At 66.8% G+C, this 226,606-nt stretch carries 203 protein-coding genes and 1 pseudogene (2 of these 204 running past the window's edge); 125 read left to right on the plus strand and 79 right to left on the minus strand.

The features are described from left to right. Both G4D77_RS24190 and G4D77_RS24195 read left to right on the plus strand, forming a co-directional pair. Positions 1-843: the 3' portion of a branched-chain amino acid ABC transporter permease gene (locus G4D77_RS24190; RefSeq protein ID WP_012206960.1), read on the plus strand. 42 nt of this gene lie to the left of the window's left edge; the window shows 843 of its 885 coding nt (coding positions 43-885); its start codon lies off the left edge, out of view; its stop codon occupies positions 841-843. A gap of 27 nt (positions 844-870) precedes the next feature. Beyond that, a complete protein-coding gene (locus tag G4D77_RS24195; RefSeq protein ID WP_016447695.1) occupies positions 871-1,869 on the plus strand; it encodes a branched-chain amino acid ABC transporter permease in 999 nt (332 codons plus the stop codon). 61 nt (positions 1,870-1,930) lie between these two features. Here G4D77_RS24195 and G4D77_RS24200 read toward each other — a convergent pair whose 3' ends face one another. From G4D77_RS24200 to G4D77_RS24245, 9 genes are all read right to left on the minus strand, one after another. Further along, positions 1,931-3,043 carry a lipocalin-like domain-containing protein gene (locus G4D77_RS24200; protein WP_154833710.1) on the minus strand — a complete coding sequence of 371 codons (1,113 nt, stop codon included), beginning with the start codon at positions 3,041-3,043 and terminating at the stop codon, positions 1,931-1,933. Between the two features lie 3 nt (positions 3,044-3,046). Continuing rightward, the gene (locus G4D77_RS24205) at positions 3,047-4,114 is read right to left on the minus strand and encodes a PLP-dependent cysteine synthase family protein (protein WP_154833711.1); all 1,068 of its coding nucleotides are present in this window, start codon (positions 4,112-4,114) and stop codon (positions 3,047-3,049) included. A gap of 26 nt (positions 4,115-4,140) precedes the next feature. Continuing rightward, positions 4,141-5,229, minus strand: a complete 1,089-nt coding sequence (locus tag G4D77_RS24210) for a glycosyltransferase (protein ID WP_154833712.1) — start codon at positions 5,227-5,229, stop codon at positions 4,141-4,143. A 7-nt stretch (positions 5,230-5,236) separates the two neighbouring features. Next, a complete protein-coding gene (locus tag G4D77_RS24215) occupies positions 5,237-5,560 on the minus strand; it encodes a hypothetical protein (RefSeq protein WP_227741054.1) in 324 nt (107 codons plus the stop codon). A gap of 880 nt (positions 5,561-6,440) precedes the next feature. Next, entirely contained in the window at positions 6,441-7,139 is a 699-nt protein-coding gene (locus G4D77_RS24225) for an IPTL-CTERM sorting domain-containing protein (protein WP_154833714.1), read from the minus strand. Between the two features lie 198 nt (positions 7,140-7,337). After that, a complete protein-coding gene (locus G4D77_RS24230) occupies positions 7,338-9,905 on the minus strand; it encodes an FtsX-like permease family protein (RefSeq protein ID WP_154833715.1) in 2,568 nt (855 codons plus the stop codon). A 19-nt stretch (positions 9,906-9,924) separates the two neighbouring features. After that, positions 9,925-10,641: an ABC transporter ATP-binding protein gene (locus G4D77_RS24235; protein ID WP_154833716.1), complete on the minus strand. Its 717-nt coding sequence runs from the start codon at positions 10,639-10,641 to the stop codon at positions 9,925-9,927. A gap of 16 nt (positions 10,642-10,657) precedes the next feature. After that, positions 10,658-11,647 carry a tRNA (adenosine(37)-N6)-dimethylallyltransferase MiaA gene (gene miaA / locus G4D77_RS24240; RefSeq protein ID WP_154833717.1) on the minus strand — a complete coding sequence of 330 codons (990 nt, stop codon included), beginning with the start codon at positions 11,645-11,647 and terminating at the stop codon, positions 10,658-10,660. 29 nt (positions 11,648-11,676) lie between these two features. Further along, entirely contained in the window at positions 11,677-12,873 is a 1,197-nt protein-coding gene (locus G4D77_RS24245; RefSeq protein ID WP_047217356.1) for a multidrug effflux MFS transporter, read from the minus strand. 214 nt (positions 12,874-13,087) lie between these two features. Between G4D77_RS24245 and G4D77_RS24250 the strand changes: the two genes are divergently transcribed. Further along, a complete protein-coding gene (locus tag G4D77_RS24250; protein ID WP_017407485.1) occupies positions 13,088-14,053 on the plus strand; it encodes a sulfurtransferase in 966 nt (321 codons plus the stop codon). A gap of 173 nt (positions 14,054-14,226) precedes the next feature. Beyond that, positions 14,227-15,477, plus strand: a complete 1,251-nt coding sequence (locus G4D77_RS24255; RefSeq protein ID WP_154833718.1) for a YeeE/YedE family protein — start codon at positions 14,227-14,229, stop codon at positions 15,475-15,477. Between the two features lie 6 nt (positions 15,478-15,483). On the opposite strand, the gene G4D77_RS24260 is transcribed toward G4D77_RS24255, so the two are convergent. Further along, positions 15,484-17,145, minus strand: a complete 1,662-nt coding sequence (locus G4D77_RS24260; RefSeq protein WP_154833719.1) for an ankyrin repeat domain-containing protein — start codon at positions 17,143-17,145, stop codon at positions 15,484-15,486. A 311-nt stretch (positions 17,146-17,456) separates the two neighbouring features. On the opposite strand from G4D77_RS24260, the gene G4D77_RS24265 reads away from it, so the two are divergent. Next, a complete protein-coding gene (locus tag G4D77_RS24265) occupies positions 17,457-18,896 on the plus strand; it encodes an alpha/beta hydrolase family protein (RefSeq protein ID WP_154833720.1) in 1,440 nt (479 codons plus the stop codon). 27 nt (positions 18,897-18,923) lie between these two features. Here G4D77_RS24265 and G4D77_RS24270 read toward each other — a convergent pair whose 3' ends face one another. Then, complete coding sequence (locus G4D77_RS24270) at positions 18,924-19,826, minus strand: alpha/beta hydrolase (protein WP_154833721.1); 903 nt, start codon at positions 19,824-19,826, stop codon at positions 18,924-18,926. A gap of 149 nt (positions 19,827-19,975) precedes the next feature. Between G4D77_RS24270 and G4D77_RS24275 the strand changes: the two genes are divergently transcribed. Continuing rightward, positions 19,976-20,848, plus strand: a complete 873-nt coding sequence (locus tag G4D77_RS24275) for a methylglyoxal synthase (protein ID WP_016447679.1) — start codon at positions 19,976-19,978, stop codon at positions 20,846-20,848. Between the two features lie 109 nt (positions 20,849-20,957). Next, positions 20,958-22,283 carry a serine hydrolase domain-containing protein gene (locus G4D77_RS24280; RefSeq protein ID WP_154833722.1) on the plus strand — a complete coding sequence of 442 codons (1,326 nt, stop codon included), beginning with the start codon at positions 20,958-20,960 and terminating at the stop codon, positions 22,281-22,283. Between the two features lie 84 nt (positions 22,284-22,367). Here G4D77_RS24280 and gdhA read toward each other — a convergent pair whose 3' ends face one another. Next, positions 22,368-23,711: an NADP-specific glutamate dehydrogenase gene (gene gdhA / locus G4D77_RS24285; protein WP_016447677.1), complete on the minus strand. Its 1,344-nt coding sequence runs from the start codon at positions 23,709-23,711 to the stop codon at positions 22,368-22,370. Positions 23,712-24,062: 351 nt separating this feature from the next. Beyond that, positions 24,063-24,977 carry a LysR family transcriptional regulator gene (locus G4D77_RS24290; RefSeq protein ID WP_012206938.1) on the minus strand — a complete coding sequence of 305 codons (915 nt, stop codon included), beginning with the start codon at positions 24,975-24,977 and terminating at the stop codon, positions 24,063-24,065. A gap of 175 nt (positions 24,978-25,152) precedes the next feature. Between G4D77_RS24290 and G4D77_RS24295 the strand changes: the two genes are divergently transcribed. The 4 genes from G4D77_RS24295 (at position 25,153) to G4D77_RS24310 (ending at position 32,250) form a co-directional block, all read left to right on the plus strand. Then, positions 25,153-26,013 carry an alpha/beta hydrolase gene (locus G4D77_RS24295; protein WP_043819199.1) on the plus strand — a complete coding sequence of 287 codons (861 nt, stop codon included), beginning with the start codon at positions 25,153-25,155 and terminating at the stop codon, positions 26,011-26,013. A gap of 114 nt (positions 26,014-26,127) precedes the next feature. Continuing rightward, positions 26,128-27,402: an efflux RND transporter periplasmic adaptor subunit gene (locus G4D77_RS24300; RefSeq protein ID WP_083393568.1), complete on the plus strand. Its 1,275-nt coding sequence runs from the start codon at positions 26,128-26,130 to the stop codon at positions 27,400-27,402. An 86-nt stretch (positions 27,403-27,488) separates the two neighbouring features. Then, on the plus strand, positions 27,489-30,740 hold the full coding sequence (locus tag G4D77_RS24305; protein ID WP_213757748.1) for an efflux RND transporter permease subunit: 3,252 nt from the start codon (positions 27,489-27,491) through the stop codon (positions 30,738-30,740). A 28-nt stretch (positions 30,741-30,768) separates the two neighbouring features. Then, a complete protein-coding gene (locus G4D77_RS24310; protein ID WP_154833724.1) occupies positions 30,769-32,250 on the plus strand; it encodes an efflux transporter outer membrane subunit in 1,482 nt (493 codons plus the stop codon). A gap of 7 nt (positions 32,251-32,257) precedes the next feature. On the opposite strand, the gene G4D77_RS24315 is transcribed toward G4D77_RS24310, so the two are convergent. Next, a complete protein-coding gene (locus G4D77_RS24315; RefSeq protein WP_154833725.1) occupies positions 32,258-33,286 on the minus strand; it encodes a LysR family transcriptional regulator in 1,029 nt (342 codons plus the stop codon). A gap of 114 nt (positions 33,287-33,400) precedes the next feature. Here G4D77_RS24315 and G4D77_RS24320 point away from each other — a divergent pair, with 114 nt between their 5' ends. Together G4D77_RS24320 and G4D77_RS24325 are read left to right on the plus strand one after the other, a co-directional pair. Continuing rightward, positions 33,401-34,624, plus strand: a complete 1,224-nt coding sequence (locus tag G4D77_RS24320) for a M20 aminoacylase family protein (RefSeq protein ID WP_154833726.1) — start codon at positions 33,401-33,403, stop codon at positions 34,622-34,624. Positions 34,625-34,676: 52 nt separating this feature from the next. After that, entirely contained in the window at positions 34,677-35,681 is a 1,005-nt protein-coding gene (locus tag G4D77_RS24325) for a Bug family tripartite tricarboxylate transporter substrate binding protein (protein ID WP_154833727.1), read from the plus strand. A gap of 34 nt (positions 35,682-35,715) precedes the next feature. On the opposite strand, the gene mutL is transcribed toward G4D77_RS24325, so the two are convergent. Then, positions 35,716-37,752, minus strand: coding sequence for a DNA mismatch repair endonuclease MutL (gene mutL, locus G4D77_RS24330; protein WP_154833728.1), 2,037 nt, complete (start codon positions 37,750-37,752; stop codon positions 35,716-35,718). A gap of 172 nt (positions 37,753-37,924) precedes the next feature. Continuing rightward, positions 37,925-38,215 carry a YMGG-like glycine zipper-containing protein gene (locus G4D77_RS24335; RefSeq protein WP_016451238.1) on the minus strand — a complete coding sequence of 97 codons (291 nt, stop codon included), beginning with the start codon at positions 38,213-38,215 and terminating at the stop codon, positions 37,925-37,927. Positions 38,216-38,488: 273 nt separating this feature from the next. Between G4D77_RS24335 and G4D77_RS24340 the strand changes: the two genes are divergently transcribed. Continuing rightward, on the plus strand, positions 38,489-39,139 hold the full coding sequence (locus tag G4D77_RS24340) for a DedA family protein (RefSeq protein WP_016447666.1): 651 nt from the start codon (positions 38,489-38,491) through the stop codon (positions 39,137-39,139). An 85-nt stretch (positions 39,140-39,224) separates the two neighbouring features. Here G4D77_RS24340 and G4D77_RS24345 read toward each other — a convergent pair whose 3' ends face one another. The 3 genes from G4D77_RS24345 to tsaE all read right to left on the minus strand — a co-directional run bounded on the left by G4D77_RS24345 (position 39,225) and on the right by tsaE (position 41,681). Next, on the minus strand, positions 39,225-39,449 hold the full coding sequence (locus G4D77_RS24345) for a YMGG-like glycine zipper-containing protein (RefSeq protein ID WP_016447665.1): 225 nt from the start codon (positions 39,447-39,449) through the stop codon (positions 39,225-39,227). Between the two features lie 211 nt (positions 39,450-39,660). Further along, positions 39,661-41,157 (minus strand): N-acetylmuramoyl-L-alanine amidase, encoded by a 1,497-nt coding sequence (locus G4D77_RS24350; RefSeq protein ID WP_061287429.1) that lies wholly within the window; start codon positions 41,155-41,157, stop codon positions 39,661-39,663. Further along, positions 41,154-41,681, minus strand: coding sequence for a tRNA (adenosine(37)-N6)-threonylcarbamoyltransferase complex ATPase subunit type 1 TsaE (gene tsaE, locus G4D77_RS24355; protein WP_016447663.1), 528 nt, complete (start codon positions 41,679-41,681; stop codon positions 41,154-41,156). The genes G4D77_RS24350 and tsaE overlap by 4 nt, the downstream gene beginning before the upstream one ends. A gap of 12 nt (positions 41,682-41,693) precedes the next feature. Between tsaE and queG the strand changes: the two genes are divergently transcribed. From queG to G4D77_RS24370, 3 genes are all read left to right on the plus strand, one after another. After that, positions 41,694-42,749 carry a tRNA epoxyqueuosine(34) reductase QueG gene (gene queG, locus G4D77_RS24360; protein ID WP_154833729.1) on the plus strand — a complete coding sequence of 352 codons (1,056 nt, stop codon included), beginning with the start codon at positions 41,694-41,696 and terminating at the stop codon, positions 42,747-42,749. Between the two features lie 115 nt (positions 42,750-42,864). After that, on the plus strand, positions 42,865-45,912 hold the full coding sequence (locus tag G4D77_RS24365) for a diguanylate cyclase (protein WP_154833730.1): 3,048 nt from the start codon (positions 42,865-42,867) through the stop codon (positions 45,910-45,912). Between the two features lie 224 nt (positions 45,913-46,136). Further along, on the plus strand, positions 46,137-47,162 hold the full coding sequence (locus tag G4D77_RS24370) for a helix-turn-helix transcriptional regulator (protein ID WP_193726196.1): 1,026 nt from the start codon (positions 46,137-46,139) through the stop codon (positions 47,160-47,162). Here G4D77_RS24370 and speB read toward each other — a convergent pair. Together speB and G4D77_RS24380 are read right to left on the minus strand one after the other, a co-directional pair. After that, positions 47,159-48,229, minus strand: a complete 1,071-nt coding sequence (gene speB / locus G4D77_RS24375; protein WP_016451242.1) for an agmatinase — start codon at positions 48,227-48,229, stop codon at positions 47,159-47,161. The genes G4D77_RS24370 and speB overlap by 4 nt on opposite strands. A 14-nt stretch (positions 48,230-48,243) precedes the next feature. Next, positions 48,244-49,632, minus strand: coding sequence for a sodium:solute symporter family protein (locus tag G4D77_RS24380; protein ID WP_016447657.1), 1,389 nt, complete (start codon positions 49,630-49,632; stop codon positions 48,244-48,246). Positions 49,633-49,863: 231 nt separating this feature from the next. On the opposite strand from G4D77_RS24380, the gene G4D77_RS24385 reads away from it, so the two are divergent. Next, positions 49,864-50,757 carry a LysR family transcriptional regulator gene (locus tag G4D77_RS24385; RefSeq protein WP_016447656.1) on the plus strand — a complete coding sequence of 298 codons (894 nt, stop codon included), beginning with the start codon at positions 49,864-49,866 and terminating at the stop codon, positions 50,755-50,757. 21 nt (positions 50,758-50,778) lie between these two features. Here the strand turns inward: G4D77_RS24385 and G4D77_RS24390 are convergent, their stop codons facing one another. Beyond that, entirely contained in the window at positions 50,779-51,687 is a 909-nt protein-coding gene (locus G4D77_RS24390) for an AEC family transporter (RefSeq protein WP_193726197.1), read from the minus strand. 327 nt (positions 51,688-52,014) lie between these two features. Here G4D77_RS24390 and G4D77_RS24395 point away from each other — a divergent pair, with 327 nt between their 5' ends. The 3 genes from G4D77_RS24395 to G4D77_RS24405 all read left to right on the plus strand — a co-directional run bounded on the left by G4D77_RS24395 (position 52,015) and on the right by G4D77_RS24405 (position 55,167). Beyond that, positions 52,015-52,977 (plus strand): tripartite tricarboxylate transporter substrate binding protein BugE, encoded by a 963-nt coding sequence (locus tag G4D77_RS24395; protein WP_016447654.1) that lies wholly within the window; start codon positions 52,015-52,017, stop codon positions 52,975-52,977. Between the two features lie 103 nt (positions 52,978-53,080). Next, positions 53,081-54,037: a site-specific tyrosine recombinase XerD gene (xerD, locus tag G4D77_RS24400; protein WP_193726233.1), complete on the plus strand. Its 957-nt coding sequence runs from the start codon at positions 53,081-53,083 to the stop codon at positions 54,035-54,037. 131 nt (positions 54,038-54,168) lie between these two features. After that, a complete protein-coding gene (locus G4D77_RS24405; protein WP_016447652.1) occupies positions 54,169-55,167 on the plus strand; it encodes a Bug family tripartite tricarboxylate transporter substrate binding protein in 999 nt (332 codons plus the stop codon). A 96-nt stretch (positions 55,168-55,263) separates the two neighbouring features. Here the strand turns inward: G4D77_RS24405 and G4D77_RS24410 are convergent, their stop codons facing one another. The 3 genes from G4D77_RS24410 to G4D77_RS24420 form a co-directional block, all read right to left on the minus strand. Beyond that, positions 55,264-56,553, minus strand: a complete 1,290-nt coding sequence (locus G4D77_RS24410) for an EAL and HDOD domain-containing protein (RefSeq protein ID WP_016447651.1) — start codon at positions 56,551-56,553, stop codon at positions 55,264-55,266. 58 nt (positions 56,554-56,611) lie between these two features. Beyond that, positions 56,612-57,889: an EAL and HDOD domain-containing protein gene (locus G4D77_RS24415; protein ID WP_016451246.1), complete on the minus strand. Its 1,278-nt coding sequence runs from the start codon at positions 57,887-57,889 to the stop codon at positions 56,612-56,614. Between the two features lie 188 nt (positions 57,890-58,077). Beyond that, positions 58,078-58,884, minus strand: a complete 807-nt coding sequence (locus G4D77_RS24420; RefSeq protein WP_046240924.1) for a ferritin-like domain-containing protein — start codon at positions 58,882-58,884, stop codon at positions 58,078-58,080. Between the two features lie 54 nt (positions 58,885-58,938). Between G4D77_RS24420 and G4D77_RS24425 the strand changes: the two genes are divergently transcribed. Both G4D77_RS24425 and hslO read left to right on the plus strand, forming a co-directional pair. Further along, complete coding sequence (locus G4D77_RS24425; protein WP_016451248.1) at positions 58,939-59,463, plus strand: gamma carbonic anhydrase family protein; 525 nt, start codon at positions 58,939-58,941, stop codon at positions 59,461-59,463. 35 nt (positions 59,464-59,498) lie between these two features. Further along, positions 59,499-60,491, plus strand: coding sequence for an Hsp33 family molecular chaperone HslO (gene hslO / locus G4D77_RS24430; RefSeq protein ID WP_017404370.1), 993 nt, complete (start codon positions 59,499-59,501; stop codon positions 60,489-60,491). A gap of 12 nt (positions 60,492-60,503) precedes the next feature. Here the strand turns inward: hslO and G4D77_RS24435 are convergent, their stop codons facing one another. From G4D77_RS24435 to pyrG, 6 genes are all read right to left on the minus strand, one after another. Next, a complete protein-coding gene (locus G4D77_RS24435; RefSeq protein ID WP_046987553.1) occupies positions 60,504-60,932 on the minus strand; it encodes a hypothetical protein in 429 nt (142 codons plus the stop codon). Between the two features lie 175 nt (positions 60,933-61,107). Next, positions 61,108-61,386, minus strand: a complete 279-nt coding sequence (ftsB, locus tag G4D77_RS24440; RefSeq protein WP_017404372.1) for a cell division protein FtsB — start codon at positions 61,384-61,386, stop codon at positions 61,108-61,110. Between the two features lie 64 nt (positions 61,387-61,450). Beyond that, positions 61,451-62,737: a phosphopyruvate hydratase gene (eno, locus tag G4D77_RS24445; RefSeq protein WP_012206907.1), complete on the minus strand. Its 1,287-nt coding sequence runs from the start codon at positions 62,735-62,737 to the stop codon at positions 61,451-61,453. Positions 62,738-62,975: 238 nt separating this feature from the next. Continuing rightward, the gene (locus G4D77_RS24450; RefSeq protein WP_016447644.1) at positions 62,976-63,266 is read right to left on the minus strand and encodes a DUF1330 domain-containing protein; all 291 of its coding nucleotides are present in this window, start codon (positions 63,264-63,266) and stop codon (positions 62,976-62,978) included. 3 nt (positions 63,267-63,269) lie between these two features. Next, positions 63,270-64,127: a 3-deoxy-8-phosphooctulonate synthase gene (gene kdsA / locus G4D77_RS24455; protein WP_017404374.1), complete on the minus strand. Its 858-nt coding sequence runs from the start codon at positions 64,125-64,127 to the stop codon at positions 63,270-63,272. Between the two features lie 41 nt (positions 64,128-64,168). Then, the gene (pyrG, locus tag G4D77_RS24460) at positions 64,169-65,827 is read right to left on the minus strand and encodes a CTP synthase (protein ID WP_154833732.1); all 1,659 of its coding nucleotides are present in this window, start codon (positions 65,825-65,827) and stop codon (positions 64,169-64,171) included. Between the two features lie 102 nt (positions 65,828-65,929). Here pyrG and coaBC point away from each other — a divergent pair, with 102 nt between their 5' ends. The 4 genes from coaBC (at position 65,930) to G4D77_RS24480 (ending at position 69,100) form a co-directional block, all read left to right on the plus strand. Continuing rightward, positions 65,930-67,153 carry a bifunctional phosphopantothenoylcysteine decarboxylase/phosphopantothenate--cysteine ligase CoaBC gene (coaBC, locus tag G4D77_RS24465; protein ID WP_154833733.1) on the plus strand — a complete coding sequence of 408 codons (1,224 nt, stop codon included), beginning with the start codon at positions 65,930-65,932 and terminating at the stop codon, positions 67,151-67,153. A 17-nt stretch (positions 67,154-67,170) separates the two neighbouring features. Further along, the gene (locus tag G4D77_RS24470; protein WP_154833734.1) at positions 67,171-67,692 is read left to right on the plus strand and encodes a hypothetical protein; all 522 of its coding nucleotides are present in this window, start codon (positions 67,171-67,173) and stop codon (positions 67,690-67,692) included. A gap of 70 nt (positions 67,693-67,762) precedes the next feature. Next, the gene (dut, locus tag G4D77_RS24475) at positions 67,763-68,212 is read left to right on the plus strand and encodes a dUTP diphosphatase (protein ID WP_154833735.1); all 450 of its coding nucleotides are present in this window, start codon (positions 67,763-67,765) and stop codon (positions 68,210-68,212) included. A gap of 63 nt (positions 68,213-68,275) precedes the next feature. Beyond that, positions 68,276-69,100: a hypothetical protein gene (locus G4D77_RS24480; protein ID WP_154833736.1), complete on the plus strand. Its 825-nt coding sequence runs from the start codon at positions 68,276-68,278 to the stop codon at positions 69,098-69,100. Positions 69,101-69,146: 46 nt separating this feature from the next. Here the strand turns inward: G4D77_RS24480 and G4D77_RS24485 are convergent, their stop codons facing one another. From G4D77_RS24485 to G4D77_RS24495, 3 genes are read right to left on the minus strand one after another with little or no spacing between them, the layout of a single operon-like run. Continuing rightward, a complete protein-coding gene (locus tag G4D77_RS24485; protein ID WP_154833737.1) occupies positions 69,147-70,595 on the minus strand; it encodes a sensor histidine kinase in 1,449 nt (482 codons plus the stop codon). Beyond that, positions 70,592-71,263, minus strand: a complete 672-nt coding sequence (locus tag G4D77_RS24490; protein ID WP_154833738.1) for a response regulator transcription factor — start codon at positions 71,261-71,263, stop codon at positions 70,592-70,594. Before G4D77_RS24490 ends, G4D77_RS24485 begins: the two co-directional genes overlap by 4 nt. Before the next feature lie 7 nt (positions 71,264-71,270). Beyond that, positions 71,271-71,576, minus strand: coding sequence for a PepSY domain-containing protein (locus tag G4D77_RS24495; protein ID WP_016447635.1), 306 nt, complete (start codon positions 71,574-71,576; stop codon positions 71,271-71,273). Between the two features lie 280 nt (positions 71,577-71,856). Here G4D77_RS24495 and G4D77_RS24500 point away from each other — a divergent pair, with 280 nt between their 5' ends. Together G4D77_RS24500 and G4D77_RS24505 are read left to right on the plus strand one after the other, a co-directional pair. Continuing rightward, a complete protein-coding gene (locus G4D77_RS24500; RefSeq protein ID WP_043789865.1) occupies positions 71,857-72,237 on the plus strand; it encodes a PepSY domain-containing protein in 381 nt (126 codons plus the stop codon). Positions 72,238-72,382: 145 nt separating this feature from the next. Continuing rightward, complete coding sequence (locus G4D77_RS24505; RefSeq protein ID WP_043789866.1) at positions 72,383-72,958, plus strand: glycine zipper 2TM domain-containing protein; 576 nt, start codon at positions 72,383-72,385, stop codon at positions 72,956-72,958. A gap of 67 nt (positions 72,959-73,025) precedes the next feature. Here G4D77_RS24505 and G4D77_RS24510 read toward each other — a convergent pair whose 3' ends face one another. Both G4D77_RS24510 and G4D77_RS24515 read right to left on the minus strand, forming a co-directional pair. Next, entirely contained in the window at positions 73,026-73,547 is a 522-nt protein-coding gene (locus G4D77_RS24510) for an FKBP-type peptidyl-prolyl cis-trans isomerase (RefSeq protein ID WP_043789867.1), read from the minus strand. A 152-nt stretch (positions 73,548-73,699) separates the two neighbouring features. Continuing rightward, positions 73,700-75,151: an aldehyde dehydrogenase gene (locus G4D77_RS24515; protein ID WP_154833739.1), complete on the minus strand. Its 1,452-nt coding sequence runs from the start codon at positions 75,149-75,151 to the stop codon at positions 73,700-73,702. Between the two features lie 260 nt (positions 75,152-75,411). Here G4D77_RS24515 and G4D77_RS24520 point away from each other — a divergent pair, with 260 nt between their 5' ends. The 3 genes from G4D77_RS24520 to G4D77_RS24530 all read left to right on the plus strand — a co-directional run bounded on the left by G4D77_RS24520 (position 75,412) and on the right by G4D77_RS24530 (position 78,281). Further along, a complete protein-coding gene (locus tag G4D77_RS24520) occupies positions 75,412-76,371 on the plus strand; it encodes an AraC-like ligand-binding domain-containing protein (protein WP_154833740.1) in 960 nt (319 codons plus the stop codon). A 103-nt stretch (positions 76,372-76,474) separates the two neighbouring features. After that, complete coding sequence (locus tag G4D77_RS24525) at positions 76,475-77,605, plus strand: cupin domain-containing protein (protein ID WP_074920995.1); 1,131 nt, start codon at positions 76,475-76,477, stop codon at positions 77,603-77,605. A gap of 385 nt (positions 77,606-77,990) precedes the next feature. Continuing rightward, entirely contained in the window at positions 77,991-78,281 is a 291-nt protein-coding gene (locus G4D77_RS24530; protein ID WP_074920994.1) for a hypothetical protein, read from the plus strand. 212 nt (positions 78,282-78,493) lie between these two features. Here the strand turns inward: G4D77_RS24530 and bamC are convergent, their stop codons facing one another. From bamC to G4D77_RS24555, 5 genes are all read right to left on the minus strand, one after another. Further along, complete coding sequence (bamC, locus tag G4D77_RS24535) at positions 78,494-79,606, minus strand: NlpB/DapX family lipoprotein (protein ID WP_016447628.1); 1,113 nt, start codon at positions 79,604-79,606, stop codon at positions 78,494-78,496. A gap of 41 nt (positions 79,607-79,647) precedes the next feature. After that, on the minus strand, positions 79,648-80,544 hold the full coding sequence (gene dapA, locus G4D77_RS24540) for a 4-hydroxy-tetrahydrodipicolinate synthase (protein ID WP_016447627.1): 897 nt from the start codon (positions 80,542-80,544) through the stop codon (positions 79,648-79,650). Between the two features lie 75 nt (positions 80,545-80,619). Further along, entirely contained in the window at positions 80,620-81,189 is a 570-nt protein-coding gene (locus G4D77_RS24545) for a class I SAM-dependent methyltransferase (protein WP_154833741.1), read from the minus strand. Between the two features lie 67 nt (positions 81,190-81,256). After that, a complete protein-coding gene (locus G4D77_RS24550) occupies positions 81,257-81,406 on the minus strand; it encodes a hypothetical protein (protein ID WP_016447625.1) in 150 nt (49 codons plus the stop codon). Between the two features lies 1 nt (position 81,407). Beyond that, positions 81,408-82,634, minus strand: a complete 1,227-nt coding sequence (locus G4D77_RS24555) for an MFS transporter (RefSeq protein WP_154833742.1) — start codon at positions 82,632-82,634, stop codon at positions 81,408-81,410. 170 nt (positions 82,635-82,804) lie between these two features. Between G4D77_RS24555 and G4D77_RS24560 the strand changes: the two genes are divergently transcribed. The 4 genes from G4D77_RS24560 (at position 82,805) to G4D77_RS24575 (ending at position 89,996) form a co-directional block, all read left to right on the plus strand. Next, entirely contained in the window at positions 82,805-84,787 is a 1,983-nt protein-coding gene (locus G4D77_RS24560; protein WP_016447623.1) for a DNA topoisomerase IV subunit B, read from the plus strand. A gap of 5 nt (positions 84,788-84,792) precedes the next feature. Further along, on the plus strand, positions 84,793-85,671 hold the full coding sequence (locus tag G4D77_RS24565; RefSeq protein ID WP_070080934.1) for a lytic transglycosylase domain-containing protein: 879 nt from the start codon (positions 84,793-84,795) through the stop codon (positions 85,669-85,671). 39 nt (positions 85,672-85,710) lie between these two features. Beyond that, entirely contained in the window at positions 85,711-88,098 is a 2,388-nt protein-coding gene (gene parC, locus G4D77_RS24570; protein ID WP_016447621.1) for a DNA topoisomerase IV subunit A, read from the plus strand. Between the two features lie 128 nt (positions 88,099-88,226). Further along, positions 88,227-89,996 (plus strand): methyl-accepting chemotaxis protein, encoded by a 1,770-nt coding sequence (locus tag G4D77_RS24575; protein WP_154833743.1) that lies wholly within the window; start codon positions 88,227-88,229, stop codon positions 89,994-89,996. Between the two features lie 40 nt (positions 89,997-90,036). On the opposite strand, the gene G4D77_RS24580 is transcribed toward G4D77_RS24575, so the two are convergent. After that, the gene (locus G4D77_RS24580) at positions 90,037-90,495 is read right to left on the minus strand and encodes a RidA family protein (RefSeq protein WP_012206880.1); all 459 of its coding nucleotides are present in this window, start codon (positions 90,493-90,495) and stop codon (positions 90,037-90,039) included. Positions 90,496-90,669: 174 nt separating this feature from the next. Here G4D77_RS24580 and G4D77_RS24585 point away from each other — a divergent pair, with 174 nt between their 5' ends. Beyond that, positions 90,670-92,877 carry a DNA internalization-related competence protein ComEC/Rec2 gene (locus tag G4D77_RS24585; protein WP_227740937.1) on the plus strand — a complete coding sequence of 736 codons (2,208 nt, stop codon included), beginning with the start codon at positions 90,670-90,672 and terminating at the stop codon, positions 92,875-92,877. A gap of 513 nt (positions 92,878-93,390) precedes the next feature. Beyond that, entirely contained in the window at positions 93,391-94,998 is a 1,608-nt protein-coding gene (locus G4D77_RS24590) for an SIR2 family protein (RefSeq protein WP_154833744.1), read from the plus strand. 79 nt (positions 94,999-95,077) lie between these two features. Here G4D77_RS24590 and G4D77_RS24595 read toward each other — a convergent pair whose 3' ends face one another. The 13 genes from G4D77_RS24595 to G4D77_RS24655 are packed head-to-tail and all read right to left on the minus strand — an operon-like array spanning position 95,078 to position 102,108. Further along, positions 95,078-95,494 carry a Mor transcription activator family protein gene (locus G4D77_RS24595; protein ID WP_317840753.1) on the minus strand — a complete coding sequence of 139 codons (417 nt, stop codon included), beginning with the start codon at positions 95,492-95,494 and terminating at the stop codon, positions 95,078-95,080. 36 nt (positions 95,495-95,530) lie between these two features. Further along, positions 95,531-96,013 carry a regulatory protein GemA gene (locus tag G4D77_RS24600; RefSeq protein ID WP_154833746.1) on the minus strand — a complete coding sequence of 161 codons (483 nt, stop codon included), beginning with the start codon at positions 96,011-96,013 and terminating at the stop codon, positions 95,531-95,533. Next, positions 96,010-96,363, minus strand: a complete 354-nt coding sequence (locus tag G4D77_RS24605; protein ID WP_154833747.1) for a hypothetical protein — start codon at positions 96,361-96,363, stop codon at positions 96,010-96,012. Before G4D77_RS24605 ends, G4D77_RS24600 begins: the two co-directional genes overlap by 4 nt. Continuing rightward, entirely contained in the window at positions 96,360-96,629 is a 270-nt protein-coding gene (locus G4D77_RS24610) for a hypothetical protein (protein WP_154833748.1), read from the minus strand. The genes G4D77_RS24605 and G4D77_RS24610 overlap by 4 nt, the downstream gene beginning before the upstream one ends. Positions 96,630-96,631: 2 nt before the next feature. Further along, positions 96,632-97,153 carry a host-nuclease inhibitor Gam family protein gene (locus G4D77_RS24615; RefSeq protein WP_154833749.1) on the minus strand — a complete coding sequence of 174 codons (522 nt, stop codon included), beginning with the start codon at positions 97,151-97,153 and terminating at the stop codon, positions 96,632-96,634. Between the two features lie 5 nt (positions 97,154-97,158). Then, positions 97,159-97,419: a hypothetical protein gene (locus tag G4D77_RS24620; RefSeq protein WP_154833750.1), complete on the minus strand. Its 261-nt coding sequence runs from the start codon at positions 97,417-97,419 to the stop codon at positions 97,159-97,161. Between the two features lie 2 nt (positions 97,420-97,421). Further along, positions 97,422-97,619, minus strand: coding sequence for a hypothetical protein (locus G4D77_RS24625; RefSeq protein ID WP_154833751.1), 198 nt, complete (start codon positions 97,617-97,619; stop codon positions 97,422-97,424). Continuing rightward, positions 97,612-97,833: a hypothetical protein gene (locus G4D77_RS24630; protein WP_154833752.1), complete on the minus strand. Its 222-nt coding sequence runs from the start codon at positions 97,831-97,833 to the stop codon at positions 97,612-97,614. The genes G4D77_RS24625 and G4D77_RS24630 overlap by 8 nt, the downstream gene beginning before the upstream one ends. Next, the gene (locus G4D77_RS24635; RefSeq protein ID WP_154833753.1) at positions 97,823-98,269 is read right to left on the minus strand and encodes a hypothetical protein; all 447 of its coding nucleotides are present in this window, start codon (positions 98,267-98,269) and stop codon (positions 97,823-97,825) included. The genes G4D77_RS24630 and G4D77_RS24635 overlap by 11 nt, the downstream gene beginning before the upstream one ends. Next, on the minus strand, positions 98,266-98,850 hold the full coding sequence (locus G4D77_RS24640) for a hypothetical protein (RefSeq protein WP_154833754.1): 585 nt from the start codon (positions 98,848-98,850) through the stop codon (positions 98,266-98,268). The genes G4D77_RS24635 and G4D77_RS24640 overlap by 4 nt, the downstream gene beginning before the upstream one ends. Next, positions 98,847-99,584, minus strand: coding sequence for an AAA family ATPase (locus tag G4D77_RS24645; protein WP_154833755.1), 738 nt, complete (start codon positions 99,582-99,584; stop codon positions 98,847-98,849). The genes G4D77_RS24640 and G4D77_RS24645 overlap by 4 nt, the downstream gene beginning before the upstream one ends. A 59-nt stretch (positions 99,585-99,643) precedes the next feature. Then, the gene (locus G4D77_RS24650; RefSeq protein WP_250134232.1) at positions 99,644-101,767 is read right to left on the minus strand and encodes a Mu transposase C-terminal domain-containing protein; all 2,124 of its coding nucleotides are present in this window, start codon (positions 101,765-101,767) and stop codon (positions 99,644-99,646) included. Between the two features lie 41 nt (positions 101,768-101,808). Then, positions 101,809-102,108 carry a helix-turn-helix domain-containing protein gene (locus G4D77_RS24655; RefSeq protein WP_154833757.1) on the minus strand — a complete coding sequence of 100 codons (300 nt, stop codon included), beginning with the start codon at positions 102,106-102,108 and terminating at the stop codon, positions 101,809-101,811. Between the two features lie 34 nt (positions 102,109-102,142). Here G4D77_RS24655 and G4D77_RS24660 point away from each other — a divergent pair, with 34 nt between their 5' ends. The 29 genes and pseudogenes from G4D77_RS24660 to G4D77_RS24800 all read left to right on the plus strand — a co-directional run bounded on the left by G4D77_RS24660 (position 102,143) and on the right by G4D77_RS24800 (position 130,118). Beyond that, positions 102,143-102,550, plus strand: coding sequence for a helix-turn-helix domain-containing protein (locus G4D77_RS24660; RefSeq protein ID WP_154833758.1), 408 nt, complete (start codon positions 102,143-102,145; stop codon positions 102,548-102,550). Between the two features lie 155 nt (positions 102,551-102,705). Next, positions 102,706-103,350, plus strand: a complete 645-nt coding sequence (locus G4D77_RS24665) for a lysozyme (protein WP_154833759.1) — start codon at positions 102,706-102,708, stop codon at positions 103,348-103,350. After that, positions 103,347-103,598: a hypothetical protein gene (locus tag G4D77_RS24670; protein WP_154833760.1), complete on the plus strand. Its 252-nt coding sequence runs from the start codon at positions 103,347-103,349 to the stop codon at positions 103,596-103,598. Before G4D77_RS24665 ends, G4D77_RS24670 begins: the two co-directional genes overlap by 4 nt. 40 nt (positions 103,599-103,638) lie before the next feature. Further along, entirely contained in the window at positions 103,639-104,139 is a 501-nt protein-coding gene (locus G4D77_RS24675; RefSeq protein WP_154833761.1) for a hypothetical protein, read from the plus strand. A 5-nt stretch (positions 104,140-104,144) separates the two neighbouring features. Continuing rightward, positions 104,145-104,435 carry a hypothetical protein gene (locus G4D77_RS24680; RefSeq protein WP_046986407.1) on the plus strand — a complete coding sequence of 97 codons (291 nt, stop codon included), beginning with the start codon at positions 104,145-104,147 and terminating at the stop codon, positions 104,433-104,435. After that, complete coding sequence (locus tag G4D77_RS24685) at positions 104,436-104,933, plus strand: DUF1804 family protein (protein WP_154833762.1); 498 nt, start codon at positions 104,436-104,438, stop codon at positions 104,931-104,933. It abuts the gene before it with no gap. Positions 104,934-104,936: 3 nt separating this feature from the next. After that, positions 104,937-106,607 carry a phage terminase large subunit gene (gene terL, locus G4D77_RS24690; RefSeq protein ID WP_213757750.1) on the plus strand — a complete coding sequence of 557 codons (1,671 nt, stop codon included), beginning with the start codon at positions 104,937-104,939 and terminating at the stop codon, positions 106,605-106,607. Continuing rightward, positions 106,604-106,783 (plus strand): hypothetical protein, encoded by a 180-nt coding sequence (locus G4D77_RS24695; protein WP_154833764.1) that lies wholly within the window; start codon positions 106,604-106,606, stop codon positions 106,781-106,783. Before terL ends, G4D77_RS24695 begins: the two co-directional genes overlap by 4 nt. A gap of 3 nt (positions 106,784-106,786) precedes the next feature. After that, the gene (locus tag G4D77_RS24700) at positions 106,787-108,289 is read left to right on the plus strand and encodes a phage portal protein (protein WP_154833765.1); all 1,503 of its coding nucleotides are present in this window, start codon (positions 106,787-106,789) and stop codon (positions 108,287-108,289) included. Beyond that, on the plus strand, positions 108,273-109,217 hold the full coding sequence (locus G4D77_RS24705; protein ID WP_154833766.1) for a putative phage head morphogenesis protein: 945 nt from the start codon (positions 108,273-108,275) through the stop codon (positions 109,215-109,217). Before G4D77_RS24700 ends, G4D77_RS24705 begins: the two co-directional genes overlap by 17 nt. A gap of 273 nt (positions 109,218-109,490) precedes the next feature. Next, positions 109,491-109,739 (plus strand): hypothetical protein, encoded by a 249-nt coding sequence (locus G4D77_RS24710; protein ID WP_154833767.1) that lies wholly within the window; start codon positions 109,491-109,493, stop codon positions 109,737-109,739. Between the two features lie 8 nt (positions 109,740-109,747). Next, entirely contained in the window at positions 109,748-112,102 is a 2,355-nt protein-coding gene (locus tag G4D77_RS24715; RefSeq protein ID WP_154833768.1) for a phage major capsid protein, read from the plus strand. 178 nt (positions 112,103-112,280) lie between these two features. Beyond that, positions 112,281-112,955 carry a hypothetical protein gene (locus G4D77_RS24720; protein WP_154833769.1) on the plus strand — a complete coding sequence of 225 codons (675 nt, stop codon included), beginning with the start codon at positions 112,281-112,283 and terminating at the stop codon, positions 112,953-112,955. Continuing rightward, a complete protein-coding gene (locus tag G4D77_RS24725) occupies positions 112,952-113,452 on the plus strand; it encodes a hypothetical protein (RefSeq protein ID WP_227740939.1) in 501 nt (166 codons plus the stop codon). Before G4D77_RS24720 ends, G4D77_RS24725 begins: the two co-directional genes overlap by 4 nt. Beyond that, a complete protein-coding gene (locus tag G4D77_RS24730) occupies positions 113,449-113,922 on the plus strand; it encodes a hypothetical protein (RefSeq protein WP_154833770.1) in 474 nt (157 codons plus the stop codon). Before G4D77_RS24725 ends, G4D77_RS24730 begins: the two co-directional genes overlap by 4 nt. A 331-nt stretch (positions 113,923-114,253) precedes the next feature. Continuing rightward, positions 114,254-115,180, plus strand: a complete 927-nt coding sequence (locus G4D77_RS24735; RefSeq protein WP_154833771.1) for a hypothetical protein — start codon at positions 114,254-114,256, stop codon at positions 115,178-115,180. Positions 115,181-115,214: 34 nt separating this feature from the next. After that, complete coding sequence (locus G4D77_RS24740; protein WP_154833772.1) at positions 115,215-115,670, plus strand: hypothetical protein; 456 nt, start codon at positions 115,215-115,217, stop codon at positions 115,668-115,670. 65 nt (positions 115,671-115,735) lie between these two features. Continuing rightward, positions 115,736-115,987 carry a DUF1799 domain-containing protein gene (locus G4D77_RS24745; protein WP_227740941.1) on the plus strand — a complete coding sequence of 84 codons (252 nt, stop codon included), beginning with the start codon at positions 115,736-115,738 and terminating at the stop codon, positions 115,985-115,987. 182 nt (positions 115,988-116,169) lie between these two features. Next, on the plus strand, positions 116,170-122,403 hold the full coding sequence (locus tag G4D77_RS24750; protein ID WP_213757751.1) for a coiled-coil domain-containing protein: 6,234 nt from the start codon (positions 116,170-116,172) through the stop codon (positions 122,401-122,403). Then, the gene (locus tag G4D77_RS24755) at positions 122,400-123,341 is read left to right on the plus strand and encodes a hypothetical protein (protein WP_154833774.1); all 942 of its coding nucleotides are present in this window, start codon (positions 122,400-122,402) and stop codon (positions 123,339-123,341) included. Before G4D77_RS24750 ends, G4D77_RS24755 begins: the two co-directional genes overlap by 4 nt. Next, a complete protein-coding gene (locus G4D77_RS24760; protein ID WP_154833775.1) occupies positions 123,341-124,360 on the plus strand; it encodes a hypothetical protein in 1,020 nt (339 codons plus the stop codon). The genes G4D77_RS24755 and G4D77_RS24760 overlap by 1 nt, the downstream gene beginning before the upstream one ends. 44 nt (positions 124,361-124,404) lie before the next feature. Beyond that, positions 124,405-124,992, plus strand: a complete 588-nt coding sequence (locus G4D77_RS24765) for a hypothetical protein (RefSeq protein WP_154833776.1) — start codon at positions 124,405-124,407, stop codon at positions 124,990-124,992. Continuing rightward, positions 124,989-125,423 (plus strand): hypothetical protein, encoded by a 435-nt coding sequence (locus G4D77_RS24770; RefSeq protein ID WP_154833777.1) that lies wholly within the window; start codon positions 124,989-124,991, stop codon positions 125,421-125,423. Before G4D77_RS24765 ends, G4D77_RS24770 begins: the two co-directional genes overlap by 4 nt. A gap of 136 nt (positions 125,424-125,559) precedes the next feature. Beyond that, positions 125,560-125,793: a Com family DNA-binding transcriptional regulator gene (locus tag G4D77_RS24775; RefSeq protein WP_154833778.1), complete on the plus strand. Its 234-nt coding sequence runs from the start codon at positions 125,560-125,562 to the stop codon at positions 125,791-125,793. Further along, on the plus strand, positions 125,714-126,505 hold the full coding sequence (locus G4D77_RS24780; protein WP_154833779.1) for a DNA adenine methylase: 792 nt from the start codon (positions 125,714-125,716) through the stop codon (positions 126,503-126,505). Before G4D77_RS24775 ends, G4D77_RS24780 begins: the two co-directional genes overlap by 80 nt. 20 nt (positions 126,506-126,525) lie before the next feature. Further along, the gene (locus G4D77_RS24785) at positions 126,526-126,999 is read left to right on the plus strand and encodes a hypothetical protein (protein WP_154833780.1); all 474 of its coding nucleotides are present in this window, start codon (positions 126,526-126,528) and stop codon (positions 126,997-126,999) included. A 195-nt stretch (positions 127,000-127,194) separates the two neighbouring features. Beyond that, positions 127,195-127,536: pseudogene (locus G4D77_RS24790) on the plus strand (ComEC/Rec2 family competence protein); the annotation flags it as partial. A 143-nt stretch (positions 127,537-127,679) separates the two neighbouring features. Next, complete coding sequence (locus G4D77_RS24795) at positions 127,680-129,149, plus strand: circularly permuted type 2 ATP-grasp protein (RefSeq protein WP_016447617.1); 1,470 nt, start codon at positions 127,680-127,682, stop codon at positions 129,147-129,149. Next, complete coding sequence (locus tag G4D77_RS24800) at positions 129,150-130,118, plus strand: alpha-E domain-containing protein (protein ID WP_016447616.1); 969 nt, start codon at positions 129,150-129,152, stop codon at positions 130,116-130,118. A 62-nt stretch (positions 130,119-130,180) separates the two neighbouring features. Here G4D77_RS24800 and G4D77_RS24805 read toward each other — a convergent pair whose 3' ends face one another. Then, on the minus strand, positions 130,181-130,723 hold the full coding sequence (locus G4D77_RS24805) for an ureidoglycolate lyase (protein ID WP_046238231.1): 543 nt from the start codon (positions 130,721-130,723) through the stop codon (positions 130,181-130,183). 216 nt (positions 130,724-130,939) lie between these two features. Here G4D77_RS24805 and G4D77_RS24810 point away from each other — a divergent pair, with 216 nt between their 5' ends. The 3 genes from G4D77_RS24810 to G4D77_RS24820 all read left to right on the plus strand — a co-directional run bounded on the left by G4D77_RS24810 (position 130,940) and on the right by G4D77_RS24820 (position 134,482). After that, positions 130,940-132,274: an MFS transporter gene (locus G4D77_RS24810; RefSeq protein WP_154833781.1), complete on the plus strand. Its 1,335-nt coding sequence runs from the start codon at positions 130,940-130,942 to the stop codon at positions 132,272-132,274. Between the two features lie 86 nt (positions 132,275-132,360). Beyond that, positions 132,361-133,086 (plus strand): FadR/GntR family transcriptional regulator, encoded by a 726-nt coding sequence (locus tag G4D77_RS24815; RefSeq protein WP_016447613.1) that lies wholly within the window; start codon positions 132,361-132,363, stop codon positions 133,084-133,086. A 163-nt stretch (positions 133,087-133,249) separates the two neighbouring features. Then, positions 133,250-134,482 (plus strand): sensor histidine kinase, encoded by a 1,233-nt coding sequence (locus G4D77_RS24820; protein WP_250134233.1) that lies wholly within the window; start codon positions 133,250-133,252, stop codon positions 134,480-134,482. 94 nt (positions 134,483-134,576) lie between these two features. On the opposite strand, the gene bfr is transcribed toward G4D77_RS24820, so the two are convergent. Continuing rightward, positions 134,577-135,053, minus strand: a complete 477-nt coding sequence (gene bfr, locus G4D77_RS24825) for a bacterioferritin (RefSeq protein ID WP_016447611.1) — start codon at positions 135,051-135,053, stop codon at positions 134,577-134,579. 367 nt (positions 135,054-135,420) lie between these two features. Between bfr and ahpC the strand changes: the two genes are divergently transcribed. The 5 genes from ahpC (at position 135,421) to G4D77_RS24850 (ending at position 141,784) form a co-directional block, all read left to right on the plus strand. Further along, positions 135,421-135,984 (plus strand): alkyl hydroperoxide reductase subunit C, encoded by a 564-nt coding sequence (gene ahpC, locus G4D77_RS24830; protein WP_016447610.1) that lies wholly within the window; start codon positions 135,421-135,423, stop codon positions 135,982-135,984. Positions 135,985-136,087: 103 nt separating this feature from the next. Beyond that, complete coding sequence (gene ahpF / locus G4D77_RS24835) at positions 136,088-137,644, plus strand: alkyl hydroperoxide reductase subunit F (protein ID WP_133073128.1); 1,557 nt, start codon at positions 136,088-136,090, stop codon at positions 137,642-137,644. Between the two features lie 309 nt (positions 137,645-137,953). After that, entirely contained in the window at positions 137,954-140,242 is a 2,289-nt protein-coding gene (locus tag G4D77_RS24840) for a TonB-dependent hemoglobin/transferrin/lactoferrin family receptor (protein WP_154833783.1), read from the plus strand. 70 nt (positions 140,243-140,312) lie between these two features. Then, entirely contained in the window at positions 140,313-140,666 is a 354-nt protein-coding gene (locus tag G4D77_RS24845) for a hypothetical protein (RefSeq protein ID WP_154833784.1), read from the plus strand. Next, positions 140,663-141,784 (plus strand): hemin-degrading factor, encoded by a 1,122-nt coding sequence (locus G4D77_RS24850; protein WP_154833785.1) that lies wholly within the window; start codon positions 140,663-140,665, stop codon positions 141,782-141,784. Before G4D77_RS24845 ends, G4D77_RS24850 begins: the two co-directional genes overlap by 4 nt. A 36-nt stretch (positions 141,785-141,820) precedes the next feature. Here G4D77_RS24850 and G4D77_RS24855 read toward each other — a convergent pair whose 3' ends face one another. After that, the gene (locus tag G4D77_RS24855) at positions 141,821-142,102 is read right to left on the minus strand and encodes a DUF2798 domain-containing protein (RefSeq protein ID WP_016447604.1); all 282 of its coding nucleotides are present in this window, start codon (positions 142,100-142,102) and stop codon (positions 141,821-141,823) included. A 144-nt stretch (positions 142,103-142,246) separates the two neighbouring features. On the opposite strand from G4D77_RS24855, the gene G4D77_RS24860 reads away from it, so the two are divergent. After that, positions 142,247-143,191: a LysR family transcriptional regulator gene (locus tag G4D77_RS24860; protein ID WP_034364175.1), complete on the plus strand. Its 945-nt coding sequence runs from the start codon at positions 142,247-142,249 to the stop codon at positions 143,189-143,191. Positions 143,192-143,199: 8 nt separating this feature from the next. On the opposite strand, the gene ppsR is transcribed toward G4D77_RS24860, so the two are convergent. Then, positions 143,200-144,021, minus strand: coding sequence for a posphoenolpyruvate synthetase regulatory kinase/phosphorylase PpsR (gene ppsR / locus G4D77_RS24865; RefSeq protein ID WP_016447602.1), 822 nt, complete (start codon positions 144,019-144,021; stop codon positions 143,200-143,202). Between the two features lie 208 nt (positions 144,022-144,229). Between ppsR and ppsA the strand changes: the two genes are divergently transcribed. The 4 genes from ppsA to G4D77_RS24885 all read left to right on the plus strand — a co-directional run bounded on the left by ppsA (position 144,230) and on the right by G4D77_RS24885 (position 149,790). Then, positions 144,230-146,620, plus strand: coding sequence for a phosphoenolpyruvate synthase (gene ppsA / locus G4D77_RS24870; RefSeq protein WP_016447601.1), 2,391 nt, complete (start codon positions 144,230-144,232; stop codon positions 146,618-146,620). A gap of 17 nt (positions 146,621-146,637) precedes the next feature. Continuing rightward, entirely contained in the window at positions 146,638-147,000 is a 363-nt protein-coding gene (locus G4D77_RS24875; RefSeq protein ID WP_016447600.1) for a DUF4212 domain-containing protein, read from the plus strand. Beyond that, positions 146,993-149,083 (plus strand): VC_2705 family sodium/solute symporter, encoded by a 2,091-nt coding sequence (locus tag G4D77_RS24880; protein WP_016447599.1) that lies wholly within the window; start codon positions 146,993-146,995, stop codon positions 149,081-149,083. The genes G4D77_RS24875 and G4D77_RS24880 overlap by 8 nt, the downstream gene beginning before the upstream one ends. A 191-nt stretch (positions 149,084-149,274) precedes the next feature. Further along, positions 149,275-149,790 (plus strand): hypothetical protein, encoded by a 516-nt coding sequence (locus G4D77_RS24885; protein WP_047218186.1) that lies wholly within the window; start codon positions 149,275-149,277, stop codon positions 149,788-149,790. A 132-nt stretch (positions 149,791-149,922) separates the two neighbouring features. Here G4D77_RS24885 and G4D77_RS24890 read toward each other — a convergent pair whose 3' ends face one another. The 3 genes from G4D77_RS24890 to G4D77_RS24900 all read right to left on the minus strand — a co-directional run bounded on the left by G4D77_RS24890 (position 149,923) and on the right by G4D77_RS24900 (position 151,958). Then, the gene (locus G4D77_RS24890) at positions 149,923-150,276 is read right to left on the minus strand and encodes an FKBP-type peptidyl-prolyl cis-trans isomerase (protein WP_012206859.1); all 354 of its coding nucleotides are present in this window, start codon (positions 150,274-150,276) and stop codon (positions 149,923-149,925) included. 79 nt (positions 150,277-150,355) lie between these two features. Next, a complete protein-coding gene (locus G4D77_RS24895) occupies positions 150,356-150,661 on the minus strand; it encodes a winged helix-turn-helix transcriptional regulator (protein WP_012206858.1) in 306 nt (101 codons plus the stop codon). 220 nt (positions 150,662-150,881) lie between these two features. Next, entirely contained in the window at positions 150,882-151,958 is a 1,077-nt protein-coding gene (locus G4D77_RS24900) for a Bug family tripartite tricarboxylate transporter substrate binding protein (RefSeq protein ID WP_016451269.1), read from the minus strand. Positions 151,959-152,330: 372 nt separating this feature from the next. Here G4D77_RS24900 and G4D77_RS24905 point away from each other — a divergent pair, with 372 nt between their 5' ends. The 6 genes from G4D77_RS24905 (at position 152,331) to G4D77_RS24930 (ending at position 159,481) form a co-directional block, all read left to right on the plus strand. After that, complete coding sequence (locus G4D77_RS24905) at positions 152,331-152,969, plus strand: PepSY-associated TM helix domain-containing protein (protein WP_016447596.1); 639 nt, start codon at positions 152,331-152,333, stop codon at positions 152,967-152,969. A 20-nt stretch (positions 152,970-152,989) separates the two neighbouring features. After that, positions 152,990-153,517 (plus strand): DUF2271 domain-containing protein, encoded by a 528-nt coding sequence (locus G4D77_RS24910; RefSeq protein ID WP_016447595.1) that lies wholly within the window; start codon positions 152,990-152,992, stop codon positions 153,515-153,517. Between the two features lie 186 nt (positions 153,518-153,703). Continuing rightward, positions 153,704-154,522, plus strand: coding sequence for a DUF4198 domain-containing protein (locus tag G4D77_RS24915; protein WP_126310707.1), 819 nt, complete (start codon positions 153,704-153,706; stop codon positions 154,520-154,522). A 41-nt stretch (positions 154,523-154,563) separates the two neighbouring features. Further along, positions 154,564-155,640 carry an FAD:protein FMN transferase gene (locus G4D77_RS24920; RefSeq protein ID WP_154836335.1) on the plus strand — a complete coding sequence of 359 codons (1,077 nt, stop codon included), beginning with the start codon at positions 154,564-154,566 and terminating at the stop codon, positions 155,638-155,640. A gap of 45 nt (positions 155,641-155,685) precedes the next feature. Then, positions 155,686-157,071 (plus strand): sulfite reductase subunit alpha, encoded by a 1,386-nt coding sequence (locus tag G4D77_RS24925; protein WP_154833786.1) that lies wholly within the window; start codon positions 155,686-155,688, stop codon positions 157,069-157,071. A 229-nt stretch (positions 157,072-157,300) separates the two neighbouring features. Continuing rightward, positions 157,301-159,481 carry a TonB-dependent receptor domain-containing protein gene (locus G4D77_RS24930; protein ID WP_154833787.1) on the plus strand — a complete coding sequence of 727 codons (2,181 nt, stop codon included), beginning with the start codon at positions 157,301-157,303 and terminating at the stop codon, positions 159,479-159,481. Here the strand turns inward: G4D77_RS24930 and G4D77_RS24935 are convergent. The 3 genes from G4D77_RS24935 to gabT form a co-directional block, all read right to left on the minus strand. Beyond that, positions 159,469-160,446 carry a ketopantoate reductase family protein gene (locus G4D77_RS24935; RefSeq protein WP_047218192.1) on the minus strand — a complete coding sequence of 326 codons (978 nt, stop codon included), beginning with the start codon at positions 160,444-160,446 and terminating at the stop codon, positions 159,469-159,471. The two genes, G4D77_RS24930 and G4D77_RS24935, sit on opposite strands and share 13 nt — an antisense overlap. Positions 160,447-160,551: 105 nt before the next feature. Next, positions 160,552-162,009 carry an NAD-dependent succinate-semialdehyde dehydrogenase gene (locus G4D77_RS24940; RefSeq protein ID WP_154833788.1) on the minus strand — a complete coding sequence of 486 codons (1,458 nt, stop codon included), beginning with the start codon at positions 162,007-162,009 and terminating at the stop codon, positions 160,552-160,554. A 31-nt stretch (positions 162,010-162,040) separates the two neighbouring features. Further along, positions 162,041-163,369 carry a 4-aminobutyrate--2-oxoglutarate transaminase gene (gene gabT / locus G4D77_RS24945; RefSeq protein WP_047470610.1) on the minus strand — a complete coding sequence of 443 codons (1,329 nt, stop codon included), beginning with the start codon at positions 163,367-163,369 and terminating at the stop codon, positions 162,041-162,043. Between the two features lie 165 nt (positions 163,370-163,534). Between gabT and pdxR the strand changes: the two genes are divergently transcribed. Next, on the plus strand, positions 163,535-165,043 hold the full coding sequence (gene pdxR / locus G4D77_RS24950; RefSeq protein ID WP_016447587.1) for a MocR-like pyridoxine biosynthesis transcription factor PdxR: 1,509 nt from the start codon (positions 163,535-163,537) through the stop codon (positions 165,041-165,043). Between the two features lie 78 nt (positions 165,044-165,121). Continuing rightward, complete coding sequence (locus G4D77_RS24955; protein WP_154833789.1) at positions 165,122-165,628, plus strand: GNAT family N-acetyltransferase; 507 nt, start codon at positions 165,122-165,124, stop codon at positions 165,626-165,628. A 112-nt stretch (positions 165,629-165,740) separates the two neighbouring features. On the opposite strand, the gene G4D77_RS24960 is transcribed toward G4D77_RS24955, so the two are convergent. The 5 genes from G4D77_RS24960 to G4D77_RS24980 form a co-directional block, all read right to left on the minus strand. Further along, positions 165,741-166,220: a CYTH domain-containing protein gene (locus G4D77_RS24960; RefSeq protein WP_154833790.1), complete on the minus strand. Its 480-nt coding sequence runs from the start codon at positions 166,218-166,220 to the stop codon at positions 165,741-165,743. A gap of 149 nt (positions 166,221-166,369) precedes the next feature. Beyond that, positions 166,370-168,805, minus strand: coding sequence for an RNA polymerase sigma factor RpoD (gene rpoD, locus G4D77_RS24965; protein ID WP_016447584.1), 2,436 nt, complete (start codon positions 168,803-168,805; stop codon positions 166,370-166,372). A 260-nt stretch (positions 168,806-169,065) separates the two neighbouring features. Continuing rightward, entirely contained in the window at positions 169,066-171,102 is a 2,037-nt protein-coding gene (gene dnaG / locus G4D77_RS24970; RefSeq protein ID WP_016447583.1) for a DNA primase, read from the minus strand. 41 nt (positions 171,103-171,143) lie between these two features. After that, complete coding sequence (locus tag G4D77_RS24975) at positions 171,144-173,360, minus strand: sensor histidine kinase (protein WP_154833791.1); 2,217 nt, start codon at positions 173,358-173,360, stop codon at positions 171,144-171,146. Next, positions 173,357-174,082: a response regulator transcription factor gene (locus tag G4D77_RS24980; protein WP_154833792.1), complete on the minus strand. Its 726-nt coding sequence runs from the start codon at positions 174,080-174,082 to the stop codon at positions 173,357-173,359. The genes G4D77_RS24975 and G4D77_RS24980 overlap by 4 nt, the downstream gene beginning before the upstream one ends. Positions 174,083-174,338: 256 nt before the next feature. Between G4D77_RS24980 and G4D77_RS24985 the strand changes: the two genes are divergently transcribed. The 3 genes from G4D77_RS24985 (at position 174,339) to G4D77_RS24995 (ending at position 179,271) form a co-directional block, all read left to right on the plus strand. Continuing rightward, positions 174,339-175,676: an SPFH domain-containing protein gene (locus G4D77_RS24985; RefSeq protein ID WP_154833793.1), complete on the plus strand. Its 1,338-nt coding sequence runs from the start codon at positions 174,339-174,341 to the stop codon at positions 175,674-175,676. A 3-nt stretch (positions 175,677-175,679) separates the two neighbouring features. Further along, positions 175,680-177,152, plus strand: a complete 1,473-nt coding sequence (locus G4D77_RS24990) for a hypothetical protein (protein WP_074920969.1) — start codon at positions 175,680-175,682, stop codon at positions 177,150-177,152. Between the two features lie 472 nt (positions 177,153-177,624). Further along, positions 177,625-179,271 carry an acyl-CoA synthetase gene (locus tag G4D77_RS24995; protein ID WP_154833794.1) on the plus strand — a complete coding sequence of 549 codons (1,647 nt, stop codon included), beginning with the start codon at positions 177,625-177,627 and terminating at the stop codon, positions 179,269-179,271. Positions 179,272-179,298: 27 nt separating this feature from the next. Here G4D77_RS24995 and G4D77_RS25000 read toward each other — a convergent pair whose 3' ends face one another. From G4D77_RS25000 to G4D77_RS25010, 3 genes are read right to left on the minus strand one after another with little or no spacing between them, the layout of a single operon-like run. Beyond that, entirely contained in the window at positions 179,299-179,634 is a 336-nt protein-coding gene (locus tag G4D77_RS25000; protein ID WP_012206837.1) for an SMR family transporter, read from the minus strand. A gap of 2 nt (positions 179,635-179,636) precedes the next feature. Continuing rightward, a complete protein-coding gene (map, locus tag G4D77_RS25005; protein ID WP_154833795.1) occupies positions 179,637-180,443 on the minus strand; it encodes a type I methionyl aminopeptidase in 807 nt (268 codons plus the stop codon). Further along, on the minus strand, positions 180,440-180,715 hold the full coding sequence (locus tag G4D77_RS25010; RefSeq protein ID WP_016447576.1) for a ParD-like family protein: 276 nt from the start codon (positions 180,713-180,715) through the stop codon (positions 180,440-180,442). The genes map and G4D77_RS25010 overlap by 4 nt, the downstream gene beginning before the upstream one ends. Before the next feature lie 397 nt (positions 180,716-181,112). Between G4D77_RS25010 and G4D77_RS25015 the strand changes: the two genes are divergently transcribed. After that, a complete protein-coding gene (locus G4D77_RS25015) occupies positions 181,113-182,435 on the plus strand; it encodes an NAD(P)/FAD-dependent oxidoreductase (RefSeq protein WP_154833796.1) in 1,323 nt (440 codons plus the stop codon). A gap of 16 nt (positions 182,436-182,451) precedes the next feature. Here G4D77_RS25015 and G4D77_RS25020 read toward each other — a convergent pair whose 3' ends face one another. From G4D77_RS25020 to G4D77_RS25040, 5 genes are all read right to left on the minus strand, one after another. Continuing rightward, on the minus strand, positions 182,452-184,065 hold the full coding sequence (locus G4D77_RS25020) for a phospholipase D family protein (RefSeq protein WP_154833797.1): 1,614 nt from the start codon (positions 184,063-184,065) through the stop codon (positions 182,452-182,454). A 23-nt stretch (positions 184,066-184,088) separates the two neighbouring features. Then, entirely contained in the window at positions 184,089-185,318 is a 1,230-nt protein-coding gene (gene gltS / locus G4D77_RS25025) for a sodium/glutamate symporter (RefSeq protein WP_016447573.1), read from the minus strand. A 137-nt stretch (positions 185,319-185,455) separates the two neighbouring features. Beyond that, positions 185,456-187,090, minus strand: coding sequence for an alkaline phosphatase D family protein (locus tag G4D77_RS25030; RefSeq protein WP_154833798.1), 1,635 nt, complete (start codon positions 187,088-187,090; stop codon positions 185,456-185,458). Positions 187,091-187,150: 60 nt separating this feature from the next. Beyond that, positions 187,151-188,749 carry a GGDEF domain-containing protein gene (locus G4D77_RS25035; RefSeq protein WP_016451284.1) on the minus strand — a complete coding sequence of 533 codons (1,599 nt, stop codon included), beginning with the start codon at positions 188,747-188,749 and terminating at the stop codon, positions 187,151-187,153. A 58-nt stretch (positions 188,750-188,807) separates the two neighbouring features. Continuing rightward, positions 188,808-189,788 carry an NADPH:quinone oxidoreductase family protein gene (locus G4D77_RS25040; protein ID WP_016451285.1) on the minus strand — a complete coding sequence of 327 codons (981 nt, stop codon included), beginning with the start codon at positions 189,786-189,788 and terminating at the stop codon, positions 188,808-188,810. 117 nt (positions 189,789-189,905) lie between these two features. Here G4D77_RS25040 and surE point away from each other — a divergent pair, with 117 nt between their 5' ends. The 32 genes from surE to G4D77_RS25200 all read left to right on the plus strand — a co-directional run bounded on the left by surE (position 189,906) and on the right by G4D77_RS25200 (position 223,897). Then, positions 189,906-190,709, plus strand: coding sequence for a 5'/3'-nucleotidase SurE (gene surE, locus G4D77_RS25045; RefSeq protein ID WP_016447569.1), 804 nt, complete (start codon positions 189,906-189,908; stop codon positions 190,707-190,709). Beyond that, the gene (locus tag G4D77_RS25050; RefSeq protein ID WP_016447568.1) at positions 190,706-191,494 is read left to right on the plus strand and encodes a protein-L-isoaspartate(D-aspartate) O-methyltransferase; all 789 of its coding nucleotides are present in this window, start codon (positions 190,706-190,708) and stop codon (positions 191,492-191,494) included. The genes surE and G4D77_RS25050 overlap by 4 nt, the downstream gene beginning before the upstream one ends. 13 nt (positions 191,495-191,507) lie before the next feature. Then, positions 191,508-192,419, plus strand: a complete 912-nt coding sequence (locus G4D77_RS25055) for a peptidoglycan DD-metalloendopeptidase family protein (protein ID WP_016447567.1) — start codon at positions 191,508-191,510, stop codon at positions 192,417-192,419. After that, complete coding sequence (locus G4D77_RS25060; protein ID WP_016447566.1) at positions 192,419-193,507, plus strand: RluA family pseudouridine synthase; 1,089 nt, start codon at positions 192,419-192,421, stop codon at positions 193,505-193,507. The genes G4D77_RS25055 and G4D77_RS25060 overlap by 1 nt, the downstream gene beginning before the upstream one ends. Before the next feature lie 110 nt (positions 193,508-193,617). Then, positions 193,618-194,535, plus strand: coding sequence for an SMC-Scp complex subunit ScpB (gene scpB, locus G4D77_RS25065; RefSeq protein WP_061287452.1), 918 nt, complete (start codon positions 193,618-193,620; stop codon positions 194,533-194,535). Continuing rightward, on the plus strand, positions 194,532-195,929 hold the full coding sequence (locus tag G4D77_RS25070) for a pseudouridine synthase (protein ID WP_074920964.1): 1,398 nt from the start codon (positions 194,532-194,534) through the stop codon (positions 195,927-195,929). The genes scpB and G4D77_RS25070 overlap by 4 nt, the downstream gene beginning before the upstream one ends. Before the next feature lie 124 nt (positions 195,930-196,053). Next, the gene (gene ndk / locus G4D77_RS25075) at positions 196,054-196,479 is read left to right on the plus strand and encodes a nucleoside-diphosphate kinase (protein ID WP_016447563.1); all 426 of its coding nucleotides are present in this window, start codon (positions 196,054-196,056) and stop codon (positions 196,477-196,479) included. A gap of 92 nt (positions 196,480-196,571) precedes the next feature. Further along, positions 196,572-197,696 (plus strand): dual-specificity RNA methyltransferase RlmN, encoded by a 1,125-nt coding sequence (rlmN, locus tag G4D77_RS25080; RefSeq protein ID WP_154833799.1) that lies wholly within the window; start codon positions 196,572-196,574, stop codon positions 197,694-197,696. A gap of 28 nt (positions 197,697-197,724) precedes the next feature. Next, positions 197,725-198,585 carry a type IV pilus biogenesis/stability protein PilW gene (pilW, locus tag G4D77_RS25085; RefSeq protein ID WP_174538864.1) on the plus strand — a complete coding sequence of 287 codons (861 nt, stop codon included), beginning with the start codon at positions 197,725-197,727 and terminating at the stop codon, positions 198,583-198,585. Continuing rightward, positions 198,578-199,540 carry a RodZ domain-containing protein gene (locus G4D77_RS25090; protein WP_016447560.1) on the plus strand — a complete coding sequence of 321 codons (963 nt, stop codon included), beginning with the start codon at positions 198,578-198,580 and terminating at the stop codon, positions 199,538-199,540. The genes pilW and G4D77_RS25090 overlap by 8 nt, the downstream gene beginning before the upstream one ends. Before the next feature lie 2 nt (positions 199,541-199,542). Then, a complete protein-coding gene (gene ispG, locus G4D77_RS25095) occupies positions 199,543-200,826 on the plus strand; it encodes a flavodoxin-dependent (E)-4-hydroxy-3-methylbut-2-enyl-diphosphate synthase (RefSeq protein ID WP_213757752.1) in 1,284 nt (427 codons plus the stop codon). Between the two features lie 184 nt (positions 200,827-201,010). Then, a complete protein-coding gene (hisS, locus tag G4D77_RS25100) occupies positions 201,011-202,270 on the plus strand; it encodes a histidine--tRNA ligase (protein WP_212646543.1) in 1,260 nt (419 codons plus the stop codon). Positions 202,271-202,340: 70 nt separating this feature from the next. Continuing rightward, positions 202,341-203,024, plus strand: a complete 684-nt coding sequence (locus tag G4D77_RS25105) for a YfgM family protein (RefSeq protein WP_016447557.1) — start codon at positions 202,341-202,343, stop codon at positions 203,022-203,024. Between the two features lie 20 nt (positions 203,025-203,044). Then, positions 203,045-204,202 (plus strand): outer membrane protein assembly factor BamB, encoded by a 1,158-nt coding sequence (gene bamB, locus G4D77_RS25110; RefSeq protein WP_154833800.1) that lies wholly within the window; start codon positions 203,045-203,047, stop codon positions 204,200-204,202. Positions 204,203-204,217: 15 nt separating this feature from the next. After that, a complete protein-coding gene (gene der, locus G4D77_RS25115) occupies positions 204,218-205,564 on the plus strand; it encodes a ribosome biogenesis GTPase Der (protein WP_016447555.1) in 1,347 nt (448 codons plus the stop codon). A 102-nt stretch (positions 205,565-205,666) separates the two neighbouring features. After that, positions 205,667-205,918: an RNA chaperone Hfq gene (gene hfq, locus G4D77_RS25120; protein ID WP_012206813.1), complete on the plus strand. Its 252-nt coding sequence runs from the start codon at positions 205,667-205,669 to the stop codon at positions 205,916-205,918. 67 nt (positions 205,919-205,985) lie between these two features. Beyond that, positions 205,986-207,200 carry a GTPase HflX gene (gene hflX / locus G4D77_RS25125; RefSeq protein WP_016447554.1) on the plus strand — a complete coding sequence of 405 codons (1,215 nt, stop codon included), beginning with the start codon at positions 205,986-205,988 and terminating at the stop codon, positions 207,198-207,200. 71 nt (positions 207,201-207,271) lie between these two features. Further along, positions 207,272-208,666, plus strand: a complete 1,395-nt coding sequence (gene hflK, locus G4D77_RS25130; RefSeq protein ID WP_061287454.1) for an FtsH protease activity modulator HflK — start codon at positions 207,272-207,274, stop codon at positions 208,664-208,666. A gap of 12 nt (positions 208,667-208,678) precedes the next feature. Then, positions 208,679-209,569 (plus strand): protease modulator HflC, encoded by an 891-nt coding sequence (gene hflC, locus G4D77_RS25135; protein ID WP_016447552.1) that lies wholly within the window; start codon positions 208,679-208,681, stop codon positions 209,567-209,569. 201 nt (positions 209,570-209,770) lie between these two features. Next, positions 209,771-210,919, plus strand: a complete 1,149-nt coding sequence (locus G4D77_RS25140; RefSeq protein ID WP_034364148.1) for an ATP phosphoribosyltransferase regulatory subunit — start codon at positions 209,771-209,773, stop codon at positions 210,917-210,919. A 39-nt stretch (positions 210,920-210,958) separates the two neighbouring features. Continuing rightward, entirely contained in the window at positions 210,959-212,335 is a 1,377-nt protein-coding gene (locus G4D77_RS25145) for an adenylosuccinate synthase (protein ID WP_043790770.1), read from the plus strand. 43 nt (positions 212,336-212,378) lie between these two features. Further along, positions 212,379-212,903: a phosphoribosyltransferase gene (locus tag G4D77_RS25150; protein WP_012206807.1), complete on the plus strand. Its 525-nt coding sequence runs from the start codon at positions 212,379-212,381 to the stop codon at positions 212,901-212,903. Positions 212,904-213,055: 152 nt separating this feature from the next. Then, positions 213,056-214,327 carry a YncE family protein gene (locus tag G4D77_RS25155; RefSeq protein WP_154833801.1) on the plus strand — a complete coding sequence of 424 codons (1,272 nt, stop codon included), beginning with the start codon at positions 213,056-213,058 and terminating at the stop codon, positions 214,325-214,327. Further along, positions 214,327-215,145 (plus strand): polysaccharide deacetylase family protein, encoded by an 819-nt coding sequence (locus tag G4D77_RS25160; protein WP_017404151.1) that lies wholly within the window; start codon positions 214,327-214,329, stop codon positions 215,143-215,145. Before G4D77_RS25155 ends, G4D77_RS25160 begins: the two co-directional genes overlap by 1 nt. Positions 215,146-215,184: 39 nt before the next feature. Then, complete coding sequence (locus G4D77_RS25165) at positions 215,185-216,165, plus strand: sterol desaturase family protein (RefSeq protein WP_013801177.1); 981 nt, start codon at positions 215,185-215,187, stop codon at positions 216,163-216,165. Positions 216,166-216,180: 15 nt separating this feature from the next. Beyond that, positions 216,181-217,080 (plus strand): EI24 domain-containing protein, encoded by a 900-nt coding sequence (locus G4D77_RS25170; RefSeq protein WP_016447546.1) that lies wholly within the window; start codon positions 216,181-216,183, stop codon positions 217,078-217,080. Then, a complete protein-coding gene (locus tag G4D77_RS25175; RefSeq protein ID WP_154833802.1) occupies positions 217,077-217,895 on the plus strand; it encodes a competence/damage-inducible protein A in 819 nt (272 codons plus the stop codon). The genes G4D77_RS25170 and G4D77_RS25175 overlap by 4 nt, the downstream gene beginning before the upstream one ends. A 225-nt stretch (positions 217,896-218,120) precedes the next feature. Continuing rightward, positions 218,121-219,536, plus strand: a complete 1,416-nt coding sequence (glnA, locus tag G4D77_RS25180; protein ID WP_016447544.1) for a type I glutamate--ammonia ligase — start codon at positions 218,121-218,123, stop codon at positions 219,534-219,536. A 180-nt stretch (positions 219,537-219,716) separates the two neighbouring features. Further along, positions 219,717-220,220 (plus strand): hypothetical protein, encoded by a 504-nt coding sequence (locus G4D77_RS25185; protein ID WP_017404153.1) that lies wholly within the window; start codon positions 219,717-219,719, stop codon positions 220,218-220,220. Between the two features lie 30 nt (positions 220,221-220,250). Further along, entirely contained in the window at positions 220,251-221,327 is a 1,077-nt protein-coding gene (gene glnL, locus G4D77_RS25190) for a nitrogen regulation protein NR(II) (protein ID WP_016447543.1), read from the plus strand. Positions 221,328-221,372: 45 nt separating this feature from the next. Further along, positions 221,373-222,941, plus strand: a complete 1,569-nt coding sequence (gene ntrC / locus G4D77_RS25195; protein ID WP_047472001.1) for a nitrogen regulation protein NR(I) — start codon at positions 221,373-221,375, stop codon at positions 222,939-222,941. Positions 222,942-223,084: 143 nt separating this feature from the next. Then, complete coding sequence (locus G4D77_RS25200; RefSeq protein WP_227740945.1) at positions 223,085-223,897, plus strand: hypothetical protein; 813 nt, start codon at positions 223,085-223,087, stop codon at positions 223,895-223,897. 15 nt (positions 223,898-223,912) lie between these two features. On the opposite strand, the gene xth is transcribed toward G4D77_RS25200, so the two are convergent. Continuing rightward, complete coding sequence (gene xth / locus G4D77_RS25205) at positions 223,913-224,689, minus strand: exodeoxyribonuclease III (RefSeq protein ID WP_154833804.1); 777 nt, start codon at positions 224,687-224,689, stop codon at positions 223,913-223,915. Positions 224,690-224,821: 132 nt separating this feature from the next. Between xth and G4D77_RS25210 the strand changes: the two genes are divergently transcribed. After that, positions 224,822-226,606: the 5' portion of a site-2 protease family protein gene (locus G4D77_RS25210; protein ID WP_227740946.1), read on the plus strand. 1,062 nt of this gene lie beyond the right edge of the window; only the first 1,785 of its 2,847 coding nucleotides appear in the window; the start codon lies at positions 224,822-224,824; its stop codon lies off the right edge, out of view.

A 226,606-nucleotide genomic window follows, 5' to 3' on the forward strand; every position in this document is an offset into this window, starting at 1 on the left:
CTCCTTCTGGGGCTGGTCAACGGCTCGTTCTACGCCATCCTCAGCCTGGGGCTGGCGGTGATCTTCGGCCTGCTCAACGTGATCAACTTCGCCCACGGCGCGTTGTTCATGCTGGGCGCCATGGTCACCTGGATGGCCATGAGCTACTTCAACATCAACTACTGGGTGATGCTGGTGCTGTCGCCGCTGCTGGTGGGCCTGCTGGGGGTGCTGATCGAGCGCTTCCTGTTGCGCTGGATCTACAAGCTCGACCATCTCTACGGCCTGCTGCTGACGCTGGGCCTGTCGCTGCTGATCGAGGGCCTGTTCCGCTCGGTCTACGGCGTCTCGGGGCTGGGCTATGACACGCCCGAGCTGCTGGAGGGCGCGACCAACCTGGGCTTCATGATCCTGCCCAACTACCGCGCATGGGTGGTGCTGGCCTCCATCGTGGTCTGCGTGGCCACCTGGTTCATGATCGAGAAGACGCGCATTGGCGCCTACCTGCGGGCCGGCACCGAGAACCCGCGCCTGGTCGAGGCCTTCGGCGTCAATGTCCCCGTGATGATCACGCTGACCTATGCCTTCGGCGCGGCCCTGGCCGCCTTTGCCGGCGTGCTGGCGGCGCCCGTCTACCAGGTCACGCCGCTGATGGGGCAGAACCTCATCATCGTGGTCTTCGCCGTGGTGGTGATCGGAGGCATGGGCTCCATCATGGGCTCCATCCTCACCGGCCTGGGCCTGGGGGTGATCGAGGGCCTGACCAAGGTCTTCTGGCCCGAGGCATCGTCCACCGTGGTGTTCTTCATCATGGTCATCGTTTTGCTCATCCGCCCCGCCGGCCTGTTCGGCAAAGAGAAATAACAAGAACGAGGACAAGGGGCCGACCACATGAAATCCAAGACTCTCGTTCAACGCATTGCCCCCTGGGGCTATGGCCTGCTGCTGCTGGGCCTGCTGGCGGCGCCCCTGCTGGGCGCGTATCCGGTGTTCGTGATGAAGCTCATGTGCTTCGCACTGTTCGCCTCGGCCTTCAACCTGCTGCTGGGCTACACGGGCCTGCTGTCCTTCGGCCACGCGGCCTTCCTGGGCGGCGCGGCCTATGTGACCGGCTACGCCATCAAGGGCTGGGGCTTCACGCCCGAGCTGGCCATGCTGGCCGGCACGGCCGGCGGCGCGCTGCTGGGGCTGATCTTCGGCTGGCTGGCCATCCGCCGCCAGGGCATCTACTTTTCCATGATCACGCTGGCGCTGGCCCAGATGCTGTTCTTCGTGTGCCTGCAGGCGCCCTTCACGGGCGGCGAGGACGGGCTGCAGGGCGTGCCGCGCGGCAAGCTGTTCGGCCTCATCGACCTGGCCAGCGACATGACCATGTACTACGTCACGCTGGTCATCGTGGTCCTGGCCTTCCTGCTGATCGTGCGCACCATCCACTCGCCCTTCGGCCAGGTGCTCAAGGCCATCAAGGAGAACGAGCCGCGCGCGACCTCGCTGGGCTACGACGTGGCGCGCTTCAAGCTGCTGGCCTTCGTGATCTCGGCCGCGCTCACGGGCCTGGCCGGTTCGCTCAAGACCGTGGTGCTGGGCTTTGCCACGCTGTCGGATGTGCACTGGACCACCTCCGGCCACGTGATCCTGATGACGCTGATGGGCGGCCTGGGCACGCTGTCCGGCCCCATCCTGGGATCGGCCGTGGTGGTCATGCTGGAGAACAAGATCGGCGAGTTCGGCCTCTTCCTGCAGCGCCTCACGGGCGTGGAGTGGTTCTCCACGCTGGGCGAGTCGGTGACCATCGTCACGGGCCTGATCTTCGTGGTCTGCGTGCTGCTGTTCCGCAAGGGCATCATGGGCGAGCTGATCGTCCGTCTGCAGAAAAAGCGTACCCCTTGAGAGCCGGGTTGGGACGGTTTCAAGGGGGTGGGCTACGTGCCCATGCTGTTGACTGCCATAGCTACAACTGCAGCGGCCGGGCGTAGCCCGTCATCTCCAGGTATCCCTGACCGGCTCGCGCCTCCTGGCCCGGGCCGGTGGGCTTTTGCAGGCTGCACAGGCCCTCCCAGTAGATGGCGCCGGTGGAGGCGCTGCTGTCCAGCTCCTGGTCATCGACCAGGGCGTTCACGATGAAGCGGCCTGCGGGCGTGTCCACCTGCCATTGCACGGGGTAGCGCGCTCCGCTGGCAGGGCTGCTCCAGTGGCGCAGCGGCGTGAACTGCACTGCATCGTGGGCGAAGACCTGCAGCGTGCCATCCACACCGCGCAGCGAGCCTCCGGCCCACAGCGCGCTGCCATCGCTGCGGCGCACTCGGAAGGCCGTGAGCGCGCCGCCGTCGAACAGGTTCATGCCTATCCAGTCCCAGCCCACGGCCTCGGGGTGCAGCAGGGCCTGGCTCCATTCATGGTCCAGCCAGGCGCGGTTGTCGCCGGGCTCGCGTGCGGCTTCTATCGCCATGCGCTGGCCTGCCAGCTCCAGCGTGCCGCTCACCTGCAGCTGCGGGCGGCTGTAGTAGTAGCTGGCCTGATCGGGTTCGGGACCCTTGCGCGACAGGCCGGCGCGGCCCTGCAGCAAGGGGGGCAGGCGGGTGTCAAAGTGCAGGTCCAGGGCGAATGTGCTGCTGCGCAGGCGCGTGGTATAGCGCTCGGCAGCGCCTTCATCGGTGCGCTGCAGCGACCAGTCCTGCAGCCGCACGTCGGCATCGGTCTCGCTGGCCTGGGCAATGCCAAAGCCTGCGCGCGCAATGCGCTGGTCGTGGTGCAGGCGAGCGCCCTGCACATCGCACAGCGCCGCATGGGCAAACAGCAGCTGGCGCGCCGCAAAGGCGGAGCGCAGCTCCTGCGTGGCCTGCACGCGCGACCGGAAGAAGGTGATCTGGAAACCCCAGGCCCGGCCCGCTGCGCGTGCCTGGCCGGTGATGTACCACCACTCGGTGCGCAGCCCGGGGTGGCTGCCGTGGTCGCGCGGGAAGACCAGCGTGCGTGGCGGCAGTGCCTGGGCGGGCAGTCCTGCCGCCCCCAGGCCCAGGCCGGCAGCCAGGCCCAGCAGATGGCGGCGGGGCAGGGGCATCATGGATCAGCCTTGCAGCTGCGCGATGCGCGCCTGGGCCGGCCCGCAGTCGCCGATGCGCTGCATCACCCAGTCCGCATCATGGTAGGTGGGCAGGTAGCGCTCGCCCGCATCGCACAGCAGCGAAAGAATGGAGCCCTGCTCGCCGCGCTGGCGCATCTCGCTGGCCAGCCTGAGCATGGCCACGTAGTTGGTGCCCGTGGACGGTCCCACGCGCCGGCCCAGCAGTGCGGACAGGCTGCGCATGGCGGCCAGGGAATCGCAGTCCGCCACTTCCTCCATGCGGTCCACCAGCGTGCGCACAAAGCTGGGCTCCACGCGCGGGCGGCCTATGCCCTCGATGCGCGAGCCCGGCGCGGTGAGGGTGGCATCGCCCGTGCGGTGGTAGGCGGCGAACACCGAGCCCTCGGGGTCGGCCACGCAGATGCCCGTGGCATGGCGCTGGAAACGCACGTAGCGGCCGATGGTGGCACTGGTGCCGCCCGTGCCCGCGCCCACCACGATCCAGCGCGGCACGGCATGGCGCTCGCGCCGCATCTGGGTGAACATGCTCTCCGCAATATTGTTGTTGCCACGCCAGTCGGTGGCGCGCTCGGCATAGGTGAACTGGTCCATGTAGTGGCCGCCGGCCTGCGCGGCCACGGCGCGTGCCTCGTCATAGACCTGGGCGGCGCTGTCCACCAGATGGCAGCGGCCGCCGTAGAACTCGATCAGTGCAATCTTCTCCACCGAGGTGCTGCGCGGCATCACGGCCACGAAGGGCAGGCCCAGCAGGCGCGCGAAGTAGGCCTCGCTCACGGCCGTGGAGCCGCTCGATGCCTCGACGATGGTCGATCCCTCGTGCACCCAGCCATTGCACAGCGCATAGAGAAACAGCGAGCGCGCCAGCCGGTGCTTGAGGCTGCCCGTGGGGTGGGTGGATTCGTCCTTGAGGTAGAGGTCGATCCCCAGGCCGGCAAAGCCGGGCAGGGGCAGCGGGATCAGGTGCGTGTCGGCACTGCGCTGGTAATCGGCCTCGATGCGGTTGATGGCCTCATGCAGCCAGGAAGAGGTGGTGTGCGGCATGGCGGCCATTGTCGCAGGCTGCCCTGCCCACGCGGCTACAGGCCGTAGAACGGGCGGTTGGCCTCGATGCGTGTCTGCTCGCTGGCGGGGTAGCGGCGTTCGGCCAGCAACTGCTGCAGCGCGGCGCGGCCCAGGTCGCGCAGCGGGGTGTAGAAGGCGCTGACGGCCAGCTCGTCCAGTGCGCGCCAGGCATAAACCTGGGCGTCGATGAACAGGATGTCCTCGGCCGGGCGCGGCAGCGCGGCGGCCTGGCGCGCATAGAGGCAGGCCAGGGCAAACTCGGACCGCTCGCGATGGTAGCGCGCCAGCTCGCACAGGGGCTCGGCCCGCTGCGGTCGCGCGGCATAGGCGGTGAGATAGGCCTCGCGCACGGCGGCTGGCTCGGCGCCCGAGCGCTCCAGCAGCACGCCGATCTGGAACAGCGCAAACCACTGCTCCTCGGCCCAGCCGCCCATGGCGGCGCGCTGCCGGTACCACTGCAGGCTGGACTCGATCTGGCCTGCGTCGCGGTGGCTTTGCGCCAGATAGAACACGTTGCGCGTGTTGCCGGGCTGCTCGCGCACGGCCTTTTCGAGCACGGCGATGTCACGCAGGTAGGTCTGCGGGTCCCGCGCCCGTGCGCCGTCGTGCGAGACATCGATGTACGGCCCCGCCAGCATCTGCCAGGCCTGGTGCGCCGGGGCGGTCAGGTACTCGTGCAGCACGCCTTCCCAGCGCCAGTCCACGCGCGTGGCGATCAGCGCATTGCGCTGGTATTCGGTGCCCGCCATGTGGCAGGACAGCATGCAGCCGTCCGCCTCCAGCGCCGGCCATGCAAAGCCTTCGGGCACGCGCAGCTGCTCGTCGGCATCGATGAACAGCAGGTAGTCGCCGTGCGGCCGCGCCAGCTCCAGCGCCTCGTTGCGGTTGTGGGCGAAGTCCACCCAGGGCCGCTCGTGCAGGCTGCCGGGCACGCCCTCCATGCACTGGCGCACCAGGTCCTGCGTGCCGTCGCTGGAGCCCGTGTCCACGATCACCCAATGGTCCACCCACGGCTTGACCGAGGCCAGGCAACGCGCGATCACCGGGGCCTCGTTCTTGACGATCATGTTCAGGCAGATATGGACGCGTCGCGCAGGTCGCATAGCGAGCTCACTGGCAGGAGGCCACCACGATCAAACCGGTAACCGCCGTATTGAAGGCCTGGGTGCCAACCAACTGCACAGTCATGGTGTCGCCTGGTGCGTAAGTGGCGGGGCCGGACACATCGCATGTGGGGTTGGCATTGGAAAGCGAACAGATCGGCACGCCCGACACATTGGAGAAGTTCTCGTTCACGCCTCGACGCAGCTGCAGCGTCAGGCTCAACGCCCTGTTCTCTGTCAGCATGGCGCGCAATGAAGCATTGGTGCATGAGGTGTGTACCATGCGCTGCGCATCGGTCTCGAATGTGTTACCGCCGCCGTTGGCAAACAAATAAATTGTGCCGGTGCCAGCGCTGTTGCCGCGGGCAGGAGTTGTATACGTCTGGAAAAACCCACCCGAGCCTGCAGGCCCCTGGGCTCCTGCAGGGCCTGTGGGGCCTTGAAGTCCAGCTCCTGTGGCACCCGTCACGCCCTGGATGCCCTGGATTCCCTGAATGCCTTGCGCGCCCTGGGGCCCTGTGGGACCTGTGTCACCCTGGGCCCCTGTCACGCCCGTAGCCCCTGTCATGCCGGTCGGGCCCGTCGGGCCGGTTGCACCCGTGGCCCCTGTAGGTCCGGTGGGTCCGGTCGCGCCAGTGGCACCCGTCGAACCCGTGGCACCTGGGGTGCCCGCACCGGTGGCCCCAGTCGGACCAGTGACTCCCGTTGCGCCTGTCGGTCCAGCCACCCCCGTGGCGCCGGTCACGCCTGCTGGGCCTGTTGCCCCTGTGGCGCCGGTCGCACCTGTGGCTCCCGTAGCGCCAGTTGCCCCGCCGCCCACACCCGGCGCGCAATGCACCAATTGCCCCGTGGCGCCGTCAACGCACAGCAGCTGGTTGCCAGTGGCTGCATCGGCAGGCAGGGCTGGTACCAGCACCTCCCCTGTGTTCTGTACCCGCAAGCGTTCGGCCCCCGCAGAATTCTTGATCACGAAATTGCCACCGGCCGGCATAGTGATGCTCACGTCGGCGGCATGGGCTGCCGGGCTGAAGATTCCCGCGCTGATGCACAGCGACCAGAGAAGGCGGGGAGGGATGGGGAAGTTGCGACGGTCCATGGTTCAGATGCTGCTTGGATGAATACGCGCGGAAAGCCGGCACCCGCGTGGCGGGCGCCAGGATGGAAGAAGAATGGGCCGGCCCAGGGGCCGGATGCCGGGGCGCCCGGCCTGCTCAGAGGCGTGTTGCGCGGCGCTGGCGGTGCAGGGCCATGCCGCCGAGCAGCAGGCTCATCAGCATCAGCCCGTAGGTGCTGAGCGTGGGGATGCTGGCCGGAGCCGTCACCACAGGCGCTCCGATCTGCACGTTGCCAGGCACCACGCTGCCGCTGCTGTTGACCAGGGTCGCCGACGGCCCCATGGTCACCACGGCGGTGCCAGGGCCGGAAGAGGTCAGCACCACCGGCTTGCCGGGAGAGCCCAGCGTGAGCGTGCCCAGCACGGTGAGGTTGGTACCTGCGGGAAGAACGATGGTCGGGGGTGTCGGGCCGGTGCTGATCAGTGTCAGATCCTTCACGACGATATTGCCGCTGAGTGTCAGGGTCGTTCCGGGTGCACAGGTGTCTGAAAGCACAACGCTGCTGGTGCCGAGATTCAGTGCCGCCGCGCTCGTCAGGTCGCCGCCGATGTTGAGCTGGCCGCCCGTGCCGGTCACCGTGGAGCCCGCGTCAAAGGCAAAGGACCCCGAATCGAAGGTGCCCGTGCCCAGGGCCAGTTCCCCGCCCATCGAAACGGGGACGCAAAACGAATTGAACGAACCGCCAGCCAGATCGATGCTGGAGCCTGGAGGAAAGACAATCTGCCCCCAGGCCGAGCCGCACATTGCCGCGCCCAGGGCCAGCGACGCAGCCCAACGTTTTCCGAAACCTGCCATGAGTCCGATCTCCCGCGTACAGACGGCAATGCGCCTGTCTGATTTTTGTAGAGGCAGGCACCCCCCGTGGATAGGGCGCAGCACTGCCGAAGTCGGGCGAATGATCAGATGGAAAATGATTCTCTTGTAAGAAAAATTAACAATTGATTATGCGTTTTCATTTTTTGCAGGCTATCGGTTTGCGCGGAGGGATGGGGTTTACCAATCCTCCTTGACCGCCAGCACCGCCTCGCGCCCTGCAGCCGCACGCCCGGCCAGCCAGGCCGTCAGCGTGCCTGCCGCGATCACGCTGGCAGCCAGCGCCAAAAGGCGGGACCACGGCAGGGACAGCTCCATGGTCCAGTGAAAGCTTTGCGGATTCACCACGTGCACCAGGATCGCGGCCACGCCCAGGCCCAGCAGGCTGCCGGCGATGGCGCCGGCCGTGGTCCAGGCCATGCCTTCGCCGGCCACCACCGCCAGGATGTCGCGCCGCGTCAGGCCCAGGTGGGCGAGCAGGCCGAATTCCTTGCGCCGCGCCAGCACCTGGGCGCTGAAGCTGGCCGCGATGCCGAACAGGCCGATGCCGATGGCCACGGCCTGCAGCCAGTAGGTCACGGCAAAGCTGCGGTCGAAGATGCGCATGGAGCGCTCGCGCAGCGCGCCGCTGCTGGCGAACTCCAGTGCCTGCGCGGCGCCCGGCCCGGTCATCAGCGACTGGATGCGCGCCTGCAGCTGCTGTGCCGTGGCCGTGTCGTCGCCGTCCGGCCAGATGGCGATTTCGGTGGGGCCTGCCGTGGTGGCGCTGCCGTCGGCAAGCCGTTGGTAGTCATCCCAGTCCATGGCGATGGCGCCGAACTGGCGCACATAGTCGCGCCAGATGCCGGCCACAAACACGCGGGAATCTTCCGACGGCAGGGCCTGGGCCAGCAGCGGCCACTCCTGGCCCGGCCGCACGCCATAGAGTTGGGCCACGGCTTCACTGACATAGACGGGCGTGCTGCCAGCGGGCGCTTGCACGGGGCCTTGTATCCACGGCAACTGCTGGCCCTGGGGGCCATGCAGCGGGCGCAGCAGCAGGCTGACGGCGGGGCGATCCGGGCTGAGCCACAGGCTGGTGCTGCGCATGGGCTGGGCGCGCTGTACGCCAGGCAGGGCGGCAATGCGCGCGGCCAGATCGGCGGGCAGGGGCGCGGCATCGGCACGGCCTGCGCTGCCGGCCGTGCGCAGGTACAGCGGGGCGGGCAGCACGGCGTCCAGCCAGGCGATCATGCTGTCCCTGAAGCTGGCCACCATCACGGTCAGCGCCACGGCCAGGCTCAGGCTGGCCACTACGCCGCCCACGGCCACGGTGGTGCTGCGGCGCATGCGCCGTGCGCGCTCCACGGGCAGCAGGGCCAGCGGCCGGCGCAGCAGCGATTGCGGCACCAGGCGCAACAGCTGGCCCAGCAGCCAGGGCAGGGCGGCCATGCCGCCCAGAAGCAGCAGGGCCACGGCGGCATAGGCGGCCAGGGGAATGCCGGCCACGGGCGGCACAAAGGCCAGGGCCACGCTGGCTGCCATCAGCCGCAGGGCCGGCAGGCCACGCGCCGCGCGTTCGGAGCCCGCGCCCTGGCCCTTGAGCGTGGCGGCGGGCGGCAACTCCATGGCCTGGCGCGCCGGCCACCAGCCGCCAGCCACGGTGGCGGCCACACCCAGCAGGCCAAAGGTCAGCGCGGCGCTGGCGCTCCACTGCAGCGCGGGCTGCACGCCGGCAAAGTAGCCGCCGCCCAGGTCACCGCCCAGCATGTGCAGGGCCAGCCAGGCCAATCCCGCGCCCAGGGCAATGCCGGCCGCGCTGCCCAACAGTCCCAGCAGCAGCGATTCCAGCAGCACCAGGCCCAGGCGCTGGCGCGGTGTCAGTCCCAGCACGGCCAGCAGGGCGAACTGCGGCGCGCGCTGGGCCACGCTGAGCGCCAGCACCGAGAACACCAGGAACGCCCCCGTGAACAGCGCCACCAGGGCCAGCACCGTGAGGTTGACGCGGTAGGCGCGCGACATCTCGGCAATGCGCTGCTGGTCGTCGCCGGGGCGGCTGGCCAGGGCCTGGGCGGGCCAGTCGGGCAGGCGGCGCAGTTCGGCCAGCAGGGACTCGCGCCTGGCGCCTTCGGCCAGCAGCACATCGATGCGGTCCACCTGGCCCCAGCGCTGCAGGCTGTCCTGCAGCGCACCGATGTCCATCACGGCCAGCGGCGGGCCGGATGCGGCCACCGTGCCCGCGATGCGCAGGGTCTGCGCGCGCCCGCCCAGTTGCCATGGCAGGGGCGTGTGCCGCGCCTGCTCCGGCGTCAGGCCCAGGGCTTCGAGTGCCGTTGCATTGAGGAAGACCGCATCGGGCGCGAACAGGTCCAGCCGCCCGCCGCCATCGAACAGCCGGGGCATGAGCGCAGGCGCCACGGGCGCCAGCCGCAGCGCATCGCCGCCCAGCACGCGCAACTGCACCGGCGTGGCGGTGCCGGCTAGGGCCGTGGCTTCGATCCAGGGTGCGGCCAGGCTGACCTGGGGCTGCTGCGCAACACGGCCATACAGCGATTCGGGCAGGCCGCCCTGCATGGCACGCAACTCCAAGTCCGGCTGGCCGCTGACCGTGCGCACGGCGCGCGAGAACTCATCGAGCGCGGACTGGTTGATCACATGCACGGCAAAGCCCAGGGCCACGCCCAGCATGATGGCCACCAGGGCGGTGGCCGTGCGCCAGGGATGCTGGCGCAGCTCCTGCCAGGAAAAGGTGCGAAGCAGGGCGAGCATGGGCGGATGGTCTCTGGCGCTAGGCGGGCTGCATGCCCTGTGCGGTCAGGCGCAGCACGCGGTCGGCACGGCGCGCGGCCTCGATGGAGTGCGTGACCAGCACCAGGGCGGCCTGGTGCTCGCGGGTCTGCTGCAGCAGCAGCTCCATGACCTGGGCGGCCGTGCCGGGGTCCAGGTTGCCCGTGGGCTCGTCGGCCAGCAGCAGGGCCGGGCCGTGGACCAGGGCGCGTGCAATGGCCACGCGCTGCAGCTGGCCGCCGCTGAGCTGCCAGGGCAGGCGCTGCTCCAGCCCCTGCAGCCCGACGGCCTGCAGCAGTTGCTGCACGCGCTGGCGGCCCGCAGCATCCAGCCGCTGCAGCAGCATCAGCGGCAGGGCCACGTTGTGCCAGACATCCAGGTGCGGCAGCACATGGAAGGCCTGGAACACGAAGCCCACATGGCTGCGCCGCCACAGCGCACGGCCGGTTTCATCCAGGGCCGACAGGTCCTGGCCTTCGTGCAGCACGCGGCCCTGCTGCCACTCATCGAGCCCGGCCAGGCAGTTGAGAAAGGTGGACTTGCCCACGCCCGAGTCACCCACGATGGCCACGAACTCGCCGCGCGCCACGCTGCAGTCCACGTTCTCGAAGACGGCGGTTTCCGTGCCGCCGTCGTTGCGGTAGCGCCGCGCCAGGCCCTGGACCTGAAGCAGCGGCGACTGAGTCAGCGGCGTGTTGTCCCGGGGCGCGGCAGTCATGAAGGCGGTTTCCTGTTCAGCCGTTGCGGGCCTGGGTTGCTGCGGCCACCACGGCCATCGCTGCCTGCAGCAGTTGCTGCTGGGCATCGGGCGTATCGCAGGCAATGGCATGGCGGGCGGGCATGCTGCGCAGCCAGGTGATCTGGCGCTTGGCCAGCTGGCGCGTGGCGGCAATGCCGCGCTCGCGCAGCGAGTCCATGGGGTACAGGCCGTCCAGCGATTCCCAGGCCTGGCGGTAGCCCACGCAGCGGATGGAGGGCAGGTCCAGGTGCAGGTCGCCGCGCGCGCGCAGCTGCAGCACCTCGTCGATGAAGCCGGCGTCCAGCATGGCGTCGAACCGCTGGGCAATGCGCGCATGCAGCCAGGCGCGGTCCTGCGGCTCCAGCGAGAAGAAGCCGCCGGGGCTGATCAGGCCCTGTGCCGCATCCTTGCCCGCCCGCGTATGAAAGCTGGACAGCGGTTTGCCCGACACCTGCCAGACCTCCAGCGCGCGCTGTATGCGCTGGCTGTCGGCCGGCGCCAGGCGTGCGGCCGTGGCGGGATCGACCTGGGCCAGCAGCGCATGCATGGCGGGCCAGCCGATCTGCGCGGCCTGGGCGTCCAGCCGCTCGCGCACGGCGGGGTCGGCGGCCGGCATGTCGTCAATGCCATCCTGCAGGGCCTTGAAATACAGCATGGTGCCGCCCACCAGCAGCGGCAGGGCGCCGCGCGCGTGGATCTCGGCCACCAGGCGCTGCGTGTCCTGCACGAATTCGGCCGCGCTGTAGGCCTGCAGCGGGTCTCGGATATCGATCAGGTGATGGGGGCAGGCAGCCAGTTCTTCGGGCGTGGGCTTGGCCGTGCCGATGTCCATGCCGCGATAGACCAGGGCCGAGTCCACGCTGATGATTTCTGCGGCCTGGCCGCGTTCGGCCAGCAGCCTGGCCAGGGCCAGGGCGGCAGCGGTCTTGCCGGAAGCGGTGGGGCCGGCGATGGCCAGGCAGGGGAGCGGGGAAGCGGTGGACATTCAAAAAACACAAACGCAGGAAATGAAAATCAGCGGTGGCCATCGACCCCGCCGTGGCGGCGCACCAGCCCCCAGGCGACCAGGGCCGTGCACACGCCCCAGAACCAGATGCCGAAGGCCATGGGCCGGGTGGACTGGCCGTCCAGGTGCAGGCCCAGCCAGTGTCCCATGGCAAAGGCGATGAGCATCATGGTGAAGCCGTTGAGCGCCGAGGCCGTGCCCGCCGACTGCGGGAAGGGCGCGATGGCATTGCTCTGGCCGCAGGGCATGTGCACGCCATGGGCGATCTGGAAGATATAGAAGGGCAGGGCATAGGCCCAGAGGCTGCGCGCATCGGCCAGCGCCGCAATGCCGATGGCCGTGGCCGACAGCAGGCTGGCCAGCCCGGCAATCTGCACGGCGCGCCGCACATCCATGCGCTGCAGAAGCCAGCGGCACAGGAAGGTGCCCGCGATGTAGCACAGCGCATTGCTGCCCATCAGCAGGCCGTAGCCCGTGCGGCTTACGCCCAGCACATGGATATAGGTGAAGGAAGATGCGGCCAGATTGGTGAACAGGGCCGCATAGGTGCAGCAGGTCAGCAACTGGTAGGACTGGAATCCCGGGTGGCGCAAGATGGTGATCCAGTTGCGCGCCAGGGCCAGCGGCTGCAGCGCCGTGGGATTGGTGCGGGCCAGTGTCTCCGTGAAGCGCAGGGCCACCAGCAGCAGGGCCAGCGCACCCATTACCGCCTGGGCCAGCATGGTCGAGCGCCAGCCCAGCGAATCCACCAGCAGGCTGCCGCTGACGGGGCTCAGGAAGGCGATCACGCCCAGCCCGGTCAGCGCCTTGGACATGACCTGGGCACCCAGGTGCGGCGCGAACAGGTCGCGCACCATGGCGCGCGCGCACATCACGCCGGCGCCCAGCGATGCACCCTGCAGCGCGCGCCAGGCGATCAGCGATTCCATGGTCTCGGCGCTGGCGCTGCCCAGGGCCGCCAGCACATAGATGGACATGCCTGCCAGCAGGATGGGCCTGCGCCCTAAGCGGTCGGACAGCGGCCCCCAGGCCAGCTGCGAGCAGCCGAAGGCCAGCAGGAAAGCCGTCAGCGTGAGCTGCACCTGGGACACCTGGGTGGAGAAGGCCGCCTGTATCGAGGGCAGGGCGGGCAGGTACAGATCTGTGGCCAGCGGCTGAAGCCCCAGCAGCAGGCCGAGCAGGATGACGACCAGGACGGGGGACATGGCCGGCGGCGCTTGCGCGACGGCGGGAGACAGGGGCGCTGACATAGGCGCCCGAGGGTAGCAGAGAACCCGGGGTGCCGCTGTCCATGCCTTGGCGGCGCATATCCATCTGCGGATTGCGCAGTTGGGAACCGGCCCGCCCCTGCCTACATTGCATTGCAGAGCAACCCGACCCCAACCGAGCAATCAACGCAACTGCAAACAAAGGACCGTGATGGCAACGCCGACCGCTTTCTCCACCATCCCCGCCACCCTGCGCCAGGGTGCCTGCACCGTGCTGTACGTCGCGGCCCTGATCGGCGGCACGGCCCATGCCAATGCGCCCGTTCCCGAAGGTCCGCTGGTCAGCACCGAATGGCTGGCGGCCAACCTCAACCGCGCCGACGTGCGCATCGTCGAAGTCAGCGTCAACCCCGGCCTGTACGAGCGCTCCCATGTGCCGGGCGCGGTCAATTTCTCGTGGCACAACGATCTCAACGACAAGGTGCGCCGCGACATCGTGGGCAAGGAGCAGTTCGAGAAACTGCTGTCGCAGGCCGGCGTGAAGGACGGCACCACGGTCGTGCTGTACGGCGATACCAACAACTGGTTCGCGGCCTGGGGGGCCTGGGTCTTCGACATCTATGGCGTGCAGAACGTCAAGCTGCTGGACGGCGGCCGCAAGAAGTGGGAGGCCGAAAACCGCCCCCTCAACAACCGCGCCCCGGAATATGCGGCCACCACCTACCGCGTGGGCAAGGTCAACACCGCGCTGCGCGCGCGCCTGACCGATGCGCTGGCCTCGGCCGAAGGTCGCAGCGACGCCAGGCTCGTCGACATCCGCTCGGCCGACGAATACCAGGGCAAGGTCTTCGCCCCGGCCGGCGTGCCGGAGCTGGCCATCCGCGCCGGCCACATCCCCGGTGCCGTCAACGTGCCCTGGGGCCAGGCCGTGCGCGAGGACGGCAGCTTCAAGTCCGCCGAAGAACTCAAGAAGCTCTATGCGGGCGTGGGCATCGACGGCAGCAAGCCCGTGATCACTTACTGCCGCATCGGCGAGCGCTCCAGCCACACCTGGTTTGCGCTGTCCAAGATCCTCGGCTACCAGGTGCGCAACTACGACGGCTCGTGGACCGAATACGGCAACTCCGTGGGCGTGCCCATCAACAACCCGGCCGGTACGGTCTGGGCCGCGAAATGATTCCGCCGTCGATCAACCTGTCTTGAAGGCGGGGGCCGGGCGAGGGGTGTCAGTGCTCTTGGTTCGACGGATCAGGTGCGTGACGTGTGGCTTTGGCAAAAGCTCGGCTCCTTTGGGGCCCGCAGGCTGCGGGCCCCTTTTTTATGGGTGGATGGCAACAAAAGGGGGCAGGAATGACAAGCGTGACCGGTGAGCACACGCAGAACGTGAATGGCAGGCACAGGGCAAGGGACTGGACCAGATGGCTGCCCCTGGCCGCCGTGCTGGCCGCAGCCTGGCCTGTGGCGGCGCAGCTGCAGCTGCAAGGCGGCGGGCGCACCCTGGTCTTTGCGCTGGCGCTGGGCCTGCTGCTGGGGCTGGTGCTGCAGCGCTCGCGCTTTTGCTTTTACTGCCATGCGCGCGACTGGTTCGAGTTCGGCGACCCGCGCGGCGTGCTCTCCATCCTGCTGGCGCTGGCCGTGGGCTCGGCGGGCATGACCGTGGTGCTGGGCAGCTGGGTGGCCGTGCCCCAGCCTGGGCAGTTGCCGCCCGACATGCACATAGGTCCCGTGAGCTGGGTGCTGGTCCTTGCGGGCCTGGCCTTTGGAGCGGGCATGTCGGTCTCGGGCTCGTGCATCAGCGCCCACTGGTACCGGCTGGGCGAGGGCTCGCCCGTGGCGCCCTTTGCCCTGGTCGGCACGGGCCTGGGCTTCGTGCTGGGGTTTCGCAGCTGGAACCCGCTGTACAGCCTGGCCATTGCCGATGCGCCCGTCATCTGGCTGCCGGCCCATCTGGGCTATGGCGGCGCGCTGGCGCTGCAACTGGCCGTGCTGGGCCTGCTGGCGGCCTGGGTCTGGCGCATTCATGGGCGCTCGGGCCGCGCACAGCCCCGGCCTGCGGCAGAACCGGCGCAGCCACCGGGCCTGCGCCAGCTGTGGATGTCACTGTGGCAAGGCCGCTGGAACGCCGCGCTGGGCGGCCTGGCCGTGGGCCTGATCGCGGCCGCCGCCATCGTGCGCATGCGGCCGCTGGGCGTGACCACCACGCTGGGCAGCACCGTGCGCAGCTGGGCCCAGGCAGGCGGCTGGGTGCCCGAGCGCCTGCATGGCCTGGATACCCTGGGCGGATGCGCCACGGCCGTGCTCAACAGCCTGCTCACGCCCCATGCCGTGCTGCTGCTGGGCCTGGTGGCCGGCGCCTGGGGCGCCGCCGTGGCCAGCCGCCAGTGGACGCCACGCCGCCCCACCTGGCGCGATGCGGCTCGCGGCCTGGCCGGTGGCGCCTTGCTGGGCTGGGGCGCCATGACGGGGCTGGGCTGCACCATCGGCACGCTGCTGTCGGGCAGCATGGCGGGTGCGCTGTCGGGCTGGGTCTTTGGCGCGGCCGTGTTCACGGCGCTGTGGTTGGGTTTCGTGCTGCGGCGCTGGCAGGCCAGCCGGGACTGAGGGCCTTCAGCCGGCAGCCACACCCAGCAGCAGATCCGCGATCTCCTCCGGATACCGCTGCCGACGTCCGTCGATGAGCACGCAGCCGGGCGCCTCGGGGTCGGGCCTGGCCAGGGGCATGCCGTGGTCGATGAGGGCCTGGGCGCAGCCCAGCCAGTCGCCGCCGCCGGGTTCCGTGGATTCGGGCCGGTTCAGCGATGCCCAGCACAGGGTTCCTGCGCAGTTGTCGCCATAGGCGTGGCGTTCGGTCCACTGTGCGCCGTGCTCCAGCAGGAAGCGCGCCATGGCGGCATCGCCACGGAAAACGGCCTGGTTCAGTGCGGATGCATCCCAGTCGCCGCCGCGCGCAGCGATGGGCCAGCCCAGTTCCACCATGCAGCGCACGGCCTCCATGCGGCCCAGGGCTGCCAGTTCGGGCAGCATGCGCAGCTGCTCGTGAGACAGTCCTTGCAGCAGACCCGGGTGGGACGCGAGAAGCCCTCCGGCCCGGGCCCGGTCGCCCATGGCGCAGGCGGCAACGAACTGTTCTTCGGGCGTGGCGGTTTCAGCGCCCGTGGACTGTTCCAGCAGGACGGCCACGTCGGCCAGGCCAAAGCGCCGTGCCAGGCGGGCGGCGCCCAGGCCTTGCGGTGTGCGGGTGGCCGGGTCGGCTCCTGCATCCAGCAAGGCCTGCACGTGGGCGGGCGAGCGCAGCCGGCGTATCGCCCACAGCAGCGGGCGGCCCCATTCGCCCTGGCCGTTGTCCTCGTTCGGATCGGCTCCGTGGTCCAGCAGCAGGCGCAGGGCCTGCACATCGTCCAGGTCCAGCACGCGGAACAGGGCATTGCTGCCCTCCACACGCGCGCCCGCCTGCAGCAGCAGCCGCGTGCATTCGCGGCTGGCCGGCGTGCCTTCCAGAGAGTGGTAGAGCGATTCGCCGTCGTTGGGGTCGGCCCCGGCCTGCAGCAGCATCTGCGTCAGTTGCGCATCATGGTTCTGGCCTGCTGCGCCATAGAGTGCTGACAGCCGCTCGGTCTCGGAGGGCGCCTGCAGCGAGGCCGGCGGCCAGCGATTGCCCACGGTTTGCAGCGGGTCGGCGCCCGCGTCCAGCAGCCAGCGCGCGCAGGCGCGCAGCGGCTCGGCGAACTCGGGCAGGCGCAGCAGGCACGAGTGCGTGACGGCCACCAGCGGTGGCAGTCCCAGCGGCCCGCCTGCGCGCTGCAGCCAGCCGGGATCTCTGTGCGTGGCTTCGCGCAGCGCGGCCAGGTCGCCGATGGCGCAGGCCATCCAGGGATCATTGCCCGGCAGCTCCGGCCGCTCGTCCAGCAGGCGCCGGGCCAGCGCGGGCTGCGCGCGGTGCGTGCCGCCCGCCACATCGCCGGCATAGACCAGGGCCAGCCAGTGCAGCCGGGATGTCTCGGGGTCCGCCGCCAGGCGCTGGCATGCCTCGACGTAGCCTGACAGCTCGCTCCATGAAGCGAAACCGTGCTCGCGCGCCACGGCGGACTGGGCGTCGTGCAGCCGCAGGTCCATGGCGGCCAGCGCCTCTTCCGTGCGGCCCCGGGCAGCGGGCAGGTGGGCGCGCAATTGCTCCATGGCCTGGGCCGAGCCTGCGCGATAGGCGGCCAGCAGTTGCTTGGCCTGTTTCTTGAGATGGCCCATGTCGGGCCGGGCGGGGATGCGTTTCACAGGGATACCTCCGTGCACGAAGGCCAATGACCTGCAGCTTGGCGCACAAAGGCATGTGGCAAGAGAAAAACGCCGAGAGGCGCATACAGGTGGGTTCAACCCTTCCCGCAGGTCCGGGTGCGGCCTGCACCGCAAGCGCGGATGTTAGCGCAAGGCGACAGTCATCTGGGTGACAGCCGGCAGCCCCTGCTTGCGGGTTCCTACCCGCATGGCGGGCCAGTTGTCTGGCATAGGCTGCGTCGGCACTCCCCCTTGAAACGGATTTTTTGCGCGCGTTCCCCTTCAAACCTTCATCCCAAGGAGACAGTCTTATGCGAGCCCTGCGTTGGAATCGTTGGAAGTATCTCGGTCTGCTGGCGGTCACGGGCCTTGCGGCCTGCGGCGGGGGGGACGGTGATGCGCCCGAGGAAACCCGGGCCCAGGACAGCCGCAGCTTTGCGCCGGCCAATCCTTCTGCCACCACGTTCGATGCGCTGGCGGCTGCCGCTGGCGACACGGTGGACAACGCCAGCACCAGCCGCTGGGCCGGAGTGCTGGAAGGCGCGGCCTACCGCATCGAGGTGCCGGCCAACTGGAATGGCCGCCTGGTGATGTATGCCCACGGCTATGCGGGCGAGGGCAGTGCGCTCAACGTCACCAATCCGTCCATACGCCGCTACCTGATCCAGAACGGCTATGCCTGGGCAGCATCCAGCTACAGCAAGAACTACTACGACGTGCGCGCCGGCGTGGAGGACACGAACGCGCTGGCGCTGGCCTTCAACCGCCTGGCCGCATCTCACGGCCGGCCGCTGGCGCAGCCGCAGCGCCTGTACATCACCGGCCATTCCATGGGCGGCCATATCACGGCGGCGGCCATCGAGGCCGAAGCCCAATCAACGGCCCGCAACAAGGTGCGCTACCAGGGCGCCGTGCCCATGTGCGGCGTGATGGGCGATACCCAGCTGTTCGACTACTTCGCGGCGGCCCAGATCACTGCCCAGGCCCTGGCGGGCGAGGCCCAGCATGCCGTCACCGACTGGGCGGCCATCCAGGGCAAGGTGACATCGGCCCTGTTCACGACCTTCCCGTCTGCACCTACCGCGACGGGCCGCGCCTATCTGTCGGTGATCCAGAATCTCACGGGCGGTCCGCGCCCGCTGTTCGACCTGGGTGTGGCTGTGGGCGGCTCGTTCGCTCCGGTCTGGGGCGTGTTCGGCAGCGACGGCTCGGTCAATGGCATCCTGAACCGCAACGTGACCGATACCAACCGCTTCACCTACCGCATCGATGGGGATGCAGCGGCCTCGGCCGCGCTCAATGCCTCCGCGCAAAAGCGCACGGCCGCGCCCGATGCCAACCGGCTGCGCCGCGACGGCCTGCGCTGGATTCCCGTGAGCCCAGGCGACATCGGCATTCCCGTGGTGACGCTGCACACGCTGGGCGACCTGTATGTGCCGTTCAGCATGCAGCAGATCTACCAGCGACGCGTGGCCGACAAGGGCAAGGACCGTTGGCTGGTGCAGCGCGCCATCCGCGGCGCATCGCACTGCGACTTCACCGTGGCCGAGCAGGTGGAGGCCTTCGATGCCATGGTGCAGTGGGAGCAGGGCGGCGCCAGGCCGGGCGGTGACGATGTGCAGACGGCCGCCACGGTGGCCGCGCCCACCTATGGCTGCCGCTACACGCGCAACACGCTGGGCCCGGATGACAGCACCACCACGCGGCAGTTGCGCGCCGTGATCTCGCAGAACGCGGCAAGCTGCCCGTAGCGCGGAAGGCGGCGCAGGCTGCGCCGCTCAGCGCGGGCTTGCTGGCGCGGTGGGCGCCTGTGCGAGCAGGCGCAGCCCGAACAGCTCGTCCAGCGCCTGCCGGTATTGCTCCATGGCGCGCGACTGGGTGTTGTGGTGGTTGCCGCCTTCGATGAGCACGAAGCGCTTGGGCTCGCTGGCCGCGTCGAACAGCTGGCGGCCCAGCGTGGCGGGGATCAGCGGATCGGCGCTGCCGTGCACGACCAGCAGCGGCGAGCCTATGCCGGCCACCTTGTCGATGGAGGCAAAGCGCTGCGTGATCAGCGGCCCCACGGGAAGCCAGCCCCAGCGGAAGCTGCGGACCACGTCGGGAATGCTGGTGAAGGTGGCCTCGACCATGACGCCGGCCTCATCCTGGACGCTGCGCGCCAGGTCGATGGCGATGGCGCCGCCCAGCGAATGGCCGAAGATGAAGCGCGGCCGGCCCGGAGCGTGCCGGCCCAGCCAGTCCCAGCCTGCGCGTGCGTCCTCGGCGGCCGATTCCTCGGACGGCAGGCCGGCGCTGCTCTTGCCAAAGCCCCGGTAGTCGATGGCCAGCACCGAAAAGCCCAGTTCGTGCAGCCGCCGGATGCGCGGCGAGGAACCGGCAACGTTCCAGCGCGCGCCATGCAGGTACAGCAGCACGGGGGCGTTGCCGGCCGTGGCCGGCTGGGGCAGCCACAGCGCATGCAGGCGGGCGCCGTCCTGCGTTGGCATGTCGATCCAGACATCTTCCATGCCGGCCGTGTTGGCGCCGGGCCAGCTGCGGTCGCTGGGCTGGAAGATCCATTCGCGCTGCTTGGTGTCCAGCACGGAGCAGCCGCTGGCCGCCAGCAGCGCGGCCACGCCCAGCGCTGCCGTGAGCCGGTGCAGGCGCCGTCGGGGCCACAGGTGGGAAAGCAGTGAGGGCATGACGCAACAATGGATGCACGGGCCGGCCAAAAGTTCAGCGCCGCCGCCGTGCCGGCAGGCGCTGTCATGGATTGGCGCTATTCTTGCCGCTGGTCCGCAGGCTGTCCTGGCTGCACGGGCCTCTCCCCACTGTTGATGAGTGAACCTGTATGCCGATACGCCTGGGCCTGGCCGCCAACCGAATCCACCACCAAACCGAGGATGCCGCACTGTTCGGCTGGCTGCGCGCCTGCGAGTCCGGCATCCGCGAGCTGCAGCTGGGCCTGCATGCCGTGGGCCGCACCTTCGATGCCATCCAGGCGGCCGGCATGCTGGCGTCCTACCGGGGCCTGCGCCGCTATCCCTATGGCCGCGAAGGCGGGCTGATGAAACTGGTGGCCGAGGTGGTGGGCGTGGAAGGTGACGAGCGCACCATCGACGGGGCCATCTATTTCACCGACCCGGTGGATCCGTCCTCCATCTTTCCCGAGGCCGTGGCGCTCAAGCGCCAGTGCGTGATCCATGGCAAGCCCTTCCTGTCCACCGTGGCCTCGGCGCGGGACTGGGTCGAGATGGAGCGCATCCAGGCAGGTCTGCCCAAGGATGCCGGTGCGCAGCGCTTTCACGACTACGCACAGCAGACGCTGGCGCTGATCGCCCACGATGCGCTCAAGCCCACCATGCTGGATTTCGCGGCGCGCAACTTCGAGCTGCTGTCGCGCTTTGGCCGGCGCGTGGGTACGGGCACCACGGGACAGAGGCTCAACGAAATGGCCTGGAGCCGTGGCTGGCCCGAGGACCGGCCCTGGGTGGACCGCTACAACAGCGGCCCGCTGGGCGGCGATGCGCAGATCGCCGACCTGGTGCTGGACCGCCGCTGCCAGCGCGTGATCTTCTTCGAGGACCCGCATGTGGCGCGCCAGCACGAGGCCGACATCCAACTGCTGGAGCGCGCCGTGACCACGGTGACGCACGACACGGTCTGCACCACTTCTCCGGCCGTGGCGCAGCGCTGGTGCGATGCGGCCTTGATGCGCCGCTGAAACCTTCGTCGCGCAGACGACAGCCTTGCGGCCTGCGGGCGGGCGAACACCCGTGACCGGCCGGGGGCTTTCTGCAAGACTGGCCGTTTCCAAAACCAAGGAGACAACGATGGTCAGTCCGCTCTTTCGGCGTTCCCGGCATGCCATGGCCCTGCTGGCGCTACTGCCCGGCTGGGTGGCGGCCCAGGCACAGGCCCCCGCAGCGCCCGCGCTGCCGCCGCCCGACAGCGTGCGCCTGGAGCAACTGGGGCTGATGCAGGGCTTTCCTCCGGCCGCCGACAAGCGAGTGGACGTGTCCAACGGCTACCGCTATCCGCAACTGCGCTGGGTGGTGCAGCACCTGCGCGAAATCCAGCCCACGCAGAACATCCGGCGCGGCGCGGCGGCGCCCTCGGCCCTGCCCGAAGCGCCCATGGCCCTGGGCGGCCTGCGCTTTGACGACGACAAGGGCCAGCCCGTCACCGTGGACCAGTGGCTGGACCGCACCTATACCGACGCCATCGTGGTGCTGCACAAGGGGCGGGTGGTCTTCGAGCGCTACCAGAACCAGATGCAGGCCAGCTCGCCGCACCTGCTGTTCTCGGTCACCAAATCGTTCACCGGCCTGATGGCCGCGCAACTGGCCCACGAAGGGCGCATCGACCCCCAGGCGCTGGTCACGAAGTACGTGCCTGAGCTGGAAGGCTCGGCCTGGGGCGACATGACGGTGCGCCAGGTCATGGACATGACGGGTGCCGTGCGCTTTCGCGAGGACTACACCGACCCCAAGACCGAGATCTTCGGCTACTCCTGGGCCTCGGGCATGCTGCCGCGTCCGCCCGGCTACGCGGGGCCGACCAATGTGTACGACTTCCTCAAGACGCTGCCCAAGGAAGGCACGCATGGCGAGGGCTTTGTCTACCGCACCGTGCATTCCGAGGTGCTGGGCTGGATCGTCTCGCGCGTCACTGGCCGGCGCTGGAGCGATCTCATGAGCGAGAACATCTGGCAGAAGCTGGGCATGCAGGAAGACGCCTATGTGATGGTGGACAGCACCGGCACGCCGCTGCAGGGCGCGGGCCTGAACGCCACGGCGCGTGACCTGGCGCGCGTGGGCGAGATGCTGCGCCTGGGCGGCAGCTTCAACGGCCACAAGATCTTCGACAAGGCGGTGCTGGACGACATTGCGCGCGGCGGCGACCGCGAGCAGTTCAAGTTCCGCGGCATCCAGGCCGCGCGGCCCGGCTACAGCTACCGCAACCAATGGTGGGTACTGCACAACGCCGATGGCGCCTACGAGGCCGCTGGCATTCACGGCCAGTTCATCCACGTGAACCCGGCCGCGCAGATGGTGGTGGTCAAGCTGTCATCGCACCCGGTGGCGGGCGCGGCCTTCACGCATGCGTTGACGCTCAAGGCCTGGGCGGCGCTGGCCGATGCGGTGCGCGACAGGTAAGGCGCGCGAATCCATCTCTTTCCATGAAAAAAGCCCATGCAGCAGGCTGCATGGGCTTTCGTCAGGGGTGGGGAGCGTTGACGCTCAGATCACGCCCTGGGCCAGCATGGCATCGGCCACCTTGACGAAACCGGCGATGTTGGCGCCGTCGATGTAGCTGACCGTGCCGTCCTCGCGCTTGCCGTACTTCAGGCAGGCGGCGTGGATGCCTTGCATGATCTGCAGCAGGCGGGCATCGACTTCCTCGGCGGGCCAGGACAGGCGGGCCGCGTTCTGGCTCATCTCCAGGCCCGAGGTGGCCACGCCACCGGCATTGCTGGCCTTGCCCGGTGCGTACAGCACGCCGGCCTTCTCGAAGGCCTTGGCGGCTTCGATGGTCGAGGGCATGTTGGCGCCTTCGGCCACGCAGACCACGCCGTTGGCGATCAGCACCTTGGCATCTTCCTCGGTCAGTTCGTTCTGCGTGGCGCAGGGCAGGGCCACGTCCACCTTCAGGTGCCACGGCGTCTTGCCGCGCAGGAACTCGGCGCCCACCAGCTTGGCGTACTCGTCCACGCGGCCGTAGCGGTGGTTCTTCACGTCCATCAGGATGGCCAGCTTCTCGGTGGTGAAGCCGTCCTGGTCATACACGGTGCCCGAGGAGTCGGAGACCGACACCACCTTGGCGCCCAGCTGCATGGCCTTTTCCACGGCGTACTGGGCCACATTGCCCGAGCCGGAGATGGAGACGGTCTTGCCTGCGAAGGACTGGCCGCGCGTGGCCAGCATTTCCTGGGCGAAGTAGACGGTGCCGTAGCCGGTGGCTTCGGGGCGGATCAGCGAGCCGCCGAAGGACAGGCCCTTGCCCGTGAACACGCTGGCGGCGCTGTTGGACAGCTTCTTGTACATGCCGGCCATGAAGCCCACTTCGCGGCCGCCCACGCCGATGTCGCCTGCCGGCACGTCGGTGTCCGGGCCCACGTGGCGGAACAGCTCGGTGACGAAGGCCTGGCAAAAGCGCATGACTTCAGCGGGGCTCTTGCCCTTGGGATCGAAGTCCGAGCCGCCCTTGCCGCCGCCCATGGGCAGCGTGGTCAGCGCGTTCTTGAAGGTCTGCTCGAACGCCAGGAACTTGAGCACCGACAGCGTGACCGAGGGGTGGAAACGCAGGCCGCCCTTGTAGGGACCGATGGCCATGCTGTGCTGGATGCGGAAGCCGCGGTTGACCTGCACCTGGCCCTTGTCGTCGGTCCAGCTCACGCGGAACATGACCACGCGCTCGGGCTCGACCAGGCGCTCCAGCAGTCCGTGCTCGGCGTACTTGGGGTTCTTCTCGATGAAGGGCCACAGGCTTTCCATCACTTCGGTGACGGCTTGCAGGAATTCGGGCTGGCCGGGATTGCGTTGCGCGACTTCATCAAGGAACTGGCCGACGGACTCGTACTTCATGGAAAAAACCTCTGACTAAAAACGGCTGCGGGAAGGGGTGAGTGCAAACCAAGATTATGCCTAAAAGTTATGCCGTCATGCATCGTTTTGGTGAACGGCGCCCGAGCTTGGTGCCTTCGTGCCGTGTTTCGGTGCATCTTCAGAGGGGGTTGACGGTATTTGGTGCATGGCAGAAAGCTGCGTGCAGCAGTGGGCGGGCAGGCAGGCTCCTGGATCGGCCGTATCCGGTGGCGTGCATGGTCATGGCGAATGGGAATGGCTGGCGCCATGCCCGCTGACATGAAGAGTGGCTGGGAAGGCCTTGCAGCCGGACGGGGCTTGGGCCCGCCCGGCCATCCCATCGACGGCCTTTCAGCTGCGCTGCAGCTGGGGATGGCGCGCGAACAGGTCGGCCGCCCAGTCCACGAAGGCCCGCACCTTGGCGCTGAGGTGGCGGTTGGGCGGATAGACCACGTGAATGGGCAGCGGCGGCTGTGTCCATTCGGGCAGCACCTCGACCAGTTCGCCGCTGTCGATCAGCGGCTGGGCAAAGGCCGTGACCAGCTGCGCGATGCCAAAGCCCGCCAGCACGGCGGCCGTGTAGGCATTGCTGTCGTTGGCCGCGATGCGGTAGTTGCCCGCCACCTCGATGGATTCATCGCCCCGCTGGAATTCCAGCGGGTACATGCGCCGCGTATGGCCCGAGAAGAAGGCGACGATCTGGTGCTTCGTATCCAGCTCGGAAGGGTGCTGGGGCACGCCGTGGCGCGCCAGGTAGGCGGGCGAGGCCACGGTGACCCAGTTCATCGAGCCGATGCGCCGCGCCACCAGGGACTGGTCGCTGAGCTCGCCCCCGCGGATCACGCAGTCCACGTTGTCGCTGATCAGGTCCACCAGGCGGTCGCCCACGCCCAGGTCGATCTGTATGTCGGGGTAGCGTTCGCAGAATTCGGTCAGCGCCGGAATGATGATCAGCCGGGCCATGGAGCTGCCCACGTCCAGCCGCAGCCGCCCGCTGGGCGCGGTCTGGGTGTTGACCATGCTGGCTTCGAGATCGTCGAAATCGTTGAGCAGGCGTGCCGCGCGTTCGTAGTAGGCCGCGCCATCGGGCGTGACGGTGACGCGCCGCGTCGTGCGGTTGAGCAGCTTGACGCGCACGCGCGCCTCCAGCGCCTGTATCTGTTTGGTGACCGTGCCCTTGGGCAGGTCGAGCGAATCGGCGGCGCGGGTGAAGTTGCCGGCTTCCACCACGCGAACGAAGACACGCATGGCCTGGATCTGGTCCATGGAAAGTTGCTCCTGCAGCGCCCGGCAAGGGAATGCCGGCTCGGCGGAATTCTCACATGCGCGGTATCGGGCGATTGTTCGTGAAACGGAAACAGAGCGATGGCTGCGTTGCTATTTCAGACATGGCCGGCGCCGCCTATATTCCAACCATCGACCATTGCCGCAGGTTCGCGCCATGTCCACTTCCCCGTCGCTTCCGAACGGCCCCGCCGCCGGGGCGCAGATTGCCGAAACAGAATTCTCCATCGAGCTGCCCGAGCACGGCACCGTGGCTGCGCGCGCCTATGGCCAGCGCAGGCCCGGCACGGTCTCGCCGCTGGTGCTGCATTTCCATGGCGGCACCTTTGTCTGCGGCACGCTGGACAACGGGCGCTACATCGGCCGGCTGCTGGCCGAGGCGGGCGCCGTCGTGGTGTCGCTGGCCTACCCGCTGGCGCCCGAGCATCCGTTTCCCCAGCCCATCGAGGTGGGCTACGCCGTGCTGCAGTGGCTGTACAAGCACCGCGTGAAGATGGCGGGCAAAGGCGCGCCGCTGTTCCTCGCGGGTGAAGAAGCCGGCGGCAACCTGGCCGCCGCCGTGGCCGTGATCTCGCGCGACCGGGGCCATCCGCCGCTGGCGGGCCAGATCCTGGTGTCGCCCATGCTCGATCCCTGCACCGGCACCGCCTCGCAGCGCGAGGCCACGCCCGAGGCCGGCGAATGCCGCTGGGCCACGGGCTGGCGCGAGTACCTGAGCTGCCCCAAGGACGCCATGCATCCCTATGCCGTGCCCGGCAGCTCGCTGCGCCTGGCCCAGCTGCCGCCGGCCCTGGTGCTGGTGGGTGGTGACGACCCGCTGCGCGACGAGGCCCAGGCCTATGCGGCCCGCCTGCGCGCGGCCGGGGTGACGGCCAGCAGCCATGTGCTGCCCAGCGCGTCGAACTGGCCGCAGGCCCTGTCCGAGGCCGAGGCCTGTACGGCCTGCAGCGCCGCCGTGTCCCAGCATGTGCATGACTTCTTCGAGGCCACCATGAACAAGCCCGCAGCACCGGGCTAGGCCCCGCGCCGCCGCAGCCGGCGACACCTGCTGCCCCGTTTTCCCCTTCCGCCTTCCCGGCGCGTTCAGGCGCCGGGCGGGCATCGTGTTCCCTGAATTTCGCAAAAAAACACCATGTCCACCGAATCCACCTCATCCTCTTCCTCCGTCTCGGCCCAGCGCAAGGGCTGGAGGCTGCCTGCCGCCGCTGCGGCCATCCTCGCCGTCAGCGCCGGCCTGTTCGGCCTGCACGGCATCGAGGCCAAGGCCGATGACGCGCCCGCCAGCGCCCAGCCCGCCGCCACGCCCGTGTCGGTGGCCACGGTCGCCGAAAGCGAGGTCACCGCCTGGGACGAGTTCTCGGGCCGCCTTGAAGCCGTGGAGCGCGTGGACATCCGCTCGCGCGTGGCTGGCGCCGTGCAGGCCGTGCACTTTCGCGAGGGCGCGCTGGTCAAGCAGGGCGATCTGCTGATCACCATCGACCCCGCACCGTATGCGGCTGAGGTCGAGCGGGCCGAAGCCCAGGTGGCCTCGGCCCAGGCACGCCAGTCCTATGCACGCAGCGAGCAGGAGCGCGCACGCCGCCTGTGGGACGAGCGGGCGATTGCCCAGCGCGAGCTGGACGAGCGCATCAACGCAGGCAGCGAGGCCGAGGCCAATCTGCGCGCGGCCCAGGCGTCCCTGCAATCGGCGCGGCTGAACCTGGGCTACACCCAGGTGCGCGCCCCCGTGTCGGGCCGCATCGGCAAGCGCGAGATCACCGTGGGCAACCTGGTGGCCGCAGGCCCGGGCGCGCCGGTGCTGACCACGCTGGTCTCGGTCAGCCCCATCTATGCGAGCTTCGATGCCGATGAGCAGGTCATCACGCGCGCGCTCAAGGAGCTGGGCGGCGGCGCGGGCAACCGCGCCAAGATCGACAGCATTCCCGTGCAGATGGGCACGGCCACGGCCGGCAGCACGCCCTTCGAGGGCCGGCTGCAGCTGATCGACAACCAGGTCGATGCCCGAAGCGGCACGGTGCGCGTGCGCGCCGCCTTCGACAACAAGGACGGCGCCCTCATGCCCGGCCAGTTCGCCCGTATCCGCATGGGCCAGGCGCGCGACAGCAGCATGCTGCTGGTCAGCGAGCGCGCCATCGGCACGGACCAGAGCAAGAAGTACGTGATGGTGGTGGGCGGCGACAACAAGGCCGTGTACCGCGAGGTGGCCCTGGGCGCCTCGGTCAACGGCCTGCGCAACGTGACCCAGGGCCTGCAGCCCGGCGAGCGCGTGGTCGTCAACGGCCTGCAGCACATCCGCCCCGGCGCCCTGGTCGCGCCCAAGGAGGTGTCCATGGATGCGCGGGCCGATGCCCGCCAGCCGGGCACCCGGCAGGCAGCCGAACAAGTGGCTGACGCAACCAAGTCCTGATCTAGCCGCACACCTTTCCTGCCTCTGAAATGCCGCCTGGCCGCAGGCGGCATGGGCCGCGCTTTGCCGTGGCGGAGCCAAACACCATGAACCTATCCAAATTCTTCATTGACCGGCCGATCTTCGCAGGCGTGCTTTCGCTGCTGATGCTGATCGCCGGCCTGATCGCCATGGGCGGGCTGCCGATCTCGGAATACCCCGAGGTCGCGCCGCCGTCCGTGGTGGTGCGCGCCCAGTATCCGGGCGCCAATCCCAAGGTGATCGCCGAGACCGTGGCCACGCCGCTGGAAGAGCAGATCAACGGCGTCGAAGGCATGCTCTACATGGGCAGCCAGGCCACCAGCGACGGCGTGATGACGCTGACCGTCACTTTCCGCCTGGGCACCGACCCCGACAAGGCGCAGCAGATGGTGCAAAACCGCGTCTCGCAGGCCGAGCCGCGCCTGCCGGAAGAGGTGCGCCGCCTGGGCATCACCACGGTCAAGAGCGCACCCGACCTGACCATGGTGGTGCACCTGGTCTCGCCCAACCAGCGCTATGACATCAACTACCTGCGCAACTACGCAGTGCTGAACGTGAAGGACCCGCTGGCGCGCATCGAGGGCGTGGGCCAGATCCAGATCTTCGGCGGCGGCGACTACGCCATGCGCGTGTGGCTGGACCCGCAGAAGGTGGCGCAGCGCGGCCTGTCGGCCAGCGATGTGGTGGCCGCCATCCGCGGCCAGAACGTGCAGGCTGCGGCCGGCGTGGTCGGCGCCTCGCCGGGGCTGCCGGGCGTGGACATGCAACTGTCCATCAACGCCCAGGGCCGCCTGCAAAGCGAGGAGGACTTCGGCGACATCATCGTCAAGAGCGGCGCCGATGGCGCCGTGACCCGCCTGCGCGACATCGGCCGCCTGGAGATGGGCGCGGCCGACTATTCGCTGCGCTCGCTGCTGAACAACGACCCGGCGGTGGGCATGGGCGTGTTCCAGGCGCCGGGCTCCAATGCGCTGGAAATCTCGGCCAACGTGCGCAAGACCATGGAGGCCCTGAACAAGAACATGCCCGAGGGCCTGGAGTACCGCATCGCCTACGACCCCACGCAGTTCGTGCGCGCCTCCATCGAATCGGTGGTGCACACGCTGCTGGAGGCCATCGTGCTCGTGGTGCTGGTGGTGATCCTGTTCCTGCAGACCTGGCGCGCCTCCATCATCCCGCTGCTGGCCGTGCCGGTGTCGGTGATCGGCACCTTCGCCGTGCTGCATCTGCTGGGCTTTTCCATCAACGCGCTGAGCCTGTTCGGCCTGGTGCTGGCCATCGGCATCGTGGTGGATGACGCCATCGTCGTGGTCGAGAACGTGGAGCGCAACATCGAGGCCGGTCTCACGCCGCGCAACGCCACCTACCGCGCCATGCGCGAAGTGTCCGGGCCCATCATCGCCATCGCCCTGGTGCTGGTCGCCGTGTTCGTGCCGCTGGCCTTCATCAGCGGCCTCACGGGCCAGTTCTACAAGCAGTTCGCGGTGACCATCGCCATCTCCACGGTGATCTCGGCCATCAACTCGCTGACGCTGTCGCCCGCGCTGGCGGCCCTGCTGCTGCGCGGCCACGATGCGCCCAAGGACGCGCTGACGCGCGGCATGGACCGGGCCTTCGGCTGGCTGTTCCGCGGCTTCAACCGCATGTTCCACCGGGGCTCCGAGGCCTACAGCGGCGGCGTGGGCCGCGTGATCTCGCGCAAGGCGCTGATGCTGGCCATCTACCTGGCGCTGATCGCCGTGACCTTCGGCCTGTTCAAGGCCGTGCCTTCGGGCTTCGTGCCCGCGCAGGACAAGCAGTACCTGATCGGCTTTGCCCAACTGCCCGACGGCGCCACGCTGGACCGCACGGACGAGGTGATCCGCCGCATGGGCGAGATCATGAAGGACAACCCCAACGTGGAGGACACCATCGCCTTCCCGGGCCTGTCCATCAACGGCTTCACCAACAGCTCCAACTCGGGCATCGTCTTCGCCACGCTCAAGCCCTTCGACGAGCGCAAGCGCGCCGACCAGAGCGGCGGCGCCGTGGCCGGCCAGCTCAACCAGGCCTTCGCAGGCATCCAGGACGCCTTCATCGTCATGTTCCCGCCGCCACCCGTGGCGGGCCTGGGCACGACGGGCGGCTTCAAGCTGCAGCTGGAAGACCGCGCCTCCCTGGGCTATGACCAGATGGACGCGGCCGTGAAGGCCTTCATGGCCAAGGCCTACCAGACGCCCGAGCTGACCGGCATGTTCACCAGCTGGCAGGTCAACGTGCCCCAGCTGTATGCCGACATTGACCGCACCAAGGCGCGCCAGCTCGGCGTGCCGGTGACGGACATCTTCGACACCATGCAGATCTACCTGGGCAGCCTGTATGCGAACGACTTCAACAAGTTCGGCCGCACCTACAGCGTCCGCGTGCAGGCCGACGCGCCCTACCGCGCGCGTGCCGAGGACGTGGGCATGCTCAAGGTGCGCTCCAGCTCGGGCGAGATGATTCCGCTGTCGGCGCTGATGAAGGTGGACTCCAGCTTCGGCCCCGAGCGCGCCATGCGCTACAACGGCTACCTCACGGCCGACATCAACGGCGGTGCCGCACCGGGCTTCTCCTCGGGCCAGGCGCAGGATGCCATCAAGCGCATCGCGGCCGAGACCCTGCCCAAGGGCATCGATTTCGAATGGACCGACCTGACCTACCAGGAGATCCTGGCCGGCAATTCGGCGGTGATCGTGTTCCCGCTGGCCCTGCTGCTGGTCTTCCTGGTGCTGGCCGCGCAGTACGAAAGCCTGACCCTGCCGATTGCCATCATCCTGATCGTTCCCATGGGCCTGCTGGCGGCCATGACCGGCGTCTGGCTGTCGGGCGGGGACAGCAATGTCTTCACGCAGATCGGGCTCATCGTGCTGGTGGGGCTGAGTGCGAAGAACGCCATCCTGATCGTGGAGTTCGCACGGGAGCTGGAGTTCGAGGGCCGCACGCCCATACAGGCCGCCATCGAGGCCAGCCGGCTGCGCCTGCGCCCCATCCTGATGACCTCGCTGGCCTTCGTCATGGGCGTGCTGCCCCTGGTGCTGTCCACGGGCGCGGGCTCGGAAATGCGCCGTGCCATGGGCGTGGCCGTATTCTCGGGAATGATCGGGGTGACGGCCTTCGGCCTGTTCCTGACGTCCGTGTTCTACGTGCTGATGCGCCGCCTGGCAGGCAACCGGCCGCTCAAGCAGCATGGTCCCGAGATGGAGCAAGAGGCCCCTGCACACGCACCCGCCCACGGCCATGCCTCGGGTGGCGGCGCGCTGCCCATGCCCTCTGCTGCGCGTGGCGAGCATGAATGAGCCCACACCACAAGAACAGGAACCGATCATGAAGATCCCATCGCTTTCGAAACTGTCCAGGCGTCTGCTGCCCCTGGTGGCGGCGCTGGCCCTGGCCGGCTGCGCCAGCGTGTCCCAGAGCCTGCCCGAGCTGCCGGCCGCCCCTGCCTTCAAGGAGCAGGGCGCCGCGCCGCAGGCGGGCTGGACCCAGGCCCTGCCCGCTGAAGCCCAGGCACGCGGCCAATGGTGGCTGGCCTTTGCCGACCCGGCGCTGAACGCGCTGGTGGACAAGGCCACGCTGGACAACCAGAGCATCCAGGCCGCGGCCGCACGCCTGGCTGAGGCCCGCGCCCTCGCGCGCAGCGCCAATGCCGAGCGCCTGCCCCAACTGGGCCTGGGCGCAGGGGCCACGCGCGGCGCGGGGCTGGACAAGGCCTCGGGCACGCGGCCTGCCACCCTGGTCAATGCGGGGCTGAACCTGTCCTATGAGGTCGATCTGTTCGGCCGCATTTCCCAGGCGGCCGACGCATCGCGGCTGGACGCCGAGGGCCGCGAGGCCCTGCTGCAAAGCACGCGGCTGGCCGTGCAGGCCGAGGTCGCACAGACCTATCTGCAACTGCGCGCGCTGGACGCCGAGCGCGCCCTGATGCGCGAGACCGTGGAGGCCTACCGCGACACGCTGCGCCTGTCGGAGCGAAGGCTGCAGGCCGGCGACATTGCCGAGCTGGACGTGGCGCGCATCCAGGCCGAGCTGTCGGCCACCGAATCGGATGCGCTGGCGCTGGACCGCCAGCGCGCCCAGGTCGAGCATGCGCTGGCCGTGCTGGTGGGCGACTCGGCCTCGCGCTTCGGCCTGGGCGAAGGCGCCTGGACCACGGCGCTGCCCTCCATCCCAGCCGGCGTGCCGGCCACGGTGCTCATGCGCCGGCCCGACATCTCGGCCGCGCAGCGCGCCGTGTTCGCCGCCCAGTCGCGCGTGGGCGTGGCGAAGACGGCATGGTTCCCCAGCATCTCGCTGACCGGCGCGGCCGGCCATGCCTCGCCCGAGGTCGGAGACCTGTTCAAGTGGTCCATGCGCTCCTGGGGCGTGGGCGCCCTGCTGTCGCTGCCGCTGTTCGACGGCGGCCGGCGCGAGGCCGGTGTGCAGGCCGCAGGCGCGCAGCTCGATGCCGCGCTGGCCGCCTACCGCCAGCAGGCGCTGGTGGCCTTCCAGGAGGTGGAGGACCAGCTGTCGTCCATCCGCATCCTGCAGGAGCAGTCCACCGTGCAGGGCCAGGCGGTGGTGGCCGCCAAGCGTGCCACCAGCCTGTCGGACACGCGCTACCGCAATGGCTACGTCAGCCAGCTGGACCTGCTGGATGCGCGCCGCAGCGAACTGCGCAACCGCCGCCAGGCGCTGCAGGTGAAATCCGCGCAGTACCAGGCAGCTGTGGGCCTGATCCGGGCGCTGGGCGGGGGCTGGGATGTTCCGGCTGACGTGCCGGCCGGCGAGTCGGCGAACGTGCCGGTGGCCCAGGCCGCGTTGCGCTGAGGCACCCTCAGGCCAGCACATCAATGGAGCGGAACACACGCTGCAGCACCGGGTCCGGGCTGTGGCGGCAGGCGTGGACCTGCTCCATGAGGTGGTGCACGAAGCGCTCGGCCACCCAGGGCAGGGGGCCGTGGCCGCGCTGGACCACGCCCACGGTGTGGGGCTCGAACTGCTCGCGCAGGGACAACGGCACCAAGGTGCCCTGGGGCACGCCCGATTCGATCAGCGGCCAGGGGCAGAACGAGAGCATGTCGCTGTGCGCGATCAGGTGCAGCAGCAGCGATGCCGAATGCACCAGGTGGATGTGGCCCACGGGGACGGGCAGGCCATGGCGCAGGAACAGGCGCCGCACCAGGTCGTCTTCTTCAGGCGGCGTGTAGTTGAGCAGCCAGTCGCAGTCCATCAGCTCGGCCAGCGAACGGGCGCCTGCCAGCGGGTGGCCGGTGCGGGCCACGACGGTGGCGTCGTAGCGGAACAGCGGCGTGCCATGCAGGTCGCCGCCCGAGGGGCCCGAGGGGCCCGAGGGCACGCGGCCGATCAGCAGGTCCAGCGTGCCTTCGCGCAGGCGCGGATGGGCCACGGCCGACAGGCCCTCGAACAGCTCCAGCCGCACCTGGGGCAGTTCGGCGCGGAAGGCGCGCAGCACATGGGGCAGCAGGCTCTGGCCCACCCAGGGCGTCACGCCCACGGACAGGCGCGCCACGGCGCAGGTGTTGCGCAGGCGGGCCATTTCATCCTCGGCCTGGGCCATCTGCCCGGTGATCAGTTGGGCGTGGCGCAGCAGCGTGCGCCCGGCCGGCGTGAGGACAATGCCGCTGCTCTGGCGCTCGAACAGCGCAAGGCGGTGGCCTTCCTCCAGTTCGCGCAAGGCCTGGGTGATGGCCGACTGCGTGATGCCCAGCGCCCGTGACGCGGCGCGCACGCTGCCGCAGCCGGCGACGGCGACGAGGTAGCGCATCTGGTGCAGCTTCATGGCGGGACCGGCATCGGGGTGGGGCTGGGAATGCATGGGCCGATCTTGCAGGTTTCGTGCCATGTGTGCCATGCCTGTGATTGGCGCGTGCAGGTGTTCAGGGGATGACAGGCAATGCCTGGCAGGGCAGGCACTGGTGGTCTTCCACCCGCTGCCCACGCTTCCTAGACTGCGGGCATGAACATTGAACCGCCCGTTTCCACCATGGCCGAGGCCGCCGATCCGGTGCTTGCCGGCATACGCGCCACGCAGGCCGAGATGGTGGCCCTGCGCCATCACCTGCATGCCCATCCCGAGCTGGCCTTCGAGGAGTTCGCCACCAGTGACCTGGTGGCCGAGCGCCTGGCCTCCTGGGGCTACGAAGTGCACCGGGGCCTGGGAGGCACGGGCGTGGTCGGCTCGCTGCGGGTCGGAGCAGGCACGCGGCGCCTGGGCCTGCGCGCCGACATGGACGCGCTGCCCATCCACGAGCAGACCGGCCTGCCCTATGCCAGCCTCCACGCGGGCCGCATGCATGCCTGCGGGCATGACGGCCATACCGCCATCCTGCTGGCCGCCGCGCGCGAGCTGGCCCAGGCGCGCGGCTTCGACGGCACGCTGCACCTGATCTTCCAGCCGGCCGAGGAGGGCCTGGGCGGGGGCCGCAAGATGGTGGAGGATGGCCTGTTGGATCTTTTCCCCTGCGATGCCATCTTTGCGCTGCACAACATGCCGGGCTTTGCAGAGGGGCAGTTCGGCTTTCGCGAGGGCTCGTTCATGGCTTCGTCGGACACGGTGATCATCACCGTGCGCGGCAAGGGCGGCCATGGCTCGGCGCCCCACCTGTCGGCCGACCCGGTGGTGGCGGCGGCCCACCTGGTGCTGGCGCTGCAGACCGTGGTCTCGCGCAATGTCGATCCGCGCGACATGGCCGTGGTCAGCGTGGGCGCCATCCATGGCGGCGATGCGCCCAACGTGATCCCTGGCGAGGTGGAGCTGCGCCTGTCCGTGCGCGCCTACCGGCCCGAGGTGCGTGCCCTGCTGCGCGAACGCATCACCGCCCTGGCCCATGCCCAGGCCGCCACGCTGGGGGCCGAGGCCGTGGTGGACTACCGCTGGCGCTATCCGGCCCTGGTCAACGATGCGGCCAGCACGGCCTTCGCCCGCGAGGTGGCGCGCGACTGGCTGGGCGAGCAGGCGCTGATCCCCGACCTGCAGCCGCTGACGGGCAGCGAGGACTTCTCCTTCATGCTCGAACAATGCCCTGGCAGCTACCTGATCGTGGGCAACGGCGTGGGCGACACCCATGGCACGGGCGGCTGCATGGTCCACAACCCCGGCTACGACTTCAACGACCGCATCCTGCCGCTGGCCGCCACCTACTGGGTGAAGCTGGCCCGGCGCTTTCTGTCCGCCGCCTGAGGCGCCGCGCCCGCACCGGATTCCTTTCACGACTTCACCTGCGATTGCCACCATGCGCACTGCATCTCCTCTCTCCTCCGAGGCCCGCCAGGTCCTGAGCCGCCGCAGCCTCCTGGGCGCCGCCGCGCTGGGGCTGGCCTTGCCGGCTGCTGCCCAGGGCAGCTTTCCTGCCAAGCCCTTGAAGCTGGTCGTCGGATACCCGGCCGGTGGTTCGGTGGACCTGGCCGCCCGCGTGGTGGGCGATGCGCTGGCCGCGCGGCTGCGCGGCACGGTGGTGGTGGACAACGTGGGCGGGGCGGCCGGTGCCATTGCGGCCCAGCGCGTGGCCTCCGCACCGGCCGATGGCTACACGCTGCTGGTGGGGGCCAGCAACGAACTGGTGGCCACGCGCATCGTCAACCCCGCGCAGCGCTACGACGGCCGCCGCGATTTCACGCCGCTGGGCCTGGTGGCCACCAGCCCGCTGATCCTGGCCGCACGCCCGGGCCTGGGCATGAAGACCCTGGCCGACTTGCTGGAGCTGGCGCGCCGCCAGCCCGGCAAGCTCAGCTACGGCAGCTCGGGCGTGGGATCGACCCTGCATTTCGCGGGAGAGCTGTTCAAGCAGCGCGCGGGTGTTTCCATCACCCATGTGCCCTACCGCGGCGTGGCGCCGTTGACCAGCGACCTGGCGGGCGGCAGCCTGGACCTGGCCATGCTCTCGCCCACCGCGGCGCAACCGTTTTTGCAGAGCGGGCGCATCGTGCCGCTGGCGGTCACCAGCGCGCAGCGCCTGTCCGCCTTGCCCCAGGTCCCGGCCATGGCCGAGCTGGCGCCGCTGCGCGGTTATGAATTGGTGGGCTGGTTTGCGCTGATGGCGCCGCGCGGACTGCCCGCCGCCACCGCGCAGCGCATCACGGCGGCCCTGCAGGAGGCGCTGGCCGAGCCCGCCGTGCGCAAGCGCCTGGAAGATGCAGGCATGGTGCCCGCCTCGGGCCGCGAGGACCTGGCGCGCCTGATCGCCGAGGAAGACCGCAAGTACGAGCAGCTGGCGGCGTTTGCGAACATGCGCGACTGACGGCGTTGACGGCGCTGACGGCGGCCGGGCAGGTTCAGCGACCGCGCAGGAACAGCGCGTCCAATTCCTTCATGCTCATCTGCCGCCAGGTGGGGCGGCCGTGGTTGCATTGGTCGGAGCGCTCGGTGACTTCCATCTGGCGCAGCAGGGCGTTCATCTCGTCCAGCGTCAGGCGGCGGTTGGCGCGCACGGCGCCGTGGCAGGCCATGGTGGCCAGGATCTCATTGCGCGCGCGCTGCACCACGGTGCTGGCGTCGTGCTGGGCCAGCTCGGCCAGCACGCTGCGCGCCAGCTCCACGGCATCGCCCTGGGCCAGGGTGGCGGGCACGGCACGCACGGCCAGCGTCTTGGGCGAGAAGGGGGAAACCTCCATGCCCAGGGCCTGCAGCGTGTCGCCATGGGCCTCGGCCGTGGCCACTTCCTCGGGCGTGGCGGCGAAGGTGGCGGGAATCAGCAGCGGCTGGCTGGGGATCTGCTCTGCCGCGTTGACGGCATTCTTGAGCTGCTCGTAGACGATGCGCTCGTGCGCCGCATGCATGTCCACCACGACCATGCCCTGGGCGTTCTCGGCCAGGATGTACACGCCGTGGATCTGGGCGACGGCGCGGCCCAGGGGCCAGATGGTTTCCTCGGCAGCGGCAGCGGTGTCCGCTGCGGGGGGCGTGAAGTTCGCAGGTGAAGGCTCGGTGACGGAGACGGTGACGGTGGCTGGCTGGGGCTGTGCAGCGGGTGCGTAGCTGGCGGGCACATCGCCGGCAGGCCATTGCACGCCGGGCCTGTCCACCGCGACTTCGGCGGCACCGGCAGTCTGCATGGCCGTCTGGGCAGGAAGCGCCACGGGGGCCGGCGCGGGTTCGCGCATGGGTGCCCACAGGCCCGCCATGTTGCTGACCTTGTGGCCGCCCTGTTCATCGCCAAAGCTCATGCGCGCCTGGGGCCAGGCGGGAGCCGCCACCATGGGCGCGGTGGCCGGTGCGGCAGGGGCCAGCTCCGGGGTGCGGGCGGCTTCCTCGGCGGCAGCGGCGGCTGCGGCCGCCGCGCGCGGGGCGGCCAGCGCATTCTCTATGGCGTGGCGCACGGCCTGGTGCACCTCGCGGCTGTCGCGAAAGCGCACCTCGATCTTGGTGGGGTGCACGTTCACGTCCACGCGCGCAGGGTCGATCTCCACATACAGCGCATAGACGGGCTGCTTGTGGCCGTGCAGCACATCCTCGTAGGCGCTGCGCGAGGCGTGGGTCAGCACCTTGTCGCGCACGAAGCGGCCATTGACGTAGCAGAACTGGTGGTCGGGGCGGGAGCGCGCCGCATCGGGAATGCCCGCGCGGCCCGTGACGTGGACGGCGCCCGACCAGTGCTCCACCGTCACGGAGTTCTGCACGAAGGCGTCGCCCAGCACATCGCCCAGGCGGCGCGCAAGGGCTTCATCCGACATGCTGCCGGCGGCACGCCACTGCTCGACCAGCTTGCCCTCGTGCCAGATGGCAAAGCCCACGTCGGGCCGGGCCAGCGCATGGCGGCGCACGGACTCGATGCAGTGGGCCAGCTCCGTGGCATCGCTCTTGAGGAATTTGCGGCGGGCCGGGGTGGAGAAGAACAGCTCCTTGACCTCGACCGTCGTGCCCTGGTTGCGGGCGGCGGGGCGCAGCTCGCCGCTGCGCGCATCGAGCAGATAGGCCGAGTCCTGGCCCGCTGGGCGCGAGAGGATGGACGCCTCGGACACCGAGCAGATGGCCGCCAGCGCCTCGCCGCGAAAGCCCATGGTGGCCACGGTCTCCAGGTCGTGCAGGTCGGTGATCTTGCTGGTGGCATGGCGGCGCAATGCCACGGGCAGCTCGTCGCGCGGGATGCCGCCGCCGTCGTCCTCCACCGAGATCAGCCGCACGCCGCCGGCCAGCAGCCGCACGTTGATCTGGCGGGCGCCCGCATCCAGGGCGTTGTCCACGAGTTCGCGCACCACCGAGGCAGGGCGCTCGACGACTTCGCCGGCCGCGATCTGGCTGATCAGCTCGTCGGGCAGGTCGCGGATGGGGCGGCGGGGGAGGGTGTCGGGGGAGGGGGTGGATGCGTTCACAGGGCAATTCTAGGGGCTCGCATCCACCGCTTGGTGCCTGTGGGAATGGGGTCGGAGTGCCTTGGGCACGCGCAAAAAAAGGAGCCGCACAGGCGGCTCCAAGAGGCGTCCCCGGCCACAAAGGCCAGAGCCGGGGGCACTCTTTGATGAGAGCGGCCGGGGCCGCGCGGCCTCAGCGGCGGCGGCCGGCGCGGTCGCTGTTGCTGCCCATCTGGTTGCCGACCAGCGCACCGGCGGCCGCGCCGCCCACGGTTCCCAGCGTGGTTCCGAACAGGGCACTGCCCAGCACGCCACCGGCCACGGCACCCACGCCCGTGCCCAGCTGCGCGTTGTTGGGACGGTGGGCGCAGCCGCCCAGGGCCAGCGCGCCGGCCACAAGGGCGGCGACGGCCAGGCTGCGGCCCATGGTGGTGCCCGACTTGCGTTCAGTCATGCGCTCGAAGGTGCGAAGGGTCTTGTTCATGGCTTGCTTCCTTTTGTCCTGATGATGGTGGTGAGGCCGGGCCGGCGGTGCCGACGGCATGCAAGGACTTTGCCTGCAAAAAGCTGACGCACTCGTGAGTTTTTCGTAGAGTTTTATCAAGTTGTGTAACAAAACAGGCGCGATTCCAAGCATTTGTAGTTCCATGCAAGCGCCGGTGTGCGCGGCGGTGCGATTGGCTCTGGCTCGGCTGTGGGGGCATGCCGGCGAAGTACAGTACGGGCCGGTGCGGCGCCCGCCGCGGAGGACCTTCTTTTGGAAATCATTCAGTTCCTGATCGACTTCATCCTGCACATAGACAAGCACCTGGAGGCCTTCGTCGTGGCCTATGGACCCTGGGTGTACGCGCTGCTGTTTCTCATCGTCTTCGTGGAGACGGGCGTGGTGGTCATGCCCTTTCTGCCCGGCGACTCGCTGCTGTTCATCGTCGGCGCGCTGTGCGGCGTGGGACTGATGGACTATTCGATCGCCTGCACCGTGCTGCTGGTGGCGGCCGTGCTGGGCGACCAGTGCAACTACACCATAGGCCGCTACATAGGGCCCAAGGTGTTCCAGTGGGAGGATTCGCGCTGGTTCAACCGGCGTGCCTTCGACCAGGCCCATGCGTTCTACGAGCGCTACGGCGGCATCACCATCGTGCTGGCGCGCTTCATGCCGTTCATCCGCACCTTTGCCCCCTTCGTGGCCGGTGTGGCTGCCATGGACCGGGGCAAGTTCACGGCCTTCAACGTGGGCGGAGCCATTGTCTGGGTGTTCGGCATCAGCGCCGCCGGCTATTTCTTCGGCAACCTGCCCTGGGTGCGCGAGAACCTGGAGAAGATCATCTGGGGCCTGATCCTGGTGCCGGGCCTGATCGCCATCTTCGGCGCATGGCGCGCGGGCCGCGCGCCCAAGACGGCTTCCTGAGCCTTCAGCGCCCAGCAAAAAGCCCCTTGCGCCGTGATGGCGCAAGGGGCTTTTTCGTTCAGTGGCCGAACGGCGGCGGCAGGGGTCAGCGGCGGTCGTTGCGCTTGCCCACCTCGTTGCCGATGAGTGCGCCGGCGGCTGCGCCGCCCACGGTGCCCAGCGTGCTGCCGAACAGTGCGTCACCCACCACACCACCGGCCACGGCGCCGACGCCGGTACCGATCTGGGCGTTGCTGGGGTTGGTGGAACAGCCGGCAGAGAACAAGGCAATGGCGGCAGCGGCGGCAATGGAATAAAGGCGTGTCTTCATGTTCATCTCCTGTCGTGGCCTGCGTTGCTTCGGCGGATGGATGGTGGCGCAAGCATTGTGTGGAACATGTTGGCATGCTCTCATTCACGGCCTGCGGCCGTGGTAGGAGAGTTGCCCGAGCTGGGGCCGGGCGGTTTGGAAGCGTCCGGTCCTGCCTGTCCGACAGCGGCGGCGGACGGCATGCCGCCGTGCCTGTGGCAACCCTCGCGGCTCAGACGGAGCGGCTGCGGGCCAGCGGCGGGTTGTGCGCGAAGTAGTTGCGGATGCCGCGCATCAGCGCGTCGGCCAGCTGCACCTGGTAGGCGCTGCTGCGCAGCCGGGCTTCTTCCTCGGGGTTGCTGATGAAGGCGGTCTCCACCAGCACGCTGGGGATGTCGGGCGCCTTGAGCACGGCAAAGCCGGCCTGCTCCACGCGCGGCTTGTGCAGCTTGGCCATGTTGCCGATCTCGCCCAGCAGGGCGCCGCCGAGCTTGAGGCTGTCCTTGATCTGGGCCGTGGTGCTCATGTCCAGCAGCATGCGCTGCACGTGCTGGTCCTGCGAGCCCATGTTCAGCCCGCCCACGAGGTCGGACTGGTTTTCCTTGTTGGCCAGCCAGCGCGCGGCCGTGCTGGAGGCGCCCTTGTCGCTGAGCGCAAAGACGCTGGCGCCACGCGCAGCCGGCGTGGTGAAGGCATCGGCATGGATGCTGATGAAAAGGTCGGCCTGAACGCGCCGGGCTTTCTCGACGCGGGTGGCCAGCGGCACGAAGAAGTCGGCGTCGCGCGTCATGAAGGCGCGCATGGGGCTGCCGCCGATGCGGGTGTTGTTGATGCGGTCGCGCAGCAGGTGGGCGATCTTGAGCACCACATCCTTCTCGCGCGTGCCGCTGGGGCCGGTGGCGCCGGGGTCCTCGCCGCCGTGGCCCGGGTCCAGCGCCACGATGATGATGCGGTCGGTCTGGCGCGAGGTGGCGATGTTGGGCGCGGCAATGGGGGCAGGGGCCGGAACGGGCGCAGGCGCTGGGGCAGGAGGACGCGGCGCAGCCGCGGGAGCCGGCGCCTGCGCGATCACGGCAGGCGGCGGCGCAGGCGTCTTGCCGCCCGGGCCGCCGCTGTGCTGGGCGATCAGGTCGCCCAGAGGGTCGGGGGCCGGCGCCGCGGCGCCTGGGGGGCGGGGCATTGCGGGTGCAGGAGGTGGTGGAGGTGCCGACGCCACGGCGGTGTCGTCGCCGGAGGCATCACGCAGGCGCTCGCTGATCAGCGCCTCCAGCGGGTCCACGGCCTTGGCCGGGTACAGGTCGAACACCAGCCGGTGCTTGTAGGCCGCCACCGGCTGCAGGGTGAAGACCTGGGGCTTGGCGGGCTGCTTGAGATCGATCACCAGGCGCACCACGCTGGGCGAGTTCTGGCCCACGCGGATGGATGCGATGTTGGGGTCGTCGGAGCGCACCTTGGCGACCAGCTCACGCAGCGCGGGATTGAGGTCGATGCCTTCGATGTCCACGGCCAGCCGAGGCGGCTGGTCCACGAAGAACTGCTTGGCAGCCAGCGGCCGGTCGGACTCGATGGTCACGCGCGTGTACTCTGGCGCAGGCCAGACGCGCACGGCCACGATGGTGGCGCCGTGCGCAATGTGCTGGCGGCCCAGCAGCAGCACGATGGAGCCCGCCTGCAGCAGGTTGCGGCGCGACAGGCCGGACGGATAGGAGAAGGATTGGGCGTCGCTCATGCCTTGAGTGCTTCGATCACGGCGCGTCCGACGGGCGTGCCGGCGATCAGGCTCACCTGGCGCTGCGTCTCGTCGATTGCTTCGATATGAATAGCTATATCTGCCGCAGGCGTAAGCGCTGCGGCCTTTTCGGGCCATTCTGCCAGCTTGAGACCGGGGCTGGCGAAAATATCGCGAAATCCTGCATCCTCCCACTCGCGCGGATCGTCGAAGCGGTAGAAGTCGAAATGCCAGATGGACAGGCCCGGCGCCTCGTGCGGCTCCACCACGGCATAGGTGGGGCTTTTGATGCGGCCCTGCACGCCCAGTGCGCGCAGCCAGTGCCGCACCAGCGTGGTCTTGCCGGCGCCCAGGTCGCCGTGCAGCGTGACGTAGGCATTGCGCAGCGCCGGATGGTCCGCGAGCTGCTGCGCAAACCGCTGCGTGTCTTCCTCGCTGCCCCATATCCAGCGATGGCCCGCAGTTTCCGCATCCTGCGGCCGGGCGCTTTCTACAATCGAGGGAGTATGTTGTGCAGCAGTCAATTGGTTCCTTTGATGCAAGGCTGGGCCCGCGAACTGGGATTTTCCCAAATTGGCGTGGCTGGCGTGGATTTGTCGTCTGCGGAGCCGGGTTTGATGCAGTGGCTGGCCCAGGGGTTCCATGGCGAGATGGACTATATGCAGGCCCACGGACTGCGCCGCGCGCGGCCTGCCGAGCTGGTGCCGGGCACGGTCAGCGTGATCACGGCGCGCATGGACTACCTGCCGCGCGACACGCCTGCCGATGCGCCGGGCGCCTGGCAAGCGGTGGAGTGGGCGCGGCTGCAGCGGCCCGACGAGGGCATCGTCTCCGTCTATGCCCGGGGCCGTGACTACCACAAGGTGCTGCGCAACCGGCTGCAGAAGCTGGCAGAGCGCATCGCCCAGGAGGTCGGCCCCTTCGGCCACCGCGCCTTCACAGATTCCGCTCCCGTGCTGGAGGCCGAGCTGGCCCGGCGCAGCGGCCAGGGCTGGCGTGGCAAGCACACGCTGGTGCTCAACCGCGAGGCAGGCTCCATGTTCTTCCTGGGCGAGATCTATGTGGACCTGGCGCTGGAGCCCACGGCGCCGGTGACCGCGCACTGCGGCAGCTGCGCGGCCTGCATCACGGCCTGCCCCACGGGCGCCATCGTGGCGCCGCACCGGGTGGACGCGCGGCGCTGCATCTCCTATCTGACCATCGAGCATGCGGGCGCCATTCCCGAGGAGCTGCGGCCGCTGATGGCCAACCGCATCTATGGCTGCGACGACTGCCAGCTGGCCTGCCCCTGGAACAAGTTCGCCCAGCCCAGTCGCCTGCCCGACTTCGATGCGCGCGAGGCCCTGTCCGGCGGGCAGCTGGTGCACTTCTTTGCCTGGGACGAGCCGACCTTCCTGCGCCTGACCGAAGGCAGTCCCATCCGGCGCATAGGCCATGCGCGCTGGCTGCGCAACGTGGCCGTGGCGCTGGGAAACGCCTGGCGTGAAACCGGCGATACGGCACTGCGCCAGGCGCTGGCCAGCCGCGCCGAACATCCCGACGCCATGGTGCGCGAGCATGTGGCCTGGGCACTGTCGCAAAGATCGGATTGAGCTGATAAGACCAGGGCGCTTGTGTGTGAAACAATTGTTGCGCTCTGTCGGAGTGCCCCCCGGCGGCCTGTTGCGGGCCACTGCCCTTGAAGGCGCGGGGCCTGTGTGACTCAACATGATGTTTGATATGCGCGCAAAGCCTCCCCGCAGCCTGTCCCGCCTGCTGAACGCAGAACCGCTGACCCAGACCACGGTGGCCGTCTGGGTGGGCCTGTGCTGCGTGCTGCTGGCCACGGTGGCGTACTGGACGGTGCTGGTGGACAGCCACCGCACGCAGCGCAGCTTTACCGAGTCCCAGTCCTGGCTGCGGGTGGGGCAAATGTCGCATGCGGTGTCGGTGCAGGTGCAGACCCTGCTGTCCGGCCTGGACTACACCATGCGCGGCCTGGAGTCCGACTTTGCCGATGGCGATGTCGACGGGTTTCGGCGTGCCGTGCAGACCACGTTCGACGCCTACCCGGCCGGCACCTTACTGCAGATCGCCGTGGCCGACGAGAAAGGGGACATCGTGTACTCCAACCTCCAGCAGGAGGTGCAGACGCGGGCTGCCAAGGTCTCCATCCGGGACCGCGAGCATTTCCAGGTGCATGCCAACCGCGAGAACATGGGCATGTTCATCGGCCGCCCCGTGCAGGGGCGTGTCTCCCACAAATGGACCATACAGCTGAGCCGCGCGCTGTACCGCCAGGGGCAGTTCTCGGGCGTGCTGGTGCTGTCGCTGTCGCCCGAATACATTTCGCGCTATTTCCAGTCCATCTTCGATGGCGCCAAGGACGTGATCTTGCTGCTGCGCACCGACGGTGTCTATCTGGCGCGCTCTCAGGGACAGGACGAGGTGATGGGGCGTTCGGTCTCCGATGTGCGCGTGTCACAGTTCGCGCCGGCCATGGAGCGCGGCACCTACGAGGCCGAGTCCTCGGTCGATGGCGTGCTGCGCATGTATGCCTGGAGCAGGGTGGAGGGCTATCCGCTGATCGTCAGCGCAGGGCTGGACAAGAAGGCCATCTTCGAATCGCTGGAGGAATCGCTGGAGCGCGGCCTGCTGCGCAATGGCATAGGCACGGCGGTGCTGCTGCTGGCCTTACTGCTGACGTTGTGGCTGGCGCGCCAGCGCCAGCTCAGCGAGCGCATGCGGCTGCAGGGCGAGCGGCGCTTCGCGCGGCTGGCGCAGGAGGTGCCCGGGGGGCTGTTCCAGTTCCGCATCGGCGCGGATGGCCAGTTCCAGTTTCCCTTCACCAGCCCGGGGTTCTTCGAGCTGCATGGCGCAAGGGCCGACGCCGTCCGGTTCGCCGACCATGAACTGCTCAAGCGCGTGCACCCCGAGGATCTGCCCGCCCTGGCGACCTCGGTGCAGGACAGCGTGGGGCGCAAGGATGTCTGGGAGCACAAATACCGCGTCTACGGGCCTGGAGGCGAGCTGCGCTGGCTGCACGGCCACGCCCGGCCGCAGCAGGAGGAAGACGGCTCGCTGCTGTGGCATGGCTATGTGCACGACGTCACGCAGGACCAGGCCATACAGGAATCCATACGCCACAGCGAGGAGCGCCTGCGCCTGACGGTGGGCGCCGTGCGTGACGGCCTGTGGGAGTGGGACTGCCGCAGCGGCCATGTGGAGTGGGATGCGCGCTGCTACCAGATGCTGGGCTTCGAGCCAGGCCAGTTCCCCATGAACTACGACGCCTTCTGCGCGATGGTTCATCCCTCGGACAGGGCGCGCGTGCTGGCGCGGCTGCAGCGCCATGCCGAGGCCGGTGCCGACTTCCGCGTGGAGATGCGGCTGCGCAGCTCGGCCGACAGCTGGCTGTGGGTGGAGTCGCGCGGCGAAATCACCCAGCGCGATGCCGACGGCAAGCCCGTGCGCATGCTGGGCACGCACACCGACATACAGCAGCGCGTGGAGCAGTCCCGCCTGATCAAGGCCTTGCTGGACCGGGGAAGCGCCCTGATCGTCATGGCCGGTCCCCAGCGCGAAATCCTCTATGCCAACGAGCGCGCGGTGCAGACCTTTGAGATCGAGACAGACCGGCTGCCCGGTGGCGTGAACCTGCGCTCGCTGCATGTCAGCGACGAGAGTTTCGAACGCTTCGGCCAGCTGTACGGGCAGCTCAACGCACGCGGCACGGTGCGCACGGAATGGATCCTGCGCATGCCGTCGGGCTCGGGCCACTGGTTCGACATGCAGGGCTCGCTGCTGGACCCCGACGAGGACGACGGCCGCGTCATCTGGACCATGATCGATACCGACGCGCGCCGGCGCGCCGAGACCGCGTTGGCCGAGACCCAGCACCGGCTGGAGGCCATCATCGACCGCTTTCCCGCAGGCATTCTGGTCACCGACGCCCAGGGCCGCCAGGTGCTGGCGGCCAACCGCATGCTGGCCGCTGCCCTGCAACTGGACATGGCGCCTGCCGCCCTTGTGGGGCTGGGCATGCCGGCGCTGATCCAGCTGCTGCCGGCGTCGGTGGCAGGCGTGCTCAGCGCAGGGCCCGTGGCCGGCCGCTCCCTGCATGCGCTGCCCGATGGCCACTATGTGGAGATCGAGGGCATGCAGCTGCGCGACGGCGACCGCTCCATCGGCCATTGCTGGGTCTTCCACGATGCGACGGAGAGGCAGCAGCGCGAATCCCAGCTGGAAACGCTGGCGCTGACCGATGCGCTGACGGGCATTCCCAACCGCCGCGCCTTCCTGGAGCGGCTGGCGATGGAGCTGGACCATCTGCGCAGCGGCCTGGTCGCGCATTCCACGCTGATCATGCTGGACATAGACCACTTCAAGCAGGTGAACGACGGCTACGGCCACGCGGTGGGCGACATCGTGCTCAAGGAACTGCTGGCCTCGGTGGCGCAGGAGATGCGCAGGGAAGACATGGTGGGCCGGCTGGGCGGCGAGGAGTTTGCCGTGCTGCTGTCCGACACCGATGCCGAGGTGGGCCTGCGCCGCGCCGAAAGCCTGCGCGAAACCGTTGCCGCGCGCGCCATCGATGCGGGCCTGGCCGGCGACCTGCGCATCACCATCAGCCTGGGCGTGTACGAGCTGCAGCGCAGCGATGCCTCGGCCCAGGGCTGCCTGGAGCGTGCCGACGCCGCGCTGTACTACTCCAAGCGCAACGGCCGCAACCAGTCCACGCTGTGGAGCGAGCGGCTGCCTGCCATCGCGCGGTGATCCGGGCCGCTTTGGCGCAACGGCCTAGGAATTCATCCCGGTCGACTGCCGATTTTCAGAATGGTCCAATGGCCTGATGGCACCGGAATCCCGAAAATCCAGGGTTCATGCTGCCGCGTGGCCCTGTCGTCGGTCCGTCTGCCCGAGTCCCCGGGGCGCGATCGACTTCCCCGCACAGCCCCTCACAAAAACAGGCCGCGCGCTGCGCGCCGGGCGAGGAATGTATGACATACAACCGGTGGTCCACGATGCATGTCGCCCCCCTGGGGCGAGCGCAATTCTGGAGCGATGCCAGCCGTGAGGCGCAGATGCCGCACACGCCCCTGGTGGCGCGGCCCGAGCGCTTCGACGCCGTGCTCACATCGCGTGGCGTGGGCGCGGTGGTGTTCAACCGCATCCAGATGGCGGCGGGCCACGGCATGCAGCGCCTGCAGGCGGGTTGCCAGCGCGCGAGCCCGGCCAGCCTGCTGTGCCTGCTCTACCTCAAGGGTCGCGCCCGGGTGTCTGCGCTCGATGGGCCGGGCGCGGCGGTTGCGGGCGGCGAGTCGCATGCGCAGCCCGGCCAAATGTTCCTGCTGGACGAGCGGTGCGGCTACCGCATCTGGCAGGACGAAGCCGTGGACCTGCTCGTGCTGGCCGTGCCGCTGGCGCTGATCGATTCGTGCGCAGGCATGGCTTCGCAACTGCTGGCACGCAGCCTGCCTGACTGCGCGTCGTTGCAGCTGCTCGTCCAGCAGATGCAACTGATCCATGCATGGCAGGCGCCCCTGCCCGAGGGCGAGTCCGCGCAGCTGTCCGATCTGGTCATCAACACCTTGAAGACCGTGCTGCAGGCCGGGGCCGAAAGGGCTGCAGCCCGGCCTGACGCGCCCATGCACGTGCTGTTGTGCCGGGTGCGCCAATTGATCGCCCGCCAATATCCGGACCCGGCGCTGGGGCCGGAGCGCGTGGCATCGAGGCTGGGACTTTCCGTGCGCTCGCTGCAATCGCGGCTGTCGCGCGAAGGCACCAGCCTCAGCGCCGAACTCATGGACTATCGACTGGAGCGCGCCCATGCGCTGCTGCGCGCAGCGAAGCCGGGAACGCTGGGCGTCACGGAAATCTCGCAGCGCTGCGGCTTCAACTCGCTCGCGCATTTTTCCCGGCGCTTCAGGGCACGCTACGGCAGCACGCCGCTGGAGCTGCTGCGTGAGCCGGGGGCGGAGGGCATGGGGTCGTCCACCTGGCACGGGGACGGGGCGGGCACCTAGACAGGGCTTGCGGCGCCTCGGTCGGCGTGGCGTGCGCAGATCAGGCTGAGGATTTCGAACAGCATCTGCGCGCCCGCATGGGCGGTGTTGGTGGTGGCGTCGTAGGCGGGCGAGACCTCGACCACGTCACCGCCCACGATGTGGATGCCGGCCAGGCCGCGTACCATGGCCTGGGCTTCGCGCACCGTCAGGCCTCCCACCTCGGGCGTGCCCGTGCCGGGCGCAAAGGCCGGGTCCAGGCAGTCGACGTCGAAGGAGACGTAGACGGGCGCATCGCCCACCACCTCGCGTGCGCGGGCAATGACGCCGTCCACGCCCAGCGCGGGAAGGTCCTCTGCGTGGATCACCGTCATGCCCGACTCGTAGGAGAACTCCCAGAGATATTCGGCCGCGCCGCGTATGCCGATCTGGATGGTCCGCGTGGGGTCGAGCACGCCATCCAGCACGGCCTGGCGAAAGGGGCCGCCGTGGTGGAAGCGGCTGCCGTCGAAGGGGCCGCCAGTATCGCAGTGGGCATCGAAGTGGACCAGGGCCAGTGGCCGGTCGCGGCCCAGCGCGCGCAGTATGGGCAGGGTGATGGAGTGGTCTCCGCCTGCAGACAGCGGAATCACGCCGGCCGCATGGATCTTCGCGAAGGCTGACTCTATGTCGCGGTGCGACTGCTCCAGGCTGTAGCGGCTGGACAGCGGCACGTCGCCGATGTCCGCCACGCGCAGCTCGCGCGTGGGCGCGGATCTGAGCACATGGTTGTAGGGGCCCACGCGCTCTATCGCGCGCAGCGCCCTGGGCCCGAAGCGGCAGCCGCTGCGGTTGCTGATGCCCAGGTCCATGGGCACGCCGATCAGCGCGGCCTGCAGTTCGCCGAAGTCCGGGCGGCTCCAGTCCATGGGGTGCATGGGGGCATCCAGCAGCGTGGGAATGCCTGCGTAGGGTGCGCTGCGCGTGCCGCTGGCGTCGATGATGTGAGCGGCCACGGTGCGGAAATGCGGATCGTGGATGACGGACTCGTTGTCTCCGCCGAAGCGCGCACGCAGCGCGGCCAGCCTGTCTGCAGTAAAGAGGGTCATGGGTGTCCCTTGGTTCAGGATTGGATGCCCGACAGGGAGCGCTGCTGCGAGCGCTGCGCCAGGCTGATGAGGATGAAACTGGCCGTGCTCATGGCCAGGCTGGCGTAGATCGGCGTGTTGGCGGCCAATCCGTCGCGGACCATGAAGACCACTGCCGTGGCGCAGCCCAGCAGCATGCTGGCAATGGCGCCCGCCGTGGTGGCGCGGCGCCAGTAGATGGCGCCGATCAGCGGCACCAGCATGCCGCCCACGAGCAGGTTGTAGGCGGTGGTCAGGGCATTGAGCACGTCGTCCACCACCAGGGCGATGCCGAGCACGGCAAGGCCCACCAGCAGCGTCAGCAGCCGGTGCCAGCGCACATCGGCCAGCGGCTTGCCTTGCCGCAGCAGGGGCACGAGGTCTTCGGCCAGCACGGTGGAGCCCGCCAGCATGGCCGCGCTGGCGGTGGACATCATGGCGGCCAGCGCGGCAGCGATCACCAGGCCGCGGACGCCGTCCGGCAGGCTGGCCTGCACGATGGCGGCAAAGGCGTTGTTGGGATTGTCCAGTTCCGGCAGCAGCACCCGCGCCGCCATGCCCACCAGGGCGCCGACCAGCCCGTAGACCACGCAGTACAGGCCGGCGAGGCTGCCCGCCACGGCGGCCACGCGTTCGCTGCGGGCCGTGAACACGCGCTGCCACACGTCCTGGCCGATCATGATTCCGAAGAAATAGATGACGAAGTAGGTGGCGATGGTGTCCCAGCCGATGTATGTGACATCGAAGCTGGACGCAGGCAGCCGTGCAACCAGCTGGTCCCAGCCGCCCACGCGGTACAGGCAGATGGGCAGCAGGATCAGCATCAGGCCCGCGGTCTTGATCACGAACTGCACGATGTCCGTCAGCGTCAGCGACCACATGCCGCCCACGGCCGAGTAGATGACCACGACGCCCCCGCCCACCAGGATGGAGATCCACAGAGGCAGGTCGAACAGCACCTGCATCACGGTGCCGATGGCGATCACCGACGTGGCCGCCAGCATCAGCGCATAGGCCAGCATCACCAGTGCGCTGGCCTGCTGGGTGCGGGCGCTGTAGCGCCGCTCCAGCACCTGGGTCACGGTGCAGATGCGCAGCCTGAGCAGGGGCTTGGCCAGGAACAGGTTCAGCACCAGCAGGCCCGCACCCAGAGCCGCGCACAGCCACAAGCCCGAGATGCCGTACACGTAGCCCAGGCGTACCGTGCCCACCGTGCTGGCCCCGCCGATCACCGTGGCAGCCATGGTGCCCATGTACAGGCCCGGCCCGAGGTTGCGGCCCGCCACGAGAAAATCCTCCTGCGTCTTCGCGCGGCGCATGCCGTACCAGCCCAGCAGCAGCATGGCTGCCGCGTAGATCACTACCACCGAGATATCAAGCACCATGGTCTCTCTCCCCTTTTGTTCCGACCCCGTGTGCAGGGTCCTTCTGAAACAGCGGTATTCACGCAAGTGAATGTCACGGACCGCCCCTCTTGTTCTGCGCTGGCGGCGTGCTCCGGTGAACCGAAGCGCGCCGCAACAGCCGTGAATGCTAGACAGCAGCCGGGCTTGCATCCATTTCAAGTTCCATCTACAAACATCGATGAACATCGATCTTTTCTGAGTGAAAACCCCATGCTCCATACCGTTTCAGATCTCGACCTGCGGCTGCTGCGCGTTTTTCTGGCCATCGTCGACGCGGGCGGTGTATCGGCTGCGCAGGCCATTCTTGGCGTGGGGCAGTCCACGCTCAGCAGCCAGCTGTCCACGCTGGAGACACGCCTGGGGTTCAGCCTGTGCGAGCGCGGGCGCGGCGGCTTTCGCCTGACGGCCAAGGGCCGGCGCTTCGTCGACCTGGCCCGCGCTGCGCTGCAGGGCCTGGAAGGATTCAGCGCGCAGGCGCGCAACATGCACAGGCAACTGGTCGGCAGCCTGGCCATCGGCCTGATCGGCAATGCACCCACGGAATACAACGCGTTGATGGGGCGGGCCATACAGCGCTTTCGCCAGCGCGACGAGGCCGTGCGCCTGTCTGTGCTGGTGCGCGGGCCGCGCGAGCTGGAGGAAATGCTGCTGCGCGATGAGCTGCAGGTCGCCGTGGGCTATTTCCTGCACCGCGCCCCGGCGCTGGAATACACGCGGCTGTTCAGCGAAAGGCAGGTGGCCTATTGCAGCGCCAGCCATCCCTTTGCCGCGCGCGCGGGCCGCATCGGCGCGCAGGAGGCGGGCGAAGCCGACTGGACCTGGCGCACCTATCCACTGCCGCAGGCGCCGCTGACGGGGCGCCCGCGCCATGTCACCTCGGAGGCGGACAACATGGAGGCGGCCGCCATCCTCATCCTGTCAGGCGCCCACCTGGGCTACCTGCCAGAACATTACGCAGCGCCCTATGTGGCTGCCGGCCTGCTGCACGCGCTGGACGAATCCCTCTTCAGCTATGACGTGGACATCACCATGGTGGCCAGGAAGCGCGCACGCCAGGACGACATCACGGCCGCCTTCACGGACGACATGCGTGCCGTGCTGTAGGGGCGCCGCGGCACAGCGGCATCAGAACTGCAGCAGGCTCAGCGCAAACGGCAGGCTGAGCACGCCCAGCAGCGTGGACAGCGTGACCAGCCCCGCCACATACGAGCCGTTGTAGCCCATGCGCGCGGCCAGCACATAGCATGACGATGCGGTGGGCAGGGCCGAGAAGGCCATGAGGATCAGCGCCTGCGCACCGCTGAGGCCAAATGCCCGCACCATGGCATAGGCGATCAGCGGCTGCACCAGATGCCGCACGGCCAGCAGGCACACGGCCAGCAGCTTGTCGGCGGCCAGCGCGCCGAACTGCATGCCGGCGCCGGCCGACATCAGGCCCAGCGCGATGGAGGCTGCGCCTATGCGGGAGACTGACGGCTCGAGCAGTGCGGGCAGCTTCAGCCCCAGCGCGCTGAACACCAGACCCGACAGCGTGCCCACGATCAGCGGATTGCGCACCAGTTGCCCCAGGAAGTGCTGGTTGCTGCCGCGCGCCATGGGCCAGACGGCCGCGATATTGCACAGCGGCACGCTCACGCCGATCAGCACCGAGATGAACAGCAGGCCCTCAGGCCCCGCCAGCCGGCTGGCCAGCGCCAGGCCGATGAAGGAGTTGAAGCGAAACGCCACCTGCACGGCGCCGGCATGCTCGCGTGTGTCGATCCGGCCGCGCAGGCCCGGCCACCAGGGCAGGCTGTAGGCCAGGCCGATGCCGACCAGGGCCGCACACACGCCAGCGGCCAGCAAGTGGGAGGTGGCACCCCAGTCCACCGGGCTCTTGACGATGGAGTGGAACAGCAGCACCGGGAACAGCAGGTAGTACACCAGCGCCTCCACCGCCTGCCATACCGTGCGATTGAGCTGTGTGAAGCGGCACAGCACGTAGCCAAGCACGATGAGCGAAAAATCGGGGAAGAGCAGCACGGCGTAGTTCACGGGGGCTGAGCATAAGCGCAACCCCGCAGTCGCCGCGTCTCCCGAGAAACCATGGCGCGAGGCTAGGGGTAAACACCGGGAAATCAGTGCTGCGACAAACTGTGACAACCGGGCCCCGGGCCTTAGCATCGCTGGGGTCCACACAGCCGATCCGAAAGCGCAGGTCCTGACGACCGTCAAGCGCGCAGCGGGCTCCAGGCCCCAACATGGCTGTTCCGTGGCAGCGTTTGCGAGCCTTCATTTCGCAGACCATCCATCCGCAGGCACGGCCTTGCGGATGTCCATGAAAACCTCTTCGTCAACACGACCCCCAAAAGGAGATCCTGTATGAATCGTCGCAGCTGGATGGGACTGACCCTGGTCCTCGCAAGCACCGGAGCCCTGGCCCAGGCCTACCCCACCAAGCCGATCAAGCTGGTGGTGCCCTTCGCCCCCGGTGGCACGACCGACATCATCGCCCGCGTGATCGCCGAACCCCTGACCAAGGAACTGGGCCAGCCCGTGGTGGTGGACAACCGCGGCGGCGGCGGCGGCGTCATCGGCGCCATGGAAACCGCGCGCTCGCAGCCCGATGGCTACAGCCTGGGCATCGCCACGGTCTCGACCACGGCGACCAACCCCGCGATCAACCCCAAGATCTCCTACAACACGCTGACGGACTTCACGCCCATCATCAACGTGGCGGCCACGCCCAACGTGATTGCGGTGAACCCCAAGTTCCCTGCCAAGGACTACAAGAGCTTCGAGGCCGAACTCAAGAAGTCCCAGGGCAAGTACTCCTATGCGTCCTCGGGCACGGGCGGCATCCAGCACATGCTGATGGAGCTGTACAAGAGCCTGACCAACACCTTCGTCACCCACATCCCCTACCGCGGCGCGGGCCCTGCGCTCAACGACGTGGTGGCGGGCCAGGTGCCCATGGTGCTGGACAACCTGCCCTCGGCCCTGCCGTTCATCAAGGACAACCGCCTGGTGCCCATCGTGGTGGCCGCGCCCCAGCGCCTGGCCGTGCTGCCCAATGTGCCCACCTTCAAGGAAGTGGGCCTGGAGCCGGTGAACCGCATGGCCTACTACGGCATCCTGGGCCCCAAGAACATGCCCAAGGATGTGGTGGACAAGATCAACGCCGCCGTGCGCAAGGTGCTGCAGGACCCGGCCGTGCGCAAGCGCATCGAGGACACGGGCTCCCTGGTCATCGGCAACTCGCCTGAAGAGTTCGCCAAGCAGATCAAGGAAGAGTACGAGACCTACAAGAAGGTGGTTGCCCAGCAAAAACTCACGCTGGAGTAAGCACCGCCCTGAGCGGTTGGATCAGAGCCCGAGGTTCCTTGCGGACCTCGGGTTTTTTCGTTGTAGGCTTGATGGGATGTCCCAAGTGCCTGCCGCTTCCATCATGTCCCCCTCGGTTGCCGAAGCCGAACCTGCTGCCGATCCTGCATCCTGGCCCGCGCCGCTGCCGGCCAGCCTGGATGCGCTGGACCTTTTCATGGATGCGCTGCTGCTGGAAGACGGGCTGTCGCGCAATACGCTGGCGGCCTATCGCCGGGATCTGACGGCCTGGGGGCGGTGGCTGGCGCACCAGCGGCCGCCGCTGGCGCTGGATGCGGCGGGCGAGCTGGAGCTGCAGGGCTATTTCGCGGTGCGCGTGGAGCAGACCAAGGCCAGCTCGTCGAACCGGCGGTTGACGGTGCTGCGCCGCTACTACCACTGGGCGCTGCGCGAGCAGCGCATTGCGGCCGATCCCACGGTGCGCATGCTGGCGGCACGGCAGCCGCCGCGCGTGCCGCATACGCTGACGCAGGCTCAGGTGGAGGCGCTGCTCAAGGCGCCCGATGTCGATACGCCGCTGGGCCTGCGTGACCGCGCCATGCTGGAGCTGATGTACGCCAGCGGCCTGCGCGTGAGCGAGCTGGTGGATCTGCCGATGCATGGCATCGATCTGCGCTCGGGCGTGCTGCGCGTGACCGGCAAGGGGAAAAAGGAAAGACTGGTGCCTTTCGGCCAGGAGGCACATTGGTGGCTGGAGCGCTATCTGGCCACGGCGCGCGGCGCCATCCTGGGCGGGCAGCGCAGCGATGCGGTCTTCGTGACCCAGCGCGGGGCTGCGATGAGCCGCGTGATGTTCTGGGTCATCGTCAAGCGCTGCGCGCAGGTTGCGGGTGTCACGGCACCGCTGTCGCCGCACACGCTGCGCCATGCCTTCGCCACCCACCTGCTCAACCATGGCGCAGACCTGCGCGTGGTGCAGATGCTGCTGGGCCATGCCGATATCTCCACCACCACCATCTACACCCATGTGGCGCGCGAGCGGCTCAAGGCCCTGCACGCTTTGCACCATCCGCGTGGTTGATTGGATGTGGTCGGTTCGCCGGATTGCCTATTTCTGGCGTTGAAACCGTCGAAGTGGCAAAGCCCGCCTCGGGGATATGTGCTTTGCACAACAATCACCGCCGTGTTCGATGTGTTTCTGCGGAGTTCTCGATGACTGATTTCCTGCGCCGGCATGTGCTGGTGACTTCCATGCTGGCGGCGACGGTGGCTGCCGCGGCCCTGCCGATGTCTGCGTCGGCTGCCGATGCGGCATGGCCCAGCCGGCCCATCCGCGTGGTGGTTTCCTACCCGGCCGGCGGCGTCAGCGATGTGGTGGCCCGCGCCCTGGGCGAGAAGCTGGCCGCCCGCCTGGGCCAGCCCGTGGTGGTGGACAACAAGGCCGGCGCCGGCGGCGCCATCGGCCTGGACCTGGTGGCCAAGGCCGCACCCGATGGCTACACGCTGGGCTTTTCCTCCATCAGCCCGCTGACGCTGAGCCCGCACCTGGGCAAGCCCCTGTTCGATCCGCAGCGCGACCTGGTGCCCGTGACCAGCGTGATGTACTCGCCCGTGCTGCTGCTGGGCACGGCCCGCTCCACGGCGGCCGACTTCAATGCGCTGGTGGCCCAGGCCAAGGCGCAGCCCGGCGAAGTGCGCTGGGCCACGGCCGGCCTGGCCTCGCTGGGCCACATCATGCTCGAGCAGATCATGCATGCCTCGCAGGTCCGGATCACGCACATTCCCTACAAGGGCGGCGGGCAGCAGCTCAATGACGGCCTGAGCGCGCAGTTCGAAGTGCTGTCCACCAATGCCGGCCCGGCCGTTTTGCAGCACATCAAGGCGGGCAAGTTCAAGGCCCTGGCCGTGGGCGCACCCCAGCGCCTGGAGTCGCTGCCCGGCGTTCCCACGCTGGCCGAACTGGGCTACAAGAGCGCCAACATGACCTCGGTGTTCGGCATCTTCGCGCCCGCTGGAACGCCTGCGCCCGTGCTGCAAAAGCTCAATGCCGAGATCAACCAGGTGCTGGCCCAGCCGGACATGCGCGCCAAGCTGGAGGCCACCGACAACGTGGCCATGGGCGGCAAGGCCGAGGACTTTGCACGCCAGATCGAGGCCGAGTCCCAGTCCAACGCGCGCATCATTCGCGCAGCCGGCATCAAGCTCAATTGATGGAGCGCAGGGCGCCACCGGCGCCCATGCAAAAAGGGCTTGCAGCCGTCATGGCCGCAAGCCCTTTGTCTTTGGTGCCGGATGTGCGGGGCCCGCCTATGCCATGGGCTCGTCCGCCGTGAGATTGTCGGCCCAGGCCAGGGCCTGCAGATGCGCCCAGTTGACCTGGTGGTTGGACAGCTGCAGTGCATTGGCTGCGCGCGCGAAGCCTTCGTCATCGCCGCTTTCGCAGGCACGCGTCAACTCCAGGAAGGGCGCGAACACGCCCTTGTTGTGCACCAGCGCATCGATCACGGGCTGGGGCAGGGCGATGGACTCCAGCGCCTTTTCCATGGGCTGGCCCAGCATCACGTCCAGCAGCGAGAACACGCCGACCACGAAGGCGTTGTCGCACTCCTCGGGCGAGAGCAGCTCGGCCGTCAGCAACTCCATCAGGCGCCCGCGCACCACGGCGGTCTGGCCCACGGCCGGCGGCGTGCCGCCCGCGCGCGAAGTGGTCAAAAGCAGGGCCGCCCAGCGGAACAGCTTCTTGAGGCCCAGGATCATCACCGCGTGGCGGAACGAGGTGATCTCGCACGACAGGCCGAAACCCGAGGAGTTGATGAAGCGCAGCAGGTTGAAGGACAGCGTGGGATCCTTCTTGAGCAGGGCTTCGATCTCGTCCGTGCTGGCCTGCTGGCGCACCAGATTGATCAGCTGGATGATGGTGGCCTGCGTGGGGCGGATGGTGCGCGCCTGCACGAGTTGCGGCTGGGCGAACCAAAAGCCCTGGAACAGCCGCACGCCCAGGTCGCGCATGCGCTCGAACTGCTCGGAGGTCTCGACCTTTTCGGCCACGATCTGGGCATTGGTATGGGCGCGCGCGAACTTCACCAGGGTCTCGGCATCGGCCAGTGCGAAGGTCTGCATGTCCAGCTTGATGAAGGCGGCCGCAGGCAGCCAGCTGGCATAGGCGCGGCGCAGCAGGTGCTGGTTGAAGGCCAGGCGGAAGCCGCGCTGGCGCAGGGCCTGGAAGGTGGGCAGGCGTTCCTCGATATCGGCAGCCGTGGCGTTCTCGCCCAGCGTGGGTACCTCCAGCACCACCTTGTCGGGGTGGATCAGTTCCAGGTGGCCGCCGGCCAGGCTGTCATGCGTGCAGTTGATGAAGACTGTCTTCTTGCCCACCAGCGCTTCGGCGCCCGCATACGACAGCGCGTTGAAGAGCAGGGCGGCATCGGAGGCCGCCGTGTGCGCATGCTGGGCCGTGGAGCGGTCGAAAAGCTCATAGCCGAAGACATCGCGCGCCTCGTTGACGATGGCCTGGCGCGCAATGACGGCCACCTGCCCGTCCTCCACCCCGGCTGGCAGGGGGGGCGGCGGAGCGGAGGAGTTGTCGTTGGTAGTCATTTGGAAGCTGAGAAAGATGGATGAGCGATGGCTTTCGATGGCGTTCTATAGCTTATAGCTATAGCGAGCTGTCTGCCAGTTGGTCGGTCCAGGCCAGGGCCTGCAGATGGGCCCAGTTGATCTGCTGGCTGCTCAGGCGCAGCGCGCCTGCGCTGCGGTGGAAGGCTGCATCGTCGCTGGCTTCGCAGGCCTGGGCCAGGATCAGCAACTCGCCCAGCACGCCTTCGTGGCGCAGCACGGCGGCGGAGACGGCATCGGGCACGGGGATCAGGCTCATGGCCACGTCCTGCGGCAGGTCCAGCATGCTGCCCAGCAGCGAGAAGATGCCGACGACGAAGGCCTGGTCGGAGTCTTCCTCGCTCAGCGATTCCTGGGCCAGCAGCTCCATCAGCCGCCCGCGGATCACGGCGGTCTGGCCGATGGCCGGCGGCGGGCCGCCGTTGCGCGATGCGGTCAGCAGCATGGCCGCCCAGCGGAACAGCTTCTTGAGGCCCATGAGCATCACGGCCTGGCGGAACGAGGTGATCTCGCGCTGCACGCCGAAGCCCACGGAATTGATCAGGCGCATCAGGTTGAAGGCCAGGCCCGCATCCTTCTTGAGCACATCCTCGATGGCATCGGTGCTGGCCTGCTGGCGCACCAGATTCAGCAGCTGGACAATGCTTTGCTGCGAGGGCGACAGCAGCTTGGTGCGCACCACCGTGGGCCGCGCGAACCAGAAGCCCTGGAACAGCTGTATGCCCAGGCGGCCCACCTGCTCATGCTGCTGGGCGCTTTCCACCTTCTCGGCGATCAGCTCGGCGCGCGTGTGGCGGCCGGCAAAATTGACCAGCACGGCCAACTGGTCAGGGGCCAGCACGGACAGGTCGAACTTGATGTAGTCGGCCAGGGGCAGCCAGGCTGCATAGGCGGACTCCAGCACCGTGTGATTGAAGGCCAGGTTGAAACCGCGTGCGCGCAGATTGCTGAGGATGGGCAGGCGGGCCTGTACCTCCTGCTGGGCGGCCAGGCCCAGCGGCGGTATCTCCAGCACCACCTTGTCGGGGTTGAGCAGCTCCAGATGCCCGCCGGCCAGGCTTTCATGCGTGCAGTTGACGAACATCAGCTTGGTGCCAACCAGATCTTCTTCGCCCGCATGCGACAGGGCCGTGAACACCAGGGACACATCCGAGGCCGCTGTATGGTCCGGGTAGGCGCGCGAACGGTTGAAAAGCTCATAGCCGATGATCTGCTGCACCCCGTTGACGATGGCCTGGCGCGCAATCATTCCCCGATCCGTGGACGCGGGGCTGGCCACAGGGGCATCGTTGAAGAGATGGACAGGCAATTCGGTCATGGAGTGTTCGGTCGAAGGGACACGGGAAGCAGCAGATCTGATTGTAGGAATGTTCTGAATAAATATGCCGACAGGCAGTGTCTGCTGGGACAAGTCCGATTGCGGAGTCGGACCCATCCTAGTTTGTAAACCATTGTGTGGCTTCACGAGCGGCCTGGGCCTGTCCGCACGGCGCAGGCAGGCTTTCTTCAGACCTGCTGCAACCAGGCCAGTTCAGTATCGGTGAAGCCTGCGGCGCGGCGTGCGCGTTCGTTGAAGGGCGGGCGCAGGCGCGGCGCCTCGTAGCGCAGGGTCAGCGCCTGGTAGTGGGCCTCGGGCTCCAGGCCTTCGCGCTCGCACAGCCAGCGGTACCAATGATTGCCTATGGCCACGTGGCCCACTTCCTCGCGCAGGATGATGTCGAGGATGTCCACCGCCGCCAGCGCATCGGGCGCGCGCGTGTTGCGCAGCTTGTTCTGGATCTGGGGCGTGGCGTCCAGGCCGCGCGCCTCCAGCGTGCGCGGCACCAGGGCCATGCGGGCCACCACGTCATGGGCGGTCTTCTCGCACATGGTCCACAGGCCCTGGTGGGCCGGGAAATCGCCGTAGTCGTGGCCCAGGTGCGCACGCAGATGCTCGCGCAGCAGGCGAAAGTGCTTGGCCTCCTCGGCGGCCACCTGCAGCCAGTCCAGGTAGTACTGCTGCGGCATGCCGTCAAAGCGCCAGACGGCGTCCAGCGCCAGATTGATGGCGTTGAACTCGATGTGGGCTATGGCGTGGATCAGCACGGCCCGGCCTTCCGGCGTCGCCGGCGAACGCCTTGCAACGGCGGTGTGGTGGCGCAGCTCGGGCCGCAGCGGGCGGCCCGGCAGGTCCGGCGCGGGATCCGGCAGGGCCGGTGCCTGCGGTGCTATTGAATAAAGCGCCTGCCGCGCATACATGTCCAACGCGGCGGCGGCCTTTTCTTCGGGGTCCGTGAGGCACAAGACCTCAAGGGCGCGGTGACGTAACTCCATCCCTACAATTCTAGGTTTCCTGCCATCACCAATAATTGACGGAGACAAAGACCCATGGCGATCTATGAACTGGATGGAGTGGCCCCTGAAGTGGCGGCGTCGGCCTGGGTGGCCGACAGCGCCGAAGTGATGGGCAATGTGCAGCTGGCCGAAGACGCCAGCATCTGGTTCGGCGCCGTGCTGCGCGGCGACTGCGAGAGCATCACCATCGGTGAGGGCAGCAACATCCAGGACGCCAGCGTGCTGCATGCCGACCTGGGCAAGCCGCTGGTCGTGGGGCGCCACGTGACCGTGGGCCACCAGGTCATGCTGCATGGCTGCACCATTGGCGACGAGTCGCTGATAGGCATCGGTGCCGTGGTGCTCAACGGCGCGAAGATCGGCCGCAACTGCCTGGTCGGCGCCGGAGCACTCATCACCGAAGGCAAGGAATTTCCCGATGGCTCGATGATCATCGGCAGCCCGGCTAAGGCCGTGCGCCAATTGACGCCCGAGCAGATCGAGGGCTTGCGCCGCAGCGCCCAACACTATGTCGACAATGCGCGACGGTTCAAGACCGGGCTGCGCAAGCTGGGCTGAGCGAGGCCCGGCACTTTTTTACGGAATCCATCAGCGTGTCTGAACTGCATAAATTCATCTTCGAAGGCCTGCCCGTGCGCGGCTCCATCGTTCGCCTCACCGATGCCTGGCAGGAAATCCTGCAGCGCCGCGCGGGCAACGGCGAGACCGGCGCCTACCCCGCTGCCGTGAGCGAACTGCTGGGAGAAATGGCGGCTGCGGGCGTGCTCATGCAGTCCAATATCAAGTTCAACGGCGCCCTGGTCTTCCAGGTCATGGGCGATGGCCCGGTCAAGCTGGCTGTGGCCGAGGTGCAGTCCGATTTCGGCCTGCGCGCCACCGCCACCCTGATCGGCGACCCTCCCGAAGGCGCCACGCTGGAACAACTGCTCAATGTGCACGGCGGCGGCCGCTGCGCCATCACGCTGGACCCCAAGGGGCGCCAGCCGGGCCAGCAGCCCTACCAGGGCGTGGTGCCGCTGCAGGATGCGCAGGGCCGGCGCTTCACCAAGGTGTCCGACGCGCTGCAGCACTACATGCTGCAGTCGGAACAGCTGGACACCGTGCTGGTGCTGGCGGCCGACGACCAGGTGGCCGCCGGCCTGCTGATCCAGCGCATGCCGGTCAAGGGTGAGGCCAACCTGGCCGCTGCCACCGAAAGCGAGCAGTCGGGTCAGGATGCCATCGGGCTGAACGAGGACTACAACCGTATCGCCACGCTGGCCTCCAGCCTCACGCGCGACGAGCTGCTCACGCTGGATGTGGAGACCATACTGCGCCGCCTGTTCTGGGAAGAGAAGCTGATGCGCTTCGTGCCCCAGCAGGACGAGGAGCATCCGCGCTTTGCGTGCACCTGCAGCCGTGACCGTGTGGCGTCCATGCTGGTGTCGCTGGGCTCCGAAGAGGTGGAGAGCATCCTGGAGGAGCGCGGCAGCATTGAGGTGGGCTGCGACTTCTGCGGCAAGCAGTACGAATTCGATCCCATCGACGCAGCCCAGCTGTTCACCGAGGCCGGCAAGCAGCCGCCGACCTCGACGAACGTCCAGTAAATACGCCCGGCTTCAGTCTCGCCCGCTGCGCAGCGCGTCGAACAATCGCCGCTCGCAGTCCGGGTCGCTGCATTGCTCGCAGCCGTAGGGGCGAAGGCGGGCGCCGCGTTGCGCGGGGCTTGCGGGCAGCCAGGACCAGTCCATTTGCGGAGCCTTGAGCCTGAGCGACTCGGCCAGCTGTTGCCATTGCCGGGCGGTATTGCCGTAGAGCACCACGTAGTCGCGTGACTGGCTTTGCAATTGGTCGCGCCAATGCTGGAGCTGTGCGGCAGGGCCATCGCTCACCCCTTCGTGCTCGGTGACGGAGGCTCTCCAATCCAGTCCCAGCAGGTAGACGGCCCCATGTTCCGGCAGAGACTGCCCCGGCTCGGCCGCCAGGCATTGCCAGTCGGCAGGAGATGCTCCGTGGTGCCGCCAGGCCTGGCGCAGTGCATGGGCCATGGAAAGCGCGAGCGCGGGTGGCGATCCCAGAAGAATCACCGGGGGCGGGGGCAAGCGGTCTGTGTCCAAGTACCTGTCTCGGCTTGCGCGCAGGCCCGGGCAAGGGGCGCAGGCGCCTTGTTGCAAAAACACAAGGCCGGCATGAAGCCGGCCTTGGTGCAGGAAATCCCAATCCTCAGCGCCGCACGATCTGCACGAAGATCTCGTTGGGCTTGACCATGCCCAGCTCGCTGCGGGCCTTTTCCTCGACCATGGCCAGGCCGTCCTTGAGGTCGTTGACCTCGGAGGCCAGACGGTCGTTCTCGGCTTTTTCCAGCGCGTTGGCCACGTTCTGGTCGTGGATCTGCTGCTGCAGTTCCTTCACATAGGCCACGCTGCCGTGGCCCAGCCACAGCTGCGCGTGCACGGCAGCCAGCAGGGCGAGCAGGACAATGGGGACGACGCGGTTGACCATGGGGGCAGATATCGCTGACAGGAAAAAGGCTTGCAGGCCCGATGGCTTGCAAGCCTAACGCTTTTCAGCGCAGGTTGTAGAAAGCCTCGCGGCCGGGGTAGTGGGCGATGTCACCCAGGTCTTCCTCGATGCGCAGCAGCTGGTTGTACTTGGCGATGCGGTCCGAACGGCTCAGCGAGCCGGTCTTGATCTGGCCTGCGTTGGTGCCCACGGAGATGTCGGCAATCGTCGAATCCTCGGTTTCACCCGAGCGGTGCGAGATCACGGCCGTGTAGCCGGCGCGCTTGGCCATTTCGATGGCGGCGAAGGTTTCGGTCAGCGTGCCGATCTGGTTGATCTTGATCAGGATGGAGTTGGCGATCTTCTTGTCGATGCCTTCCTTCAGGATCTTGGTGTTGGTGACGAACAGGTCGTCGCCCACCAGCTGGACCTTGGCGGCCAGGCGGTCGGTCAGGATCTTCCAGCCATCCCAGTCGCCTTCGGCCATGCCGTCCTCGATGGAGATGATGGGGTACTTGTCGCACCAGCCGGCCAGCATGTCGGTCCACTGGGTGGCGGTCAGCGTCAGGTTGCCTTCACCGGCCAGCACGTACATGCCGTCCTTGTAGAACTCGCTGGCGGCGCAGTCCAGGCCCAGGGCGATCTGTTCGCCGGCCTTGTAGCCTGCGTTTTCGATGGCCTGCAGGATCAGCTGGATGGCGGCTTCGTGGTTTTCCACGGAAGGCGCAAAACCGCCTTCGTCGCCCACGGCCGTGCTCATGCCCTTGTCGTGGATGATCTTCTTGAGCGCGTGGAAGACTTCGGCACCCCAGCGCACGGCTTCGCGGAACGAAGGCGCGCCCACGGGGATGATCATGAATTCCTGCAGGTCCAGGCTGTTGTTGGCGTGCGCGCCGCCGTTGATGACGTTCATCATCGGCACGGGCAGCTGCATGCCACCCATGCCGCCCAGGTAGCGGTACAGCGGCAGGCCGGCCTCTTCGGCGGCGGCGCGGGCCACGGCCATGGAGACGGCCAGCATGGCGTTGGCGCCCAGGCGGCCCTTGTTGTCCGTGCCGTCCAGGTCGATCAGGGTCTTGTCCAGGAAGGCCTGCTCGGAGGCGTCCAGGCCCAGCACGGCTTCGGAGATCTCGGTGTTGATGTGCTCGACGGCCTTGAGCACGCCCTTGCCCAGGTAGCGGCTCTTGTCGCCGTCACGCAGCTCGATGGCTTCGCGCGAGCCGGTGGACGCGCCCGAAGGCACGGCCGCGCGGCCCATCACGCCCGATTCCAGCAGCACGTCGCACTCGACGGTGGGGTTGCCGCGGCTGTCCAGCACTTCGCGGCCTACGATGTCAACGATTGCACTCATGGCATTTCCTTTGCGGTTTTTGAAATCGGTGTGCAGGCGGGTTCCGGTGAGGTTGCGCCCTGGTGCTTGCCGGGCAAGCGGTATGGGTGGTCGGTGGCGTGGCAGGCTGCCGCGCCACCGTGCACAGCCATGCTCCGCGGCGCAGTATCTGCGATCGGGCGGCGGCCATTGTGCACAAATTGGGTGGATGGCTTTGTATGCGCTGCGCTCTTGACGGGCCGGGTATCGCTGGCCGCGGTCAGACGCCCTCGACGCAGACCATGCGCATGATGGCCGCGCCTTCGCGGGCTTCGCGGGCACGCAGGTACTCGGGCGTGTCGTAGAAAGCCTTGGCGGCCTCGAAGCTGGGGAACTTGAGGATCACGGTGCGGCCGGGATTCCAGTCGCCTTCGAGCACTTCGACCTTGCCGCCGCGCACGCAGACTTCGGCACCATGCGCGCGCATGGCCTCGGTGCTCCACTTGCGGTACTCCTCGTACTGCTCGGGCTTGGTGACGGTGACGGACGCAATGATGTAGCCGCTGGCCATGGGTCAGACTCCAAAATCGTTTTCGAGGAAGCCGTTCTTCTTGGTCACGTCGTCGAGCGCGACCAGGGTTTCGAGCAGGGCCTTCATGTGCTTGAGTGGCACGGCGTTGGGGCCGTCGCTGAGGGCGCAGGGAGGATTGGGATGGGTTTCCATGAACAGTCCGGCCACGCCCACGGCCACGGCCGCACGCGAGAGCACGGGCACCATCTCGCGCATGCCGCCGCTGCTGGTGCCGTTGCCGCCGGGCAGCTGCACGCTGTGCGTGGCATCGAAGACAACGGGCGCACCGGTCTCGCGCATGATGGACAGGCTGCGCATGTCCGAGACCAGATTGTTGTAGCCGAAGCTGGCGCCGCGCTCGCAGGCCATGAAGCTGTCCTCGGGCAGGCCGGCCTCCTTGGCGGCGGCGCGGGCCTTGTCGATGACATTCTTCATGTCATGCGGGGCCAGGAACTGGCCCTTCTTGATGTTCACCGGCCGGCCCGACTGGGCCACGGCACGGATGAAGTCGGTCTGGCGGCACAGGAAGGCCGGCGTCTGCAGCACATCCACGACCTGGGACACGGCCGGTATCTCGGCCTCGGTGTGGACGTCGGTCAGGATGGGGACCTGCAGGTCCTTCTTCACCTTGGCGAGGATCTCCAGGCCCTTGTCCATGCCCGGGCCGCGAAAGCTGGCGCCCGAGCTGCGGTTGGCCTTGTCGTAGCTGCTCTTGAAGATGAAGTGGATGCCCAGGGCCGCCGTGATTTCCTTGAGCTGCCCCGCCACGTCCATCTGCAGCTGCTCGGACTCGACGACGCAGGGACCTGCAATGAGAAAGAAGCGCCGGTCGAGGCCGACGTCGAAGCCGCAGAGTTTCATGGTGGGGATTCCTTGGGAAATGGTGGGCGGCGTTGCGGGGCTCAGGACTTGCGCGGTGCCTTCTGGCGCTCGATCGCAGCCTTCACGAAGGCATTGAACAGCGGGTGGCCGCTCCACGGCGTGGACTTGAACTCGGGGTGGAACTGCACGCCGATGTACCAGGGGTGAACTTCCTTGGGAAGTTCGACGATCTCGGTCAGCTGCTCACGCTGGGTCAGCGCCGAGATCACCAGGCCCGCTTCGCGCAGCTGGTCCAGATACTGGACGTTGGCTTCATAGCGATGGCGGTGGCGCTCGGTGACCACGTCACCGTAGATGCTGTGGGCCAGCGTGCCGGCCTGCACGTCGGAGGACTGCGCGCCCAGGCGCATGGTGCCGCCCAGGTCGGAGTTCTCGTCGCGGGTCTTGACCGTGCCGTCGGCATCCTTCCACTCGGTGATCAGGGCGATCACGGGGTTGGCGGACTTGGGGTCGAACTCGGTGGAGTTGGCGCCTTCGAGGCCGGCCACATGGCGGGCGTACTCGATGGTGGCCACCTGCATGCCCAGGCAGATGCCCAGGTAGGGCACCCTGTTTTCGCGGGCGTAGCGGGCCGTGGAGATCTTGCCTTCCACGCCGCGAGAGCCGAAGCCGCCGGGCACGAGGATGGCGTCGTACTGCGAGAGCTTGTCGCGCGCATTGGCGTCGCTGATGGTCTCGGAGTCCACATGGGTGATCTTCACGGCCACATGGCTTTGCATGCCGGCGTGCTTGAGCGCCTCGTTGACGGACTTGTAGGCGTCCGACAGCTCGACGTACTTGCCGACCATGGCGATCTTGACCTCGCCCTGCGGGTGCTCGGTCTCGTGGACCAGGTCATCCCAGCGCTTGAGGTTGGTGGGCGGCGTGTTCAGGCGCAGCTTGTCGCAGATCAGGCCGTCCAGGCCCTGCTCGTGCAGCATGCGGGGCACCTTGTAGATGGTGTCCACGTCCCACATGGAGATCACGCCCCATTCGGGAACGTTGGTGAACAGCGAGATCTTTTCCTTTTCCTCGTCCGGCACGCGGTGCTGGGCGCGGCACAGCAGGGCGTCGGGCTGGATGCCGATCTCGCGCAGCTTCTGCACGGTGTGCTGCGTAGGCTTTGTCTTGAGCTCGCCGGCCGTGGCGATCCAGGGCAGGTAGGTCAGGTGCACGAAGGCCGTGTTGTTGGGGCCCTGCTTGAGGGCCAACTGGCGCACGGCTTCGAGGAAGGGCAGGGACTCGATGTCGCCCACCGTGCCGCCGACTTCGCAGATGGCCACGTCCACGGCATCCGGCGTGCCGATGCCGGCGCCGCGCTTGATGTACTCCTGGATTTCATTGGTCACGTGAGGGATCACCTGCACGGTCTTGCCCAGGTAGTCGCCGCGGCGCTCCTTCTCCAGAACGCTCTGGTAGATGCGGCCGGTGGTGAAGTTGTTGGACTGCTTCATGCGCGTTTCGATGAAACGCTCGTAGTGGCCCAGGTCCAGATCGGTCTCTGCGCCATCGTCGGTCACGAACACTTCACCGTGCTGGAAGGGCGACATGGTGCCCGGGTCCACGTTGATGTACGGGTCCAGCTTGATGAGAGTGACTTTGAGGCCGCGCGATTCGAGGATCGCAGCAAGGGAGGCTGAGGCGATTCCCTTGCCCAGGGAAGACACCACACCGCCTGTGACGAAGACAAATTTGGTCATGTCTTTTATTGGTGGTGGTAAAGCAGGATTATAGATGCGCCGCCGAATTCGCCGCGCCGCGCGGGGCTGCTCGGATGCTCCGGCTCTGCTAAATTGCGCGCCATGACTGAAGTGTTCGCAGGTAAACATCTGGTGCTCGGCCTCTCCGGAGGCGTGGCTTGTTACAAATCTGCCCAGCTGGTGCGCCTGCTGGTACAGGCCGGGGCCACCGTGCAGGTGGTGATGACCGAGGCGGCCGAGCAGTTCATCACGCCGGTGACCATGCAGGCGCTGTCGGGCCGCCCCGTCTACGGATCGCAGTGGGACGCGCGCGAGCCCAACAACATGCCCCACATCAACCTCAGCCGCGAGGCCGACGCGATGCTGATCGCGCCCTGCAGCGCCGACTTCATCGCGCGCCTGGTGCAGGGCCGCTCCGACGAGTTGCTGAGCCTGATGTGCCTGGCGCGCCCCATGGACCGCGTGCCCCTGCTGTTGGCGCCGGCCATGAACCGCGAGATGTGGGCACACCCGGCCACGCAGCGCAACCTGGCGCAGGTGGCCGCCGACGGCGCGCTGGTGCTGGGCGTGGGAACGGGCGACCAGGCCTGTGGCGAGGTGGGCGACGGCCGCATGCTGGAGCCCGAGGAAATCATGGAGGAGCTGGCTGCCTTCTTCACGCCCAAGCTGCTGCAGGGCCGCCAGGTGCTGGTCACGGCGGGCCCGACCTTCGAGGCCATCGACCCCGTGCGCGGCATCACCAACCATTCCAGCGGAAAGATGGGCTTTGCCATTGCGCGCGCCGCCCGCGAGGCGGGCGCCCAGGTGACCCTGGTGGCCGGGCCCGTGCACCTGCGCACGCCGCGCGGCGTGCAGCGCATCGACGTGCAATCGGCGCAGCAGATGTTTGACGCCGTGCACCAGCAATTGCCGCAAGCCGGCGTGTTCATCGCCACGGCGGCCGTGGCCGACTGGCGCCCGGCCACGGCGTCAGGCCAGAAGATCAAGAAGGACGGCTCGGGCCAGGCCCCCACGCTGACCTTCGTCGAGAACCCCGACATCCTGGCGGCAGCCGCGCAGTCCGAGCCTGCGCGCAGCGGCCGGCTGTACTGCGTGGGCTTCGCCGCCGAAAGCCATGACCTGCTGCAGCACGCCAGCGCCAAGCGCCTGCGCAAGCAGGTGCCGCTGCTGGTGGGCAATATCGGTCCCGCAACCTTTGGGCGTGATGACAATGCCCTGCTGCTGATCGACGAGGCTGGCACCCAGGAGCTGCCGCACGCCTCCAAGTCCCTGCTGGCGCGCCAGCTGGTGGCCGAGATCGCCCGGCGCCTGCCACCCGTCCGTTGACACCACCGAAGGCCCGCATGTCACAGAACACCTACGAAGGCCCCCGCCACGGCGACTATGTGCGCTATGTGGACGAGCTGCTGCGCGCCAGCCCCCTGTACCGCTCTGCGGCGCACGGCTGGATGGTGCAGGGACGCAGCGACTTCACCGATGCGGTGGCCACGCCGGGCGCGCAGTCTCAGTCCGTGGTTGAGCGCGTGCGCGAGCAGGTGCAGGCTGCGGCCGAGAAGGCGCGCATCGCCGCGCAGCAGGCTTCGGTGCCCGCCTTGCCGGGACGCCAGCCGTCTGCAGGCGACAGGAATGGTGACAGGGCCGATCGCGGCCGGCAGGCGGCGCGGGCACAGCAAGCCCAGGCCTCCTCCGCCGCCAAGGCCGTCAAGAAGACGGTCTTCAAGATAGGTCCGGGCCAGTTGCTGGGTATCGTGATCGGCCTGATCCTGGCCGTGGTGATTCCGGGCATCGGCCCTTTCATCCTGCTGCTCACCATCATCAATGCCATCGTCAAAGGCTTTCGCAGCGGGCTCAAGTCGTCCGGGTGACGGCGCGGGGCACAATGCGCGCTTTGCTTTTCAAGAGAGCCTGCCGTGAGGCGCTCCCCAGATTGTTTCCATGAACGTTGATATCAAGATCCTTGACGCGCGCCTGCGCGAGAACATGCCCGCCTACGCCACGCCGGGAAGCGCGGGGCTGGACCTGCGCGCCTGCATCGATGCGCCGCTGACGCTGGAGCCCGGCCAATGGCAACTGGTGCCCACGGGCATGGCCATGTACCTCAAGGACCCCGGCTACGCGGCCATGATCCTGCCGCGCTCGGGCATGGGCCACAAGCACGGCATCGTGCTGGGCAACCTGGTCGGCCTGATCGACAGCGACTACCAGGGCCAGCTCATGGTCAGCGCCTGGAACCGCTCGACCACGGCCTTCACGCTGCAGCCCATGGACCGCCTGGCCCAGCTGATCATCGTGCCCGTGGTGCAGCCCAGCTTCAATGTGGTCGAGGAGTTCGAGTCGGCTTCTGAGCGCGGCACGGGCGGCTACGGTTCCACCGGCAAGCAATAAGGCGCTCAGCCAGAAAACGCCCGCAGCCGCGCTGCCCGGGCATCGCTCCAGGGAGGAATCCGCATGGCCACGCCATCCCGGCGCACGCGCCACCGCCCATCCGCGTCATGGACGCGCGTGATGCTGACGCAGGAAGACCGCATGCGCCGCCGCCTGCAGCAGCGCCACTGGCTGCGCCTGCATGCGGCACTGACGGGCGGGTTGAGCCTGGCCGGCATGTCGCTGTTGAGCCTGGGCCTGCTGCACGCGGGCATGCACAGCATGGCGCTGCGCTATGGCGTGGCCCTGGCCTGCGGCTATCTGCTGTACCTGCTGCTGCTGCGCCTGTGGGCCGAGTGCATGCTGCGCCGCGACTGGGAGGTGTCCGATGTTCCCGATGTGACGCCCGGCAGCAACGGCTCTTCACCGGCCCGCACGCCGGAGGCTGGCGGATTCGACAGCGGGCAGGGCGGCTCGTATGGCGGCGGTGGCTCCAGCGGCAGCTGGGATGACGGCGGCGCGCTGTCCGAGGCCGCTTCCTCGGCCTCGCAAGGCTTTGATGTGCCGGGCATCGATGGGCTGGACGAAGGCGCCGTCGTCCTGGTCCCCGTGCTGCTGGTGTTTGCGGCGCTGCTGGTAGCGGTCACGGGGGCAGGGTCGCTGCTGTGGCTGGTCTTTGGGGCCGACCTGTTCCTGGCCGTGGCGGTGGAGGTGGCCTTTGCGCTGCTGATGGCGCGCACGCTCTACGTGGTGGAGCGCGAGGGCTGGCTGCTGGCCGCGCTGCGCCTGAGCTGGAAGCCGGTGCTGGGCGCACTGGTGGCCGCCGTGGCGCTTGGCGCGCTGGCCGACTGGCTGTTTCCCCAGGCAGACACCCTGGTGCAGGTGCTGCGCACGCTGAGAGGGCATTGAAAGGCCCCTGAGAGGGCACAGAGCCGCTGCTGCGCGGCTCCTGCCGTCACGCCTGTCTTTTTGCCCCCGGCAGGCGCAGCTGCATGCGCAGGCCGCCCAGCGGCGAGCGGCTGGCCGCGATGCTGCCGCCATAGGTCTGCACCAGGTCACGCACGATATCCAGGCCCAGGCCCGCGCCGGGCCTGCGTTCGTCCAGGCGCTCGCCGCGCTCGAAGATGCGGCCAAGGTCGGCGTCTTCGATGCCGGGGCCGTCATCGTCCACCGTCAGCAGCAAGGGGCCGCCGGCCTGATCGTGCTCCAGGCCCTGGACTTCCAGGCTCACGGCCTGGGCTGCCCACTTGCCGGCGTTGTCCAGCAGGTTGCCCAGGATTTCCATCAGGTCCTGGCCATCGCCCAGAAAGTCCCAAGGCTGCACATCGCCCTTCAGCGCGAAGCGGATGCCGCGGCCGGCGTGCAGCCGCTCCATGGTGCGCACCAGCGAGGCCAGCGGCGGCTCCAGCGGCGTGCGCAGGCCTGTGGCCTGGCGGGCCGCAGCGCGGGCGCGTGCCAGATGGTGGTCCACCTGGCGGCTGGCGCTGGCGACCTGCTCGCGAACCAGTTCGGCCAGCGCCCCGCCTTCCTGCGCGGCGGCATTGCCGAGGATGGACAGCGGCGTGTTCACCGCATGGGCCAGGTTGCCGGCCTGCGTGCGCGCGCGCTGCACCATGTCGGCGTTCACATCCAGCACATGGTTGAATTCCTGCACCAGGGGGCGCAGTTCCTGCGGAAACCGGCCTTCAAGGCGCGGCGTGGCGCCCTTGCGCACGTCGGCCAGGCCTGTGCGCAGCAACTGCAGCGGCCGCAGCGCCAGGCGCAGCTGCAGCACCACGGCCAGAGCCAGCCCGGCCGCCAGCGTGCCCAGTGCGGCGATCAGCATGGTGGTGAAGCGCTGCATGGGCTCGGCCAGCAGGGCGCTGTCGGCCGCAACGATCAGGCGCAACGGCGGCGCGTCGGCTTCGGGCAATTGCAGGGGGCGTGCCACGGCCACGAGCGGGTGGCCCTGGCCATCGGGCAGCATGCCCGTGCTCAACGCCGTGTCTTCCCGGTGTTCGCCGGGATTGCCGGCATCGGCACGGAACTGGTGCCAGTCCAGCGTCTGGTCCCACAGCGAACGAGAGCGCAGCAGGCCGGCCTTCTCGGGCGGGCCCGCCCCATCGCTCACCTGGTCGATCTGCCAGTACAGGCCTGACAGCGGCTGCGCCAGGCGCGGATCGCCCACGGCCAGTCCGACTTCGATTCGCCCTCCAGGCAGGCTGTTGACGGCTGCGCTGAGCTGGTCGAGCTGCAGCACCAGCTGCGCCTGCAACTGCTGCGCGATGTGGTCTCGGAACAGGCCGCGCAGCCCCCAGCCGGCCAGCAGCACGGCCGCCAGCACCCAGGCCAGCGTGCCGGCCAGCAGGCGCAGGCGCAGCGAATCACCGAGCCGGGATACCTGTCCTTCCTGTGGTGCGTTCATGCAGCGGGAGCGCCTTCCACCAGCCGGTAGCCCATTCCGCGCACGGTCTCTATGCTGCCGGCCGGCAGCTTCTTGCGCAGGCGGCCGACGAAGACCTCGATGGTGTTGGAGTCGCGGTCGCTGTCCTGCGGGTAGATGTGTTCTGACAGTTCGGTGCGCGATATCACCTGCCCCACGCGCTGCATCAGCAGGGCCAGCACCTTGAATTCATGGCTGGTCAGCGTGAGCGGCTGGCCGGCGACGCTCACGCGGGCATGGCGCGAGTCCAGCACGATGGGGCCGCATTGCCACTGGGCGCTGGCGTGCGGGCTAAGCCGGCGCAGCAGGGCGCGCAGGCGGGCCATCAGCTCTTCCATGTGGAAGGGCTTGGCCAGATAGTCGTCGGCGCCGGCATCCATGCCGGCCACCTTCTCATGCCAGGCGCCGCGCGCCGTGAGGATCATCACCGGCATGACCCGCCCTTGTTCGCGCCAGGCGCGCAACACCGTCAGGCCATCGCGCACGGGCAGGCCCAGGTCCAGCACGACGGCATCGAACTCCTCGACCTCGCCAAGGTACTGGGCCGTTGCGCCGTCGGCCGCCGTCTCCACCGTATGCCCGGCCTGCTGCAGTGCCTGCACGAGCTGGCTGCTCAGCGTGGGCTCGTCTTCCACCACGAGGATTCGCATCTTTTTCCTAGTCCTTGCGCTTGAAGCTCAGCACCTTGCCATCGCGTGCATCGATCTTGAGTTTGGCCACGCGGCCGCCCGATTGCAGCAGCCGGATCTCGTAGATGAAGCGGCCGTCGTCATGCTCGAACTCGACCTTGATGACCTGGCCCTGGTAGTCGCGCTCGACCTGGTCGAGCACGGTGCGCAGCGGCAGCACGCGGCCTTGCTGCAGGGCCTGGCGCGCGAGTTCATGGTCGCTGTCGCCGGCATCCGAGGGCGTGGTCCAGGAGGCCAGTGCCGCCGCCATCAGCAGCAGCGAGGCCAGCAGCATCCAGGACCTGCGAGGGGTGGAGAAGGATGGAGTGGGCATGGAAAACTTTATAGCCCAGCGTGGATGAACCTCGGATGAACGGCTGCTTCAGCTTGCGTTCATGGCCTGCATCGAACAATGGCTGCACGCCGTCGCAATCCACCGGAAACGAAGGCGCAGCAGCCGGCAGATGCGGCCTTTTCAGATGCATCGCCAGCCCAATCGCCGACCCAGTCGCCGGCCCAGTCGCCGGCCCAGTCGCCGGCCCAGACGCCGACCTTCACATGCCAAGGAGAACCTCATGCCTTCCATCCGACAACTGATTTCCCGCGCTGCACGCCATGGCCTGACGGGCCTGGGCATTGTTCTGATCGCCACTGCCGGGCTGGTCGCCCAGGTGCAGGCCCAGGCCGCCGCCACTGGCGGTCCTTCGGTGACCGTGCAGGCCGGCGAAGCCGTGGCCACCACGGTGGCCTCCGTGCGCGGCGCCTTCCAGGGGCCGGGCCTGAGCATCCGCGAAGTCTTCGAGCGCATGGAAGGCCTGGGCTACCGCGACCTGCGCGAGATCGAGTGGGAAGACGGCCTCTACCAGGTCAAGGGCCAGACCAGCGATGGCCGTCCCGTGAAGCTCTATGTCGATGGCAACAACGGCAACGTGCTCAGCATTCGCGCACGCAATTGAGGCCGGGCCGGCGGGCTGATTTTTGTCAGCAAGTGTTCAGTCCGGTCGGCGTACATGCAGCCTGGGGCGTTGGAGTGGTATGCAGCCGCAGGCAAGGCCGGCGGCTGCCCTTGATCGATCCACGGACAGTACACAGGAGATTTCCATGCCCCCTTCCATTCATCGCTTGGGCGCCATCGGCACCAGCTGCATTGCAGCGCTGATGCTCAGCGCTTGCGCGGGCTATCCACAGCAGGGCGGATATCCGGGTGGCGGCTACCCTGCAGGTGGCTATCCCGCTGGCGGATATCCCGCCGGGGGCTACCCCAGCGGGGGCTATCCCGCCAGCGGCCAGCCCGGCACGGCCTACCCGGGCGGCGGTGGCTATGTGCAGCAGGGGCGCGTGACCAATGTGCAACTGGTTCAGATCCAGCAGCCCAGCGGCATTGGCGGCTCGGGCATAGGCGCCGGGGCCGTGGTGGGTGGCGTGGTCGGCGGCGTGCTGGGCCGCCAGGTGGGCAAGGGCAGCGGGCGCGACATCGCCACCATTGCGGGCGTGGTGGGCGGTGCCATGGCGGGCAATGCCATCGAGAAGAACACCGGCCCTGGCGACCTGCGCGATGTCTACCGTGTCACCGTGCAGTTGAACGACGGCAGCACGCGCGTGTTCGACTACCAGAGCAATCCGCAGCTGCGCGTAGGCGAGAGCGTGCGCGTGGACAACAACCAGCTGCTGCGCTGAGTACCAGGCTCGCTCCATGCAAAAGGGCTCCCCGAAGGGAGCCCTTTGCCATTTCAGCGCGGCAATTTCAGTGCAGCGTGTCGTTGCCCGGTGCCATGGGCTGGATGCGGAAGAAGCCGGTGCCGGCCGAGCCGCGGCCGATTTCCTCCTCGGTGGCTTCGCGCACGCCTTCGACCTTCAGGTGCAGGCGCAGCGCGATGCCGGCCAGCGGATGGTTGCCGTCCAGCACCACATGCTCGGGATAGATTTCGGTCACCGTGTAGAGCAGGTCGGGCGGCACGGCGCTGCAGCCCTTGGGCAGGGCGCTGGCCTCGAAGCTCATGCCTTCTTCCAGCTCGGCCGGGAACAGGGCGCGCGGCTCCAGGAAGATCAGGCTTTCGTTGTAGTCGCCGAAGGCTTCCTCGGGCTCCAGGTGCAGGTCCAGGACCTTGCCCTGGCCGTGGCCCTGCAGGGCCTCCTCGATGCGCTTGAGCAGGTCGTCGCCGCCGACCAGGAACTCCACGGGCTCATCGAGCACGTCCAGTTCCTCGCCCAGGGTGTCCTTGAGGGTCCAGGTCAGAGCGACCACGCATTGTTCTGTGATTTCCATGGTGTGCAGCTTGTGCGGCCCATGCCGCAGTGGGGAAAAAGAAAGACCGCCGCGCGCGCCCTTGTTTGACGAAGGCGTGCCGGCGGCCGCGTTGGCGCGATTTTCCCACGGCGGCCCGGCTGCTGCGCAGGCCGGGCGGCGAGTCCTGCCGATCAGAACGGATAGTGGCGGGGCGCGGTCTGCATGGTGATCCAGCGCGTCTCGGTGAAGGCATCGATGCCTGCCTGGCCGCCGAAGTGGCCGTAGCCCGAGTTCTTCACGCCGCCAAAGGGCATCTGTGCCTCGTCATGCACGGTGGGGCCGTTGACGTGGCAGATGCCGGCCTCGATGCGCGCGGCCACGCGCCAGCCGCGTGCGGTATCGCGGGTGTAGACGGACGAGGACAGGCCGAATTCGTTGTCGTTGGCCATGGCGATGGCCTGCTCCTCGCCGCGTACGCGCACGATGGCCTTGACGGGGGCGAAGGTTTCCTCGCGGAAGATGTCCATCTCGGGCGTGACGCCGTCGATCAGCGTGGCGGCCATCAGGGTGTTGGTGGCCTTGCCGCCGCACAGCAGCTTTGCGCCCTTGGCCAGCGCGTCGTCGATCAGGCGGTTGGCGCGCTCCACGGTGGCCATGTCCACCACCGAGCCCAGCACCACGGGGCCCTTGCGCGGATCGCCCAGCGGCAGCGAGGTGGCACGGGCCACGAGCTTGTCCAGGAAATCACCGGCCACGGACTCGTCCACGATGATGCGTTCGGTGGACATGCAGATCTGGCCCGAGTTGGCGAAGGCACCGAAGGTGCAGCCGGCCACGGCGGCGTCGATGTCTGCATCGTCCAGCACCACGAAGGGCGCCTTGCCGCCCAGCTCCAGAATGGCGGGCTTGAGGTACTTGGCGCAGGTCTGGCCGATGATGCGGCCCACGCGCGTGGAGCCCGTGAAGTTCACGCGGCGCACGGCCGGGTGGGCCACCATGGCCTCGACCACGGCGCCGGCATCTTCGGGCGCATTGGTCACGAAGTTGACCACGCCGGGCGGCAGGCCGCCTTCCTGCAGGGCCTCGATGATCAGGCCGTGCGTGGCGGGGCACAGCTCCGAGCCCTTGAGCACCACGGTGTTGCCGCAGGCCAGCGGCGTGGCGATGGCGCGCACGGCCAGGATGACGGGTGCATTCCAGGGCGCAATGCCCAGCACCACGCCAGCGGGCTGGCGCACGGCCATGGCCAGGCTGCCGGGCACGTCCGAGGGAATGATCTGGCCATTGATCTGGGTGGTCAGCGATGCGGCCTCCAGGAACATGTTGGCGGCCAGGTGCACGTTGAAGCCGGCCCAGATGCCCGAGGCGCCGGTCTCGGCGGCCATGGCGGCGGCAAAGGCCTCGGTCTTGGCCTCCAGCGCCTGCGATGCCTTCATCAGCATCTGGCGGCGCTCGGTCGGGCCCAGTGCGGCCCAGGCGGGGAAGGCCTTTTGCGCGGCTTCGACGGCGCGCACGGCATCCTGCGGCGTCGCGGCCGGGGCGCGCGTGGCCACCGATCCGTCCAGCGGGTTGCGGCGCTCGAAGGTGGCGCCATTGCCGGCCTGTGCGGCCTGGCCTGCGATGAGCATGGTTTGTTCGATCATGACTGTCTCCTTGGTATGCGGTTGTGGCCTGGGCGTTGGCGTAGCCGGGCGTGCCGGTCATCGTAGAAGCAGGCGATGGCGCAGGCAGCCCGCTGCGCGCACAAAGCGCATGACGGATCGTGCACAGGCTCCGGGGTTTACCCTTGTCCTGGCTGTCCGCGGGGAAAGCCATGGGGCGCGACGGGCCTGCACTTTCCCATAATCACGTCCATGGCCGCACACAGATCCTTCACCCGTGCGGCGAGCAGGAGAGACCGCACATGACCGATGCCATGGTGTTGAGCACCGACGGACTGCCGCCCGGCGAGACGGCGTCGGCCTGGCACGCCTGGATGTCGCGCCTGTTTGCGGGCCTGGATACCGATGTCTATGGCGATCACCTGTTCGAAGGCCATGTGCGCGTGGCCAATGCCGGCGATGTGGTGCTGACCCGGCTGGAGGCGGGCCGCCACCGCGTCATGCGTAGCATGCAGGGCCTGCGCGCCCATGAGTCCCCCTATCTGAAGATCGTCGCGCCCTGGGAGGGCGTGGCCAGCGTGCGCCAGCACAACCGCGAGGCCAGCGTGCGCAAGGGCAGCTGGGTCATCTATGACACGGCGCAGGAGTACGAGGTGGCCAATCCCGAATGGTCGGAGCACCTCATCGTGATGCTGCCGCGCCAGGCCATCGTGGAACGGGGCATCCGGCTGGAAGGGCTGATGGGGCGCAATGTGGGCGGCAGCTCGGGCATCGCCCGCATCGCGCTGGAGACCATGCGCAGCACCTACCAGGAGCTGCCCGGCATGGCACCGCACCTGGCGCGCCGCGCGGGCGAGCTGCTGGTGGACATGGTCCATCTTTCGCTGCAGGAGCTGGCCGGGCAGGGCACGGCAGGCACCCAGCAACTGGCGCTGCAGGACCGCATACGCGCCCATGTGGTGGCCCATCTGCGCGATCCGGGCCTGTCGGTGGAGTCCGTGGCCGCCGCGCTCAACTGCAGCAAGCGCCATTTGCACAACGCCTTTGCGGACAGCCAGACCAGCCTGGGCGCCTTCATACAGCACAGCCGGCTGGAGCTGTGCATGCGCGAGCTGCTGCTGCCCGAGCACGCGCAGCGCACCATCACCGAAGTCGCCATGGACTGCGGCTTTGGCAGCAGCGCGCATTTCAGCCGGGCCTTCAAGGCCTATACGGGCCTGGCGCCCTCGGATTTCAGGGCCATGCGCAAGCCGGCCGGCTGACTGCCACGAAGCCATTGCGGGGCAGCTTGCGCTGGCGCCAGGACAGGGCAATGGCCGCATAGGACAATGCCGCCCTGTCTTTCTGCTCATTTCGGACCATTCCATGGACACCAACACCCCGCTTGCCCTGCTGGGCGGGCTTACCGCTTCCCAATTCATGCGCCGCCACTGGCACAAGAAGCCCTTGCTGGTGCGCCAGGCGATCCCGGGCTTCAAGCCCCTGATTCCGCGCGCCAGGCTGCTGGCCATGGCAGGCGAGGACGGGGTGGAATCGCGCCTGATCCAGCAGCACGATGACGGCAGCTGGAAGCTCAGCCACGGCCCGCTGTCGCGCCGCAGCCTGCCTTCGCTGCAAAAGCCCGGCTGGACCGTGCTTGTGCAGGGCGTGGACCTGCACGACGACGGCGTGCACCAGTTGATGCAGCAGTTCCGCTTCGTGCCCGAGGCGCGGCTGGACGACCTGATGATCAGCTTTGCCACCGACCAGGGCGGCGTCGGCCCGCATTTCGACAGCTACGACGTCTTCCTGCTGCAGGCCCATGGCCGCCGGCGCTGGCGCATCGGCCGCCAGAAGGACCTGTCGCTGCAGCCCGATGTGCCGCTGAAGGTGCTCTCGCATTTCGAGCCGGAAGAGGAATTCGTGCTCGAGCCAGGCGACATGCTCTACCTGCCCCCGAAGTGGGCCCATGACGGCATCGCCGAAGGCGAGTGCATGACGTACTCCATCGGCTTTCGCTCGCCCGCGCGCGACGAGCTGGCCCGCGAGCTGCTGCTGCGCATGTCCGACGAGCCCGATGAGCCCGAAGTGCCGGTCGTCTACCGCGATCCCGACCAGCCGGCCGTCGAAGCCCCGGGCGAGATTCCCGCCAGCCTGCACGATTTCGCCCGCAAGTCGCTGGAACGCGCGCTGGCCGAGCCGCTGGCGCTGGAGCGCGCTCTGGGCGAGTACATGACCGAGCCCAAGGCCAATGTGTGGTTCGAGCATGGCGAGGAAAACGGCATGTTCGAGAGCGTGGTCCTGGACCGCCGCACCCGCATGATGTATGACGCCAGGCACATCTTCATCAACGGAGAAAGCTATCTGGCCGGTGGCCGCGATGCCACGCTGATGCGCAAGCTGGCCGACACGCGCGCGCTGTCGCGCACCGATCTGGCCAAGGCCAGCGACGATGCGCTGGAGCTGCTGTCCTCATGGTTTGACGCAGGCTGGGTGCGTGGCGGCAAGCTGTCCTGAACCGGGTAGACGCTGCGCCACAGGCATGCTAAGTTCGGGCATTCACTGTTGACAGCGTGCTGCTGAACAAGGGCGGACTTCGTTAGATTTGTAAAGAATTGTCTTGAGTCCGTCAGTAAATTGACAGCCACCTGCTTTTGTTACACAGTGCATGTCAAGGCAGTCAATTCGCTGCCCCATCCGGACTTTGCAAGAGGATTTGTGCGGAATTGTTCTGAGGCTGTCAGTTTCGGTCAGCTTCGGGAAAACCTCCCTATAATCTGACGCGAGTCGAATGAATGTTTTGACGCGGCTTGGCCGTAGCGCTCCGGTTGCCTGCATCCGGTGTCGCAATGGCGGGGCCCTCCTGTTTACTGTCTTCTTACCTACTCTCTAGGAAACTGTGATGAAGAACTCTCTGATCCTGGCTACCGTGATCGCTGCTGCAGCTCTGGCCGCTTGCGGCAAGAAGGAAGAGGCTCCGGCCCCCGCTCCCGCTCCTGCTGTTGAAGCTCCCGCACCGGCAGCTCCTGCTCCCGCAGAAGCCGCTCCTGCTGCTCCCGCCGCCGACGCAGCTGCTCCCGCAGCGCCCGCCGCTGACGCAGCTGCACCTGCCGCTCCCGCTGCTGACGCTGCTGCTGCAGACGCCGCCAAGGCTGCTGCCGACGCTGCCGCCAAGGAAGCCACCAAGCAGTAATCCGGCCTTCGCCGATGGCACAGGCTTAGGCTTGTGCTGCGAAAAAACCGCATCCTTCGGGCTGCGGTTTTTTTTCGTCCACCAGGGCCCGGTCATGCATATCCATGGTCTATGCACGACGGCCCGGATGCAAAAAAGCCACCGGCAAGTGAATGCGCGGTGGCTGCAGGCGAGGGCGGCGGCTGCCGCCTCAATCCCGACGTGAGGATCGCCTACTTCATGTCGTCGGTGATGACGCGCACGATGCGCTGGGCATTGGCCGAGGTCTCTGGCTGGCCCTGGGTGTTGAGCACGGTGACCGTGGACTTGTCGCCCTCGCTGCGCACCTGGATCTGGTACTTGACCGGCGCAGCCGCGTCGGGCGAGCGGCTGAACAGCTTGCTGAAGAATCCCTTGGGCTCGACCTTGGCATCGGGCGCCACATAGCGCACGAAGTAGATGCCGCGGCTGCGGTCGCGGTCTTCCACGGTGAAGCCCGTGCGGTCCAGGGCCACGCCGACACGGCGCCATGCGCGGTCAAAGCCTTCGTCGATCTGCAGCACGGGCTGTCCGTTGGCGGATTCCATGCGCACGCTGCCGGTGGCGGCTGCCGTGGTGGTGTTGGCCTTGGCCACGGCGTCGGCCTGCTCCTGGCTCACGCCGAGCTTGACCATCAGGCGGCGCAGGAATTCGGTTTCCAGTTCCGGATCGGAGGGGCGCGGCTGCCAGATGGTCTGGTCCTTCTGGGCGCTGGTGTACACCTCCTGCATGCCGCGGTGCGTGATGTAGACCTCGGTGGAGCCGTCGGCCGAGCGCTCCAGGCGGGTGCGGAACCTGTCGCGCTCGCTGGTGGAGTACAGGCCGTCGAAGACCTTGCCCAGCGTCTTGCGGATCACGTCCTGCGGGATCTTGGCGCGGTTCTCGGCCCAATCGGTTTCGATGATGCCGAGCTGGCGGTCTTCGGTGGTGAAGATGAAGCCGTTTTCCAGCCAGAAGTCGCGCACGGGCTCCCACAGCTGGTCGGCCGGACGCTTGATCACCAGCCAGCGCTGCTCGCCATTGCGCTCGATGCGCACATCGCCCAGGGCGGCGGTGGCCGTTCGGCCCTCTGCCGGCTTTTGCGCCTTGGAGTTGGCTTCCATGGCGGCGGCGGAGACCACGCCGCCGGGCACGGCGTAGCGGGAGTCCGTGGACAGCTGTGTCAGGTCTGGCGGGACTTCCAGGGTGGGCGCCTGCTGCTTGCCGGCGCTCTTGTAGTCGATCTTGCTCTCTTGGAACGTGGTCGTGCAGGCTGTCAGGCCGATGGCCAGGCTCAGCAGGCTCAGACGTGCAATGGGCTGTTTCACGCGAATATCCTTGGTGCGTTCGGTCGGTGGGGCGGGGCGCCTCACAGCAGGCCAGCGGAGCTCAGGGCGGCTTCCACGGTGGCTTCCAGATTCTTGCTCAGGGGTGTCATCGGCAGGCGCATGGCCGGGCCGCAAAGGCCCAGGCGGGCTGCGGCCCACTTGACGGGAATGGGGTTGGCCTCGACGAAGAGGTTCTTGTGCACAGGCATCAGGCGCATCTGGATGTCCATGGCGGTGCGCACGTCGCCGGCCAGGGCCGCCTTGCACAGATCGCTCATCAGGCGCGGCGCCACGTTGGCCGTGACGCTGATGTTGCCGTGGCCGCCGCACAGCATCAGTGCCACAGCGGTGGGATCATCGCCGGAGTACACGCCGAAGCCTTCGGGCACTTCACGGATCAGCCACTGGGCGCGTTCGATGTTGCCCGTGGCTTCCTTGATGCCGATGATGGCGGGAATCTGCGCCAGGCGCAGCACGGTGTCGTGCTGCATGTCGGCCACCGAGCGGCCGGGCACGTTGTAGAGCACCACAGGCAGGTCGCCCACCGCTTCGGCAATGGCCTTGAAATGCTGGTACTGGCCTTCCTGCGTGGGCTTGTTGTAGTAGGGCACGACCTGCAGCTGGCTGTCGGCACCGACCTTCTTGGCGTAGCGGGCCAGCTCGATGGCCTCGTGCGTGCTGTTGGCGCCGCAGCCGGCCATCACGGGAACGCGGCCCGCAGCCTGCTCGACGGACACGCGGATGATTTCGCAGTGTTCCTCCACGTTGACGGTGGGGGATTCGCCTGTCGTTCCCACCACGCCGATGCAGTCCGTGCCCTCGGCCACATGCCAGTCGATGAGTTTTCGCAGCGCCGGGTAGTCAACACTACCGTCCTCGTGCATGGGCGTGATGAGGGCAACGATGCTGCCAGTGAGAGCGACGGAGGAGGATGTCATGTCCGCAAGAAAAAACGGGAAAGGATCATTCTAACGAGTGTCGGAGGCAGGCCCAAGGCGGTCTCCTGTAGGGATTCAGGCGATTGCAGAGCCTGACGCCTTCTGATGCGCCAGCATGGCCACGGGTTCCCGGCCTGTTGCATCGGGGCGCAGTGCCGCGATGCGCTGGACCACGCGATCGGGCTCGCCCAGCTGGCCGTGCTCGTAGGCCACGATGTGCCAGCCCGCGCAGGCCTGCAGCAGCTCGCCGGGCGCCAGCAGGAAATCGGGCCGGGAAGGCTTGCCGAAGGCCTCGTTGCCCTGGGCAAAGGTTTCGTACAGCAGCACGCCGCCGGGGGCCACGCTGTCCAGCAGCGCCGCCCACAGCGGGCGCCACAGATAGTGGGTCACGACCACGGCGCCGAACTGCCTGCCGGGCAGGGGCCAGGGGCCGTTTTCAATGTCGGCGCACAGCAGCTCGCCCACGCCCTGCAGGCCGGCCAGGGCCTGGGCGTCGCGGTCCACGCCCGTCACTGCATGGCCGCGTGCATGGAACCAGCGCATGTGGCGGCCAGGGCCGCAGGCCACGTCGAGCACGGTGGCCTCGGGTGCCAGAAGATGCGACCAGCGTTGGATCCAGGGCGAAGGCGGCGTGGCTGCGTGCATGTGAAATTTCGGAAATGAATTGAAAGCGGCCGCCATTGTGCCGCCAGGCCTTTGCCGCGCTTCAATTTCAGAAGCAGGCCCAGAGCTGGTCGGCCATGCCCAGCATGAACTCGGGCTGCAGATAGAGCATGAAGACCAGGCCCAGCACCAGCAGCACGGCGGCCCACAGCGCCAGCCTGCGCAGCAGCTGTGGGCGGGGCGTGGTGGCTGTCGTCATGTCAGGCCGCCGCCTGCGCCGCACGCGGCCTTGCCACCGGGGCTTCGCGTATCGGCAGGTTCAGCAGGCCGGCGGCCACGCCCAGGCCGATGGCCAGGTACCAGACCACCTGGTAGCTGCCGGTGTGGTCATACAGATAGCCGCCCAGCCAGACACCCAGAAAGCTGCCGACCTGGTGGCTGAAGAACACCATTCCGCTCAACATGGACAGATGCTGCACGCCGAAGATCTGGGCCACGGTGGCATTGGTCAGCGGCACGGTGGACAGCCACAGCAGTCCCATGGCGGCCGAGAAGATGTAGACCGACCAGGGCGTCAGCGGCGCGAGCAGGAAGAGCACGATCACCACCGAGCGCGTGAAGTAGATGGTGGACAGCAGGTAGCGCTTGGGCAGGCGCTGGCCCAGGTTGCCGGCCACATAGGTGCCGACGATGTTGAACAGCCCCACCAGCGCCAGCGAGATGCTGGCCACCTGCGGTGCCAGGCCGTAGTCCTTGAGGTAGCTGGGCATGTGCACGCCGATGAACATCACCTGGAAGCCGCAGACGAAGTAGCCAGCCGTCAGCAGCACGAAGCTGGGTGTGCGCAGGGCCTCGGCCACGGCCTGGGCTGCGCTCTGGTCGCGCATGGGCCGGGTATTGCCGGCCGTGAAGCCCGGCTCGCGCAGGCCGAAGGCCAGCGGAATGATCATCAGGGCGCACAGCGACAGCAGCAGCAGGGCGTTGGACCAGCCGAAGTTCGAGATCAGGCTGCCTTCCACGGGCACCATGAAGAACTGGCCGAAGGAGCCCGCCGCCGCCGTCACGCCCATGGCCCAGCTGCGCCGCGCCACGGGAATCTGGCGGCCCAGCACGCCGTAGATCACGGCATAGGTGGTGCCGGCCTGGGCTGCGCCTATCACCACGCCGGCCGTCAGGGCGAACCAGGTTGTCGTGGGCGCCATGGCCATGCCGGCCAGGCCCAGCGCATACAGCAGCGCGCCCACCAGGAGCACGCGGAAGGCGCCGAAGCGGTCGGCCAGCATGCCGCCGAAGATGCCGAGCACGCCCCAGGACAGGTTCTGGATGGCAATGGCCAGCGCGAAGGACTCGCGCGTCCAGCCCATCTCCTGGGTGATAGGCTGCAGCCACAGGCCGAAGCCGTGCCGGATTCCCATGGACAGCGTCACGACTGCGCCCCCGCACAGCAGTATCTGCACCATGGACATGGGTTGGTTGTTTTTGTGCATGCGGCAAACTTTAGCGAAACTCCGGGTTTTGCGCTGCGACGCATGGGTCGCCCATGCGCCAGCGCGGCACTTCGTAGCCCTTGGCGGCACTGGCCTTTTCGGGATAGTCAATGTCAATGACTGTGAATGTATCCAGCACTGAGCCGGGCCGCGCACTACAATCCGCCCCCATGGCAGTCAAACCATCTCCCACTTCCGCCAGCGAATACTCCGAAGGCTCGATACGCGTGCTCAAGGGCCTGGAGCCCGTCAAGCAGCGTCCCGGCATGTACACGCGCACCGACAACCCCCTGCATGTGCTGCAGGAGGTGATCGACAACGCGGCCGACGAGGCGCTGGCCGGCTTCGGCAAGAAAATCCGCTTCACCCTGCATTCCGACGGCTCCTACAGCGTCGAGGACGACGGCCGGGGCATCCCCTTCGGCATGCACCCCGAGGAAAAGGCGCCCGTGGTGGAGCTGGTCTTCACTCGCCTGCATGCGGGCGGCAAGTTCGACAAGGGCAAGGGCGGCGCCTACAGCTTCTCGGGCGGCCTGCATGGCGTGGGCGTCTCGGTCACGAATGCGCTGGCCACGCGCCTTGAGGCCTGCATCCACCGCGAGGGCAAGGTGGCCACCATCGCCTTCTCGGGCGGCGACGTGGTCGAGCCCCTGCAGTCGCGGCCGCTGGCCGCGGGCGAGCGCAAGCAGGGCACGACCGTGCGCGTGTGGCCCGATGCCCGCTACTTCGAATCCTCCCAGCTGCCCATGGGCGAGCTGATGCATCTGCTGCGCAGCAAGGCCGTGCTCATGCCCGGCGTGTCGGTGACCCTGGTCAACGAGAAGACGCGCGACACCCAGACCTGGCAGTTCAAGGGCGGCCTGCGCGACTATCTGCAGCAAAGCCTGCATGGCGAGGCCGTCATCCCCCTGTTCGAAGGCGAGGGCTTTGCCGACCGCAACCACGACAGCTTTGCCGAAGGCGAGGGCGCCGCCTGGTGCGTGGCCTTCACCGAGGATGGCGCGCCGCTGCGCGAAAGCTATGTCAACCTGATCCCCACCACGGCCGGCGGCACGCACGACAGCGGCCTGCGCGACGGCCTGTTCCAGGCGGTCAAGGCCTTCATCGAGATGCATTCGCTGCTGCCCAAGGGCGTCAAGCTCATGCCTGACGACGTCTTCGCGCGCGCCAGCTACGTGCTCAATGCCAAGGTGCTGGACCCGCAGTTCCAGGGCCAGATCAAGGAGCGCCTGAACTCGCGCGATGCCGTGCGCCTGGTCAGCGGCTACGTTCGCCCTGCGCTGGAGCTGTGGCTCAACGAGCATGTGGAATGGGGCCGCAAGCTGGCCGAGATCGCCATCAAGGCCGCCCAGACACGCCAGAAGGCGGGCCAGAAGGTCGAAAAGCGCAAGGGCTCGGGCGTGGCCGTGCTGCCCGGCAAGCTCACCGATTGCGAAAGCCGCGACCTGAGCCTGAACGAGGTCTTCCTGGTCGAGGGCGACTCGGCCGGCGGCAGCGCCAAGATGGGACGCGACAAGGAAACCCAGGCCGTGCTGCCCCTGCGCGGCAAGGTGCTCAACACCTGGGAAGTCGACCGTGACCGCCTGTTCGCCAACAACGAGATCCACGACATCTCGGTGGCCATCGGCGTGGACCCGCATGGCCCCCATGACACGCCCGACCTGTCCGGCCTGCGCTACGGCAAGATCTGCATTCTTTCGGATGCCGACGTGGATGGCTCGCACATCCAGGTGCTGCTGCTCACGCTGTTCTTCCGCCACTTCCCCAAGCTCATCGAGGCCGGCCACATCCATGTGGCGCTGCCGCCGCTGTTCCGCGTCGATGTGCCTGCGCGGGGCAAGAAGCCAGCAGCCAAGATGTACGCGCTGGACGAGGGCGAGCTGACCGCCATCCTCGACAAGTCCGCCAAGGATGGCGTTCCGCGCGAGAAATGCCAGATCAGCCGCTTCAAGGGCCTGGGCGAGATGAATGCCGAGCAGCTGTGGGAAACCACGCTCAACCCCGACACGCGCCGCCTGCTGCCCGTGCAGTTCATGAATCTGGACTTTGCGGCGGCCGAGCAGGTCGTCACCAAGCTGATGGGCAAGGGCGAGGCTGCGGCGCGCCGCGAGCTGATGGAGTTGCACGGCGACGCCATCGAAGTGGATATCTGATCCCCATGCCCCTGCGCCCGGCTGCCCCACAGCACCTTCCGCACCGCCCGCACCCTGCGCGCGCCGCTGCCGCGCGCGCGCTTGCAGCGCTGGGCGCGGCCCTGGCGCTGTGGGGGGTGGCGCAGCCCGCGCATGCCGATCTCTGGGCCTTCGTGGACGAGCGCGGCATCACGCACTTCGCCGCGCAGGCGCTGGACGAGCGCTACAAGCTCTACTTCCGCGGCTCGCTGTATGACAGCACCGAGCAGGGACTCAAGCCCCCGCTGGTGGAAGCCGAGGCCGCTGCCGACGATGACGGCGGCAGCGATGCCGGGCGCAGGCTGCAGGCGAGCACGCGGATGCAAAGCTTCTTCGACATCTCGCCGCGCTACAAGAGCGTGCGCGGCCACCTGCGCAAGGCGGCGGACCACACGGGGGTGGACTACGACCTGCTCAAAGCCGTGATTGCCGTCGAGTCGGGCTTTGACGCGCAGGCCATCTCGCCCAAGGGCGCAGTCGGCCTGATGCAGCTGATGCCGGCCACGGCCCAGCGCTTCGGCGTGGAGGCCAGCCGCCAGCGCAGCGTGCAGCAGCAACTGGCCGACCCGGCCGTCAACGTGCCGGCCGGCGCGCGCTACCTCAACCATCTGATGGGGCTGTTCCCCGGGCGGCTGGACCTGGTGCTGGCCGCCTACAACGCGGGCGAGGGTGCCGTGCGGCGTGCGGGGCAGGCCATTCCTCCCTATCAGGAAACCCGCAATTACGTGAAGGCCGTGCTCGGTATCTACGAGCAGCTGCAGGGCGGGCGCCAGCGTGCGGGCCAGGCAGCGCCGGTGGCGGCACAGCCTGGCACAGCGCCCCGGATACGGATGACCTTGTCCACAGGGCTGCCCTCGCCGCGATGAGCGGCCTTCACTGCATTTATTGAGATCACGAATTTCTTCATGAGCGATCAAAACACTCTGGATCTGGCCCAACAGGCGGCCGGCGATGCCCTGGACCTGGGCCAGTACGCACAGCGCGCCTACCTTGAATACGCACTGTCGGTCGTCAAGGGCCGGGCACTGCCCGATGTCACCGACGGCCTCAAGCCCGTGCAGCGGCGCATTCTGTACGCCATGGACCGCATGGGCCTGAGCTACAGCGGCCCCAACCACAACACGGCGGCCAAGCCGGTCAAAAGCGCGCGCGTGGTCGGCGATGTGCTGGGGCGCTTTCACCCGCACGGCGACCAGTCGGCCTACGACGCGCTGGTGCGCATGGCCCAGGACTTCAACCAGCGCTATCCGCTGGTCGATGGCCAGGGCAATTTCGGCAGCCGCGACGGCGACGGCGCAGCGGCCATGCGCTACACCGAGGCGCGCCTGTCCAAGATCACGGGCCTGCTGCTCGACGAGATCGACATGGGCACGGTGGACTTCGTGCCCAACTACGACGGCAGCACGCAGGAGCCGCAGCAGCTGCCCGCGCGCCTGCCGTTCGCCCTGCTCAACGGCGCCAGCGGCATTGCCGTGGGCCTGGCCACGGAAATCCCCAGCCACAACCTGCGCGAGGTGGCCGACGCCTGCGTGGCCCTGATCAAGCGGCCGCAGCTCAGCGACGAGGAACTGTTCCAGATCATCCCCGGCCCCGACTATCCGGGCGGCGGGCAGATCATCAGCAGCGCCTCCGACATCCAGGATGCCTACCGCACGGGGCGCGGCAGCCTCAAGCTGCGCGCGCGCTGGAAGATCGAGGAGCTGGCGCGCGGCCAGTGGCAGATGGTGGTGACCGAGCTGCCGCCCGGCGTCTCTGCGCAGAAGGTGCTCGAAGAGATCGAGGACATCACCAACCCCAAGGTCAAGACCGGCAAGAAGGCGCTGAGCCAGGAACAGACCCAGCTCAAGGCCAGCATGCTGGCGGTGCTCGATGGCGTGCGCGACGAGTCCAGCAAGGATGCGCCCGTGCGCCTGGTCTTCGAGCCCAAGACCGGCAAGGTGCCGCAGCAGGAGCTGGTCACGGCGCTGCTGGCGCACACCAGCCTGGAGTCGTCCAGCTCCATCAACCTGACCATGATCGGCCTCGATGGCCGGCCGGTGCAGAAAAGCCTGCGCTTGATGCTCGAGGAATGGATCGCCTTCCGCCAGACCACGGTCACGCGGCGCAGCCAGCACCGGCTGGCCAAGGTGCTGGACCGCATCCACATCCTCGAAGGCCGTCAGGCCGTGCTGCTGAACATCGACAAGGTCATCGCCATCATCCGGGCCAGCGACGAGCCCAGGCAGGCGCTGATCGATGCCTTTGCGCTGTCCGAGCGCCAGGCCGACGACATTCTGGAAATCCGCCTGCGCCAGCTGGCGCGGCTGGAGGCCATCAAGATCGAGCAGGAACTCAAGGAACTGCGCGTCGAGCAGGGCAAGCTCGAAGACATCCTGGGCAGCGAGAGCGTCATGCGCCGCCTGATCTGCAAGGAGATCGAGGCCGACGCCAAGCAGTTCGCCGATGCGCGCCGCACGCTGATCCAGGAAGAAAAGAAGGTGGTCGCCGAAGTCAAGGTGGTCGATGAGCCCGTGACGGTCATCATCTCGGACAAGGGCTGGGTGCGCACGCGCCAGGGCCATGGCGTCGATGCGGGCACGCTCAGCTTCAAGGCCGGCGACAGCCTGCACGGCACCTTCGAGTGCCGCACGGTGGACCAGCTGCTGGCCTTCGGCAGCAATGGCCGGGTCTATTCGGTGCCGGTGTCGCAGCTGCCCGGCGGGCGCGGCGATGGCCAGCCCGTGACCACGCTCATCGAGCTGGAGGCCGGCACCCAGATCCTGTACTACTTCGCGGGAGCCGAAGGAACGGCGCTGCTGCTGTCGGGGTCGGGCGGCTACGGCTTCGTGGCCATGGTAGGCGACATGGTCTCGCGCCAGAAGGCGGGCAAGGCCTTCGTGACGCTGGCCGACGGCGAGACGCTGTGCGCCCCGTCCACGGCCTACGGCGTGCCCATGGGCGCACGTGCCGAGCCGCAGGAAGGCGAGCAGGGCGCGGGCCTGCTGCTGCCGGCCACGCATGTGATCTGCGCCTCCACGGGCGGCCGCATCCTCACCTTCGAGATCGCCAGCCTCAAGCACATGGCCAAGGGCGGTCGCGGGCTGATGCTGCTCGACCTGGAGGACAAGGACACCCTGGCGGGCGCTGCCGCCTACACGCGCAGCATCCGCATCGATGGCCTGGGCCGCGGCGGCAAGGAGCGCAGCGAGACGCTGGAGATCCGCAGTCTCAACAATGCCCGTGGCACGCGCGGCCGCAAGGGCAAGTCGGCCGACCTGGGCTTCAAGCCACAAAGCGTGACGCGCGTGGAGTAAAGAGCGCATCTGCCCCTGCAATGCCTTCCGCGAAAGGGGTGGATCAGGGGTTTTCTCTGGGTTTTTCCGACCTCCGGGCCCTGCTGCAGGCCTCAACATGGAGTCTTCCAACATGAGGGAGACTGGATATGCTGCGACTTCGCATGGCACACAAGCTGTGGCTTGCCGTGGCCGCCATCGTGGTGGCGCTGGTGGGCGTGGTCGGCTTGTCGGGTTATCGCTCGGCCCAGGTCCAGGCCCGGTCCGAGGCCGTCACCCAGGAGATGCAGGCGCGGGTCCAGGCCGCCGTGCGCTGGATGGGGCTGACCGAAACCAATGCGGCCCGCACCCAGGCCCTGGTGGTCAGCAGTGATGCTGCCGTCGAGGCCGAGTTCAAGGACGTGATCAGCGCCACCTCGGCGCGGATCACCGAGGTGCAGAAATCACTGGAAGCCATGCCCCTGTCCGACGCAGACAAGGCGCAGATGGACAGGATTGCGGCAGCCCGCAAGACCATGATCGAACTGCGTGCCCAGGCACGCCAGCTCAAGGCCGACGGCCGGCAGGAGCAGGCGTTGGCCTTGGTCAAGCAATCCTACAACCCTGCCGTGGATGCCTATCTGCAGTCGCTGCGCGACTTCGTGCAGATGCAGGAGCAGGTGGTGCGCAGCAGCCAGGAAGAGACGGCAGCCTCGCGCAGGCTCACCGTGGGTTTTGCCGCTGCGGCCGTGGGCGTGCTGCTGCTGTGCATCGTCATCGGCGCCCATTTCCTGATTGCCAGCATCCGCCGTCCCCTGGCCCAGGCCAGGGAACTGGCCGAACGCATTGCCGCAGGCGACCTGAGCGCAGCGGCGCAGGGACAGACACAGCGCGCTGACGAATTCGGCGACCTGCTGCGCTCGCTGCAGGCCATGAGCGAATCGCTGTCGGGCATGGTGCAGCAGGTGCGCCAGAGCACGGACAGCATTGCCATCGCCAGTGCCGAGATTGCCACCGGCAACCACGACCTGTCCGTGCGCACCGAGCAGACCTACAGCAACCTGCAGGAGACCGCGGCCGCCATGGAGCAGTTCACCAGCACGCTGCAGCAAAGCGCCAGCAGTGCGCAGCAGGCCAGCAGCCTGGCGGCGGGCGCGTCACAGGTGGCCCAGCGCGGCGGTGAGGTCGTGGCCCGGGTGGTCGAGACCATGAAAGGCATCAACGACAGCAGCAGGCAGATTGCCGACATCGTCGGCGTCATCGACTCCATTGCCTTCCAGACCAATATCCTGGCGCTGAACGCCGCCGTGGAGGCGGCCCGCGCCGGCGAGCAGGGCCGGGGCTTTGCCGTGGTGGCCAGCGAGGTGCGCACGCTGGCCCAGCGCAGCGCGGCGGCTGCCAAGGAGATACGCCAGCTCATCGGCGCTTCGGTGGAACGGGTGGAGGACGGCGCCCGCCTGGTGGGCGATGCCGGCACCACCATGGAGGGCATCGTGCAGTCCGTGCAGCGCGTGGCCGACACCATCGGCGAGATCACGGCGGCCTCTTCGGAGCAAAGCGCGGGCGTGGCCCAGGTCAATCAGGCCGTGGGACAGCTGGACCAGATGACGCAGCAGAACGCGGCCCTGGTCGAGCAAAGCGCGGCCGCGGCGCAAAGCCTGCGAGAGCAGGCCGAGCAGCTGTCGCGCACGGTGGCGGTGTTCAAGGTGGCGCACCTGGCGCCCTCGCCGACGACGCTCGCAAGGCAGGCTGCGCCGGCGGTGCGCACTGCGCACAGCGCGGCCGCAGCGCCAAGGCGGCCGGCAGCAGCCGTGGCGCCTGCGGCTGTCGGGCCGGTTGCCGCGCGGCCTGCCGCAGCAAGGGAGGCGGCGCCCAAGCTGGCCTCGGCGCCCCGGCCCGCCGCACCGGCAGCCGAGGATGGCCAATGGGAGAGTTTCTAGCCGCCTGCGAGCACGGCGGCGCCGTGCGGCGGCATGCCGATCAGGCCAGTTCGGCGATCAGCTCGATTTCCACGCAGGAGCCCAGCGGGATCTGGGCCACGCCGAAGGCGCTGCGCGCATGCGTGCCGGCATCGCCGAAGACCTGGCCCAGCAGCTCGCTGCAGCCGTTGGCCACCAAATGCTGCTCGGTGTAGTCGCCCGTGGAGTTGACCAGGCACATCAGCTTGACGATGCGGCGCACGCGGCCCAGGTCGCCGCCGGCGGCGTGCTGGAGCGTGCCCATCAGGTCGATGGCGATGGCGCGCGCGGCCTGCTGGCCGTCGGCAGTCTGCAGATCACGGCCCAGCTGGCCTGCCCAGACCTTGCCGTCCTTGCGTGCGATATGTCCGCTCAGGAACACCAGATTGCCCGTCTGCACATAGGGCACGTAGGCTGCCGCCGGGATGGCAGGCGACGGCAGTTCGATGTTCAGGGCCTTCAGTTGTTCGTAAACGCTCATCGTTGATTCCTTCGAGACAAGAAAAATCCGGCGCCAGTGCCGGGGTGGCGGACAGTGTGACACAGCCCCCGTGCACCCTGGCATGTCAGGGCCTGGGCTTCCGTCAGTCTGATTGTTGTCTGAATCCGAGGCGGTGCATGGTGGCTGCGCGGCATCCGCTCCTAGCATGTGTGGATGCACCCTGCGGCAGCTGCCCAAACTCTCTCGCCGTCTTCCTGGACGCCCCTGCTGCTCGGCTGCGTGGCCGGTGCGGCCTGGCAGGTCACGCAGCCGCGCCTGTGGCCGCTGTGGATATATCTGCTCTTGGCGTGCATGGGGCTGGCAGGCCTGGCATGGAGGGCGTGGCGGGCATGGGCAGGCCGGCGCTGCCGTGTTGTGCACGGCCTGTGGGCCGCTGTCTGCGCCGCCTTGCTGATGGGCGGGTTGACAGGCTGGCGTGCCCAGGACTTTGCGGGCCAGGCGCTGTCTCCGCCGTTGGAGGGGCGTGACCTGCGCATCGTCGGCGTCGTGGCATCGCTGCCCCAGAACATGGCCCAGGGCATGCGCTGGCGCATGGCCGTGGAGCAGGCGCAGATCGCGGGCCGCGAAGAGGCCCTGGCTCCGTTTCCCGGGTTGATCGAGCTGTCCTGGTACGTAGCCCGGGGCCGGGCGTCCAAGGGCGCCGCAGCGTCGCTGCCCGTCCTGCGCCCGGGCCAGCGCTGGGCCCTGACCGTACGGCTCAAGCGCCCGCATGGCGCGCGCAATCCCCACGGTTTCGACTATGAGCTGTGGCAGTGGGAGCAGGGCGTGCAGGCCACGGGCTATGTGCGCGAACAGCCAGCGGCGAGCCTGCTGGCCGACACAGGCGCCTACGCCCTGCAGCGCTGGCGCCAGCAGATGCGCGAGGCCATCGTGAACCGGGCAGCCGCACTCGCGCAAGCCATGCAGCGCGTAGGCATGGACCCCGCGCAGTCGCCGCGCATGCTGGGCGTGGTGGCCGCCCTGGCCATGGGCGATCAGCAGGCCATTGCGCGTGACGATTGGACGCTGTTCCGCCATACCGGCGTGGCCCATTTGATGAGTATTTCCGGACTGCATATCACCCTGTTCGCATGGCTGGCTGCGCTGGTCGTGGGGCGACTGTGGCGTTGCAGTGCCCGGGCCTGCCTGTGGTGCCCGGCACCGCAGGCGGCGCTGCTGGCCGGCGTGCTGCTGGCGGGCGGCTATGCCCTGTTCAGCGGCTGGGGTCTGCCGGCGCAGCGCACGGTGTGCATGCTGGCAACGGTGGCCGCGTTGCGCGTCACAGGGCTGCGCTGGCCCTGGCCCGCCGTGTGGTGCCTGGCGCTGGCCGTGGTTGTCGTGCTCGATCCCTGGGCCCTGTGGCAGGCGGGCTTCTGGCTGAGTTTTGTGGCCGTGGGCGTGCTGCTGGCGACCGATGCACGCATGCAGGGCGCGGTGCGGCCGTCGCTGCCCGCCCGTGCCCTGGCGTTGTGGGGTGAGCAGTGGCGCATCACTCTGGCGCTGGCGCCGCTGGGGCTGATGCTGTTTGGCCAGCTGTCGCTGTCGGGGCTGCTGGCCAATCTGGCCGCGATTCCCTGGGTGACTTTCGTGGTCACGCCACTGGCCTTGCTGGGGGCCTTGTGGCCCCCGTTCTGGACGGGCGCGGCGCTGGCGCTGGCGCCGCTGCTGGAGCTGCTGCAGTGGCTGGACCGGTGGGGCTGGGCCGTGTTGCAGCTGCCGCAGCCGCCGCTGTGGGCGGGGCTGGCTGCGCTGGGTGCAGGCCTGGCGCTGGTGGCTCCGGTGCCGGCCGGATGGCGTTGCTGGGGCCTGGCCATGTGCCTGCCGGCCCTGTGGTGGCCGCCGGCCGCACCGGCACATGGCGAGTTCGATTTGATGGCCGTGGACATAGGCCAGGGCAATGCCGTGCTGCTGCGCACGGCCCGGCACGCCCTGCTGTATGACACGGGTCCGCAGTACGGCATGGATAGCAATGCCGGCGAACGGGTGCTGGTGCCGCTGCTGCAGGCCCTGGGGCTGCGCCTGGATGCGCTGTGGCTCAGCCACCGCGACGGCGACCATACGGGCGGTGCCTTGGCCGTGCATGCCGCGCAGCCGCAGGCCGAGGTCTGGGGATCGGACTCCGTGATCCTGGACCCCGCTCTGGCCGGCCTGGGCGCCGTGCGCCGATGTGAGGCCGGCCAGCAGTGGGAGTGGGATGGCGTGCAGATGCAGGTGCTGCATCCACCCGCGGGCGAACCGCTGCCGGCCGCGCAGGCCCTGGCCCACGCCAATGCGGGCAGCTGCGTGCTGCTGCTGCGTTCGGCATCCGGGGTGCAGGCCTTGCTGGCCGGCGATATCGGATGGGGGAGTGATCTCTTTGGCACAGAAGGTGAAGCCATGTGACTCTGCAGAAAGCCAATCACGACGCGGGGTTACGTGGGTTTTGAGGCCTCTTCCTGTGTTCATCGTCTTTGGCACAAATTGGGCGGGCCATACGCACAAACTGGGCGGAACGAGCTGGGAGTGAGCTACATCTGCGTCCTGATGGGTGCGGTCAAGTCCTTGATTCTCCAGTGAACACGCATCAGTGCGCAGTTGCTTGCATTGAGCCTAGGTCGGACGTTGCGAGGTCGGACGTAGTTATGCCGTCCGACCTTGTTTGCGTTTGCAGATCAAGGGTTTACAGCATCTTGGGCGCAGATGTGTAAACGTCCGACCTCCCCAAGGTCGGACGCCTGTTCGCTCGAGCTCCTAGGCTTGAGACCACGTTTCTGCCCGAAGCACAGCCAGCTTGCGTTGCCATCATGGCTTGTGCGCCGATATCCTGGGCTGGAGGTGTTTGTGGGCTTGCGCGACAGGAGCATCTGACGCGGGAAGGGGGCAGGAGCGGCCCACTTCGGTTCAGCATGTGGCAACATGTTGCAACAAGTCAATTGTGCGGGCGAGTTATTAGGAGCATGCATGTCATTGGGTGAATCGCTGTTAGGCCACTTGAAGAAATTCCCTTCGCCGCCCTATCTTTTTATTGGTTCAGGCATCTCACGCCGCTATTTGAACCTTGAAGACTGGCCGGGGTTGTTAAAGAAACTGTGCGAAATTCATGAGTTGGACCATGGCTATCTCAGCACAGAAGCTGCTGGTGACTTGCCCCAACTGGCCACTTTAGTAGCCCAGACTTTGCAACCTAAGTGGTGGAAGGAAGATCGTTACAAGGACTCTCGTGAGAAGTATGCGGCCATCGCAGTTGATAAAGAGTCTGCATTGAAAATTGAAACGGCTATTTACTTGAAGAGTGCCGCAAAATTGACTAATGATGCCGGTTTGTTGGCGGAATTGGAATTATTCAAGAAAGTTGTTGCGGACGGGGTAGTTACTACAAACTGGGATAATCTTATAGAAACCCTTTTCCCAGGACAGACCGTTTATGTTGGGCAAGAAGGCTTGATTTTCTCCCAAATCCAGGGGATAGCGGAAATATATAAAATTCACGGAACTCAGGATGACCCCTTGTCATTGGTATTTACCGCGAACGACTATAGTGTGTTCCAACAAAAGAATCCTTATCTTGCTTCCAAGCTTCTGACATTCTTTGTTGAAAATCCTGTTGTCTTCTTGGGATATTCGCTTGCAGATAAAAATATTCTTCGAATTATTCACAGCATTCTGGACGGGTTGTCTAATGAGAATGTGAATAAACTCGCTGATAGACTAGTCTTCATACAGTGGGACCCAAAGTGCGAAAATTCTCGATTTGAGCGCACTATTCTTTCTCATGACGGAAGATCTTTGCCGGTCTATCAGGGGACAACCTCGTCAATGGCTGAAGTGTATGAGGCGTTAGGTAAAGTTAAAAGGCAAATACCGGCCAAGCTTCTTCGCTTGTTGAAGCAGCAGGTTTATCAATTGGTCCACTCTACCGATCCTGCTGATCGTCTTTATGTTCAAGATATAAATGACGAAACGCCGCCAGACAAGATTGAGTTCGCGATGGGTGTGGGGTTACTGGCGAAGTTGCGAGATGTTGGCTATGTGGCAATATCTCGTGAGATTCTTGCTCGGGACCTGGTTTTTAATGACCAAGGTTTAAATGCTAAAACTGTCGTTGAAAAATCTCTGCCTGAGCTTTTGAAGTCCGCAAAATATGTGCCTGTTCTCCGCTACATTAGGTTGGCAAAATCTATTGATGGCTTTGTACCGGATTTGATGGACGGCCGGGTGGTAAAGGCCGCATCTCGAACTTTAGAAGCATACTTGAAAAAGAATGGATCAGGCAAGCTGATTGAGAGTGCGAAGAAGTTTAAAGGTGATTTTTTGGCGTTTTCTGAAAAAGACACCATCGAACGTACCATGGCCTATTGGTACTACTTGCCAGAGATAGCGTTTCAAGTGGACCAGGTTGAGAATTTTCTAAAGGAAAAATTCGATCTACTAATAAATCATCCCAACCCCAACATTAGAACATCGTTTTCCAGATTAATAAGTGTTTATGATTACCTGAAAGATGCGCAGGAGGCAGCAAAGTAGATGTAATTCTAATATTTTGCGCGGTAATAAAAAAGCCCAACTCTTCTGAGTTGGGCTTTTTTATATTAAAGCATTTTGTTTAAAATAGTGTGCGTTGCCTTCGTTCTTTAGGTGCAGAAATCCCCATGGAACCGACAAGCCGGACAACTTGGCGTTCCGTCAGTCCGTACTCTACGGCGATTTGCCGCGCGGTTTTGTGGGTTGAATAGTCTGCCGCAATTCGAGCGTTGCGTACTGCCTGCAGCGCGCGCTCTGCCTTGGGTAGCTGAAAATGGGGTAAGCCTCCATATTCTCTTGATAGCTTTTTTAGAGCGTCAAGCCCGATCGCTTTCACATATGGGTGATCTACCGTCACGCGGTCTGGGGTGGGGAAGTAGACGCGCAATCCTCCCCACCCTTGAACCAATGCCATGGTGGCGCGAAGACCCACCAGGCGCTCAAACTCCCGAAGTAGGGGAGGTAGCAGTTCTATGGGTATGGCGGGTTGTGAGGGCATAGTTATAGAGTCGAATTCATAAAGACTTATTTAAATTCATTGATCATTTTTTATTTTCTGGCTACGCTTGGCTCGGTCCAACATCGACTTGAGAGCCTCTATGACCCTGGATGCGTCTGATGTTGGTATGAACTTAATATCGGCATAGCTGGTGCCAGTGGTGCGTGAAATGAATGCCAGCAGACTTGCAGCGCTCCCATCGCGCAGCCCTCCGGCTTCCCACAACTTCTTCCACAGCCACTTGATTTTTTCAGCCTGGTCGAAGGGTCTGAACGTGCTGGCATTTGGGATAAACCCGAGCTTGGCCATGTGCGCGAGTATCTTGGCTCGGCCTTGACTGTCTAGCGTGGCAGAGCTGATGGCGCCAGTCTGCTGACGAAGGTGGTATCGGTAGTCGTCGTCACTCCAGCCCAGGGCCTGCCGGCCCTGGTGGATATGGCCGAGTTCGCGCTTTCGTTGGGCGTCACCATTTGATTGGCTCGTATAAGCCTTGAATCGATTGCAAGAGGTGGCATTCATGCTGCAGTCCTTTCGATACCCAGCAACTCGGGCACGACCTGCCCGGAGTGGACGTAGTACCAATCCGAGTCGATGAGGTTATTGATGAGCATTGCGGCGAATCGGGCCTGGCCGAGCTCGTTCATGATTCGTTGGAGCTTGCGGCTCGGGCCGCGCCATGTGGGCTCGACGCCGACCAGGCGTGCCGCCGCCAGGTTGTGATGACCATCGGTCAATACCCGGTACATCGCGCCACGCAACTCGATTTGCACGACCCGGACAACGAACACCTGGAAGGTGCTGGCCTTGTGGCCGACCTTCACCGGGTCGAGGTGCCGCTGGCAACTGATGAGAGGAATGGCGTCAGTCATTTCAGCAGCCTCGGCTTTGCGGGTTGCCGCGTCGGCTCCGCATCGGGCATGCGGACTTGGTTGGGCCGCACCAGGGAGAACGAGACCCGGGGCTGCTCGGGCTGAACCTCATACACGTAGTCGTGGTCGCCAAAGCTGCGCGTGCAGTTGAAGGCGTCTTGCATCAGTTCAGCCACTTTGATGGCTTTGGCTGCAGGCATCAGATAGTCGTAGTGGCCGATGGTCAGGCACGCCATCGGCACGCTTTTGGCAGGAGGGCGTCCCATGTTCAAACCTCCGCCTTGGCCTCGAAGGGTTGGACGATGAAGTCTTCAACCCCAGTGACCAGCTTGATTCCCGCAATGCCGCGAACGGCATCGGGTTCGTTGAGGATGGCCTCCTTGTTCACCTCGGCCTTGTTGCGCACGAACCGCTGCAGGTTCATGCGCTCCAGCGTTTCGATAACTGTTTCTGCGCCGCGAATGCTGACGCTGGTGGGGCGAATGCGCCAGCTGGCGGTGCCCGTGACGAAGTTGGCCGTTTTGCCGAGCTTGTCGTTCTCGCCACACAGCTCGACGCGGTGGGCCTCGCACCAGGATTGCACCCCTTCCTGCAGGAGCGTGATGCGGGCCGAAAGCGCTTCCAGCGTGGGCTGATGGTCCTGGGTGATGGCCGCGATGGCGTCGTTCATCTCCCCACGGCGGCGCTCGAATTCGCGCTGCAAGTCGCCGATTTGGCGGATGTATTCGGCGCAGTCGTTCTTGCTCTGGGGGACTGCGGTTTGGGCTTGAGCTTTGAGTCGGGTTGCCATGGCGATTAGTGGTGATGGGTTGAGGGAAGGTCTGTCGATGCCGATGCGGTGTCATGACCGCTGAGCACGCGGGCGGCTTGTGCCAGTGCTGCCGCTGCGGAAGGGACCTGGCGCAGAACGCCGTGGCGCGCGGCCGTGTTCAGGTAGGCCGTCAGCAGGGCGTTGAGTGCGATGTCTTGAGGTTGGTCTTGAACGAGCTGGGCGGATGCGCGTGCCAGGCGCTCGACCGCGTCGACTTCCTCGTTGGTGGGTCCATAGGCAGCCATGGTCAGAACCCTCTCAGCTCGGTAAAGCCGTGGACCGCTGCGATGCAGAACCCTAGGGCCATGATCAGGATGAAAAGCACGGCGGTCAGGGCAGCCTTGGCGCTCCGGCTCATCTCGCGCTGCTCATGCTCGATGGCCGTGGGGGCAAAGTGCATCGGCCCCTGCTTGAACGAGCCTTTGATTTGTTGGTGCTTACGCATAGTGGGGACCTCCTTTGAGCAGTTGAGAAAGGCGTTCGCGGTGCATGTGCGTGAACGTCGAGTAGTCGTCCGCAGCGGACGCGATAGCCAGGCGTCGTGTGATGCCGTAGGCACGCTGCAGGCGCTTGGCACGGCGCTTGATCCAGCCCAGAGGCGGGCGGTGGTAGTCGGCCTCGGCCAGAGGTAGTGCGATGTGGATCACTTCACGCTGCATCGCCGTTCTCCTGGTCGACAGTGCGGCGTGCGCGCCGCTGTGGTTCCTTGGGTGCAGGCGGTGCGCTCGCCTCCCGGTGCGGGCACTGCCTGCAGGCCTGCCAGTGCTGCATGTCGCGCGGGCTTGCGGTGGGTGCTGGGCGGTGTGCAAAGGCGCGGCATTGTTCTGCCGTGATGACGTGTTCATCACCACCAGATTCAGCCGTCAGGTGAGGGCATGCGTAACAGCCGAAGGTGTGTTGCACGCGATCCGCAATGCGCGCGGTGCTGGCTGCGCCGCTGCCATAAGCGCCGCTGCCGTTGAGCACTTGGCTCAGCGCGGATCGGCTGATGCCCAACCGCTGCGCGATGTGGGCGCGCACGGCCCCGGGTTGACGGGTGCGCTCGTCCAGCAGTGCGAACCAGGGCTCGCTTTGGTAGGCCAGCTTTGGAGTCATCTCCGAGCCCTCCGAACATGTGCAGGGAGGTTGTCCTGGGGCGGGGGAGTTGCTCCAATGTCTTTGACAAGCACATAGCGCACAAAGCCATTGATGCGTTTTGCGCTGACCTGCACTACGTCTGGGCGACTTTGTCTCCAGTGGCGAAGGTATTTCCGAATGGATTCTTGAATGCTGCGGGTGTCCTCGCCGGCATCAGCCAAGAGGCTCGTCGCGTCCTCGGTGGTGAGTGCCTTGCGTATCCGAAGTAGGTTCCACAGGCGGCGGTGCAAGGAGCCGCCGGTGTCTCGTTTCTTGTTGTTGTTCGTCAGGGTCGCTCCTCGTGCTTTCCCTGCCGCCTGGGCGCGTGCGGCGCGGCTGGCTTCTATGCCCTCCGTATTCAAAAGCCACATGCCAGGCGAAGTGAACTTTTCGGCATAGCCGAGCTGGCTCAGGGCAACGATGACGTGGTCTGCTGCATCCTGGGTTGCAAGCTCTGGTACCCAGCGCATGAGGTCATGTGCATTGAAGTACGGTAGGTTGCGCAGTCGAACCTTGCGCCCCAGCACGATCAGTGCTGACTCGGTGTGGGTTTGACTCATTGCAGCTCTCCACGGCGGCCAAGTTGCTTGCCGTTGAACTCAGGACACAGGGGGCGACCCTTGATGCGCTCCAAGGTCACCTTGTCCCAGCCGTTGGCATCGGCCCACTGCTCCAGGTTGGCGATGGCGTTGAGCAGCAGGCGCATGCGGCCGTTGGCCTGCTTGAGCAGCTCGGGCAGCACATCGTCTGCGATGGGCACTTCGCACTTTGCAGTGACCGTGGCCTTGACGTCGGCCAGGGAGATCGGCAGCAGCTCGACCACCTTGGCGACGCGGCTGGCGATGTGCCCATGGCGCGCTACCTTCATGGGGAAGTGCTCCATGCCGACGAGAAAGCACATCGTGCCCGTCATGTCGGTGATGTCGCGCAGCACCTCCAGCAGTGAGCCCGTGGTGCCGACCAGGAAGTCGGCCTCGTCCACGATCATCGGGACCATGTCCACGGCCAGCTTGCCGATGATGCGAGCCTGCACCTCCTGGTTGCGGCCCACTTTGGACAGGCCCATGCGCTCGGCCAGCTCATCAAGCATGGCGCGCTTGGTCCAGGTGGCCTTTGCCCGCACGAAGACCCAACCGCTGTCTGCCGCCCAGCGCTCGGTCAGTTCGGACTTGCCGATGCCGTAGTGACCCTTGACCAGCACCAGGCCGGCCTCGCGTGCACCGCGCCGCTCGACCAGCTTCTGAGCTTCGGCCAAGCGCTTGAAGTTTTCCGTTTTGACGAAACCTTTTTTCACGATACATTTCCTCTGTCTATCGATTGATCGCTGACACCGCCCTGTGACGTCTGCAAACGTCACAGGGCACTCTTAAAACCGGGCTGCTCGCCCGCGTCGCTCCACCCCATCCCCCGTCCCTCGTAGTAGTCGCGCAAGTCCGCGTAGTCCTCGCTGGCCGTGTAGTTGCGTAGCCATGCGCCGTCTGCATCGGTCCACTGATCGCGGTTGCGCATCAGCCATTCGTAGCGGTTGCTGGGGGCGTCGAAGAAGGGGCGACTGGGGGCCACGAGAACTGCCTCGGTAGCGGGCGCCTCCGAGACGATGGGCAGTTCAACGACCGCAGCGGCGGGTGCCTCAAGCGCAAAAGTCCCGGGCACATCGATGGGGGTGTCCAGCTCACGCAGGGCGGTTTGGATCTGCTGCTCGCGGCGCTTGACGGCGGTGGCAACGCGGCGCTCGCGGGCGATCTGCACGACGGGCTTTGGCATGGCGTCGATGCGGTTGGCGTTCCACAGCGCATCGCAGACAAAGTCGCCATCCACCGTGTACACACGCACGAAGTTCGGGTCGTGGATGTCGTAGCGCACGCTGACTTCGCGGCCGTCCACATCCCGGCGCATCAGCTCGGCGGCTTGGTAGTCCTGGTTGAACAGCGTGACCTGGCCGCGCTTCGCCGTGCGCAGCACTGCTGGCATGAACAGCTCGCGCAGCTCCCCCAACGTGGGCTTGTGCTGCAGTTCTGGGTCGAACTTCGCAGCCCATGCCTCGGCCGGCGTCATGTGCTTGCCGTCTTCGCGCTTGGGCAAGCTGCGGTGGCGGTGTTGCGCGTTGTATTCGCGGACCATTACCTCGACCGCGTCCACGAATTGCGCCCAGGTCGGAGCTTTGGTGCTGAGCTTGACGACGGCCCCTGTGGCCTCTGCACGCCGTATAGCGCGTTGCTCGCTGGCAAGCTCAGCCGCCACCTTGCGATAAGTTCCGCCATCCACATCGGAGCCTTGGTAGCTCCCGAACTGGCGTGCGCAATTGATGGCATGGGTTTGCCAACTGCGCTCGATGACGCCACGGCCTTGTGGCTTGCCGGGGATGCCGGTGCGGTGATCAATGCCCAAGCGGGCCATCAAGCCATCGATAGGACAGTCCATGACCAGGGCGGTTTCGCCAGCCCCGTTGTCGGTGTAAACAATGGCCGGGATGCCCCATTGACCTATGGCGTGGCGCAGTGCATCGCCCACGGCGATGACGTTCTCGGACAGAGACACTGACCAGCCGACGATCATCCGCGTGGACCAGTCAATCACCATGGTCAGCTCTGGCGCGAAGGGAGCCCCGTGATCGGGATGGCGCACCCGAGCTTTGAAGGTGTGGCCGTCCATGACGAACACATCCAGGGGCACCAGCATGCTGGCATCCCGCTTGTTGTACGGCAGGCGCACGTCGCGCTCGGAACCTGTGTGACGGGCCTTGATCAGGGCCACGCTGGCCTGGGCAGACTTGCCCAGCTTGTCGAGTGCCCGGCGTGCGCGGTGGTACAGAGTGCGCCAGCTGTCGAAGTCGCGGCCCAGCTTGCGCGTGACCTCCTTGGCGGCGCCGCTGAGCTTGCGAAAGCGCGGATCGCGGCTGTGATACAGGCCCAGCACTGCGGCCACGTCGTCGTTGATCTGGTGCGAATCGCGCGCCGTCTCTGGCACCGGCAGAAGGCCCCACCATCCATTGGCGCGGTGCATGCCCACCCAACGTTCCAGCGTGCGAGCGCTGACCGAATCGCCGCGCGCTCGTTGATTGGCCTGGCGGGCAATGGATTGCGTCTCCGATCCCGCCTCTCCCGTTGTGATGCGCGCTGCCAGCAGTTGGCATGCGCGACGCAGGCCGTGCATGTGCACCAGCTCATGAACCATGTTGACCAGGCGCACACGCGCATCAGCCACATCCTTCTCGGATTGAGCAGGGATGCGTGCAGCCGTCGGCGCATGTTCGACAGTGGTGCTGACAAAGGAGCGCACCGCTGGCGCGTCAACCACAGCCAGAGCGGCAGAGCCTGCCACCGCGATCTGCTGTGCAGTGATGGCGGCGCGAGTTTCCTCGGGCAAACCGGCCGGGTTGTATTCCAGCCCGCCACCGCCCGTGCGACCTGCACGCGGGCGGCTTTCTACAGCCAGCGCCGCGAGCTTGTCTCGGGTGCGGCGCTCGGACGTCGGCATGCCCGGCAAGCCCGCTATTTCTTGAGCAGTGAGCCAAGCCATCAACGGTTCGCTGCAGATGCTTGTGTCTGGCGCTTGGCGGAAGCCGTGCGAGGGTTTGTGGGCGCTGCACGGACCTCCTGATGTGCGGGACGGTTGCGGCGTGCGGAAGGCAGCGGAAGGCCCATGGACTGCATTGCTCGACGGGACTCACCGCTGCGCCCCACAACGGCGCCACTGATGACCGCCCACACGATGCTGGTGCTGAACTTGTTGTCGCGGCACCATTGCGCGACGGTGACGTTTTTGCGCTCAAGTTCGTTCAAAAAATCCCGCGCGGAACGGTGCTTCGCTGTCATCATTCACCCCTTCAAGGTTGACTAAGATGGAGCGATTATGAGTAACGAAAAACATACCAGCAAGGTAAATGAAAATGACCTTCTTGGTGTGTCGGAAATCGCGCGAGCTCGTTCTGAACGCGGGGCTCGCATCAAGTCCTTGCGCGAGTCCTTGCAACTCACCGTTGTTGATTTCGCAGCCTTGATGCATGTGACCAAGCAGACGCAACTGAAGTACGAGAAAGGTGCTACGGCACCAGATGCCGACTACCTTGCTGAGCTGTACTTTCAGTTCGCTATTGATCTCGGTCCTCTCATTACTGGAGCTCCTCGTTCGAAGCCCATGAAGGTCACGGCAGATGTCGAAGAGATGCTGCGTCGCTATGAGGCGCTGCCGGCCAATGCCCGCAGGACAGTGGATGAGGTGCTCTCATTTGCGTGGCAAGCGCAACAGAACAAGCGCTAAAAGTGCTCGGTACTATCGGTACCCTGGGGCATTCATCGTGTACATGGGTTTGACCCTGCAGTGCAGGGCGTGATACCGTAAATGCCCCTCCCTCCCATTTAAGGCCGACGCTCGCCGGCCTTTTTTCTTTGCCATCCGGCCACGACAGTGGCGGCATGGCGAACACCCTTTCTCTCGGCAAATCCGTCTTGCGCTACGGGATCCCTCTGGTGCTGGGCGGGTCGGCCTATGTCACGTACATCTCCGGCTTCGAGGACGGTCCAGCGGATGCGCAAGGGCGCCCGCAGTTCCGCAACGTGGTCTATGCAGACCAGTTCGCAGGAGGCTTGCCGACCGCGTGCCTGGGGCTTACCAAAAGCGTCAGTCCGGCGCCTGTGGTGCTGGGCGACTTTTGGTCGGATGCCCAATGCCAGGAGGTCGGCGGCCTGGTGCTGCAGCACGGCCAGGCCCGCGTGCTGGACTGCATCCGCGTCCCTGTCACGCAGCCCATCCTCAACTCGTTCTCCAGCCACGGCCACAACTTCGGCGAGGCGAGCACCTGCGCCAGTCGTGCCATGGGCCTGCTCAACGCGCAGCAGTACGAAAAAGCCTGCGATGCCCTGGCCCATGGCCCCGATGGCACGCCGGCCTGGAGCTACACCAAGACGGGCGCCCGCAATGCCAAGGGCGAGTGGGAATACCGCTTCGTGCGTGGGCTCTACAACCGTCGTCTGAAAGAGCGCAATACCTGCCTGAAGGGCGTGGCTGAGCTGCGTGCGCGCTATGACTTCGCTACGGGTACATGGAGTGCCAAGCCATGAAGGTCTACCTCAAGGACGACGAGTGGGCACTCATCACAAAGCTGCGCGCTGAGAAGGCCGTCGCCGAGAAGGCAGAAGAGTTCCGCATGTCCACAGCGGAAACAGCGGCGCAGTTCTTTCGCTACCTGGACCAAGCCGGCATGGGGCCTTCGTTTTCCGAGTTCGTCAACGGCTTTGGCTACGAAGGCGAGGACTGCAAGCTGGTCTATGAATACGTGCTGCAGGTCCGAGCCGTGCTGTGGAAGTGAGCGGCCGATGACACGCTTTCTTGAAGCCCTGCAGGCCGCCGTGCTGGCCGCCGCATTGCTGCTGTGCCTGGCCCTGGGCTTGAGCATGGTGCATTACCGCACGCAGGCCAGGGTGGCGACCGCAGAGCTGACGCGCCTGCAGGCTGATGTCAAAGCCCAGAACACCACGGCCAAGGCCGAGCTGGACCGCCTGACGGCCGAGCGTGACACCGCTCAGGCCCAGCTCGACGCCAAACATGAACACCAGGAGAAAACTGATGCAGCCGAACTGCAGGAGATTGCTCGCCTTCGCGGCGAGCTTGAGCGCCGCTCTGTGCGGGTGCGCGTCGTCGCCCAGCCCGCAGCCTGTGGGCCGGGTAGTGGTGGCCCCCCAGGTGAAGCGCCCGCCAGCGCCGACCCTGGTGCAGCAAACACAGCCGAGGCCTACGGGCTACTTCCAGCAAGAAATTCTGCGCGCCTTGGAGCAGTAATCCAGGAAATCGAAACCCTCAACGCGGCCTATGCATCGTGCCGCACCACTCTGATCGACAACAACCTCTGAGCGTCATGAGCGAGAACTTTCAACAAAATTCCGAACGCCGGCAGGAGCTGCTGTTGCTGGGCCAAATCCATGGTCTGGTGCAGTCCCTCAAAGATGGGCAAGACCTGCAAAACCGGCGCATGGACCGCATGGAGCAGCGCATGGAGGAGCACTACAGCGGCCTCGACTCACGGCTGCGCGAGGTCGAGAAGAAAGCAGCCGTGGCAGGTGCCTTGTCTGGCGGTGCCGTGGCCGTGGGGACTGCGCTGGTGGTCGAAGGTATCCGCCAGTTCATGAACGGTGGCCTGGGCAACTGAATGGCGCACGGCAAGGAAAAACGCACTCAACTGCGCGGCCTGTACGTCTATCAGCGCATGACGATGGATGCGGCTTGCAAGAAGCTGGGCGTGCCCCGCAGCACAGCCAATCGGTGGAAGCAGGAGGCGGCGGCGGAGGGCGATGACTGGGAGACCGGGCGCGCGGCCGTTGCCTTGGGCGATGACAACTTCAAGGTCTTGTCCACCAAGCTGTTGGAGGACTACCTGGTGCAGCACCAGGCGACCATGGACCTGCTGCGTGATGCCAAAGACATGAGCGCGATGGCCCGCGCTGAGACGCTGGCGAGCATGAGCGACAGCTTCAACAAAACCATGGCCGCGTTCAAAAGGCTCAACCCCGAGCTGGACCGCCAGGCCGTGCAGCTCGACGTGCTGCAGCGATTTGCGGTGTTCGTGCGCTCGCGTTTCCCGCAGCACCTGGGCGCGCTGGTCGACATGCTGGAGCCCTTCGGCGAAGAACTCGCCAAGGTGCGGTGATCCATGGCAAAGAACAGCAAAGATTTCCTGGCGGGGCTCACGGCCCTGGCCGACGATTTGCGCAAGCAGATCGACGCCAACCTCGACGGCTGGGATGTCAGTGCCGAGGCCATAGCGCAGAGGCGCCGGCTGGTGTGTGATCCGGTCAAGGGGTACGAGTACTGGGACCGGCACTACTTCCCGCACTACGGCAAGGCAGAGCCGAGCGAGCTGCACAAATACCTCTACAAGCGCCTGCCCGAGATCGTCAACGCTGCGGCTGGGCAACGCGATGCGGTGGCGGCGCCACGTGGCGAGGCCAAGTCCACCAAGATATCCATGAGCTTCGTCAGCTGGTGCGTTGTCACGGGCGCGAAGTGGTATCCGATCATCGTCATGGATGCCTTTGAGCAGGCGGCTGAGATGCTGGAAGCCATCAAGGCCGAGCTGGAAGCCAATCCGCGTATCGCTAGCGACTTCCCCGAAGTCGCAGGCCAGGGGCGGGTGTGGCGCGCAGGCGTGATCGTCACCAGGAACGGCCGCAAGGTGGAAGCCTTCGGCTCGGCCAAGAAGATTCGCGGCCGGCGCCATGGCGCGCATCGCCCCGACCTGGCGATCATGGACGACATCGAGAACGACGAGAACGTCAACACGCCGGCCCAGCGCGACAAGCTGCAGTCCTTCGTGACCAAGAGCGTGCTGTCGCTGGGTCCGCCCGATGACTCCATGGACGCCATCCTGGTCGGTACCGTCCTGCACTACGACAGCGTGCTCTCGCGTTTTCTCAAAAATCCTCTGTGGAATCGCAAGGTCTTCAAGGCCATCATCAACTGGCCCGAGCGGATGGACCTGTGGGAGCAATTCGAGGGACTGCTGCTCAATGCCGAGACGCCGCAGGAAGGCGAGGCTGCGGCCATGGCCCATTACCGCGACCACCAGGCAGAGATGGACAAGGGCGCCAAGGTGAGCTGGCCTGCGCTGCGCCCGCTGGTCAAGCTGATGCTGCGCCGCGCCCGCGAGGGCCATGACGCCTTCGACAGCGAGCAGCAGAACGACCCGGTCGCAGGCGAGGATGCTCCGTTCGCCAAGAGCATTCAGTTCTGGGTCAACCGCCTGGCCGAATGGGTGTTCTATGGCGCCTGCGATCCCAGCCTGGGTAAAGCGGGCAACAGCCGTGACCCGAGCGCCATCGGTGTCGGTGGCTACAACCGGGAAACCGGCGTCATGGACGTGGTCGAGGCCGCCATCAAGAAGCGCGTGCCTGACCGCATCATCAGCGACGTGATCGAAGTCCAGCGCGAGTATGGGTGCATCGTTTGGGGCTTCGAGTCGGTGCAGTTCCAGGAATTCCTCCGCACTGAGCTGGTCAAGCGCAGCGCCCAGTTGGGCGTGCCTGTGCCAGCACGCGCGCTGATCCCCATCAGCGACAAGCTGCTGCGTATCGAGAGCCTGCAGCCACACATGCACAACGGACTGATCCGGGTCCACAGCAGCCAGACCACGCTGATTGACCAGTTCCGGCACTTCCCCAAGGCTGACCACGACGACGGGCCAGACATGGTGCAGATGCTCTGGATGCTGTGCGTCACAGGCGGCCTCGCAGCCGCAGCCCAAGGCGGCAACACCACCCAACCCCAATCCGCCCGCGAACGCTATGCGAGGCAGGCGGCACGCATGTTCAGGAGAAACCGATGACCAATGAACAGCAAGACCTGCTGATGATCCGTGGCTTAATCGCCGGCCTGCCCGACGAGGACCGTGCGGGCGTGAGCTTGGCCGCTGCCAAGCTGCGCGCAGTCGTGGCCCAGCACAACGACCACGGCCAACTGGCTCTCGCTTTGGTCGGCGCTGAACTTGCTGCAAAGGACTGAGCCGTGGGTTTCATCGACCGCTTCAAATCTCTCGTAGGCCTGGGCGTCGAGCTGGGCGTGGAGCCTGCCGTTCCCAGTGCCCAGTCCATGCGTGAAGCCGCTTCGGCGCAGGGCTCTGGTGAGCAGGGATGGCGGCGCATCTCGGATGGCTCAAGCCAGCAGAACGAGCGCGACCTGGCGCCTATGGCACAGGACCGCATGCAAAAACTCGCCGAGCACCTGTGGCAGAGCAACCTGATTGCCAACCGCCTGGTGGAGCTACCGCTGGCCTATCTGCTGGCCGAAGGCGTGACGCTGCAGTGCCAGGACGCGGACCACCAGAAGCTGCTGAACGGGTTCTGGAGCGACCCTATCAACAACTGGCCGCTCAAGCTGCAGCCGCGCGTGCGGGCGCTGGGCCTGCTGGGCGAGCAGTGCTACATCGTCAACGTGCGCGATGGGGACGGCTTCGTGCGCCTGGGCTACCTGGACCCGCGCCAGATCGCCACCGTGGTCAACGATCCGAATAACCCGGAGCAGCCTATCGGCGTCGTCACCAAGCGGGACAACCGCGGGCGCCAATACAAGTACCGGGTGATCGTGTTGGGCGAGGATGACGCTCTGTTCACAGAGAACACGGCACGCATCCGTGCCGAAGAATTCACGGATGGCGAATGCCTGCTGTACCAGCTCAACAAGTTCCCCAATGGCAGCCGTGGGCGCAGTGACCTGTTGGGCCAGATGGACTGGCTGGATGCCTATGACGACTTCCTGTTTAACGAACTGGACCGCATCGGCTACCTGCGGTCCTTCGTCTGGGACGTCGAACTCAAGGGCGCCGATGAAAAAGCTGTGGCCGACTACGAAAAGAAGTTCGTGCCGCCTGGCCCGAACAGTACCTTTGTCCACAACGACTCTGTCACGCTCACCGCCAAGGCCCCAGAGCTGCAGGCGGCTGACACCACCCAAAGCGCGCGGCTGCTGCGCAACCATGTGCTGGGTGGTAGCACGATGCCCGAGCACTGGTTCGGCGGTGGCGGCGATGTGAACCGCGCCGCTGCATCCGAGATGGGCGAGCCGACATTCAAGACGTACAGCCTGCGGCAATCGTTCCTGCGGCTCATGCTCGAAGAGATTGGCCGCTACGTGCTGCTGTGCAATGCCCGGGCTTCGGGTGTGGAGCCCGACTGGTCTGAGGACAAATGGCAGGTGACTGCGGTGTTCCCCGAGCTGCTCAACCGGGATATCACCAAGTTCGCCAGTGCCATGCAGGCCGTGGTCAGCGCGGTGGTGCAGATGATCGACAACGGCCTCATGACCGAAGAAACCGCGCTCAAGATCGTTGCCGACGTGGCTCAGCGCTTTGGCCAGGACTTCGATGCCAAGACCGAACTCGGCAAAGCCCAGGAAGAAGCGAAAAAGCGCAGGGCGCAGCGCGCGGCCGAGGACGTGTTTACCAACCTGCCGGCCGACCTGGTGTCGGCCAAGGCCAAGGCCCAGGCCCAGACCAATGGCGCGCAAGTCTGACCAGGCCGGCAAGCCCAGCCGGGCATTCGAGGCTGAGCTGGCGCAGCGCTTGCGTGAGAGAGCTGCTCTGCTGCTGGCTGGCGAGACCCAGGTGCTGCAGATGCTGACTTCAGCACGAACACAAATCCTGGCGACCCTAGCGGGCCTGCCAGCCGACTGGCAGACATGGCATTTGTCGCGCCTGCTGGGCCAGATAGAGGACGTGCTGTCAGGGGCCAGCACGCAGGCGGGCGTGCTGTTCAGTGCGCGCATGCAAGATGCGTGGCAGGCTGGTGAAGACATGGTCGACAAGCCGCTGGCCGCCATCGGCCACGCGGTGGAGATGCGCCTGGGCCAGCTCGACGCGGGCATTCTCAAACAGATGCAATCCTTTGGTGTGCTGCGCCTGAAAGATGTGGGCGCGGAGGCGACTCGCACCATAGGCCGCGAATTGAGCCTGGTCACCATCGGGGCCCAGACACCGTTTGCGGCCATCCAGGCAGTGCAGAAGGTCCTGGGGGCGGAATCGCCGCGACGTGCAGCCAACATTGTCAGAACGGAAGTGAGCCGGTCATTTGCGTTAGCAACTGATCAGCGCCTGGTCCAGGCCGCGCCCCTGGTGCTTGGCCTGGGAAAGCAATGGCGCCGGAGTGGCAAGATTCACAGCCGATGGAATCACGACATCATGGACGGCCAGGTCGTGGATGCGGACAAGTCCTTCAAGGTGCCCAATCCCAGTGGCGGATTCGACATGATGAAATGCCCGCATGACCCGAAGGCGCCAGTGGAGCAGATCATCAACTGTGGATGCATCTCGCTGCCCTGGCTCAAGACCTGGCAGGTGATGACTCCGGGGGCAAAGCCTTTCACCGAGCGCGAGCTGCAGCTCGATGGCAGAAAAGCTGCACTGGACCAGGCTGCGAAAAAAGCGGGCAGACGCCAGGAGTAAATGAGCCCGCGTGAGCGTTTAAACCCAATGCAGGCGGCATCGGGGCGCGGAAAATCAGAAATGCCGCTGATAGCCCGTTTAAACGCCCTTTAAACATATGCGCAATGCAGGCCTGCAATGCACATAAAGCAATCCCCAGTCGGTATTAGATTTTCGCTCAATTTTTGAGCATATGCCGACCCTCGCCGTCCTTATTCATTTTCGCCTTCATCGGCACAGTCACTCCATCGCAATGCCGCAGCAGATCGCGGCCCAACAACGATGGAGTGACCAATGTCCGATTCCAAGAACAGCGACGCCGAAAGCGGCAAGCAGCTGACGGCTGCCGAGGCTGCCAAGCGCGTCAAGCGCACCGCCATTGAGCTGGTCGAAGTCCGTGGCCCTGGCGGCAAAGTGACGAAGGAACCCAAGGCCAAGCGGGTGCCCGTCGAGACAGGTGAAGTGCTGTCGTTCCGCGACTACGGCACACACGTCGTGGTCGTCACAAGGGACGGCCAGAAGCTCTCCAGCGCTGACGAGTGAGCCCGGGCATGCTCAAGCTCATTCCAGCGGGCACGGGCTACGCCCGGCTCACAGAAGCCGTGACCACCGAGTACGGCCAACTGATCGAACTGGTGCGCCAGGCCGTGCGCGACAAGCTGCGCCTGGCCGCGAATGGCGACTATTACGTCGACGTGCGTGGCATCTGGCCCGACCGCGTGGTCGTGCAGTTCAAGGGCCGCATGTACAGCTACGGCTACACGGTGAGCACCGACAACACCGTCGCCCTGGCCGAGGCCGTTGAGGTGGTTGCCGACTACCAGCCCGTGGGTGAAGCCATACCGGCATCTGTGGTGCCGGCTGTCGTTGGTGCCGTGCGTGAAGCCCAGGGCAACGCCGCATTCCGTGAAGCCAAGGATGGCTCCATTGAGGTGACGCTGATCCGCGCCGGCCGCAGCGGCAATCGCAACTTCTACCCCGACGCCGCCCTGCGCGAAAGCGCCCCGATGTTTGAAGGCGTGCGCGTGTTCGCCAAGTCTGATGCCGAACACATCGCAGGCAAGGGCAAGGATGTGCGCAACCTTATCGGTGGCATCTACGGCGTGCGTTTCGTGGAGGGCAAGGGCACCGACTCGGGCGCTCTCGTTGGCACGTTCCGCGCCATCAACCCTTCTGATCCTGCCGTCACCAAGATGGTTGAAGCCGTCAAGCGCGACATGCAGGGCCTGCTGGGCCTGTCCATCGACGCCGATGCACGCACACGCCAGCGCAAGGTAGGCGCCGAGACGCTGCGCGAGGCCCTGCGTTTCACGAAGGTCCATTCCGTCGATCTCATCGTCGAGCCAGGCGCAGGTGGCGGCCTGGACCGTCTGACCGAAGCCACCGCCGACACCCCTGCCGACACCCCTCATCAATCTGAAGGAACCGCAATGCCTCTGTGGAAGCAACGCATGCTCGAAGCCATCAAGGCAAAGGACCCGGCGCAGCATGCCGCCATCAACTCCGACACCATCAGCGATGACGACCTGGTGCGCGTGCATGAATCCGTGTGCGGCTCCCTGGTGCCGCCTGCGGGGACTCAGCGCATGACCGAGGCCCAGGGCGACAGCACGCCGCTGACCCGTGCCGACCTGCAGGTGTTCGAGCTGCGCGGAGCTGCCCGCGAGCGTATCGCCGCCGCCAAGCTGCCCCAGGCCGCCAAGGACCGGCTGTCCGCGCAGGTCGCAACGGCTGCGGCTGACCGCCTGACCGAAGCTGCGGTGGGCGACATGATCAAGACCGAAGGCGAGTACATCGCCCGCATGTCGGAAAGCGGCGCCGTACGTGTGCCGGCCTTCGGCGCCGGCTCCATCGTGGTGGGCGACCGCAGCCTGGGCATGCGCGACATGCTGGATGCGTTCTGGGACCCCCAGCACAAGGACCATGGCCGCGTGCAGTCGTTCAAGGAATGCTATATCGAGATGACGGGTGACCGCCTGGTCACGGGCCGTCTGCGCGAATGCGATCAGTCGCGCCTGGTCGAGTCCCTGGGCAGTGACTCTCTGGACCAGGTCCTGGGCGACAGCATTGGCCGCCGCATGCTGGCCGAGTACCGCGCTGCGGTGGACTTCGACGGCTGGCGCCAGGTCGTGAACGTGGTTCCGCTGAGCGACTTCCGCATGCAGCACCGCACACGCTGGGGCGGCTACGGTGATCTGCCTTCGGTCGCGGAAGGCGCTGACTACCAGCCGTTGACCAGCCCCACCGATGAAGAGGCCACCTACAAGGCGGGCAAGAAGGGCGGCACGGAAGACGTCACCCTGGAAATGATCAAGAACGACGACGTGGGTGCGATCCGGCGCATCCCGACCAAGCTCTCGCGTGCTGCCAAGCGCACGCTGGCGAAGTTCGTCTTTGACTTCTTCCGCTCCAATGCGCTCATCTACGACACCAAGGCGTTCTTCCACGCGGACCACAACAACCTGTTCACGGGTGCTCTCTCCAAGGCCGAGCTGGCGGCTCACCGCCTGGCGATGCTCAAGCAGACCGAACTGAACAGCGGCGACCGCATCGGCATTGCACCAACCCGCCTGGTCGTGCCGGTGGACCTGCAGGAAGCGGCCGTGGACCTGTTCAAGCTGGCAACGAACAACGAGAAGACGTTCATGCAGGCGCTCACGATGAACATCATCCCGGTCTGGTACTGGACGGATGCCAACGACTGGGTGACGGTGGCCGATCCGGCCGACATCCCCGGTGTCGAGGTGGGCTTCCTGGACGGCAAGGAAGAGCCCGAGCTGTTCGTGCAGGACTCGCCGACCTCGGGCTCCATGTTCTCGGCCGACAAGCTGACCTACAAGGTGCGCCACATCTACGGCGGCGCGGTCTGTGATTTCCGCTGCGCCACCAAGGCTGTGGTGGCCTGACCAACTCCCCGCTATCCAACACCCAGCAGAGAGAGAAAGCGCCGCAGGACCAGTGGCGCAGGGGAGTGGCTGTCCTCGGTGAAACAGCCCGGCCCGCCCCGCAAGGGGTGGGTTTGTAGAGCCCCATTACCTGGGGCTGCACAAACCCAGCCATACCGCCTTCCAACCTGAGACCGACATGCTTGCCGACTATCAGCAACTCGTGAACGACCTGGTCGCCGACCAGGACACGGTGATCACGGCCGAGGTGCGCGACCGTGCCATCGAAGAGGCCAGGTTGCGCTACAGCGCAGATCGGCCCCACCACATCGTGGCCGACGTGACCTGGCCGGCGCTGAGCGTGTTTGGCCCGGTGCCCGAGGGCTGGGGGGCCACATCGCGTGTGCGAAGCGCTGAGTACCCGGTGGGGCGGCGTCCTGCCGAGCTGGTTTTCATCGACGCATATCGGACCCCCACGGGCTGGGGCCTGGAATGCGTAGGTGCCCTGCCAGCGGGTGCCGTGGTGCGCCTGTCGTACACCCAGCCCCACGTGCTGGGCGTGGATGAGGACACCATCCCCATGGAGCACCGGATGGCGGTGGCCCAGTACGCGGCCTGGCTGCTGTGCCAGCAGCTCGCCACCCGCTACAGCGGTGAGCGCGAGACGCCCATGGGCGCCGAAGTTGCCCGCACCGAAACCCGTGCACGCTCCTACGCAGCCAGGGCCAAGGAATACCGCTCGGCCTACTACGCCGGCACAGGCCAGTCTGACCCTTTCAAACAGGCCGACCTGGGTGGCGACCTGGCGCCGGCCGCTGGCGTGGTGAGCTGGCCTGGTCGGCGTCGCAACGTGCTGACGCGAGGTGTGCTGTGAGCAGCCTGCACCTGACCTTTGCCGGGCTGGATGCGCTGCGGCGCGGATTCGCCCAGGCGCCGGATGTGACGCGGCATGAACTGCTCGCAGCGATGACGCAGGGCACGATGCTGGTGGAGCGTGAAGCCAAGGAGCGTATGCCCAAAGTCACGGGCATGACCGCAGCCAGCATTGCCAGCGATGCCTTTGCAACGCCGGTCGGCGTGATTGGCACGGTAGGCAGCTCGCAACCTACGGCTGTTTTTGCGGAGCTGGGCACGCGGCCGCACATGCCACCCATTGAGGCGCTGGTGCCATGGGTGCGTGCAGTCCTGGGCGTGCCCGCCAAGCGCGAGCGCAGCGTCGCGTTCCTCGTCGCTCGCAAGATTGCCCGCAAGGGCACCGCGCCCAAGCGCCCTTTGGGCGAGGCGGTCGCCGCAACCGAGAGCCAGGTGCTGCGCATGCTGGAGGACGCTGCCGGCCGGGTCGCCTCCCATCTCGCAGGGGGCCAGGCATGAGCACGCTGGCGCAGCATCGCGCGGCCATCGTGGCTGCACTGGCCTCTGTGCCCGACGTCGGCATCGTGCACGACCGCGAGCGCTACGCGGACGGTAACGCCAAGTTCGCGGCCCTGTACGTCTACACGCCTGCCGCAGGCAAACCCCATATCCGAGGCTGGTGGCTGCGCCGCAGCAGCACGGCCGAACACAGCCCCAACGTGGGCCGCTCTGTGAACGTCCATACCTGGACGGTGCGCGGCTACATGGCTTTTACAGACGCCGATGCCACCGAGCTGGTGCTCGATGACCTGGTCGAGCAGTTCCGCGCACTGGTACGCGCTGACCCAACTCTGGGCGGCGTGTGCCAGCCGGGGCCGCTGGGTGACGACGCGGACGGTGTGCAAGTCACCGACGCCGGGCCTGTCAATTTCGCGGGAGTGCTTTGTCACTCCGTTGTCCTGCAACTGAAGACCTGGAGCTACCTGTGACCAAGAAGGCCACCCATGCCCAACCCACCACTGCACCCGAGCCTGCGCAAGGGGCGCAAGCCCAAGACCAAGAAGTCCCGCAGGCCGCGCAGCCGTCCACGGCCGGCACCCCTGCCGCTGTCGATGGAGCTGGCACTGCCCTGGTTGATGCCACGGCGAGTCCCTCGAACCCGGCGCCCGCGATCCCGAACCCCAAGCGCGGTGGCCTCTGGCGTGTCGCGCTTGTCGGCGACCGTGGGCCGGAGCTGGAACTCGTAGGCCGAACCAGGCAGCCCCACGAAGTGCCGCCTGGTGACGGCGAATCTGCAATCACTCACTGAAGGAAAAGCAAATGGCAGCAAAGCTCATGCGCAAGATGGCCATCCTGGCCCTGGTTGAAACCGTTGTCGGCACGGGGGTCGTACCCCTGGCGGCCAACGCCATGCTGGTCAGCGACGTGACCCTCACCCCCATCGAGGGCGATGTGGTCGAGCGCAACAACATCCGCCCCTTCTTCGGCTCCAGCGGCAGCACTCTGGTGACTGAGTACCAGAAGATGGCCTTCTCGGTGGAGCTGGCTGGCGTGGCCGCTGCCGGCGATCTGCCTGGTGTGACCGATCTGCTGCGCGCCTGCGCCATGAGCGCCACCAACCAGGCCGGGGCCAAGACCGTCTTTGCGCCTGTGACCGATGGCATTGAGAGCGTGACCATCTACGGCAACGTGGACGGCACGCTCTACAAGATGCACGGCGCACGCGGCGAGGTCGACTTCAGCACCGATGCCAAGGCCATCCCCAAATGGAAATTCGAGTTCACGGGCTCGTTTGTCCCCGCCATCGATGCGCCCCTGCCTGCTGTCGACTACAGCGCCTTCGTCGCGCCGCTAGGCGTGAACAAGGCCAACACCACGCTCAGCGTCGACGGCCTGTCGGTGGCCTGCAGCGCCTTCAGCTTCAAGTGCGGCAACCAGGTGGTCAAGCGCGACCTGATGAACGTGGACACCGTGGAGATCACGGACCGCAAGTCCACAGGCAGCGTCACCTTCGAGAACACCAGCGTGGCCGCCAAGGACTGGATCGGCCTGGCGCGTGCCAGCGCCATCGTGCCCATCGCACTCAAGCATGGGCAGGGAACGACCAACACCGTCAGCTTCAAGAGCGCCCGCGCCCAGGTCGGCAAGCCCACCTTCAACGACAGCGACGGCGTGCAGATGGTGACCATCCCGCTGTCCTTCATCCCCTCGGACGCCGGCAATGACGAGTGGTCCATTGAGATTTGAGCGCACCCCTTTTTTACACCCCAAGGAGAAAACCATGGCAGTCAAGATTTCCGGCCTCAAGCCCACTATTTCCGTTCCGGCCACGCTGTACCTGCCCGTCGACGGCGGCCAGTTCGCGGCACATCAGTTCAGCGTGGAGTTCAAGCGCCTGCCCAAGTCGCGCCGCGATGAGATCAATGAGCTTGTGGTCGTCGGCAAGAAGTCCACGGGTGCCGATGGCGCGGAAGAGGTCAAGCGCCTGACCATCCCCGAATTGCTGGACGAGGTGGTCGTGGGCTGGGGCGGGATGACTGGCGAGGACGGTTCCCCCGTGCCTTACAGCCACGAAGAGCGCCGGGCCACGGAAGAGGTGTACCCGGGTCTGGAGCAGGCCATGGCCGTGGTGTGGTTCGACGGCATGAACGTGCACCAGCGGGATGCCGCTACAAAAAACTCCGTGGCGCTGTCCAGCACCACCTCGGGCTCGACAGCGCAGACCGCTACGTCGTAGACGACGAGCTGCGCGCGCAGTGCGGGCCGCTGGGCATTGATCCCGACCAGCTCATCCCCAGGCAAGTGCAGCGGATCACGGCGGAGGACTACGAGCTATGGCCGGAGCATGCGCTGGCCTGGAACGTGTACCTCGGTTGCGGCACGCAGTGGGTCAAGACCAGGGGCTTCGGCGGTCCCCCTGTGTGGGAGGGCCTGAACTATGCGGGGGTGGAGGTGGTGATGCGCAAGTACCAGGTGCCGGCTGAGCTGGAAAGCGAGGTGTTCGCGCAGCTGCAGGTGCTGGAGGTTGAGACGGTGAATCTGCTCAATCGGTAAGGAAAAGGCCGGCAGAGCCGGCCTTCTTATCCGCGCACCAGGCAGTAAGCCAGCCAGGCGGGAATACCGATGGCCCACAGCGCAACCCACCACCCCATTGCATAGGGGGTCGAGGCGGTCACGAAGAGACCAGCCAGGAACAGTGCGATGACTTTGAACATACGAATGGGACTGTAAACGATATGAGCGCGGTGCGGCAAATCGGGATCAAGATGACGGTGGACGCCCAGTCGGTGACGACTGAGCTGCCCCGCGCCGGCCGTGAGTTCGACAACCTGGGCGCCCGCGCGGAGCAGGGCGCGGAACGGGCCACACGCAGCCTGGCCCGGGTCAATATGTCCGTGCGCGACATCATCCAGGGCGCAGCGGGCCTGCATATCGTTGGCAGCTCCATCAGCGCGATTGGCGACGCCATCAGCGCATTGCCGCGCGAAGCATTCAACTACTCCAAGAATCTGGAAGTCAGCCAGGTCGGCATGGCCGGCATCTTGGGGAGCATGACGGCCATCAACGGCCAGCAGACCGACTACAACAAAGCGCTGCAGATATCCAGCGAGTACATCCGCAAGCTCAACGACGATGCATTGCGCACGGCGGCCAGCAGCCAGGAACTGACCCAAGTTTTCCAGGCGCTGCTCGCGCCCGGCCTGGCCGCCAAGATGAACATGGAGGAGATCCGCCAGCTGACGGTGGTGGGCACCAATACGGTCAAGAGCATGGGGCTGGATGCGGGCCAGGTCGTGCAGGAACTGCGCGACCTGGTCGCGGGCGGCATCACGCCCGCCAGCTCCACACTGGCTACAGCGCTTGGACTGAAGGACTCGGATATCGCCAAGGCCAAGGCGTCCAGCGAGGGGCTGTTCAAGTTCCTGATGGATCGCCTGCAGGGCTTTCAGGCTTCCAGCGATGCGTTCAATGACACGCTCAAAGGAAAGCTCGACAGCGTTAAAGAGGGCGCCGTTCGCGTCGCGGCCGAGGGCATGAATCCCTTGATCGAAGCCACGAAGACGGCCCTGGATGACGTCTCCCGGCTGTTCGTGACCTTCGATGCGAACAAGAACGTTGCGCTGAATCCTGCGCTGGTCAACAGCATTCGCAGCTTCTCGCAGGGACTGGCCGATGCGGCTGCGATGGGGCGGGCTGGCATCTCTGTGGTGTGGGAACACCGCTCGGCCATCATGGCGCTGGCTACGGCCTATGGCGCCGTGAAAATCGGCACGTTCATTTCGGAGATGGTCACTGCCGTTGCAGCCAAGAGGGAGGCCGCACAGGCATCGCGCCTGCTGGCGGTGCAGGAGGCGGCCGAGGCCTCGGGCAACGTGCAGGTCGTGGCATCTTCTCGGGCCAAGGTTGCCGCCTATCTCGCCGAGCTGGAGGCCAACGCCGCCCGTGCACGCGGTGAGGTCGTGGCGCAGGCTGCCCAGATCGCCACGCTGCAGACCACCCAGGAAGCCATTGTGGTCGCGCGTGCCGAAGTGGTCGCCAAGATGAACGCCACACGGGCCACCATGGCGCAGGCCGAGGCGCAGATTGCTGCGGCGCGTGCCGCTGGCGCGCAGAGCATGGCCCTGGCCCTGGTGCGCGAAGGCACGCAGACGCTAACGGCCGCCCAGGCCCGGCATGCCGCATTGCTGACAGAACTGGCTACCCTGGGCCGGCAGCAGGCGGGCGTGCAGGCGTCCATTGCTGCGGCGACGACTGCGTCGACCGCTGCGCAGACAGCGGCCACGGCTGCGACGGGGCGCCTAGCCGCAGCGCAGGGCGCTGCCTCGCTGGCAGGCCGCACGTTCGGTACGGTGATGGGTGCCTTGGGCGGCCCTGTGGGGATCGCTATCGCGGCCCTCACGGTCCTGATTGGAAAGCTCGTTGAAGCGAGCTGGGAAGCGTCCAAGGTCGCCAAGGTCGGCCAGTCAAAGGAGCGTGTTGACTCGGCACTTGCCAACGGTACACAGGCTGAGGAGCGCGACCTCGCGCGGCTGCGTGGGCAGATCGAAAACCTGAAGGAGCAGCGTGACGAGCTGTTGCTCGACAAAAAAGATGGTGGCCTCATGGGGCTGCTGTTCGGCAACGACTACCAGGTAGGCCTCGACTCCAAGCTGCGGGCCACCAACGCCGAAATCGATGCGCTGTCGGGCTCACTGGGCGCTGCTGAGAAGGCTGCAAAGGCCGCGTCCACGCAGACCGGGGAACTGACGCTGACGGTGTCGGGCTCCGAGCAGGCCTGGCGCAAAGCCAATGATGGCGTCAAGACGGCGTCTGCGATCCAGTCCGATTACAACGACAAGCTGGCTGCGTCCAAAGCGAGTTGGGAAGCCTACAAGAAGGCCCTGGAGAAAGACGGTGTCAGCAGCGCGAAAATCGGTGCCCTCCAAAAGGAGCAGGAGCAAAACGAGAAGTCGCTGGCCGACGAGCGCGACAAGCAGATCAAGGCGCTGAGCGCAGGCGCGGTATCGGCGCGATCCCATGGCATCGACGCCGAGATTGCCGCGACAAAGCACGGGTACAAACTGCTCGCGGCCCAGACTGCAGAAAGCCTGGCCGAGATCGAAGCGCTGCGCAAGGATGGCGCACTTGGCGACTCCGATGCGCTGGAGCGACGCACGGCGCTGCAGCTCGCCGACATCGACGCGCAGCGGGCCGCGCTGCTGGCCGAACTGGCGCTGATCAAGGGCAAGAAGGAGTCGGCCAAGGAACAGGCCAACCTGCAGGGCGAACTGGCTAAGCTGGCTCAAAAGCGCATCAGCATTGAGGCTGCAGCCGAGCGCCAACAGCGGGAACTTGATGCGCAGGCAGCCGAGGCGCTGGAGCAACGCATCACCGGCAAGCAACGTGATGCTCAGCAGGCGCAAGAGAGCCTGCGCCTGGCAAAGCTGGACACGCTTGAAATTGGGCAAACCGGCGCGGCACTCGGGGCATTGCGCCAGGCGCGTGTGGAAGACACGGCTGCCCAACTGGAAGCACAGGCTCGCACCATGGACGGTATCGACCTGTCCAAGCGTGCCGGCGACGCGCTGCGTGCGCAGGCTGCAGCGGTGCGGGAGGGCGCCAAGGTCCAGGGATACAACGAGTCGGCGCGGATGGTCGAGGACTATGCGCGCTCGGTCAGGGAAGCCAGCGAAGCCACCCAGTTTGAACAGTCGCTTGCGGCGATGTCGCAGCGCGACCGCGAGATTGCGCTGGAGCAGTACCGCATCGCTATCCAGTTGAAGAAGCAGCTGGAGCAGATCGATGCTGCCAACCCCAACGATGCAGCGGCAGCACAGCGCTTGAAAGAGCGTGCCTCGGCCGAGGCAGCCAAAGCCCAGGCGGATGCGGCGAATCGCGTCTTTGTCCGCGAGTCAGCCAAGTCCGTGGACCAGATCAACGAGATTTTCCGCAAGGGCTTTGCGGACATGGTCAATGGAGGTGAGGAGACCTGGAAAGCCTTCACCAAGAGCCTCGCCACGTCGTTCAAAACTACAGTGGCGGACGAACTGTACAAGGCCTTCGCGCAGCCCCTCGTCGTGCCTGTGATCGCCGCGATTCAGGGCGTGATCGGATCAATCTTCGGCTCAGCGGCTGGTGGAGGCGGAGGAGGAGGTGGCTCTGGCCTGCTCGGCATGGCGAGTAATGCCGGCAGCCTGTATTCGCTAGTGACGGGCAACAGCTTGTGGGGCACGGCCGCGAGGCAAATTGGTGGCTGGCTCGGGCTGGGTGGTGCGACGAGTATGGGCCTGGGGACGGGCCTTGCTGCTGGGGCAGGCTCTGGATTGGCGCTTGCAAGCACATCTGCTGGGCTGGGGCTTACGGGCGCTGCCGGGACGGGTTTTGGACTCGTGGGCGGAGGGGGCCTGGGGCTTACCGCCACCAGCGCTGGGGCCGGCACTCTCGGTGCGGGTATCGGTGCTGGGGCCGGCGCAGGGGCGGGTGGCATGTCCTCCCTGTTCGCTGCTATCCCGGGTTGGGGCTGGGCGCTGGGCGGAATAGCGGCCCTCGCTCTTGGCGGAGCCTTTGGGTCGCGGGGCGCGAACCACAGCGGCGCGGCCTACAGCACATCGGGCGTGGGCAATGACAAGGCCGCAGAACGCCTGTTCGACCGCGCTGGCGGCGACTGGTACGACGACCTGACCAAGCGTCACAACGCCGAGCTGGAGAAGAACCTCAAGGGCAGCCTGGATGGCTTATCTGCGCTGTACGGAAACCTGGGCAACTACGCCAAGGGCGGTGTGCGCGACATCGACCTGGTCGGTGGCTTTGCGGTCAATGGCCGCTACAAGGATGAAGACTCGTATGGCTACGCCAAGATCATCGACAAGATCACGGGCCAGGTCCTGGGCGGCTTTGAGAATCGGAATCTGGGAAGCAACCCCGAGGAAGCCTACAAGGCATACATGGGGCAGTTCGGCTCGTTGCTGGTGTCCGAACTCAAGAAGGCGGATCTGCCCAGCTGGATGCGGACCACGCTGGACTCCGTGGGCGAGGAGCCGAACGTTGAAGCGCTGCAGGCGGCTTTTCAGACCATTGAGCTGATCGGCCGCTCCTTTGAAGAGCTGGGCAAGAAGATCACCGGCTTTGCCGACATGACCGACCTGGCATTCGAGGCGCTGATCAAGGCCTCGGGTGGGATCGAGGCGCTCAATGCCAACGCCGGCAGCTTTTACCAGAACTTCTACAGCGAAGACGAACGCAAGACGGCCACAAAAAAGGAACTGGACAAGCAGCTCAAGGATTTGGGCGTCAACATCGATCTGGACGCTGACGACGCCCAGGCGCAGTTCCGCAAGGTGGTGGAAGACAAGCTCAAGGCGGCCAGCGGTGAAGAGGCGCGCAGCAAGGTACTGAAGGACCAGCTCAGTGCATTCTCCGAATCCGACCTGGCGGATTTCCGCAACGGCAAGACCACGGGCTCCTTCGCTGACTTCGTGAAGACCGTAACTTCGGGTGAAGGCCATGTCGATTCTGGCTTGGCAGCGAAGATGACGGCTGAGATCGATGAGCTGCTCAAGAGCGGTGGGAATTTGAATGACTTCGGCGCCGGCATTGACAAGGTCGTCGGCTCCGTGGGCGGCACGGGTAAAAGCTCAGCAGAGACGGCCGCCGAGCTGCTCAAGCTCAATGGCACTTTCAAGGCCGTCACGAAGACCACCGAAGAGGTCACAGCCGCCGCCGAGAAAGAGGCGGCCGCCAAGGCCAAGGCGGCGGAGGAAGCGAAGAAGAAAGAAGAGGACGCACGCAAAGCTGCAATCGATGCTGCGTATGCGAACCTGCAGGCTGCTGTTGAACGTGAGCGTGAGGGCCTGCAGCAGCGTCTGGAGGATGTACGTGCAGTCCAAGACTCGCTCACAAGCGTGGTCGAGGCGGCAGGCAGCGCTGTACGCGAGCTGCGCGGCAACGTCCAGGCCACGGCTGAGATCCAGGCCCGCCAGGCCATGGCAACCATCGACAGCGCCCTGGCAGCGCTGCGCGCCGGTGCGGCGTTGCCGATGGATAGCACAGCGCTGACGGAAGCCATGTCGGCTGCGCAGTCCAGCATTACCGAGGCCTCGTTTGCCTCGGTACAGGACTACGAGCGCGCGCAGCTGGCCCTGGCGAACAAGTTGGCGGGCATTGAAGAATTGGGCGGCAAGCAGGTCACGGACGCCCAGCGCACGGCCGAGGGGATCGAGCGCCAGATCACGCAGAACGACAAGGCCCTCGACTACTGGCGCAAGCAGATCGACGGCACCACAAAAAACATTGACGCCACTCTGAGCGTGGTGGGCGCCATCGGCAAGCTGGAAGCGCTGCTGTTCCCCAACAAAAAGCCCGGGACGGGTACTGGCAAGGACGACGGAGGGGCTGTGTTGGGGCCGGGGGGCGTGCCCGACACGACGCCAAAAGATCCGCCGAAGTATGTGCAGCCCAGGCCCGATGGCTCGGGCAATACCTGGTACGAGGGCATCACCGATCCCGGCCGTGTCAGCGAACTCGACAAGCTGTACGACGGCTATCACCAGTTCGATGGCACCGGCAACGCTGCTGGCCTGAATCAGTGGATCAAAGACAACAACCTCAGTCCCAAAGACTTGGCCGACTTGTCGGGCCTATACGAGCGCGATTGGCGCAACTGGTTCGACACCAACGGCATTCCGGCTTTCGCAGAGGGTGGTCAGCACTGGGGTGGCATCCGCCTAGTGGGCGAGCGTGGCCCTGAGCTGGAACTGACTGGCCCCGCCCGCTACTGGAGCGCCGAGCAGACTCGTTCCATGCTGGGCGGCCAGGGATCAGGTATGGATCTCTCCCGATTGGAGGCCTTGTTTTCACAGTTGCTGCAGGAGAACCGGCTCTTGCGTGAGCTGTTGGCGCGGGTGGCCGGCGATGGCCAACGTTCGCGGGAAGTGCTCGAAGCGGTGGCTCGTGGACAACTCGAACTCAGCGTGACAGGACGACTTCAATGAGCTTTCGTGCTATCCAACCCTATCCAGTCTCGGACTCTCAGATCGTGTCGCACAGCGTCACGGCGATGGACCCGACTAGGCTCTGGTCCGCTCAACAGACGTGGGCCAAGGATGAGCTGTGCCATCGGGCGGAGACGCGGCGCGTCTACAAGCGCATCACGGCAGGCACCGACGCCGCAGGCGCGCTACCGCCCGAAAGCGACCCCAACACCTGGCAGGACACGCGGGCATGCAACAAGTTCGCGGCGTTTGTCTACACCGAGTCGACGCCCACAACGCAGACCGGAGGCTTACCCCTGCGCATTACGCTGCGCGTTGGGAAGCGCGTAGACACGTTGGGGCTCTATGGTGTGATCGGACAGCAGGCGCGGATTACGGTGCGTAGCGGCGGCCAGGTGATCTTCGGCCCCAAGGTCGAAAAGCTGCTGCGCCGCGAGGTGCGTGGTTGGTACGAGTGGTTCACGGCGCCTTTCCTGCAGCGCGGGGCCGTGGCCTTCGTCCGCCTGCCTCCGCTGTCTGGTGCGGAAATCGACATTGAGTTGACGCCTGCATCTGGCCGGGCAAGCGTGCAGTACATCGTCGCTGGGCTCGCGGAGTTTCTGGGTGAGCTGCGCTGGCGGCCCAGCATCGTCGGTTCCAACTTCTCACGCATTGAGCGCGAGTTCGACGGATCGCTGCGCCCTGGCGTATCTCTCATCCAGCGCCGAACAGTGCCCGGGTTCTCAGGCTCGTTCTTGGTGCCGGCCCTCAACGTTGACCGTCTGCGGCGCGTGCGAGACCGCCTCAACGCCGTCCCCGCGCTCTGGGTAGGCCTCGCCACGCAGCCTGGCAGCCCCTACTACGAAAGCGTTCTGCTCTTTGGTGTCTATAGGCGCCTGGAGTACACGCCAGACAACGTCCATAACGCAGAAGCATCAATTGAGATAGAGGAGCTTTGATGGCAACAGCCCCCCAGCAGCCCACGCCGATCCCGGCGCTTCCGGTACCGCCAACTCTGGCCGATCCGGAGAACTTTGACGAACGCGGTGATGCTTTTGTCGGCGCTCTGCCGCAGTTCCGAGACGCGGCCAATGCGCTCGGCGCCGTGAACTACGACAACGCCCTCATCGCATACACATCAGGGCAAGCGTCACAGCAGAGTGCTGGCCAGTCGGCGGCCTCTGCAATCACAGCAGGCACCCACGCGGGCACAGCCTCAAGCAAGGCGGCGGAGGCGTCAGCGAGTGCGGGTCAGTCAGCCGCATCGGCTGCTACGTCGGGCCAGCATGCAACGACCTCGGGCCAGCACGCTGTCAATTCGGCAACGGCCAGGGCAGGTTCCGAAGCAGCGCGAGACACATCTGTTGCGGCCAGCAATGCGAGTGCCGAGGCGCGCGATGCCTCCCGTGCCTATCGTGACCAGGCCCAAACATTTGCGACCCAGCAACTGCGTGCCAGCAGCACGACGAGTGTGGCTCCCAGCGCGGGCTCCAAGACTTTCGTCATTGAGCCCAGCCGCTCCTTCGTACCAGGCATGTACCTTGTGGCGACCAGCCAAGGCGACCTCGGCACGACCATGTCGGGCTTCGTGCAAAGCTACAACGTGATCACCGGCGCCCTGGTCCTGTCGGTGGACATGTACAAAGGCAGCGCAGCGCGTGCGGACTGGACGATTGGCGTGGCCACGCCAGGCGCAGCGACGAGCTTGACGCGCCAAGAGGTTGCGGCCAATACGGTCTGCGTTGCTGGAGTCGCATACGTGGTCACCACAGCTGGCATCACGCTTACGCTGCCGGCGAGCTGGCAGCCGGATGACCGCATAGCGATCATCGAAGCCATCGGCAGCGGTGCGGTGTACTGGATCGCATTTGGTGCTACACGACTGCGCGGCCGTGCCCTCGGAACACAGCAGATTTCCTCAAACTATGGAGGCACAGGCGTGCTGACATACAACAGCGCAGCTCGGGGGCTGGTATGACAACCTTGGCAACATTGATGGGGCTAGGCGGTGGCGATTGGCCCATGTGGACGCCCGCCCTTACGGTAGAACAGTGGGCCACGGTACGCAGCCCTGCTGATGGCGAGCTGTACATGCGCAGGGCGGCTACGGGCACCAGCGCGACAGATCCGGCGGACGATATCTACAACTACAGCGCAGTCAGCTACCAGCGCACCGCAGCACGAACGAGCGCTGGCCTGGCATGGAGAGGCGGGACGTCAGCCTCCCTCGTCTATGCGAACAACGCCTCTCGCGCTGCTTTTCCTGCAGTGGCCAAGGGTGTGCGTACCCTCGTCTTCAGTGTGAATGGGCGTGGAGCTATCGATTTTCTGGGAGTCGGCGTGGACTCCTCATCGCTGTACTCACGTTTTGAGGTCATCGTGGACGGTAGATGGATGGCCGATTACTTCGGAGTGTTCAGCAGCGGGACGGGCATCACGCTTATCGGCAGTGTTGCGCCCAGCAATGCCGACAACTACGGGGGGCTTGCTGTCGATGACAACTTGGGTATTGAGTTTAGACGTGGTTTGCAGGTTTACGCCACGCCAGACTCAGCCCTTCTTTTGTCCGCTGGCGCAAACGTTTTCCACAGAATAAGGAGCCATGGATGAGCGAGATAGAAATGCTCGAAGAGCGGGTCGGAGGCCTGGTTGTGCATCGTTGGCCCGATGCGCCGACGCAGGAGACCCGCCCAGAGATTGCCATAACGGGAATTGTTCCCAGTAGCCCAGCCGGCTATACAGCAAAGCCAGACTTCACGGAGGTGACCGTGCCGGTAGGGGTCACGCTGGCTTTCACAGCAGAGTTGCGCCATTCCGGCCAGGTGGTACCCATAGATGACACCTTCCGCATGCCCATCCGAAGCCGCGACGGCCGCGAGAGGGTTTTGGTCGCCACTATGGTCCAAGGCGTTATCACCTTCTCTGTGCAGTTCGATGACAGCCGTGTGTGGGAGGTGACCGAGGCCGTCATCAACGGCGACTTACCGCCCGAGGCGCGCATGCGCTTTCAGGGAGTGAAGGTTTACGTGGTCGAGTCATAGCGAAAAAAGACGGGCGACCTGGTCCGGTGCTACGAACACCTGGCCAAGCCCCAACATGCAGATCAGGCCTGCAAGCCGGCAAGGCCCGCCACCCTGTACAGAGTGCGGCCGAGCCTACCAGAGAAAGAGGCTTGCAATGGAAGAAATCCGCTGCGGCGCGTGCCGCCGCAAATTGGCAGAGGGGGACTACATCCGCCTTTGCATCAAGTGTCCCAGGTGTGGGGCATTCAATCAGCTGAGCGCCATGAGCGCCCCACCAGAGCCCCACAGAGGGCCTGCAGCTGAGATAAATGACAAATCCCATCATTCCCTGGATCGGAGGCAAGCGCCGCCTCGTCGACCTTCTGCTCAAGCGGTTTCCCGCGCATAGCTGCTACGTGGAGCTTTTCGCGGGCGGTGCAGCTGTCTACTTCGCCCGCCACCCTGCCGACGTCGAGGTGCTGAACGATGTGAATGGCGACCTGGTCAATCTTTATCGCGTCGTCACGCACCACTTGGAGGAGTTCGTTAGGCAGTTCAAATGGGCGCTGACGAGCCGGCAGGTTTTCAAGTGGCTGCAGGAGACCAGGCCGGAGACGCTCACAGATGTGCAGCGTGCGGCCCGGTTCTTCTATCTACAGCAACTCTCATTCGGGGGGAAAGTGAGCGGCCAGACGTTCGGCACGGCAACCACGGCTCCGGCAATCAACCTGCTCAGGATTGAAGAAACGCTGTCAGCAGCGCATTTGCGGCTGGCGGGCGGGACCTACATCGAGCAACTCGACTGGTCAGCATGCATCGACCGCTACGACCGGCCGCACACACTTTTTTATGCAGATCCTCCCTATTTCGAGACGGAGGGCTATGGCGTGCCGTTTACTTGGGAGCAGTACGAGCTGATGGCTACCAAGCTCAAGAATCTGAAGGGAAAGGCCGTGGTCAGCATCAATGACCATCCCGCGATACGTGAGTGCTTCAAGGATTTCGAGATGGAGGAGCTCAAGCTCGACTACATAGTGGGTGGTGGTGCTAACCGGGTGGAGAGGGGAGAGCTTATCATTTACAGTTGGAATCGCGCATGCGAACCAGCCGGGCTTTTTTAATCGTAACTTTAGGAGTCGACATGAATACAGAAATTCCCCAAATTCCCACAAGCATGGATAAATTCAACTTCTCGGTTATTGCGCTCTTGAAGAGGTTGTATGAGATTTTTCCAGTGCCAAGTCAGCACTTCCATCCCGGAAATGTCTGCTGGGGTCTTATGCCTCACGGTACATCAAATGATGAAGTGAGGTCGCTTGACGAAATAGCGTACTGGACCTTCCAATGGATCAGGCGTGCAGGATTTGTAGATGGCAAGGCTTCAGGTGCCGGTGCCTTCACCGACGTCGTTCTCACTCTCAAAGGCCTTGTGATTCTTGAAAGCGCTGCAGGGTACGGGTTTGGGGGCATACCACCAACTTTCATTGAGAAGATCCAGGAAATTCTTCCAGACTCCCCCGATTTTCTTGACTACAAATTATTAGAGTTGCTTGCTTTGGGGGCAATTCGGGAGATGGCGTCGTCAGAAGCTCCTTCCGAAAATATTTCCAATTAATAATGCTGATTGCTAGATGGAACTCATGATTTTCTATACAAGGCCTTCTAGAGCATTAAGGTTCGTGCGCTGTAACCGTCTCTATGGCTGCACTAAGGCTTATTGGAGACAGCACTTCTTCGCCGCTTAGAGAACAAAGCGTGCCAAAGCGCGCGCAACTTTGTGCCAAAGCGCGCGCAACTTTGTGCCAAAGCGCGCGCGACGCCATCGGCCGGCGCCCTCACGCCCGTGCAGTGGCTGCTGGTGCCGCACCACGGCAGCCGCACCTCATCGAGCACTGCTCTGGTGCAGGCCCTGGCACCGCGCTGGGCCATGGTGCAGGCGGGATACCGCAGCCGTTATGGACACCCGGTCCCCGAGGTGGTGCGGCGCTATGAGGCCAACGGCTCCAGCGTGGTGCAGTCGGCCCGCTGCGGCGCAGCGCATTGGCGCTCTGCCGATCCCGCACAGCTAGTCTGCGAGCGGGAGCGGGCGCGCCGTTACTGGGACATGCATGTCACGCACGTCAGGCACATCACGCAGAGGCAGGGCGGATAGGACGGGTGCCGATGGCCGCGCAGCCGGCATATGCTGGATACCGCTTGTCCGGATTGAGGTTACCTATCGCTACACTGGTGCGATACGAGGGCTGGCCCGCAGCTTGCTTTACCTCGTACACATGCAGCGACAGGAGGTGACGAATGCATCCATTTGACGAGATGTACACGATGACGCCGTTCGACGGCAGCGATGTGCGCCTGCACTACAAGGACTATGCGCAATGGCTTGCGCGCCAGTCCGAACAGACGCTGCGAGCGCGTAGCGCCGAGGCCGAGATCATCTTCCGGCGCGTAGGCATCACGTTCGCCGTCTACGGCGACAAGGATGAAAGTGGCGCCGGCACCGAGCGCCTCATTCCCTTCGACCTGATTCCGCGCGTCATCCCGTCCCATGAATGGGAGCGCATGCAGGCAGGCCTGGTGCAGCGCGTGACGGCGCTCAACCGCTTTCTGCACGACGTCTACCACGACCAGGAAATCCTGCGCGCGGGCCTGCTGCCGCGCGAGCTGGTGCTGAACAACAGCCAGTACCGCCCCGAGATGCGGGGCCTTGCCGTGCAGGGCGGCATCTACGCCCACATCGCCGGCATCGACATCGTGCGTGCCGCCAATGCCCAGGGCGAGGGCGTGTACTACGTGCTGGAGGACAACCTGCGCGTGCCTTCGGGCGTGTCTTACATGCTGGAGAACCGCCGCATGATGATGCGGCTGTTCCCCGACCTGTTCTCCCGTCATCCCGTGGAGCCCGTGGCCCACTATCCCGACATGCTGCTGGAGACGCTGCGCGCCAGCGCTCCGGCCGGCACGCCCGAGCCCACGGTGGTGGTGCTCACGCCCGGCATGTACAACAGCGCCTACTTCGAGCACGCCTTCCTGGCCCAGCAGATGGGCGTGGAGCTGGTCGAGGGCCAGGACCTGGTGGTGGACAAGGACGTGGTCTACATGCGCACCACGCGCGGCCTTCAGCGCGTGGACGTGATCTACCGGCGCGTGGACGATGATTTTCTGGACCCCGAAGTCTTCCGTCCCACCTCCACGCTGGGCTGCCCCGGCCTCATGCGCGCCTACCGCGCGGGCAACGTCAGCATCTGCAATGCGGCGGGCACGGGGGTGGCCGACGACAAATCGGTCTATCCCTATGTGCCGGAGATGATCCGCTTCTACCTGGGCGAGGAACCCATTCTGCAGAACGTGCCGACCTGGCTGTGCCGCAAGCCCGACGACCTGCGCTACGTGCTCGACCACCTGGATGAGCTGGTGGTCAAGGAAGTCCATGGCGCCGGTGGCTACGGCATGCTGATCGGGCCTGCCGCCTCGCGCGGCGAGATAGAGGATTTCCGCCGCGCGCTCATCGCCAATCCCGGCGGCTACATCGCGCAGCCCACGCTGGCGCTGTCCACCTGCCCCACCCTGGTGGAGCAGGGCATCGCGCCAAGGCATATCGACCTGCGTCCCTTCGTGCTCAGCGGCAATCAGGTACGCATGGTGGCCGGCGGCCTCACGCGCGTGGCGCTCAAGGAAGGCTCGCTGGTGGTCAATTCATCACAGGGCGGCGGCACCAAGGACACCTGGGTGCTCGGGGCCGGTGAGTCAAACGAGGGAGGACATTGAATGCTCAGCCGTACTGCCGATCATCTGTACTGGATGTCCCGCTACACGGAGCGTGCGGAGAACACTGCCCGCATGCTCAACGTCTCCTATGACACTTCCATGCTGCCCCAGGCGCCTCAGGCGGCGCGCAAGGCCTGGCAGGGCGTGCTGTCCATCAGCGAGCTGATCCCCGCCTATGCCTCCCGCCACGGCGAGGTGCAGCGAGAGGCCGTGCTGCACTTCATGGTGCGCGACGAGAGCAACTCCTCGTCCATCGCCTCCTGCCTGCGCGCTGCGCGGGAGAATGCGCGTGCCGTGCGCGGCGCGCTGACCACCGAGGCCTGGGAGACCCAGAACCAGACCTGGCTGGAACTCAAGCGCCTGCTGGCCGAGGGGGACTGGGAGCGCGATCCGGGCCAGTTCTTCGAATGGGTCAAGCACCGCTCGCACCTGTCGCGCGGCGTGACACTGGGCACCATGCTGCAGGACGAGGCCTTCCACTTCCTGCGCCTGGGCACCTTCATCGAGCGCGCCGACAACACGGCGCGCCTGCTGGACGTGAAATTCCACGCCATCGAGCGCGACTACCATGGCAGCGCGCGCAACGGAGCGTCGGGCAAAGGGGCCACGCCCTTCGACTTCTACCACTGGAGCGCGCTGCTGCGCAGCGTCTCGGCCTTCGAGGTCTACCGCAAGGTCTACCGCGACGTGATCACGCCCGAGCGCGTGGCCGAGCTGCTGATGCTGCGCAGCGACATGCCGCGCTCGCTGCTGGCCAGCATGCTGGAAGTGGTGGCCAACCTGGAAAGCGTGGCCAACGACCAGTCGCGCGAGACCCAGCGCAAGGCGGGCCGCCTGCTGGCTGACCTGCGCTATGCGCGCATCGACGAAATCCTGGCCACGGGCCTGCACGCCTATCTCACGCAGTTCCTGGATCGCGTGCACGACCTGGGTCAGGGCATCAGCCGCGACTTCCTGGTGCCTGCCTGAGCCGCCGTCGCCCAATGAACAAAGCCGCCCTCGGGCGGCTTTGTTCATTGGGGCAGGGCCATTCAGTCCTGCGCGCTGTCCAGCTCCAGCACAACGCCTTCGGCATCGCCGATGGGCACCACGTCGCAGTTGTCGCCAGGGCCTCCCCGGTCCACCACGATGAAGCGCGCGGGCGCGTTCAGGGCAATCAGCGAGTGGTGCCAGACGCCGCGGCGGTAGTTCACGCCCTGGCGTCCGTTGGTGATGAAGGCGCGCAGGTCGCCGGGCGCCACCTGCTCTCCCAGGGGCGCAACCACCACGATGAAGGGCTGGGCGTCCAGCGGCATGAAGGCCTGGCTGCCCAGGGGATGGCGCTCCATGCTCGTCAGCTGCAGGGGCAGCGCATAGGGGCGGGCGTGGAACAGGTTGATCAGCGCATGGCCCTCGCTGCCGCCCGTGTCCACGCGGGCCAGGGCATGGTAGCGCTCGGTCATGCCGTCATTGATCAGCAGCGGCGTGTGGCCTGCACTGTCGATGACCTCGCCAAACTCGGCAAAGGCTTCGGCGGTCAGCGGTTGGACGCGCAGGCGAAGGCGGGCGGGGCGGGTCTCTGACAAGGTATTCACGAAGTACTGCCTCTTGTTTTCACACTGGTATTACCAGTTTGCTGTTGCCTGGGGATTTTGTCAAATCTGAGTGACGCCAGCCTATGCCCTGCGCGTCATTTGCGGTGGTTCGGGTAAATGCGAGTGTGCATTGGCCGGCGGGAAGGGCAACATTCGCTCCGTATTTTCAGACCGGTCATACCAGTTGATCGCAACCCTTCAACCAAGGACTTCCTGATGTCATCACTTCCCGCATCCGCCGAGGCCGCCGGCGCGGCCCCGGCGCTGTCCAGCGAAACGCCGGCCGAGGCAGCCGTCTACCGCAAGGTGGCCTGGCGCCTGCTTCCCTTCATCATGGCCTGCTACGTGGCGGCCTATCTGGACCGGGTGAACGTGGGCTTTGCCAAGCTGCACATGCTGGCCGACCTGCAGTTCAGCGAGGCCATGTACGGCCTGGGCGCGGGGCTGTTCTTCATCGGCTATTTCTTCTTCGAGGTGCCCAGCAACATGCTGATGCACCGCATAGGAGCCAAGGCCACCATCTCGCGGATCATGATCATGTGGAGCCTGATCTCGGCGGCCATGATGTTCGTGACCACGCCCACGCAGTTCTACGTGCTGCGCTTCCTGCTGGGCGCGGCCGAGGCCGGTTTCTACCCCGGCATGATCCTGTACATGACCTACTGGTTTCCCTCGTACCGGCGCGCCCGCATGGTGGCGCTGTTCATGTGCGCGATCCCGGTCTCGGGCATCCTGGGCGGACCGCTGTCGGGCGGCATCATGGACCTGATGCAGGGCGTGGCGGGGCTGCGCGGCTGGCAATGGCTGTTCCTGATCGAGGCCATTCCCTCGCTGATCCTGGGCCTGGCCGTGCTCTGGTACCTGGACAACAGCATCCGCGCAGCGCGCTGGCTGACCGAGGCGGAAAAGACCCTGCTGGAGCGCAACATCGCCCGCGAGAACGCCAGCAAGAGCGATAGCCATGTGACGCTGCGCGCGCTGTTCTCCGACCCGCGCATCATCAAGATGGCCCTGATCTGCTTTTGCACCGTCATGGGCCAGTACGGCCTCACGTTCTGGCTGCCCAGCCTGATCCGCCAGTCGGGCGTGGAGGGTGCCTTCCAGATCGGCCTGCTGACGGCCGTGCCGTTTTCGGTGGCCGTGGTGTCCATGAACCTGGTCAGCCGCAGCTCGGACCGCATGCGCGAGCGCCGCTGGCACCTGATCGTTCCGTTCTGCGTGGGCGCGGCGGGCCTGATGCTGTCGGCCATCTTCAGCGGCAACGTCTACCTGTCGCTGGCCGCCCTGGCGCTGGCCGCGGGCGGCAGCCTGGCAACCTCGCCACTGTTCTGGAGCCTGCCCACGGCCATCCTGTCCAGCGCAGGCGCTGCGGTCGGCATTGCGCTGATCAACTCCTTCGCCAACCTGGCCGGCTTCATCAGCCCCTACATGATCGGCCTCATCAAGGATGCGACGCAGAGCACCAATGCGGCCATGTTCGTGCTGGCCGGCGTGCTGCTGTTCGGGGCCTTCCTGACCTATACCGTGCCCGCCAAACTGGTCAACAAGTAGCGCCGGACAGGGCGCGTGAACCGGCGGGCGAGGCGCGCAGTCGCTAAGATCGGCGCACCGCCCCCGGGCCAGAGATCCGCCAACGCATGGAACCCAGCACCGCCATCAGCACACCCGCCGGCAACCCTGCCAGCACCGCCGTTGCCGGCAATGCCGCCCGCGTGATCCGCGAGTGGATCGAGGGCGGCGTGTATCCGGTGGGCTCGCTCCTGCCTTCGCAGCGCGACCTGTCGGAGCAGTTGGGCATCAGCCGCACCTCGCTGCGCGAGGCGCTGTCCACGCTGCAGGGACTGGGCCTGGTCGTGGCCCGGCCTGGCAAGGGCATGTACGTGACCGAGGCGCCCGAGGCTGCGGCCGCAGACGCCTGGCGCTTTGCCGACTCGCATGCGCTCACCGATGTCTATCAGCTGCGCTACGCGCTGGAGGGCTTTGTGGCGCGCCTGGCGGCCCTGGTGGTGCAGCCTGAGGATGTGCAGGCCCTGCAGGCCAATCTGCAGGCCATGCAGCAGAGCATAGAGCGGGCCGATTTCGTGCAGGCCACGCGACTGGATTTCGAGTTCCACCTGCAGATCGCCACCATCTCGGGCAACCATGCCATCGCCGACGTGCTGCGCGGCAGCGGCGAGGTCATGCAGGAAAGCCAGCGCCTGCCGTTCTACAAGCGGGGCGCACGGCATGCGACCACCGAGGAGCATGCGGCCATCATCGATGCCCTGTCCCGCGGCCATCCCGAACTGGCCCAGCAGGCCATGGCCACCCACATCGTGCAGGCGGCCCAGCGCGCGGGCGTGCACTTTCCCACCGGCCTGTAGGCACGCCAGCCCGTGCCTGATCGGCCGGGTTTTTGGCCTTACCATCATCGGCGCAGCGCATTTTTTCCCTATCCACAGACCGCCCGGATGCCGATCCATGACAAGCCAAGGAAATGAACTCTGCATACTGGCAGACGCCCTAGAGGCGCAGCGCGAAGGACTCTTGCAGACATGGCGCAAGGCCGTCAGGCGGGACCCGGCGCTGACCGCTGGTGAGGCGCTTCCCCGAACCCAGCTGAACGATCACATCCCGGCCGTGCTGGCCGCGTTCGAGCAGCAACTGCGGACCCTGGGTGGTGCACCGGCAGACACCGCCGAGCCGCCGGGCGATGGCGAGCAGGCCGCCGCCCACGGCCTGCACCGCTGGCAGCAGGGCTATGACCTGCATGAAGTCGTGCGCGAGCTGGGGCTGCTCAACGAAGTCATGGTGGCGCAGCTGGAGGACTATGCCCAGGGGCGCCCTGATGCGCACGTCGCCATGCCCGTTGCGCGCAAGGCCTGGGCCGCCACCTATACCCGCGACGTTCAGGACAGCAGCACCCAGTATTTCCGCCTGCAGCAGCAGGAGGCCGAGGGCCATGTCCGGGACCTGGAAGCGGCGCTGCATGACCTGAGCGCGCTGGACCTGCAGCGCTCGCAACTGTGGGAGCAGGTTGCGCATGACCTGCGCAGCAACGTCGGCGTGGTGGCCAATGTGACGCATGGCCTGGGCATGCAGCATGCGCCGGCGCAGTCCCGCGAGAAACTCCTGCGCATGCTGGACCGCAACGTCCAGTCGCTGCGACATCTGCTGGATGACGTGACGGAGCTGGCCAAGCTGCATGCCGGGCGCGAGCATCGCCAGCTGACCTCCTTTGACGCAGCCCAGGTGATCACCCATCTGTGCGAGGGACTGCAGGCCCTGGCCAACGATCGCGGCCTGTACCTGCACCTGCAGGGGCCGGGGACGATGCCGGTTGAGGGGGATGCCTTGAAACTGCGCCGCATCGCGCAGAACCTGGTGCTCAACGCGCTCAAGTACACCCAGGAGGGCGGCGTCACGGTGAAGTGGGCCCTTGGTGATGGGGAGGACCAGCGCCGCTGGATGCTCTCCATCGGGGATACGGGCCCCGGCATGGAGCCGGCGGCGCCCCTGGTTGCCGCCCTCAAGCACGCCACGGACCTGGACCCTTCGGGCCATCTGACGCCGGCGGCCTCCGCAGAGGTCCGCGCCGGAGGCGAGCCACGGCCCGGCGTCGCGGCGGCCCGCTACCGCAGCGGCGCAGGCGAGGGGATAGGCCTGTCCATCGTCAAGCGGCTGGCGGAATTGCTGGACGCCACGATCGAGGTGCAGTCGGCCGCGCAGACCGGCACGACCTTTCTGCTTCTGTTTCCGCTGCGATACGCCGACGAGTGACCGATAGCTGGGCCATGAGATGAAAAAACGGGCACACAGGCCCGTCGTTTCGCGTGCGGGGCGCAGCCTGTGCCGCCGCCCCTGAGTCCGGTGCTCAGGACTCTTCGTCCATCTGCGACTGCAGATAGTTCTGGATTCCGACCTTGTCGATCAGGTCCAGCTGGGTTTCGAGGTAGTCGATGTGCTCCTCGGTATCGTCCAGGATCTTTTGCAGCAGGTCGCGCGAGACATAGTCGCGCACGCTTTCGCAGTGGGCGATGCCGTCCTTGATGGTCTGCTGCGCGGTTTTCTCGCTGCTCAGGTCGCAAGCCAGGGCTTCGGGCACGTCCTCGCCGACTTGCAGCTTGCCCAGGTCTTGCAGGTTGGGCAGGCCGTCGAGCACGAAGATGCGGTCCATGAGCCAGTCGGCGTGCTTCATCTCGCCGATGGACTCCTTGTATTCCTTCTTGGCCAGCTTGTCGAAGCCCCAGTGCTTGTACATGCGGTAGTGCAGGAAGTACTGGTTGATGGCCGTCAGCTCGTTCTTGAGCTGGGCTTGCAGCCAGGTGATGACTTGTGCGTCGCCTTGCATGGGGAACTCCTTTGTTGTACGTGGGGGACCGCGCCGATCGCCGGCCGCTATAGGGGTGGATTGTCTAGGGTTTCTGCGTCAGATCAAGCAAACCCCTGTTATCACGCATTGGCTGCTTATGAGGCGCGTTCTCGTTTGCGGGCCGGCTGCCGACGCGGCTGCGGGGTTGCTGCATTGCCTTGTCATATTTCGGCCCAAAATAGCCTCTTCAGGCCGGTGGCGGGCTGGTCAAGCCCGCAGGCCTGGAGACAAGGATGTTCACATAGTTTTTGGCAATCGGATGAATTCAATCAATTCATTGGATCAATCGATGGCCTGGGCCTAGACTTCGTCCTGTGTTCACTCACCAACCACAAAGGAAACAGCAATGTCCGTGATCAACACCCAAATCAAGCCCTTCAAGACGCAGGCCTTCAAGAATGGCAAGTTCATCGAAGTGACCGAAAAGGACGTCCTGGGCAAGTGGGCCGTGTTCTTCTTCTACCCCGCTGACTTCACCTTCGTGTGCCCCACCGAGCTGGGCGACGTGGCCGACCACTACGACGAACTGCAAAAGCTGGGCGTGGAAGTGTTCTCCGTGTCCACCGACACCCACTTCGTGCACAAGGCATGGCACGACGCGTCGGACACCATCCGCAAGATCAAGTACACGATGCTGGGCGATCCCACCTGGGAAATCAGCAACAACTTCGAAGTCCTGCGCCCCGGCCAGGGCCTGGCTGACCGCGGCACCTTCATCGTCGACCCCGATGGCGTGATCCAGGCCGTGGAAATCACCGCCGAAGGCATTGGCCGCAACGCCGTCGACCTGCTGCGCAAGGTCAAGGCTGCCCAGTACGTCCGCAACCACCCCGGTGAAGTCTGCCCCGCCAAGTGGGAAGAAGGCGACAAGACCCTGGCTCCCTCGCTCGACCTGGTCGGCAAGATCTAAGCGGTACACCGCTTCCTGTTCACAGTTGAACTGTTGAAGACGCCCGGGTGCCTGGCGCCCGGGCTTTTTTTTCCGAAAATTCGTATTTCCCTAGGAGTCCGACATGCTTGACAACAACCTGAAAGCCCAATTGCAGGCCTACCTGGAGCGCCTGCAGCGTCCGGTGGAGCTGGTGGCTTCGCTGGATGACAGCCAGGGTGCGCGCGAGCTGAAGGAACTGCTGCTGGAAATCCGCGAGCTGAGCGACAAGATCACCGTCGTCGAGCACAACGACGCCGAGGTGCGCAAGCCCTCGTTCCTGATCACCAATCCCGGCGTGGACAGCGGCGTGCGTTTCGCAGGCGTCCCCCTGGGCCATGAATTCACCTCGCTGGTGCTGGCCCTGCTGCAGGTCGGCGGCCATCCGTCCAAGGAATCGGCCGAGTTGCTGGAGCAGGTGCGCAACATCGACGTGCCGCTGCACTTCGAGACCTACTACTCGCTGTCCTGCCACAACTGCCCGGACGTGGTGCAGGCGCTGAACCTGATGTCCGTGCTCAATCCCAAGATCAGCCACACCGCCATCGACGGCGGGCTGTTCCAGAAGGAAGTCGAGCAGCGCGAAGTCATGGGCGTGCCCACGGTCTTCGTCAATGGCGAGCGCTTCGGCCAGGGCCGCATGGAGCTGGCCGAGATCGTCGCCAAGGTCGACACCGGCGCCGCTTCGCGTGAAGCGGCCAGGATTTCCGCCAAGGACGCCTTCGACGTGCTGATCGTCGGTGGCGGCCCCGCCGGCGCGGCCGCTGCCATCTATGCGGCACGCAAGGGCATCCGCACCGGCATTGCCGCCGAGCGCTTCGGCGGCCAGGTGCTGGACACCGTGGACATCGAGAACTTCATCTCGGTCTCCAAGACCGAAGGCCCTCAGCTGGCCGCCGCCATGGAGCGCCATGTGCGCGACTACGAGGTGGACATCATGAACCTGCAGACGGCCTCCAAACTGGTTCCGGCTGCCACGGAAGGCGGGCTGATCGAGGTGCAGACCGCCTCGGGCGCCAGCCTCAAGGCCAAGACCGTCATCCTCTCGACCGGCGCGCGCTGGCGCAACATGAACGTGCCGGGCGAGGACAAGTACCGCACCAAGGGCGTGACCTACTGCCCGCACTGCGACGGACCGCTGTTCAAGGGCAAGAATGTGGCCGTCATCGGCGGCGGCAACTCGGGCGTGGAAGCGGCCATCGACCTGGCCGGCATCGTGCGCAGCGTGACGCTGCTGGAGTTCGCCAGCGAGCTCAAGGCCGATGCCGTGCTGCAAAAGAAGCTCAAGAGCCTGCCCAATGTGACCGTCATCCTCAACGCCCAGACCACCGAGGTCAACGGCGACGGCAAGAAGGTCACCGGCCTGACCTACAAGGACCGCACGACGGAAGAGGTCAAGACCGTGGCGCTGGAAGGCATCTTCGTGCAGATCGGCCTGCTGCCCAACACCGACTGGCTCAAGGGCACGGTGGAGCTGACCCGCTTCGGCGAGATCGTGATCGATGCCAAGGGCCACACCAGCGTGCCCGGCGTGTTCGCCGCAGGCGACTGCACCAACGTGCCGTACAAGCAGATCATCATCGCTGCCGGTGCCGGCTCCACGGCTGCGCTGTCGGCCTTCGACCACCTGATCCGCCACTGAGCTGAACAGGCGTGAGAAAGGGCCCGGATGCCTCGGCATCCGGGCCCTTTTTCATTCCGGCGCTGTCAGGCGCGTGCCTTGCCGGCGCAGGTGGCACACAGATGGCTGTCCAGCAGCCCGGTGTGCCAGCAGGGATTGCTCCAGGGCCTATGCGCCAGATCAAATCAATGAATGAGAACTATTCGCATATAATTTTTCTTCATCCAGCCAGCACATGACGCGCCAACGGCTGGCGGGCCAACCGCCAGCCGCTGCAACCAGAAGCCAGCTCTCGCACATCCATGTTGATCAGAGAGAGAGGGTTTCGCAATGGCTTACGACTTCGCAATGCAATCAAGCGCCTGGCGGGCGCGCCATCCCCTGGCCGCCGCCTGCGCGCTGCTGTGCGCCTCCGCTGCCCTGGCCCAGGAGCCGGGGCAGGCCGCCGCAGACGCGGCAAATGCCGCAAACGCCGGAGATGCCGACACGCAATTGCTGGCGCAGGCCGCACCCGGGGCACGGACCCGTGCCCCGGCCCTCAAGGAGATGGTGATCAGCGCCTCGCGCGAGGTGCAGGACCCTGACACCCTGCCCATGAGCATCGACGTGATCGACGCCGGCCGCATGGAGCGCGAGCAGGCCAGCGACATCCGCGAGATGGTCAACCTGCTGCCCAATGTCGATGTGCCGCGCGCCCCGGCCCGCTTCTCGCTGGCGGCCTCGTCGGCCGGGCGTGACCAGAACAGCGGCTTCAACATCCGTGGCCTGGATGGCAACCGCGTGCTCATGCTGGTCGATGGCGTGCGCCTGCCGCGCAGCTACAGCTTCAGCGCCAACAGCTTCGGCCGCGACTACCTGGACCTGGGCCTGGTGCAGCGCGTGGAAATCCTGCGCGGCTCCACGCCCGCGCTGTATGGATCGGACGGCATGGGCGGCCTGGTCAACTTCGTGACCGTGCAGCCGGACGATCTGCTGGGCAGGGACAAGCGCATCGCCGGCCGCGTGGCTGCCGGCTATGACGGCTCGGACAACGGCCGCAAGCTGGGCGCCACCGTGGCGGGCCGTGCCAACCCCGAATGGGCATGGCTGCTGTCGGCGGGCCTGGGCCGCTCGCACGCGCTGGAGAACATGGGCACGAACAACGTGACGGGCGCGGCGCGCACCACGCCCAATCCCGAGAAAGACCGCAGCGAGTCGCTGATGGGCCGCCTGGTCTTCACGCCCAGTGCCGTGCAAAAGCATATCTTCACCTTCGAGAACGTGGACAAGCGCGCCGAGTATGCCCTGCTGTCCGCGCGCTCGGCCACCGTGGCCAATTCCGACTCGCGCACCGACATGAAGCGCTGGCGGGCCAACTGGCAGGGCCAGTGGCAGCAGCTGGGCACGGCGCTGGCCGACGAACTGCAGCTGATGGCCAGCTACCAGAAGTCCGACGCGCGCGAATTCGTCACCGAGACGCGCATCGGCCTGCCGTACCGCGAGCGCGACGTGACCTATGACGAGGACGCGATCCAGCTGCACGCCCAGGCCAGCCGCCTGCTGCGCTGGAGTTCCTCGGCCAGCGGCAAGTTCACGTACGGGCTGGACTACCTCCGCAACAAGGTGGTCAACGTGCAAAACGGCATCACGCCGCCCGCGGGCGAGAGCTTCCCGCTCAAGCGCTTCCCCGACACCACCGAAAGCGCCACCGCCCTGTTCGCCCAGGCCGAACTGCACAACGGCCCCTGGAGCGTGACCCCGGGCCTGCGCGCCGAGCACTACAGCATCAAGCCCCGGCAGAACGGCTTTGTGCCCACCGTGGTCAGCAACTCGGACTCCGCGCTCTCGCCCAAGCTGGGCGTGATGCTGCAGGCCAGCCCGGTCTGGTCCGTCTATGGCAACTATGCGGCAGGTTTCCGGGCGCCCAACGCCGGGCAGATCAACGCCTTCTTCGAGAACCCGGTGGCGTTCTACCGCAACATTCCGAATCCCGACCTGCGGCCCGAAAAGAGCCAGACCTTCGAGCTGGGCCTGCGCGGGCGCATGGACAGGCTGCGCCTGGACGCCGCCGTGTTCACGGGACGCTACAAGGACTTCATCGTCGACCAGCAACTGGTTGCGGGCCAGCCCGGCAACGCGGCCAACCCCGCCATCTACCAGTCCATCAACGTGGGCCGCGCCCGCATCAGCGGCTTCGAACTCAAGGCCGACTACGACTGGGGCCGCTGGGCCGGCGGCGACTGGCAGACGCGCCTGGCCTACGGCTACACCGACGGCAAGGACACGCAGTCCGACAAGCCGCTGGACACCATCTCGCCCCAGCAACTGGTGCTGGGCGTGCGCTACGAGCGCTCTGTCGTGGGCGTGCAGTTCAACGTCTCGCACTGGAGCGGCAAGAAGGCCGGCGACGTGTCCAACGGCAGCACGGCCTGGCTCAGCCCCTCGGCCACGGTGCTGGACCTGAGCGCGCAATGGCGCATCCGCCCCGACCTGCGCCTGAACGCAGGCATCTACAACCTGACCGACAGGAAGTACTGGCGCTGGTCCGATGTGCGCGGCCTGCTGGCCACCACGGCGATTGCCGACGCCTACAGCCAGCCGGGGCGCCATGCGCGCGTCTCGCTGATCAAGGATTTCTGAAGCCCGGCGCCTGAAGGCCAGGCGCAGCGACCCGTGTCCCAACGATGTTTTGCAACGCAAGGAGAGCCCCATGCACCGTACCGAGAGTGAAAGCCTTGCCCGTGACGAGGAATACCTGCTGGCCGAAGGCGAGGCCCAGCTGGCCGCCACGCTGGCGCTGATGACCGGCTTCGGCCACGGTTGCTGCGAGGCCCACCGGCCCGCCATTGCCGGCAAGGTGGCCGATCAACTGCAGGGCCTGTCCGGCGACAGCAGCTTTTCGCCGGACATGCGGGCCTTGCTGCAACGCCTGCAGCGGCGCTGGCAGGCGGTCTCCGAGGCCAGCGCCGCGCAGCGCGAACCCCGGGCCGAGGCGGCGGCCGAGACCCGCCATCCCTCCGTTGCCCACGCGCTCTGGCATGCCCCTTTGGAGACCCTGCAATGATCACCACCGCCGCCGCAGCCTGCGATGACCTGCTGATTCCCGTCAATGCGCCCGACGTGCGCCAGCGCTTTGCCCAGGCACGCCAGGGCGGCCTGCGTGCCAAGGAGGCCGCCGAATCCATGGGCCTGCCCGAAGGCGCCGCCATCGGCGCCCACGCGGGCCTGCATGACGGCGGCCTGCAGGTCGTGCCGCTGCGCGCGCAGTGGCTGCAGGTGCTGCGCGCGCTGCAGGACTGCGGCACCGTGATGGCGCTCACGCGCAATGAATCCACGGTGCATGAGAAGACGGGCGTGTACCAGAAGCTCTCGGCCAGCGGCGGCGTGGGATTGGCGCTGGGCCGCGAGATCGACCTGCGCCTGTTCTTTGCCCAATGGCATGCCGGCTATGCCGTGACCGAGCAGCCCGCCCAGGCTGGAAGGCCGGCCACACACAGCCTGCAGTTCTTCAATGCCCACGGCCGCGCCGTGCACAAGGTCCATGCGCGCGAGTCCACCGACATGGCAGCGTGGGATGCGCTGGTACGGCGCTTTGCCGAGCCCAGCGCGGGCTACCTGTTTCGCCATGCCCGGCCCAGAGCGCTGCCGCAGTCCGACAAGGTCATCGACGTGCACGGCCTGAGCGCCGCCTGGGATGCCCTTCAGGACACGCATGAATTCTTCGACCTGCTGCGCCGGTTCGGCGTGGAGCGCCAGCAAGCCTTCCGTCTGGTCCCCGGCCATTGCGCGCGGCTGGCATCCGAGTCCGTGGCCCAGTTGCTGGGTGATGCGGCGGTGGACGGGCTGCCCATCATGGTCTTCGTGGACAGCGGCGGCTGCATCCAGATCCATACCGGCCCCGTGCACAACATCCAGCCCATGGGCACGCCCGGCGGCGCGCAATGGATCAATGTGCTGGACCCCGGCTTCAACCTGCATCTGCGCTGCGACATGATCGCCAGCGTCTGGGCCGTGCAAAAGCCCACGGCCGATGGCGTGGTCACCTCGGTCGAGGCCTTCGACGCGCAGGGCGATCTGATGGCCATGTTCTTTGGTGAGCGCAAACCGGGCCTGGCCGAACTGCCGGGATGGCGCGAGCTGGTGGCGGGCTTGCCGCGCTTGGCAGTGCAGACACTGGCCTGAGCGGCCCAGGCCCTGGAAAGAGCCGGCCGGGCCGCCTCAGAGATGCACGGTGGCGGCCACCAGCCTGCCCACCAGCGGACGCACCACCATCACGCAGACAAAGGCCACGGGCATGGCCAGCACATAGGTCTGCATCACGCGCCGCAGGTAGTCGGCGCCCAGGCCGCTGTTGGCGCCGACGATGGCGCAGCACATCAGAAACGCCATGATGGCCGACATGTAGAAGGCAAAGACGATGGGCGCGAAGCGGCGGTGCAGCTTGCGGCTGCGCGGCGCCGCAGGGGTTGCGGGAGCGATGGAGGCAGAGGTATCTGGCATGAAGGCGTATCCGGTCAGGCCGCTTGTCGATTAGGCGCGGCAAGTGCGCAACTGTAGGCAAGGCCCGGGCCGCCGTGTAGAGGGCTGCAGCTTGGTGCACTCGTAAGCTATATTGATGAATTGATTTTTCATCCATAGGTTTTTGTGCCTAATCTGCGCTCCATCGAGACCTTCGTCAAAGCCCTGGAAGGCGGCTCCATCGCCTCGGCTGCGCGCCAGCTGGGTATTTCTCCTGCAGCGGCCAGCCAGAACATCGCCCGGCTGGAGCGCGAACTGGGCACGCGCCTGATCACGCGCACCACGCGCTCCATGGCGTTGACCGAAGCCGGCGAGCGCTATCTGGCACGTGTGGGCCCTGTGCTGCAGGAGCTGGAAAAAGCGCAGTCCGACCTGTCGCAGCTGCATGGCGAACTGCAGGGCCGGCTGCGCATCGCCTGCATGGCCGCCTTTGGCCGCCATGTGCTGGCGCCGCTGCTGCCGGCCTTTGCCGCGCGGCATCCCCGGCTGGAGCTGGAGTTGCTGGTGGTGGACCGGCAGGTGGATGTGCTCAAGGAAGACGTGGACATCAGCGTGCGCTACCGCGATGTGCTGGAGCCCGGCATGGCCGTGCGCCAGCTGGCGGCCGTGCCGCGCGTGCTGTGCGCCTCGCCGGCCTACCTGCAGGCCCACGGCAGGCCGCAGACCGCGCAGGACCTGCTCGACCATGCCTGCCTGCTGTACCGGCGCGAGGCCGATGGCCGCTTCATGCGCTGGCCGTTTTTGCGCGACGGCAAGCGCGTGGACCCGCAGCTGCGCGTGACCGCCATCGCCAGCGATGTCGATGCACTCACCGAAATGGCCGTGGCCGGTGGCGGCATCGTCTGGATCGGCAGCTTCATCGCCCACCGGTACATGCGCGAAGGGCTGCTGCAGCCGCTGGCCCTGGGCCCGGCGCGCAAGGGGCAGCTGCACTTCGATGACACCACGCTGGATTTCTTCGCATGCTTTCGCGACCGCCAGTACGTGCCTACCAAGGTGCGTGCCCTGGTGGACTACCTGGTCGAGACGCTGCCGCAGCAGCCCATGCTGCGCTGGAACGCCTCGGCCTGAGACCGGGTTCAGTGCCCCAGGTGCTGGGGCAGGACTTCCTGCAGGATCGTGGTGGCGATTTCCTCGATGGACTTGGTGGTGCTGGACAGCCACTGGATGCCGCTGCGGCGCATCATGGACTCGGCCTCGGCCACCTCGTAGCGGCAGTTGGCAAGGCTGGCGTACTTGGAGTCGGGCCGGCGCTCGTTGCGGATGCTGGACAGGCGCTGGGGGTCGATGGTCAGGCCGAACAGCTTCTTGCGGTAGGGCACCAGGGCGGGCGGCAGCTGCTTGCGCTCGAAATCCTCGGGAATCAGCGGGTAGTTGGCCACCTTGAGACCGAACTGCATGGCCAGGTACAGGCTGGTGGGCGTCTTGCCGCTGCGCGAGACGCCCACCAGGATCACGTCGGCGCCCGTCAGGTCCTGGTGGGTCTGGCCGTCGTCATGGGCCAGCGTGTAGTTGATGGCCTCCATGCGCTCCAGGTATTCCTTGCTTTCGCTGATGTCGGCGAAGCGGCCCACGCGGTGCAGCGACTTCTGGCCCAGCTCCAGCTCCAGCGGCCGCACGAAGGTGCCGAACATGTCGAATACCTTGCCCTTGCATTGGCTCTCGATCAGGTCGAGCATGTCCTGGTTGACCAGGGTGGTGAAGACGATGGGCTTGTGGCTTTCCGACTCGGCCACATGGTTGATCTGCCGCACGGCCTGGTGGACCTTGTCCATGGTGTCCACGAAGGGGATGCGGACCAGGCGCGACTTGGTGTCGAACTGGGCCATGATGGCCGTGCCAAAGGTCTCGGCTGTAATGCCAGTGCCATCGGAGATGACGAAGATGGTGTGGGTGTGCATGGTGGTCGGGCTCTGGACAGGGGGCTGCCGTCAGTTCACGGCAAACGCCTACAATGGCGCCCATTATTCCCAATTTCCCATCCATGCTCGCTGCCGGCCTCCAACCAGAACAGCAAAGCCTCGCGCACGCCTGCGTGGGTGGATCGACCGTGCCCGGCTTTGGCAGCCGGGGCGGCGCACTACGGTTTTCAACTTCTGGAGCTTTCCCATGTCTCAACTGTTCGAGGCCACCGCCCTCGTCGTTCCGTTTGAACAACTGAGGATGACCGATGTCGAGTCCGTAGGCGGCAAGAACGCCTCGCTCGGCGAAATGATCTCGCAGCTGCCGCAGGGCGTGCGCGTGCCCACGGGCTTTGCCACCACGGCCCATGCCTTCCGCCAGTTCCTGGCCCACGACGGCCTGGCCGACAAGATCAGTGCCAAGCTGGCCGCCCTGGACGTGGAAGATGTCCGTGCCCTGGCCCAGGTCGGTGCCGAGATCCGTGCCCTGGTCGAGAACCAGCCCTTCCCGGCCGATCTGGAGCAGGCCATCCGCGAGGAATTCGTGCGCCTGCAGGGCGGCAACGAGGCCGCCTCGTTCGCCGTGCGTTCCTCGGCCACGGCCGAAGACCTGCCCGACGCCTCGTTCGCCGGCCAGCAGGAAACCTTCCTGAACGTGGTGGGCATCGAGTCGGTGCTGCACAAGATGAAGGAGGTGTTCGCCTCCCTTTACAACGACCGCGCCATCTCCTACCGCGTGCACAAGGGCTTTGCCCATGACGTGGTGGCCCTGTCGGCCGGCGTGCAGCGCATGGTGCGCTCCGACCTGGGCGCGGCCGGCGTGATGTTCACCATCGACACCGAATCGGGCTTCGAGGACGTGGTCTTCATCACCTCCAGCTACGGCCTGGGCGAGACCGTGGTGCAGGGCGCCGTCAATCCTGACGAGTTCTATGTGCACAAGCCCATGCTCAAGGCCGGCAAGAAGGCCCTGATCCGCCGCAACCTGGGCTCCAAGCTGATCCAGATGGTCTTTGCCTCGCCCGAGGAAAAGGCCGCCAGCGGCAAGCTTGTCAAGACCACCGACGTGGCCCATGAGCTGCGCAACCGCTACTCGCTGTCCGACGAGGACGTGCAGCAGCTGGCCCACTATGCCCTGGTCATCGAGCAGCACTATGGCCGCCCCATGGACATCGAGTGGGGCAAGGACGGCACGGACGGCCAGCTCTACATCCTGCAGGCCCGCCCCGAGACCGTGAAGAGCCAGGCCAAGGGTCAGGCCGAGCAGCGCTACGCCCTCAAGGGCACGGGCAATGTGCTGGCCGAAGGCCGCGCCATCGGCCAGAAGATCGGCACGGGCCCCGTGCGCCTGGTCAATGACATCGCCAACATGGACCAGGTCCAGCCCGGCGACGTGCTGGTGACCGACATGACCGATCCCAACTGGGAGCCGGTGATGAAGCGTGCCTCGGCCATCGTCACCAACCGCGGCGGCCGTACCTGCCACGCGGCCATCATTGCGCGCGAACTGGGCATTCCGGCCGTGGTCGGCTGCGGCAACGCCACCGATCTGCTCAAGGACGGCACCCTGGTCACCGTCAGCTGCGCCGAAGGCGATACCGGCAAGATCTATGACGGCCTGATCGAGACCGAGGTCACCGAGGTGCAGCGCGGCGAGATGCCCGCCATCAAGACCAAGATCATGATGAACGTGGGCAACCCCCAGCTGGCCTTCGACTTCGCCCAGCTGCCCAACGAGGGCGTGGGCCTGGCCCGCCTGGAGTTCATCATCAACAACAACATCGGCGTGCACCCCAAGGCCATCCTGGACTATCCCGCCGTGGATGCCGACCTCAAGAAGGCCGTGGAGTCCGTGGCCCGTGGCCATGCCTCGCCGCGCGCCTTCTACGTGGACAAGGTCGCCGAAGGCGTGGCGACGATTGCCGCCGCCTTCTGGCCCAAGCCCGTGATCGTGCGCATGTCGGACTTCAAGTCCAACGAGTACCGCAAGCTCATCGGCGGCAGCCGCTACGAGCCCGAGGAAGAGAACCCCATGCTGGGCTTCCGTGGCGCGGCGCGCTACATCTCCGAGGACTTCGGCGAGGCCTTCCGCATGGAGTGCGAGGCACTGCGCCGCGTGCGCGAGGACATGGGCCTGACCAACGTGCAGATCATGATTCCCTTCGTGCGCACGCTCAAGCAGGCCGAGCGCGTCACCCAGCTGCTGGCGGCCAACGGCCTCAAGCGCGGCGACAACGAACTCAAGCTCATCATGATGTGCGAGGTGCCCTCCAACGCCATCCTGGCGGACGAGTTCCTCGAGTTCTTCGACGGCTTCTCCATCGGCTCCAACGACCTGACCCAGCTCACGCTGGGCCTGGACCGCGACTCCGGCCTGGAGCTGCTGGCCGCCGACTTCGACGAGCGCGACCCCGCCGTGCGCAAGATGCTGTCGCGCGCCATCAAGGCCTGCCTGGACCAGGGCAAGTACGTGGGCATCTGCGGCCAGGGCCCATCCGACCACCCGGACTTCGCCCAATGGCTGGCTGACGAAGGCATTGCCTCCATCTCGCTGAATCCCGACAGCGTGGTCGCCACCTGGCAGCGCCTGGCGCAGTAAGGGCTGGCAGCGTCGCCATGCATACGCCGGACGCGCACTTGCATGACGACGCAGTCGGGGGACCGTCCGAAGGCGAGACCTTCGCCCCCGACCTGCACGACATCCACCATCTGTGGCTCAAGGCCGTGCTGCTCGCGGTCTGGGTCGCCGTCTCCTTCGGTGCCTGCTACTACGCACGCGACCTGCAGGCGCTGGTCCCCGACTGGCCGCTGGCCTACTGGTTCGCGGCCCAGGGGGCAGTCCTGATGTTCCTGGCCATCGTCATCGTCTATTGTCTGTCCATGGACCATTTCGAGCGCCGCGAGGCCCGGGCCGCTGCCCCTTCTGAACCCGCCGCCCCGCAACCGCCCGCCCCGCCGTCGCCTCCCGGCCATGGCTGAGCGCTCGCTGCTGACGGCCGCCTCCCGCTGGCGGCTGCACCGCATCGTGGCCCTGTACACGCTGGGCGTGCTCGGCTTTCTGGCCCTCATGTTCTGGGCCGAGCAGCAAGGCCTGTCGCGCCACTGGATAGGCCCCATCTTCCTGTTCTTCACCGTCATGGTCTACGCGGCCATCGGCGTGTACCTGCGCACCAGCGATCCCGAGGAGTACTACGTCGCGGGCCGGCGCATCCCGCCCTTCTACAACGGCATGGCGGCAGCGGCGGACTGGGTCAGCGCGGCGTCCTTCATCAGCCTGTCGGGGGCGCTGTACCTGCAGGGCTTTGCCGGCGTGCCGGGGCAGGCCGGCGGACTGGCCTACCTGCTGGGCTGGACGGGCGGCTTTTGCCTGGTCGCCATGCTGATCGCGCCGCACCTGCGGGCGATGAAGCTCTACACCATTCCCGACTTCTTCCAGCAGCGCTACGGCGGGCGCTGGCCGCGCGTGATCGCGGCGCTGGCTGCCGTGACCTGCTCGTTCACCTACGTGGTGGCCCAGATCTACGGCGTGGGGCTGATCGCCTCGCGGCTGACGGGCGTGCAGTTCGAGATCGGCATCATGCTGGGCCTGGGCGGCGTGCTGCTGTGCTCCTTCCTGGGCGGCATGCGTGCCATCACCTGGACCCAGGTCGCGCAGTACGTGGTCATCCTGCTGGCCTTTCTGATCCCCGTGTCCTGGCTGGCCTACCGGCAGATGGGCAATCCCGTGGCGCCGCTGGCCTATACGGCCCAGCTCGGCCAGATCGCGGAGATGGAGCAGCGCCTGCTGGACTCGCCGGCCGAACAGGAAGTGGTCGCCGCCTACCGCCTGCGCGCCGAGGTGCTGGAGGACAAGCTCAAGGACGTGCCGCGCGTGCTGGCCGCCGAGCGCCAGCAGCTTTCCGAGCGCATACGCGATCTGCGCACGCGCAGCGGCGACATTGGCGCCATCATGGCGGCCAGCCGCGAACTGGCCGCCATGCCGCGCGACGAAGCGACTGCGCGCGCCCTGTGGACACGCCAGCTGCAGGAGATGCGCGAGCGCGAGAAGCCGCTGGGCGGCATTCCGCTGCACAGCCTGCCCTTTGCCGGCAACCCCGATGGATCGGCCGAGGAACGTCAGGTCTACGAGGACAGCCGGCGCAACTTCCTGGCGCTGATGTTCTGTCTCATGGCCGGCACGGCAGGCCTGCCGCATTTGCTCACGCGCTACTACACGGCGCCCTCGGTGTCGGGGGCGCGGGCCTCGGTGGGCTGGACGCTGTTCTTCATCGGCGTGCTGTACATGAGCGCGCCGGCCCTGGCCGTGCTGGTCAAGTTCGAGGTCATGAACAACCTCGTGGGCATACGCTTCGATGAATTGCCCACCTGGATGGCGCAGTGGGCCCGGGTCGATGCCTCGTTGCTGGCCGTGGAAGACGTCAATGGCGACGGTGTCCTGCAGTTCGGCGAGATCCGCATGGGCGCCGACCTCATCATGCTGGCCACGCCCGAGCTGGGTGGCATGCCCTACGTGGTCTCGGGCCTGGTCGCGGCGGGCGGCCTGGCCGCCGCGCTGTCCACGGCCGATGGCCTGCTGCTGACCATCAGCAATGCGCTGGTGCGCGACTTGTACTTTCGCGCGCGGCGGCGCCGCGCCTCGCCCGAGCAGCGCGTGATCCTGTCCAAGTTCGCGCTGCTGGTGGTGGCGCTGTCGGCCGCCTTCGTGGCCTCGCGCCGTTCCTCGGACATCCTTCCCATGGTCACGGCCTCGTTCTCGCTGGCGGCATCGGCCTTTGTTCCGGCCATGGTGCTGGGCATCTTCTGGCGCGGCACCACGCGTCGCGGGGCGGTGGCCGGCATGCTGGCCGGCCTGGGCATCACCGTCTACTACATGGTCTCGCACGTGCCCGCGCTGCAGCCTGTGTTGCCCGAGGCGCTGCATGCCCGCCTGTGGTGGGGCATACAGCCGATTTCCTCGGGTGTCTTCGGCGTGCCGGCGGGCCTGCTGGTGACCTGGCTGGTCAGCTGCCTGGACCCGCGCCGGCGCGCTGCGGCGCGCTCCGTGCCAGGGCGCGTTGCCTGACGCGGCATGGGCTCCATGGGCCGACGAAATTGCCAACGAAATTGCCAATTTTTGTCTTGATGGCAGATCTGGATCAGTCCTGGCCCAACTGAAGCCCGCGCGTGCTGGAAAACCCGCTTTTGGGAGCCGGGGGCTCATGACACGCTGCGAGCCGTGTCCGATCCGATCCCCTGCAGAAAATTGCGTCCGCCATGCATCTTGTGAAAACGTCCGCCGGCCAACAGGCATTCAAGGAACGCCATGCCGATCTCTCTCCCCGGCTGCGCTCGGCATTTTTGCTGTTTGACGGCCAACGCAGCGTGGCGCAGGTGCTGCAGGCCGTTGCCGGCATGGGCGTGACCCAGGACGAAATCCTGGCGCTGGTGGAGCGCGAATGGCTGGCGCCCCGCGATGCAGCCGAACCCCGGCTGGGCGTGGTGGCCGTTGCGGCGCCTGCCGTCACTGCTGCCACCGCATCGCCGGCCCAGCCTGCCGGCGATGCGTCTGCGCCATCCGAGCCTTCGCTGGCCGTGCGCTACCGCAACGCCTATCCGCTGGCGGTGGCCATCACGGCCAATATGGGGCTCAAGGGATTCCGGCTCAACCTGGCCGTGGAGGCGGCCATGGGCTACGACCAGCTCGTGGCGCTGGCCCCGCGCCTGCGCGAGGCTGCCAGCCCCGCCAGCTATGTGCCGCTGCACGAGGCGCTGTTCGGCAAAGCCCCCTGAGCGAGAGGCTGCCCCCACGCTGTCCTTGCCGCGCAAGGTCCGATGCTCCTGGGGGCTCTTGGGACGGTCCGCAAATGAAAAAAGGCAAGGCGCCTTCGCGCCTTGCCCTTGCGTGGGCCAGCGGGTGCAGGCTCAGACGGCCAGCAGCTCCACATCGAACTTCAGCGTGGCGTTGGGCGGGATCACGCCGCCAGCGCCGCGTGCGCCGTAGCCCAGTTCCGCCGGGATGATCAGGGTGCGCTGGCCGCCCACCTTCATGCCTTGCACGCCTTCGTCCCAGCCCTTGATCACCATGCCGCCGCCCAGGGGGAAGACGAAGGGATCGTTGCGGTCCTTGCTGGAGTCGAACTTCGCGCCTTGCACGCCGTTGTTGTAGAGCCAGCCCGTGTAGTGCACGGTCACGCTGCGGCCGCGCTGGGCCTCGGCGCCGTCACCCACGACGGTGTCTTCATACTGCAGGCCGGATGCGGTGGTGGTGAAAGCCATGGTGGTATTCCTTGAGAGAGAAACGGTGGGGGAAAAAGACTGTCCGGCGGCAAGAGGGCCAAGGGCCTGGCCGCAAGAATCACTTCTTGGCGCGCGCGGCCACCCAGCGGTTGGCGAATGCCTGCACATCGGACAGGCGCTTGAGCAGGTCCTGGCCGGCCAGCGTCACGGTATAGCCGTCGGAGCCATGCTCCAGCAGCCCGCATTCGCGCAGTTCCTTGATGCGGGTGTTCAGCGTGTTGGGCGTGATGCCGCCCACGCTGTCTTGCAGCAGTCGAAAGGTCTGAGGATGGCCGTCACGCAAAGCCCACAGCACGCGCAACGCGTAGCGGCATTCGAGTTTCTCGAACAGCTGGTTGATGGCGGCGTTTTCCTTGGAGCTCATGACGCTTCTCCTTGCGCAATGGTGTGTGTGAGCCGGCGGGGGCATCCGGGTGGGACGCGCGCCGAGCCAAGTCCCGGGGAACTATAGCTCTGGATCCATTCTGCTACAAGTTTGGTAGCTCAAAACCCACAGCGGCAATGCGCTTCGCTAGAGGAATACGCGAATCTCCGAACCAGTGTTGCAGGCCCGCCACGCAACCTGCCCGCTGGACTTCGGTTTCTCAGCTCTTGAGTTTGAGCAGATAGGTCATGACGCTGGCCGTGGTGTGCTCCAGCTCCAGAAAGCCGCTGAAATCGCGGCCTGCCTGCCACGAAGGCTCCCAGCGGTTCTGCCGCAGGGCGCGCTGCCAGCTTTCGTGCTGGGTCGCCTGCTCCACGGCGCCCAGCAGGGCCTGGGCGCGTGCGGCGCTGACCTGCTTGCCCGTGAAGACGGCGCGCCAGTTGGCCATGTCGGCATCCAGTCCCTGTTCGCGGAACGAAGGCAGGCCGAACAGGCTGCGGCGCGAAGACACGCCAATGGCGCGCAGCCTGCCGCTGGCCAGGGCTTCGCTGAACTCGCTGTAGCCGGACACGCCCATGCGCGCATCGCCCTTGAGCAAGGCCTCTACCACCTGGGCGCCGCCCGGAAAGGGCTTGTAGACCAGTTGCTCGGGCGCCGCTTTGGCGGCGCGCGTGAGCAGGCCGGCAAACATGTGGTCCACGCCGCCGGCCGAGCCGCCCGCAAACGACTGGTGGGCCAGATCGCTGCGCAGCGCGGCGACCAGGTCCTTGGCATTGCGGATGGGGGAGTCGGCAGGCACGGCCACTACCAGATAGTCGCTGGTCAGGCGGGCAATCGGCTGCACGTGCGACATGTTCACGGCCGGCTTTTGCAGCGCCACGGCACCGACCATGACCATGCCGCCGATCAGCAGCGCATCGGGGTCCTGGCCATGGCGTTCGACAAACTGTGCCAGGCCGATGGTGCCGCCCTTGCCGCCCAGGTTTTCATACTCCACGCGATCTGCCGCGCCGCAGGCCACCAGGGCCGCGCCCAGTGCGCGGCCGGTCTGGTCCCAGCCGCCCCCGGCATTGGCCGGAATGACGATGCGCAGGCTGGCGGCCACGCGCTGGCCCCCGGCGGCAGCGCGCGGCGCATGGGCCGCAGGCGTTGCAGCGGGCGGCGCGGCATGGGCCAGCGGGGAGCACAGCATGGCCAGGGCTGCGCCCTGTGCCAGCAGCTGGCGGCGGTTCTGGCGCGTGCCGTCACCGGAGTGGGCGGCGTTGGCAGTGGTTTGCGAAAAGCTCGGAAGGCGCATGCAGTCTCCAATCGGGTTCGCGCGCCATTGTGGGCGCAAATGAATCAGAAAAGCAGATTATGTAAGCATGTGCGTCAGCTAGTTGACATAACGCAGGCTGTCTGGCGGCATGGGTGCCAGATGCTTCAGGCGAGGGCCCACCGACGGTGCATCGCTGTCCCGGGATGCATGGGGGCATGCGCGCCCCGGGGGCAAGGAGCGGAGATGGAGCGCCGTGACACAGATGTCGATTAAGCCGGTAAAGCTTGTGTAAATGCGATCAATTCTTATTCGTGGGCGGTAGAATCCCCCGGCCTTTTTCTTTCCTGTGCTCCCCGTGGCCGCCGCCGTGATGGTTGTGGCCGCGTGGTGCTGCCGCCTGCCTCTGTTGCGATGACATCCCCCAAACCGGACCCTCGGCGCCGTTCCTACTGGCTCAAGACACTGCACGAGTGGCATTGGGTCAGCTCTGCGCTGTGCCTGATCGGCATGCTGCTGTTCGCCGTCACGGGGTTCACGCTCAACCATGCGGGGCAGATCGAGTCCAAGCCGCGCATCGTGCGCGGCGAGGCGGCATTGCCGGACGCGCTGCGCGTGCAGCTGGTCCGGCAGCAGGCCAGCCAGTCGCGCGACCGTGCTCCCGTGCCTGCGCCATTTGCGGACTGGGTGCGCGGCCAGTGGGGGCTTGAGGCCGAGGGCCGCGAAGCCGAATGGACGGCCGACGAGCTGTATGTGTCCCTGCCTCGCCCCGGCGGCGATGCCTGGGTGCGCGTGGCCCTGGCCGATGGCGAGGCCGAATACGAGCGCACCGACCGGGGCTGGATCGCCTATCTGAACGATCTGCACAAGGGCCGCAACACGGGCGCTGCCTGGAGCTGGTTCATCGATATCTTTGCCGCAGCCTGCCTGGTGTTCACCGTCACCGGGCTGTTCATCCTGAAGATGCACGCGGGCAACCGTCCCTTCACCTGGCCCATGGTCGGCATGGGGCTGGTGATTCCCATGCTGCTGGCCCTCCTGTTGATCCACTGAGAACCGAAAGAGCCTTGCCTATGAATCCGCACTTCTCTCTGCGCTACACCATGGCGCTTGGCGCCTGCCTGGGCGCGGCCCCGGCCTTTGCCGCCGGCCTGAACGTGGGCGTGGAGGTCCCGCGCCTGGATGTCGCCGAGTACCACCGCCCCTATGTGGCCGTGTGGATCGAGCGCGCCGACGCCTCGGTGGCCGCCACGCTGTCGGTCTGGTACGACGTGAAGATGCGCAATGCCGAAGGCACGAAGTGGCTCAAGGACATGCGCCAGTGGTGGCGCCGCACGGGCCGCGACCTGACGCTGCCCATCGATGGCGTGACCAGCCCCACGCGTCCCGTGGGCAAGCACCAGCTGAGCTTCACCGAAGGCGCCAACCCCTTCGCCAAGCTGCCGCCCGGCGAGTACAAGCTCGTGGTCGAGGCCGCGCGCGAAGTCGGCGGCCGCGAAGTGGTCACCGTGCCCTTCAAGTGGCCTGCCGCCAAGGCCGAGCAACTGAGCGCCAAGGGCAGCAGCGAGCTGGGCGAGATCAGCGTCGAGCTCAAGCCTTGAAATTGAAACCCCCTGAGGCCTTGCGCGTCTTCCCCCTCACGAGGCGGGTGACGCCATTGCTGCGGGGCGGCGCGGCCGGCCAGGCCCTTGCCCGGCATCCCTGAACTGGGCCCCGCATGTGGGCGGGCCACGCATCTTGCGGGGCACCCATGTGCCAGCCCCATCCACGAACCAAGGAGAATCTTCATGAAGTCCAAGACCCGCTTTGCCATCCGTCTGGCGGCCAGCCTCGCCATTGCCTGCGGCGCCTTCCAGTCCGCCCAGGCCCACAACCTGTGGCTGCTGCCCTCGACCACGGTGCTGTCCAAGGCCGAATGGATCACGGTGGATGCCGCCGTCTCCAACGACCTGTTCTTCTTCAACCACGTGCCGCTGGGCCTGGACAACCTCGTTGTCTCGGCACCGGACGGCTCGGCCGTCGCGCCGCAGAATGCCCATCGCGGCAAGCTGCGCAGCGTGTTCGACCTGGACCTGCAGCAAAGCGGGACCTACCGCCTGGCCATCGTCAACGACGGCCTGTTCGCCTCCTGGAAGGACAAGGCCACGGGCCAGAACCGCCGCTGGCGCGGCTCGCCCGAGAAGTTCGCCGCCGATGTGCCCGCCGACGCGCAGGACCTGAAGGTGACCCAGTCCGTGGGCCGCATCGAGACCTTCGTGACCGTGGGCAAGCCCAGCGCCGTCAAGGCTTCGGGCAAGGGGCTGGAGCTGGTGCCCGTGACCCATCCCAACGATCTGGTCAAGGGCGAGAAGGCCACCTTCGCCTTCCATGTGGACGGCAAGCCCGCCGCCAACCTGGAAGTCGTGCTGGTGCCCGGCGCCACGCGCTACCGCGACAGCAAGGGCGAGATCAAGGCCACGACCGACGCCAAGGGCGAGTTCAGCGTGACCTGGCCCACCGCCGGCATGTACTGGGTGGACGCCGACGCCCAGGACAACAAGACCTCGCTGCCCCAGGCCAAGGAGCGCCGCCTGTCCTATGTGGGCACGTTCGAGGTGCTGCCCTGAGCCTTGTGTCCCCACCCGGGGCCCCGCCCGCGCCTGCGCCCGTGCGCGTGAGCTTCGCGCCCGCCCTGTTGCAGGGCAGCGCAGGCCGGAGCCTCGCCGCGCCTGTGTCCACGGGCGCGGCGTCCTTTGCCGTCTCCGGCTACGCGCCGCAGGCCGTGCGGCGGGCAGACCCCGCCGCGCTGCAAACACTCACCGGCGAGGCCATGGGCACGACCTGGAGCGTGCGCCTGCACAACCCGGGTTTCCGCCCGCTCGATGAGGCGCGCCAGGCCATAGAGGCTGCGCTGGCCCTGGTCGTGCGCCAGATGAGCAACTGGGAGGCTGATTCCGACATCTCGCGCTTCAACCGCGCAGAGGCGGGCAGCTGGCATGTGCTGCCTGCCGAATTCTTCACCGTGCTGACCTGTGCATTCGATTGGGCGCAGGCCAGTGGCGGCGCCTGGGACCCCACCGTGGGGCCGCTGGTCGAGCTGTGGGGCTTCGGCCCGCGTGCGGAAAAGGCGCAGGGCGCCGGCATCCCCGATGCCGATGCACTGCGGCGGGTGCGCGAGCGTGTGGGCTACCAGCGCATCGTGCTGGACCTGGCGGGCCGGCGCGCGCTGCAGCCCGGCGCCGTGCATGTGGACTTCAGCGGCATTGCCAAAGGCTATTCGGTGGATCTGGTCGCCGAGCGCCTGCAGGCGCTGGGCCATACCGATTTCCTCGTCGAGGTGGGCGGCGAGCTGCGGGCCTGCGGTCAGCGCCCTGGCAACCAGCCCTGGCGCGTGGCCGTGGCCAGCATGGCGGACCAGTCCACGCCGCTGGCGCTGCCGTTGCGCGACATGGCCATCGCCACCTCGGGCGACCACTGGCATGCCTTCGAGCAGGGCGGGCGCCGCTACTCCCACACCATCGATCCGCGCAGCGGCGAGCCCGTGGCGCATGGCCTGACCAGCGTCACCGTGCTGCATGCCGAATGCATGCAGGCCGACGCCCTGGCCACCGTGCTCACCGTGCTGGGGCCGCGCGAGGGCCTGGACTTTGCCGAGCAGCGCGGCGTGGCGGCGCTGCTGTGCGAGCGCACTGCCCAAGGCCCTGCCATGGCGATGACAACGGCTTTTGCCGCGCTGCTGCCGTGAGCGTTTCCTTCCCTTTTTCCGCCGTGTAGATTTCCGGTCCCCGCCATGACCTTGTCCGAACCTGGGCTGCGCCTACTCGCAGCCGCCGTGCTGGTCCTGCTCTATGTGGCCATGTGCGCCGCCATCTGGTGGCGCGAGCGCCGCCAGCGCGCGCGGGCGCAGCACGAAGCCGCGGCGCTGGCCTCGGCGCGCGAGGGCGCGCTCCCCCTGCTTGTGGCCTATGCCAGCCAGACGGGCCAGGCAGAGGAGCTGGCACGCGAGACTGCGCGGCTGCTGCATACGGCCGGTGAGAGCGTGCATCTGTGCGCCCTCGATGCCGTTGATGTGAAGCTGCTGGCGCAGACCCAAAGGGCGCTGTTCATCGCCAGCACCTATGGCGAGGGCGATCCGCCCGACAACGCAGCCCTGTTCCTGGCGCACTCCATGGCGCAGGCGCAGGACCTGTCCCATCTGCAATACGGCCTGCTGGCGCTGGGCGACCGGCAGTACGCGCAGTTCTGCGGCTTTGGCCGCGCGCTGGACGGCTGGCTGCGCGCCGCAGGCGCCAGCCCCTGGTTCGAGCGCATCGAAATGGACAACGGCGCGCCCCAGGCGCTCACCGCCTGGCAGCACCAGCTGACCCAGATCAGCAGCCTGGGCGACATGCCTGCGTGGGAGATGCCGGTATTCAGCGAATGGACGCTGGCCGCGCGCCGGCATATGAACCCGGGCAGCGCAGGCGAGCCGGTGTTCCACATCGAGCTGCAGCCCCCTGCAACGGAGGCCGCGCTGTGGGAGTCCGGCGACCTGGCGCAGGTCTGCATTCCTGCGGACCCGCAGCATCCGCGCGAGTACTCCATCGCCTCCATCGCCCAGGACGGCTGCGTGCACCTGCTGGTGCGCCAGGCGCGGCGCGAGGACGGCTCGCCGGGCCTGGCCTCGGGCTGGCTCACGCAGGGCGCGCCCCTGGGGGCAGCCATCACCCTGCGGCTGCGTGCGCACCGCAATTTCCGGCTGGAAGACAACCTGCAGCGCCCGCTGGTGCTGATCGGCAACGGCACGGGTCTGGCCGGCCTGCGCAGCCACCTGCGTGCGCGTGCCGCAGCAGGCCTGGGGCCCAACTGGCTGCTGTTCGGCGAGCGCAATGCCGCGCATGACCGGCTCTATGGCGACGAGCTTCAGGCCTGGTGCGAGGGCGGCGTGCTGCAGCGCCTGGACCTGGCTTTCTCGCGCGATCGCAGCGAAGGCGCGCCGCGCGCCTATGTGCAGGACCTGCTGGCGCAGTCCGGCGATATGCTGCGCCAATGGGTGGAGCAGGGCGCCGCCATCTATGTGTGCGGCAGCCTGCAGGGTATGGCCCAGGGCGTGGACCAGGCGTTGCACGCCGTGCTGGGTGAGGCGCAAATGGACCAGCTGGTGCGCAGCGGCCGCTACCGGCGTGACGTGTATTGAGGTGGTGAGAGCAGCTTGCGCCAGCGCAAGCATTGGTGCCGTCAGCGCTTTCTGCTCCTAGGAACGTAGCATCCGTGCGACAGATAAATCCTATTGTGATCATGAGAATGGAAATGATTCTCAATGTTCATATAATTTCGTTACATATCCCCATCCCATCGCATAACCAAAGATTTCAAAGCGAGTTGCACGGGCCTCACAGCCCGTTTTCCGTTTCTGGAGTGTTTGCATGTCGTATCGCGATCTGCGCGGCGTTTTTCCGTCGCGTCCTTCCCCTCTGGCCCTCCTGGTGGCCGCCATCTGTGCTTCGGGTGCCGCATCGGCACAGACCCCATCGCAAAGCAATGCGGCTGCCACCACCGAGTTGCGCGAAGTCGTGGTCTCTGCCTCGGGCTTCGAGCAGGACATCAAGGAGGCGCCGGCCTCCATCACCGTCATCCCGCGCGAGGAACTGGCCAAGGGCCGCTTCGGCAGCCTGACCGACGCGCTGGAGAGCGTGGAAGGCATCGACGTAGGCGCCCCCGCGGGCAAGACCGGCGGCCTGAACATCAGCATCCGCGGCATGCCCAGCGACTACACGCTGGTGCTGATCGACGGGCGTCGCCAGAACTCGGCCGGCAATGTCACGCCCAACGGCTTTGGTGAGACGCAGACCAGCTTCATGCCGCCCATCGGCGCCATCGAGCGCATCGAGGTCATCCGCGGCCCCATGTCCACGCTCTACGGCTCCGACGCCATGGGCGGCGTGATCAACATCATCACGCGCAAGGTCGGCAAGACCTGGACGGGCAGCGTCAGCGCCGACTACACGCTGCAGCAAGAGTCGGAGTTCGGTGATATCAAGTCCGGCAAGTTCTACCTGAGCGGCCCCATCAAGGAGGACCTGCTGGGCCTGTCGATCCGCGGCAGCACCCAGCGCCGGGCCGCTTCGGACATCACCTATGCGGGCGCCAACGGCCAGCCAGCCGTTCCCATCATGGGCGGCAACCCCGTCAAGTCCGAGATCAACAACCTGGGCCTGCGCCTGGCGCTCACGCCCAACAGGTACCACGACATCACGCTGGACCTGGACTCGGGCCGCCAGACCTATGACAACTCGCAGGGCCAGTTGGGCACGCTGGGCACGGGAGGCTACAGCCCCGAGCAGAAATACAACCGTGACCAGCTCACGCTGGCCCATACCGGTCGCTACGGCTTCGGAACCTGGGACACCAGCTTCATGGTCAACCGGACCGAGACCATCGGCCGGACCATTCCCCGGGGAACCCCGGGCGCGACGCCAGGTGCCGCGCGCACGCTGGAGGTGGAAAGCAAGGTGCTGGACAGCAAGCTGGTCCTGCCCTGGGGTGCCCACCTGACCACGCTGGGCGGCCAGTGGTGGGATGCCGAGATGAAGGACGGCGTGGCGCCGAACAAGTTCGCCTTCACGCAGAAGGCCCTGTTTGCCGAGGACGAATGGAGCCTGACCGACGCCTTCAAGCTCACCATGGGCGCGCGCTATGACCGCCACAGCCTCTTCGGCGGCAAGCTCAGCCCGCGTATCTACGGCGTGTGGAATGCCGCGCCGCAGTGGACCGTGAAGGGCGGCGTCAGCAACGGCTACAAGACGCCGCGCGTGGAGCAGCTGGCGCCCGGCATCAACGGCTTCGGCCAGCAGGGCCGCCTGCCGCTGGTGGGCAGCCCCAACCTCAAGCCCGAAACCAGCCGCACCACCGAACTGGGCGTCTATTTCGACAGCCCCACGGGCTTTGCGGGCAGCGCCACGGTGTTCAACAACGAGTTCAAGGACAAGATCACCAGCGGCCCGGGCCTGATCAACTGCGACTTTGCGGCAGCGCCCAACCGCCCCGGCTGCGTGAGCTTCGGCGACTGGCCGCTGGTGGATGCCTTCGGCCAGTCCATCAACGTGGACGAGGCCGTCACGCGCGGCCTGGAGCTGAGTGCGCGCATGCCGCTGGCGCGCGGCTGGAACGCCAGCGCCAACTACACCTTCACCAAGAGCGAGCAAAAGAGCGGCCCCAACCGTGGCAACCCGCTGAGCGACACACCCAGGCACGCGCTCAACGCCCGCCTGAACTGGGAGCCGGGTGCCCAGTGGAACCTGTGGCTGCGCGCCGAGTACCGCAGCGAGCGCTACCGTGACCCCGGCACCAGCGCCAGCTCCCAGGCCGCCAAGGCCGCGCTGGGCAACTACAAGGCCTATACCCAGTTCCACCTGGGCGGCAGCTACCGCGTGAGCAAGCAGTTCACCATCAACGCGGCCATCTACAACCTGTTCAACAAGGATTTCGTGGACTACCAGCCCTACAACGTGCCGGGCCAGGTCCAGGGCACCGTGATCTTTGGCAACCGCTACGCGAACAACCAGGAAGGCCGCCGCCTGTGGGTGTCTGCCAACTACGAGTTCTGAGGCGGGTTCAGGGGCGCCTGGCTGGCCTGCATGCGTGAAGGGGCCAGCCTGACCAGCACCTGCAGCGTGCGGTTCAGCGGCACGGGCACGCCCAGGGCCTCGCCGCGCCGCACCACGTAGCCGTTGAGGTGATCGATTTCGCTGGGCTTGCCCAGCGCCAGGTCCTGGGCGGTGGACGAAAACTGGCCCGGCATGGTGGCCGGCAGGCCGCGCACGGCAGCGGGCACGTCGCCGGGCAGGGCCACGCCGTCGGCCCTGGCCACGGCCAGGCATTCGGCCACCACGTCGTCCACCACGTCCGTCACGCCGGGCGACTGCACCAGCGGGCCGTAGGGCAGCTGGCACAGCGCCGACAGCGCGTTGTAGGCGCAGTTGATCACCAGCTTGGCCCACAGCGCGCCGCGCACGTCGGGCGATACCTGCACGGCAATGCCTGCCTTGCCAAACTGCAGGGCCACCTGTTCACTGAGTGCAGACGGCGCAATGACCAGCTCGCCGCGGCCGAAATGGCGCACATGGCCGGGGCCGGCCATGGCAGTGGCCACGTAGACCACGGCGGCGGCCACGGCCACGGACGGGCCCAGCACGGCGCGCACGCGCTCGTCGTTGTCCACGCCGTTTTGCATGGTCAGCACCAGGGTGCCCGGCGCCAGGTGCGGCTGCATCTCGCGGGCCGCTTCCTCGGTGGCCGTGGACTTGACGCAGAACATCACCACATCGGCATCGCGCACGGCGCTGGCCTCGGTCGATGCCTGCATGGGCACCTGGATGTCCAGTGCCGCCGTCTCCAGCCGCAGGCCATGCTGCTGCACGGCCTGCACATGGGCGGGGCGGCCGATCAGCGTGACCTGGTGGCCGGCGCGCGCCAGCAGTGCGCCGAAATAGCAGCCCACGGCGCCTGCGCCCATGACGGCGATGCGCAGCGGTTCGGAAGGAGAGGGGAGGCGGGCGGAAGAAGCGTCCATGGTGCAGATCGGATGGGCCTTTGATGGCGCCCAGTCTAGCCAGGCTGCCGTCGAAGGCCCATGCCGTCTTCCCTGCCGGGTGCCATTGCGGACGTCAGGCAACCCTCATGCCGTCTGCAGGCACAGGTACTTGGTCTCCAGGTATTCCTCGATGCCGTGGCGCGAGCCCTCGCGGCCCAGGCCGGACTGCTTGACGCCGCCGAAGGGCGCGACCTCGTTGGAGATCAGGCCGGTGTTGATGCCCACCATGCCGTACTCCAGCGCGCGCGACACGCGCCAAATGCGGCGGTTGTCGTTGGTGAACAGATAGGCGGCCAGGCCGTAGATGGTGTCGTTGGCGCGGCGCACCACCTCGTCCTCGTCATGGAAGCGGAACAGCGGCGCCAGCGGGCCGAAGGTCTCTTCCTCGCAGACTTGCATGCTGTCGTTCACATCGACCAGCAGCGTGGGCTCGAAGAACAGCTGGCCCGGCACCGGGCGCCTGCCGCCCGTCAGCAGGCGCGCGCCCTTGGACAGCGCATCGGCCACATGGCTTTCCACCTTCTGCACGGCCGCCTCGTTGATCAGCGGGCCATGGGTCACGCCGGGCTCCAGCCCATTGCCGACCTTGAAGCCCGCCATGGCACGGGCCAGGCGGCGGGCCAGTTCGTCGTGGATGCCATCCTGCACATAGATGCGGTTGGCGCACACGCAGGTCTGGCCGGCGTTGCGGAACTTGGAGGCCACGATGCCGGCCACGGCCTGGTCGATGTCGGCATCGTCAAACACGATCAACGGTGCATTGCCGCCGAGCTCCAGCGACAGCTTCTTGACCGTGTCGCTGCACTGGCGCATCAGCAGCCGCCCGGTGGCCGTGGAGCCCGTGAAGCTGAGCTTGCGCACCACGGGGCTTTGCGTCAGCGCCTGGCCGATGTCCTGCGGATGGCCGGTCAGCACCTGGAAGACGCCGGCGGGAATGCCGGCCTCCTCGGCCAGCACGGCCAGGGCCAGGGCCGTGAAGGGCGTGCTTTCGGCCGGCTTGACCAGCATGGTGCAGCCGGCGGCCAGCGCCGGGCCGGCCTTGCGCGTGATCATGGCGGCCGGGAAATTCCAGGGCGTGATGGCGGCGCACACGCCAATGGGCTCGCGCAGCGTGAGCAGCTGCTGGCCTGCGTTGGGCGACTGCAGCAGCTCGCCGTCCACGCGCTTGCCTTCCTCGGCAAACCATTCGATGAAGGAGGCCGCATAGGCGATCTCGCCGCGCGCCTCGGCCAGGGGCTTGCCCTGCTCCAGCGTCATCAGCCGCGCCAGATCGTCCTGGTGCGCCAGCATCAGGTCGAACCAGCGGCGCAGGATGCCGGCGCGCTGCTTGCCCGTCAGCGCGGCCCAGGCGGGCAGGGCGCGCTGTGCGGCGGCGATGGCGGCCTCGGCCGCGCCGGCCTGCAGGGCGGGTACCTGGCCCAGGCGCTCGCCTGTGGCGGGGTTGAAGACATCGATGGCGGGGCCGGAGCCCACGGGGTGCCAGCCCTGGGCAAGCAGGCAGGCCTGGCGGAACAGATCGGGGCGTTGCAGTGAAAGACTCATGGTGCGGGAAGGCTCAGGCTGTGGAATGGATTCAGGCCGCGACCGGCTGGGGCGCGGTCTGGGTGATGGCGTTGGCGATGATGTCCAGCGCCTTGCCGAACAGCGGCTCTGGAATCGTCAGCGGATAGAGGAAGCGGATGGCGTTGCCGTACAGGCCGCAGGTCAGCAGCAGCAGGCCTTGCTGCTGCGCACGCTGGACGATGGCGGCCACGCGCTGCGCGTCCGGCGCACCGCTGCCGGGAATGTGGAATTCCACGGCCAGCATCGAGCCCAGGCCGCGCACTTCGGCGATGCCGGCATCCTGCGTCTGCAATGCCTGCAGGCGCGAGCGCAGCTGGCTGCCCAGTGCCAGGGCCCGCTCGCACAGGCGCTCTTCATCGATCACATCGAGCACGGCATGGGCAGAGGCCACGGCCAGCGGGTTGGCGGCATAGGTGCCGCCCAGCCCGCCGGGATGGGGGGCGTCCATGATGGCCGCGCGGCCGACCACGCCCGAGATCGGCAGACCGCCGCCCAGGCTCTTGGCCATGGTGATCAGGTCGGGCCGCACGCTGTAGTGCTCCATGGCAAACAGCTTGCCCGTGCGTGCAAAGCCGGTCTGCACCTCGTCGGCGATCAGCAGCATGCCGTGCTGGTCGCACAGCTGGCGCAGGCCCGTGAACAGCGCGGCAGGCACGGGGTTGAAGCCGCCTTCGCCCTGTACGGGCTCCACGATGATGGCTGCCACGCGCTGCGGGTCCACCGAGGTCTTGAGCAGCATGGCAATGGCGTCCAGCGACTGCTGCACGCTGATGCCCTGCACATCGCTGGGGAAGGGCGCGTGGAAGACTTCGCCCGGCATGGGGCCGAAGCCCTGCTTGTAGGGCGCCACCTTGCCCGTCAGCGCCATGCCCAGCTGGGTGCGGCCGTGGAAGGCGCCCTGGAAGGCGATCACGGCCGAGCGGCCCGTGGCATGGCGGGCGATCTTGACGGCGTTTTCCACCGCCTCGGCGCCCGTGGTGAAGAAGGCGGTCTTGGCCGGGCCGTCGATGGGCGCCAGTGCATTGATGCGCTCGGCCAGTGCGATGGCGCTTTCATAGGGAACGATCTGGAAGGCCGTGTGCGTGAAGCACTCCAGCTGGCGCTGCACGGCCTGCACCACGCGCGGATGGCGGTGGCCCGTGTTGAGCACGGCAATGCCGGCCGCGAAGTCGATGTACTGGCGGCCCTCGGCATCGGTCAGCAAGGCGTTGTCGGCCTGCACGGCGTGGAAGCCGCACATCACGCCCACGCCGCGCGGCATGGCGGCGGTGCGCCGGCTCTGGAGTTGCTGGTTGACGGACGAGGCTCTGGTGGTGTCGTTGGTGGCGGCGCTGGACATGGGAAGGTCTCCGTTGAGGTGGCTGCAATGCTTACGGTTATAGTGGCGATTGGTTCCATGAATGGAGCCATCTTTTGAAAAGATGATGGTGCCAATCGAGTTCGCCACCATCGCTTCCACAAGGCAGGCAACGCAGGCAACGCAGGCAACGCAGGCAAGGCAGACATGGCAAAACCCTCCGTGTGCGCGGACCTCATCCTCCAGATGGACTGGCGCGGGCTGGGCGGGGACCGCGTCCGCCTGAACCGGGCCCTGTACCTGGCGCTGCGCCAGGCCGTGGACAGCGGGGCCCTGTTGCCGGGCAGCCGCCTGCCGGCCTCGCGCGACCTGGCCCGCGAGCTGGATGTGTCGCGCAACACCGTCAACCATGCCTATGAGCAGCTGCAGGTGGAGGGCTATGTGCGCAGCCAGGTCGGGCGCGGCACGCAGGTGGTCGACACCCTGCCTGCGGCCATGCTGCTGAGCGGCGGACGTGCACCTGCCCGCCGCGCTGCCGCCGCAGCGCCTGCGCCTGGCGGCGGCCTGTCCGTGCAGGCACAGGCCTTGCTGAAAACCGCCCAGGCTTCGGAGCAGCAATGGGGCGCCTTCATGCCTGGCGTGCCCGACGTGACGCAGTTCCCGCGCGCCGCCTACGCGCGCATCCACAACCGCCTGCTGCGACACGCCGGGCCGCAGCTGCTCACCTATGGCACGCGCGGCGGCGTGGAGGCGCTCAAGCAGGCGCTGGCCGAGCACCTGCGCGTGGCGCGCTCGGTGAACTGCGCAGCCGACCAGGTGCTGATCACAGAAGGCGTGCACCAGGCCATCGACCTGGTGGTGCGCAGCCTTGCCGACCCTGGCGACTGCGTCTGGATGGAGGAGCCGGGCTACTGGGGCATCGCCAACGTGTTGCGCATGCAGCACGGGCTGAGCCTGCACAGCGTGCCAGTGGACGAGGAGGGCATGCATCTGCCGGACGGCCTGCCCGTGCCGCGGCTGATCTTCGTCACTCCCTCTCACCAGTACCCGCTGGGCGCCGTCATGAGCATGGCGCGGCGCCGCGCGCTGATCGCCTACGCGCGCCGGGTGGGTGCCTGGATCGTCGAGGACGACTACGACAGCGAATTCCGGTTCTCCGGCAGCCCCGTGCCCAGCATGCAGGGCATGGAGGAGGACGCGCCCGTCATCTACATAGGCACCTTCAGCAAGACCCTCTACCCGGGACTGCGCATGGGCTACATGGTGCTGCCCCCGACCCTGGCCGAGCCGCTGCGCCGCATCCATTCCGAGCTGTACCGAGAGGGTCACCAGCTGCCGCAGCAGGTCATCGCCGAACTGATCGTGGAAGGCCACTACGCCGCCCACATCCGCAAGATGCGCCTGCTCTACGGCAAGCGCCGCCGCATGCTGATGGCCTTGATCGAGCGCTATCTGGGCGCCGACCACCTGCCCTGGGTGGACAGCGGCGCGGGGCTGCATTTCGTGATGCAGCTGCCCGGGCAGGACGATGATGTCGTGCTCGCCGAGGACCTCCGGCAGGCCGGCATCTTCGTCAAGCCGCTGTCGCGCTACTACGCGGGTCCGCACCGGCGGCGTGGCCTGCTGCTGGGGTACGCCTGCGTTTCCGAGGAAGAGATAGGCGCAGCCTTCTTCCGCATGCTGGCAGTGCTCGGAGCCCGGCATGGCCGGCGCTGAGGCCCGGGCCGGACCATCCGGCCGGGCGCCGCCTTGGCTCCCGACGCCAACCCTTTTTTGTCTGCCTAAGGACGCACCATGATCTCCATCCGCCCCGTTGAACCCCATGAATGGCCGCAGTACCGGGATATCCGCCTGCGTGCCCTGCGCGATGCACCCGACGCCTTCGGCAGCACCTGGGAGTCGGAGGCCGCAAGGGTTGACGCGGACTGGGCTGCGCGGCTGCAGGCCGCCGTTGCCGGCGGCAGGGACAGGGTGCTCTTCGCCGTCAACGGCGGCCAGGTCTGCGGCCTGCTCTGGTGCAAGCTGTGTGCCCCCGAGCCCGGCGTGGCCGATCTCTTCCAGATGTGGGTCGATCCCGCCGTGCGTGGCCGGGGTGCGGGCCAGGCCCTGCTGGCCCAGGCCGTCGCCTGGGCCTGGCACAAGGGCATGCAGCGTGTGCGGCTGGGTGTGACCGATGCCGACTCCCCCGCCATGCGCCTGTACCTGGCGAACGGCTTCCGGCCTGTGGGCGGGCTGCAGCCGCTGCGCGAGGGCTGCGAACTGCGCGTGCAGACGATGGCCCTGGACCGGGCCGGCGGCTGAACCGCTGCACAGCGCAGGAAGTTCCGGCAGTCAGTCCCTGCGGCCTCTGTCGCCCCCTGGTGGCCCCCGTGTAGCCCCCCCGTAGCCCCGGCGTCCACAGGGCCGTCCTGCATCAGCCCGGCAGCACGGCCGGTGAAGGCACCTGCCGGGTCTTGGCCAGTTGCGCGTTGCTGTAGCGAAGATCAGCGGTGACCTCCGCTCCCAGCCAGGCGGGCGAGGGCGGCTGGATATCCTCGCTGGCCAGTTCGATCTCGGCCGTGACCAGCCCGGCCAGCGGGCCTTCGAATACATCGACCTCGAAGTCGAAGCCGTCCACCGTCACGATGTAGCGCACCTTTTCGAGTGCGCCATGCGCGCAGTGCTGGGCCAGCAGCGTCTCGGCGTCGGCCAGCGGAATCCGGTATTCGAATTCGGTGCGGCTCATGCCGCGTGCCGGCCCCTTGAGCGTGAGAAATCCGGTGTCCCCGGCGATGCGCACCCGCACCCACATGCCGTTGTCGGCGATGTATCCCTGCGCCATGCGCACGCCGGTCAGGCCGGTCACGACGCCGGGGTCGGCCACAAGGTATTTGCGTTCGATTTCGATAGCCATGCTGATGCCCTTGCAGACAAAGGCGGCAGTCTATCGCGCCACCATCGCCCTGCCCGGCAGATGGCCGGCCACAAACAAAAAGCCCCGCAGGGGAGTGCGGGGCTTTCCAGGGGGCAGTTGCCGGCCCGGGGGGCGGCATCCACAGCGCCTTACAGCGAGTCGATGAAGCTGCGCAGCTTGTCCGAGCGGCTCGGGTGCTTGAGCTTGCGCAGGGCCTTGGCCTCGATCTGGCGGATGCGTTCGCGCGTGACGTCGAACTGCTTGCCCACTTCTTCCAGCGTGTGGTCGGTGGACATTTCGATGCCGAAGCGCATGCGCAGCACCTTGGCTTCGCGCGGGGTCAGGCCGTCGAGGATGTCCTTGACCACGTCGCGCAGGCCGGCCTGCATGGCGGCGTCCACGGGAGCGGTGTTGTTGGTGTCCTCGATGAAGTCGCCCAGGTGCGAATCGTCGTCGTCGCCGATCGGCGTTTCCATGGAGATCGGCTCCTTGGCGATCTTCATGATCTTGCGGATCTTGTCTTCCGGGATCTCCATCTTGGCCGCGAGGATGGACGCATCGGGCTCGAAGCCGAACTCCTGCAGATGCTGGCGCGAGATGCGGTTCATCTTGTTGATGGTCTCGATCATGTGCACCGGGATGCGGATGGTGCGCGCCTGGTCAGCGATCGAGCGCGTGATGGCCTGGCGGATCCACCACGTGGCATAGGTCGAGAACTTGTAGCCGCGACGGTATTCGAACTTGTCCACGGCCTTCATCAGGCCAATGTTGCCTTCCTGGATCAGGTCCAGGAACTGCAGGCCGCGGTTCGTGTACTTCTTGGCGATGGAGATCACCAGGCGCAGGTTGGCCTCGATCATCTCCTTCTTGGCGTCACGGCTGGCGCGCTCGCCGTCGTTCATGCGCTTGTTGATGCGCTTGAGCTCGTCCAGCGGCACGACCACGCGCGATTGCAGGTCGATCAGGTTCTGCTGCAGTTCCTGCACGGGCGGGACATTGCGCTCCAGCACGCTGCTCCAGGGCTTGCCGGCCGCGACCTGCTCCACCACCCACTGCAGGTTCAGCAGGTTGGGCGGGAACTGGGCGATGAAGGTTTCCTGCGGCATGCCGCACTTGTCCACGATTATCTTGCGCAGCTCGCGTTCCTTCTTGCGCACGTCATCGACCTGGGCACGCACGAGGTCGCACAGCTTCTCGATGGTCTTGGCCGTGAAGCGGATGGTCATCAGCTCTTCGGTCAGGGCCTTCTGCACCTTGATGTACGTGGGCGTGCCGTAGCCTTCCTTGTCGTACACCTTGTGCATCTTGTCGAAGTTCTCGCGCATGGCGTCGAAGCGGCGCAGCGCCTCGTTCTTGAGTTCTTCGAGCTTCTTGGTCAGTGCCTTGGAGCCGCCCTTGCCGTCGTCGTCGTCCTCTTCGTCGTATTCGTCGAAGTCTTCTTCGGCCACGTAGTCGTCGTTCTCATTGGCGTTGACGAAACCGTCGACGATGGTGGAGATGACGACCTTGCCTTCGCGGATTTCCTCGGACATGGCCAGGATTTCTGCGATGGTGGCGGGCGAGGCCGAGATGGCCTCCATCATGTCCATCAGGCCGCCTTCGATGCGCTTGGCGATTTCGATCTCGCCTTCGCGCGTCAGCAGCTCCACCGTGCCCATTTCGCGCATGTACATGCGCACGGGGTCGGTGGTGCGGCCGAATTCGGAGTCCACCGTGGACAGGGCGGCTTCGGCCTCTTCCTCGGCTTCCTCTTCGGTGGTGGCGGATTGGCCCGTGTTGTTCAGCAGCAGGGTTTCCGCGTCGGGGGTCTGCTCGTAGACGGCCACGCCCATGTCGTTGAGCATGGAGATCACGACTTCCAGCGTCTCGGCATCGACCAGCTTGTCGGGCAGGTGGTCGTTGATTTCGCTGTGCGTCAGGTAGCCGCGCGTCTTGCCCAGCTTGATCAGCGCCTTCAGGCGCTGGCGGCGGGTGGACATTTCCTCTTCGGTCAGGACGGTTTCGTCCAGGCCGAATTCCTTCATCAAGGCCCGTTCCTTGGCCTTGCTGATCTTCATGCGCAGGGGCTTGACCTTTTCAGCCGGGGCCGAGGAGGCCTCGACCTCGACTTCCACTTCGGTCTCGACTTCGCCTTCCACTTCGCCATCGATGTCGCCATCGATGTCCGACAGGTCGGCGTCGTCCATGTCGTCGCCCGCTTCCTTGGCCTTGGGCTTGCGGCCGCGCTTGGCGGGAGTCTTGGCTGCAGCGGTGGAGGTGGCGGCCTTGGCCGGCGCCTTCTTGGCGGCAGCAGGCTTCTTTTCTGTCTGGGCGGGGGCGTCGTCGCCTTCGGCTGCCTTCTTGCGGCCACGCTTGGGCGTCGCGGCGGCGAGCAGTTCGTCGGCCATGGCTTTGAGTTCGGCTTGGGACTTGGTTACCACGTCGGTATCTTTCTTTGCTTTGGCCGCAGATGCGGCGCTCTTCGGTCCTGCAGCGGCTTTGCCGGCACCGGCCTTGACGGCCGGGGCTGAAGAGGTTGTCGAAGTCTTGGGCTTCGCTGGAGCTTCGGGGGCCTGCTTGGACTTCACGGACTTTGAAACGGGCATGAGCACCTCACGGTCGGGAGCGAACACACACAAAGGGAAACTCAAACAAGCGCCGCCTAAGCGCGCGCGGACGGACTAGGCCCGCCAGGGAAGCGTACATATTCCAGGCAAGATGTCTGGGCGATCATTTGGTGTGCAGTCCTTGCGGGAAATTGGGCCGTGCAGTTGCTGCAATCACGTGAGTTCGTCACGGGGCCCGGTCCGGAGGTGCTGCTGTCGCTCTTGCCGATAGCCCCCAATTATATCTGCTTACCTCGATTTCAAGAGGAAGTGCGCATCTGGTTTTCCAGGGCCTGCTGTCGGGCAAAGAGATCGCGATAGCGCTGGGCGGCGCTGGGGTCCCGTGCCATGTCGCGCAAGGCTTCGTCGATCTGGGCCTTGATGTGGACGATGACCATGCGATTGAGGACATCACGCAACTCACGGCGCAGCTCGGGCAGTTCGCCCTCGGGATGCGCGTGGGGGCCGCTCATGAGCCTGTCTGCCAGCGTTTCGTGAGGCAGGCCGCGCAGTTGTTCGCGCAGCACGGCAAAGGGCCGGGCACCGGATTCCTGGAACTGTGCCTCCATCCAGCGGAACATGGCGCCATGTTCGCCTGAGCAGTGCGCCAGTGCCTCGAAGTCCTCGTGGGTGAGTTCTTCCATGAATTCCATGTGCGCCATGAGCAGGCGTGCCGCCTGGTCGGTGCGTGTGGCTGGCGCGCCACGCGGGCCCATGGGGGGCGGGTTGAAGTCGGCCCGGCCATTCTTGTCCCAGGGTTTGCGCGGCCAGGGCTTTTTGCCGCCGCGCCCGGGCTCGCCGCTGCGCCAGCCGCCCGCGCCGCTTCCATGGCCGCCACGCTCGTGCCAGCCCGAAGGCGCGCCGTATTCGACAGGCTGGCCCCAGTCGGGCGCGGCCGGTGCATGGCCGGCCTGCTGGCCCGGATGGGAAGCACCGCCGGCCATGGAGCCCCGCGCCGGGCCGCTGCGAGCGGCTTCCTGCGACCACAGGTCGGAGAGGTCGCGCGCATCGAGCTGCACGAGTTCGGCGATCTCGCCCAGCAGCTGGCGCTTGAGCGCGCCGTCAGGCAGGGCCGTCCACAGGGGGCGGGCATTGCTGGCCATGTGGGCACGGCCTTCGGCCTGGCCCAGGTCGCAGCCTTCGCTGGCCGCCTCGATGAGAAAGCGGCTCAGCGGCAGCGCGTCGCCCACGTAGCGGGCAAAGGCTTCGCTGCCGTATTCGCGGATGAAGCTGTCCGGGTCGTGTTCGGCGGGCAGGAAGAGGAATTTGACGCTGCGCGTGTCGCTGGCATAGGGCAGGGCCGCATCGAGCGCCTTGCGCGCGGCGCGCCGGCCCGCCCCGTCGCCGTCGAAGCTGAAAACGACGGCGTCAGTAAATCGAAACAGTTTGTGAATGTGATCGGGCGTGCAGGCCGTGCCCAGCGTGGCGACGGCGTTGGCAAAGCCCAGCTGGGCCAGGGCCACCACGTCCATATAGCCTTCGGTGACCAGCGCATAGCCCATGTCGCGCAGGGCGGTGCGGGCCTCGAACAGGCCGTAGAGTTCGCGCCCCTTGTGAAACACCGGGGTTTCGGGCGAATTCAGGTATTTGGGCTTCTCGTCGCCGAAGACGCGGCCGCCGAAGCCTATGCACTCGCCCTTGACGTTGCGGATGGGAAACATCAGCCGGTCGCGGAAGCGGTCGTAGCGCTTGCCGTCGTCCTCGCCGACGATGACCAGGCCCGATTCTTCGAGCTGCGGATCGTCGTAATGCGCAAAGACGCTGGCCAGGTTGCGCCAGCCGGCGGGCGCGTAGCCCAGGCCGAAGCGCCTGGCGGTCTCGCCCGAGACACCGCGGCGCTTGAGGTATTCGATGGCCTGGGGGGAGGCCTTCAGGTGCTTGCGGAAAGATTCACCGGCCTTTTCCAGCACGTCGGTGAGGGTGGCCTGTTTCTGCTTCTGGGCGGCCTGGCGCTCGCGCTCGGCCGGGCTGATGTCGTCCTGCGGCACCTGCAGGCCGACCTGACCGGCAAGATCCTGCACCGCTTCGACGAAGCCCATGCCGGCATGGTCCATCAGAAAACCGATGGCGTTGCCGTTCTTGCCGCAGCCGAAGCAGTGATAGAACTGCTTGCTGGGGCTGACGGTGAAGGAAGGCGACTTCTCGCTGTGGAAAGGGCACAGGCCCATGAAGTTGGCGCCGCCCTTCCTGAGCTGTACGTAACGGCCCACGATGTCGACCACGTCGACGCGCGCGAGCAACTCCTGGATGAACGATTGGGGAATGGACACCCGCGTATTGTGCCTTCGCGGGGCCATCCGGCCGTGCCCCGGGGGCACTGGCCGGCAGCGCCCGGCCCTCAGCCCAGGCGCTGGAAGGTCAGCGTGAAGGCCACGCCATCGCGCGTGTTGTGGGCCCTGATCGTGCCGCCCATCTTGGCCATGTAGGTCCTGGCCACGAACAGGCCCTGTCCTCGGTGCTCGGCGCCGCTGGCGGCAGAAGGCTCCTGGGGCGCGGACACCCCCAGCTCGAAGATGCGCTCCAGCAGGTCCTCCGCAATGGTGGCGCCCTGGTTGTGCAGCGTGGCGCTGGCGGTGGACTCGGAGGCCGACAGCGACAGCGTGATGGCCGTGCCGGCCGGCCGGTAGCTGTCGGCATTGCGCAGGATGTGGGTGACCACGTCCTCCAGGGCAAATTCGTCGGCGCGCACGATCACGGCGCCGGCGGCTCCCGCGCTCCCGCTCTTGTTCCCGCCTTCGTAGACCACATCGGCAATGCCCGCATAGTGCGCGTTGGCCGCCACGTGGCTGAGGAAGGCGTCCAGGTCCAGCCGGCCCTCCGGCACGGTGGCGGCCTGCAGCGCCTCGGCCGGCGATGCCGTGCCGTAGAGCACATGCACGGCCTGCTGCATGCGCTGCACATAGCGGTGGCCGGGGTCGTCGGGGCCGTACAGCACCATCAGCGATTGCAGGGGCGACATGATCTCGTGGCCCACGGCATGCCACATGTCGCGTTCCTGCTGAGCGCGCAGCTGCTCGCGCTGCAGGTCGTCCTTCACGCGCTGCAGCAGGTCGGCCAGGCCGCCGGCCAGAATGCCCAGCTCGTCGGAACCACGCAGGTCCGACACTTCGAGATCGCCCAGGCGTGGCCCGACATGGCCGTCCTGCACGTTGTAGGAGACGGCGGCGGCGCGCCGGGTGAGGGCGGTCACGCGGCGGATCAGCCCCAGCTCGACGATCAGCCAGGCCAGCGCAATGGCGGCCAGCATGGCGCCCAGGTACCAGGACAGGCGCGTGGCCACGGCGGCCAGGCCCTGCTCCACATCGCGCGGGTGGCCGGTGAAGCTGACGGTGTAGTTGCCCGTGGGCGTGTCCAGAATGTCCTGGCCCGTGGGCACGGCCGGGGTCATGGTGGCGGCGGAGACGCCGGCTGCATGCAGCGGCAGCCAGCTGATCAGGCGCAGCAGCCAGGGCGCCGACGGCGCGGCCTGCACATCCACGCCCTTGAGGGTGATGGTGCTGGCCTCGTCGGCACCCACCTTGCGAATCTGCACGCGCTCGCCGGGCAGCAGGCTGCGCGAGATGTCGTTGAGCGAGGCGGCCAGCTGCGCCCCCGGCGCATTGCTGTCGAACAGGGGCGCGGCCGCCTCGCCCGGGGCCAGCATTTCCACGCGCACACGCATGCTGCCCAGGTCTTCGGGCGGCCAGACGGGGCGCACGTCCCTGCGGAACAGGGCCTCGCGGAACAACTCGACCGGCAGGCGGATGGAGTAGTGCGTGCGGCGCAGGCAATCGGCTGCAGGGGGCGTCTTGTCATTGCCCGCATGGCCCTGCACGCCAGGCGGCAGGTCGCGGCAATGGCCGTTCTGCCAGAGCCAGCCACGGAAATCGCGCACGGGCCGCGCGCGGGCGTCAAGCTGGGGCGTGCCGTTGTCCACAAAGCCGGTGAGCCGGCCGTGCTCGCCGTTGCCGGACTTGTTGCCCTGCTGCGGCATGGCCTCATAGGGCGCGATCCAGCGGTAGGTGCTGCCGCGCATGTCCAGCGTGATGCGGGCGCGGTGCGCCTGGGCGGGCTCGCGCGAGCCGCGCTCGCGCGGTGTCAGCTCGCCTGCGAAGAAGCTGCCCACCAGATAGATGAAGCCGCCTGCGTAGGGATTGTTGCCGATGGCCGCGCACAGCGAGGCGCCATCGGGATACTGCACCGAGCAGCCGGCCATCTCCACGGCCTGCTGGGACTTTTGCGGATCGTCGAAGTCGATGGCCGCATAGGGCAGCAGCAGCGGCGCCAGCGGCGTCACGCCCTGGCCCAGGTGGCCGGCGTTGAGCAGGGCCAGCCGGCCCGAAGGATGGCGCAGCCGCGCCATGACCTCGGCCTGGCTGCGCACAAAGCCGTGCTGGTAGGCCTGCCAGGCGCGTTCCTTCTCGTCCTTGAGAACCACCACGCTCAAGGACACCGTGGCCACAGCCAGCAGCACGAACACGCCGCGCAGCAGGATGCGCTGGCGGAAGGCGGCCAGGCCCAGGCGCGGCACTTCCAGCCGGGGCAGCTCCAGTTTGGGGTTGAGCAGGCGCTTCATGTGCGGACGGCGGCGCCGGCCTGGCCCACCCAGCGAAAGCCGCGCATGGGCACGTTCTCTATGCCTTCGAAGCCCGGGTCCACCTCGCGCAGGGCCTCGCGGATGGTGCTCACGTGCTTGCGCACGTTGTCGCGGTTGCGGCCGCTTTTGACCACCTCGAACAGCTCGTCGTAGGACACCACTTCGCCGCTGCGCTGGTGCAGCGTGGCCAGGATGCGCTGGGCCGTCAGCGGCAGGTTGATGCGCTCGCCGCGCCAGGTGGGCGTGCGCTGCCACAGCGGGTCCAGCACCAAGGCATCGCCTACGGGCGCTGCGGCTGCCTGCGCGGCCACGGGCGCCGCACGCTGCGTGGTGCGCAGGATGTCGAGGAAGGTCTCGATGAAGTCCGCCTCCTCGAAGGTGGTCTTTTGCAGGTAGTCCCAGGCGTCCAGCGCTTTCATGATGCTGCGGTAGATGGCGGCCGGCATGGCCGAGACCACCAGCACCGGCGTGCCCTGGCCCAGCTTGTTGATGGCGTTGATCAGGGCCACGCCGGCATGGCGCTCGCGGCCCAGCTCGATGTCCAGCACCACGGCGTCGTAGTGTTCGCGGGCCAGGGCGGCCTCGGCCTCGTCGCGCGTGAACCACTGGTCGATCACGATGCCGCTGCGCGCACTGCGTATCCATCCCGCCAACTGGTTGCTGGTGGGCAGGTCGTCTTCGATCACGGCGATACGGGTCATGGGGCTGTGCAGGGGTGGGGTCGGGGAGGCCGCCGTGGCGGTGTTCGCGGGATTATCTCGGCCCTGCGCCGGCCCGGGTGTGAGTTTTTCTTCCGGGGCCGGAGCGTTTGCGCCGCCGGTGTGAGCGCTTTGGTCCGTGCGCTGCGTTGTTGCTTCCGGGGTGGATCCGAACAATCGGTCCTCAATGAGCCACCCCTGTTTCCGGTGCCTCAGAAACAGCCAACAACAGCCAACAACAGCCGAGAGAGAGAACACCATGAAAGCCACCTGGAACCGCATCATGCAGGCCCTGACGGGCCGCAAGTCCGCCCGCCTGGATGGAGCCGGCACCGCCGATTCCTCCGAGCCTGCAGCCGACGCCGGCACGCTGCCGGGCAACGCGCCCCGCCGCCAGCCCGTGGACTGGGCAGTCCTGCTGCCCACGGCACGTACCGTGCGCTGGCTGGCCATCGGCGCCGTGGTGGTGGTGGCCGGCCTGGTGGTGGTGCGCAACCCGCCCGTGCAGCACCTGGAGCAGGGCACGCTGGGCGTGCGCCTGAACCAGTTCACGGGCTCCGTCAGCCTGTGGCGCGATGGCAGCGTGTGGGTGGTTCCGGGCCTGCACACGGTGCGCGTGTTCTCCCTGCGCGACCAGAGCTACCGTCCGGAGGCCATGCGCCAGGCCAATGGCAGCGCCCCCCTGCAGTCGGTCGAGGGCCTGTCCCTGGGTCTGGACCTGAACGTGCGCTATGCGCTTGATCCCGCATCGCCCGCCGTCAAGGCCGGCAACCTGCCTCTGGACATAGGCGGCGACATCGTGGAGCCCGCCGTGCAGGGCCTGGTCTACAAGGTGTTCGCACGCTACACCGTGCGCGAGATCTTCTCGACCAAGCGCGCCGAGATCGCCCAGATCATGGAAACCGAACTGCGCACGCGCCTGGCGGCCGACGGCGTGACGCTGCGCAGCATCCAGATCGGCAAGGTGGACCTGCCCGCCGAGTACCGCCGCGGCATGGACAGCCTGCTGGCCGAGGAGCTGGCCTCCGAGAAGATGCGCTACACGCTGGAGCTCAAGGACAAGCGCGTCAAGGAAACCGAGCTGGATGCCAATGCCGACAAGGTGCGCCGCGAAGTGGCCGCCGAAGCCGCCGCACGCGAGCAGGTGATTGCGGCGCGTGCCCAGGAAGAGGCCATGAAGCATGTGCTGCCCTTCAAGCAGCGCCAGATCGAGCAGCGTCAGCTGGAGGCCGAGGCCGAGCGCGTGGCCCGCGTGAAAGCTGCCGAGGGCAGCGCCCAGGCCCGCCGCATCGAGGCCAACGGCGAAGCCGATGCACGCCAGAAGCTGGCCGAGGCCGAGGCCTTCCGCATGGACCGCCTGGGCAAGGTCAACGCCGAGCAGATGGCGCGCGAAGGCACCCTGGTCACGCGCTACCCGCTGCTGATCCAGAAGACGCTGGCCGACAAGCTCTCGGACAAGATCCAGGTCATCATCGCGCCCCCGCCGACCAATGGCGACTTCATCGGTGCGGCCCTGCTGGGTGGCAGCCGCAATGCACAGGCCGGCGCAGCCTCCGTGGCGGCCGAAGATGCCAACGCAGCCGTTCAGGAGCAATAAGCCATGCTGACCGTATCGACCTTGGCCGCCGCAGCGCTGGCCACCGGCATGGGCAGCGCCATCGTGGTGCAGGACCAGGCCAGCCTGCGCGCCGCGCCGCGCGATGGCGCCCAGCAGCAGGCCAGCCTGTGGCAGGGAGAGGTGCTGGAGATCAGGGGCGAACGCCTGGACTACCTCCAGGTCTGGGACCACAAGCGCGAGCGGGGCGGCTTCATCCGCGCCGGCGATGTGCGCCGCGTGGCCATGACCGAGGCCGATGCCCCCGCCTTGCTGGCCGTGCTGCGCTTCGTGCAGGACACGCCCGGTGCCGAGGCGCTGGGCATCGGCCTGGCGGCCGCCTACCTGCAGGCCGCGCCCGCCAGGACCCTGGCCGGCGCCGAAGGCGCGCAGGCCTTCGACGCACTGGGCGGCTTTGCCGACCGGCTGGCGCGGCGCGCCTCCGCAGCTGCGCCCGGCAAGGCCTCGGGCGCCACGCTGTCGGCCCACCTGGATGTGGCCAACGGCTACGGCCTGCGCTTTGCGACCTATGAGGTCGAAAGCCGCATGCAGGTCTGCTATGAAGGCGAATTTTTCCGCCGCGTGCTCGCCATGCCCGCCGCCGACGCGCCGCAGCGCGCCCGCGCCGCCCTGGCGCTGACACGGCCCGAATGCGTGGACCCCGATCTGCCGGCCCATGAGCGCGCCCGCCTGTACGCCTGGCAGGCCGATGTGCTGGAGCGCGTGGATGTGACCGGCCTGCCGCCCTACCTGCGCGGCCGCGTGCAGATGCGCCGCGCCAGCGTGTGGGGCGCGCTGGCCTTTCAGCAGGCGCGCAAAAGCATGGCCGACCCTGCCGTGGCGGCATCGGCCGCCCGGGCGCTGGCCGAGTTCACGGGCGTCAGCAAGTCCGAGCTGCCCGATGAAGACCAGAGCGCCTACAACGACGCGGCCATGCGGGTGAGCGCCGTGCGCTGGGCGCTGGCGCCTGTTGCTGCTGCGGCTCCTGCTGCCGGAGCCCGCCCGACGCTGCTGACCGAGCCCGGTGCTGCCGGCGAAACCTGCGTGCTGCTGGTGGACGCCCAGCACGGCGCCAAGGCCCCTTTGCTGCGCCGCTGCACCTATGGCCTGGTGTGGGCTGCATCGGCCAGCACCAACCGCGAGGGCACGGCCGTGGCCCTGGCCGTGCAGCCGCTGGAAGGCTGGCGCGAACTGTGGGTGCTGCGCAAGACCGAAGGCGGCTGGCTGGCCGATGTGCTTCCCCCCGCCGCCACCGCGCCGGAGACCGGCGTGGCCGAATGGGCGGGCTGGGTGCCTGGCGGCCAGCTGATGCTGGTGGCGCGCGAGGCCCGTGGCCAGGGCCGCTACCGCAAGAGCTTCGAAGTGGTGCGGCTGGACGGCCTGGCCACCGAGCGCGTGACCGGCGATGTGTCCGCCCTGCCGCTGTTCCAGCGCTGGCAGGACCCGGCCTGGAAGCGCCAGTCCCTGAGCCTGCGCTGAAGCAAAAAAAAAGCCTGCACCGGTGGGGTGCAGGCTCGTCTCCAACGATGCCTGGAGCGTTGCCAGGCGACTCCTCTAGGAACTCCTTATTCGCCTTCCAGCGGTGCTGGCCGGCGAATCCAAGCGGCGATTCTACGAGTGAAGCCGAGGCCGTGCGGCCGAGTCATCTGATAAATGATGTCTTATAGAGGACTGTGGTTGTGAAGTCGCCTTGGGGACAGGCTGGGGCGCGTCTGCAGGCAGGTCAAGTGATTGTTTTGCATGAGTATTTTCAATTTCCATGAAATTCTGAAAGTTGTGATGCCCTGCAAAGACCATGCATGCCGCTTTGGTTATCCGGGCCTGTGCGGTGGCGCGCCCGGTGGTCGCGCATCAAGCTTGTGTAAGCCTGTCTTGCTATATCTTCAGGTTTCGCCAGTCTGCAATGGCAGACCTGCATCACACCAAGAACCCCAGCGAACCGGAGACCACGATGACCCACATTTACGACCAGCACCTGGACCGCAACAGCGCCAACCATGCGCCGCTCAGCCCCTTGGGCTTCATCGCCCGCACGGCCGAGGTCTATCCCGAGCGGCTGGCCGTGGTCCACGGCACGCTGCGCCGCAACTGGGGCGAGACCTATGCGCGCTGCCGCCAACTGGCCAGCAGCCTGAACAAGGCGGGCGTGGGCAAGAACGACACCGTGGCCGTGATGCTGCCCAATACGCCGCCCATGGTGGAGGCGCATTTCGGCGTGCCCATGGCCGGCGCCGTTCTCAATGCGCTGAACACGCGGCTGGATGCGGAAACCATCGCCTTCATGCTGGACCATGGCGAGGCCAAGGTGCTGATCGTGGACCCGGAGTTCACGGGCGTGGTGGCCAAGGCGCTGAAGCTGCGCCAGCGCAGCGCGCCGCTGCTGGTGATCCAGGTCGAGGACACGCTGTACGGCCCGGCCGCCGAGCAGGTGGGCAGCCTGGACTACGACGATTTCGTGGCCGGCGGCGATGCCGGTTTCGACTGGCAGCTGCCCGCCGACGAGTGGGACGCCATTGCGCTGAACTACACCAGCGGCACCACGGGCAACCCCAAGGGCGTGGTCTACCACCACCGGGGGGCGGCCATCAATGCCATCAGCAATGTGCTGGAGTGGGACATGCCCAAGCACGCCGTCTACCTGTGGACCCTGCCCATGTTCCATTGCAACGGCTGGTGCTTTCCGTGGACGGTGGCGGCACGCGCGGGGGTCAATGTCTGCCTGCGCAGGGTGGAGGCGCAGGCCATCTTCGACGCCATCCGCAACCACGGCGTCACGCATTACTGCGGCGCGCCCATCGTGCACGGCCTGCTGGTCAACGCGCCGGCCGCCATGAAGGAGGGCGTGCCCGCCGGAGTCAAGGCCATGGTGGCAGGCGCCGCGCCACCGGCCTCGATGATCGAGGGCATGGAGCAGCTGGGCTTCGACATCACCCATGTCTACGGCCTGACCGAGGTCTACGGCCCGGCCACGGTCTGCGCCAAGCATGCAGCCTGGGATGCGCTGGACATCGGCGAACGCGCGCGCCTCAATTCCCGCCAGGGCGTGCGCTACCACCTGCAGCGCTCGGCCAGCGTGCTCGATCCGGAGACCATGGAACCCGTGCCCCATGACGGCCAGACCATGGGCGAGATCATGTTCCAGGGCAACATCGCCATGAAGGGCTACCTGAAGAACCCGCAGGCCACGGACGAGGCCTTCCGCGGCGGCTGGTTCCACACGGGCGACCTGGCCGTGCAGCATCCGGACGGCTATATACAGATCAAGGACCGCAGCAAGGACATCATCATCTCGGGCGGGGAGAACATCTCGTCCATCGAGGTCGAGGACGTGCTCTACCGCCACCCGGCCGTGCTGGCCGCCGCCGTGGTGGCCAAACCCGATCCCAAGTGGGGCGAGACGCCCTGCGCCTTCATCGAGCTGAAGGCCGGCGCGCAGACCACGGCCGAAGACATCGTGGCCCACTGCAAGAAGCACCTGGCCGGCTACAAGGTGCCGCGCGCCGTGGTCTTTGGCGAGCTGCCCAAGACCAGCACGGGCAAGATCCAGAAGTTCGAGCTGCGCCGCCAGGCCGGATCGGTCCAGGCCATCACGGGCTGAGGGCCGGGCCGCAGCGCGGGCAGCGGCTCAGTGTCCGGCCGTCTTGGAAAACAGCTGGATGACCAGCACGCCCGCCACGATCAGGCCCATGCCCGCCAGCGCGGGCAGGTCCAGCGTCTGGCCCTGCCAGAGCCAGCCAACCAGGGAGATCAGCACGATGCCCGCGCCCGACCAGATCGCATAGGCCACGCCCGTGGGCACGGTGCGCAGCGTCAGCGACAGGAAGTAGAAGGCCAGCGCGTAGCCCAGGACCGTGACCACGCTGGGCCACAGCCGCGTGAAGCCTTCGGACTGCTTGAGGCAGGAGGTGGCCGCCACCTCGGCGACGATGGCCAGGCCCAGGTACAGGTAGTTGGACGCCATGCTCAGATGGCCGCGTAGCTGCCCGTGCCCTCGGGCCAGCGCGTGAGCACGTCGAAGCCCGTGTCGGTCACCACCACCATGTGCTCCCACTGGGCGGACAGCGACTTGTCGTTGGTGATCACCGTCCAGCCGTCGGCCAGTTCGCGCGTGGCCGCCTTGCCGGCGTTGAGCATGGGCTCGATGGTGAAGATCATGCCGGCCTCCAGCACCATGCCCTGGCCGGGCTGGCCGTAATGCAGCACCTGGGGGTCGTCGTGGTAGACCTTGCCGATGCCGTGGCCGCAGTACTCGCGCACCACGCTGAAGCGCTCGCGCTGGGCCACGGTCTGGATGGCATGGCCGATGTCGCCCAGCGTGGCGCCGGGGCGCACGGCGCGGATACCGGCCAGCAGGGCCTCGTAGGTGGTCTCCACCAGGCGGCGCGCCTGGTTGGAGGGCTGGCCCACGTAGTACATGCGGCTGGTGTCGCCGATCCAGCCCTCGGGCGTGGTCACGGCCACATCGACATTGAGGATGTCGCCCTCGCGCAGGATCTGACGGGCGTCGGGGATGCCGTGGCAGACCACGTGGTTGGGCGAGGTGCAGACCGTCTTCGGAAAGCCGTGGTAGCCCACGTTGGTGGGCACGCAGCGCAGTTCGTCGACGATGAAGTCATGGCAGAGCCTGTCCAGGTGCTCGGTGCTGACGCCCGGCTGCACGTGGGGCACCAGCATCTGCAGGACGCGGGCGGCCAGGCCACCGGCCTTGCGTGATTGCCCGATATCGAGGGCATCGTGCAGCGGGACGCTGCGCAGCTTGGTGCCCCTCATTGCAGGCCTTCCGACAGGCGCACGGGGCGCGGGCGGCGTGCTGCCGTATCGGCGGGAGCCGGCGCCGCTTCGGGCTCGCCCAGCTTCAGCGTGGCCGCGGCCTCTTGCAGCAGCAGGGCGCAGATGCCTGCGTAGTCGAGATGGGGATGGTGTTCGGCCAGCTGGCCGACACGCAGCCAATGCTCGGCCTGGGCGTTGATGGATCGACCCAGGGCCGCGCTGGACAGGCGGATCTGGTCGTGCAATTGGTCGGATATTTTGACGATTCCCATGGGGTGGCGATCATACGGGGAATATACGTTTCGTATATTGACAATCGCAAATCGCGGGCCCGGCAGCGGGGCATTCGTGCAGGCCTGCAGATGCAGGCCGTCATGTCGTCGGCGATGCTGCGTGACGGACGGGGCGGATGCTCTTGTGTTGATAGCGCAATGATCAGGTCCGGCTGGCCATCCGACAGAGGTGATGTTTTTCCTGCGGCGCGGTCCTGTACAAGACCCTGCTCGGTGTGATCGGCGGTCTTCTATCAGATATCTGTTGCAGATCTGGGGCTTACCCCTAGCAAGTCGCCTGCTACCCAAACTGACAAGAATCAAGACTGTCTGGAAGCGAATGTCCTGCAAGCCGGCGCATGGTGCGGCCGGCCGGGCCTTCCGGCAGGGAGCAGCAATGGGCAAGGAACAAGAAGCGGGTTCGGCAACGGCATCGGGCGGGGCGCGCATCGTCGTCGTGGGCGGTGGCGTGGCGGGGCTGGAGATTGCCACGGCGCTGGGCAAGGGGCGCACGGGGGCCATCGGCTCGGTGACCCTGGTGGACAGCGATTCGGCCCATGTCTGGAAGCCCATGCTGCACACCATTGCGGCCGGCACGCGCGACCTGGCCCAGCAGCAGACCACCTACCTGGCCCAGGCCAGCGACGCCAGCTTTGCCTACCAGCCCGGCGAAATGTGCGGCCTGGACCGCGAGGCCCGCGAGGTGCTGCTGGCCCCCATCGAGGCGCCTGATGGCCGCGAGATCGTGCCGGGCCGGCGCATTGCCTACGACAGGCTGGTGATCGCCGTGGGCAGCGGCGCCAATGATTTCGGCACGCCGGGCGTGGACGAGCACTGCTTCATGATCGACTCGCGCCGCAAGGCCGATGCCTTCAACAGCGAGATCCGCCTGCGCATGGTGCGCTGCATGACCAGCGGCGAGCAGCTGCGCGTGGCCATCGTGGGCGGCGGCGCCACGGGCGTGGAGCTGGCGGCCGAGCTGGTGCAGCTGGCCGAGAGCGCCCGCGCCTACGGCGCGCTGGGCGAGGCCGCGCGCTTCGGCATCGTGCTGATCGAGGCCGGGCCGCGCCTGCTGCCCGGTTTTCCCGAGGAGATTTCCGAAGCCACGCGCCTGCGGCTGCAGGCCCTGGGCGTTTCGGTGATCGTCAACGGCCGCGTGCAGTCGGCCAGCGAAGAGGGGTTCGTGCTGGCCAGCGGCGAGTTCGTCCCCGCAGGCCTGCGCGTCTGGGCAGCGGGCGTGAAGGCCCCGGCCTTCCTGGCGCAGCTGGGACTGGAGACCACGCAAGGCAACCAGCTCAAGGTCAACGGCCAGCTGCAGACCAGCGACCCCAACGTCTACGCCGTGGGGGACTGCGCCAGCTTCACCCTGCCCGGGGCCAGCGTGCCGCTGCCGCCCACCGCCCAGGTGGCGCACCAGCAGGCCCGCTATCTGGTGGAGACGCTGCCGCGCCTGCTGAAGGAGCCGGGTTTCCGCCCCGAAGGCTTTGCCTACCGCGACTTTGGCGCCCTGGTGTCATTGGCCCATTACGACGCCTATGGATCGCTGGGCAAATTCGGCCTGTTCAACGGCGGCGTGATCCGCGGGCGCATGGCCATGCTGAGCCACATCATGCTGTACCGCTCGCACCAGGCCCGCATCTACGGCTTTTGGCGCGGCGGGCTGCTGTGGCTGATCGATTTGATGAATTCGCGCCTGCGCCCGTCGATCCGGCTGGACTGAGCGGCCGGGCCCGGCATCAAAGCAGCCCCTCGATGGGCAGCCAGCCCAGCACGCGCAGCATCAGGCGCTTGAATGCACTGCTGCCGGGCTCGGTGGTGGTGGTGAGCGGCGCAGGCGGCGTGCCGCTTTCCGTGGTCCAGCTCAGGCGGCCCTGTGCATCGATCTGCACGTGGTAGGCGGCGGACGGCAGGCTCTGGTCGAGCATGCGGCTCATCTGCGAAGCCATCTCTGGGCTGTCGATCAGCAGGCCCATCTCGGTGTTGAGGTGGGCCGAGCGCGGGTCGAAGTTGAACGAGCCCACGAAGATGCGCTCGCCATCGACCGCAAAGGTTTTGGCATGCAGGCTGGAGCCCGAGCTGCCGGGGCGGCTGCCTGAGCCCACCCCCGCTTTCCCTGCCGATGCCGCTGCGGGCGAACGCGGGCCCGGGCTGGGTTCGTCGTCCTGCCTGCCGATCTGCCGGCGCAGCTCGTACAGCTGCACGCCTTCCTCGATCAGCGGGCGCCGGTAGCGGGCATAGCCGGCATGGACCACGGCCACGTCGGTCGCCTCCAGGCTGTTGGTGAGCACGCGCACGGCAATGCCCTGGCGGCGCAGGCCGGCCAGGGCGCGCACGCCGGCCTCGGTGGGCACGAAGTAGGGTGAGACCAGGTCCAGCTGGCGCTGCGGCTGGCCGATGGCCGGGGTCAGCTGGGTGATCAGCAGGCCCTCCTTGGGCACCTGGCACAGCACCTTGGCCGGGTCGTCGCTGACCAGGGTGGCGCGGGCCCATTGCAGTGGCAGGCGGCCGGCCAGCAGCTCGCGCGTGAACGGGCTTTGCGCCACGGCGCGCACATAGGCCTGGGCTTCGGGGCGCTGCACTTCGGTGGCCAGGGCCTCGTAGGCGCGCGCCACCGCATAGTCGGGCAGCGGCGGCAGCAGGCTGGCCGCGGGATAGGCCGACGCGCTGGCCCAGTACTGGTCGAAAGCATGTGAAATGTCGGCCACCACCGGCCCCATGGCCACCACGTCCAGGTCGGCGAACAGCACGCCGTCGGTGGCCGCGAAGTACTCGTCGCCTATGTTGCGTCCGCCCACGATGCTGGCCTGGCTGTCGGCCGTGAAGCTCTTGTTGTGCATGCGCCGCTGGGTGCGCGAGAAATCCGTGACATAGCCCAGCGCCTTGGGCGTGCGCTGGGCAAAGGGGTTGAACAGCCGCACCTCGATCTGCGGATGCTGGTCCAGGGCGCCGAGCTGGGTGTCCAGTCCTGCCGTGCCGCCGTCGTCCAGCAGCAGGCGAACGCGCACGCCCCGGTCGGCGGCGCGGCGCAGTTCGTCGAGCAGCAGATGGCCCGTGGTGTCGCCGCGCCAGATGTAGTACTGCACATCCAGCGTGCGCTGCGCCACGCGGGCCAGCAGGGCGCGCGCGGCGTAGGCATTGCGTGCGTCGGACAGCGCGTGGATTGCGGTGAGCCCCGGATGCTGGTCCAGCAGCGGTGCCAGCGCCTGGCCCAGCAGCGTGGCCTGGGCGGCCTCGGGCGGCAGTGCCGTGGATTCGCTGCGGCCGGCCAGGGGCGGCAGGCTGCAGCCTGCCAGCAGCAGGGTCAGGACGAGCGCCTGGGTGGCGGCAAGGGCACGGCGCAGCAGGGGCATGGTGCGTTCGGTGTTCGTGGTGGTCAGTGCAGCCAGCGTATGAACAGCTGGATCACGGTGGCATTGACGATGTCGACGAAGAAGGCGCCCACCATAGGGACGATGAGAAAGGCCTTGTGCGATGGGCCGTACTGGTTGGTGATGGCCTGCATATTGGCCACGGCCGTGGGCGTGGCACCCATGCCGAAACCGCAGTGGCCGGCGGCCAGCACGGCCGCATCGTAGTTGCTGCCCATGATGCGGAAGGTCACCAGCGCGGCATACAGGCCCATGACCAGCGTCTGGGCCGCCAGGATCACCATCAGCGGCGCCGCCAGCCCCGCCAGCTCCCACAGCTTGAGCGACAGCAGGGCCATGGCCAGGTAGATGGACAGCGAGGCATTGCCGAAGACGTCGATGGCCCGGTCGAATACCTGGAAGTGAAAGACATAGTCCAGCGTGTTGCGGATCAGGACGCCACCGGCCAGCGCCCAGACGAAGGTGGGCAGGGAGAACAGGGTGCCGGCGGTGAACTGCGTCATGAACTCGGCAAAGCCCAGGCAGCCCGCGAACAGGGCCAGTGTTTCGATGGCCGCGCTGGTGGTGATCAGGCGCGTCTGCTCGGGGTTCTCGAAGCCGCCGTGGCTTGCGCTTTCGCCCAGCGGGGGCTGTTTTTCGGGGGCGGCTGCGGGGTCATGCACGGCAAGCCTGCGGCGCGTGATCAGGGCCTTGGCCAGCGGGCCGCCGATCAGGCCGCCGATCACCAGTCCGAAGGTGGCACAGGCAATGCCCAGGGTGACCGCGCCCTGGATGCCGTATTCGCGCTCGAAAACCTGGCCCCAGGCACCTGCCGTGCCATGGCCGCCCGTCAGGGTGACGGAGCCTGCGATCAGCCCGAACAGCGGATCGAGCCCGAGCATCTTGGCCAGGCTCACGCCGACCAGATCCTGCAGGCTGATGAAGACGGCGACCACGGCCAGGAACAGCAGCAGCGAACGGCCGCCTTCGCGCAGCTTGGCGAAATTGGCGCTCAGCCCGATGGACGAGAAAAACACCAGCATGAAGGCCATCTGCAGCTCGCTGCTGAAGCTGAAGGTGCAGCCCAGGGTCTGGTTGAGCACGAACAGGGCGACGGCCACGACCAGGCCGCCGGCCACGGGCTCGGGGATGTTGAATTCGCGCAGCAGGCGCAGGTGCCGTACCAGCCATTTGCCCAGCAAAAGGACGAGGGCGGCGAAGATCAGGGTGTAGTAGGCGCTGAAAGTCAGGTGCATGGCTTCCGTGTTCCGGTGGGCGGGGCAAGGCAGCGCACCATACGATAGGCGGCATGCCGGGCGGCGATGTCAGGATAGCCACTGATTGCCAGGCCTGCTGAAAGTGCCCTTTGGTCGTGCCCTGCGTCAGTGCCCTGTCAGCTGGCTACGGGGCCGGGCCGCCTGTCCTCGACGGTGAAGCGGGCCAGCGTGTAGATGCGGCTGTCGGCTCGCATCGGGTTGGCCACGGCGCGCAGCTCGCTGGTCCAGCGCTCGGGCGTGATGTCGGCCAGCCCGTAGCCGCGTTCCTCGCAGCGTGCGTACAGCACCTGAGGGTTGTGGTCGACGATGGCATCGACCTTGGCCTGGGTGGTGCCGCTGCGCGAGGTGATGGAGGTGCTGCAGAACTCGCTGGCCACGACGGGATTGCGCCGCTCGGGCGCGGCCTCGGGGTCTGCGTGCACGGCGCAGACATAGTTCTGGTGCAGGTCGCCGCCCAGCAGCACGCTGTTGCGCGGCGTGGGCTGGGCGCCCGGCGTGAGGTGGCGCACCAGGCGCTGGCGCGCGGCAGGGTAGCCGTCCCAGCTGTCCGTGGCCTGCGATCCCGAGGGCGGCCGGTGCGTGGACACCAGGGTGGGCTGGGCCAGGATGCTCCAGCGCGGCCCCTCGCTTGCATGCTGGCGGGCATCTTCGGCCAGCTGGCGGTACAGCCACTGCTCCTGCGTCCAGCCCAGGAAGCTGCGCGCCGTATCCGACAGGGCTGCGCATTGCGCAGGGCGCACGCTGCCCTTGTCTGCCGCTCCCTCGGCGCGGCAGGCCTGGGCGCTGCGGTACTGGCGGCCGTCCAGAAAATGCAGCCGGGCCAGCCGGCCCCACTGCAGGCTGCGGTACAGCTGCAGCCCGCCGCCGCCATGCTGGGCGCCCGCGCCGGTCAGTGCGCTGGCGCGCAGCGGCATGTTCTCGTAGAAGGCCTGCCAGGCAGCCATGCGCCGGGCCAGGAAGCGCCCGGCATCGCCCTGGCCCTGGTCGCCGGCGTAGTTGTTCTCCACCTCATGGTCGTCCCAGCCCACGGACCAGTTGCACATGGCGTGCGCTGCCTGCAGCAGCGGGTCGCTCTTGTGCAGGGCGTAGCGGTCCCGGTAATCCTGCAGGCTTTGCGCGGCCCGCAGGTTGTGGGTGCGGGCCAGGCCCAGCGTCATGGCGGGCGTGGCGTACTCGTAGATGTAGTCGCCCAGGAAGAGCACCAGGTCCGGCGCGTCCTGCACCACCTGGCGCCAGGCCGCGTAGTAGCCGTGCTCCCAGCGCTGGCAGGAGGCATAGGCCAGGCGCAGCCGCTGGGGCATGCTGCCGGGCGCGGGCGCCGTGCGGCAGCGGCCCGTGCTGCTCACGGCCTGGCCCAGCATGAAGCGGTAGTGGTACCAGCGGTCAGGCGCCAGCCCTCCCACCTGCACATGCACGCCGTGGCCCCATTCGGGCTGGGCCATGGCCTCGCCGCTGCGCACGATCTGGTGGAACAGCGGGTCGTGCGCCAGCTCCCAGCGGATCCTGAGCGCAGGCATGGCCGTGGTGTCGGTCTCACCCAGCTGGGCCAGCGGTGGCGTCAGCCGCGTCCACAGCAGCACGTTGTCGGGTTCGGGGTCGCCGCTGGCCACGCCCAGCGTGAAGGGGTTGTGCGCAGGCCGCTCGCCCAGGCGGGCCCAGGCAGGCAACTGGCCCAGCGCCGTGGCCAGGCCCGCTGCGACCAGAAACTGGCGCCGCGGTGCAGGGACGGGGGCGCTGAAGGGCAGGGGCATGGCGGTTCGGGGGCAGGTGGCGCAAGAAAGCGGGGAGATACGGAGCGTGGCCTCGGTGGATCAAAGGCCGGCGCCTGCATTTCCAACTGGCTGCCATTGTGCGCCTGATGCCGTGGCAATGCTGTGCTTGCCGCGCTCCTTGGCCTGCAGCATGGCTGTATCCGCGCGGCGCAGCACGTCCATGCCGTTTTCGTGGCTTTGCAGCTGGGCCACGCCCGCACTGAAGCTCAATGGCCGGGGGGCCGGCTGGCCTGGCGTCTGCGAAGAGGCTGGCAAAGGCGTCTGCTCCAGCAACTGCAGCAGGCGCTGCAGCGCCTGGGCGCCCGCAGTCTCCGGTGTCTGGGGCAGCAGCAGCACGAAGGCCTGGCCCTCGTATCGGCCCACCACGTCCTCGGGACGCAGTCCCTGGCGTGCCAGCTGGGCCACATGGATGAGGGCGGCATCGCCCGTGGCATGTCCCAGCTCGGCGTTGAGGGCCTGCATGCCGTCCATGTCGAGCAGGGCAACGCTCAGCGGCTGGCCATGGCGCTGGGCGCGCGCCACCTCGCGGTCCAGCGCCTCGCTCACGCCCAGGCGGTTGAGCTGGCCGGTCAGCGGATCGTGGCGTGCACGGCGCGCGGCCTCGTCCAGTTCCTGCTGCAGGGCCTCTATGCGCGCCTCGCAGGCATCGACATGGCTGCGCAGCGATTGCAGCTCTTCCTGGGCCACGCGGCTGCCGGCGGCCATGGTGCGGGTGGCCTCCAGCACCTGTTGCAGCAGCGGGGCGGCATCCTCCAGGCGCTGGATGCCGTCCAGCTGGCGCGCGGCTTCCTCCATGCGGGCGCCCAGTGTTTCGTTGCTGCTCGTGATCTTTGCCAGATGCTGGACGAAGCCGCCCAGCATGTCCTTGAGCGCCTGCTGCGCGGCGGCCATGCCGTCCTGCAGCTGCATGCGCCGGTGGATCACGGTCTGCAGCTCGCGCCGCGCATCCACCAGGGGCGCGGGTGACAGCGGCGGCGTGATGGCCTGCTCGATGGCCGTGAGCTGCGGCACCAGCCAGCTGCCGTGCGTGGGGTCCTGGGCCAGATGCTGGATCAGGGTCTGCAGCAGCTCCTGCACCAGCTGCAGGACCTGGAGCTGGTCGGCAATGGAGAACGACAGCTGGTAGTGCTGGTCATGCAGGCGCCGCGCCAGGGCCTTGGCGTCCACGGGCGGTGCCTGCAGCTGTTCCATGAGCTGCTGATGCAGTTGCCGGGTCTTGGCTTCCTGGGTGTTCAGCAGCGCAAAGAAGGCCTCGAAGCGCCGCGCCAGCTGCTGCGTCAGATCCTCGGGCAAAGCCTGCAGGGGCGGCGGCACGGGCAATTCCACGGGCCTGGCCTCATGGGTTGGCGGCTGCAGGGCCGCGTTGGCATAGGCGGTGATGACCTGCTGCAGGCCCTGCCAGTCGCTGCGCTCTATGGCGGCGCCCAACTGGTCGCGCAGGCGCTTCTGTCCGGGCGTCTGCGCAGGCAAAAGCGCATGGACGTGGCGCAGCGGCCCCTGGGGAAAGCTGGCGGGGCCGGGTTCGCCGGCTGCCTGCTCATAGAGGCGGGTGTAGTTTTCCGGGGTGGGCGGCAGGCGGTTCAGCGCCAGTTGCCGCAGGGTTTCGCGTGCCAGTTCGGAAGCGGAGCGCTCGGCCATGGGTGGGCAGGTGTTTCAGAATGCAATGCCCTCCAGTGTGGCATGGCCGGCGCCCGGTTCACTGCTCGTTGACCATGACCAGCTTGCCCTGGACCTGGCGCGATCCCATGCGTGCGTAGGCCGCGTGCAGCTCGGCCATGGGCATGGTGCGGTCGATCACGGGCTTGATCTTTCCCTGGCCGTACCACTGGGCCAGCTCCTGCATCATGGCCGCGTTGGCCTTGGGCTCGCGCCGGGAGAACTCGCCCCAGAAGACACCCACCAGCGATGCGCCCTTGAGCAGCGGCAGGTTCAGCGGCAGGGCCGGGATGGGGCCAGCGGCAAAGCCCACGATCAGATAGCGGCCGCGCCAGGCGATGGAGCGGAAGGCGGGCTCGGCGAAGTCGCCGCCCACGGGGTCGTAGACCACGTCGGGGCCCTTGCCGCCGGTGGCCTCCTTGATGGCCGCGCGCAGGTCGCCCTGGCTGTAGTTGATGGTGGCATCGGCGCCCTGGGCCTTGCACAGCGCGCACTTTTCGTCGGTGGAGGCTGCCGCGATCACGCGTGCGCCTGCCGCCTTGGCGATCTGGATGGCGGCCGTGCCCACGCCGCCTGCCGCGCCCAGCACCAGCACGGTCTCGCCCTCGCGCAGCTGGCCACGGTCGATCAGCGCATGGTGCGAGGTGGCATAGGTCATGATGAAGGCCGCTGCATCGACGAAGCTGAATCCATCGGGCAGCGGCATGCACAGCGCGGCCGGTGCCAGCGTATGGGTGCCAAAGCCCCCGGTGCCCGACAGGCAGGCCACGCGCTGGCCCACGCTGAGGTGGCTCACGCCTTCGCCCACGGCCTGGACCACGCCCGCGTATTCCGAACCCGGCACGAACGGCAGCTCAGGCTTCATCTGGTACTTGTTCTGCACGATCAGCAGATCGGGGAAGTTCAGGCTGGCCGCCTTCACTTCGAGCAGTACCTGTCCAGGGCCCGGTGCGGGTGTGGGCAGCTGCGTCCACTGCAGTTGATCGACGCCCGTGGGCGTTGTGCAAAGCCAAGCGTGCATGGTGGTTGTCTCCTGTGATTGAATGCCTGGCCGATGATAGGAGTGTGGCGGGAATGCCTCCTGTCCCTCGGGCGACGAGACGCCCGCCTACAATCGCCCGCAATCCCTGCTGTATCCATGAAGATTCTCATTTGTAACGACGACGGCTACCAGGCGCCCGGCATCCAGGCCTTGTACGAGGCGCTGCGCACGGTGGCAGACGTCGAGGTGGTGGCGCCGGAGCACAACAACAGTGCCAAGTCCAACGCCCTGACGCTGAATGCACCGCTGTACGTGCACCAGGCCCACAACGGTTTCCGCTATGTCAACGGCACGCCGGCAGACTGCGTGCACATCGCCCTGACCGGCCTGCTGGGCTACCGGCCTGACCTGGTGGTCTCCGGCATCAACAACGGCGCCAACATGGGCGACGACACCATCTACTCGGGCACCGTCGGCGCGGCCATGGAGGGCTTTCTTTTCGGCATTCCCGCCATTGCCTTCTCCCAGGTGGACAAGGGCTGGTCCGAGATCGAGGCTGCCGCCGCCGCCGCGCGCCAGCTGGTCATGGACATGCAGTCGCAGGAACTGATCGGCCTGTCGCCCTGGCTGCTCAACGTGAACATTCCCAACATGCCGCTGTCCGCGCTCAAGCCGCTCAAGCTGTGCCGGCTGGGCCGCCGCCATGCGGCCGAGCGCGTCATCACCCAGGAGAGCCCGCGCGGCGAAATGATGTATTGGATAGGCAGCGCAGGCGCGGCCATGGATGACTCGGAGGGCACGGACTTCCACGCCACGTCCCACGGCCACATGTCTGTCACGCCGCTGAAGGTGGACCTGACCGACCATGACAACCTGGGCTACTGGGCGCAGACGGCGGCCAGGCTGGCATCGGCCAGTCAGGCCGTGCTGCCTGCCCAGGGCGGGGCGGTGCAACCGTGAGCGAGCGCCGTCCCGGAGTTCCCTCGTGGGTGGCGCGCTCGGTGCAGAACCCTGCGCCGGCCTCGCGCGCGGTGCCCGCGCGCTCCGCGCTGGCCACCGCCGCCGCCCGTGCCCCGCAACAGCCCTCGGGCATCGGCATGGATTCGGCCGCCGTGCGCGCGCGCATGGTGCAGCGACTGGCCGCCACCGGCATCCAGTCGCCGGCCGTGCTCGCTGCCATGGGAGCGGTGGAGCGCCACCGCTTCGTGGACAGCGCCCTGGTCAACCAGGCCTATGAGGACACCAGCCTGCCCATCGGTCTGGGCCAGACGATCTCCAAGCCCAGCGTGGTCGCCCGCATGACCGAGCTGCTGCTGGGTTCGGAGGCCGCGAAGTCGGGCCTGGGCCGCGTGCTGGAGATCGGCACCGGCTGCGGCTACCAGGCGGCCGTGCTGGCGCGCGTGGCACGCGAGGTCTATTCGATCGAGCGCCTGCGCGGCCTGCACGAGAAAGCGCGCAGCAACCTGCGGCCCTGGCGCCTGACCAATGTCCATCTGATCTTTGGAGACGGCATGGAAGGCTATGGCAGCGGCGCTCCGTACGCGGGCATCATCTCGGCCGCCGGCGGCGAGAGCATGCCCTCGGCCTGGTGCGACCAGCTGGCCGTGGGCGGGCGGCTTGTCGCGCCCATGGTGGTTACGGGGGGTAAGCAGGCACTGCTGGTGATTGACAAGAGTTCACACGGGTTTACGCAATCGATTTTGGAGGCCGTGAACTTTGTCCCCCTAAAATCGGGCATCGCCTAGAAGGGAATAACTTATGTTGGTATCGCGAAGTCTTGGGGCTTGGGGAACGGTGGTGCTGGCCGGCATGGTTCTGGCAGGCTGCACATCCCAAGTGAACAGGGCTCCCGTGGAGGACCGCGGAACATCCACCTCCACTTCCACCTCTTCCTCGCCATCGGCGGCCGTCAAGCCGCTGCCCGGCGTCGAGAACGCCGGCAAGCCCGGCTACTACACCATCAAGCCTGGTGACACGCTGATCCGCATCGGCCTGGAGACCGGCCAGAGCTGGAAGGACATCGCGCGCTGGAACAATCTGGAGAACCCCAACCTGATCGAAGTCGGTCAGGTGGTTCGCGTCGTGCCGCCGACCAGCTCGTCCATGGCAAGTTCGGACAGTGGCAGCACACGTTCTTCGTCGTCGTCCTCGTCCTCCTCTTCCACGCCCAGCGGCTCGCCGGTGGTGGCAACGCCGCTGCCGCCCGTGGCATCCTCGGCATCGTCTGGCAGCTCCACCGCAACGCCTGCACCCGCGCCGACCCCGGCACCGGCTCCTGCACCCGCAGCCGGCAAGGGCGCCGACGATGTGGACTTCATCTGGCCTGCCTCGGGCAGCCTGATTGCCGGCTTCGACGAGGCGCGCAACAAGGGCTATGACATCGCAGGCAAGGCCGGCGACCCCGTGATGGCCGCTGCCGATGGCCGCGTGGTCTATGCCGGCGCCGGCCTGCGTGGCTATGGCAACCTGATCATCCTCAAGCACAACAACACCTACCTCACGGCCTACGCGCACAACCAGACGCTGTTGGTCAAGGAGGACCAGACCGTGCGCAAGGGCCAGAAGATTGCCGAGATGGGCAGCACCGACGCCGACCGCGTGAAGCTGCACTTCGAGGTGCGTCGCCAGGGCAAGCCTGTCGATCCTTCGCGCTACCTGCCTTCGCGCTGATGAGCCGCAGCACCAGGCAAACCGGACAAGCCCCTGCCCCGCAGGGGCTTGTTTCTTCTGCGCCCGGCGAACCGCTGCCGGAATCGGTCGAGGACCAGGACCAGGACGAGGCCGACGCCGAAGGTGGCGAGGTCGAGGCCGCCGCCGCCGAGCTGCGCGAAATCACCGTGCCGCCCGCCCAGCACGGCCTGCGCGCCGACAAGGTGCTGGCCGAATGCGTGGCCGAGTTCTCGCGCAGCTATCTGCAGCAGCTGCTTGCGCAGGGCGCGGTCACCCTCAACGGGCGTGTGCTGGGCAAGCCTTCCGCCAAGGTCGCGGCCGGCGACCGCATGGTGCTGGAGATGCGGCCCACGCAGCAGAGCATGGCCTTCCAGCCCGAGGACATGGCGCTGGACGTGGTGCATGAGGACGAGCACCTGCTGGTCGTCAACAAGCCGGCTGGCCTGGTCGTGCACCCGGCGCCCGGCAACTGGACGGGAACCCTGCTCAACGGCCTGCTGGGGCGCGACCCCAAGGCGCGCGAGGTGCCGCGCGCCGGCATCGTCCATCGCCTGGACAAGGACACCAGCGGCCTCATGGTCGTGGCGCGCAGCCGCGCCGCCATGGATGCGCTGGTGGCCATGATCGCCGCACGCGATGTCAGCCGGCAGTACCTGGCGCTGGCCCACAAGGCCTGGGGCCCGCGCAAGCACCGCGAGGTCGATGCGCCCATCGGCCGCGATCCGCGCAACCGCCTGCGCATGGCCGTGGTCGACCTGGCCCAGCATGCGGGCAAGACCGCGCGCACCGACATCGACCTGCTGGCCGGCAACGACGAGGTCAGCCTGGTGCGCTGCACGCTGCATACGGGCCGCACCCACCAGATCCGCGTGCACATGGCCTCTCTGGGTCATCCGCTGGTGGCCGATGCCGTCTACGGCGGCAAGGACGCTGGCGGCATGACGCGCCAGGCCCTGCACGCCTTCCGGCTGGCCTTCACCCATCCCATGACGGGCCAGGCCCTGGTGCTGCATGCGCCGCTGCCCGCCGACATGGCGCAGGCGCTGGAAAATTGGGGGCTGAGCTACAATCCCGCCGAAAGCCTCTGACCATCTCTCGCATGGCATCTGTGGAGCGCTTGCTTCCTCTTCTTTGATTCGGCGCACCCTGGCTGCCACCCCTGGTGGCACGCGCGCCTTTGTTCCCGAGACGCTGAGCCATGAATACGGTAGATGCCAAGCGGGTCCTGGAAACTGCATTGATCTGCGCGCCGCAGCCTGTCACGCTGCGTGAGCTGCGCTCGCTGTTCGATGACGTGCTGGGCTCCGACACGCTGAAGGACCTGCTGCTGGACCTGCAGAAGGACTGGGCGCAAAAGGGCGTGGAGCTGGTGCAGGTGGCGTCCGGGTGGCGCTTCCAGAGCCGGCCCGAGATGCGGGTGTACCTGGACCGGCTGCATCCCGAAAAGCCGCCACGCTACACCCGTGCGACCCTGGAGACGCTGGCCATCATCGCCTACCGTCAGCCGGTGACGCGCGGTGATATCGAGGACATACGCGGTGTGACGGTCAACAGCCTGCTGATCAAGCAACTGGAAGACCGGGGCTGGATCGAGGTGATTGGCCACCGGGAAACCGTGGGCCGGCCCTCTTTGTTTGCCACCACGCGCCAGTTTCTGGACGACCTGGGCCTGCAGTCGCTGGACCAGTTGCCCATGCTTGAGGAGCCCGAATCCCAGCAAAGCCTGTTCAAGGCGCTGGAGGAGTCGGGCGAGCCTGAGGTGCAAGAGAGTGCGCCAGCCGGTGACGCCCCGCCGACCGAAGGCTGGGGTCCCGACGAAGTGCCGCCAGTCATCGGCGCGCAGGACGTGGGCGAGGAATTGCTGGATCAGGTGCCGTTGCAGGCCGATGAGACGGAGCTGCCGGAGCTGGTCGAGGACGGTGAGGACAACGCCCTTGCCGCTCTCTTGCCAGAGGCGCCCTCGGGCGAGCCTGAGACACCGGATGGGACAGATGCCGCGAGTGCCGCAGAAGCTGCGCAGACCGCAGACACAGCGGAAAAAGCGGACACCGCGGATACGACAGACACAACGGATACGGACGGCGCTGCACTGCAGGCCGAAGAAGGAAAGCCATGACGGGTAGTGATATCTCCAAGGACCAGGACGCCCAGCCGGCGTCCGACGAGGCTGGCGCACAGCGCAAGGCCCGCCCCGCGCGCTCGCGCGCTCCCAAGGCCGAGTCCCGGCCTGGCGCCAGGCCTGCGCGCAAGCCGCGCCCGGCCGCCGAGGCGGTGCCTGCCGAAGACACCGTGCAGGAGCTGGTGACGGCTGATGCATCAGAGTCAAGCGACTCAGGGTCTGCCGAAGGCTACGGTTTTGCGGACGTCATCTCGGGCGAGCTCGACGCCGCCGAAGAGCGCGACGATGCCGCGCCTGCCAAGCGCGTGCTGCTGCCCCAGGTCGATTCGCCCAAGCTGCACAAGGTGCTGGCCCAGGCCGGGCTGGGATCGCGCCTTGAAATGGAGCAGCTCATTCTTGAAGGCCGCATCTCGGTCAACAACGAGCCTGCCCACGTGGGCCAGCGCATCCAGTTCGGCGACCAGATCAAGGTCAATGGCCAGCCCATCCGCTTTCGCATCGATCCGCCGCCGGCGCGTGTCATCGCCTACCACAAGCCCGTGGGTGAAGTCGTCACGCACGACGATCCCCAGAACCGCCCCACGGTGTTCCGCAAGCTGCCGCGCCTGCAGCATGGCAAATGGCAGTCCGTTGGCCGCCTGGACCTGAACACCGAAGGCCTGCTGCTGTTCACCAGCTCGGGCGAACTGGCCAACTCCCTGATGCACCCGCGCTTCGGTCTGGAGCGCGAGTACGCGGCCCGCGTGCTGGGCGCGCTCAGCAAGGAAGAAAAGCAGCGCCTGACCGATGGCGTGCAGCTGGAAGACGGCGTGGCCGCCTTCGGCTCCATCGAGGATGGCGGCGGCGAAGGCGCCAACTGCTGGTACCGCGTGACCATTTCCGAAGGCCGCAACCGCGAAGTGCGCCGCATGTTCGAGGCGGTGGGCCATGCCGTGAGCCGGCTGATCCGCATCCGCTATGGCGCCATGGTGCTTCCGCGCGGCCTCAAGCGCGGCGCCTGGGTGGAGCTGGACCAGGCCGACATCCAGTCCCTGGCCTCCGCGGCAGGCATGCAGGCGCGTGCGCCTGCTGCACCCAAGCCCGCGGCCGGAGGCCGCCGTGGTGGCCCGGCCGACCGCAACACCGTTCGCCGCGAAGGCGGCGGCCGCTATTTCGACGGCAATCGCCCGGCACCCAATGCCATGCTGGACGGCCCGCGTGCCAAGCCCGCTGCCAAGGGGGGCAAGGCGGAGGGCGGCCAGGGCAGAGGGCAGGGCGGTGCAGGCGGGCGTGGCAAGACAGGTGGCAGCCAGCAGCCCGATCCGATGCGTACATCGGTGGGCTACATCGGCTCCGACAGCCTGTCGCGTGCACGCCAGAACGCCAAGCGCAAGCCGGGAGGGCGCCGCTGAAATACGGCGGTCAGCCTCCCCTTTGGCAGCACCATGTCATCAAGGACTTTGATGGCACAGCTAGAATCAACGGTTTTGTCCAATTGACAAAAATCCATAGTAACCCTGATTAGGAACCATTCAAATGGCCATCGAACGCACTCTTTCCATCATCAAGCCCGACGCCGTTGCCAAGAACGTGATCGGCCAGATCTACGCTCGCTTCGAGGCCGCCGGCCTGAAGGTCATCGCCGCCAAGATGGTGCACCTGTCGCGCGGCGAAGCCGAGCAGTTCTACGGCGTCCACAAGGAGCGTCCCTTCTTCAAGGACCTGGTGGACTTCATGATCTCCGGCCCCGTGATGATCCAGGCCCTGGAAGGCGAGAACGCCATCCTGAAGAACCGTGAACTGATGGGCGCCACCGACCCCAAGAAGGCTGAGAAGGGCACGATCCGCGCCGACTTCGCCGACAGCATCGACGCCAACGCCGTGCACGGCTCTGACGCCGCTGAAACTGCAGCCGTGGAAGTGGCATTCTTCTTCCCCGGCATGAACGTCTACTCGCGCTGATCCCCGCGTCTTCCGCGGCCGTCATGGTCTGTCCGGTGCAGGCCATGCCTGCCGCGGAAGAGCCGAGAGCGGCGTGGCACCGGCCTGCCGACATGAATACCAATTTGCTAGATTTTGATCTCGACGGACTGGCCGCTTATTGCGAACAGCTCGGCGAGAAGCGTTTCCGCGCAACGCAGCTGTTCCGCTGGATCCACCAGCGAGGCGCCAGCGATTTCGACCAGATGAGCGATCTGGCCAAGTCCCTGCGCGAAAAGCTCAAGGCGCGTGCCCACATCACGGCCCTGCCGGTTCTGACCGAGCATGTGTCTGCCGATGGAACGGTCAAGTGGCTGTTCGACGTGGGGGACGGCAATGCCGTCGAATCCGTTTTCATTCCCGAAGATGACCGGGGCACGCTGTGCGTGTCGTCCCAGGCCGGCTGTGCCGTGGGCTGCCGCTTCTGCTCCACGGGTCACCAGGGCTTCAGCCGCAACCTCAGCACGGGCGAGATCCTGGCCCAGCTCTGGTATGCCGAGCATGCGCTGCGCAAGCGCCTGGGCACGGGTGGCGAGCGCGTCATCTCCAACGTGGTGATGATGGGCATGGGCGAGCCGCTGCAGAACTACACGGCCCTGGTGCCGGCGCTGCGCGTGATGCTGGATGACCATGGCTACGGCCTCTCGCGCCGCCGCGTGACCGTGTCCACCTCGGGCGTGGTCCCGATGATCGACAGGCTGTCGCAGGACTGCGCCGTGGCCATGGCCGTGTCGCTGCATGCGCCCAACGACGAGCTGCGCGACCCGCTGGTGCCGCTGAACCGCAAGTACCCCATCCACGAGCTGCTCGATGCCTGCGAGCGCTACCTGGAGTTCGCGCCGCGTGATTTCATCACGTTCGAATATTGCATGCTCGATGGCGTCAATGATCAGCCCGAGCATGCGCGCCAACTGATAGAGTTGGTCCGCGCACGTGGCGACGGCCGCAGCTGGTGCAAGTTCAACCTGATTCCGTTCAACCCCTTCCCGGCCTCGGGCCTGCTGCGTTCACCTGCAGCGCGGGTGACGGAGTTCGCCAGCCTGCTGAGCAATGCCGGCATTGTGACCACGGTGCGCAAGACACGTGGCGACGACATCGACGCAGCCTGCGGACAGCTGGCTGGCGATGTCAAGGACCGCACGCGCGCTGCCGAGCGCATGGCAAAGCAGCGCACCATTGTTCTCAAGCAGATGCCTTGAGAGGACCTACGGAACAAAGGGACAGTTCATGAAGTCAGTGGCTCGGCGGCTGCGATCGGGGGGTATCGGTGGATGCATGCGCTGGGCAGTGCCGGTGCTGGTCCTTGCCTTGGCCGGCTGCGCCGGCAAGCAACCTTTGGTGCCTTCGGCGAATTCAGGCTCCGGCAATGCTTCGTCCGTCTCCAATGCCTCGATGGCCTCGGCCGCCGAGGTCGATCCCCGTCGCCGCGCGGCCATTCGCCTGGAGCTGGCGGCTTCCTACTTCCAGGCCGGCCGCATCGATGTGGCCCTGGAAGAGGTAAACCAGGCGCTGGCCTCCGACCCCGGTTCCGCCGATGGCTATGGACTGCTGGCCCTGATCTACATGCGCAACCAGGACTGGGACCAGGCCGATGCCAGCCTGCGCAAGGCCATGTCGCTGCGCCCCCAGGACGGTGACCTGCAGCACAACTACGGATGGCTGCTGTGCCAGCGCAAGCAGTATGTGCAGGCCCAGGAATGGCTGGACAAGGCACTGGCCCAGCCCGGCTACCTGGAGCGTCCCAAGACATGGATGGCCAAGGGGCTGTGCCTGCAGCAGGCCGGTCTGCTGGTCGAGGCCCAGCAGGCGCTGCTCAAGGGCTATGAACTCGATGCCGCCAACCCGGTGATAGCCTATCACCTGAGCAATGTGATGCTGCAGGGGGGCGACGCCAAGAGGGCGCAGTTCTATATCCGCCGCCTCAACAGCAGCCCCCAGTCCAACGCGGAAAGCCTGTGGCTGGGCATCAAGATAGAGAGGGCGCTGCAGCAATCTGCAGCGATGCGGCAGCTGGCCGACCAGCTGCACCAGCGCTTCCCGGAGTCCCGCCAATGGCTGGCCTACGAGCGTGGAGCATTCAATGAGTGAGGTGTTGGCGGTGCATGACGAAGCAGGTACGCAAGGCGAGAACGCCAAAACTTCCATGACGGCGGGCACGCTGCTGCGCCAGGCGCGCGAGGCGGCAGGCCTGTCGCTGGCCGGACTGGCGGCGGCGCTCAAGGTGCCGGCACCCAAGCTGGAGGCCCTCGAGGCGGATGACTATGCCGCCTTCCAGGACCATGTCTTCATGCGGGCCCTGGCACAAAGCGTCTGCCGCACGCTGCGCGTGGACTCGGCCTCGGTGCTGGCCCTGCTGCCGCGCACCCAGCTCAAGAGCCTGGCCGATGATCGCGGCAGCATCAATGCCACGTTCAAGGAGCGCTCCTTCAAGGCCACCGGAACACCGCTGGGCCGCGAAAACGGTTCGCGCAAGGTCGCCATCATCGTGCTGCTGCTGCTGGCGGCCGCCGCCGCCGTGTACTTCCTGCCCAAGCACGAAGGCGATGCCGAGGAGCCGCAGGCCGGCTCTTCCGACGCCGCTGCCCTGGTGTCGCCGGCCGCAACCGTGTCCGAGCCCGTGGCTGCCCAGGAGCCTGTGGCGCCCGCAGTGACGGCGCCAGCCTCCGAAGGGGCGGCGCCTGCAGCGCCTGCAGCCACGCCAGCCGTCCAGGCGCCTGCAGCAGCGGCTCCCGCAGCCGGCGTGCCTGGCGATGTGCCCGCCGATGCCGCAGCGGCGACTCCTGTAACCCAGGCCGCGCAAACGCCTGGTGGCGTGCTGGTCATGAAGGCCAGCGCACAATCGTGGGTGCAGGTCAAGGATGCCAACGGCCGCGTGGTGCTGCAAAAGACGCTGGCGGCAGGTGAGTCGGTTGGCGCCGAAGGTGCGCTGCCGCTGTCTGTCATCGTCGGCAATGCCAGCGGCACCGAAGTGCGCGTCCGTGGTGAGCTGCTGGAAGTGGCCAAGACCACCCGTGACAACGTGGCCCGCTTTGAGGTGAAGTGACCGTGCAAGATTTCCTATCCACGCAGCAGCCGATAGCGATTGCCTCGCCGCTGCCGCGCAAGTCCCGCCAGGCCCGCGTGGTCTGGCGCAACAATGTCGTCACCGTGGGCGGCGATGCGCCTGTGCGCGTGCAGTCCATGACCAACATCGATACGGTGGACGCGGTCGAGACGGCCATACAGGTGCGCCAGCTGGCCCAGGCCGGCTCGGAGATGGTGCGCATCACCGTCAACACGCCCGAGGCAGCCGCTGCCGTGCCCTACATCCGCGAGCAGCTCGACCGCATGGGCGAGTACGTGCCGCTGGTGGGCGACTTCCACTACAACGGCCACCGCCTGCTCACCGAATACCCGGCCTGCGCCGAGGCGCTGTCCAAGTACCGCATCAACCCCGGCAACGTCGGCAAGGGCGAGAAAAAGGACAAGCAGTTCGGCCAGATGATCGAGGCGGCAGCCCGCTACGACAAGGCCGTGCGCATCGGTGTCAACTGGGGTTCGCTGGACCAGGAGCTGATGGCGCGCCTGATGGACGAGAACTCGCGCCGCGCCCAGCCCTGGGATACGCGCCAGGTCATGTTCGAGGCGCTGATCTCCTCGGCTGTCGATTCCGCGCGCCTGGCCGAGTCCATGGGGCTGAACGGCGACAACATCATCCTGTCGTGCAAGGTCAGCGGCGTGCAGGACCTGATCTCGGTCTACCGGGCCCTTGCGCAGCGCTGCGACTATGCGCTGCACCTGGGCCTGACCGAGGCCGGCATGGGCACCAAGGGCACGGTGGCCTCGGCTGCCGCGCTGTCCGTGCTGCTGCAGGAAGGCATTGGCGACACCATCCGCGTCTCGCTCACGCCCCAGCCCGGCGAGGCGCGCACGCAGGAAGTGGTGGTTGCCTCCGAAATCCTGCAGGCCCTGGGCCTGCGCGTTTTCGTGCCCAGCGTCACGGCCTGCCCTGGCTGCGGCCGCACCACCAGTACCACCTTCCAGGAGCTGGCCAAGCGCATCGACGACTACCTGCGCGGCCAGATGCCGCTGTGGCGCATGAAGTACCCCGGCGTCGAGGCCATGAAGGTGGCCGTGATGGGCTGCATCGTCAACGGCCCTGGCGAGAGCAAGCACGCCAATATCGGCATCAGCCTGCCCGGGACGGGCGAGGCGCCCGCTGCCCCCGTCTACATTGACGGCGAGAAGGCGTTGACGCTGCGCGGCGAGCGCATTGCCGAGGAATTCCAGACCCTGGTCGAAGACTATGTGGCGCGCACCTATGGCGCCACCGCTGCCGCACCCGCCTGAGCGGCTGCGCCAGGCATTGCAGTTATTGCAAAATAGATAGCACACCACGCTTTGTTTCATGGGGTCTCACGCGGAATGCGCGTGGGGGCATGGAGCGCAAAAGGCGGGGTCCGCTCCTGTTTCCGAGCATTCATCGAACGAGAACAACGTGGCCAAACCCGAAAAACTCTCCGCCGTCAAAGGCATGAACGACATTCTTCCCGCCGAGTCCGCTCGCTGGGAATGGCTGGAGGCGCAGGTGCGCGAGCTGATGGCGCGCTTTGCCTACCGCAACGTGCGCACGCCCATCGTCGAGCACACGCAACTGTTCGTGCGCGGCATCGGCGAGGTGACGGACATCGTCGAAAAGGAGATGTACTCCTTCGAGGACAAGCTCAATGGCGAGCGCCTGACGCTGCGCCCAGAAGGCACGGCGAGCCTGGTGCGCGCCACCATCGAAAACAACCTGCTGTACGACGGCGGCAAGCGCATGTGGTACATGGGGCCCATGTTCCGCCACGAGCGCCCGCAGCGCGGCCGCTACCGCCAGTTCCACCAGATCGGTGCCGAGGCCCTGGGCTTTGCCGGCCCCGATGTCGATGCCGAGCTCATTTTGCTGGCCGTCTCCCTGTGGAAGCAGCTGGGCCTGACGCAGTGGCGCCTGGAAATCAACAGCCTGGGCCAGCCCGAGGAGCGCCAGGCCCACCGCCAGGCCCTGATCGCCTACCTGGAGCAGCACCAGGACGTGATGGACGAAGAGGCCAGGCGCCGCATGTACAGCAACCCGCTGCGCGTGCTGGACACCAAGAATCCCGCCATGCAGGCCATGGTCAACGGCGCGCCGCGCCTGCTGGACTTCCTGGGCGAGGGCTCGCTGGCCCACTTCGACGGACTCAAGGCCATCCTGGACGCCAATGGCGTGCCCTGGACCGTGAATCCGCGCCTGGTGCGCGGCCTGGACTACTACAACCTCACGGTGTTCGAGTTCATCACCGACATGCTGGGCGCGCAGGGCACCATCTGCGCCGGCGGCCGCTACGACTACCTGATCGAGCAGGTGGGCGGCAAGAGCGCGCCGGCCGTGGGCTGGGCGCTGGGGGTGGAGCGCGTGCTGGAGCTCGTCAAGGAGCTGGGCGCCGACATCCCCGCGCCCACGCTGCATGCCTACGCCATCGTTCCCGACGTGTCGGCCATGCCCGTGGCCCTGCGCACCCTGCAGCAACTGCGCGAGGCCGGCGTGCGCGTGCAGATGCATGCGGCCAGCGCCGAAGGCCTGGGCAGCATGAAGTCGCAGTTCAAGAAGGCCGACGCCAGTGGCGCGCATTTCGCATTGATCTTCGGCTCCGACGAGCTGCAGCAGGGCCTGGTCACCGTCAAGTCGCTGCGCGACGGCACGGGCCAGCAGGTGCAGCAAGCCCTGGCCGATGCGGCCCAATGGGCTGCCACCCTACAATCGGCGGTTTGACCGTCATCCGCAGCTTTCCAGGCCACCGCTCCAGCGGCGTCCTCCATACACAAGGCGACACAGGCGATTCATGGCAAACCATTTCGATCTCGAAGAACAAGAGCAGATAGAGCAGCTCAAGCATTTCTGGAATACCTGGGGCACGTTGATCACGGGTGTGCTCGTGGTCATCTTTGTCGGCTTTGCCGGCTGGAATGGCTACCAGTACTGGGAAAAGCGCCAGGCCACCCAGGCTGCCGCTCTGGCGCATGCCGTCGATGTGGCGCTGTCAGGCAAGGATGCGGCGCGCGCCGGCCAGGCCTTTGCCGATCTCAAGGACAAGTACGCCGGCACCACGCAGGCAGCCCAGGCCGGCCTGCTGCTGGCCAAGGCTGCAGTGGACGAAGGCAGGCTCGATGATGCCAAGGCAGCCCTGACCTGGGTGGCCGACAAGGGCGACGAAGGCTACAAGGCCCTGGCCAAGCTGCGCCTGAGCGCCGTGCTGGAGCAGCAAAAGCAGTACGACGAAGCCCTGAAGGCGCTGGATGGCAGCATGCCCGAATCCTTCGCCGGCATCGTGGCCGACCGCCGCGGTGACATTCTTGCGGCCCAGGGCAAGACGGCCGAGGCCATCGACGCCTACCAGCGCGCCCATGCGCTCCTGGACAAGGGCGTGGACTACGGACGCCTGATCGAATTCAAGCTCAACGCCCTGGGCGCCACGCCCACCGTGCTGGCACAGGCCAAGACTTCGACCTCGGAGAAGCAACCTTGAAAACTTCGGCAGATCAACTGATGGCAATCTCGCGCCCGCGTGGCGTTGCGCGCTGGATGGCTCTGGGCCTGCTGGCCGGTGCCCTGGGCGGCTGCTCCACGGTCTCCTCGTGGTTCAGCAGCGACACCAAGCCCAAGCCCAAGGAACTGGGGGCCAACCCCGGCCTGCTGGCAGTGCACCAGGCCTGGACGGCCAAGCTGGGCGCCGAAGTGCCGCTGGCCACCGACATCCATGTGCAGGGTGACACGCTGCTGATCGCGGCCAAGGACGGCAGCGTCACGGCCCTCGATGCGCGCAATGGCAGCCAGCTGTCGCGCTTCACCGTTGGCGAGCCGCTGACTGCCGGCGTGGGTGGCGACGCCCAGCGCCAGGCCGTGCTCACGCGCAGCAACCAGGTCATCGTCTACTCGCAAGGCAAGCAGCTGTGGAAGCAGCCGCTGCCCGCAGCCGCCTACACGCCGCCGCTGGTGGCGGGCGGCCGCGTCTTCGTGCTGGCGGCCGACCGCTCGCTGGCCGCATTCGATGCCGGCAATGGCCGCAAGCTGTGGACCGCGCAGCGCCCTGGCGAACCGCTGGTGCTGCGCCAGCCCGGCGTTCTGATCGCCGTGGGCAACACCCTGGTGGCCGGCCTGTCGGGCCGCATGGTGGGCATCGATCCCGACACGGGTGCCGTGCGCTGGGAGGCCCCGCTGGCCAGCCCGCGCGGCACCAATGACGTGGAGCGCCTGGTGGACCTCGTCGGCCGCGTCAGCCGTGTCGGCGACAGCGTCTGCGCGCGCGCCTTCCAGGCTGCCGTGGGCTGTGTGGATACGCAAAATGCATCGGTGCGCTGGACCCAGCCGTCCAAGGGTGCCGACGGCATCGACGGCGATGGCGAGACCGTGTTCGGCGCCGAAAGCAATGGCACCGTCCAGGCCTGGCGCCGCGGCGACGGCTCGCGCGTGTGGTCCATCGACCAGTTGCAGCACCGCCGCCTGACGGCGCCGTTGATGCTGGGCCGTTCGGTGGTGTTTGGTGATGACTATGGTGTGGTGCACCTGCTGTCCAAGACGGACGGACAGGCGCTGGCACGATTGAAGACGGACGACTCCGGTGTGGCCTCGCCCCCGGTATCGGCTGCCAATACGCTGGTGGTGGTAAGCCGCAGCGGAACTGTGTACGGCTTCCGGCCGGATTGATAGGTATTTTCGGGAATGAAGCCAGTTATTGCCCTGGTAGGGCGACCCAATGTGGGCAAATCGACGCTGTTCAATCGGCTGACCAAGTCGAGGGATGCAATCGTCGCGGATTTCGCGGGCCTCACGCGTGACCGCCACTATGGACAGGGCCGCCAGGGCAAGCACGAATACATCGTGATCGACACCGGCGGCTTCGAGCCTGATGCATCCAGCGGTATCTTCAAGGAGATGGCGCGCCAGACGCAGCAGGCCGTGGCCGAGGCAGACGTCGTGGTCTTCGTCGTCGATGCGCGCCTGGGCATGTCTGCCCAGGACCATGACATCGCCAAGTACCTGCGCCGCCTGGGCAAGCCCTGCGTGCTCGTGGCCAACAAGGCCGAGGGCATGAAGGAAGGCGTGCAGCTGACCGAGTTCTACGAACTGGGCCTGGGCGAAGTGCTGCCGGTTTCCGCCGCGCACGGACAGGGTGTGCGCGGCCTGGTCGACCTGGCCCTGGGCCAGCTCAACCTGCCCGAACCCGAGGAAGACGACCCCTTCGACGATGTGGCCCAGAAGCCCATCCGCCTCACCGTGGCCGGCCGCCCCAACGTCGGCAAGTCCACGCTGATCAACACCTGGCTGGGCGAGGAGCGACTGGTCGCCTTCGACATGCCGGGCACCACGCGCGATGCCATCTCCGTGCCCTTCGAGCGCGCCGGGCAGAAGTTCGAACTCATCGACACGGCAGGCCTGCGCCGCAAGGGGCGGGTGTTCGAGGCCATCGAGAAGTTCTCCGTCGTCAAGACGCTGCAGGCCATCGAGAGCGCCAACGTCGTGCTGCTGCTCATCGATGCCACGCAGGGCGTGACCGACCAGGATGCGCACATTGCCGGCTACGTGCTGGAAAGCGGCCGCGCCGTGGTGCTGGCCGTGAACAAATGGGATGCGGTGGACGACTACCAGCGCCAGATGCTGGAGCGCTCGATCGAGACGCGCCTGTCCTTCCTGAAGTTCGCTCCCATGCACTTCATCTCGGCCGAAAAGCGCCAGGGCCTGGGTCCGCTGTGGAACTCCATCATCCAGGCGCACAAGGCAGCCACCTGCAAGATGCCCACGCCGGTGCTCACGCGCCTGCTGATGGAAGCCGTGCAGTTCCAGACGCCCAAGAAGACAGGCATCTACCGACCCAAGATGCGTTACGCGCACCAGGGCGGCATGAACCCGCCGGTCATCGTCATACACGGCAATTCGCTCGAGCATGTGACGGAGGCCTACAAGCGCTTCCTCGAAGGGCGGTTCCGCAAGGAATTCAATTTGGTCGGCACGCCGTTGCGGATCGAGTTGAAAACCTCTCATAATCCTTTCGCCGACAAGGACAAATAACAAGCCACGGAATTTGGGGAAAACCCTTGTGCAGACAGGGGGCCCAAAACACTGTGGTAAGGTGTCGGTTTACAACAACACTCTTCGAACACGGAGAATATCGTGAGCAACAAAGGCCAACTCCTCCAAGACCCGTTCCTGAACGCGCTGCGCCGCGAACATGTGCCGGTGTCCATCTACCTCGTCAACGGCATCAAGCTGCAAGGCCAGATCGAATCCTTCGACCAGTACGTGGTTCTGCTTCGCAACACCGTCACCCAGATGGTTTACAAGCACGCCATCTCCACCATTGTTCCCGGCCGCGCCGTGAACTTCTCCACGGCCGAAGCTGCCGGCAGCGACGCCAGCGCTTGAGCTCGCTGCGCCCTGATGCCTCCCCGCACAGCCGGGGAGCTTCCTCACCCTTCGGGAGAGGTTTTTCTTGAGTTCTGAATCTTTTGACCGGTCCACGCCAACGCCAGTGCTGCTGGTGGGCGTGGATTTCGGCTTTCCCCATTTCGATGGCGAGTTGGAAGAGCTGGGCCTGCTGGCCGGCACGGCCGGCCTGCGTCCCGTTGCACGCCTGACCTGCAAGCGCAAGGTGCCCGATGCGGCGCTGTTCGTGGGCAGCGGCAAGGCCGACGAAATCCGCATGCTCGCCCAGATGCACGGTGCCCAGGAAGTGCTGTTCGACCAGGCCCTGAGCCCGGCCCAGCAGCGCAATCTGGAGCGCCATCTGCAGATGCCGGTCAACGACCGCACCCTGTTGATCCTGGAGATCTTCGCCCAGCGCGCCCGCAGCCATGAAGGCAAGCTGCAGGTGGAGCTGGCGCGCCTGCAATACGTGGCCACGCGCCTCGTGCGCCGCTGGACCCACCTGGAGCGCCAGATGGGCGGCATCGGCGGGCGCGGCGGCCCTGGCGAAAAGCAGATCGAGCTGGATCGCCGCATGATCGACGAATCGATCAAGCGCACCAAGGAGCGGCTGCTGAAGGTCAAGAAGCAACGCGCCACGCAGCGCCGCCGGCGCGAGCGCCATGGCATCTTCAACATCTCGCTGGTCGGCTACACCAATGCCGGCAAATCCACGCTGTTCAACGCGCTGGTGAAGGCGCGGGCCTATGCGGCCGACCAGTTGTTCGCCACGCTGGACACGACCACGCGCCAGCTGTATTTGAACGAGGCCCGGCAATCGGTGTCCCTGTCGGACACCGTGGGCTTCATCCGCGACCTGCCGCACGGCCTGGTCGATGCATTCCAGGCCACGTTGCAGGAGGCGATCGATGCCGATCTTCTGCTGCATGTGGTTGACGCCTCCAATCCGAATTTCCCGGAACAAATCCAACAAGTCCAGAAAGTTCTGAAGGAAATCGGTGCCCAGGAGGTGCCTCTGGTACTGGTTTTCAACAAGCTCGATGCCGTCGATGAAGAGCGGCTTCCAGCGCAGTTGCAGGACCAGTACGAGCTTGACGGGCTACCTGTTTCACGGGTGTTTGTCAGCGCCCGCTCCGGTGAGGGGCTGCCGCAGCTGCGGCAGCTGCTGGCCGACCACGCACTGCGCGCAGAAGCGGAATACGCCGAAGCGCATGGTGGTGAAGAGCGGGGCGAAGGGGAGGTGGATGGCGCGATGCCCCCTGGGCAGGACGCCGAATACTAGGGGCTAGCGCCCTGATTGGGCAAAATGCCGATTGGGTCCCTGTCTTTACCGAAGAAACCGAGACTTCTCGCATGAATCTTTCACAACGCGCCCATCGCTGGGCGATGCTGCCGCAGCGCCTTCGCGGGATGTTCAACCTGAATGATCCGCGCTGGGGACGTGGCGACGACAAGAACGACGATGCCTCGCGCCCCGATGCCGACCGTCCCGCTGCGCCGCCGCCTGCGGAACCCGCACGCGACAACCGCGACAGCCGTGACAACCGTCCCTCCTCGGGTGGGGGTGGCCAGCCGCCGGATCTGGACGAGCTGTGGCGTGACCTCAACCGCAAGCTTTCGGGCCTGTTCGGCGGCAAGCCGGGCGGTGGCCGCGGGCAGCCGCCCGTGCGCAATGGCGGTGGCAGCCAGCCGCCGGACATGCGCAGTGCCGGCATGGGCGTGGGCCTGATTGCCGGCATTGCCTTCATCATCTGGATGGGCACGGGCATCTTCATCGTCCAGGAAGGCCAGCAGGCCGTCATCACCCAGTTCGGCAAGTACAAGAGCACGGTGGGTGCCGGCATCAACTGGCGCCTGCCGTACCCGATCCAGCGCCATGAACTGGTGTTCGTGACGCAGATCCGCTCGGCCGACGTGGGGCGCGACACCATCATCAAGAGCACGGGCCTGCGCGAGTCGGCCATGCTCACCGAGGACGAGAACATCGTCGAGATCAAGTTCGCCGTCCAGTACCGTCTGAGCGACGCGCGTGCCTGGCTGTTCGAGAGCAAGAACCCGTCCGAGGCCGTGGTCCAGGCTGCCGAGACCGCCGTGCGCGAAGTCGTCGGCAAGATGAAGATGGACACGGCGCTGGCCGAGGAGCGAGACCAGATCGCGCCGCGCGTGCGCGACCTGATGCAGACCATCCTGGACCGCTACAAGGTGGGCGTGGAAGTCGTGGGCATCAACCTGCAGCAAGGCGGCGTGCGTCCGCCCGAGCAGGTGCAGGCCGCCTTCGACGACGTGCTGCGTGCCGGCCAGGAGCGCGAGCGCGCCAAGAACGAGGCCCAGGCCTATGCCAACGACGTGGTGCCCCGCGCAGCCGGCTCGGCGGCACGTCTGCTGGAAGAGGCCAATGGCTACAAGGCCCGCATCGTGGCCCAGGCCCAGGGTGATGCGCAGCGCTTCAGCTCGGTGTTCACCGAGTACCAGAAGGCGCCCCAGGTCACGCGCGACCGCATGTATCTGGAAACCATGCAGCAGATCTACGGCAACGTGACCAAGGTGCTGGTGGAATCGCGCCAGGGCTCCAACCTGCTGTACCTGCCGCTGGACAAGATCATGCAAGGCGTGAGCGGCAATGTGCCGGCAGCCGATGGCTCGGCTGCCCCCGGCACCCAGGCGCCTGCGCCTGCCGCCATTCCCGGCCTTTCGAACGATGCGCGCAGCCGCGACAGCAGTCGCAGCCGTGACCGCGAAGCACGCTGAGGAGCAGCCCAAGTGAACCGAGTTGGATTTTTCATCACCAGCATTCTTCTGGCGCTGGCGCTGCTCAGCTCCATGCTGTTCGTCGTCGATCAGCGCCAGTTCGGCGTGGTCTATGCCCTGGGTCAGATCAAGGAAGTGATCACCGAGCCGGGCCTGAACATCAAGATGCCGCCGCCGTTCCAGAACGTGCGCTACATCGACAAGCGCCTGCTCACACTGGACAGCACCGACACCGAGCCCATGCTCACTGCCGAAAAGCAGCGCGTGGTCATCGACTGGTACGTGCGCTGGCGCATCTCCGATCCGTCGGAGTACATCCGCAACGTGGGCCTGGATGAGTCGGCCGGTGCCATGCAGCTCAACCGCGTGGTGCGCAACGCCTTCCAGGAGGAAATCAACCGCCGCACCGTGCGCGAGCTTCTGTCCAGCAAGCGCGACGCGCTGATGAACGACGTCAAGCGCGAAGTGCTGGAGACCGTGCGCGGCGCCAAGCCCTGGGGCGTGGACGTGGTCGATGTGCGCATCACGCGCGTGGACTATGCCGAGACCATCACGGAATCGGTCTATCGCCGCATGGAGGCCGAACGCAAGCGCGTGGCCAACGAGCTGCGCTCCACCGGCGCCGCCGAAGGCGAGAAGATCCGCGCCGAGGCCGATCGCCAGCGCGAGATCACCATCGCCAACGCCTACCGCGATGCCCAGAAGCTCAAGGGCGAGGGCGACGCGGAAGCCGCCCGCACCTATGCCGACGCCTTTGGCAAGGACCCGCAGTTCGCGCAGTTCTACCGCAGCCTGGAGGCCTACAAGTCCAGCTTTGCCAAGAAGAGCGACGTGCTTGTGCTCGATCCTTCGCAGACCGACTTCTTCAAGGCCTACCGCAACGGCGGCAGCTCTGGAAAGTAAGAACGCCTGAGCGGCAACGCCGCCCGGCCCATGCACGGCGCCCCTGTTGGGGCGCCGTTTTTTCTTGCGCTGCCGCTGGCGCCCGCACACCGAATCGATTCGGAATACCGAACGCTCCTCGCGGGCCTTGGGACACCCCCAATTTGGGCTGGCCCGCAACAGCCGGTAGAATCACGTTTTTAACAGCCTCCCCCTTTTTCCATGTCTGCTTGGGTCCTGCCGGATCACATCGCCGATGTCTTGCCTTCCGAGGCCCGGCACATCGAAGAATTGCGTCGAGGCCTGCTCGATACCGCACGTGGCTATGGCTATGAACTGGTCATGCCGCCCATGCTGGAGTACCTCGAATCCCTGCTCACCGGCACAGGGGAGGCGCTGGACCTGCAGACCTGCAAGCTCATCGACCAGCTGACGGGCCGCACCATGGGCCTGCGTGCCGATACCACGCAGCAGGTGGCTCGCATCGACGCCCATCTGCTCAACCGCAAGGGCCTCACGCGCCTGTGCTACTGCGGCCCCGTCGTCCATGCCCGCCCTGATCGTCCCCGCGCAACGCGCGAGCCGCTGCAGTTCGGTGCCGAAATCTACGGCCACCAGGGCATGGAAGCCGACCTGGAGGCACTGCACCTGGCGCTGGACTGCCTGCGCAGCGCGGGCGTCACCGACATCAACGTCGATCTGGCCGATGTGCGCATCGTGCGCAGCCTGCTGGCTGGCGTGATGGTGGACATGCAGGTGCTGCGCGGCGTGCATGCCGCGCTGGCCGCCAAGGATGCGAGCGAACTCGAGCGCCTCACCCGGGACTTCCCCATCGCCTCGCGCGAAGGCCTGATGGCCTTGCTGCAGCTGTACGGCGGCATCGAGGTGCTGGACCGCGCCGAGAAGCTGCTGGCGCGCACGGCAGGCGTGCAGCCTCTGCTGGACCAACTGCGCTGGCTTGCCCAGCGCCTGGAAGGCGTGAACGTGAGCTTTGATCTGGCCGATCTGCGCGGCTATGCCTACTACAGCGGCACGCGCTTCGCCATCTATGTTCCGGGTGCCAGCGACGCGCTGGTGCGCGGCGGCCGTTATGACGAGGTGGGCGCGGTCTTCGGCCGCAACCGGCCCGCCGCCGGCTTCAGCCTGGACATCAAGCAGCTCGTGGCCGTCGTGCCCGAGCGCCCGCTCAAGGCTGCCATCCGTGCGCCCTGGGGCGACGATCCCCAGGTGGCAGCCGCCATCGCGGCATTGCGCCGGCAGGGCGAGACCGTGGTCTGCGTGCTGCCAGGCCATGAAAGCGAAGTGGACGAGTTCCACTGCGACCGTGAGCTCGTGCAGGTTGCCGGGCAGTGGGCCGTGCAAGCCATCTGACGCATTTGTCAATTTCTTCGGATTTCATCGGATTTGAATATGAAAGCTACCAAAGGTCGCAACGTGGTCGTGGTCGGCACCCAGTGGGGTGACGAAGGCAAGGGCAAGCTGGTGGACTGGCTGACCGAAAGCGCCCAGGGCGTGGTCCGCTTCCAGGGTGGCCACAATGCGGGCCACACGCTGGTCATCAATGGTGTGAAGACCGCGCTGCACCTGATTCCCAGCGGCATCATGCGCCCCGGCGTGAAGTGCTATATCGGCAACGGCGTGGTGCTGTCGGCCGCCAAGCTGTTCGAGGAAATCGAAGGCCTGGAGAAGGCCGGCGTGCAAGTGCGCGACCGCCTGCGGGTGTCCGAAGCCTGCCCGCTGATCCTGCCTTTCCACTCGGCGCTGGACGTGGCGCGCGAAGCGGCGCGCGAGCAGGGCGGCGCCGAGAAGATCGGCACCACCGGCCGTGGCATCGGCCCCGCCTACGAAGACAAGATTGCCCGCCGCGCACTGCGCGTGCAGGACCTCAAGTACCCCGAGCGCTTCGCCACCAAGCTGCGCGAACTGCTGGCCCTGCACAACCACATCCTGGTCAACGTGCTGGGCTCGAAGAACTTCACCTTCGGTGACGCGCTCAAGCCGTACATCAAGGATGGCGAAGTGCAATTCGACGCGGTGTACGAAGAGGCCATGCGCCATGCGGAGCTGCTCAAGCCCATGATGGCCGATGTCTCCCGCGAGCTGAACGCCGCGCACGCCGAAGGCGCCAACCTGCTGTTCGAAGGCGCGCAGGGCACGCTGCTGGACGTGGACCACGGCACCTATCCCTACGTCACCTCGTCCAATTGCGTCGCCGGCAATGCGGCTGCAGGCTCGGGCGTGGGCCCCGGCATGCTGCACTACATCCTGGGCATCACCAAGGCCTACTGCACCCGCGTGGGCGGCGGTCCTTTCCCCACCGAACTGGATTGGGAAAAGGAAGGCACGCCGGGCTGGCACATGAGCACCGTGGGCGCCGAAAAGGGCGTGACCACCGGCCGCTCGCGCCGCTGCGGCTGGTTCGACGCCGCGCTGCTCAAGCGCAGCGCCCAGGTCAACGGCCTGTCGGGCCTGTGCATCACCAAGCTCGACGTGCTCGACGGCCTGCAGGAACTGCTGCTGTGCGTGGGCTATGAGCTGGACGGCGAAAAGATCGACCTGCTGCCCATGGGCGCCGACGAGATCGCCCGCTGCAAGCCCATCTATGAATCCATCCCCGGCTGGACCGATTCCACCGTGGGCGTGACCGACTACGACAAGCTGCCGGCCAATGCCCGCCGCTATCTGGAGCGCATCGAGGAAGTGACGGGCGTGCCCATCGCCATGGTTTCGACCAGCCCCGACCGGGATCACACCATCCTGATGCAAAACCCCTACGCCGCCCAGTGAACTGCTGGCGGCTGAACCCCAAGATTGAACCAGGAGCCATTCCATGCTGACGGAAGACGGTCAACACCTGTATGTGAGCTACGACGAATACCACGGACTGATCGAAAAGCTCGCGATCAAAGTGCACCAGTCCGGCTGGGAATTCGACACCATTCTCTGCCTGGCCCGTGGCGGCCTGCGTCCCGGTGACATGCTCAGCCGCATCTTCGACAAGCCGCTGGCCATCATGTCCACCAGCTCCTACCGCGCCGAAGCCGGCACGGTGCAGGGCCATCTGGACATCGCGCGCTTCATCACCACGCCCAAGGGCGAGATCGCCGGCCGCGTGCTGCTGGTCGATGACCTGGCCGATTCGGGCCACACGCTGAACGCCGTGATCGCCATGCTCAAGACCAACTACCCGCCGATCACCGAGCTGCGCAGCGCCGTGATCTGGACCAAGGGCCTGTCGGCTTTCACGCCCGACTACTCGGTGGACTACCTGCCGACCAACCCCTGGATCCACCAGCCTTTCGAGCACTACGACACGCTGCGTCCCGAAAAGCTCATGGAAAAGTGGAAGATCTGAGGGCCGCTGCGCTTTCAAGGTCCTTGCCTGCAAAGGGAGCCAACCGGCTCCCTTTGTCGTTGTCGCCTGCGTTTTCATGCGTTGTCGTCATGCCTTGATGCAAGTCATGGGTTGGCGCGCTTGTCGCGATATCTCGGGCCAACGTCGCGTAAATGTCGGTTTTTTGCACAGCTTCAAAAGCCGATGCCCTAGAGCGTCCGAGGGCTGAATGGCGCGGCTACACTGCGCAGATTCTCAGAAGGTGGTGCTTTGTGAAACGTCTTTTCGTCGGGCGCTTGGGCGCGGCTGTGGCTTTGGTTGTGGGCGGCGGTGCGCTGGCCTGGCTGGCCGTGGCGTCCCTGCCCGGATCCAAATCGGCCCGTGCGGCCTCAGCCACGCCTGCAGCCGTCCAGGCGCAGGCTGCATCGGCTCAGGCCGCTGCCGTTCCCGCCGCGCCTTCCGTGCCTGCGGCCTCTGCTGCCTCGGTAGCGCCAGTTGCGCCTGTTGCGCGTGTCACGCCGCCGCCGCAGACCCAGGGCCCCACGCCCATCTTCGTGCTCAACTCGCTCGATGCCAACATCAGCATCGTGGACCCGGTCACCTGGCAGGAGACGGCCCGCATTCCCACGGGCAAGGAGCCGCACCACCTCTACCTCACGCCTGACGAGAAATCGCTGGTCGTGGCCAATGCGCTGGGCGATACCCTGACCCTGGTCGATCCGCGCACGGGCGAGGTGCAGCGCGTGATCCGCGACATCATCGACCCCTATCACCTGCGCTTCAGCCCGGACATGAAGTGGTTCGTCACGGCGGCCAACCGCCTCAACCACATCGACATCTACCGCTGGGATGGCCAGAACCCGCAGTTGGTCAAGCGCGTGCCCACGGGCAAGACGCCCAGCCATCTCTGGATCGATGCCAGGAGCACGACCATCTATTCCACCATGCAGGACAGCGATGCCCTGGTGGCCATCGACATCGCCACGCAGACCATCAAGGCCCGCGTGCCCACCGGCCCCATGCCGGCCGATCTCTATGGCAGCCCGGACGGCACCAAGCTGTTCATCGGCCTGACCGGCAGCGATGGCGTGGAAGTGTTCGACATCACCGGCCCCGAGCCGCGCAGCGTGGCCCGCATCAAGACAGCCGCTGGCGCCCACGCCATGCGTGCCGCCGGCGATGGCCGCCACCTGTATGTGAGCAACCGCGTGGCCAACACCATCAGCAAGATCGACATGCAGACCAACCAGGTCGTGGCCAGCTACCCGGCCCCGGGAGGCCCGGACTGCATGGACGTTTCCGCCGACGGCCGCTACCTGCTGGTCAGCTCGCGCTGGGCGCGCAAGCTGTCGGTGATCGACACCGTCGAAAAGAAGGTGGTCCAGCAGGTCAAGGTCGGCAAGTCGCCCCACGGTGTCTGGACACTGGCCCACGCGCAGCGCTGATGGACCGCAGACTCTTTGCGCAATCGCTGGCTGGCGCCGCCGCCTTCAGCCTGCTGCGCCCCTCGATGGCCGCAGGGCAGGGCACGGGCTGCGCCAAGACCGTGTACCTGACGTTCGACACGGGCCACATGGGCATTGCCGACCTGGTGGCCGAGGTGCTCAAGCGCCATGGCGTGCCAGTGACCTTCTTTGCCGCCAACGAGCGCACGCAGCAAGGCGACGGCAGCCTGGGCGAGACCTGGGCGCCCTGGTGGCGCGCACGCGCCGCCGAAGGCCATGAGTTCGCCTCGCACACCTACGACCACATGTACTGGCGCGGTGATCTGCGTGCCTCGAAGAACGGTCCGGTCACGGGCTTTCGCGTGCGCCCCTCGGCCGGGCCACGCGCCAACGAGAACTTCACGGTCGATGCGGCAGGCTATTGCGACGAGATCCGCAGGGCTGCACAGCGGCTGCAGCAGATCACCGGGCGCAAGCCCCTGCCGCTGTTCCGTGCGCCCGGCGGCAAGACCTCGCCCGCGCTGCTGGACGCCGCGCGGCAGGGCGGCTACATGCATGTGGGCTGGTCCAGCGCAGGCTTTCTGGGCGACGAGCTGCCCAGCGACCGCTACCCGAATGCGCAGCTGCTGGCCCAGGCGCTCAAGAACATCCGCAGCGGCGACATCCTGCTGGCCCATCTGGGCATCTGGTCACGCAAGGACCCCTGGGCACCGGCCGTGCTGGAACCTTTGATCACGGGCCTGCTCAAGCAGGGGTTCTGTTTCCGCACGCTGCGGGAGCATCCCGACTATCGGGATTGGATAGCAAAATTCGCATGACGTCCGCGCGCGCAGCGCGGCGGGCGATGGGAGCGTGGTGTGGACTGGTGGATTCAGTGGTTCGGTAATGCGCAGCAGCGCCTGTTCGAGGGCGTTGTCCAGCCTGTGCTCTTTTGGCTGGGACAGGCCAGCCTGCTGGAGGATGCCTACGACGCCACAGGCTGGCTGCTGGTGGGCCTGCTGCAGATCTTCATCATGGTGGCCGTGATCGCGCCGCTGCAGTACTGGCGGCCCGTCGAGCCCGTTACCGACCGGCGCGCCATCCATGTGGACATCATCTATACCGTTGTGCACCGGCTGGGCCTGTTCAGGCTGGCGCTGTTCTTCACGCTGGACCCGCTGTGGGACGAGCTCATGGGCCGCCTGCATGTCTGGGGCCTGCCGAGCTTTCACCTGGACGGTGTCTGGCCCGGCGTGACCGACCTGGCCTGGGTCAGCCTGATCATCTACCTGCTGGCCTTCGACTTCCTGGACTACTGGATACACCGCGGCCAGCACAGCATCGGCTGGTGGTGGAAGCTGCATGCGCTGCACCACTCGCAGCGCCAGATGACGGTGTGGAGCGACAACCGCAACCACCTGCTCGACGATGTGATCCGCGACACCATCATCGTGCTCGTGGCCCAGCTCATCGGCGTGGCTCCAGGCCAGTTCGTGGCCATCGTGGCCTTCACCCAGCTCAGCGAGAGCTTCCAGCATGCCAACCTGCGCGTCTGGTTCGGCACCATCGGCGAGCGGCTGTGGATCAGCCCGCGCTTTCACCGCCGCCACCACGCCATCGGCATTGGCCACGAGCCCATGGCGCCCGTGCGCAACAAGAAGGCGCATGGCAACAACTTCGGCGTACTCCTGCCCTGGTGGGACATGCTGTTCGGCACCGCCAATTTCGAGCTGCGCTTCGATCCCACCGGCGTGCGCGATCAGGTCCAGCCCAATGCCCAGGGCCAGCTGCGCGACTACGGCCAGGGCTTTTGGGCCCAGCAATGGCGTGGGTTCCTAAGGTTGATGGGTCGCGCTTGAGGCTGGGCTCGGGGTATGCTTGCCGGCATGGGCTTGCTACTCGATTCCTTCTGGCGTGCGACGGCGTATTGCCTGCATAAGCGGGTGATTGCATGGTCGCTGTTTCCCCTGCTCTTCATGGCCATCACGGCCTGGCTGCTGGGTTACTTCTTCTGGGCCGATGCCGTGGTCTGGACGGAAGGAGTCCTGCAGGGCGTGGGCTGGCTGCACACGGTCTGGTCCTGGATGGGCGTGCAATCGCTGCCCGAGCTGGTGGCGCCGGTGCTGGTCGTTCTCTCGGTCACGCCGGTGCTGGTCGTGGTCTCGCTGCTGCTGGTGGCGCTGTTCATGACGCCTGCCCTGGTCGAACTGGTGGCGCAACGGCGCTTTCCGGCACTCGAGCGCAGGCAGGGTGCCACCCTGATCGGCAGCCTGCTGTGGTCGGCCGGCTCCTCGCTGATCGCCCTGATCGCGTTGCTGGTATCGGTTCCATTGTGGTTCGTGCCTCCCCTGGTGGTGGTGATCCCCCCGCTGATCTGGGGCTGGCTGACCTACCGCGTCATGGCCTTCGACGCGCTGTCTGCCCACGCCAGCAAGCCAGAACGCCGCAGCCTGTTCCTGCGCCACCGCCTGGCGCTGATGCTCATGGGCGTGGTCTGTGGCTACCTGGGGGCGGCTCCGGCCATTGTCTGGGCCTCGGGCGTGGTCTTCGTTGCAGCCTTCTGGATACTGATTCCGGTGGCCATCTGGATCTATGCGCTGATCTTCGCCTTCTCCTCGCTGTGGTTTGCCCATTTCTGCCTGGCGGCGCTGCAGCGCATGCGCGAGGAGGAGCCGGCGCTGCCCGAAGCCCCCATCATTCCCTACGCTCCCGACGCGCCGCAAGGCTCCGGCACAGCCCCTGTTCCCCCCACCCCGCAAGAAAAGACCACATGACCCTTCAAGTTGGCGCACTCATCATCGGAGACGAAATCCTGTCGGGCAAGCGTGCCGACAAGCACCTTCCCAAGCTGATAGAGCTGCTGGGCGCGCGTGGCCTGTCCCTGGCCCATGCCGAGTACGTGGGTGACGATAGGGCACGCATCACCGACGCCCTGCGCCGCGCCTTCGCATCGCAGGCCGTGGTCTTCAGCTTTGGCGGGATAGGCGCCACGCCCGACGACCACACGCGCCAATGCGCAGCCGAGGCCCTGGGCGTGCCGCTGGCCCTGCATCCCGAGGCCGTGGCCCTGATCCGCGAACGCATGCGCGATGTGGCCACCGAGGAAGGCAAGCCCTACGAGCCCCAGCGGGCCGACAACCTGCACCGGCTGCAGATGGGCAACTTCCCCGAAGGCGCGCGCATCATCCCCAACGTCTACAACAAGATCCCGGGCTTTTCCTGTTCGGGCGCCAGCGGCACGGTGCACTTCGTGCCCGGTTTCCCTGTCATGGCCTGGCGCATGGTCGAGTGGGTGCTGGAGCAGCGCTACGCCAAGCATTTCCACAGCACGGTGCAGCGGGAGCATTCGGTCATCGTCTACGGCGGCATGGAAGCCACGCTGACGCCGCTGATGGTGGCCATAGAGCGCGACCACCCGGGCGTCAAGGTGTTCAGCCTGCCCAGCGTGGATGATTCCAAGCACGGCCGGCACATAGAACTTGGTGTCAAGGGCGAAGCTGGTGCCGTCACCAAGGCCTGGCCCACGCTGCTGGAAGGTCTGCACTCATTTGGTGCAAGTCTTGGCCCTGAATTGGTGCGGAATATCTGATTTACGGCCCTTCATCCAAATCTGCACCGATTTGGTGAGTGGGCACTCGGGCCGGGCCAGGCTGCAATGTCATCCACAACGCCCACGCAAGGCGGCAGAATCACGGGGCTGGCGCGCCAAGCAGGTGCCAGTCTGCGGGCATGCACTCAATGGATGCAGCCTGGCACGCAAACTGCTTAATAGTATTTATCTTTTTTGATCAGCCAGATTGGCAGGAGAGATCTGATGGCAAAGACCGTTGCAGACGTGTTGAACATGGTGAAGGAGAACGAGGTCAAATTCGTGGACCTTCGTTTTACGGACACCCGTGGCAAGGAGCAGCACGTCACGGTGCCGGTGTCGCACTTCGACGAAGACAAGTTCACCTCGGGCCACGCCTTCGACGGCTCGTCGGTGGCAGGCTGGAAGGGCATTGAAGCATCGGACATGCAACTGATGCCCGATCCCGCCACCGCGAACATCGACCCCTTCTTTGAAGAGACCACGCTGTTCCTGCAGTGCGATGTGATCGAACCCGGCGATGGCAAGGCCTACGACCGCGATCCCCGCTCGGTGGCCAAGCGTGCCGAAGCCTATCTGAAGGCCTCGGGCCTGGGCGATACCGCCTACTTCGGTCCCGAACCTGAATTCTTCATCTTCGACGGCGTGCGCTGGAACACCGAACCCGGCAGCACCTTCTACGAAATCGAAGAGTACGAAGCCCCCTGGAATTCCGGCGCCAAGTTCGAGTCCGGCAACCGTGGCCACCGTCCGCGCAACAAGGGCGGCTACTTCCCCGTGCCGCCCGTGGACAGCACCCAGGACCTGCGCGCCGAGATGGTGCTGCTGCTCGAGCAGCTGGGCATTCCCGTCGAAGTGTTCCACCACGAAGTGGCTGGCGCCGGCCAGAACGAGATCGGCACCAAGTTCTCGACCCTGGTGGAGCGCGCCGACTGGACACAGGTCATGAAGTACGTGATCTGGAACGTGGCCAACACCTACGGCAAGACCGCCACCTTCATGCCCAAGCCCTATCCGGGCGACAACGGCTCCGGCATGCACGTGCACCAGTCCGTCTGGAAGGATGGCAAGAACCTGTTCGCAGGTGACGGCTATGCCGGCCTGTCCGACTTCGCGCTGTACTACATCGGCGGCATCATCAAGCACGCCCGTGCCCTGAACGCCATCACCAACCCCGGCACCAACAGCTACAAGCGCCTGGTGCCCGGCTTCGAGGCTCCGGTCAAGCTGGCCTACTCGGCCAAGAACCGCTCGGCATCGATCCGCATCCCCTACGTGGCCAACCCCAAGGGCCGCCGCGTCGAGGCACGCTTCCCCGATCCGCTGATGAACCCCTACCTGGGCTTCTCGGCCCTGCTGATGGCGGGTCTGGACGGCGTGGAAAACAAGATCCATCCCGGCGAAGCCGCGACCAAGGATCTGTACCACCTGCCCCCGGAAGAGGACAAGCTGGTGCCCACGGTCTGCCACAGCCTGGACCAGGCCCTGGAAGCACTGGACGCAGACCGTTCGTTCCTGACCAAGGGCGGCGTGTTCTCGGACAGCATGCTCGATGCCTACATCGAGCTGAAGATGGGCGAAGTGACCCGTTACCGTCAGGCCGTGCACCCGGTCGAGTACGACATGTACTTCTCGCTGTAAGGCGGGTCGGCAAAAAGGCGGCGCAAGCCGCCTTTTTTGCTTTCGGCCAGGACCTGGGTATGCTGGGCGTGGAACCAAAAGGGGTTGTCCCGCTCAAGAAATGACGTCCAGCCCGGAAGATGGAGCGATACTTGCCCGGACAAGCCGGGCCCTTCCGATCTGGCTACCCGAGGGAATGGAATGAAGAAACTGTTTGTGTCGCTGCTGCTGCCGCTGCTGTCGGCAGGAGCCTGGTCCCAGGACGTGATCTACCGCTGCGGCAACGAGTACACCAACAACGTCAGCCAGGCCAAGGCCAAGGACTGCAAGCCGGTGGACGGCGGGCATGTGACGGTGATCCATGGCGGCAGCAAGCCGGCGGCCTCGGGCGGCGGCCAGGCGCCGCGCACCTCCGCCGCTCCTGCGGCAGGATCGCCCGCTCCGGCCAAGGTCAACAGCAGCGCCCAGAAGGCCCGCGACTCCGATGCGCGGACCATCCTCGAAAGCGAGCTGGCCCGCGCCCAGGAGAAGCTGACACAGCTGCGTCAGGAGTACAACGATGGCAATCCCCAGCGCACCGCATTGGAGTTGCGCAATCCCCAGGGCTATCTGGAACGTGTCGAGCAGCTCAAGAGCAGCATCTCGCGGCAGGAAGGCGATGTCGCCGGCATCCGCCGCGAACTGGATCGACTTCCCAAGAACTGACGGGCCCGAGCGGCCCATGCGAGCCCGGCCATGATCCAGGACGACCGGCCGGCGCCCCCGGCCTCCTATCAGGCGCTTGATCTGCTGTGCACGCTGATGACCGTGCTCGACGAGCAAGGCGCCGTGCTTTTCGCCAACGCGGCCCTTGAGAACGCATTGGGCCTGTCGCGCCGCATGCTCGAAGGCAGCGAGCTGGCTGCCTGCTTCACCGAGCCGGCCTTGCTGGACAAGGCCTTGCGCGGCGCCCAGGACAACGACTTCGCTGCCCTGCGCTTCGAGGCCAGCCTGCACCGCGTGGGGGGCGATGCGCTTCCTGTGCACGTCACGGTTTCCCTGGCCGAGCGGCCCGGCCATGTGCTGGTGGAGTTCTGGCCGCTGGAGCAGCAGGCACGCCAGGACCGCGAGGAGCGTTTGCGCGAGCAGGCCCAGGCGCACAAGGAGCTGATCCGCAACCTGGCCCACGAGATCAAGAACCCGCTGGGCGGCATCCGTGGCGCGGCCCAGCTGCTGCAGATGGATCTGGACGCGCCCGAGTTGCGCGAGTACACCGAAGTCATCATCCACGAGGCCGACCGTCTGCAGGCGCTGGTCGACCGGCTGCTGGCGCCGCACCGCCATCCGCACGAGGTCGGTGACGTCAACATCCACGAAGTCTGCGAGCGCGTGCGTTCGCTGGTGCTGGTCGAGCATCCTGCAGGGCTGACCATTACGCGCGACTACGACATCTCCATTCCCGAGTTCCGGGGCGACAGCGCACAGCTGATCCAGGCCGTGCTCAACATCGTCCAGAACGCGGCGCAGGCCTTGCACGAACGCATCGCGGCCGGCGATGCCGAGATCATTTTGAGAACCCGTGTGGCGCGCCAGGTAACTTTTGGTCGCCAACGCTACCGGTTGGCATTGGAATTGCATGTGATCGACAACGGGCCAGGCGTTCCCGATGCCATCAAGGAGCGGATCTTCTATCCGCTGGTATCGGGAAGGGATGGCGGTTCGGGACTGGGGCTGACGCTGGCGCAGACCTTCGTGCAGCGCCACCAGGGGCTGATCGAATGTGAAAGCCAGCCGGGCCGCACGGATTTCCGCATCCTCATTCCCCTGCCTTGAGGCCCACGGAAGTCAACACTGCAACAAGGGAAGGAAGCACCACCAATGAAACCGATCTGGATCGTGGATGATGACCCTTCCATCCGCTTCGTGCTGGAAAAGGCACTGGGCCGGGAAGGCTGGGCAACGCGCAGCTTCGTTCAGGCGCGCGACGTGCTCACGGCACTGTCCGATGTCGATGCCAGCGACCCGGCGCGCCAGCCACCACAGGTGCTGGTCAGCGATATCCGCATGCCCGGCGGCTCCGGCCTGGAATTGCTCGAGCAGATCCGCGCCCAGCAGCCCGGCCTGCCCGTCATCATCATGACCGCGTACTCCGACCTGGACAGTGCCGTCTCGGCCTTCCAGCGCGGAGCCTTCGAGTACCTGCCCAAACCCTTCGACCTGCCCAAGGCGGTGGAACTCATCCGCCGCGCCGTCGAGGAAAGCCTGCGCGAGGACGTGGCCGAGGCACAGGCCCCGCTGCAGGCCGAGATGCTGGGCCAGGCGCCTGCCATGCAGGACGTGTTCCGCGCCATCGGCCGGCTCAGCCAGAGCCAGGTCACGGTGCTGGTCACGGGCGAGTCGGGCTCGGGCAAGGAACTGGTGGCGCGCGCGCTGCACAAGCACTCGCCCGTGGCGGGCGGCCCCTTCGTGGCCATCAACACCGCCGCCATCCCCAAGGACCTGCTGGAGTCCGAGCTGTTCGGCCACGAGCGCGGCGCCTTCACGGGCGCACAGACCCAGCGGCGCGGCCGCTTCGAGCAGGCCGAGGGCGGCACGCTCTTTCTCGATGAAATCGGCGACATGCCTTTCGACCTGCAGACGCGCCTGCTGCGTGTGCTGTCGGACGGGCATTTCTACCGCGTGGGCGGCCACCAGGCCGTCAAGGCACATGTGCGCGTCATCGCAGCCACCCACCAGGACCTGGAGCAGCGCGTGCGCAACGGCGCCTTCCGCGAGGATCTGTTCCACCGCCTCAACGTCATCCGCCTGCGCCTGCCCGCGCTGCGCGAGCGCAACGAAGACGTGCCCATGCTGGCACGCCACTTCCTGCAGCAAAGCGCGCGGCAGCTGGGCGTGGAGCCCAAGCGCATGGGGGTCGATGCCATGCAGCGGCTGCAGTCGTTCGCCTTTCCCGGCAACGTGCGCCAGCTGGAGAACATCTGCCACTGGCTGACCGTCATGGCGCCAGCCCAGGTCATCTCGGTCAAGGACCTGCCTCCCGAGGTGCTGGGCGAGGCCGCGCCACCCGTGGGCGGCGGCAATGCCGGCGTGCCCGCACCGGTGATGCTGTCGCATGCGCCGGCCGTGGCGGAAGAGGGAGTGGGCCGCATCGCCATGCCAGCCCCGTCGCTGGCCCAGCCGCATGACGGGGGGCTGGCCACGTCCGACCTGGACTGGGTGCATCTGCTGGGGCAGCAGGCGCGCCAGCTGCTGGAGCACACCCAGGCCCAGGGGCATGGCGAGGTCTGGGACCAGCTGTCCCGCCGCTTCGAGGCGCAGTTGATCCGCTCGGCCCTGGCCGTCACCCACGGCCGCCGGGTCGAGGCCGCCCAGCGCCTGGGCATAGGCCGCAACACCATCACCCGCAAGCTGCAGGAGCTGGGCATGGACGAGGACGCCTTCGAGTAAGGCAAGCCGGCGGGCGGCCGGGCCCTTGCCTTGGCAAGGGTCCGGCTCCTACAGGCCGGCGCCCGGGGTGCTGACGGGCCGGGCCGCCCGGGCTTGGGACAATGGAGTCCTCTTCGCTGGAACGGCCTACGTCCCGACCTATCGTGCCCACAGTCCTCTCCAACCTCTGGCAAAAGGCCAAACCCGCCCGCCCGGGCGTGATGTACCCATCGACACCGCGCAAGCTCGGCGAGCCGGTCGATGCGTACTGGCATGACCGCTATTTCCTGGAGCCGTACTTCGTGCCGGGCCGCGGCTACGACCAATACCGGCCCGCCTATGCACTGGGCTGGAAGGCTTCCCTGTCGCCGGAACACGCGCAGCAGGATTTCGAGTCCGCAGAAGCCCGGCTGGAAGAGCGCTGGGAGCAGGGACGGGGCGGCAGCCTGCTGCACTGGAACCAGGTGCGTGAGGCCGTGGAGGCCTCCTGGCTGCAGGCGCGCCGGCGCACGCCCGCACAGCCTGCGGCTTCCACGCTGGAACTGCAGACCACGGCGCTGCTCAATGCCGTGCTGGCCTTGGGTCGCCAGGCCCATGTCCGGTTGGGCGAATGCATGGATCCCATGCCCCAGGGACTGATAGGCCAGGTACTGGCGCGCCACTTCAATGCCAGCCAGGTCCTGGTCGATGACCTGGAACGCGCCATCGACGCCAACGGCGGCGTGGTGCTGCCCGTGCGCGACAGCCGTGCCGCGCTGCGTCGCAACGCCTTCTGGGACGGGCTGCTGGGCAGGGAAGAGGGCGCGGACTACGTGCTGGACCAGGCCGAGTCCTGCCAGCAGCAATGGCTGAGCGCCTATGAGGCTGCTGAGCAGTCCCGTCTGCCGGCGCCACTCAGCGAAGTTCTGCATCGCCAGTCCCTGATGCTGCGCGGGCAGATCGAGGCCATCCACTGGCTGCGCCGCTACATGCTGTAGCGCAAGTCTGAAAACCTAGCCCAGGGTCACGACGACCGGCGCATGGTCGCTGGGCTGCGGATTCTTGCGCGGCGCGCGGTCCACGATGCAGGCGGTGACGCTGGGACGCAAGGCCTCGCTGACCAGGATGTGGTCGATGCGCAGGCCCCGGTTCTTCTGGAAACCCAGCATCCGGTAGTCCCACCACGAATAGCTTTTCTCGGGTTGGTCGAACATGCGGAAGGCATCGGTCAGGCCCAGCTGCAGCAGCGCCTGGAAATGCGTGCGCTCTTCCACCGTGTGGTGGATGGTGTCCTTCAGTCCGATCGGATCGTAGGAGTCGCGGTCCTCGGGCGCCACGTTGAAGTCGCCCACCAGCACCAGGCGCGGATGGGCTGCCATCTCGCTTTTCACCCAGTCCTGCAGCGCCTGCAGCCAGCGCATCTTGTAGGCGAACTTGTCGGTGCCGGGCGCCTGCCCATTCACGAAGTAGCCATTGATCAGGCGCACCGGGCCGCCTTCGGCATCGAGGGTGGCGGCAATGATGCGGGCCTGCTCGTCATCCAGGCCCGGAATATTGCGCACCACGTCGCGCACCGGCGTGCGCGTCAGCCAGGCCACGCCGTTGTAGGTCTTCTGTCCATGGCTGACCGCGTGGTAGCCGGCCTCCTGCAGCGCCTGCAGCGGAAACTTGTCGTCGGTGAGCTTGAGTTCCTGCAGCGCCAGCGCATCGACAGGGTTGGCCTGCAGCCAGGCCAGAACCTGCGGCAGGCGCACGGACAGGGAGTTGACGTTCCAGGTGGCGATTTTCATTTGAAGAATGGTCCTTTGATTTGATTGTCGCATCACGGGTGGCAAGGCTACGATCCCGATGCTGATCTGCCTGGAGGAGCTTTTGGGAGGGCACATCAGAACCGTCACACTCCATCGACAAGACTATTCAAGATGATGAACTGGCTCTCACAAGCCGCGCCCTGGCTGGCGCTGCTGGGCGCGATTCCCTTGCTGTATGCGCTCTCGCTGCTGCTGGCCACTTTGAACTGCATGCGCCTGCGCCTGCGTGCTGCGCCCATGGCCGTGGTGGAGCGCCAGGCACTGGAGCCCGACTCACGGGCGGTGCTGGATGCCATGCGGCCGGAGTTGCAAGCCTTGGGCTTCACCTGGTGTGCCAGCCTGCAGGGCACGCATCCGCAGGCCATGGATCCCGACCTTCCTCTGGAGGTGGACTTGTTCGTCCATGCCGACGGGCGGGCCTGGGCGATGGTCCAGGCCGAACAGGCGGGAAGCGCCAGGCATGGCCGCACCGTGGGCTCCGTGACCTGGCTCACATTCTTTGCCGACGGGCGCAATTGGATGGGCTTCAATGGCCTACCTCAGACAAGCCTGCCTGCGCCGCCCGGCTGGACCTACCTGGACGATGCCCAGCCCGATACCGCATCGGCCTGGGCCGCCTACGCCGAGCGCCTGTCCGGCGACCGGGCTCCCGTGGTCCAGGGCCTTGACCAGGCGGTACAGCGCCTGGATGAGTGGGGCCGGAGCCAAGTCCCTGCACTGGTGGCCCAGGGCCGTGCGCTGCCTGCCGGGCCCGGGTTCTGGCGGCTCAGCTGGCGCGAGTCGCTGCGGCTGGCCTGGCGTGCCTTGCGCCAGGTGCGCAAGGAAGACAGGGCGGTGCCCGCCAGCCCATCTGCCGGTGCATGCCTTCATGGGCCGCAGGTCCGGCAAGTGTCCGAGGCGCTGCGCTTTCGCTACCAGAAAGCCGTGCAGCGCGGGCTGGGCATGGCGCACAACCGCCACCGCAGTTTCTGGATCACGGCGGCGCTGTTCCTGGCAGCGGGCGCCGTGCTGTTTTCATGGGACATGGCGTGGATGCTTCTGGTGGTGATCGCCGTGCATGAAGGAGGGCATTGGCTGGCCATGCGCTGGGCGGGCTACCAGCGTCAATCCGTCTTCTTCATTCCTGGCCTGGGTGGCATGGCCACCGGAGAAAAGGCGGACGCCACGCCGCTGCAAAAAGTGGGCGTCTATCTGGCCGGTCCCATGCCTGGGCTGTTGCTGGCTGTGGGAGCGCTGGCTGCCGTAGGCTGGGGCCTGCTCCCGCAGCCACCCGCCTGGACCATGCAATTGCTGCTGCTGACCCTGGTCGTCAACGCATTCAACCTGTTGCCCCTCACGCCTTTGGATGGCGGCCGCGTGGTGGAGAGCCTGCTGTTCGCTCGCCTGCCCGCAATGCGGCTGGTGTTTGCACTGGCGGGCATGGCCGCGCTGGGTGGGCTGGCCTGGTTCAGCCGGGACCCCCTGATCTCCATCCTCACCGGCGTGCTGCTGATGGGGCTGCCATGGCAATGGCGTGTGATGCAACTGGAGCGGGCCGTGCATCGCACCCTGCACACGCTTCCTCAACAGGAGGCATGCCAGGCCCCGGTCAGAGAGGCCGATGCCGTACACCGCGCATTCGGCGTGCTGCAGCAACCCGCTTTTGCGCGCTGGCCCTTTGTCCGGCGCGCGGCCGCTGCAGGCGCACTGCTGCCCTCCTTGCAATCGCGTGCGCCCGGTTGGGCCGAAGGCGCAGCGGGCCTGGCAATCTACCTGGCCTGCCTGCTGCTGCCGGTAGCCATGGTCATGGGCATTCATCAAGCTGCGCCGCAGGGGCGGCAGGTTCTTGCTGCGCTGTGGGATGTGGAGCTGTCTGCCCGCCGTGATTACGTACCGGAGCAGCACCTGGCCGAGATC

It is taken from the genome of Delftia sp. WY8, from assembly GCF_018437695.1.
Taxonomy (GTDB): Bacteria; Pseudomonadota; Gammaproteobacteria; order Burkholderiales; family Burkholderiaceae_C; genus Comamonas; species Comamonas tsuruhatensis.

What these genes read in the sequence shown, in the direction of transcription:
- G4D77_RS24740 (WP_154833772.1), top strand. Translation starts at nt 115,215, where the DNA reads ATGGCAGTCAAGATTTCCGGCCTCAAGCCCACTATTTCCGTTCCGGCC.
- dapA (WP_016447627.1), bottom strand. Translation starts at nt 80,544, where the DNA reads ATGACATCCTCCTCCGTCGCTCTCACTGGCAGCATCGTTGCCCTCATC.
- G4D77_RS24510 (WP_043789867.1), bottom strand. Translation starts at nt 73,547, where the DNA reads ATGGAAATCACAGAACAATGCGTGGTCGCTCTGACCTGGACCCTCAAG.
- xth (WP_154833804.1), bottom strand. Translation starts at nt 224,689, where the DNA reads ATGAAAATCGCCACCTGGAACGTCAACTCCCTGTCCGTGCGCCTGCCG.
- G4D77_RS24495 (WP_016447635.1), bottom strand. Translation starts at nt 71,576, where the DNA reads ATGCTGCTGGCCTCGCTGCTGCTGATGGCGGCGGCACTGGCCTCCTGG.
- G4D77_RS25055 (WP_016447567.1), top strand. Translation starts at nt 191,508, where the DNA reads ATGTTGGTATCGCGAAGTCTTGGGGCTTGGGGAACGGTGGTGCTGGCC.
- G4D77_RS24715 (WP_154833768.1), top strand. Translation starts at nt 109,748, where the DNA reads ATGCTCAAGCTCATTCCAGCGGGCACGGGCTACGCCCGGCTCACAGAA.
- G4D77_RS24230 (WP_154833715.1), bottom strand. Translation starts at nt 9,905, where the DNA reads ATGCTCGCCCTGCTTCGCACCTTTTCCTGGCAGGAGCTGCGCCAGCAT.
- G4D77_RS25140 (WP_034364148.1), top strand. Translation starts at nt 209,771, where the DNA reads ATGTCTGCTTGGGTCCTGCCGGATCACATCGCCGATGTCTTGCCTTCC.
- G4D77_RS24405 (WP_016447652.1), top strand. Translation starts at nt 54,169, where the DNA reads ATGACTGATTTCCTGCGCCGGCATGTGCTGGTGACTTCCATGCTGGCG.
- G4D77_RS25030 (WP_154833798.1), bottom strand. Translation starts at nt 187,090, where the DNA reads ATGCCCCTGCCCTTCAGCGCCCCCGTCCCTGCACCGCGGCGCCAGTTT.
- G4D77_RS24660 (WP_154833758.1), top strand. Translation starts at nt 102,143, where the DNA reads ATGAGTAACGAAAAACATACCAGCAAGGTAAATGAAAATGACCTTCTT.
- G4D77_RS24385 (WP_016447656.1), top strand. Translation starts at nt 49,864, where the DNA reads ATGCTCCATACCGTTTCAGATCTCGACCTGCGGCTGCTGCGCGTTTTT.
- G4D77_RS24530 (WP_074920994.1), top strand. Translation starts at nt 77,991, where the DNA reads ATGAAGAACTCTCTGATCCTGGCTACCGTGATCGCTGCTGCAGCTCTG.
- G4D77_RS24560 (WP_016447623.1), top strand. Translation starts at nt 82,805, where the DNA reads ATGGCAGTCAAACCATCTCCCACTTCCGCCAGCGAATACTCCGAAGGC.
- surE (WP_016447569.1), top strand. Translation starts at nt 189,906, where the DNA reads ATGAAGATTCTCATTTGTAACGACGACGGCTACCAGGCGCCCGGCATC.
- G4D77_RS24590 (WP_154833744.1), top strand. Translation starts at nt 93,391, where the DNA reads ATGTTGCAACAAGTCAATTGTGCGGGCGAGTTATTAGGAGCATGCATG.
- G4D77_RS24655 (WP_154833757.1), bottom strand. Translation starts at nt 102,108, where the DNA reads ATGATGACAGCGAAGCACCGTTCCGCGCGGGATTTTTTGAACGAACTT.
- G4D77_RS24710 (WP_154833767.1), top strand. Translation starts at nt 109,491, where the DNA reads ATGTCCGATTCCAAGAACAGCGACGCCGAAAGCGGCAAGCAGCTGACG.
- pyrG (WP_154833732.1), bottom strand. Translation starts at nt 65,827, where the DNA reads ATGACCAAATTTGTCTTCGTCACAGGCGGTGTGGTGTCTTCCCTGGGC.
- G4D77_RS24505 (WP_043789866.1), top strand. Translation starts at nt 72,383, where the DNA reads ATGCCCCCTTCCATTCATCGCTTGGGCGCCATCGGCACCAGCTGCATT.
- G4D77_RS24750 (WP_213757751.1), top strand. Translation starts at nt 116,170, where the DNA reads ATGAGCGCGGTGCGGCAAATCGGGATCAAGATGACGGTGGACGCCCAG.
- G4D77_RS24420 (WP_046240924.1), bottom strand. Translation starts at nt 58,884, where the DNA reads ATGGAGTTACGTCACCGCGCCCTTGAGGTCTTGTGCCTCACGGACCCC.
- queG (WP_154833729.1), top strand. Translation starts at nt 41,694, where the DNA reads ATGCAAGGCTGGGCCCGCGAACTGGGATTTTCCCAAATTGGCGTGGCT.
- G4D77_RS24325 (WP_154833727.1), top strand. Translation starts at nt 34,677, where the DNA reads ATGCGCACTGCATCTCCTCTCTCCTCCGAGGCCCGCCAGGTCCTGAGC.
- ppsR (WP_016447602.1), bottom strand. Translation starts at nt 144,021, where the DNA reads ATGCACACCCACACCATCTTCGTCATCTCCGATGGCACTGGCATTACA.
- G4D77_RS24930 (WP_154833787.1), top strand. Translation starts at nt 157,301, where the DNA reads ATGTCGTATCGCGATCTGCGCGGCGTTTTTCCGTCGCGTCCTTCCCCT.
- G4D77_RS24470 (WP_154833734.1), top strand. Translation starts at nt 67,171, where the DNA reads ATGTCACAGAACACCTACGAAGGCCCCCGCCACGGCGACTATGTGCGC.
- G4D77_RS24985 (WP_154833793.1), top strand. Translation starts at nt 174,339, where the DNA reads ATGAAAGCCACCTGGAACCGCATCATGCAGGCCCTGACGGGCCGCAAG.
- G4D77_RS25015 (WP_154833796.1), top strand. Translation starts at nt 181,113, where the DNA reads ATGGGCAAGGAACAAGAAGCGGGTTCGGCAACGGCATCGGGCGGGGCG.
- G4D77_RS24810 (WP_154833781.1), top strand. Translation starts at nt 130,940, where the DNA reads ATGTCATCACTTCCCGCATCCGCCGAGGCCGCCGGCGCGGCCCCGGCG.
- G4D77_RS24595 (WP_317840753.1), bottom strand. Translation starts at nt 95,494, where the DNA reads ATGCCCTCACAACCCGCCATACCCATAGAACTGCTACCTCCCCTACTT.
- G4D77_RS24955 (WP_154833789.1), top strand. Translation starts at nt 165,122, where the DNA reads ATGATCTCCATCCGCCCCGTTGAACCCCATGAATGGCCGCAGTACCGG.
- hisS (WP_212646543.1), top strand. Translation starts at nt 201,011, where the DNA reads ATGAACGACATTCTTCCCGCCGAGTCCGCTCGCTGGGAATGGCTGGAG.
- G4D77_RS24990 (WP_074920969.1), top strand. Translation starts at nt 175,680, where the DNA reads ATGCTGACCGTATCGACCTTGGCCGCCGCAGCGCTGGCCACCGGCATG.
- G4D77_RS24840 (WP_154833783.1), top strand. Translation starts at nt 137,954, where the DNA reads ATGGCTTACGACTTCGCAATGCAATCAAGCGCCTGGCGGGCGCGCCAT.
- G4D77_RS24500 (WP_043789865.1), top strand. Translation starts at nt 71,857, where the DNA reads ATGCCTTCCATCCGACAACTGATTTCCCGCGCTGCACGCCATGGCCTG.
- rlmN (WP_154833799.1), top strand. Translation starts at nt 196,572, where the DNA reads ATGAATACCAATTTGCTAGATTTTGATCTCGACGGACTGGCCGCTTAT.
- G4D77_RS24525 (WP_074920995.1), top strand. Translation starts at nt 76,475, where the DNA reads ATGGACACCAACACCCCGCTTGCCCTGCTGGGCGGGCTTACCGCTTCC.
- G4D77_RS24680 (WP_046986407.1), top strand. Translation starts at nt 104,145, where the DNA reads ATGAGCGAGAACTTTCAACAAAATTCCGAACGCCGGCAGGAGCTGCTG.
- G4D77_RS24515 (WP_154833739.1), bottom strand. Translation starts at nt 75,151, where the DNA reads ATGATCGAACAAACCATGCTCATCGCAGGCCAGGCCGCACAGGCCGGC.
- G4D77_RS24925 (WP_154833786.1), top strand. Translation starts at nt 155,686, where the DNA reads ATGACCTTGTCCGAACCTGGGCTGCGCCTACTCGCAGCCGCCGTGCTG.
- bamB (WP_154833800.1), top strand. Translation starts at nt 203,045, where the DNA reads ATGGCAATCTCGCGCCCGCGTGGCGTTGCGCGCTGGATGGCTCTGGGC.
- ahpC (WP_016447610.1), top strand. Translation starts at nt 135,421, where the DNA reads ATGTCCGTGATCAACACCCAAATCAAGCCCTTCAAGACGCAGGCCTTC.
- G4D77_RS24635 (WP_154833753.1), bottom strand. Translation starts at nt 98,269, where the DNA reads ATGACTCCAAAGCTGGCCTACCAAAGCGAGCCCTGGTTCGCACTGCTG.
- G4D77_RS25145 (WP_043790770.1), top strand. Translation starts at nt 210,959, where the DNA reads ATGAAAGCTACCAAAGGTCGCAACGTGGTCGTGGTCGGCACCCAGTGG.
- G4D77_RS24800 (WP_016447616.1), top strand. Translation starts at nt 129,150, where the DNA reads ATGCTCAGCCGTACTGCCGATCATCTGTACTGGATGTCCCGCTACACG.
- G4D77_RS24395 (WP_016447654.1), top strand. Translation starts at nt 52,015, where the DNA reads ATGAATCGTCGCAGCTGGATGGGACTGACCCTGGTCCTCGCAAGCACC.
- G4D77_RS25170 (WP_016447546.1), top strand. Translation starts at nt 216,181, where the DNA reads ATGCTTGCCGGCATGGGCTTGCTACTCGATTCCTTCTGGCGTGCGACG.
- G4D77_RS24370 (WP_193726196.1), top strand. Translation starts at nt 46,137, where the DNA reads ATGACATACAACCGGTGGTCCACGATGCATGTCGCCCCCCTGGGGCGA.
- G4D77_RS24785 (WP_154833780.1), top strand. Translation starts at nt 126,526, where the DNA reads ATGAATACAGAAATTCCCCAAATTCCCACAAGCATGGATAAATTCAAC.
- G4D77_RS24485 (WP_154833737.1), bottom strand. Translation starts at nt 70,595, where the DNA reads ATGAACGCACCACAGGAAGGACAGGTATCCCGGCTCGGTGATTCGCTG.
- G4D77_RS24910 (WP_016447595.1), top strand. Translation starts at nt 152,990, where the DNA reads ATGAATCCGCACTTCTCTCTGCGCTACACCATGGCGCTTGGCGCCTGC.
- glnA (WP_016447544.1), top strand. Translation starts at nt 218,121, where the DNA reads ATGGCAAAGACCGTTGCAGACGTGTTGAACATGGTGAAGGAGAACGAG.
- G4D77_RS25070 (WP_074920964.1), top strand. Translation starts at nt 194,532, where the DNA reads ATGACGGGTAGTGATATCTCCAAGGACCAGGACGCCCAGCCGGCGTCC.
- map (WP_154833795.1), bottom strand. Translation starts at nt 180,443, where the DNA reads ATGAGGGGCACCAAGCTGCGCAGCGTCCCGCTGCACGATGCCCTCGAT.
- G4D77_RS24760 (WP_154833775.1), top strand. Translation starts at nt 123,341, where the DNA reads ATGGCAACAGCCCCCCAGCAGCCCACGCCGATCCCGGCGCTTCCGGTA.
- G4D77_RS25175 (WP_154833802.1), top strand. Translation starts at nt 217,077, where the DNA reads ATGACCCTTCAAGTTGGCGCACTCATCATCGGAGACGAAATCCTGTCG.
- speB (WP_016451242.1), bottom strand. Translation starts at nt 48,229, where the DNA reads ATGACCCTCTTTACTGCAGACAGGCTGGCCGCGCTGCGTGCGCGCTTC.
- G4D77_RS24685 (WP_154833762.1), top strand. Translation starts at nt 104,436, where the DNA reads ATGGCGCACGGCAAGGAAAAACGCACTCAACTGCGCGGCCTGTACGTC.
- G4D77_RS24730 (WP_154833770.1), top strand. Translation starts at nt 113,449, where the DNA reads ATGAGCACGCTGGCGCAGCATCGCGCGGCCATCGTGGCTGCACTGGCC.
- G4D77_RS24620 (WP_154833750.1), bottom strand. Translation starts at nt 97,419, where the DNA reads ATGGCTGCCTATGGACCCACCAACGAGGAAGTCGACGCGGTCGAGCGC.
- eno (WP_012206907.1), bottom strand. Translation starts at nt 62,737, where the DNA reads ATGAGTGCAATCGTTGACATCGTAGGCCGCGAAGTGCTGGACAGCCGC.
- G4D77_RS24280 (WP_154833722.1), top strand. Translation starts at nt 20,958, where the DNA reads ATGGTCAGTCCGCTCTTTCGGCGTTCCCGGCATGCCATGGCCCTGCTG.
- G4D77_RS24410 (WP_016447651.1), bottom strand. Translation starts at nt 56,553, where the DNA reads ATGACTACCAACGACAACTCCTCCGCTCCGCCGCCCCCCCTGCCAGCC.
- G4D77_RS24425 (WP_016451248.1), top strand. Translation starts at nt 58,939, where the DNA reads ATGGCGATCTATGAACTGGATGGAGTGGCCCCTGAAGTGGCGGCGTCG.
- G4D77_RS25035 (WP_016451284.1), bottom strand. Translation starts at nt 188,749, where the DNA reads ATGGCCGAGCGCTCCGCTTCCGAACTGGCACGCGAAACCCTGCGGCAA.
- G4D77_RS24195 (WP_016447695.1), top strand. Translation starts at nt 871, where the DNA reads ATGAAATCCAAGACTCTCGTTCAACGCATTGCCCCCTGGGGCTATGGC.
- G4D77_RS24450 (WP_016447644.1), bottom strand. Translation starts at nt 63,266, where the DNA reads ATGGCCAGCGGCTACATCATTGCGTCCGTCACCGTCACCAAGCCCGAG.
- G4D77_RS25160 (WP_017404151.1), top strand. Translation starts at nt 214,327, where the DNA reads ATGGACCGCAGACTCTTTGCGCAATCGCTGGCTGGCGCCGCCGCCTTC.
- parC (WP_016447621.1), top strand. Translation starts at nt 85,711, where the DNA reads ATGAGCGATCAAAACACTCTGGATCTGGCCCAACAGGCGGCCGGCGAT.
- der (WP_016447555.1), top strand. Translation starts at nt 204,218, where the DNA reads ATGAAGCCAGTTATTGCCCTGGTAGGGCGACCCAATGTGGGCAAATCG.
- G4D77_RS24350 (WP_061287429.1), bottom strand. Translation starts at nt 41,157, where the DNA reads ATGAGCGACGCCCAATCCTTCTCCTATCCGTCCGGCCTGTCGCGCCGC.
- gabT (WP_047470610.1), bottom strand. Translation starts at nt 163,369, where the DNA reads ATGTCCAGCGCCGCCACCAACGACACCACCAGAGCCTCGTCCGTCAAC.
- pdxR (WP_016447587.1), top strand. Translation starts at nt 163,535, where the DNA reads ATGGCAAAACCCTCCGTGTGCGCGGACCTCATCCTCCAGATGGACTGG.
- G4D77_RS24705 (WP_154833766.1), top strand. Translation starts at nt 108,273, where the DNA reads ATGGCGCGCAAGTCTGACCAGGCCGGCAAGCCCAGCCGGGCATTCGAG.
- G4D77_RS24665 (WP_154833759.1), top strand. Translation starts at nt 102,706, where the DNA reads ATGGCGAACACCCTTTCTCTCGGCAAATCCGTCTTGCGCTACGGGATC.
- G4D77_RS24435 (WP_046987553.1), bottom strand. Translation starts at nt 60,932, where the DNA reads ATGGCCCATGCACTGCGCCAGGCCTGGCGGCACCACGGAGCATCTCCT.
- rpoD (WP_016447584.1), bottom strand. Translation starts at nt 168,805, where the DNA reads ATGCCCGTTTCAAAGTCCGTGAAGTCCAAGCAGGCCCCCGAAGCTCCA.
- G4D77_RS24555 (WP_154833742.1), bottom strand. Translation starts at nt 82,634, where the DNA reads ATGCACAAAAACAACCAACCCATGTCCATGGTGCAGATACTGCTGTGC.
- G4D77_RS24585 (WP_227740937.1), top strand. Translation starts at nt 90,670, where the DNA reads ATGCACCCTGCGGCAGCTGCCCAAACTCTCTCGCCGTCTTCCTGGACG.
- G4D77_RS24380 (WP_016447657.1), bottom strand. Translation starts at nt 49,632, where the DNA reads ATGGTGCTTGATATCTCGGTGGTAGTGATCTACGCGGCAGCCATGCTG.
- dnaG (WP_016447583.1), bottom strand. Translation starts at nt 171,102, where the DNA reads ATGGCCCCGCGAAGGCACAATACGCGGGTGTCCATTCCCCAATCGTTC.
- G4D77_RS24640 (WP_154833754.1), bottom strand. Translation starts at nt 98,850, where the DNA reads ATGAGTCAAACCCACACCGAGTCAGCACTGATCGTGCTGGGGCGCAAG.
- G4D77_RS24670 (WP_154833760.1), top strand. Translation starts at nt 103,347, where the DNA reads ATGAAGGTCTACCTCAAGGACGACGAGTGGGCACTCATCACAAAGCTG.
- G4D77_RS24770 (WP_154833777.1), top strand. Translation starts at nt 124,989, where the DNA reads ATGAGCGAGATAGAAATGCTCGAAGAGCGGGTCGGAGGCCTGGTTGTG.
- G4D77_RS24795 (WP_016447617.1), top strand. Translation starts at nt 127,680, where the DNA reads ATGCATCCATTTGACGAGATGTACACGATGACGCCGTTCGACGGCAGC.
- G4D77_RS24210 (WP_154833712.1), bottom strand. Translation starts at nt 5,229, where the DNA reads ATGCGACCTGCGCGACGCGTCCATATCTGCCTGAACATGATCGTCAAG.
- G4D77_RS24890 (WP_012206859.1), bottom strand. Translation starts at nt 150,276, where the DNA reads ATGGCTTTCACCACCACCGCATCCGGCCTGCAGTATGAAGACACCGTC.
- miaA (WP_154833717.1), bottom strand. Translation starts at nt 11,647, where the DNA reads ATGTCCACCGCTTCCCCGCTCCCCTGCCTGGCCATCGCCGGCCCCACC.
- scpB (WP_061287452.1), top strand. Translation starts at nt 193,618, where the DNA reads ATGAATACGGTAGATGCCAAGCGGGTCCTGGAAACTGCATTGATCTGC.
- G4D77_RS25090 (WP_016447560.1), top strand. Translation starts at nt 198,578, where the DNA reads ATGAGTGAGGTGTTGGCGGTGCATGACGAAGCAGGTACGCAAGGCGAG.
- G4D77_RS24275 (WP_016447679.1), top strand. Translation starts at nt 19,976, where the DNA reads ATGCCGATACGCCTGGGCCTGGCCGCCAACCGAATCCACCACCAAACC.
- G4D77_RS24845 (WP_154833784.1), top strand. Translation starts at nt 140,313, where the DNA reads ATGCACCGTACCGAGAGTGAAAGCCTTGCCCGTGACGAGGAATACCTG.
- G4D77_RS24320 (WP_154833726.1), top strand. Translation starts at nt 33,401, where the DNA reads ATGAACATTGAACCGCCCGTTTCCACCATGGCCGAGGCCGCCGATCCG.
- G4D77_RS24625 (WP_154833751.1), bottom strand. Translation starts at nt 97,619, where the DNA reads ATGCGTAAGCACCAACAAATCAAAGGCTCGTTCAAGCAGGGGCCGATG.
- kdsA (WP_017404374.1), bottom strand. Translation starts at nt 64,127, where the DNA reads ATGAAACTCTGCGGCTTCGACGTCGGCCTCGACCGGCGCTTCTTTCTC.
- G4D77_RS24235 (WP_154833716.1), bottom strand. Translation starts at nt 10,641, where the DNA reads ATGACTGCCGCGCCCCGGGACAACACGCCGCTGACTCAGTCGCCGCTG.
- G4D77_RS24365 (WP_154833730.1), top strand. Translation starts at nt 42,865, where the DNA reads ATGATGTTTGATATGCGCGCAAAGCCTCCCCGCAGCCTGTCCCGCCTG.
- ppsA (WP_016447601.1), top strand. Translation starts at nt 144,230, where the DNA reads ATGTCTCAACTGTTCGAGGCCACCGCCCTCGTCGTTCCGTTTGAACAA.
- G4D77_RS24915 (WP_126310707.1), top strand. Translation starts at nt 153,704, where the DNA reads ATGAAGTCCAAGACCCGCTTTGCCATCCGTCTGGCGGCCAGCCTCGCC.
- bfr (WP_016447611.1), bottom strand. Translation starts at nt 135,053, where the DNA reads ATGCAAGGCGACGCACAAGTCATCACCTGGCTGCAAGCCCAGCTCAAG.
- G4D77_RS24480 (WP_154833736.1), top strand. Translation starts at nt 68,276, where the DNA reads ATGGCCACGCCATCCCGGCGCACGCGCCACCGCCCATCCGCGTCATGG.
- G4D77_RS24310 (WP_154833724.1), top strand. Translation starts at nt 30,769, where the DNA reads ATGAAGATCCCATCGCTTTCGAAACTGTCCAGGCGTCTGCTGCCCCTG.
- G4D77_RS24605 (WP_154833747.1), bottom strand. Translation starts at nt 96,363, where the DNA reads ATGACTGACGCCATTCCTCTCATCAGTTGCCAGCGGCACCTCGACCCG.
- terL (WP_213757750.1), top strand. Translation starts at nt 104,937, where the DNA reads ATGGCAAAGAACAGCAAAGATTTCCTGGCGGGGCTCACGGCCCTGGCC.
- G4D77_RS24345 (WP_016447665.1), bottom strand. Translation starts at nt 39,449, where the DNA reads ATGAAGACACGCCTTTATTCCATTGCCGCCGCTGCCGCCATTGCCTTG.
- hflK (WP_061287454.1), top strand. Translation starts at nt 207,272, where the DNA reads ATGAATCTTTCACAACGCGCCCATCGCTGGGCGATGCTGCCGCAGCGC.
- G4D77_RS25150 (WP_012206807.1), top strand. Translation starts at nt 212,379, where the DNA reads ATGCTGACGGAAGACGGTCAACACCTGTATGTGAGCTACGACGAATAC.
- gltS (WP_016447573.1), bottom strand. Translation starts at nt 185,318, where the DNA reads ATGCACCTGACTTTCAGCGCCTACTACACCCTGATCTTCGCCGCCCTC.
- G4D77_RS24885 (WP_047218186.1), top strand. Translation starts at nt 149,275, where the DNA reads ATGCATCTTGTGAAAACGTCCGCCGGCCAACAGGCATTCAAGGAACGC.
- G4D77_RS25040 (WP_016451285.1), bottom strand. Translation starts at nt 189,788, where the DNA reads ATGCACGCTTGGCTTTGCACAACGCCCACGGGCGTCGATCAACTGCAG.
- G4D77_RS24780 (WP_154833779.1), top strand. Translation starts at nt 125,714, where the DNA reads ATGACAAATCCCATCATTCCCTGGATCGGAGGCAAGCGCCGCCTCGTC.
- G4D77_RS24575 (WP_154833743.1), top strand. Translation starts at nt 88,227, where the DNA reads ATGCTGCGACTTCGCATGGCACACAAGCTGTGGCTTGCCGTGGCCGCC.
- G4D77_RS24895 (WP_012206858.1), bottom strand. Translation starts at nt 150,661, where the DNA reads ATGAGCTCCAAGGAAAACGCCGCCATCAACCAGCTGTTCGAGAAACTC.
- G4D77_RS25105 (WP_016447557.1), top strand. Translation starts at nt 202,341, where the DNA reads ATGGCAAACCATTTCGATCTCGAAGAACAAGAGCAGATAGAGCAGCTC.
- ndk (WP_016447563.1), top strand. Translation starts at nt 196,054, where the DNA reads ATGGCCATCGAACGCACTCTTTCCATCATCAAGCCCGACGCCGTTGCC.
- G4D77_RS24245 (WP_047217356.1), bottom strand. Translation starts at nt 12,873, where the DNA reads ATGTCCCCCGTCCTGGTCGTCATCCTGCTCGGCCTGCTGCTGGGGCTT.
- G4D77_RS24565 (WP_070080934.1), top strand. Translation starts at nt 84,793, where the DNA reads ATGCCCCTGCGCCCGGCTGCCCCACAGCACCTTCCGCACCGCCCGCAC.
- G4D77_RS24630 (WP_154833752.1), bottom strand. Translation starts at nt 97,833, where the DNA reads ATGCAGCGTGAAGTGATCCACATCGCACTACCTCTGGCCGAGGCCGAC.
- G4D77_RS25010 (WP_016447576.1), bottom strand. Translation starts at nt 180,715, where the DNA reads ATGGGAATCGTCAAAATATCCGACCAATTGCACGACCAGATCCGCCTG.
- G4D77_RS24305 (WP_213757748.1), top strand. Translation starts at nt 27,489, where the DNA reads ATGAACCTATCCAAATTCTTCATTGACCGGCCGATCTTCGCAGGCGTG.
- G4D77_RS24905 (WP_016447596.1), top strand. Translation starts at nt 152,331, where the DNA reads ATGACATCCCCCAAACCGGACCCTCGGCGCCGTTCCTACTGGCTCAAG.
- G4D77_RS24695 (WP_154833764.1), top strand. Translation starts at nt 106,604, where the DNA reads ATGACCAATGAACAGCAAGACCTGCTGATGATCCGTGGCTTAATCGCC.
- G4D77_RS24415 (WP_016451246.1), bottom strand. Translation starts at nt 57,889, where the DNA reads ATGACCGAATTGCCTGTCCATCTCTTCAACGATGCCCCTGTGGCCAGC.
- G4D77_RS24225 (WP_154833714.1), bottom strand. Translation starts at nt 7,139, where the DNA reads ATGGCAGGTTTCGGAAAACGTTGGGCTGCGTCGCTGGCCCTGGGCGCG.
- G4D77_RS24610 (WP_154833748.1), bottom strand. Translation starts at nt 96,629, where the DNA reads ATGGGACGCCCTCCTGCCAAAAGCGTGCCGATGGCGTGCCTGACCATC.
- xerD (WP_193726233.1), top strand. Translation starts at nt 53,081, where the DNA reads ATGTCCCCCTCGGTTGCCGAAGCCGAACCTGCTGCCGATCCTGCATCC.
- G4D77_RS24755 (WP_154833774.1), top strand. Translation starts at nt 122,400, where the DNA reads ATGAGCTTTCGTGCTATCCAACCCTATCCAGTCTCGGACTCTCAGATC.
- G4D77_RS24255 (WP_154833718.1), top strand. Translation starts at nt 14,227, where the DNA reads ATGACAAGCGTGACCGGTGAGCACACGCAGAACGTGAATGGCAGGCAC.
- dut (WP_154833735.1), top strand. Translation starts at nt 67,763, where the DNA reads ATGAACGTTGATATCAAGATCCTTGACGCGCGCCTGCGCGAGAACATG.
- G4D77_RS24580 (WP_012206880.1), bottom strand. Translation starts at nt 90,495, where the DNA reads ATGAGCGTTTACGAACAACTGAAGGCCCTGAACATCGAACTGCCGTCG.
- G4D77_RS25060 (WP_016447566.1), top strand. Translation starts at nt 192,419, where the DNA reads ATGAGCCGCAGCACCAGGCAAACCGGACAAGCCCCTGCCCCGCAGGGG.
- G4D77_RS24650 (WP_250134232.1), bottom strand. Translation starts at nt 101,767, where the DNA reads ATGCCGACGTCCGAGCGCCGCACCCGAGACAAGCTCGCGGCGCTGGCT.
- ntrC (WP_047472001.1), top strand. Translation starts at nt 221,373, where the DNA reads ATGAAACCGATCTGGATCGTGGATGATGACCCTTCCATCCGCTTCGTG.
- G4D77_RS24520 (WP_154833740.1), top strand. Translation starts at nt 75,412, where the DNA reads ATGACCGATGCCATGGTGTTGAGCACCGACGGACTGCCGCCCGGCGAG.
- G4D77_RS25000 (WP_012206837.1), bottom strand. Translation starts at nt 179,634, where the DNA reads ATGGCGTCCAACTACCTGTACCTGGGCCTGGCCATCGTCGCCGAGGTG.
- gdhA (WP_016447677.1), bottom strand. Translation starts at nt 23,711, where the DNA reads ATGAAGTACGAGTCCGTCGGCCAGTTCCTTGATGAAGTCGCGCAACGC.
- G4D77_RS24615 (WP_154833749.1), bottom strand. Translation starts at nt 97,153, where the DNA reads ATGGCAACCCGACTCAAAGCTCAAGCCCAAACCGCAGTCCCCCAGAGC.
- G4D77_RS24270 (WP_154833721.1), bottom strand. Translation starts at nt 19,826, where the DNA reads ATGCCCTCACTGCTTTCCCACCTGTGGCCCCGACGGCGCCTGCACCGG.
- G4D77_RS24550 (WP_016447625.1), bottom strand. Translation starts at nt 81,406, where the DNA reads ATGACGACAGCCACCACGCCCCGCCCACAGCTGCTGCGCAGGCTGGCG.
- G4D77_RS24335 (WP_016451238.1), bottom strand. Translation starts at nt 38,215, where the DNA reads ATGAACAAGACCCTTCGCACCTTCGAGCGCATGACTGAACGCAAGTCG.
- G4D77_RS24600 (WP_154833746.1), bottom strand. Translation starts at nt 96,013, where the DNA reads ATGAATGCCACCTCTTGCAATCGATTCAAGGCTTATACGAGCCAATCA.
- G4D77_RS24545 (WP_154833741.1), bottom strand. Translation starts at nt 81,189, where the DNA reads ATGCACGCAGCCACGCCGCCTTCGCCCTGGATCCAACGCTGGTCGCAT.
- G4D77_RS24980 (WP_154833792.1), bottom strand. Translation starts at nt 174,082, where the DNA reads ATGACCCGTATCGCCGTGATCGAAGACGACCTGCCCACCAGCAACCAG.
- G4D77_RS24995 (WP_154833794.1), top strand. Translation starts at nt 177,625, where the DNA reads ATGACCCACATTTACGACCAGCACCTGGACCGCAACAGCGCCAACCAT.
- glnL (WP_016447543.1), top strand. Translation starts at nt 220,251, where the DNA reads ATGATCCAGGACGACCGGCCGGCGCCCCCGGCCTCCTATCAGGCGCTT.
- G4D77_RS24295 (WP_043819199.1), top strand. Translation starts at nt 25,153, where the DNA reads ATGTCCACTTCCCCGTCGCTTCCGAACGGCCCCGCCGCCGGGGCGCAG.
- G4D77_RS24975 (WP_154833791.1), bottom strand. Translation starts at nt 173,360, where the DNA reads ATGAAGCGCCTGCTCAACCCCAAACTGGAGCTGCCCCGGCTGGAAGTG.
- G4D77_RS24880 (WP_016447599.1), top strand. Translation starts at nt 146,993, where the DNA reads ATGGCTGAGCGCTCGCTGCTGACGGCCGCCTCCCGCTGGCGGCTGCAC.
- G4D77_RS24290 (WP_012206938.1), bottom strand. Translation starts at nt 24,977, where the DNA reads ATGGACCAGATCCAGGCCATGCGTGTCTTCGTTCGCGTGGTGGAAGCC.
- ftsB (WP_017404372.1), bottom strand. Translation starts at nt 61,386, where the DNA reads ATGGTCAACCGCGTCGTCCCCATTGTCCTGCTCGCCCTGCTGGCTGCC.
- ahpF (WP_133073128.1), top strand. Translation starts at nt 136,088, where the DNA reads ATGCTTGACAACAACCTGAAAGCCCAATTGCAGGCCTACCTGGAGCGC.
- G4D77_RS24935 (WP_047218192.1), bottom strand. Translation starts at nt 160,446, where the DNA reads ATGGACGCTTCTTCCGCCCGCCTCCCCTCTCCTTCCGAACCGCTGCGC.
- G4D77_RS24775 (WP_154833778.1), top strand. Translation starts at nt 125,560, where the DNA reads ATGGAAGAAATCCGCTGCGGCGCGTGCCGCCGCAAATTGGCAGAGGGG.
- G4D77_RS24490 (WP_154833738.1), bottom strand. Translation starts at nt 71,263, where the DNA reads ATGCGAATCCTCGTGGTGGAAGACGAGCCCACGCTGAGCAGCCAGCTC.
- G4D77_RS24815 (WP_016447613.1), top strand. Translation starts at nt 132,361, where the DNA reads ATGGAACCCAGCACCGCCATCAGCACACCCGCCGGCAACCCTGCCAGC.
- G4D77_RS24940 (WP_154833788.1), bottom strand. Translation starts at nt 162,009, where the DNA reads ATGAGTCTTTCACTGCAACGCCCCGATCTGTTCCGCCAGGCCTGCCTG.
- G4D77_RS25020 (WP_154833797.1), bottom strand. Translation starts at nt 184,065, where the DNA reads ATGCCCCTGCTGCGCCGTGCCCTTGCCGCCACCCAGGCGCTCGTCCTG.
- G4D77_RS24735 (WP_154833771.1), top strand. Translation starts at nt 114,254, where the DNA reads ATGGCAGCAAAGCTCATGCGCAAGATGGCCATCCTGGCCCTGGTTGAA.
- G4D77_RS24300 (WP_083393568.1), top strand. Translation starts at nt 26,128, where the DNA reads ATGTCCACCGAATCCACCTCATCCTCTTCCTCCGTCTCGGCCCAGCGC.
- G4D77_RS24315 (WP_154833725.1), bottom strand. Translation starts at nt 33,286, where the DNA reads ATGGCACGAAACCTGCAAGATCGGCCCATGCATTCCCAGCCCCACCCC.
- G4D77_RS24855 (WP_016447604.1), bottom strand. Translation starts at nt 142,102, where the DNA reads ATGCCAGATACCTCTGCCTCCATCGCTCCCGCAACCCCTGCGGCGCCG.
- G4D77_RS24960 (WP_154833790.1), bottom strand. Translation starts at nt 166,220, where the DNA reads ATGGCTATCGAAATCGAACGCAAATACCTTGTGGCCGACCCCGGCGTC.
- G4D77_RS24720 (WP_154833769.1), top strand. Translation starts at nt 112,281, where the DNA reads ATGCTTGCCGACTATCAGCAACTCGTGAACGACCTGGTCGCCGACCAG.
- G4D77_RS24200 (WP_154833710.1), bottom strand. Translation starts at nt 3,043, where the DNA reads ATGATGCCCCTGCCCCGCCGCCATCTGCTGGGCCTGGCTGCCGGCCTG.
- G4D77_RS24850 (WP_154833785.1), top strand. Translation starts at nt 140,663, where the DNA reads ATGATCACCACCGCCGCCGCAGCCTGCGATGACCTGCTGATTCCCGTC.
- G4D77_RS24265 (WP_154833720.1), top strand. Translation starts at nt 17,457, where the DNA reads ATGCGAGCCCTGCGTTGGAATCGTTGGAAGTATCTCGGTCTGCTGGCG.
- G4D77_RS24250 (WP_017407485.1), top strand. Translation starts at nt 13,088, where the DNA reads ATGGCAACGCCGACCGCTTTCTCCACCATCCCCGCCACCCTGCGCCAG.
- G4D77_RS24900 (WP_016451269.1), bottom strand. Translation starts at nt 151,958, where the DNA reads ATGCGCCTTCCGAGCTTTTCGCAAACCACTGCCAACGCCGCCCACTCC.
- G4D77_RS25185 (WP_017404153.1), top strand. Translation starts at nt 219,717, where the DNA reads ATGAAGAAACTGTTTGTGTCGCTGCTGCTGCCGCTGCTGTCGGCAGGA.
- G4D77_RS24765 (WP_154833776.1), top strand. Translation starts at nt 124,405, where the DNA reads ATGTGGACGCCCGCCCTTACGGTAGAACAGTGGGCCACGGTACGCAGC.
- G4D77_RS25155 (WP_154833801.1), top strand. Translation starts at nt 213,056, where the DNA reads ATGTCGGTTTTTTGCACAGCTTCAAAAGCCGATGCCCTAGAGCGTCCG.
- G4D77_RS24875 (WP_016447600.1), top strand. Translation starts at nt 146,638, where the DNA reads ATGCATACGCCGGACGCGCACTTGCATGACGACGCAGTCGGGGGACCG.
- G4D77_RS24205 (WP_154833711.1), bottom strand. Translation starts at nt 4,114, where the DNA reads ATGGCCGCCATGCCGCACACCACCTCTTCCTGGCTGCATGAGGCCATC.
- coaBC (WP_154833733.1), top strand. Translation starts at nt 65,930, where the DNA reads ATGACTGAAGTGTTCGCAGGTAAACATCTGGTGCTCGGCCTCTCCGGA.
- pilW (WP_174538864.1), top strand. Translation starts at nt 197,725, where the DNA reads ATGAAGTCAGTGGCTCGGCGGCTGCGATCGGGGGGTATCGGTGGATGC.